This is a genomic window from Spectribacter hydrogenoxidans, from assembly GCF_031846275.1.
Lineage (GTDB): Bacteria > Pseudomonadota > Gammaproteobacteria > Nevskiales > Salinisphaeraceae > Spectribacter > Spectribacter hydrogenoxidans.
In genome coordinates, this window is sequence record NZ_JAVRIB010000002.1 from 54512 (window position 1) to 283322 (window position 228811).

Sequence of the window (228811 nt, forward strand, 5' to 3'; positions counted from 1 at the left end):
CGGTGATCATCGCCGGCTTCGGGCGCGTGGCGCAGATCGTCGCCCGACTTCTCACCGCCAAGGGTGTGGCCTTCACTGCGCTGGAAATCAATCCCGATACTGTCGATTTCGTGCGCCGGTTCGGCGACAAGATCTACTACGGCGACGCCTCCCGTATCGATCTGCTGCGCCATGCCGGGGCCGACGAGGCACGGGTGTTCGTGCTGGCGATTGGCGATCCGGAAGCCTCGGTGCGCACGGCCGAGGCGGTGCTCGAGCATTTTCCGCACCTCAAGATCATCGCGGCGGCGCGCAACCGGCAGCATGTGTTCGCGCTGAAAAAGCTCGGTGTGTCGGTGATCCTGCGGGAGAAATTCCTGTCGTCGCTGGAGATGGGCGGCGAGACCCTGCAGGCACTGGGCGCCAGCCGCAGCGAGGCGGTGCGCGCTGCCAGCCTGTTCCGGCAGTATGACGAGGAGTTGCTCGACGAGCAGGCGGCTTCGTCCGAGGACACGGCGAAACTGGTTCAGATGCGTGAGGAGGCGATGGCCGAGCTGGAGGAGCTGTTCGAGCGCGACAGCCGCGGAACCGCTGGAGATGCCGCCGACGAGGGGCGTTGATCCGGCGTCACGGAACCTTGTCGGGCCCGGGGCGCCCAACAGCGGGAGTCACAAGGAGCACGTCCGGAGTGGCGTGCGGTCTGGTCCATGTTTTCGCTTCTGCGACGGCCCGGTCTGCGGGCGGTTTTCCTGGCGCAGGTGGTACTGCCGGTACTGGGTGCCGTGGTGCTGATCTTTTCCGGGGCGATGCTCGCCGGCGAGCGGCTTATCGAACAGCGCATGAAGGAGGATGTCGGGCTGGTGGCCCGGGCCATCCGCATGCCCGTGAGTTACAGCCTGCGGGTGGACGAGCCGGTGAGCCTGATGACCGCGCTGGAGTCGGTGTTCGAGATCGGTCGCGTGTACGGCGCCCACGTCTACGACCGCGAGGGCCGGCAGGTGGCCGCCGCCGGGATGGCCGGGCTCGACGAGAGCGAGCGCATCGACATCGAAGCGGTACTGGATGAACACGCTGGTGACAATCCGCGTGCCGGCGGCGGCAGCTATGCGTGGATCGACGGGATGCGCACCTACGCCTTCTATATTCCGCTGCTGGGCCCGGATGACAGCCGGGCCGGGCTGCTGCAGGTCACCCGCCGTTTCAGCGATTTCACCAACTACATGCGTGATCTGCGTTGGCGGGCCATGGCGGCATTCACGGTGATCGTGGTGCTGATGGTCGGGCTGATTCTGGTCAGTCATCACCGTGCCATCGGTCGCCCGCTGCGCCGGCTGGTTGCCAGCATGGACCGGGTCAAGCGTGGCGAATTGGGACACCGGGCGCAGGTCAGCGGCCCCCGGGAACTGGCCACCCTGGGCACCGCCTATAACGACATGCTCGACGGCATCGAGCGGGCCCGGGTCGAGCTGGTCCGGCGCGAGCGTGCCGAACGGGCGCTGACCGAGCGTCTGCGCGAGACCGAGAAGATGGCCGCCGTGGGCCGCCTGTCCACCGGCATCGCCCACGAGCTGGGTACGCCGCTGTCGGTGGTGGATGGTCGGGCGCGGCGCATCGAGCGCGGCGCCGACGATCGCCATGCCGGCGACCTGGCTACCATCCGTGGGGAAGTCCGCCGCATGACCCGCATCGTCGGTCAGCTGCTGGACTTCGGTCGCGGTCGGCAAACGGAGCATCGGCGCGTCGATATCGATCGCATTGCCCGCAGTGCGTTCGGGGGTGTTCAGGACGTGGCCGACGAGCATGGGGTGGCGCTGGACTACGTGACCGAGGGTGATGATTTCGCCGCCGAAGGCGATCCCCTGCGGCTGGAACAGGCCATCAGCAATCTGCTGCGAAACGGCGTGCAGGCGGCCGCCAGGGGCATGGTCCGGCTGACGCTGGACGCCACACCGACGACGGTGTCGGTACGGGTGGCGGACACCGGCCCGGGCATCCCGGCGGAACAGGCGGCCCATGTCTTCGAGCCCTTCTTCACCACCAAGAAGGTGGGCGAAGGCACCGGCCTGGGATTGTCGGTGGCGCGGGGCGTGGCCGATGAGCACGGCGCCCGGATCACCGTCTCCCGCGATGCGGCGCTCGGCGGCGCCTGTTTCCTGTTGGAACTGCCCCGCGCCAGCCGGCGCCATGACACGGAGGACAACCCGTAATGCCGGATGGTGACGAACGGATTCTGGTGGTCGAGGACGACCAGGGGCTGCGCGAACTGCTGGCCGAGGAACTGGGCGAGACCGGCTACACGGTCGGCGTGGCCGACAATGCGGAGTCGGCGCTGACCCGGGTCCGCGAGGCCGGCGCGGATCTCGTGATCAGCGACCTCCGCCTGCCGGGCGGTGACGGCATGGCGCTGCTGGAGCAGATGGCTGGGCTGCACGAGCGTCCGGGTTTCGTGATGATCACCGCCTTCGGCACCATTGCCCAGGCAATGCAGGCGGTCAAGGCGGGCGCCGATGACTTCCTGACCAAGCCGCTTGACATCGACCATCTGCTGGTGGTGGTGGCGCGGGTGCTGGAGATGCGGCGCCTGCGGCGGCAGGTCGCGCGGCTGGAAAGCCTGGTCGATGACGGCGACTTTCACGGCATGCGCGGAACCAGCCGCCCCATGCGCGAGCTGTTCGATCAGATCCGTCTGGTGGCACCGGCCCAGGGGCCGGTGCTGGTGCTGGGCGAGTCCGGGACCGGCAAGGAGCAGGTGGCCCGCGCCATTCACGCGGAGAGCCCGATGGCGAAGGGGCCGTTCGCCGCGGTCAACTGTGCCGGGATTCCGCCGGACCTGTTCGAGTCCGAATTCTTCGGGCACGAGGCCGGGGCCTTTACCGGCGCCTCCCGGACGCGCAAGGGTCTGTTCGAGGAGGCGGACGGCGGCAGCCTCCTGCTCGACGAGATCGGCGAACTGCCCATGGCCATGCAGGCCAAGCTGCTGCGGGTGATGGAGAACGGTCATATCCGGCCGGTGGGCGCCAACCGTGAGCGCGCCGTGAACGTGCGGGTGATTGCCGCCACCCATCGCGATCTGGCCGCGCGCATCGCCGCCGGCGATTTCCGCGAGGACCTGTTCTACCGCCTGGAAAGCCTGACCCTGGAAGTGCCGCCCCTGCGCGAGCGGGGCGAGGACCTCGATCTGCTGGCCGCCCACTTTCTTCAGCGCTGTTGCGCCGCGCAGGACCGGCGCGTGCAGGGATTTGCCGACGCCGCGGTGCAGGTGCTGCACGACTATGACTGGCCCGGCAACGTGCGGGAGCTGTTCAACGTCGTGCAGCGGGCCGTCACCTTCTGCCGCGGCGAGGTTATCGACCGGGAGCATCTGCCCGTGCGGCTGCGCAACCATCAGCCCCGTGATCAGGACGATCCGTCAGCGCCCGCGCTGCTGGCACGGCTGGCGGACGGCCCGGTGCTGCCGACGCTGGAGGATATCCAGCGGCGTTATCTTCGCCACGTTCTGGATCAGGTCGGCGGCAACAAGCGTCGGGCGGCGGCGATGCTAGGCATCGGCCGGCGTACTTTGTACCGCTGGCTGGAACGAGAAGGTCTGGCGACGGCGAGTGAGCTCGGCCGGGACGAGCCTGCTGCCAGCAGCGCAGAACGCTGATCGCACGGCTCTGATGAATCAAAAAAACCCGCCCGGGGTTGCCGGGCGGGCGGGGGGCCGGTGCGTAGGGAGAGGACGCACCGGGGGAACGCACGCGAGGAGATCAGGCCCGCCGGCTGTGCGTTGGCCACCGGCGGGCGTCGGGAGAGCGTTACCAGCTGCCGCTTTCGCCGGCGGACTGCTGCTGCTTCTGCTGTTGCCGGCCCTCGGCTTCCTTGCCGTAGCCGGCATCGCCGCCCTGCCGGTCGGCGCCCGGTTGCGGCTGACCGCTGGTGCCCTGGCCGCCGTACTGGTCCGCGCTCTGTTCCTTCTTGGGCGCGTTGCTGCCCTGGTCCTCTTTCCAGTTCTTCTCGGCCATGGCCGGACCGGCCCCGGCCATGCCGAAGGCCACCAGGAGAGCGGGGGCGATGCTGCGGCTGGTCTTCAGGTTGCGCATTATCAAACTCCGTTCGGTTGCAAGTTTCAGGGCGGTATCACCGCACCCGATTACCCATGGGCAAACGCCATGCCAACCAGCAGGTTAATAAAAACAACAACTTATGAAGTCATAAATTGAATGTCCGTGTGTCCCGCCGGCACATGTGCCGTGCCCGGCCGGTGTCCCCGCGCGGCTTCGCGGGTGTTGCTGTCGCTTGTGCAGGCCGTTTCAGTCCCGTCGCCCTTCGGGTTTATTCGGGCTAGACTCGGGCGCGTCAATATCCAGCCGGAAATTATTCATGGAGGCGTCCGACGCGCCCCTGAACGGGGACATGAGCCGTCGCATCGTGGTGGATACGCGAGACCTGGAATGGACCGAGGCCCCCGGCGGGCAGGTCTGGCGCAAGCGACTGCACCGGGTGGGGCCGGCCGAGGCCGGCGAGGTGACCTCGCTGGTGCGCTACGCGCCGGGGGCGTCATTCCATTCCCATCCGCATCCGGACGGCGAAGAGATCTTCGTGATCGAGGGTCACTTCTGCGACCAGCGGGCGGTGTCCGGGCCGGGAAGCTATCTGCTGCACCCGGAGGGTTTCGAGCACGCGCCCTGGTCGGAGGACGGCTGCCTGCTGCTGGTTAAGCTGCGCCAGTACGGCGGCGAAGGCCGCAGCTACGTCACCCGGGATACCGAGGCCATGGGCTGGGCTGACAGCGGCACGCCCGGCGTGATGGTGAAGCCGCTGTATGCCGATGCCCGCTTTCCCGATGAAACCCGGCTGGAGCGCTGGGCCGCCGGCACCGAGCTGCCGGCGCGGGTGTTCCCGGACGGGGCGGAACTGTTCGTGCTGGAGGGCGGTTTCGGCGATGAACAGGGCAACTACGGGCTGCACACCTGGCTGCGCCTGCCGCCGGGCGGCACCCATCGGCCGGTGAGTCCGCAGGGCTGCCTGGTCTACATCAAGACCGGCGGTGTGGCCCGGTTGCAGCATGATCCGGGGCGCTGACAGCGATGATTGATCTCTACACCTGGGTTACGCCCAACGGCTACAAGGTTCATATCCTGCTGGAGGAATTGGGGCTGGATTACACGGCCCATGCGGTGAACATCCAGCAGGGTGAGCAGTTCGAACCCGACTTCCTGCGCATCTCGCCCAATAACCGCATCCCCGCGATCGTTGATCACGACGGACCGGATGGCCAGCCGCTGTCGGTATTCGAGTCGGGCGCGATCATGCTCTACCTGGCCGAAAAGACCGGCTGCTTCCTGCCAGCCGAACCGCGCGCCCGGGTGGCGATGCAGGAATGGCTGATGTTCCAGATGGGCAACGTGGGGCCGATGTTCGGCCAGGTCGGCCACTTCACCCAGTACGCGCCGCGCCGGATCGATTACGCCGTCGATCGCTATACCCGCGAGATGGGTCGGCTGCTGGGCGTGATGGACCGGCGTCTGGGCGAGACGGACTATCTGGCCGGCGACTACGGGCTGGCGGATATGGCTACTTTTCCCTGGGTGCGCTCGGCCCGCCGCTTCGGCGCCGACCTGTGCGATTATCCGAACCTGAACCGCTGGTACCAGGCTATCCGCGCGCGTCCCGCGGTGGATCGTGGCCTTGCCGTGCTGGCGGAATACAAGAATGCGACGCCGCTCAGTGATCAGGCCAAGGAGCAGCTGTTCGGCGACACGCAGTATCAGCGACGTTGATCCCGGTGGCCTGCCGCCGGCACCAGATAACGACAAGGGGGAGATGATGGATAACGAACGAGCGGCGGAACTGCCCGGCTGGCGCTGGGGGCCGTTTACCTTTCGGCTGCCCTTCTACCACACCAGGCTTTACTGGCCGGAATTCCTGCAGGGCGTGGCCCTGGCGTCGGCCACCGGGCTGGCGCTGGTGCCGATCATGACCGGGCACTTCGGCTTGAGCTTCGAGCAGGCCGTGGCGATGTCGCTGGTGCATATGTTTCTGATCGCCATCGCGCCCATCGCTTTCGGCGAACCCTACGCCCCCGGCTGGGTGACGCCGGCGTTGCCGCTGGTCCTGACCTTCGTGCTCGGGGGTTACGACACCCCGGTGGAGCGCTTCCAGGCGATGACCGCGCTCACGCTGGTGCTCACCGCCATGCTGGCCTTTCTGGGTTTTACCGGGCTGGGGAAACGCTTCATGGCCTGGCTGCCCAATCCGCTGAAAGCGGCCATTATCCTCGGTGCTGCCATTGCGGCTTTCAAACGGGTGTTCGTGGACGATGTCGACGACTACCTGCTGGCTCAGCCGATCAGCATCACCCTGGCCTGTGCGGTGTGCCTGATCTTCATGTTCTCCATCCCGTTCCGGTCGCTGAAACTGCGTTCACCGATGCTCGCGCGGCTGGCCAGTCTCGGTCTGTTGCCGGGCTTCCTGGTGGCTGCTGCGGTCGGGCCGCTGGTGGGCGAGGTCAGCTACGACATCCAGTGGGGGATTCTGCTACCGCCGGTCAACGAAGCGTTTGCCAAGGCCTCGCCGTTCGTTATCGGCTGGCCCAGCTGGGACATGTTCGTGGCTGCCGCGCCGCTGTCACTGATCACCTATATTCTGCTGTTCGGTGATCTGGTGACCGGCAACGAGATCATCCACCAGGCGGAGGACGACCGCCGCGACGACCCCATCCGCATCGACACCAGTCGTACCCATCTGTCGCTGGGCATCCGCAATGGGCTGATGGGAATTTTCGCGCCGTTCTTCCCCACCCAGGGCAGCCTCTGGACCGGTGTGCAGGTGATCATCGTCCAGCGCTGGCGCGAGGACCGGTCGGGCATGAATTCGCTGTACAGCGGCACCGCGTCGTACTACTTCATGGGCCTGCCGTTCATATTCTTCCTGCTGCCGCTGCTGACCGGTCTGCAGCCGTTGCTGGGTATCGCCCTGTGCCTGACGCTGCTGCTGACCGGGTTTGCCTGCGCCTACGTGGCCATGGCCATGTGCACGCACCCCACCGAGCGCGGGGTGGTGCTGCTCACCGCCGTGGCCATTGCCGTGTTCCCGGCCTGGGTTGCGCTGTTGCTGGGGCTGGTGGCGACGCTGGTGCTGATCGGCGGCAGTGACGCCGAGGCAATGGAGGAAAAGGTGGCGGCCGAGGAGGCCAAACTGCGCAATCAGGGCTGAGCCGGTTCGGCATCGCGCTCGCGCCGGTACTCGGCCAGCGCGATGCCGGCCACCACGCCGAAGGCGCCGATCAGCAGGCCTGCAGCGACGTCGCTGAAATAGTGCAGGCTGAGCACCATACGGCTGAAGGCGATCAGGCCGACCAGCGTTAGGCCCCAGTAGACCACCTCGAACTGTTGGCGTGGCCCGAGCAGTTGCCGGGCCACGACGAAGGTGATGAACCCGTAGACGGCCATCGAACCGGTGGCGTGGCCGCTGGGAAACGAGGGCGACAGGGCTTCGGCGAAGGTCAGCGAGGCGGGGCGCTCGCGGTCGATCACATACTTGCCGATCCACGTCACTGTCGACGAAGCGCCGGCGGCCAGGATCAGCCCGTACAGATCGGCCAGCCGGCCCTGTGCCCAGAGCAGCAGTATGGCCACGGTCAGCACGATGGCCAGGGTGTTGGTGTGACCCATGCCGCTGATCCAGTGGAACAGATGCACGAACCGATCGTCGCGCATCACCGTCAGTGCCTGATTGATGTGACTATCCAGCGCCACCAGTTCCTCGTTCTCCAGCACTGCCTCGAGCACGCCCGCGGCCAGGGAAACGAGGTACAGCGCCAGCAGCACGATCAGAGTCAGTGGCAAACCGGCGAAGCGGTTCGGGTCGACGCGGCCCGTGATCCAGGCGGTGAAGCGGGGCCAGCGGCGGCCGATACGCCAGGACAGTGTGTCCGGCAAAGGAACCTGCAAAAGCAGGTGCCAAAATTCGGGAATCCAGATCAGGACCAGTCGCCACAGGGGCCAGGCCAGCCAGCGGCCGATAGCGACTACCGCGATCAGCACCGGCAGCAGCAACCAAAGCGACAGCGGAGAGATCGAGTCGGCATCCATGCGGGAAGATTACCCGGTCACGCCAGCCACATGGCGTCGCCATAGGACAGAAACCGGTAACCGTTGTCGACCGCATGCCGGTAGGCATCGAGTACCGGTTCACGGCCGGCAAAGGCGCACACCAGCATCAGCAGCGTGGATTCCGGTTCGTGGAAATTGGTGAGCAGGGCGTCCACCACCCGGAACCGGTGCCCCGGTTTTATGAACAGCCGCGTCTCGCCGGCAAACGGGGCCAGCTCGCCCTCGGCGGCCGCGGCTTCCAGGCTGCGGACCACGGTGGTGCCCACCGCCACGACCCGGCCGCCGGCGCTTCGGGTAGCGTTGATGCGTTCGCAGAGCCCGGCACCGACCATTACCCGCTCGGCATGCAGTTGGTGCTGCGACAGGTCCTGGGTGCGTACCCGCTGGTAGGTGCCGGCGCCCACGTGCAGGGTTAGATGATCGATGGCCACGCCGCGGTCGCGTATGCGGTCGAGCAGGGCATCGTCGAAGTGCAGTCCGGCGGTGGGCGCCGCCACCGCGCCGGGCTCTCGCGCCCAGACGGTTTGATAGCGTTCACGGTCAGCGTGTTCGTCCGGCCGCCGGATGTAGGGCGGCAGCGGAATGTGGCCATGCTCGATCAGCAGCCCGTCCAGATCCCCCTCGGGTAGATGCAGCAGGAACAGTTCGCCGTCGCGGCCGCTGACCTCGATCCGGTGCCCGCCCACGATCAGCTCGGTACCCGGCCGCGGCGGTTTGCTGGCGCGAACCTTGGCGGAAAAGCGCTGACTGTCCAGCACCCGTTCCACCAGTATTTCCGCCACCCCGCCGCTGGCCTTGCGGCCGTGCAGGCGGGCGGGGATCACCCGTGTGTCGTTGAGCACCAGCAGATCGCCTGGCGCCAGCAATGCCGGCAGATCAGTGATGTGCTGGTCGGCACAGCGCCCCGTGCCTCGGTCCAGATGCAGCAGGCGGCTGTCGCCACGCCGAGCCGGGGGATGTTGGGCGATGCAGGCCTCGGGCAACTCGTAGTGGAAGTCGGAACGGCGCATGGCGGGCGCATGGTAGCGCTGATTGATCGGCTCGGGCAGGCGCGAACGGTAGAATAGTGGTCGATTCTCACGGGAGCGATTGCCGCCATGCTGAACACTTTGTCCTCCACCCTGGCCAGTACCGCCCGTGCCTGGCGGGGTTCGCTGGCATTCCGCCCGGCCGAGCGTCAGCCCGCGAAGCTGCTGGAACTCTACGAATTCGAGGGCTGCCCGTTCTGCCGGCTGGTGCGCGAGGCGATCACCGAGCTGGACCTGGATGTGTTGATCAAGCCCTGTCCCAAGGGTGGCAAGCGATTCAGACCCGAGGTGGGGCGGCTCGGCGGCAAGATGCAGTTCCCCTTTCTGGTCGACCCGAACACCGACCGCCAGCTCTATGAGTCCACCGACATCATTGACTACCTCTATGCCGAGTACGGCGGTCGGTCGGCACCCGCGCGGCCGCTGGGCGGCGCGGTGGCGTTGATGGGCTCGAACGCGGCAACCCTGCTGCGGGGGTTGCGTGGCATGCGGCGTCGTGCCGGCCGGGCACCGGATCAGCCGCTGGAACTCTACAGCTTCGAGTCCAGCCCGTTCTCGCGGCCGGTTCGGGAACTGCTCTGCGAAATGGAGATTCCCTACATCCTGCGCAGCTTTGGCAAGGCCGTGCCGCAGGAAATCGGCCCGCCCTGGGTGCGTACGCGCTTCTTTCCCGACATCCCGGTTCGCGGCCGTAATCGTCGGGCCATGCATGAGCAGACCGGGCATCTGCAGGTGCCCTATCTCGTCGACCCGAACACCGACGAAGCGCTGTATGAATCCAGCGCGATCGCTTCCTATCTGAAGACCACGTACGCCGCCTGACGAGCGCCCCGGCGCGTTGTCGGCAAAAGTCGCCATTACGTGTCATGGCGAGGCGCTGCCAGCGGCGAAGCAATCTCGCCGGATCAGCCGCTGGAGGTGGGCCCACGAGGTTGCCACGGCCCCTGTCGGGGCCTCGCAACGACGGGTTTCGAGCCCTTTGCCGCCCTCCTCATTGCGAGCGGCCGCAGGCCGCGCGGCAATCTCTTCGCTAAGATGTCATTCGCGGTTGCGCTGCCGCCTGCGACAGCTCAACGCCCGTTACGGATGAATTCAGCGGCGGCATTGAGGTCCAATCAGGAATGAGCACTCAGTTTCACGCTACGGTCCGCTTACCCGCTCTGGTTCTGGCACTTCTTGTCGTGGTCGGCTGCGCCAACCAGCGGCCGGTGATTTATCCCGAGGGTGGCCGCGGCAGCCCGGCCGGGTCGGAGCGGGCCGTCGAGCAGTGCATGGCGATGGCCGAGGCCAACGGCCTGGACTACAGCGATGGCGACGTGGCCGGGCGTACAGCCCGTGGCGGCGTCATCGGCGGGGCCGGCGGCGCGGCGGTGGGCGCAGTGTTCGGCGACGTTGGCCGGGGCGCTGGTGCCGGCGCGGCACATGGGGCTGCCACCGGGCTGTTCAGCGGCCTGTTCGCCCGCGGCACGCCCGATCCGGTTTACCGCAACTTCGTCAACCGCTGCCTGCGAGACCGCGGCTACGATCCCATCGGTTGGCGCTGATCTGATTCAGCGGCTGCTGGGGGCATCCCGGGCGGCGTGGCGGCAAGGGGCCGCTACAGAACTTTTCTTCTATATCCCCCTGTAGGTCGACTGCCCGTTCGGGCTGGATCGGTGTCCTCGTGTTTCCAGATATTGCAGCCCGCGCACATTCGTGCATAAATCGGGTAGGACTAAATTGTAGGACAGTCCTGCCGACAACAATAAATAAGCTGGGTATCGACACCCAGCCCGCCCGCTGAGGCGGCTTTAAAACCCTCATGCCGAGGGTGTGCGGAGGCCGGGTTTTCTGCGATCCGGTCTGGAGGGACGGGGAGGGTTTTGGCCGATGACGCGAATCCTGACGGCTATCGAGTCAATCATCCGCATCTGCGCGGATGGCGCCTCCCGGCGCAAGCCCCGCGCACCGTATCCCTTCACAGTCGGCGTCAGACGACGGTTTTACCCGTGACACCGGCAGCAGCAGCGTCCCTTATCAATTATCAAAAAATCGGGCATCCGTTCGCGCGGTGCCCACGACGCGATCCATGGAGGAGAGACATATGGAGACGACAACAAAGCTTCTTTTCGCGATGGGTGTCAGCTTGCCGACCGTGGTGCAGGCTGGTTGGTGGGAGGATATTGATATCAGCTTGGATGGGTTCGTGAGGCCGGAAATCGCGATACGTACGACCTCGGGTGAGAATCCCTATAACCAGCGTGGGAACATATTCAACGGGCAGCCGGTGGAGCGCACGAGCTTCACCACCACCGATACGGTGACTCGCGGTCTGCCCCAGGCGGACAACGAATTCAATCTGACGATTCTGCGCGGAAAGGCGGCACTGAACGCGCGTTTGACGGGCAATCTCCGGTTCATCGCGGAGGTGCGCGGGATTTATGATATTGACGAATATGACAACTACACGCTCGACGATGCACCCGGCACCAACCCGGCAGGTACCCTGCAACGTCGGCCTAACCTGTTCGAGTACCGCGTAAGCTCGGACGGCGGCGCCCTGCAGGCCCGCGAAGCGCCCATGGCACTGGAACTGACCGGGCGGGACTACATGGTGGATCTGCCCAAGTTCTTTCTGGACTACAACGTCGGGTCCCTCAACCTGCGCGTGGGTAATCAGCAGATCGCCTGGGGGCAGTCGTTGTTCTTCCGCGTGCTTGACGTGCCAAACGGCCTCGATCTTCGCCGCCACAGCTTGCTTGACTATGTGCCGGAGGAATTCTCGGACAAACGCGTACCTTCGCCAGCGATAAGAGCCTCATACATGCTGGGATCCTGGGAGCTGGATGGGTTCGTCCAGCATTTCCGGCCGACGATCTACAGCAATCCGAATACGCCCTACAACGCCATCGCATCGCAATTCACTGTGCACGATCTCTACGGAGAGGTGGACGACGAAGTCAACTACGGCCTGCGGGTACGTGGACCATTGGGGCCGTTCAACCTGCAGTTGATGGCCGCCCGGCGCTATGCACCGGATGGCACATTCCGCTGGACCCAGTCGGGCGTGGATCGCTCTCTTACGGGTGCGCCGGGCGATATGACCGGTCCCCTCATGGCCCAGACCGCCTTTGAACGGGATCCGACGGGGGTGGTATCGGCCCAGGAATGGTTCCACTATGCGGGTCTGTCTCGGCTTGATGCCATCGACGGACTCAATGCCTCCATCAATGAGTTCCCGGCCGCCCAGATGCTTGGCGCCGCGCCGGTGCAGGATGAGATGGGGGCCCGTCTGACCCTGGATACCTTTTTCCAGGCGTCTGGCGGGCTGCGTGGCCATATTGCTCGGGAGTATCACCGCGAGAATGTTTTCGGTGCCGGGCTAAGCTACGTGTTCCGCGGTGAAGCGGGTTCGATTTTCGATCAGCTGATTACCAACATCGAAGTCCAGTACGCGCAGGACCGGACCTTCACCAACGTGTCTCTCAGCCGCGACTACATTGTTGAAGACGAGTGGACGGCGGCCCTAGTATTCGAGAAGTACCAGAAATTCAGCTATCAGTTTCCGGCCACGTATTTCGTGCTGCAGTGGCTGCACAAGAGCGAAAGTGACCTCTTCGGCCGGAAACTGGAAGGCATGGGTGGCAGCGCCGAGCGGGCTGCCCGGGACGCCAGCGATCCCAGTAATGCCAATTATGTGGCGTTTGCCTTTCAGCAGCCGTTTCCCAACCTGATCTGGCGAGTGGATTTCGCCGCGCTTTACGATGTCGAGGGAGGGTTGCTGCTGCAGCCCGCGGTGCGGTGGACGTTGAGCCGCGAGTTCTCAATGGAACTCTTCTACAACTATCTGGAAGGCGACCTGGGTAGCAAGAATCCGAACTACAACGCGATTTCCACCGTGGATTATGCGGACGAGCTGGGTATCCGAGCGACATGACGACCGGGGACCGGATACGCTGCCAGTCCGGTGTATTCGGCCCCGGGTCTTTCGTTTACCGCGCGACCGGGCACGCCCGTGTCGCCGACGAGTGGCGCGGACAGCGTGTGCCGGGTTCAGCGTGGTTTGCTTAGATCGTCCAGCGGCTGCGGCTCATCGATGTAATCGCTGAACGACAGCGCCTGATCGTTGACGTCGTCCGGGTCCACCTGCACCAGGAAGTCTCCGAATCGCGTGCCCTGATCCTCGCGGCGACCGTCGCCGTCGAGATCGCCCACCGCGGACGCCGGATCAGCCGGGGTAATTGGCATGGTGGAAGGCGGCTCGGGGGCCAGCAGCGCGCCGACAAGCGGAATGCCGCTCAACAGATCGGCAATGCCGATGCTGTCCCCGGTGGGAGCGAGGCTTGAGCCGGGATCGGCCAGTGATGCGGTCAGCATGTCGGAGCTGATCAGCGTCTGACCGGCCAGGGCCACGCGCAGAGGTGTGTCGGCATCCGCCAGCTGAATGTCCACCAGCGGTGAATCATTCTGGGCGTTGGCCGTTCCCAGGGCCGGCAGCAGCAGGGCAGCAGTGAGTAGCGTGTGTTTGACGGACATGGTAACGGACCGGGTCGAGCGATGTCCCCACTTTACCCCCGCTGCCGAGATTGGCAAGCAACCACGCTATCGGCGCCGCCGGAACAGTCGCGCCGGCAGGCCCAGTGCCTGGCGGACCGCCCCCATCAGCCGGGCTCCGGCGTAGGGAATCAGCCGTCGGGGTGGCGGCGCTGCTCTTTCCGAGGCTCGCTGCGCGGGCGGCGCGGTGGCTGCCGGCGCACCGGTACTGGCCGACGCGGGCAGGGAGTGGCGCCAGCGCGGATGGGTAGATTCCAGTGATCGTTTCCAGATCAGCAGCGCCGTGCCGTAGATCGCGGTCAGCGCCACGCTGGCGCTGCGCTCGATCAGCGCGGCGCCGACCGGCGACCGCGCGCGGAAGCGCGATATCCACTGGATTTCGGTGCCGCCCGCCACTTCGCGCAGCCGCATCTCGCTGCCCAGGTGGTGGATGGGGAAGGGCACGCGGATCATGCGCCAGGCCAGCCGGTGTGGTGGGTCGAAGTCGGTGATGCGTTCCACCAGGGTGCCCACGGTCAGCGACAGTTCGCGCTCTGCGCCGGTGCCCTGGCGATCGGGCTCGCCTTCACGCAACAGCCGGGCCCGGCGCACCCCGGGCAGCCGGGCGTAATTGTCCAGTTCGGCAATGTGCGCGAACACCGCCGTCATGGGGGCGGCGATGCGCCGCCGGATGCGGATGACGCGAAACGGCATTCAGGATTCGGTGGGCATCAGCTCGCGCAGCGCCCGCCAGCCGCCGTCCACCGACACCACCCGGCCGTAGCCCATCGCCCGCAGGGCATCCGCCGCCAGCGCCGAGCGATAGCCGCCGCCGCAATACAGATACAACGGCTGCTGCGGGTCGGGATGCCGGGCCTCGATGTCGCGCTCGATAACGCCCTTGCCCAGGTGTTCGGCCCCGGTCACATGCCCGCCTGCGTATTCGGATTCCTCGCGCACATCGATCAGCGCGGCATCGGGTTCGCGGGCCAGAGCGTCGGCCAGGTCGGCGGCGTCGATTTCGCGGATGCGGCCGCGTGCCTGCGCGACCAGTGCCAGGAAGCCGGGTGAATGGTCACTCATCGACGGCGTCGGGAAGGGGCGTTTCCATCGCGTAAGTGTGCCTCGAAAGCCCGGACCAATACGAGCACCCCGGGCCCCGGGTTGGCTACACTCGGCCCCCCGTTCCATCGATCTGCCGCCATGAGTCATCTGATCAATCGCCGCGACCTGGATTTCCTGCTGCACGAATGGCTGGACGTGGCCACTCTGTGCGAGCGCCCGCGTTTCGCCGGCCACGATCGGGAGACCTTCGATGCCGTGGTGGAAGCCGCGCACACGCTGGCGGTGGAGCAGTTCGCCGCCCACGCGGCAAAACTGGACGCCAACGAACCCACCTTCGACGGCGAACGCGTGAACATCATTCCGGAAGTGAAGGCGGCGCTGGATGCCTATGTGGACGGCGGCTTCATGGGGGCGGCGTTCGACGAGGCCGACGGCGGCCTGCAGCTTCCCTACACCATCAGCCAGTCGGTGGCCGCACTGTTCACTGCCGCCAACATCGGCACCGCGGGCTACCCGTTCCTGACCGGGGCCGCCGCCAATCTGCTGCGGGTGGTGGGCTCGCCCGAACAGCAGACGCGGTACATGCAGCCGATGATTGCCGGGCGTTTCTTCGGCACCATGTGCCTGTCGGAGCCGCAGGCCGGATCGTCGCTGGGCGATATCCGCACCCGGGCGATTCCCAACGAGGATGGCACCTACCGCCTGCGCGGTAACAAGATGTGGATTTCCGGTGGCGAGCACGACTTGTCCGAAAACATCGTGCATCTGGTACTGGCCCGCATCGAGGGGGCACCGGCCGGCACCAAGGGCATCTCCCTGTTCATCGTGCCCAAGTACCGGGTCAACGACGACGGCAGCCTGGGTGAACGAAACGGCGTCCGGCTGGCGGGCATCAATCACAAGATGGGGTATCGGGGCACCGTCAACACGGTGCTGAATTTCGGCGATGAAGACGACTGCTTCGGCGAGATCGTCGGCGAACCCAACACCGGCCTGGCCGGGATGTTCCACATGATGAACGAGGCCCGCATCAGTGTCGGCATGGGGGCGTCGGTGCTGGGTTATTCCGGCTATCTGCACGCGCTGGACTACGCGCGCGAACGCCCGCAGGGCCGGCACCCTGGCAGCAAGCCGACCGATACGCCGGTGCCCATCATCGAACATGCCGATGTCCGCCGCATGCTGCTGGCCCAGAAGGCCTACGTCGAGGGCGGCCTTGCCCTGTGCCTGTACTGCGCGACGCTGGTGGACCAGCAGGAGACCGCCGAGGACGAAACCGAGCGCAACCGCCTGGGGTTGCTGCTCGACATTCTCACCCCCATCGCCAAGGCCTGGCCCTCGGAATACGGGCTGGAAGCCAACAAGCTCGCCATTCAGGTGCTGGGCGGCTACGGCTATACCCGCGAATACCCGGTGGAGCGGCTGTATCGCGACAACCGTCTCAACCCCATTCACGAAGGCACCAACGGCATTCAGGCGCTGGACCTGCTCGGCCGGAAGGTCACCATGCGCGACGGGGCGGCCCTCTCCCTGCTTCTGCGCGAGATCGGCGCCACCGCCGAGGACGCTGCCGAATTCGACGAACTGCACGAGTACGCCCGTTCCCTGGCCGAAGCCATCGACACCGTGGCCGATACTACCCAGGCGCTGCGCCAGCAGGCCACGGACGCCGAAAGCTATCTCGCCAACGCCAATGAATATCTCGAAATGCTGGGCCACGTGGTCATCGCCTGGACCTGGTTGCGCCAGGCCTTGGTCGCTGTCCGGGCCAAGCCGGCCGGTGATGCGGACCGCGATTTCTACTGGGGCAAGCTGCAGGCCACCCGCTACTTCTTCCGCTGGGAACTGCCCACCATCGATCACCGCGCCCACCTGCTGGCGGCGGTGGACGATACCTGTCTGGGCATGTGGCCGGACTGGTTTTGATCAAGGCCGCATGTCTGATCGGTGGCCGGGTGGTCCGATCATCCAGGTGAGACCGCCGTGTTGTGGCGATGCCTGCCTAGCACTCAGGCCCTGGCGGTATTGCGGTAGGTGAAACGATAGGCGTCGGCGTCGAACCCGGCGGTCATGCGCCAGAAGTCCACCAGCCGCCAGGGCGAAACCGCAAACACGCGGCCAGCGTCGTTGCGGTACCAGTTATCCATGCCGGGATGGGTCCAGACCATCTGTTCGTGCATGGCGTCCACCCGCCGGTTGAAGTGGTCGTGGACATCAGTTCGGACTTCCAGCGTGTCGGCGCCGCATTCCAGCATTTCGCGCAGGGCGAAGAGCACGTAGCGCACCTGGCATTCGGTCATGAAAATCTGGTTGCCGCCGTGGGCCAGGCCGGTATTGGGACCGGCCAGGATGAAGAAATTGGGAAAGCCGGGCACGGTGGTGCCGAGATAGGCGCGGGCGTCATCGGGGCCCCAGGCGTCGTGCAGGTCGATGCCGTCACGGCCGGTAATCCGCATGGGCCAGAGCATCCGGCTGGCGTGAAAGCCGGTGGCAAAGACCAGGGCGTCGGCCCGATGAAGTTCACCATCGGTGGTGCGAATGCCATCGGCTTCGATGCGGTCGATGTCACCGGTCACCAGGTCCACATTGTCCCGCGTGAGCATGCGATACCAGTGGTTGTCGATCAGGATGCGCTTGCCGTAGGGGGGGTAATCGGGGGTGACCTTGGCCAGCAGTTCCGGATCGTCACCGATTTCGCTGCGGATATAGCGTTCCATGAACCGGCGATGGCGATCGTTGACCCGATTGATCGAACGCGCCTGGTCCGGCCATTCCGGATCCACCTGCAGGGCCGGGTAGAGCCCGTCGGCGAAACCCCAGAACAGCTGGAAGCGATACCAGCGGGCATACCCGGGCAGATGGGCGAGCAGCCACTTCTTCGCATCGCTGACCTGCTCGAAGTAATTCGGGTTGGGTACCACCCAGTGCGGGCTGCGCTGGAACACGGTAAGGCGTGCGGCCTCCGGCGCGATGCGCGGCGCGACCTGCTGCCCAGAGGCGCCGGTCCCGATCATGGCGATGTGCTTGCCGCGCCAGTCGAAATCCGGGTCCCACCGTGCCGTGTGCATTGCGGGGCCGGCGAAATCCTCGCGTCCGGGTATATCCGGCAGCTTGGGCCGGTTGAGCACGCCCACCGCCGAGATCAGGGCATGCGCCTCCAACTCCATCTCCGCGCCGGTTGCATCCCGCGCGCCGACCCGCCAGCGGGCAGTGGTCTCATCGAACGCCGCGAATGCGACTTCCGTGTTGAAGCGGATATGCCTGCGCAGGCCGTAACGGTCGGCCACTTCCTCGAAATAGCCCCACAGTTCGTCGCGCTTGGCAAAGAAATGCGACCACGCATGATTGGGTTCGAAGGAATAGCTGTAGAAGTGGTTGGGCGTATCCACGCCGCAGCCGGGATAGCGGTTCTCCAGCCAGGTGCCGCCCACGGTGGCGTTCTTTTCCAGGATGGTGAAGTCGATACCCGCTTCCTGCAGACGGATGGCGGCGCACAGGCCGGACATGCCGGCGCCGATGATCAGCACATGAAAATTGTGCAGCCGCTCGACGGGTGGCGATCGGCGCCATTGCGGGCGGCGGGGATCCCTGGTGTCGGCCGTCAGTTCCTCGTGCATCAGGGCCGCGTAGTCGGCATCCACGGTTTCGCCGGCGGCGGCGGACAGCATCGCCTGCAGCCGTTCGCCGGTGGGCACCGGCGGCAACGGCCGACCCCGGCACGCGAGCTCGATCAGGGTGGCGGCGAGGGCGTCGCGGATCTCTGCCGCCAACTCGGCGGGCATGTCCACCTGATAGTTCATCGGGCCGCGGATGTGTGGACGGGCCCGTTCCAGCCACCGGTCGTCGCCGCTGAGCTGGACCAGGACCAACAGCAGGGTGGCGTCGTCGCCCGCCTCCAGCCGGCGGCGCAGGCCGTCGGGGTCGGCGGTCAGGGTGGCAAGATCAGCCTGGCGCATAATACGGCCTATATAAAACGACTGTTTTAATTTTGATGATGCCGTGGCCCGGCTGTCAAGCCGCCGGACAGATCGGTGGGCGGTTCAAACCCGCGCGGTCAGGATCGCTTCCACGGTGTCGAACAGGTGCTCGATCGTGGCCGTGCGGTTCCAGATGTTGTTGCGCGGATGCCGCGCCGTTTCGGTTTCGCGGGCGGCGAATGCGGCACGCAGATAGATATTGATGAAGATGAAGCGTTCGTTGAGCGTATCCACCGGCAGGTCGATGCGCTCGCGCAGCAGGGCCAGGCAGCGCTGGTAGCCTTGGTTCCAGCCGCGGCCGACGGTGTCGTCGAACAGCCGGCGGTTCACGGCCATGACGTGGTTGATGAAGCGGATGTGGGTGTCGGTGGCCACGCGCACGGGATTAGTGCTCAATACCGGCCAGGCCAGCACGCGGATCAGCTCGCGCACGCTCGGTTCGCCGCGCTCGGCGAGGGCATCCAGCCTTTCCTGGCGCCAGGTGTCGGATGCCCGTGCCCCGTCCAGGATCAATGCCTCGACCAGCCCCTGCTTGCCGCCGAAGTAGTAGTTCAGCGACGCCACGTTCTTGAGCCCGGCGGCCTTGACGATATCGCGCACGGTGACGGCGTCCACTCCGTGTTCGGCGAACAGGGTTTCGGCGATGTGCTTGAGCCGTTCGCGCGTGGCGTGGCCGCGGGCGCGGGTGGTCGGCGTCGTACTGCTGGTGGCCAAGGTGCTTGACTCGCTGATGGCGTGATCGCGACCCGTGTCGTTGTCGACGCCGGGTATTGTCCCCGGGCAACAGTTTATGTAAAACATTTGTTGTAGAAAAACGAGGGCCGGTCCGGCCCGTGCGAGAGTCGAGGAGGAACGCGATGTCGTCAGCGGCGTTGTTCACGCAGACGGCCACCGAGCGGGTGCACATCGGCACGGCTGCCGCCGAGGCGGTGGTCGACGAGGCACGTCGCAACGAGGCATCGCGGGTATTCCTGGTGGTCAGCGCCACCCTGGATCGCCAAACCGACGAGATTGCCCGCATCCGCGAGGCCCTGGGCGAGCGTTACGCTGGACACCACGCCGGCATCGCCCCGCACGGCCCCCGGGCGGACGTGCTGGCGGCGACCGCCGCCGCGCGCGAAGCCGATGCCGATTTGCTGGTATCCGTCGGCGGCGGCTCGGTCACTGACGCGACGAAGGTGCTCGCCCTGTGCCTGCGCCACGACATCACCAGGCACGAGGATTTCGACGCCTTCCGGATGTACGTGGACGATGCCGGCCAGGTGGTCATGCCCGAGTTCGACGGCCCCGACGTGCGCGTGGTGTGCGTGCCCACCACCCTGTCCGGTGGCGAGTTCAATCCGCTCAGCGGGGTGACCGACGAGCGTGCCCGGCTCAAGCAGGGTTACCAGCACCGGCGGATGGCGCCGGTGGCCGTAATCCTGGACCCGGCGGTCACCGTACACACGCCGGAATGGCTGTGGCTGTCCACCGGCGTGCGATCCCTGGACCATGCCATGGAGACCCTGGGTTCGTTTCACTCCAACGAATTCTGCGACGGCATCGCCGCCAATGCGCTGGCGGCGCTCGGCGAGGGCCTGCGCCGGGTTAAGGCGGACCCGGACGACCTGGGCGGCCGCCTGAAGTGCCAGGTCGGGGCCTGGGAATCGATGATCCCGGTGGTGGCCGGCGTACCCATGGGCTTGAGCCATGCCACCGGCCACGCCCTGGGTGGCACCTTCGATGTGCCGCACGGCCACACCTCCTGCGTGATGGCGCCCTACGCCCTGGCCTTCAACGCCGAAGTCAACGGCGAACGCCAGCAGCGGATCAGCGCCGCCCTGGGCGATCCCGCACGCCCGGCCAGCGAACTGGCGGACGCGTTGATCCGGGCGCTGGGCATGCCGCGCACCTTGGGCGAGGTGGGCGTGGGCGAGGCCGACCTCGAGCGCCTGGCCGAGGCCGTGCTGCACGACATCTGGGCGCGCACCAACCCGCGCCCGGTCGCGTCCGCAGAGGACGTGATCCCGTTTCTGCGGATGGCGCTCTAGCGCTGTCATGCCCAACCCTGCTGAGGCCGGCACTATGCCCGAGACCACCTTCGACCCGGACGACCCCGCTTTCCTGACCGATCCGCTGCCGGTCTACCGGCGGCTGCGCGACGAGGCGCCGGTCCATCATCTGCCGGCCAGCGGCGGTATCTGGCTGGTGACCCGCTTCGAGGACATCCGGCCCCTGGTGCGCCTGCCCGAAGGCCGCATGCAGGTGCCCGGGGTGGACGGCGGGGCGGTATTCGGCGACGGCCCGGCCGGGCGCATCTACCGCAACCTGATGGTGCTCAACGATCCGCCCAAGCACACCCGGCTGCGCATGCTCACGCAGAAGGCGCTGACGCCGAAGGCCGTCGAGGGCCTGCGTGCCCGCGTCGAGCAGGTGGTGGACGAGACCCTGGATGCGGTGATCGAACGCGGCGAGATGGACGCCGTGACCGACCTGGCATTCGTGATCCCGTACCGCGTGATCTGCGGCATGCTCGGCATTCCGGCGGACCAGCGCCAGGCACTGATGGCGGTCACGCCGGACTTCTTCCGCGTGTTCCTGCCGGCCGCCAACGACGAGGCCGGCATCCAGGCCTGTCACGAGGCCTGCGCCTTCTTCATCGATTACCTGAGCGAGAAGATCGAGGAGCGGCGGGCCGACCCCGGCGACGACATCTTCAGTGCCCTGGTGGCGGCCGAGGCCGAGGGCGACCGCCTGGACCGCGACGAGCTGGTGGCCACGGTGCTCTCGCTGCTGGCCGGCGGGTTCGACACCACCATGGGGATGATCGGTGCCGGCGTGTACAACTTCGCCCGGGAGCCGGAGCAGTTCGAACGCCTGCGCGCCGACCCGGCCGGACTGGCCCGGGCGGCCACCGACGAGATCGTGCGCTGGGAGTCGCCGGTGGGCGTGACCATCCGCCATCTGCCCGAGGATTTCACCCTGGGCGGTCAGCGCATCCCGGCCGGCGAGCCGGTTTGGCTGGCGCTGTTGTCCGGCAATCACGACGAGCGGCAATTCACCAACCCCGACCGCATCGACATCGCGCGCACCGAGGGCGAGCACGTGGCCTTCGGTGGCAGCCGGCACTTCTGCATCGGCCAACACCTGGCCAAGCTGGAAGGCGAGATCACCTTCCGCAAGCTGGCCGAACGCATCGAGGGCTTCGAACTCGCCGGCCCGACCCCGCGGCGCATGAACTTCCAGTTCCGCTCGTTCGAATCCCTGCCGGTGCGCTTCACGCCGGCGCGCGCGGCATGACTGCCGATCCACGCATCCCGCCGCGCGAGCGCTGCGTGCTGCGCTATGCGCTGGAGGATTTCGCCCGGCGTACGCCGGACAAGGCCTACTGCATGTTCGGGGACGGCAGCGCCTGGAGCTATGCGGAAACGCTTGCGAAGGTACGCGCCCGGGCCGCGGTACTGCAGCAGCTCGGCGTCGACCAGGGCGATCACCTGCTGTCCTGGCTGCCCAACGGCGCCGAGGCCCTGCTGACCTTCTTTGCCACCAATTATCTGGGCGCGGTGTTCGTGCCCATCAACACGGCCTATCGCGGGCCGCTGCTGGAGCACGTGGTGGCCAACGCCGGCGCCCGTGTCATCGTGGCCCAGGGCGAACTGGTGGAGCGCCTGCACGAGATCGACACCGCGGCACTCGAAACGGTGGTGCTGGTGGGGCCGGCCGGACAGCCCCCGGCCGAGCTTGCCGCCACCAGCATCGCGGCGGTCGACGCGCCGGCGGCACCGGCGCCGCCGGCGCGGGCGATCGAGCCCTGGGACACCCAGGCCGTGGTCTACACCTCGGGCACCACGGGCCCGTCCAAGGGCGTGCTGATGTCCTATCTGCACCTGTACTCCAACGCCGGGCCCGAGACCTGGCCGTTCGTGACCGGGGACGACCGTTTCCTGATCAACATGCCGATCTACCACATCGGCGGCCTGGGTCTGCCGTTCGTCATGCTGGTGCGCGGCGGATCGGTGGCGCTGTGGACGGATTTCCGCACCGAGGAGTTCTGGGATTTCGTGCGCCGCACCGAGTGCACCGCGGTGTTCCTGCTGGGGGTGATGGCCACCTTTCTGCTCAAGGCCCCGCCGGCCACCGACGACCGCGATCATCCGGTGCGGCTGGCCATGCTGGTGCCGCTGACCGACAGCGCCCGGGATTTCCGCGAGCGCTTCGGGGTGAACATTTTCACCATCTTCAACATGACCGAGGTGTCCTCGCCGATCGTCTCCGAGGCCAACCCGGAGAAGACCGGTACCTGCGGCCGGGTGCGGCCGGGTGTCGAGGTGCGGCTGGTGGACGAGCAGGACTGCGAGGTGGCCGTGGGCGAAGTGGGCGAGATGATCGTCCGCACCGACCGCCCCTGGGCGATGATGCACGGCTATTACAAGAACCCCGAGGCCACCGCCCGGGCCTGGCGCAACGGCTGGTTTCACACCGGCGACGCCTTCCGCTGCGATGCCGACGGCAACTACTTCTTCGTGGACCGCATCAAGGACGCCATCCGCCGGCGTGGCGAGAACATCTCGTCCTTCGAGGTGGAGGCCGCCGTGGTCGCCCATCCCGACGTGCAGGAGGCCGCCGCCATCGGCGTGCCCTGCGAACACGGCGAGGACGAGGTGATGGTGGTGATCGCTCCGGTGGCCGGCCGCCGGCCCGACCCCGTGCAACTCACTGAATTCCTGATCGAACGGCTGCCCTATTTCATGGTGCCGCGCTACATCCGCGTGGTGGACGAACTGCCCAAGACGCCGACCGCCAAGGTGCGCAAGGTGGCGCTGCGCGAGGCCGGCGTGACCGACGATGCCTGGGACCGCGAGGCCGCCGGTATCCGCCTGCGCCGCGAGCGCTTCAACGCCTGAACCAGACGCCCAGACAACCGACCGGAGGAGTCCGCCCGATGCAGCAGCTTTCCACCAATGCCTGGCAGATCGGCCGCGTGAAGATCACGCGAATCATGGAGCTGGGCGACGTGCCGTTTCCGGCCGAGGTGCTGTTCACCAACTACGACCCGGCCGACCTTGCCGCCCAGGACTGGATGCGGCCGCATTACCTGGGCGAGGACAACAATCCGATCCTGTCGGTACATACCTTCGTGGTGGAAACACCCGACCGGCTGATTCTGGTGGACACCTGCACCGGCAACGACAAACCGCGCGTCACCGAACTGTTCGACCATCTGCAGACCGGCTACCTGGATGACCTTGCCGCGGTCGGCGCGCCGCCGGAGCGAGTGGACACGGTGTTATGCACCCATCTGCACCTGGACCACGTGGGCTGGAACACCCGGTTGGAAGGCGATCGCTGGGTGCCTACGTTCCCCAATGCCGAATATCTGTTCGGCCGCGTCGAGTGGGAGCACTGGGAGGCCAACAAGGACATCGAGATCGTCGAAGGCGCCACCGGCGAGGCCAATCCCATCGTCAACGCCAGCGCGGTGATCCACGACTCCATCCTGCCCGTCGTCGACGCCGGCCTGCACCGGCTGGTGGAAACCGACCACCGGATCTGCGACGAGCTGCGCCTGGAAGCCACCCCCGGCCACACCCCCGGGCATGTCAGCGTGCACATCGAATCGGACGGCGATCACGCCATCATCTCCGGCGACATGCTGCACAGCCCCTACCAGATGGCGCGCCCCGGGGTGGGTGTGGTATTCGATTCCGACGGCGAACGGGCGGCGGCAACCCGGCGCGATTTCTTCGGTCGCTACGCCGACCGGCCCATCCTGCTGCTGGGCACCCACTTCGCCACGCCGGTGGCGGGGCATATCGTCAGCCACGGGGACAGCTGGCGGTTCGAGCCGTGGGGTAATCTGTAGGGTGGTGGACGGCCATCCTATCCCGCAGGCGGGAGAGGGGGTGTAAGAGTCAAGCCCTGGTAACAATGGTGATACCGGCCGCGACCGGTATCGCATTGCCGCGGTCTTTACCGATCAGGCAACTGCGACCTGCGCGCTCTCGCCACGTACCGCCACATCCAGTTCATCCAGCGCCTCGCCGGTGTACACCGCAATCCGCTGCATGTGCGGCAGGCTGTCGCGGCAACCGGTAAAGCCTAAGTTCACCTTATTGTCGTAGCTGACCAGGCTGATGTTCAGGGCCTGACCGTTGAACAGCAGCGACACCGGGTAAATGGCATCCAGGGTCGCCCCGTCGAGATACAGCGTCTGCTTCGGGCCCGGCACGTTCGACACCGCCAGGTTGAACATCGGCCGGGTCGCCGCGCCCAGCCCGAGCACGATGCGGATCAGGTACGGCCCCATCAGCATCGCCGTATACGGATCCATGGCCGCCTTGGGCAGGCGGTTGAGGTGGCCCTTGGCGGCGGTGGTGGAGCGGTGGATGGCCGCCAGCCGTTCGGCCGGGTCGGCGATGTCGGTACGCATCTTCGCCATGATGAAGGTGATCGCGTTGCCCACCTCGGTTTCGTCGGCCGGACGCACGGATACCGGCACGGCGGCGGTCAGGCTCTCCGCCGGCAGGGCGTTGGTTTCCTCGAGATAACGCCGGAGCGCCCCCGCGGAGATGGCCAGGAACACGTCGTTGGTGCTGCAGCCCGCGGCCGAAGCAATGGCGCGTATCCGGTCCTGGTCATACTGCTGGGTGGCGAACCGTCGCGGTGCGCCGATGCGGCCGTTCAGGCTGGTGCGTGGCGTCGCGAACGGCAGGGCATTGTCCGGTTCGTGCCGGGGCCGCAGACGCCGCCGCAGCATGGCCCCCCGCAGGCGGCCATAGGCCTTCAGCGCGGGCCATATCTTTGGTCGCTCCCTGGGGGTTCGCGGTTCGTCCGGGTTCGAACGCTTGCGTTCCATGCCGACGGCCCAGATGGGGTCCACCGGCGGCGCATCGACGGCGTCGGCCATCATCGAATTCAACATTCGTATGCCACCCACGCCGTCGACCTGCGAATGATGCACCTTGAGATAGAGGGCGAAACGGCCGTCCTCCAGCCCCTCGATCACGTGGCATTCCCAAAGCGGGCGGTTGCGGTCCAGCGGGTGCGAGTGCAGGCGTGAGATCAGTACGCCCAGCTCCCGCTCACCCCCGGGTCGCGGCAGCGCGGAATGACGGAAGTGGTAATCCAGGTCCACCTCGTCATTATTCAGCACGTCCCAGCTAGGAAACGGCCACGGCCGGTAGCGGTAGTTGAAGGGCGCCGCGAATTGCCTGCACTCACGCCATCGCCGTACCAGATTCTGCAGGTAGTCCTCGCCGGCATCGGGCGGGTAATGAAACGTCGCCATGGCCGCCACGTGCGCGGGCGCCGTGGCCTTCTCACCAATCAGAAAGCTGATGTCATTGAGCTTGAGTGCTTTGCGCATGCCCCTGCCTCCCCCGGTTCTTGTCGGTTATCGGGCCATTTGTTACCGGGCCCTTGAATATGACTCTACAACGACGGCGCTCGGGTTGTCGCGAATGGGTCGGGGGTGGGGAGGTGTCGGGCAGATAGCGAATGGCCGGGAGCCTGCGCCATCCGTTAAAGGGAGGGCCGGAGTTAACGCCCAGGCTTAGCCGCCGGTTGCCAGCGGTATTACGCGAGTTCGAGCCGACCGCCGGGTGCATGCTTGCCGCGAGCGGTTGGGTCGGTGGCCGTTTATCGGGCCTTCTGGTTCAAGTGAGGCGTTTTCGACCCGCCGGGTACCTGTCTTCTACCAAGGCAGCACCTGTCCCTCGGCATGCCAGAAGGTGCCGCTACCGGCCATACCCAGCTCATCCATCCGCTGAATCAGCAGGGCAGCGGATTCAGCCGGTTCCAGGTGGCCGCTGTATCCGGTCATCTCGGTACGCACCCAGCCAGGGTGAAGAATGGCCACCGCGATGCCGCGGTCGGCGAGGTCCACAGCCAGGGATTTGCCGGCGGCGTTAAGACCGGCCTTGCTGATGCGGTAGCCATATTTGCTGCCGGAGTCGTTGTCGGCCATGGACCCCATTCTCGATGTCATTAGGCCGACCCTGCCGCCGGACGGGATGCGGTCGAGCAGGGTCATGGTGACTCGCAGCGGGCCCAGTGTGTTGACCTCGAATTGTTCGCGGATGCGGTCGAAGTCCATGTCGTCGAGCGTTTCGCTATGCATGATGCCGGCGTTGTTGTAGAGCACGTCGATGCGGGTATCGGCCAAGGCCTCGCGAAGACGGGACATGTCGGCATCACGGCCGACGTCGATGCCGGCGATGAGGTCAACGTTCAGCGCTTGCAGGGCTTCCGACGGTTCGCGGCACACGGCGATGACGCGCTCGCCGCGGTCGGGGCCCAAATACGGGCCATCTCCAGGCCGATACCGCGGTTGGCCCCGGTGATGACGATGGTTTGCGCCATGGTTGCTTCCAGCTGATCAAGTTTTTCGGGTCCGCACGCTAAGCCCCTGACTCGTCGGTGACAACCAATTATCGCGGGTTGGGCTGAACCGGGGCAGCTAGGACTGCATCCGGGCACGGGCGCTGTTGCCGCGGGGCGGCAGCATCAGTCGCAGCTGTCTGAAGCGCTTCCGGTACCGTCCCGGTGTCAACCCGACCTTGCGGCTAAACAGGCGGTGAAAGAAGGCCGGGTCCTCGTAACCCACTTCCATTGCAATGGTATCCACCGGGTCGTCCCCGGCCTCCAGCATCTGTTTGGCCTCCTCCAGGCGCAGAGTGTGGACGTACTGCATCGGGCTCATGCCGGTGGCGGCCTTGAAGCGGCGCTTGAACGTGCGTTCGGTTAGGCCGCTTCTCTCAGCCATGGTTTTCACCGGCCGGGGCGCGTCGTAGTGCATGGCCAGCCACTTCTGACTGCCGGTGATCACGGCGTCGTTGGCCTGCCGAGCGGTCGTCAGCAGCGCGTAGGGCTGCTGCCCGGATTGGTGCACATCCACGAGGAACAGTCGTGCAATGCGGACGGCTTCCTCGATGCCAATCCACCGGCCGATGATATACAGCGCGAGATCCTGCCAACTGGTAGCGCCGCCCGCCATGATTAGGCGCTGCGCTTCGCCGGAAACCACCAGTGCGCGATTGTGGTGTACCCGGACGTCGGGATAGCGCGCGGCGAGTAGCTCGCAGAACGCCCAGTGGGTAGTGGCCTCCCAGCCGTCGAGTAGGCCCGCTTCGGCGAGCAGCAGGGAGCCTGAGCAGATCGAGGTGAGGGTGCTCCCGGCGGCATAGCAGCGCCGTAGCCAGCGACATTCCCGAGCATAGTCCGCGGTGATATTACCGTCCGGGGGGAGATAGAGCTCGGGAATGCAGACGATGTCCGGCCGCTGGCAGGCGTCGAGTCCGGCATCGGGGCGCAGCGTGACGCCATTGGCGGCACGAAAGGCACGGGTGTGTCGGCTTACTACCCGAGTATCGAAAACTCCCGGCCCGGGGGTGCCCGTTTCCAGCATCTGCCAGTCGCGGCAGGTGGAAGCGAAAAGATCCAGCATCCCGTAGAGCGTGGATGCCGTGGTGGCGGGTGTCGCCAACAGTGCGACGGTAATGCGGTCCGTGTCGCCCATGACATGAAAGACCAGTTTACGTCCCGAATGACGTTATCACTTTGTGGCAGCTGGCGTAGTTTGAGCGGGTAGCTGAACAACCCCGGGAGGAAGGCATGGCCAGTGAAATCGCACTTGATCAGGCGCCGGACGAGGCGGCAGTGGAAGCCTTCGGTAATCGCATGACTTCCGCCCTCAATGAGGCGGGCATGCTGCTGATGATATCGCTAGGCCACCGCAGCGGTTTGCTCAGCGCGTTAAACGGGGCGGGTTGGCTGACGAGCGATGCCCTGGCGACAAGCACCGGCCTGGATGAGCGCTACGTGCGCGAACTGCTACATGGCCTTACGGCCGCGCGTGTGGTGGAAACGGACGTGAGCGCCGGCACCTACCATCTGCCGGCCGCGCACGGTGCGTTACTGACCGATGGGGGCGACGCCAACATGGCGGTGTACGCCCAGTTCATTCCTCTGCTGGGCTCGGTCGAGGATGATGTGCTCGAGTGCTTTCGCCGCGGCGGCGGTGTGCCATACAAGCGCTTCGGGCGCTTCCACGAGGTGATGGCCGAAGACAGTGGCCAGACCGTGCTGCCGGCGTTGCGCGATCATATCCTGCCGCTGGTGCCGGGTTTGACGGGGCGACTGACGGCCGGCCTCGACGTGCTGGATGTCGGTTGTGGGCGTGGCAGAGCCCTGATGTTGATGGCCGAGCAGTTCCCCGACAGCCGTTTTGTGGGGTACGACCTGTCGGCCGAGGCCGTGGCTTGGGCCCGCGAACGGGCTGAAGCCAGAGGCCTGCATAACCTGCGGTTCGAGGTCCGGGATCTCAGTGACTTCGACTCCAGCGCCGAGCCCGGTGCGTTCGACCTGGTTACGACATTCGACGCCGTGCACGATCAGGCCCGCCCACTCAATGTATTGCGGGGAATTCGCAAGAGCTTGGCCGACGACGGGGTCTATCTTGCCCAGGACATCAGGGGGACCAGCCATCCGCATCTGGATGCCGATCTGCCGCTGGGGCCAGTGTTGTATGCAGTCTCGATTATGCATTGCATGACCGTTTCACTGGCCCAGGGTGGGGAAGGGCTGGGTACCATGTGGGGCCGAGAGCGGGCCCGCGAGTACATGATGCGGGCAGGCTTCCGCGATATCCGGATCCACGAGCTGGACCACGACGAGCAGAACGACTATTACGTGGTTAGGCCTTGAACTGTCCCTATTCGGACGGCACGCGGCCGGCTCTTGCCGGCCGCGTGCATCGCATCCTGCGGCGGCGACGAGAAGCGGCTAGGCCGCTTCCCAGTCCCAATCCTCGAACTGCTGACGCAGGCCCAGCTTGTTGAACTTGCCGGTGGAGGTGCGGGGCACCTCGTCGATGAAGGTCACGGCCTCGGGCAGCATCCACTTCTCCATGCGGCCGCGCAGGAAGTTCATGACTTCGTCGGCGGTCAGGTCGGCCCCGGACTTCTTCACCACGCAGGCCAGCGGGCGCTCGCCCCACTTGGGATGCGGGCGCGCGATGACGGCGGCTTCGGCCACCTTGTCGTGCGCCATGATCTCGTTTTCCAGCTGCACCGAGGAAATCCACTCGCCGCCGGACTTGATCACGTCCTTGGTGCGGTCGGTGATCCGGATGTAGCCGTGCCTGTCGATGGCGGCGATGTCGCCGGTGCGCAGCCAACCGTCGTCGGTGAACTTGTCCTCGCTCTTGTCGAGGTCGAAGTACTTGGCGGTGATCCACGGGCCGCTGCACTGGATTTCGCCGACATCCTCGCCGTTCCAGGGCAGGATGTTGCCGTCGTCGTCCTGGATGCGCACATCCACGAACGGGGCGGCGAAGCCGGCGGTGGCCCGCTGCTTGTAGCGGGCGTCCTCGTCGGCGTCGTCGAAGGCCGGCTTGAGGCGGGCCATGGAGGCCAGCGGGGAGGTCTCGGTCATGCCCCAGGCCTGGATGATCGACAGGTCGAACTTGTCGAAGCGGCGGATCATGGACTCCGGCACCGCCGAGCCGCCGACCAGCATGCGCATCTTCGGCAGCTTCCAGCGCTGGGGTTCGGCTTCCAGCGCCTCGATGATGGCCATCCAGATGGTGGGCACGCCCCCGGCCAGGTTGACCTTTTCCTCCTCGAACAGCTCCAGCAGGCTTGGCGCGTCCATGTGCGGGCCGGGGAAGACCTGCTTCAGGCCGCACAGGGTGGCCGAGTAGGGCAGGCCCCAGGCGTTGGCGTGGAACATCGGTACCACCGGCAGCACGCAGTCCCGGGCCGACAGCGCCATGCCGTCGGGCAGGGCGGAGACCAGGCTGTGCAGGCAGGTGGAGCGATGCGAGTAGAGCACGCCCTTGGGGTTGCCGGTGGTGCCCGAGGTGTAGCACATGCCGCAGCCGTCGTTTTCGTCCTTGTCCGGATAGACGAAGTCGTCCGCGGGCTCGCTGATGAAGTCCTCGTAGGACTCCATGCCTTCCGGGATCGCCTGATCGGTCAGCGACACCACGAAGATGCGCTCGAAGTTGACCTTGTCGGCGAACTTCTCGAGCAGCGGCAGCAGCACGTCGTCCACGATCAGGAAGCGGTCGGAGGCGTGGTTGGCGATCCAGGCGATGTCATCCGGCGCCAGCCGCAGGTTCAGCGTGTGCAGCACGCCGCCGGCGCCGGGAATGCCGAAGTAGGCTTCCAGATGCGCGTAGTGGTTCCACATCAGCGTGGCCACTCGTTCTTCGCGCTTCAGGCCGGCGTTCACCAGCGCCTGAGACAGCTGCCGGGCGCGCTTGTAGAAGTCCCGGTAGGTGTAGCGATGACGCGACTTGTCCGGCATGTTGGACACGATTTCGGTGTCCGGATACTGGCGCGCGGCGCGCTCCAGGATGTCGTCCAGCAACAGTGGGCGAGTCATCATGGTCGATTGCATTGTGTCTCCTCCGGAGTGTTTTCTGCGGTTATCGCCGGAAGGTTCACACGCCAACGGCCGCGGCGTCCACTACTCGGACCGGCAGGGTCTTGTGGAAACGCGCGGGGCCGCTAGTCTTCCCTTACTGCCCGCGGGCGGGAGCGAGGGTGTTCGTTATTCGGTTTGTCAGCCGGCCCGGTTTTCCTGCCGCTGATAGCACCAGATGGTGGCCGGCGGGAAGTTGCGGGCGATGAAACGTGCCACCTCGGCCTGATAGCCCCATTGCCGCAGGCGGCGCTTGGGGACGGGCGAGCCCGGCATGTAGGTGATCTGCAGGAAGCGGCCGCCCGGGCCCATGGCCGCGAACGCGCTGTCGAGAATGCGCCGCTGCAGCGCGGCCGGCATGGTCAGGATCGGCAGGGTGGAAATCACCGTGTGCACCGGCGTGGCGCCGTGGGCGGACAGGATGGCGTCCAGCGAGCCGGCGTCGCCGTTGACGGCGGTCACCTGGGGGAAGCGTTCCTGCAGCAGGCGGTGCAGCTCGGCGTTGTTCTCCACCACCAGCAGCCGCTCGGGCGGGATGCCGTGGTCGATCAGGGCCCGGGTGACCGGCCCGGTGCCGCCGCCGAGTTCCACCATCCAGCCGGGGGCCTCGGGGTCGACGGGTTCCACCATCGCGGCGCACACGTCCTGGCCGCTCGGCGCGGCGGTGGCGATTCGCAGCGGGGTTTTCAGCCAGAGTTTCACCAGCAGGCGGCTGTCGGCATTCCACATGAGGGTGTTGTTCGTGGTGGGTGTTGCGACGTTTGTATGGCCTGCGGGTGACAGAACCGTGACGCCCCAACGACCGGTATACTCGCGACCATGAGCAAGAAGTTGAACAAAACGGTTGCGAGCATGGCCCTGGCGCTACTGCTAGGGGCCTGCGTCATGGGCCCGGATTCGGAGAAGGATGAACCTCGGCAGACGCCGATCAAGCCGGTGGATGCCTTCGAGGAAGTGGATCAGCCGCTGCGCGGCGGCGACGGTTTCAGCGATCAACCGGATGCGCTGTCGCAGGATATCGAGCGGCTGCAGGATGCCAAGCGCAAGTACCGGGCGGAACGCGACTTCGAGGCCGCGGAGCGCCGCCGTCGCCAGGCCCTGTGCCGGGAAAGCGGCGAGGGCAGGGAGACGCCGATCGAGGACGGTAGCGCGGAGCCGGCCGTGTACTGTCAGCCGGATCCCGAGTCGCCCCGAGCGTCCGAATAAGGGCGTTCTCTCTCCGCCGGGGAGAGAGTCAGTGTGAGGGGACTTCGGCCGCCGGCCCTCTCCCGAGAGCGGGAGAGGGAATCATGACTACCGCTGATCGATGGGCGTGTAGCTGCGCTTGGGACTGCCGGTGTAGATCTGCCGCGGCCGGGCGATGCGCATCGCCGGGTCGTTCTGCATTTCGCACCAGTGGGCTGCCCAGCCGACCGTCCGGGCGATGGCGAACATGGACGTGAACATGTTGATGGGAATACCCAGCGCCTGGTAGATGATGCCGGAGTAGAAGTCGACGTTCGGGTAGAGCTTGCGCTCCTTGAAGTAGTCGTCTTCCAGCGCGATGCGTTCCAGTTCCATCGCCAGCTCGAACAGCGGATGGTTCTCGATGCCCAGGTGCTGCAGCACCTCGTGGCAGTAGCCGCGGATGATGGTGGCGCGGGGGTCGAAGTTCTTGTACACGCGGTGGCCGAAGCCCATCAGGCGGAACGGGTCGTCCTTGTCCTTGGCCTTCTCCAGGTATCTCGGCACCTGGGAGATGTCGCCGATCTCACCCAGCATGTTCAGCACCGCCTCGTTGGCGCCGCCGTGGGCCGGCCCCCACAGGGCCGCGATGCCGGAGGCAATGGCCGCGTAGGGATTGGTGCCGGTGGAGCCGGCCATGCGTACTGTCGAGGTGGAGGCGTTCTGCTCATGGTCGGCATGCAGGATGAACAGCACGTCCAGCGCCTTGGCCGCGATCGGGTCGACCTCGTAGGTCTCGGCCGGCACCGCGAACAGCATGTGCAGGAAGTTCGAGGTGTAGTCGAGGTCGTTGCGCGGGTACATCTTGGGCTGGCCCACGGAATGCTTGTAGGCCGCCGCGGCGATGGTCGGCATCTTGGCGATCATGCGCCGGGCGAAGATTTCCCGGTGGCCGTCATCGCGGATGTCGGTGGTGTCGTGGTAGAACGCCGACAGCGAGCCCACGATGCCGGTCATCATGGCCATCGGATGGGCGTCGTAGTGGAAGCCGTCGAAGAACTTGCTAAGCGACTCGTTGAGCATCGTGTGCTGCGTGATCGCGCCCACGAACTCGTCCAGCTGTGGTGTGGTGGGCAGTTCGCCGTAGAGCACCAGATAGGCCACCTCGAGGAAGCTCGAGTTTTCCGCCAGCTGGTCCACCGGATAGCCCCGATACAGCAGGATGCCCTCGGCGCCATCGATATAGGTGATGTCCGACTGCGTGCTGCAAGTGGCGGTGAATGCTGGATCGTAGGTGAACACGCCGTGCTCGGCGTTGATCCGGCTGACATCCACCGCAGGCGTGCCGACAGTGCCCTCCACCACGGGCAGTTCGGACGTGACGCCCGATTCCGGATTGGTCAGCGTAAAGGCCTTTTTCGACATACCTTGAAGTCTCCCGATTGAACGCTTGGCGATGGCCTAGTCCGTGCCCGGTGTTGCCACGGCGGGCTGCGGATAGTGCTTGGGATAACCGGTCCGCGCCACCCCGGTCTCCACCGCAGCGGCTGCAACGGCGGCCGGGATGAAGTCGATCAGGCGCGGATCGAACGGGCTGGGAATGATGTATTCCGGCCCGAAAGCCATCGAGGTCTGGTCATGTGCCTCCAGTACGCTGGTGGGCACTGGCTCGCGAGCCAGTGCCTGTAGCGCATTGGCGGCGGCGATGTGCATCGTGGTGTTGATGCGACGGGCACGCACGTCGAGCGCACCCCGGAAAATATACGGGAATCCGAGCACGTTGTTGATCTGGTTCGGGTAGTCGCTGCGGCCGGTGGCCATGATCAGATCATCGCGCGCGGCCATGGCCAGCTCCGGGGAAATCTCCGGATTGGGGTTGGACAGCGCGAACACCACCGGCCGCGGCGGCATCGCCCGGATCATGTCCTGGGTGACGGTGTCCGGGCCGGACAGGCCGATGAACACGTCGGCATTGCGCATCGCGTCGTCGACCGTGCGCAGATTCGTCCTGGTGGCGAATTCGGCCTTCTGAGGCGTCAAGTCGTCGCGGTCGCTGTGGATCACGCCCTTGCGATCGAGCATGAACACGTTGTCCAGCTTCGCCCCCATTTCCAGCAGCAGTTTCATCGAGGCCACGCCGGCCGCGCCCGCGCCCATGCAGACGATGACGGCGTCTTCCAGGCGCTTGCCCTGCAGGTCCAGTGCGTTCTTAAGGCCGGCCGCCACGATGATCGCGGTGCCGTGCTGGTCATCGTGGAACACCGGGATGTCCAGGCGCTCGATCAACCGGGTCTCAATCTCGAAGCAGTGGGGCGCGGCGATGTCTTCCAGGTTGATGCCGCCGAAGGTGGGTGCGATGCGCGCCACAGTATCGACGAAATCATCCGGATTGTCGGCGTCCACCTCGATGTCGAACACGTTGACGTCGGCGAACTTCTTGAACAGCACCGCCTTGCCTTCCATCACCGGCTTGCTGGCCAGGGCCCCGGTGTTGCCCAGACCCAGCACCGCGGTACCGTTGGTGATCACCGCGATCAGGTTGCCCCTGGAGGTGTAGCGGAAGGCATCCTCGGGATTGGCCGCGATCGCCTTGACCGGCTCCGCCACCCCGGGGCTGTAGGCCAGCGACAGCTCCTCGTAGGTGGTGAACGGTTTGGTGACCGAGATTGCCAGCTTCCCCGGCTGGGGGAACTCGTGGTAATCCAGCGCTTCCTGTTTGCGTGAATACTCGGCCATGAACCTGTTTGCGGTCGGAGGGACGGCGTGTCCCGAGGTGACAAACGAAAACGCGGCGCGCTGCGCCGCAACATCGAATTATAACGAGCGTGGTGGCCCGCGACCACTCACTCGGGTGGTGGGGGCAATCCGCCCGGTCAATCGTCCTCGCGCTGCACGCGCACGACGGCCGCTTCGTCCGGGTGGAACAGGGCGATGCTGACCCGCATCGGCTGGCAGCAGACCTGGCAATCCTCGATGTAACAGGCATCGCCCATCGAGGCATCCACCAGCAGAGTCTGGGCCTCGCCGCAGTAGGGGCAGTCGATGCGGGTTTCGTCGAGCATCGATACGGCGTCAGGCCGCGCTGGGCAGCAGGTCGGTCAGCAGGGTGTCGAGATGCCGGCCGCCCAGGGCGGTGCAGCGCACACCACCGGCGTGTGATTCCACCAGGCCGCGATCCATCGCCGGAGCCAGTTCGCGCAGAAGCCGGGCCCAGTCGCCACCGGTGCGGGTCTCGAAGCAGTGGCGATCGAAACCATCGGTCAGGCGCAACCCGTTCATCAGGAATTCGAACCGGGCGTCGTCCGGCGCCACCCGGTGCTCGGCCGCCGGAGTGACCGGATCGCGCCGATAGAGATTGGGCAGCGGCTGCTTGGCGCGGCGGAGAATATGCCCCTCGCGGTCGGTGAGCTTGCCGTGCGCCCCGGCGCCGATACCGAGATAGTCGCCGAACAGCCAGTAGTTGCGGTTGTGGCGACTCTCGAAGCCGGGGCGGGCCCAGGCCGAAATCTCGTAGGCGCGCAGGCCGGCCGTGGTCAGCGCCCGGGCGCCGCGGCGGTGCATGGTCCAGGCTGCTTCGCTGTCGGGCAGGGTCGGGGGGCGGGCGTGAAACGCCGTACCGGGCTCCAGCGTCAGCTGGTAGCGGGAGACATGCGGCGGGGCCGTGGACAGCAGCGCCTGCAGGTCGGCGTCGGCGTCGGTCGTCGACTGCGTCGGCAGGGCGTACATCAGGTCGAGATTGAAGTTGTCGAACCCGGCAGCGCGAGCGGATGCCACGGCGTCGCGGGCAGCGGCGGCGTCATGGATGCGGCCGAGCCGCTGCAACGCCTGGTCGTTCAGGCTCTGAACGCCGATCGACAACCGGTTCACCCCGGCCTGGCGGAAACCCGCAAAGCGCGCCTGCTCCGCCGCGCCGGGATTGGCCTCCAGCGTGATCTCGCAGTCCGTGGCCAGCGGCAGTCGGGCCCGCACCGAGTCGAGAATCCGCTGGATCGCCTCGGCGGAGAACAGGCTGGGCGTGCCGCCGCCGAAGAAGATGGAGACCAGCGGGCGTCCACCGGCCAGGGGCAGGTCGTGGTCGAGGTCCCGGATCAGGGCGTCGACGTAATCGGTTTCCGGCAGCTGCGCCGGGGCGCGGTGGGAGTTGAAGTCGCAGTAGGGGCACTTGCGTACGCACCATGGCAGGTGCACGTAAAGGGCAAGCGGGATGCGATCTCGGTCGGCGGGCATGGTGGCGGTGCCGCTCAGGCGGATCCCAGCAGTGTCAGCAGGGCGCGCATGGCCTGGCCCCGGTGGCTGACGTGATTCTTGTGCTCGGGCGCCAGTTCGGCGGCGCTGGCGCTTTCGGCGGGAACCCAGAACAGCGGGTCGTAGCCGAAGCCGCCCTCGCCTCGGGGGATGTCGAGAATGCGCCCGGCCCAGCGGCCCTGGGCGATGGCCGGGTCCGGATCCTCGGCATGCCGGACCAATACCACCGTGCAGTGGAAATGCGCCTCGCGCTGGTTCGGGTCGAGGCCGGACAGCGCCGACAGCAGCTTGGCGTTATTGGCCTCGTCGTTGCCGTGTTCGCCGGCGTAGCGGGCCGAATGCACCCCCGGGGCGCCGTCCAGCGCATCCACGCACAGCCCGGAATCGTCCGCCAGCGCCGGCAGGCCGGTGGCGCCGGCCACGTGCCGAGCCTTGATCAGGGCGTTTTCCACAAAAGTGGGGGCGGTTTCCGGGGCGTCGGGTACGTCGAAAGCCGATTGCGGCAACACCTCGATGCCCCTGCCGTCGAGCATCGCCTGCAGTTCGGCCAGCTTGCCGGCGTTGCTGGAGGCGAGGACGAGTTTTTTCGCGTCGGTCATCGCCGGACTCCGTTGCAATCGACAGCGTCAACATGAAACACGAAACCTAAAACCCGAAACAGCTAAGCGCGGTCTCGCGCGCTTAGTCCGCCAGCGCCTGCTGTTGCAGCGCCGTCAACTCCCCGATGCCCTTCTCCGCGAGCCCGAGCATCGCATCGAGTTCCTCGCGCCGGAAGGCATGGCCCTCGGCCGTACCCTGGATTTCCACGAAGGCACCGGCCTCGTTCATGATCACGTTCATGTCGGTTTCGGCCCGGGAGTCCTCGGCGTAGTCGAGGTCGAGCACCGGCTGGCCGTCGAACACCCCCACCGATACGGCGGCGATCTGCCCATGGATGGGATTGCTCTTGAGCTTGCCCTGCTTGCGTAGCCGGCTGACCGCATCCACCAGCGCCACGTAGCTGCCGGTGATCGCCGCAGTGCGGGTGCCGCCGTCGGCCTGGATGACGTCGCAGTCCAGGGTGACGGTGCGCTGGCCCAGTGCCTTCATGTCCAGCACGGCCCGCAGGCTGCGTCCGATCAGCCGCTGGATTTCCACCGTGCGGCCGCCCTGTTTGCCGCGGGCGGCCTCGCGCCCGCCGCGGGTGTTGGTGGCGCGCGGGAGCATGCCGTACTCGGCCGTCACCCAGCCCTGATCGCTGTTGCGCAGCCAGGGCGGCACGCGGTCCTCGATGCTGGCGGTGCAGATCACCCGGGTGTCGCCGAAGCTCACCAGCACCGACCCTTCGGCGTGCATGGTGAAGTGGCGCTGGAATTCGATGGCACGCAGCTCGTCGGCTGCGCGGCCGCTGGGTCGGAAGCTCACAAGCCCGTTCCGCCGTTGAATGGGCGCGGAGTATAGCAACGGGCGGGACTCGGGACTCGGGACTCGGCGTTGGGCGGCACTTTGGGCAGGCGCGATGAATCGCGTCCTACCGCCCGGTTGTAGGGCGCCATTTTATGGCGCCAGCCCGATTCAGACGCGGCAGCGCCAAGTAAGGCGTCCAGCCTGGTCCAGTATCCCGTGTGCCTGAAGCCAGGCCAGGGCATCCTCGGCATCCTGCTCGAGCCAGGCCGCGGTCGAGCCCAGCCGGAAGCTGTAGCCCCAGCGGTCCATGTCCCGGCAGAGTCTGGCGTGGCCCACGTCGGGCAGGTGATCGGCCAGCAGCAGTTGCAGGTAGCACACGCCGTTTTCCTCGTCGTAGTCGCCGCCGGCGTCGGTGTCCAGGCCGGTGCGGCGGCGGTCGTCCATGCAGACGAAATGCCCGCCTTCGTGGAGCGCGGAATGCACCGGGGTGTCGGCGCGCAGGTACAGTCGGTTAGCCACCAGGCCGGACTCCTCGTCACCCCAGAAGCTGCCGGGGATGGCCTCGGCCGGGGCAACCGTATGCACCGTCAGGCCGTAGTGGTGCCAGAGTGTGACGAGGGCGTCCTGGTCAACATCCCGCCAGCGCAGCACATCGGTTTCTGACATCATCGGGTCCGCGGCTGTCATGCGATTCTTTCATCCTCTGCGGCAAGGGTTTTTCATGTTTCAACGGTTTGTTCCGGGTGCCGTTTCGTTGTGTCTGATTGCCGGCCTCGCCGGCTGTGCCGGTTGGCCCTTTGGCGGCGGCGCGGCGGCCGATAACAGCCAGGCCGAGCGCATCATCCGGACCTACGATCTGGACGGCATGCTGGCCCAGGTGGGGCCCATTATCCGTGATTCGCTCGACTCGAATCTGCCGGCGACGGTACCCGCCGACAAGCGTCGGCAGCTGGATGCGGTCATCGACCAGATCTACGCGCCGGAGCGGCTGGCGCAGGACATGGCGCAGCGGTTGCAGCAGCGTGCGGTCGAGCGGGACCAGACCGGCAAGCTCGCAGTGGCGGCCGAGACGGTGGGTGATCCCCTGGTCGGCCGCATGGTGGCCAACGAACAGGCGGCGGAAACCGAGGCGTTCGCCACCGGGTTCCAGGCGTTTCTCCAGCAGCCCCGCGATCCGGCCGAGGAGCCGCGCCTGGCGCGCATGCGCGAGTTGATCTCGGAGATGCAGCTGGTGGACCTGCAGATCGAATTCAACGCCGGCATGCTGCGCGGGATGGTGGCGGCCCGCAACGAAGTGGTGCCGGCTGACTATGAAGTGTCGGTCGAAAACCGTGCCCGCATGCTGGATCAGACCCGGGAGTCGCTGCGCGAGCGGTTGCCGTCGCAGCTGCCGACCATGCTGCTCTATGCCCACCGGGAGGTCAGCGATGCGGACGTCTACGCCTACCTGGCGTTGCACGACCAGCCGGGCATGCGCTGGGTCAACCGGGCCCTGCCGGTAGTGCTGGCGGACACGCTGACGGCGGCGGCCGAGCGCCTTGCCGGCGCCTATCCGCCGCCGTCCGCGGACGCGCCCCGGGACTGACGGAATCGTTGCATTTGCGTGTCGCGTCGCCTAGCATTGGGTGCGAAATTATGCCCAAGCTGAATTTGTCACACCCGGCTCCATGACCGCCGCCATCCTCGCCGCCAAACAGGGCCTGCTGGATCTCCAGCAATGGGGCCGACAAGCAATTTCCTGGCGCGTTCTCGTGCCGGTGGGGCTGTTGTTGCTGAGCTGGCGGTTCCCCGAGGTGGGCACCATCATCATCGACACGATCAGCGAGGCCTACCTGCAGGTCAGCGTGTTCGTGGCCGGCACTCTCATCATCATCTACGGGCTGGAGCGGCTGTTCCGGGTGGACAGTGCCGACCTGCTGGCCCGCCATCCCCGGGCGCAGGTGCCGGTCGCCGCATTCCTGGGCGCGTTGCCCGGCTGCGGCGGGGCGATTGTCGTGGTCACCCAGTACGTCAACGGCCAGGTCGGCTTCGGGGCGCTGGTCGCCGTGCTTACCGCCACCATGGGCGACGCGGCCTTCCTGTTGCTGGCGCAGGAGCCTCTGACCGGCATGGCGGTATTCGCCCTGGGCATGGGGGTGGGCACGATCAGCGGCTACATTCTCGAGGCCATTCACGGTCGGGATTTCATGCGTCGCCGCTCGGATGAGGGCGAGGCCGAGGTTGATGCCGCCGAGCGACTGCCCGCACGGTCACGCGATGTTCGCGGGCTGCGCGCAGTCTGGATGATGCTGATGGTGCCCGGCGTGGTGATGGCGGTTCCGATTGCCATCCAGCTGGAGCCGAATACCTGGTTCGGCCCCCTGGCCGAGTTCCGGCCGGTCACCATGCTGGGCTTTGTTGGTGGCATGGCCTGTCTGCTGATGTGGTCGATGTACCTGTCGTCCGATCCCGGCCACACTTACGCGGCGGCCAATCCCAATGACCGGCGTGAAGACCGGCCGAGTCTGGTATCGCGGGTGGTCAACGACACCAACTTCGTCACCGTCTGGGTGATTGCCGCCTTCCTGATGTTCGAGCTGGGCGTGCATTTCACCGGGGCCGACCTGGGTGCGTGGTTTGCGGTGTGGGCACCGCTGACGCCACTGCTGGCGGTACTGGTGGGTTTCCTGCCCGGCTGCGGACCGCAGATCATCGTGACCACGCTCTATCTGACCGGCGCCATCCCCATGGCGGCGTTGCTGGGCAACGCCATCAGCAACGACGGCGATGCCCTGTTCCCGGCCCTGGCCCTGGCGCCGCGGGCGGCGCTGGTGGCCACGCTCTACACCGGGGTGCCGGCGTTGATTGTCGGCTACGGGGCCTACTTTCTGCTGGGTTGATGGTCTGGAAGCGTCTTCGTGTAGGGCGCCATTCATGGCACCGCTTCGATCGCCCGCGAGTGCCGGGATCAACCGATTGGATGAATCCGGTCCTACTGCTTGCCGGATCGGCAGTCGGCCGGAGGAAAACGCGGCGCAAGCCGCTCGCAGATGGCCACTGCGGAGGTTGTGCCGGATTGACCCGATAACCGGATAACTCCCTCGGCCACCCGCTGGCGTGACGGGTCCACGCTGGGCGGTTGTCCGGACGTCTGGAACCCGGGCCGGTAGCCGCCGCTGGCCGCGCCGAACTGGGGCATGACGAAGGCCGGGCGCAGGCGTGGGGCGGCGTCGGTCCTGAATCCGTTGGCACCTTGTTCCAGCGCGAGCGTGGCAGCGCGCAACTGCCACAGGTCCACGAGTCGTTCGTTGGCGGTCCAGGCATTGCCGCGAACATGGATATGCCAGCGGCCGTCGCCGAGGTCGGTGGTCCGGTAGCCCGCGTCGTCCGGCCCGGCGGCGGGCCGGTAACCGGTCGGTGCCGAGGTGCAGGCGCTGCCGAGCAGGCAGGCGCCCGCTGTGATCAGCGGCGCCAGCCGCAAGGCCGCTGCCTCAGCGCAGCTGCCGACGCAGGATCTTGCCGACCGGCGACTTGGGCACCTCGTCGATGAAGTCGACGTACTTCGGCTGCTTGTAGCCGGTGAGGTTTTCCTTGCAGAAGTCCCGCACACTCTGTTCGGTCAGGCCGGGATCCTTCTTGACGACGAACAGCTTCACCGCCTCGCCGGACTTGTCGTCGGGCACGCCGATGGCGGCACCCTCGAGCACGCCGGGATGTCCGGCCACCACGTCCTCGATCTCGTTGGGAAACACGTTGAATCCGGAGACCAGGATCATGTCCTTCTTGCGATCGACGATGTAGAAGTAGCCCTTCTCGTCCATACGGGCGATGTCGCCGGTGCGGAAGTAACCGTCGGGCGAGAACGCTTCCTCGTTGGCCTCGGGTTTGTTCCAGTAGCCCTGCATCACCTGCGGGCCCTTGATGCACAGCTCACCGGATTCGCCCATGGGTACGTCGTTGTTGTCATCGTCGCGGATAGCAACGTCGGTGCCGGGAATCGGCAGGCCGATGGCGTGGTTGAACTCTTCCAGATCCAGCCGGTTACAGGTCGCCACCGGGGAGGTTTCGGACAGCCCGTAACCCTCCACAATGGGCACGCCGGTGACCTGTTTCCAGCGTTGGGCCACCGGCTTCTGCACGGCCATGCCGCCGCCCATGGTGAACTTGAGGGTGGAGAAGTCGAGTGCTTCGAATCCGGGCGTGTTCAGCAGACCGTTGAACAGCGTGTTCACGCCGGTGATGGCGGTGAACGGGTGCTTGCCCAGCTCCTTGACGAAGCCGGGCATGTCGCGCGGATTGGTAATCAGCACGTTCTTGCCGCCCAGGGTGAAGAAGATCAGCGTGTTCACCGTCAGCGCGAACACGTGATACATCGGCAGGGCGGTGATGATGACCTCTTCGGTATCGGTGTTGACGTAGTGCTGGAACCACGCGTGGCACTGCTGCAGATTGGCCACCAGATTGCCGTGCGACAACATCGCTCCCTTGGCCGGTCCGGTGGTGCCGCCGGTGTACTGCAGGAACACCAGGTCGTCGTGGCCGAGTTCGGGCGGGTTGAAGTCCGCCCGCGCCCCGCTGGTCAGCACCTGACCGAAATCCACCGCCTCCGGCAGATCCCACTTGGGCACCAGCTTCTTGACATGCTTGACCACCAGGTTGGTCAGCAGGCGCTTGGGAAAGCCGAGCATGTCTCCCAGCTGGGTGGTGATCACGGTCTTGACCGGTACCGTGTCCTTCACCTTCTCCAGGGTCGCGGCGAAATTCTCCATCACCACGATCGCTTCGGCGCCGGAGTCGGCGAGCTGATGTTCCAACTCGCGGGCCGTATACAGCGGGTTGACGTTGACCACCACCAGACCCGCCCGGATGGCCCCGAACAGCGCCACCACGTACTGCAGGCAGTTGGGCATCATGATGGCGATACGATCGCCCTTGCCCATGCCCAGTTCGGTTTGCAGGTAAGCCGCGAAGTCGCGCGACAGTCGCTGCACGTCGCCGTAGCTGAGCGCGGTGTCCATGTTGGTGAAGGCGGTACGGTCGGCGAATCGGTCGCAGCTGTCCTCCAGCGCGGCGGCCAGGGAAGGATAGCGTTCGGTATCGACGTCGAAACCGATGCCTGCCGGATAATGGTCGAGCCAGACGCGGTTCATGCGGATTCCTCGGCTTGTTGATGAGGGGTAACGGGTGCCGGCGACGGAACGGTCTCCGCGCCGCCGGCAGCCAGTTGCCGGATGGTCATGCCGCCCAGGGCGCTGGCCCGGGCGTCCTGCAGTTGTCTCAGGGTTTCGGCCACGCGCTGTTGCACGCGGTCCTCCCGCGGCGCGACGATCAGGATTTCCTTGCTGGCGCGAACGGCGTCCAGCACCGTCTCCACGGTCAGGTTGTCGATGTCGCGGCGCGGGAGCACGCCGCCGTCGTTGGAGCCGGTCTCGGCCAGCAGACCCGCGCGGGTAAGGCGGTCGACGATGTCATAGACATGGGCGGGCACCGCGTGCAGGTAATGAGCCAGTTCGTCCTGCTGCCAGGGCGGCCGGGCGCCGATGTAGCGATGGCCGATCTGGGCCATGATCTGCAGTGCCAGCGACTCCTCCCGGGCCGCGCCCAGCCGGGGTGGGTAGTCGCCCCGATTCAGCTGTTCCGGATGCTGCAGCAGGAAGGCCACGCGGCAGCCCAGCAGCATGATCAGCCACGACACGTACAGCCAGATCAGCAGGAAGATCAGCAGTGCGAAGCTGGAATAGATAGCGTTGACGTTGCTCGCGCCGCTGGCAAAGCCGGCAAACGCCAGACTCGCGGTCTGCCACAGCACGCCGGAGAACATGCCGCCGGCAGCGGCCGGCAGCAGCCGAACCCGAGTGTTGGGCATGAACAGGAACAGGAAGGTGAAGCCCGCGCTGTACAGGAAGAACGGTAGCAGCTTGCCGATCAGCAGCAGCGTGGTGCCGAAGGGCTCGATCGCCGCGATCTGCTGGACCAGCGCGTTGCTGGTCACTGAGGCGGTCATGCTGGTGGCGCTGAGGATGACCAGCGGGCCGACGATCAGCACGCTCAGGTATTCGGAGAAACGCCGGCCCAGACTGCGGGGCTGGCGCACCTGCCAGATGTAGTTGCAGCCGCCTTCGACCTTCTGGATCAGCGAGATCACGCCGTAGAGCAGCAGGCCCAGGCCAACCACGCCCAGCACCCCTACCTTGATGTTCTCGACGAAGCCGATAATGGTCTCGGCGATCTCGGTCGCCCCATCGCCGATGGGCGCCAGAAAGCGCAACAGCACCGGTTGCAGGGCGTTGTGGATGCCAAAGGCCTTGAGCAGAGAGAAGCTCAGCGCCAGCAGCGGCACCAGCGACAGCAGGGTGGTATAGACCAGGCCCATCGCCCGCATGGTGATCTGGCCGTCGAATATGTCGCGGATCAGCACATGCACCAGGCGTGCGGCGATCACTGCCCAGCGGCGCGGGGCTGCCAGGTCTCGGGGGGGCGTGCCCCACACCCAGTTCTCGCCCTGCTGTATCAGATTGCGGATCATGCGCGTGATGGGATCGACGACGGCATCAACCCATTGTAAACACGTCAACGGCGGCTTGCCGGGGCTGCTGGTGGGGGTCTGGCTCCGGTGCTAGCCTATCGCGGCCGGGTCAGCGCGTTTCGGCTCGCGGTTTCATCGACACGGACAGGCATGGCAGCGTCAACCAGCAAGGCTTCGAACGGCACGGCATCACCCGCCGACCCCGCACGCCCGGCGGCCGAGAGCGCGCTCGGGGCCAATCCGGTGGTGGGCATTACCCGTCAGGACCTGCTCGATGCGGTGTCGCGGCTGCTGCGGCTGCTGTCGCTGAATCCGCTTACCGTCGCCCGCCACGAGTGGCGCTTCGCCCGCGAACTGATAGCGATCCTGGCCGGCCGCTCGCAGATCGCGCCGGAGGCCGGCGACCGGCGTTTCCAGCACGCCATCTGGCAGCGCAGCGGCTACTACCGCCGCCTGATGCAGACCTATCTGGCCTGGTCGCGGAGCCTGGTTGACATTCTCGACAGCATCGACGGTGACGACGAGGACATGGAGCGCGCCCGATTCGTGCTCAACCAGGTGCTGGCCGCGGCCGCGCCGGTGAACAATCCGCTGGGCAATCCCGGGTTCGTGGACAACGCCCGCCGCACCCGCGGACTGTCGGTGGTGCGCGGCCTGCGCAATCTGGCCCAAGATCTGGCCCGCAATGGCGGGATGCCCAGCCAGGTGGACCCGCGCCCGTTCCAGGTGGGCCGCAATCTGGCCAGTACACGCGGCGCGGTGGTGTTCCGCAACGCGGTGTGCGAGGTGATTCAGTACGTGCCCACCACCGCCGAGGTGGATACCACCCCGGTGGTGCTGATCCCGCCGCAGATCAACAAGTACTACATCGTGGATCTCAACGAGGACAAGAGTTTCGTGCGCTTCGCCGTGGACCACGGCCAGCCCATGTTCGTGCTGTCCTGGCGCAACCCGACTGCGGCCCAGCGCGACTGGGGGATGGACACCTACGTGTCCGCCGCCAAGGAAGCCATCGACGCGGTACTGAAAATTACCGGTGCGCCCTCGGCCAAGGTCATGGCCGCCTGCGCCGGGGGCTTTACGGCGGCAGTACTTCTGGCGCACATGGTTGCGGCCGGCGAGGGCGACAAGATCGCCTGTCTGACGCTGCTGGTCACGGTGTTGGATACTCGGGCCCGCACGCTACTGGGGCTTTTCTCCAGCGACACCGCGATCAATGCCGCGATCCTGCGCAGCCGCACCCGAGGCGTGCTGGACGGCGCCGAAATGGCCCGCGCCTTCGCCTGGCTGCGGCCGGAGGACCTGGTGTGGAATTTCGTGGCCAACAACTACGTGATGGGCAACGACCCGCCAGCGTTCGATGTCCTCTACTGGAACAACGACACCACCCGCCTGCCGGCCCAGTTCCACGCCGATCTGCTCAATCTGTTCCGCGACAATCCGCTGCTGCGGCCGGGCAGCCTCAAGCTGCTGGGCACGCCCATCGATCTGTCGCAGGTCACCTGCGATGTGTTCATCATTGCCGGGGAGACCGATCACATCACCCCTTGGCAGGCCTGCTACCGCTCGACGCAGTTGTTCGGCGGGGATGTCCGCTTCGTGCTGTCCTCGTCCGGACACATCCAGTCGATCGTCAACCCGCCCACCAACACGCGGGCCCGCTACTTCACCAACGACGACTACGATCAGGATGCCGGCGACTGGCTGACCGGCGCGCAGGCCCACAAGGGCTCCTGGTGGATTCCCTGGCTGGACTGGGTGCGCCGCCACGGCGGGCCCACGGTAGCGGCCCCGACCGCGCTGGGCAGCCGCGACTACCCGCCGACCGATCCAGCCCCGGGTCGCTACGTCTTTCAGAAATAGCCTTCGGTAACGACGGTTTCCGTTGGCTTGCCGAGCCCCCGGGGTTTGCGTAGGCTCGAATCACACGTCGGGGGAAGGCGTTTCATCATCAGCGGACCCGGATCATGATCGATCCGGTCCGCACCCGTGCAGCCAGCGCCACGCCCGCCGATACCGTCAGTACGACCTGATTTCGATCCAGGAGATTTGCGGGATGGTAGCCATGGTCAAGCCCGCCGGTGGCAGGAAGTCGGCGACCACGTCGGCCGGGGCCCTGACCCGGAACCGCGCCATGCAGGTGGAGTTCGTCGAGGTCGACGGCATTCGCCTGCGAGTGGCCACCCGCAGCGGCCGAGGGCGGCCGCTGCTGCTGTTCAACGGCATCGGCGCCAATCTCGACATCGTCCAGCCGCTGATGGATGCGCTGGATGACATGGAGCTGATCATCTTCGACATGCCGGGAACCGGTGAGTCCCCGCCCACCCGCTGGCCCAAGCGCTTTTCCGGCCTCGCCCGGATGACGGTCAAGCTGCTGGATACCCTGGGCTATCCCGGGGCGGTCAACGTGGCCGGGGTGTCCTGGGGCGGGGCCATGGCCCAGCAGTTCGCGCTGCAGTTCCCGGAACGCACCAACCGTCTGGTGCTGGCGGCCACCTCGGCCGGGATGATCGCGCTGCCGGCCCGCCCGGGCGTGCTGATGCGCATGATCACCCCCAAGCGTTACGTGTCCCGCAACTATCTGGCCGAGGTGGCGCCCGAGATCTATGGCGGGCTGATGCGACGGCGTCCGGAACTGATCGAGCGCCATGGTTCGCTCACCCGGCCGCCTTCGATGCGTGGTTACATCTATCAGTTGCTGGCTGGTGCCTACTGGACCAGTGCCCACAAACTGCACCGGCTGCGCTGCCCGACGCTGGTGATGGGCGGCGACGACGATCCGCTGATTCCGCTGGGCAATGTGCGGCTGCTGTACTGGCTGATCCCGAAGTCCTATCTGCACGTGATCCGCGGCGGCGGCCATCTGTTCCTGGTGGTACGCGCCAACGAATGCGCCGCGATCATCCGGCGTTTCGTGCAGGAGCGTCGTTACGACGGTACCGATCCGCAGGATTATTTCCTGGAGCGCGGGCTGCCCGAGGATGGAGAGGTGATGCCGGCGCTGCAGGCGGCAGGTTAGCTTTCTGCGACTGCACCCTTGTTCACGCCCTCGAAGGCGCGGACCCGGAACCGGCGGTCGGGCTGTTCCCGTTTGAGTTGTTCGGCGATGTGCCGGGCAATGTTCTCCACCGTGCTGGGGCCATCCAGCAGCACACAGCGGCGGGCGTCCAGTTCCAGCTCGAAACGGCCCTGTTCGGCGGTGTAGCCGAACCGGTAGCGGGTGACACTGGCGTCCCCGATCAGATGTTCCCGGCTGCCAAGAAACACCTGGCGCCACTGCCGTGACCAGCGTTGCGCGTGGGTCGGACTGGGCTGGCCGTCCACCTCGATCTCGAGCCGGCAGCGATGGCCGTGAGCCAGCCGCTGGCAGTTGCCGTCGTGGGCGGCAAGGCCGTGGCAGTACTGGTATTCGGCCCCGTGGATGATTTCCTCGCGCAGGGTCAGCGACAACCCGCTGACCCGGTCGGGCAGCCGTGGCCGCAGATCGGCTTCCAGCAGCGCCGCGACCACGGCGGGTTCGATGGTTTCGGTGGGCAGGACGCAGACGGCGTCGGCCGGGGCCAGATAGTCCACCCGGTAGCCGGCGTCGTCGTGGAAATGCAGGGACAGCCCCTCATCAGTGTCGGCTCGACCCAGGCCAGTGGCCTGGCCGGGTACCAGCAGGCGATGGTCCACCAGGGCATCCAGGCGCTGCTTGACCAGCGTCTTGACCGGGCCGAAGTCCACGATCATGCCGGTATGGGTGTCGATCTCGCCGGTCAGGCTCAGGTCCACGATCCAGCTCACGCCCATCAGGCCGCGCAGGCGGTCGAGAACGCCGCAGTCGATGACGGTGATTTGATCGACAAACAGTTGCATGACTGGTGCGAGCCGGGATGGCTGCGGATTCAGGGCCGGTCGGCTCTACTCGCAGGCGATGCCGCGGTCGGGCAGCATCACGGGAATCCCGTCGTCGATCCGGTAGATGGTGTGCCGGTCGTCGGTGATCAGCGCCTCGTCCAGCGCTTCATCGACCACCGTGCCGTCGACGTAGCGCGCTTCGCCGGTCCGGATGCGGGCATTGATGCGATCGCGTTCGTCGGCGTCCAGGCGCTGAACGGCCGCGCCGGTGACCGGGCAGACCAGAACATCGAGCAGGTGCCGGTCCACGGCGATCAGTGGCAGTGGTCGGGACAGTCGGCCCGCCGGCAGAGGCGGAAATTCAGGATATGGGCGGCCGCCAGCACCAGGCCCCCGACCATGGTGATCGAGCGTTCGGCGTGTTCGCCCCAGACGCTGTCCACCGCCAGCGCCGCCACGATCAGCATGGCCAGACCCAAGCCGCCCAGCGCGGCCACGCCGCGGCTGCGGTGGCGGTGACAGCCGATGCCGAAGGCGATCAGGCTGGTGGGCAGTACCACGATCAGCATCAGATCATGGAACGCGCCGTGGCTGAGCGTGGCGCCCAGCACGGGCATCATGGTCACGGCCACCGGCAGCATCAGGCAGTGCACCAGGCAGATGGCGGAAAATGCCACCGCCAGGCCGTCGAGTTTTGCTGTTCCAAGCCGCATGGTAGGCCGCTCGCGCGAGTGTTGATGCGATAGTATAACGAAATGTGACGGCACGCAGGACACGTTGAATGCCGAATTTCCACCACCGTGCTGCCCTGATCGGGCTGGGCTGCCTCGTGATCGCGGCGGCCTGCACCCGGGCGCCCGCGCCGGATTGCGGCGACCTGCGCGTAGAAGCCCCCTGGGTGAGGCTGCCACCGCCCGGCGCGCCCATGCAGGCGGCCTATTTCCAACTGCACAACCCGGGGAATCGCCGGGTGATCGTCAGCGGCGTGACCAGTTCCGATTTCAAGCGCGTGATGCTGCACGAAACGGTCGATCGCGACGGCCAGGCGAGCATGGCGCATCTCGATGAACTCTCGGTCGGTCCCGGTGAGCGGGTGACACTGCGTCCGGGGGGGGCGCATCTGATGCTGTCCGCGCCGCCCGAGGCGCCGGCCGCCGGCGACGCGGTAGTGTTCGATCTGCAATGCGGTGCGGCCGGAGAGGCCACGCGCCGCTTCGAGGCCACCTACCGCCGTGCCGCCCCGGCCGACTCATGAGCCGCGACTTCGCCAAGATGCACGGGCTGGGCAACGACTTCGTCGTGTTCGATGCCACCCGCGAACCCCTGACGATGACACCGGAACTGGCCCGGGCCGTGGCCGACCGCCGTCTGGGCGTCGGTTGCGACCAGATTCTGGTGGTCGAACCGCCGCCGGCCCCGGATGTGGATTTCGGTTACCGCATCTACAACGCCGACGGCTCCGAATCCGGCCAGTGCGGCAATGGCGCCCGCTGTTTCGCCCGCTTCGTGCGCGACCGCGGCCTGAGCCAGCGCAATCCGCTGGTGGTGGCCACCGTCGCCGGCCGCATGACGCTGGCCATTGCCGCCGACGACCAGGTCCGGGCGGACCTGGGTGTGCCGGTATTCGAACCGGCCGATATCCCGTTTGACGCCCCGCAACGTGAACCGGCGTACAAACTGGCCATGGACGGCGGCCGCGAACTGACGGTGCACGCCCTGGCCATCGGCAATCCGCATGCGGTGATGGTGGTCGATGACGTGGACAGCGCGCCGGTATCGGTGCAGGGGCCGGCGGTGGAGCGCCATCCCCGGTTTCCGGCGCGGGTCAATGTGGGTTTCATGGCGATCCACGGGCCGGGGCATGTCGCGCTGCGGGTATTCGAGCGTGGCGTGGGTGAAACCCGGGCCTGTGGCAGCGGGGCCTGTGCGGCCATGATCGCGGGTCGGCTGTTTCACGGGCTGGACGAAACGGTGCGGGTGGACTTGCCCGGCGGGCAACTCGCGGTAAGCTGGGCGGGGGAAGGCGAGCCGGTGTATCTGACCGGACCCGCCACGCATGTCTTCGACGGTCGGTGGCCGATATAGATGAAATGGCCGGCAACCATGATGGCCGTTGAATCGTAACCATTCGGGCACAAGCGCAGTCAGTTTCAAGGTGATGTCGATGAGCGAACCCAAGGCCGATCAGGATCCCGTCCCGACGCTGGACGAAGCCGAGGTGGCGGCCTATCTGCAGGCCAATCCGGATTTCCTGCAGCGCCATCCGGCGGTGCTCGAGGCGCTGGACGTGCGCCATGACACCGGCAGCGCGGTATCGCTGATCGAACGCCAAGTGGCGTCCCTGCGCCGGGACAATCACGACACTCACGCGCGGCTGCGTGAGCTCATTGATACCGCGCGCGACAACGAGACCCGCGTACAGCATCTCAATGGCCTGGCCCGGGTGCTACTGGGTGCTGACGACGCCGAACAGCTGGTGACCCGTCTGCGCGAATTCCTCAAGCGCGAGCTCAGGGTCGACGCCATGTTCATCGGGTTCACCGGCATCGATGCGGATGTTGGCGGCATCCAGGCGCTGCCGCGCGATGGCGAAGGCATGCAGGCGCTGACCAATCTGTTCCGGCGTGGCAAGCCCATCTGCGGGCCGCTGACCGAGGAGCAAGTGGAGGCACTGTTCGCCGATGCCGGGGATACCCCGCCGCAATCGGCCGCACTCATTCCGCTGGGCGAGGAGAAGGTGCAGGGCGCCCTGGTGCTGGGCAGCCGCGATTCGCGTCGCTTCGTGCCGGATATGGGCACGCTGTTCCTGGAATTGATGGGCAATCTGATCACCGCGGCCTGCCGGCGACACCTCGGGTCGGGGCGCCTCTGAGTCGGTGTCATGAGCACGGAAGACGAGAACCTCGTCGACCGGTTCTGCGCCAGCCTCACGCGCGAACGCCATGCCTCGCCCCACACAGTTGCCGCCTACCGGCGTGATCTGACCGCCGCCCGCACGGCGTTGCAGGCGCAGGGGGTTGCCGACTGGGCGCAGGTGGATCTGCACCATGTGCGCACCCTGGTCGCGGCACGTCACCGCGGCGGTGCCTCGCCGGCCAGCCTGGCGCGTTTCCTGTCCAGCCTGCGCAGTTTCTACAAGTGGCTGATCCGTGAGGGCGCGGCGGCCAGCAATCCCGCCCGGTCGGTGCGCGCGCCCAAGCGGGCCCGGCCGCTGCCGAAGACGCTGGATGTCGATCAGACCCACCAGCTGCTTGAAATCGACGCCGACGACCCGATTGCCCGGCGCGACCGGGCGATCATGGAAGTCTTCTACGCCAGCGGCCTGCGTCTGGCCGAGCTGGTGGGGTTGAACCTGCACGACGTGGATCTGGCCGGTGGCGAACTCCAGGCTCTGGGCAAGGGCCGCAAGCAGCGCCGGGTGCCGCTGGGCCGCAAGGCCGTGGCCGCGGTGCGTGCATGGCTGCCGGCACGCTCCGAATGGGCGGCGGCGGACGAAGCGGCTCTGTTCGTATCCCGTCGCGGTGGTCGGCTGGCCCGGACCAGCGTGGCCCGGCGGCTGGCAATCTGGGGGCGCCGTCAAGGGCTGGACGCCCACCTGCATCCGCACAAGCTGCGCCATTCGTTCGCCACCCATCTGCTGGAATCCAGTGGCGATCTGCGCGCGGTGCAGGAATTATTGGGTCACGCGGACATCGCCACGACCCAGATCTACACCCACCTGGACTTTCAGCGACTGGCCGCGGTATACGACGCGGCGCATCCGCGGGCCCGCCGCGGCCACGAGGAAGACTAGCCGGCATACGCTGCGGGGTGAAAGGTTCGCTCGCGTGACATTGTGCCGGTGCGTACCATCTCGCACGAAGTTTTTCGTGTTGTGATGACTGGAGGGGGTTATGTGTCGAGGCGGGATCGCGTTCAGTGTGATTTTCCTGGTGCTGGCAACGGGCGGTTGTGCAACGATATTTACCGGTACCAGCGATGACATTCATATTTCGACTGATCCGGAAGATGCGAAGATATATCGGGAGGGTCGCCTCGTAGGGGAAGGGGATGTGACGCTGACCATTCAACGCGCCGGGACGCCGCCCGAGATCCGCGTTGAAAAAACCGGGTATGAGAGTCAGAGCTTCAAACCCGAGACGACGTTCAATAACGTTGCCATGATCAATTCGACGTTCGTTCTGTCATGGGGAACGGACATTCTCTCCGGGTCGGTGGTGCGGTACGCCGAGGATTCCTACCACGTTCAGTTGATACGCGAAGGTCAGGCCGGTCTGAATCCAGCGCAGCGCATCGTGCGATTCTCGCTGTTGAATGCAGCCATGATTAAGTTTGACCTGGCCGTGGGGAAAGGCGAGTACCTGACTGAACTGGCCGGCGTCTCCGGCAGCGAAGCGGTGGAGGACGCGTTTCACGCAGAACTTCTTGCCGAGCGTTCGACCCTGCTGGAAACCGGTGATCCGAAGGCGTTTGCGATGCGCGTGGATCGCATTTTCTCGCGCGTGGCGCCGATGGAAGGTCAGTTCGAACGCAGGTTGTGAGCACGCGGCCCGACAGGGATTCTGGCACTTGTCTGGTTGATGCCTGCTTGAAGCGGGCCGGTTTGACCCCAACCGTTACGCGATGACGCGGTGGGTCTCGCCGTGCGCAAGCTTTGAAACCGGAGAATTTCTTGGAACAGTTTCGCGGAACCACCATCCTGTGCGCGCGCCGCAACGGGGTGGTGGCGGTGGCCGGCGACGGCCAGGTATCGATGGGATCGACCCTGTTCAAGGGCAATGCGCGCAAGGTACGGCGGCTCTACAAGGATCAGGTGCTGGCCGGGTTTGCTGGGGGCACTGCCGATGCCTTCACCCTGTTCGAGCGCTTCGAGTCCAAGCTGGAGCAGCACAGCGGTAATCTCACCCGCGCCGCTGTGGACATGGCCAAGGACTGGCGCACCGATCGCATGCTGCGCCGGCTGGAAGCGCTGTTGCTGGTGGCTGATGCCTCGACCACGCTGATGCTGTCCGGCACCGGCGACGTGATGGAGCCGGAACACGATGTCATGGCCATCGGCTCCGGCGGCAGCTTCGCGCAGGCCGCGGCCCGGGCGCTGATCGACAATACCGATCTGCCGGCCCCGGAAATCGCCGACAAGGCGATGCGCATCGCCGCCGACATCTGCATCTATACCAACGACCACATTACGCTCGAGGTACTCGGCGATGAATGATGCTGCCACCGATACTCTGCTGGCCCAGCGTTCGGCCGGCCAGCTGACGCCGGCCCAGATCGTGGCCGAACTGGACCGCCACATCATCGGCCAGGCCGATGCCAAGCGCGCGGTGGCGGTGGCCCTGCGCAACCGCTGGCGGCGCATGCAGTTGGGCGAGGACATCCGCGCCGAGATCACGCCCAAGAACATCCTGATGATCGGGCCGACCGGTGTGGGCAAGACAGAGATCGCCCGCCGGCTGGCCAAGCTGGCCGACGCACCGTTCATCAAGGTGGAGGCCACCAAGTTCACCGAGGTCGGCTACGTCGGCCGCGAGGTGGACTCCATCATTCGCGACCTGGCCGACGTCGCGGTGAAGCTGGCACGCGAGGCAGCCATGCACCGCGTGCGCCACGAGGCGGAGATCGCCGCCGAGGAACGCATCCTCGATGCCCTGCTGCCGCGTCCGCAGTCGGCCCAGGACAGCGAATCGGCGGCCAGCGAGTCTTCCGCCACCCGGCAGGTGTTCCGCAAGCGGCTGCGCGAGGGCAAGCTCGACGACAAGGAAATCGAGCTGGACCTCAGCCAGCAGGGCGCCAACGTCGAGATCATGGCGCCGCCCGGCATGGAGGAAATGACCAGCCAGCTGCAGAGCATGTTCAAGAACATGGGCGGCCAGAAGAGCCAGCGCAAGAAGGTGAAGATCGGCGACGCCTTCCGCCTGCTGGTCGACGAGGAAGCCGCCAAGCTGGTGGACGAGGAACGGATCAAGGCCGACGCCATCGAGGCGGTGGAGAATAACGGCATCGTGTTCGTCGACGAGATCGACAAGGTGGCCAAGCGGGCCGAGCACGCCGGCGGCGGCGACGTGTCCCGCGAGGGCGTGCAGCGGGATCTGCTGCCACTGGTCGAAGGGTCCACCGTGTCCACCAAGTACGGCATGGTGCGCACCGACCACATCCTGTTCATTGCCTCGGGCGCGTTCCACGTGGCCAAGCCTTCGGATCTGATTCCGGAGCTGCAGGGGCGGCTGCCGATCCGAGTGGAACTGCAGGCACTGGCCGCCGAGGATTTCGTACGTATTCTCACCGAACCGAACCATTCGCTGACCGAGCAGTACGCGGCGCTGATGGGCGTCGAGGATGTCTCGCTGGAATTCGCCGCGGACGGCGTCCGCCGCATCGCGGAGGTGGCATTCAAGGTCAACGAAGGCACCGAGAACATCGGCGCCCGCCGGCTGCATACGGTGATGGAGCGGCTGATGGAGGAAATCTCCTTCGATGCCGCCGAGCGGGCAGGCCAGTCGCTGACCATCGATGCGGCCTACGTCGACAGCCGACTCGCCGATCTGGCCGAGGACGAGGACCTGTCGCGCTACATCCTGTAGGACGCCTTTCAAGGCGCCTGGCGGGGTTGTCCGCCGTCCGTTTCGACTGTCCCTGGCGAAGGCTTCAGGGTACCCTTGCCGGCTGCTGGCCCCGCTTGATCGACCCATGACCGACCCCGCCGACGACACCACCGATTTTGGCTACCAGCGCGTGCCGCGCGGCGAGAAATCGCGGCGGGTCGGCGCGGTGTTCGACTCGGTGGCCGACAACTACGACCTGATGAATGACCTCATGTCGATGGGCATTCATCGTCTGTGGAAACACTTCACCCTCGAGCTGGCGGCCATTCGTCCCGGCGAGCGCATTCTCGACCTGGCCGGCGGCACCGGCGACCTGGCGGCCGGCATGGCCCGGCGCACCGGGCGGTCGGGATCGGTGGTGCTGTCCGATATCAACGGCCGGATGCTGGCCCGCGGCCGCGACCGGCTGGCCGACGCCGGCGTGGCGGGCAATCTCGAGGTGGTCCAGGCCGATGCCGAGGCTCTGCCGTTCGCCGATGCCAGCTTCGATCTGGTGACCATCGGCTTCGGGCTGCGCAACGTCACCGACAAGCCGGCGGCGCTGGCCGAGATGAAGCGGGTGCTGGCGCCCGGTGGCCGCGCGCTGGTGCTGGAGTTCTCCAAGCCGGCGGTGCCGGGCCTGGACAAGCTCTACGACCTTTATTCCTTTTCCGTGCTGCCACGCCTGGGCCGTCTGGTGGCCGATGACGAGGATTCCTACCGCTACCTGGCCGAATCCATTCGAATGCATCCCGACCAGGGCACGTTGCGATCGATGATGGAAGATGCCGGCTTCGAACGCTGCGGCTTCCACAACCTGACCGGCGGCATCGTGGCGGTGCACCGGGGTTACGCCTGATGCAGCTGCCCGGCGAGGTCACCGGGGCGCTGGAGATTGCGCTGTCGCGCTGGCTGGCCGTCGATGACGTCGCCGCTGAACGTGCCTCCCGGCTCCACGGGCGCTGCCTGGCGATCCGGCTGCGGGAACCGGATCTGGAGCTCGTGTTTCGCCCGGCCGACACCGGCATGCGCGTGGAACAGGGCCCGGTTGAGGATCCCGATGTCCGCCTGAGCGGTGGCGTGGGGGATTTCGCCCGCAATCTGTTCGGCAATGGCGAGGCCCTGGGCGGGGGCATCCGCGTGGAGGGCGACGTGGGGCTGGCCCAGTCCTTCGCGCGGCTGCTTCAGGGGGCGGACATCGATTTCGAGGACTGGCTGGCGCAGCGGCTGGGCGATGTCCCGGCGGAACTGGCCGGCCGGGCGCTGCGTGCCGGCCGCGATCTGGCCCGCCGCGCGGCCGACGTACTGCCCCGCGATCTGTCCGAATACCTGCGTGAGGAAACCGGTGATCTGGTGGGGCGCGCCGAGGTCGACGAATGGCTGGCCGAGGTCGATCGGCTGCGGGCCGACACCGACCGCCTGGCACAGCGGGTCAAGCGTCTTTCCACCGGCTGACCCATGCTCGAACGCACCCGACGTCTGTGGCAGATACGCCGCATCGCCCGCCGCTACGGTCTGGGCGAACTGGTGCCGGATCGCCGCGCCCGCTGGGTTCTCGGCAGCGGCCGCGGCCACGAGCAGCCGCTGGGCGTGCGGCTGCGGCTAGCGCTGGAGGAACTGGGCCCGATATTCGTGAAGTTCGGTCAGGCGGTGTCTACCCGGCGTGATCTGCTGCCGCCCGAGCTGGCCGAGGAACTGGTCAAGCTGCAGGACCAGGTGCCGCCGTTCGATGGCGGCGAGGCGGCCGCGATCGTGGAACGAGCCTACGGGTGCCGGCTTGGCGAGGTGTTTGCAGAGTTCGACCGCGAGCCGCTGGCGGCGGCCTCCATCGCCCAGGTTCACACCGCCCGCCTGCATCCGGCCCCCGGCGACGACGACGGCATGTCGGTAGTGGTCAAGGTCCTGCGCCCGGGCGTGAAAGCGGCGATCGATCGCGACGTGGCCCTGATGTACCTGCTGGCCGATCTGGCCATGCGGTTGCCAGAGCTGGCCCGTCTGCGCCCGCGCGAGGTAGTGGCGGAATACGACCGCATCATCCACGACGAACTGGACCTGGTGCGCGAAGGTGCCAATGCCAGCGAGCTGCGGCGCAACTGGCAGGGGTCGGATCTGATCTATCACCCGGTGGTGCTGTTCGACCACACCCGCGACAACGTGCTGGTGATGGAGCGCATCCACGGCATTCCCATTGATGATGTCGAGGCGCTCACCGCCGCCGGGGTGGATTTTCGCGTACTGGCCGAGCGCGGTGTGGAAATCTTCTTCAAGCAGGTGTTCCGCGACAATTTCTTCCACGCGGACATGCATCCCGGCAACATCTTCGTCGATGCCAGCAACCCGGATCGGCCGCGCTACATCGGGGTGGACTTCGGCATCGTGGGGTCGCTGACTCCGTCCGATCAGCGCTATCTAGCCGAGAATTTCCTGGCGTTCTTCAACCGGGACTACCGTCGCATTGCCGAACTGCACGTGGCCTCCGGCTGGATGCCGGCGGATACCCGCATCGAGGCCTTCGAGGCAGCCATCCGCACGGTGAGTGAGCCCATCTTCAACAAGCCGCTGGCAGAAATATCCTTCGGGTTGTTCCTGATTCGGCTGTTCCAGATCGCCCGGCAGTTCGATTACCGGGTACAGCCGCAGCTGGTACTGCTGCAGAAGACGGTGCTCAATGTGGAAGGGCTGGGCCGGGATCTCTATCCGCAGCTAGACCTCTGGCAGACCGCCAAGCCGGTGCTGGAGGAATGGATGCGCGAGCGCCTGGATCCGCGCCGTACCCTGGCGCGGCTGCAGAAGCAGCTGCCGCAGTTGCTGGAATCGCTGCCCGCCCTGACCGAGGCGGCGGTGGCGCGGCTGGAAGCGCCCGGGCGGGAACCCGCGGCGACGCCGGCCGATGCCGCTCCGAGCGTCGACGGGGCAATTCGCATCGGCTGCTCGGTGCTCGGTGCGGGTCTGGCAATCAGCGCGGTGCTCGCCGCGGGGCTGGCAGTCGGCCCCGCATGGACTGCCCCCGTCCTGGGTCTTCTCGCGGCGCTGGCCGCCTGGCGGGCGGTGCGCCGACCCGGCTAACGACGGCTTTGGATGTGCAGGCCCTTGAGCAGATTCAGCGCCTCGTAAAGCGCATAGTCCTCTTCGGCCAGCACGCCGCTGCTGTCTTCGTCGTCATCCGCCGCATCCGCAGCGGCTTTGTTGGCCTTCTCGGCCCCTCCGGCCGGGGCCTTGCCGTTGGCGAGGGCGCCGGCCAGATCGGCCTCGGAGAAGCGTCCCAGGTTGGACTCTGCACTGGCGCTGACCTTCACTGACTGGATTTCCACGTCCGGCACGATGCCCTCGGCCTGGATCGACCGACCGTCGGGGGTGTAGTAGCGCGCGGTGGTCAGCTTGAGGGCGGCGTCGTTCTGCAGCGGCACGATGGTCTGCACCGAGCCCTTGCCGAAGGTCCGGCGCCCCATGATGATGGCGCGACCCGAATCCTGCAGGGCGCCGGCCACGATCTCGGAGGCCGAGGCCGACCCCTGGTTCACCAGTACCACCAGCGGGCGGCCGCGCAGCTTGTCGCCGTTGCCGGCACTGAAGGACTGGTCGGCGTTCTTCACGCGGCCGTCGATGGAAACGATCTCGCCCTCGGTCAGGAAGGCGTCGGATACGTCCACTGCGGCGTTGAGCAGACCGCCGGGATTGTTGCGAAGGTCCAGCACCAGACCGCGGAGATCGCCGTCGGCCTTGTCCATCAGCTCGTCCATCGCGTCGTTGAGACTCTCGCCGGTCTGATTGGAGAACTGGCTGATGCGCACGTACCCGTAGCTCGGTGTCAGCATGCGGGAACGCACGCTCTTCACCTCGATCACGTCGCGGGTGATGGTGACCTGGAACGGCTCGGCGTTACTCTCGCGCAGGACGGTCAGCGTGATGTCGGTGCCCGGCTCGCCGCGCATCAGCTTGACCGCGTCGTTGAGCTTCATGCCCTTCACGGCCGTGTCGTCGATGCGGATGATCAGGTCGCCGGCCTCGATACCGGCCTTCTTGGCCGGGGTGTCGTCGATCGGCGAAACCACACGCACGAAACCGTTTTCCATCGTCACTTCGATGCCCAACCCGCCGAATTCGCCGGAGGTGGAGATGTTGATCTCCTTGAACTCTTCCGGTGACAGGTAGGCGGAATGCGGATCCAGCCCGTCGAGCATGCCGCGGATCGCGTTGTTGAGAAGATCCTCGTCGCTGACTTCCTCGACATAGCCCTGCTTCACGCGGTTGAGAATTTCCACGAAGCTGCGGAGGTCTTCGAGTGGCACCGCGTTGTCGGCATCGGCACTGTCGCTGGTGGCAAACACGCCCTGGCCCAGGGCGAGCAGAACGCCGACGACGACGCCGGTGGCAAGCAGGAGCAGGCTGTGGGATGTGCGGGGCATTGGGCTTGAAACTCCGGATCGGATTGGATGCGGCCCGGCGGCGCCGGCCCATCCGCGGACGCGTGACGATATCACAGGCATCCCGTATCAGCCGCTCAGCCAGCGCGCCGGATCGACCGGCGTGCGGCCGCGGCGTATCTCGAAATAGACGCCGTGGCGGTCGTGTCCGCCGCTGTTGCCGGCCGCGGCAATTGTCTGTCCGGCCCGCACCCGGTCGCCCACCTCGACCCGGGCGGATTGGTTGTGGCCGTAGACGGTGTAGTAATCGTCGCCGTGGTCCAGCACCACGATCAGCCCGTAGCGATGCATCCAGCCGACATACACCACCCGCCCGGCCGCGGCGGCACTGACCGAGGTGCCGGCGCCGGCCGCCAGCCACACCCCCTGCCATTTCAGTTTGCCGCCGGCCTTGGCGTCACCGAATCCGGCGATGATGCGCCCGCTTACCGGCGGCGCCAGCTGACCCCGGAGATTGCCGAAGGGCTCGCCGACAGGCGGCGGTGATGGCGCTTTCTCGACGCGTTCGCGGACCTCGCCGATCAGGGATTCCAGCGCCTCGGCCTCCGCCTGCAGCGAGCCGAGATCGTCGCCACGCGCGGCCAGCTGGGTCTTGATGCGCTCCAGGGTCTCGGCCCGTTCTCGTCGGGTGTCGTCCAGCGCGGCCAGGGCGTTGGCGCGCCGGGATTCGGCGGCGGCGAGAGCCTGGCGCTCGGTGGCGATCTGCCGGCGCTGTTCGGCCAGGGCCGAGAGGTCGGTGCGCAGTTCGCGGATCGCCGTGGCCTGCGCCTGGCTGTAGTACTCGTAGTAGCCCAGCAGCCGGCCGATGGCGGCCGGGTCGTCCTGGGACAGGATCAGCCGCAGACGCCCCTGTCGGCCGACCCGATAGGCGGCATCCATGCGCTGACCGAGGGTCTCCACCCGGCCGCCGAGGCTTTCGCGCAGGCCGGCAGCCTCGGCCTCGAGCCGATCGATTTCGGTTTCGTGCGCGCGGATATCCTCACGAATGCCACGCAATTCGCCGCTGGCCTCGGCAATGCGTGTTTCCACTGTGGCCAGTTCGGCGCTGAGATCGCCGCGGCGTTCACGATCCTGTTCGATGTGGTTCTTGAGAGTGGCGATCTCGCTGCGCAGGGCTTGCAGTTGCTGCTCGCGCTCGGCCAGGCCCTGGGCGGTTGCCAGGCCCGCCGGAATCAGGGTCAGGAGAAGTATCGCGAGTCCGCGTGCCATCGCCTCATTGTAATGAAAGCCCCGGCGGACCGCCGGTTCCGGCGGGTGTGGCGCTTGTGTGATAATCCGCCGCCCGCATCAGGTCCACGTCCTCACGTCATGCAGCAGTTGCTCGAATTCATTGCCAATCACCCGTTTCTCTGGTCCGCCGTGGCCGCGGTCATCGCGGCGCTGATCGCCAACGAGATATGGCGTTCGCTGCGCGGCGACCGGCCGCTTCCGCCCAGCGATGCGGTCCGGCTGATCAACAGCCGGGATGCAGTGGTTGTGGACGTGCGCTCGGCCGGCGACTTCAAGAAGGGGCACCTGCTCAACGCGATCAACATTCCGCTGGCCGGCATCACCGAACGGGCCAACGAGATTTCCAAGAACAAGGAATGCACCATACTGTGCTACTGCGCCATGGGCTCCACGTCGCAGCAGGCCTGCCAGCGGCTGCAGAAGCTCGGTTACAGCCACGTGCATTCGCTCAAGGGTGGCATCAACGGCTGGCAGGCGGCGGGGCTGCCCATCACGCGCAAGTAATCGGCACGACAAGGACGGGGCAGGTTGATGGCGGACACCGATGCGAACAGCGGCCGGCGGGTGCTGGTGCAGAAACTCTATCTCCGCGACGCGTCGGTGGAAGTGCCGGGCGGGCCGGGCATTTTCGAAGGCGAGTGGCGGCCGCAGATCGACGTGGATCTGAACTTCCGCGTGGGCGACCTGGGCGAACAGCGCCACGAGGTCAGCGTGTCGGTCACGGTGACCGCCAAGCGTGATGACAAGACCGCCTATATCGTCGAGGTGGATCAGGCCGGCGTATTTCTGGTCTCGGGCTTCGACGACACCGATGAGCACCAGCGGGTGCTCGGCGCTTATTGTCCCAGCGTGCTGTTTCCCTACGTGCGTGAAACCGTGGGGGACCTGGTGCAGCGGGCGGGTTTCCCGCATTTCCTGCTGCAGCCGATGAACTTCGACGCCCTGTTCGAACAGCATCGGCGTTCGCAGGACGCGGACGCGGCGCAGCCCGCCACCCACTAGGCGTTGCCTGTGCCCATTCAGCGTATGGCCGCGCTCGGTGCCGGTTCCTGGGGCACCGCTCTGGCGATTCAGCTTGCCCGCAACGGCGTGGAGGTGCGCCTGTGGGGGCGCGATGCCGCGGCCATCAGAGGCCTTGAGGCGGCGCGCGAGAATCAGCGCTATCTACCCGGTGCCGCCCTGCCGCCGGCCCTGATCGGCGAACCGGATCTGGCCGCTGCCGTGGCGTTTGCCGGGGACGTGCTGGTGACGGTGCCCAGCCATGCCCTGCGCGAGACGTTGGCCGGCCTGCAGCCGCATCTGCGCCCGGGTCAGCGTCTGATTCTGGCCACCAAGGGGCTGGAGCCGGAATCGGCCCGGCTGCCGTTCGAAGTAGCCGCCGAGGTGCTGGGCGATGACCGGCCGGTGGCGTTGCTGTCAGGGCCGAGCTTTGCCGGCGAGGTCGGTCGCGGGTTGCCTACCGCGGTCACCATCGCGTCGGACGAAGCCACGCTGGCGGCCGACATGGCGCGGGCGTTTCACGATGGTGTCTTCCGCGTTTATGTCGGTGCCGACATGGCGGGCGTGGCCGTGGGCGGGGCGGTCAAGAACGTGCTGGCCATCGCGGTGGGGATTTCCGACGGCCTGGGTTACGGGGCCAACGCCCGGGCGCTGTTGATCACCCGCGGGCTGTCCGAAATGGTGCGGCTGGGTGAACCCTTGGGCGGCCGCCGCGAGACTTTCATGGGCATGGCCGGTCTGGGGGATCTGCTGCTGACCTGCACCGACGACCAGTCACGCAACCGCCGCATGGGACTGGCGTTGGCGGCGGGTCGGACGGTCGCCGAGGCCGAGGCCGATATCCGACAGGTGGTCGAGGGGGTGCGGGTGGCCCGGGAGGTTCACCGCATTGCCGAGCGCGAGGGGGTCGAACTGCCAATCTGCGAACAGGTCTACTCGGTGCTGCACGAGGATGTCGCGCCGCCGGACGCCGTGCGCGTGCTCACCGAACGTCCGTTCCGCAACGAGATTGATTAGCTAGCTACCTGGAATTTCCGCATGGCCAACTGGATCACTTTCGGGCGCTGTCTGATTCTGCTGCTGCTTCTGGCGGTGGTGTACAGCGGCATGCCTGCGCTGCAGCTGGTCAATGCCCCGCTGGTGATCCTGATCATCGCCCTGGACGGGGTGGACGGCTGGGTGGCGCGTAAGCGCGGCGAGGAATCGCTGTTCGGCGCCACCTTCGATATCGCCGCCGATCGCATGGTGGAGAACGTGCTTTGGGTGGTGCTGGCCCACCTCGGCCTGATCGGCGTCTGGGTGCCGTTGCTGTTCATCGTGCGGGGCACCCTCGTCGATGCCATTCGCAGCACCGGCACGGCCTCGGGCACCGCCGCCTTCGACATGATGCAGAGCCCGGTGGGCCGGTTTCTGGTGGCCGGCCGCTTCATGCGTTTCACCTATGCCGCGGTCAAGGCGGTGACCTTTGCCTGGGTGCTGCTGTGGCAGCCGTTTCCGGACCTGTTCCCGGCATTCTGGGACACCTGGGGGCCGGGCATGGACGCGATCAGTCTGGCGCTGGTGGTGGTCTCGGCCGCCCTGTGCGTGCTGCGCGGTCTGCCGGTGGTGATCGAGTTCCTGGCCAATCGGGACTGAATTCGTGCCCCTGGTGCTTTTCGACGTGGACGGCACCCTGGTGCCGTCCCCTGGCACCGAGCCCCGTTTCGCCTGGTACCTGCTCTGCCGCGGGCGGCTGGGCTGGCGGCAGCTGCTGGCCACCGGCTGGTTCTTCCTGCGTTACTGGCCCCGGTTCGGACGCCACGTGCCGCTCAAGAACAAGGCCTGGCTGACCGGCCTGGCACGCGCTGAAGTGGCATCGCTGGCACGCGACTTCATCGCCGAGGAACTGGCAAAGGTGCTGTTCACGCCGGCGGTCGCCCGTCTGCGCGAGCACGTCGCCGCCGGGGATCATGTGGTACTGCTGACCGGCACGCCGCAGTTTCTGGCGCGGCCCCTGGCCGATCATCTGGGGGCCGCCGACGCGGTCGGTTCGCTTTGCGAGGTGGCGGCAGGCCATTTTTGCAGCGGGCCGCCCGTGCGCCATCCCTATGGCGAGACCAAGGTCGAGGCCGCCCGTACGCTGGCCGCCGAGGCCGGTATGGATCTGTCGGCGGCCGTGGCTTACGCCGACACCGCCAGCGATGCCCCGCTGATGCGGGCAGTCGGCCGGGCGGTGGCGGTGATGCCGGATCGCCGGCTGCAGGCCATGGCGCTGGATGCCGGCTGGGAAATCCTGGCGGATCAGTCGGGTTCGAGCATCCCCCGCAGCCGGTAGATCAGCGCCAGCGCCTCGCGGGGCGTGAGTTCGTCGGGGTCGAGATCGGCCAGCTGCTGGCGCAGGCGATCACCCAGGCGGTCCTCGTTGAACAGCGGTATCTGCGGAGTGGCGGCGGGTCCTGGCGCCGGTGCCGGCCCATTTTCCAGTTCGGCCAGATAGGTGCGGGCGGCGGCCAGCACCGGCTGGGGCACGCCAGCCAGTGCGGCCACCTGCAGGCCGAAACTGCGCGAGGCCGGGCCCGGCCGGGCGGTGTGCAGGAACACCAGCGATTCCCCCTGTTCGGTGGCGTATTCACTGGCGTCGAAGTGGATGTTCTCCGCGCCGGGCAGGGCCTGGGCCAGGGCCGTGAGCTCGAAATAATGCGTGGCGAACAGGGTGAACGCGCGGTTGTGGCGGGCCAGCCGCTCGGCGGTGGCCCGGGCCAGCGCCAGCCCGTCGTAGGTGCTGGTGCCGCGGCCGATCTCGTCGAGCAGGACCAGGCTGTTGGCGGTGGCGTGGTGAAGAATATGCGCCGTCTCGGCCATCTCCACCATGAAGGTGGACTGGCCGCTGGCCAGATCGTCGCCGGCGCCGATGCGGGTGAAGATGCGATCGATGGGCCCGATCTCCGCGCTGTCCGCCGGCACGAAACTGCCGATATGCGCCATCAGCACGATCAGCGCGGTCTGACGCATGAACGTGGACTTGCCGCCCATGTTGGGGCCGGTGATCAGCAGCATGCGGGTGGCGTCCGACAACGCCAGATCATTGGCCACGAAAGGCTCGGCGAGTACCTGCTCCACCACCGGGTGGCGGCCGCCGCGCAGGGTCAGGCCGGGTTCGTCCACCATCGTCGGTTCGGTCAGCCCCAGGGCCACCGAGCGCTCGGCCAGATTGGCCAGCACGTCCAGTTCGGCCAGCGCATCGGCCAGCGCCCGCAGCGGTTCCAGGTGGCCGGCCAGATCATCCAGCAGTTCCGCGTACAGAGCCTTCTCGCGGGTCAGCGCCCGCTCGCGGGCCGACAGCACCTCGTCCTCGAAGCGCTTGAGTTCGGGAGTGATGTAGCGCTCCACCGCCTTGAGCGTCTGGCGGCGGGTGTAGTCCTCGGGCACCCGCGCGGCGTGGGTCTTGCCGAGTTCGATGAAGTAGCCGTGCACCCGGTTATAGCCCACCTTGAGGGTGTCCACCCCGGTGCGCGCCCGTTCGTTGACCTCCAGTTCGCGCAGGAAGCCGTCGGCGTTGTCCGCGATGCCGCGCAGCCGGTCCAGTTCCTCGTCATATCCGGGTCGCAGCACGCCACCGTCACGGAGCCAGATCGGTGGCTCGTCCACCAGCGCACCGGCCAGGTGTGCCTGCATCGCCGGGAACGGCCCCAGCCGGCCGGCCTGCTCGGCAAGCAGGTCCGACGGCGTGTCGGCCAGCTGATTGCAGAGTCCGGGCAGCCGCGCCAGCGCGGTGCGCAGGCCATGGAGATCGCGCGGCCGGGCGCTGCGCAACGCCAGCCGGGTGAGAATGCGCTCGACGTCCGCGATGCCGGCCAGTGACTCGCGCAGGCTGCGGCTGCCGCCATCGCTGTTCAGGGCACGGATGGCCTGATAACGGCCGCGAAGAATGTCGTGATCGCGCGGGGGTCGGCCGGCCCAGCGCCGCAGGCAGCGGCTGCCCATGGCGGTGGCGCAGCGGTCGAGCACGCCGACCAGCGTGTGCTCGTCGCGCCCCGACACGCTGCGTTCGATTTCCAGATTGCGCCGGGTGGCGGCGTCCAGCAGCAGGGCGTCGTCGCGGATATCGGTGCGCAGGCCGGTGATGTGGGGAAGGGCGCTGCGCTGGGTGGCCTGCAGATACTCCAGCAGGGCGCCGGCGGCGGCCACGGCCGCCTCGGCATCGTCGCAGCCGAACCCGCGAAGGTTGGCTACCCGGAAATGGTCGAGCAGGCGCCGACGGGCGCTGACTGCGTCGAAAAGCCAGGGCGAGCGGGCGCGCGCAAGCGGATGGCGGCTGGCGGCGTTGTCGGCATCCTCGGGGACCAGCACCTCGGCAGGTTCTAGCCGGGCGAGTTCGGCCGTCAGGGCCTCGTCGTCGGCCAGCCGCATGACCGAGAAATCGCCGCGGCCCATTTCCAGCGCGGCCAGACCGAAGCCGCCGGCCCGGTCGGGGGCGACCGCGACCAGCCGGTTGGCTTCGCGGGCATCCAGCAAGGCTTCGTCGGTGACGGTCCCGGGCGTGACCACCCGCACCACCTCGCGCCGGACCGGGCCCTTGTTCTTGCCGGGGGCCTCGAGCTGCTCGCAGATGGCCACCGATTCGCCGCGCCGGATCAGCCGGGCCAGGTACTGGTCGGCGGCGTGATAGGGCACGCCGGCCATCGGGATGGCCTGGCCGCCGGATTCGCCGCGCTGCGTCAGCGTGATGTCGAGCAGTTCCGCGGCGCGCCGGGCGTCCTCGAAGAACAGCTCGTAGAAATCCCCCATGCGGTAGAACACCAGCATGTCCGGGTAATCCGCCTTGATCCCCAGATATTGGCGGATCATCGGCGTGTGGTCGCGGGACGTGGCGGCGTTATCGGCCATGATCAGTCGATGCGTTGCCGGCCGCCAGCCGGCGGATGCGGGATCGGGCCGGTGGTTCTGGGGTGGCGGGGCATGGGCAGCTCTGGCGGGCAGGTCGGGGCCGGTGTCGTGCTATTTTCGGGCCGCAACACGCAGCGCAGAATAGCATGAGCGACACGGCCTTCGAGGCCCGGGTGGCAACACTGGCGGCGCGCCTGGGGGCGGCCTGCCAGCGGCTGGCTACGGCAGAATCCTGTACCGGCGGTTGGGTGGCGAAGGCGTGCACCGACCGGGCCGGCAGTTCGGACTGGTTCGAGGCCGGCGTGGTGGCCTATTCCAATGCCGCCAAGCAGTCGCTGCTGGGCGTGCCGGGCGACCTGATCGTCGAACACGGCGCGGTGAGCCGTGCCGTGGCCGAGGCCATGGCTCGCGGGGCGCTGGCGATGTGCGGGGCCCAGTGGAGCGTGGCGCTGACCGGCATCGCCGGGCCCGGCGGCGGTACGCCGGACAAGCCGGTGGGCACGGTCTGGATTGCCTGGGGCATGCCGGATGGCAGCGTGGATGCTGCCTGCCCGGTATTCGAGGGTGATCGCGAGGCGGTGCGCGCGGCCTCGGTGGCGGCGGCGCTGGACGGCCTGCTGGCGCGGATTCCGGCGGGTGGCTGACGCGATGAGTCGTAGACGGCCCATTTCCCCGTGTAGGCTCGGCTGCAACTGTGGAATAATGCGGGCCTGTACATACTGACAGTTGGAGGCGCAAGCCATGGATGATGATCGCAAGAAAGCACTGGCCGCCGCCCTGACCCAGATCGAACGCCAGTTCGGCAAGGGCTCGGTCATGCGCATGGGCGATGCCGAGGCGGTCAAGAACGTGGCCGCGATCTCCAGCGGATCGCTGGGGCTGGATGTGGCCCTGGGGATCGGGGGCTATCCGCGCGGCCGCGTGGTGGAAATCTACGGTCCGGAATCCTCGGGCAAGACCACGCTGACCCTGCAGGCGATCGCCGAGGCGCAGAAGGCCGGCGGTACCGCCGCGTTCGTGGACGCCGAACACGCGCTGGACCCGCAGTATGCCGAGGCCCTGGGGGTGGATATCGAGAATCTGCTGATCTCGCAGCCCGACACCGGTGAACAGGCGCTGGAGATTGCCGACATGCTGGTGCGCTCCGGCGCGGTGGACATCGTAGTGATCGATTCCGTGGCGGCGCTGACGCCCAAGGCCGAGATCGAGGGCGAGATGGGCGATTCCCACGTCGGCCTGCAGGCGCGGCTGATGAGCCAGGCGCTGCGCAAGCTGACCAGCAACATCCAGCGCACCGGCACGCTGGTGATGTTCATCAACCAGATCCGCATGAAGATTGGCGTGATGTTCGGCAGCCCGGAAACCACCACCGGCGGCAACGCGCTCAAGTTCTACGCCTCGGTCCGGCTGGACATCCGCCGCATCGGCTCGATCAAGAAGGGCGACGAGGCGATCGGTAACGAAACCCGGGTCAAGGTGGTCAAGAACAAGATGGCACCGCCGTTCCGGCAGACCGAATTCGAAATCCTCTACGGTCAGGGTATCTCCCGTGAGGGCGAGCTGATCGAGCTGGGCGTGGCCAACAATCTGATCGAGAAGGCCGGCTCCTGGTATTCCTACAACGGTGAACGGGTCGGCCAGGGCAAGGACAACGTGCGCGAATTCCTGCGCAGCAATCCGGAGATCGCCAATACCATCGAGGCGGCGCTGCGCGAGCGGCTGATGCCGCCCAAGCCGACCCGGGCCGAAAAGGCGGCCGAGGCCAAGGCATCCGAGGCTGCCGAGGAAGACGCTGCGGCCCGCTGATTGCGCCGGTCTTGGCCGACGATCCTGCCGACGCCGATGTATCCACCGTGCGCGAGCACGGCATCAAGCTGCTCGCCCGGCGTGAACACGCCCCGCGCGAGCTCGAGCGCAAGCTGCGCGATCGCGGCTATGCGGCCGACACAGTGTCCGAGGCGCTGGCCGACCTGATCCGCGACGATCTGCTCAGCGAATCCCGCTACGCGGAGTCCTTCGCCCGGCAGCGCGCCGAACGCGGCCAGGGGCGGGTGCGCATCCAGGCGGAACTCACCCAGCGCGGGATCGGCGACGGCCATATCGAGCAGGCGCTGGCCGAGCTGGACGTGGACTGGGCTGCCTCCGCCCGGGCGCAGCGGAGGAAGCGTTTCGGCCCCGATCTGCCCGACACCCTGCGTGAGCGGGCGCGCCAGACCCGCTTTCTGCAGCAGCGGGGATTCGACAGCGACGACATCCGCGCCGCGCTGCGCAGCGAATAGCGGGCTCCTCTCGTTCATCATCGATTCAGCCACTCGCAGTCAGTCTGTCAGCGCGACATGAACGCGATGGAGTGGATCATGACTTATCGAAATCTGGGTCTGGCACTGGTGGCGGCGCTGGCGGTGGCCGGGTGCAGCCGTTCGTTCGTGGGTGGCGCGGCGGTGGGCGCGGGCACCGCGGGCGTGGCCTACGAGGTGTACAACAAGGAGAAGCTCGACGACATTGAGGACGACTATCGCGCCGGGCGTATCGACCGCGAGGAATACCAGCGTCGCCGCGACGAAGTGGGTGATCGTTCACTCGTTTACTAGCCTGTTTCGGTGAGGCCGCCGGCGCCCGGCAGTGGCGCGGCCGGCGCGTGCTTCGGTACCATGACGCACTATTTCGGGACCGGAGCTCAAGCAAGCCGCCATGATGGGCACGAACGCGCTGCGCGCGGCATTTCTGGATTACTTTGCGAACAAGCAGCACCAGGTGGTGCCGTCCTCCCCGCTGATCCCCGGTACCGACCCCACCCTGCTGTTCACCAACGCCGGCATGGTGCCCTTCAAGGATGTGTTCCTGGGGCGCGAGGCGCGTGACTACACCCGCGCGGCCAGCTCCCAGCGCTGCGTGCGCGCCGGTGGCAAGCACAATGATCTGGAGAATGTCGGCTATACCGCCCGGCATCACACCTTCTTCGAGATGCTGGGCAACTTCAGCTTCGGCGACTACTTCAAGCGCGAGGCCATCGGCTACGCCTGGGAGTTCCTGACCGTCGAACTCGGCCTGCCGCCGGAAAAGCTCTGGATCACGGTGTACGAAGAGGACGAGGACGCCGCGGCCATCTGGCTCGACGAAATCGGCGTCAGCCCGGATCGCTTTTCGCGCATCGGCGCCGCCGACAATTTCTGGTCCATGGGCGACACCGGCCCCTGCGGCCCCTGTTCCGAAATCTTCTACGACCACGGGGCGCACATTCCCGGCGGCCCGCCCGGCACGCCGGAAGAAGATGGCGACCGCTACGTGGAAATCTGGAACCTGGTTTTCATGCAGTACAACCGCCAGGCCGACGGCAGCATGGAAGATCTGCCCAAGCCCTCGGTGGATACCGGTATGGGCCTGGAACGGATTGCCGCGGTTCTGCAGGGCACCCACGATAACTACGGCATCGACCTGTTCCGCACGCTGATGGCCGCCACCGCCGAGGCGGTGGGCTGCGATCTGGACGATCCGGAGCGCCAGGCCTCGCTCAAGGTGGTGGCCGATCACATCCGGGCCACCGCATTCCTGATTGCCGACGGCGTGTTGCCCGCCAACGAGGGCCGCGGCTACGTGCTGCGCCGGATCATGCGGCGGGCCATCCGGCACGGCCACAAGCTGGGGGCCACCGAGGCCTTCTTCCACAAGCTGGTGGCGCCGTTGACCGACGAGATGGGCGAGGCCTTCCCGGAACTGGCTGCGGCCAGGGCCCATGTCGAGAAGGTGGTGGCACAGGAGGAAAGCCGCTTCGCCGAGACCCTGGCCCAGGGCATGACCATTCTGGATAACGCCATCGCCGATCTGTCCGGCAAGACGCTGGACGGCGAGACGGTGTTCAAGCTGTACGACACCTACGGCTTCCCGGTCGATCTGACCGCCGACGTGGCCCGCGAACGGGGCCTGCGCGTCGATCAGGAAGGCTTCGATCGCGAAATGGCCGCGCAGCGGGAACGCGCGCGGGCAGCCAGCCGTTTCAGCGTGGACTACACCCAGGCCGTGGACGTGGCCGGCACCACCCGGTTCACCGGCTACGGCGCGGTGGAGGACGCCGGTCAGGTGATCGGCCTGCTGCGCGACGGCCAGCCGGTGGATCGCCTGGCCGAGGGCGAGGAAGGCGTGGTGATTCTCGACGTCACCCCGTTCTACGGCGAATCCGGCGGCCAGATCGGCGACGCCGGCCTGCTGGAATCGGCCGGGGCGCTGTTCGAGGTGGTCGACACCCAGAAGGCCGACGGCAAACACCTGCATGTCGGCCGGGTGAGCGGCGGGGAACTGGCCATGGGCGAGACCGTGCACGCACGTGTCGACGCCGAGCGCCGCGCCGCCATCGAGCTCAATCACACCAGCACCCACCTGGTGCACGCGGCCCTGCGCGAGATTCTGGGGACCCACGTCCGGCAGAAGGGGTCGCTGGTGGCGCCCGACCGTCTGCGTTTCGATTTCGCCCACTACGAGCCGGTCACACCCGACCTGCTGGCGGATATCGAATCCCGCGTGAATCAGCAGATACGCGCCGACATCGAGGGCGAGTTCTTCGAGACCACCTACGACGACGCCATCGCCCGCGGGGCGCTGGCCTTCTTCGGCGAGAAGTACGGCGACCGCGTGCGGGTGGTGCGCTTCAGCGACGACTCCATGGAGCTGTGCGGCGGCACCCACGTCAACCGCAGCGGCGAGATCGGCCTGTTCCGCTTCAGCGAGGAACGCGGCGTGGCCGCCGGGGTCCGCCGCATCGAAGCCCAGACCGGTGGCAGCGCGATACAGCGTATCCGCGAGCAGGAGTCACGCCTGGAGCGCATCGCCGCGGCCCTCAAGACCCAGCCCGCCGAGGTCGAGGACCGCCTGGACAAGACGCTGGACCGACTGGCGAAGCTGGAAAAACAGGTCGAACAGCTTGGAGCGCAGATGGCGTCCGCCAAGGGCGGTGATCTGGCCGGCAAGGCGGTGGATATCGACGGCGTACAGGTGCTGGCCGAGCGGCTGGACGGCGCCGATCGCAAGACCCTGCGCGACACCCTGGATGCCCTCAAGAACAAGCTGGGCAGTGCGCTGATCGTGCTGGCGGCGGTCGAGGACGGCAAGGTCGCGCTGATTGCGGGCGCAAGCAAGGACCTGGCTGACCGGCTGCCGGCCGGCGAGCTGGTCAATTTCGTGGCCGAACAGGTCGGCGGCAAGGGCGGCGGTCGTGCCGACATGGCCCAGGCCGGCGGCAGCCAGCCCGACAATCTGGATGCGGCCCTGGCCAGCGTGGCGCCACACGCGCGCGAACGCCTGGCCGCCTCCACCGCGCCGGCGGACTGACCCGCCGCCACCATCCAACCACGGGGAACCCATGGCCCTCATCGTTCAGAAGTACGGCGGCAGTTCCGTCGGCACCACGGAAAAGATTCGCGCCATCGCCAACAAGATCAAGGGCTATCGCGATCGCGGCGATGACGTTGTGGTGGTGGTGTCCGCCATGGGCGGTGAAACCGACCGGCTGCAGGGCCTGGCCGACGAGATCGGCTCGCCCCTGCCGCGGGAAATGGACATGCTGCTGTCTACCGGCGAGCAGGTGACGATCGCGCTGCTGACCATGGGCCTGTCCGCGGCCGGTGTCGATGCCTGTTCGTTCACCGGCTGGCAGGTGCCCATCCGCACCGACGACGCCCATGGCAAGGCCCGCATCGATTCCATCGACGCCGAGCATCTGAAGACCGAACTCGGCCGCGGCCGGGTGGTGGTGGTGGCCGGCTTCCAGGGCGTCAACGAGGCCAACGACATCACCACGCTGGGCCGCGGTGGCTCCGACACCACGGCCGTGGCCCTGGCGGCATCGCTCAAGGCCGATGAATGCCAGATTTTCACCGACGTGGACGGTGTCTACACCACCGATCCCCGCGTCGTGCCGGGTGCCCGCCGGTTGGAAAAGATAACCTTCGAGGAAATGCTGGAAATGGCCAGCCTGGGTTCGAAGGTCCTGCAGATCCGCGCGGTGGAATTCGCGGGCAAGTACGGCGTGCCGCTGCGCGTGCTGTCCACCTTCGATGACGGCCCCGGCACCCTGATCAGCTTGGAGGAAGACGTGGAAGAACCCATTATTTCCGGCATCGCCTTTACCAAGGACGAAGCCCAGCTCACCGTGCTCGGCGTGCCCGATCGCCCCGGCATTGCCTATTCGCTGCTGGGCCCGATCGGCGAGGCGAATATTGAGGTGGACATGATCCTGCAGAACGTGTCGGGAGACCCGTCCAGCGATTATTCCGCCACCGATTTCACCTTCACCGTGCACCGGCGTGACTTCGACCGGGCCAAGGGGCTGCTGGAGCAGGCTGCCAGCGAACTCGGTGCCCGCGAGGTGGCCGGCAACACCAGCATCGCCAAGGTGTCGCTGGTGGGCGTGGGCATGCGTTCGCACGCCAACGTGGCGGCGCGCATGTTCAAGACGCTGTCCGAGGAAAACATCAACATCCGCATGATCTCGACCACCGAGATCAAGATTTCCATCGTGATCGAGGCCAAGTACCTCGAACTGGCGGTACGCGCGCTGCACGAGACCTTCGATCTGGACGCCGAACCTGAAAAAGTGGACAGTGAGCTCACCCCGCTCAGCGAACAGGACTGATCGGGCGACAACGACAAAAGACCTGGCGGCAAGCCGGGCAGGCCGTGCGACATTCAAGCGGGGGAGGACCCGGACATGCTGATCCTGACACGCCGAGTGGGGGAGGCCGTGGTTATCGGCGACGACATCTCAGTCACCATCCTGGGCGTGAAGGGCAACCAGGTTCGGCTGGGCGTGGAGGCACCCAAGGATGTTTCGGTGCACCGCGAGGAAGTGCGCCAGCGACTGGGCAAGCAGGCGGCAGACGAGGATGCGTCAGCCGAAGGCAGCGACTGACCACAGCCTTTACCTGACTGGCCAGCATCGCTATCCTACGCGGCCTTTCGGGCAGGGCCCGAGGGATCGGCTCTTTACAAGCCGAGCAAGGCGCTCCGGCTGGCAGTGATACGCTGGCAGGCGCTGGATAGAATTAGGAGAGGTGGCCGAGTGGCTGATCGATTTGCCCGGAGCAAATCGAGACCGCCGCAGGCGGGCCCCGAAGGGGCGAGGCTCAGGACGAGCCGAGCAAGGCGCTCCGGCTGGCAGCGATACGCCGGCAGGCGCTGGATAGAATTAGGAGAGGTGGCCGAGTGGCTGAAGGCGCTCCCCTGCTAAGGGAGTAAGGGGTTTATAGCCTCTTCGAGGGTTCGAATCCCTCCCTCTCCGCCATTACATTGCAGTACAATACGGAATCACGCGCCCGTAGCTCAGTTGGATAGAGCGTGCGGCTACGAACCGCAAGGTCGGGAGTTCGAATCTTCCCGGGCGCGCCATATTTTGAACGAAGGCTCACCACACGGTGGGCCTTTTTTCGTTGGCGACGACACATTCGAACTCCCGACCCAATAAGCAATCCGGGAGTTTGATCAATCCGGCCAGGGACGGCCGGATTAACCGCACGCCGAGAGGCGTGCGGGCCCGAAGGGCAAGGGGCAGGACGCCCCGAGTAATCTTCCCGGGCGCGTCATAGTCGGAACGAAGGCTCACACGCCGGTGGGCCTTCTTCGCGCGAATCGGCGAAGTCCGGTTCCGAATGGCCGTATCCGGTCTACGCCGGCTCCTGCATCGGCCGATACTGATCGGGATACGCCCATGAGGTTGCCGTGCCCCATAACAATGCATTTTCCGTGCTCGAGTCCGCCGCGCGCGTGGGGACCTGGGCATTGGCGTATGAATCGAGGACGCTGACCTGGTCGCCCGGAATCTTCCGAATCCTCGGGCTCGATCCGAACAGCCCGGTGCCGGACCTGGGTACCGCGATCGGCTTTTTCAGCGCCGATTCCCGGGGATTGCTGCGGCAGACACTCGCCAAGTGCGAGGCCGATGGCAGCGGCTTCAATCTGGAACTGGAACTCGTGCATCGAGATGGCTCCTTGCGCCACGTCCAGAGTGTTGCCGAGCCGTCCCGCCGCCGGGGCCGGGTTGTCGGGCTGGTCGGCGCATTCATCGATGTCGAGGACCAGTACCAGGCGCGTCGTGAGCAGGCGTTACTGAACCAGGCCATCGTCGACACCGAGGCGCGCTGGCAGTTCGCCATCGACGGCTCGGGGCTCGGCCTCTGGGACTGGGATGCGACCCGGGATCGGGTCTATTTCTCGGATCAGTGGAAGGCGATGCTGGGCTTCGCGCCGGATGAGGTCGGCGACAGCCTCGATGAGTGGTCGAGTCGGGTCCACCCCGAGGACCTGCCTGCTTGTCTGGCAGACCTGGAAGCGCACTTTGCCGGGCGGTCTCCGACGTACGACAACCAGCATCGTATGCGTTGCAAGGATGGTGGCTACAAGTGGATACACGATCGCGGTCGCGTCGTCGCCTGGCGCGAGCAGGGCAAGCCGGCGCGAGTAATCGGCACCCATGCCGATATCGATGCCCGAATGCAGGCGGAGGCCCGGTTGGCCGAGAGTGAGCACCGCTTCCGCGGCCTGTTCGAGAATCTCTACCAGTTCACCGGATTGCTGGCACCCGATGGCACGCTCCTGGAGGCCAATACCCGCGCGCTGGATTTTGCCGGGATCGGGCGCGGGGCGGTGATTGGTCAGAAACTCTGGGATTGTCCCTGGTTCGCCCACAGCGACACCGTGCGCCAGGCCATGCAGGACGCCGTGGCAAGGGGCGCGCAGGGTGAGTTCGTGCGCTTCAATGTCGAGATCAGTGGTGCTGAAGGACGGACCACCATCGACTTTTCGCTCACGCCCTATCGGAATGCCCGTGGCGAGATCGAGCTCCTGGTACCCGAGGGCCGCGACATAAGCGAGATGCTGAATGCGCAGTCCGCGCTACAGGAAAGCGAACGGCGTTTTCATCAGTCGTTCGACTATGCGCCGATCGGCAAGGCGCTAGTGTCGCCGGACGGTCGTTTCCTGGCGGTCAACACCAGCATTTGCCGAATGCTCGGGTATCGTCGGGAGGAATTGCTGCGCAGCGACTTCCAGGCGCTGACGCACCCCGATGACCTGGACAAGGATCTGGCGCAGGTCCAGGCGCTGCTGGACGGTACCAAGAACGCCTACCGCATTGAAAAGCGATATCGCCACAAGGATGGCCATGTGGTGTATGCGCAACTGGATGTGTCGCTGTTGCGCGATGATCGGGGCGAGCCGATCCATTTCATCTCGCAGATTCAGGACATCACGCAGCGAAAGCATGACGAGGATGCGCTTTTCGAAGCCAACGAACTTGCGGAGGTCACCCTGGCCGCCATCGGTGAAGGCATGCTCCGCTGTAATGCGGATGCGGTGATCACCTTCTGCAATCCGGCTGCTGCCGCGCTCCTGGGGGTTGAACCCAGGGCGGTCGAGGGAAAGGCCTTTGGCGACGTTGTGCAACTGTTTCATCCCAGCGAGGCTCGTCGGGTCGAGGATCCGATTGCCCGGGTGCTTGCCGATGGCCGTCCCATGCGGGTGCCGGTATTCACGCGGCTGCGGCGGTCGGACGGCCGGATGATTCCGGTCGCGGATTCGGTATCGCCCATGCGCGATCGCGCGGGTCGGGTGATCGGGGCTGTTTTCGTGTTCCAGGACATGAGCGAAACCCAGCGGATCACTGCCCAGTTGACGCATCAGGTGGATCACGACGCGTTGACCGGGCTACCCAACCGACGGCGTTTCGGCAGCCTGATGGGTGATGCCTGGCGACGAGCCCGGCGGGGGCGATGGGCCGGTTTCGTGATGTATCTGGACCTGGATCACTTCAAGGCAGTCAACGATACCGGCGGCCATGCCGTCGGCGATCGTGTCCTGCGCGAAATCGCCGAGGTCATGGCGGGTTCGCTGCGCGGCGACGACATACTGGCGCGATTGGGCGGAGACGAGTTCGCGGCCATCGTCGAATCGGCAACGCCGGAAGAAGCCGAGGTGCTTGCGGATCGCATGATCAAGGCAGTCGAGAGTTATGGACTCGTCGCCGACGGCAGGCGGTTTACCGTCGGCTTGAGCATCGGGCTTGCCTCGATCGATATCACTGTGGGCGATCCTGCCGAAATCCTTGCCCGGGCGGATCAGGCGCTCTACGTGGCCAAGGAAGCCGGGCGGCATCGCTGGCACCGCTTTGCGCCCGGTGACGCCGACATCGGGCGCAATACGTCGACGCTGGACATGGCCCAGCGCCTCCGGCGGGTACTGGACAGTGGAAATCTTGCACTGCACTTGCAGGCCATCGTCAATGGTGAAGGCGAGGTTGCCGGGTATGAGGCACTGGTGCGGCTGCGCGATGAACAGGGACGGCTGCATGCACCGGCCACCTTTCTTCCGGCCGCGAAACGACTTGGCCTGCTCGCACGGGTCGATGAATCCGTTGCCGCCGGCGCCGTCAGGCTGATCCGCGAGGGCGTTGAATCCGGCACCTGGATTGCCGGGCGCTATATCTCGGTGAATGTGAGCGCGACAAGCCTTGGCGATCCGGGGTTTGCGAAACGGCTCGGCCGGATGCTGGCCGATGCCCGTCTGCCGGTTGGCTCCCTGCGCTTCGAGGTTACCGAGATCGATCGGATCGACGGCGATGCGGCACTTGATCTGATTCGGACGTTGCGTCGCTCCGGGCACGAAGTCTGGCTTGACGATTTCGGCACCGGATACAACTCGTTCGACCTGCTCAAGTCCCTGCGCGTCGACGGGGTCAAGATCGACCGCGATTTTTCCTGTGATATCGACAACGATCCCGTCGGACATAGCCTGATCCGTGCCGTCATGGAGGTCGCCGGGGCAATGAAGCTCGGGGTGGTGGCCGAGGGTGTGGAGGACGAAGGCGCCCTGGATCGCCTGCGGGACCTGGGGGTCGAGTATTTCCAGGGCCATCACTTCCAGCAGGCTGGTGATGCATCGACGGTCCTGGCTCGTAGCGCCGGCCCTTCCGCCCCGCCCTGAGGACGTCGCAGCCGTGGTGTGACGCGGTTACACCGCACGACGCGGCGCCGCTCCCGGCTCAGGCTTTCCGGTAGCTCGCTCGCCGCCGGCGTTGCTGGCAAACTGTTTGCAAGGCCAGTCGCCGACGTCCCGAGAACTGCCGGAGCCACCCGTGAAGCATGGCGTGTTCGAATCCTGGTCGTGCAGGATCATCCTGATGTCGTTGTTGCCGGCTATGCCGCCGGCACGGCCCTGGCAGCGCCCAAGCCCCCGGTCTCCTGGGAAAAGGGCTGGTGGGGGCGCATCGACCTCGACACGGTCTGCACCAACTACCAGCGTGGCACGGATATTTATCGTGCTTGTCGCGAGCACGCGGTGGAGGTGTTCAGGGATCGCTGCGAGCATTACACCGAGAAGGTGGATACGGGCGCGGTGGGTGGCTCGCAGTACAACGAGAATCGGCGGTCGCTTTACTGCCGCGCGATGCGCGACTACGAGCCGTTCCCGGACGAATAGCCGGCCGCTGCGGTTAGGCGTTGTCCGGCCAGCGCACGACGGTTGCCCCCCAGGACAGGCCGACCCCGAATCCCACCAGCAGCAGCCGGGCGCCGGGACGGAGCTTGCCGTCCTCGTGGGCGCGGGCCAGCGCAATCGGGATGCTGCAGGAGACGGTGTTGCCGATCTCCTGCATGTAGACCAGAAAACGGTCCTCGGTCAGCCCGATCTTGCGTCGCAGCCCTTCCAGCACCTTGGCGCTGGCCTGGTGCGGCACCACGGCGTCGAACTCATCCAGTGACAGACCGCTGCGTTCGCAGATGGCGCGCACCGCGCCGGGTACTTCGCGCAGGGTGAAATCGACCACGCCCTTGCCGTTCATGTGGATGTGCTGGGCGCTGCGCACATTGCCGAAGCGGTCGGGCACGTCCGGGGGTGGGGCGTTGCCGAAGCGCTGACGCATGCCGCTCATGGGCACGATCAGGTCTTCCGCTCCGGACCCGTCGGTGCCGTAGACGAAAGGGCCGATCGCCGGGCCGTCGTCGGTGGCGACGACCGACGTAACCGCCGCGGCGTCGCCGAACAGGGCGCGCACGCTCTTGTCCCGCGGATGCACGAACTTGCTGTAGGTGTCCGCGGTGACCAGCAGCACGCGCCGGGCCTGGCCGGTTTCGATCAGGCCCTTGGCCATGCCCAGGCCGTAGATGTAGCCGGAACAGCCAAGATTCATGTCCATGGCGCCCACCGAGGTGGGCATGCCCAGCCGTTCCTGCAGCAGGCAGGCGGTGGTGGGCACCAGGTAGTCGGGCGTCTGGGTGCAGAACAGCACGAAGTCGAAGTCGCCGGGTTCGAAGTTGTGGTCGGCGAACAGGCGCCGGGCGGCGTCCACGGCCAGGTCCGAGGCGCATTCGTCGTCGCCGGCCACATGGCGGATGCGTACGCCGGTGCGCTCCACCAGTTTTTCCAGCGGCCAGTCCGGATGGGCGCGGGCGAGCCCCTCGCTGGTCTCGGTGCGGGCGGGAAGAATATAGGCGATGGCTTCTATCGCGGCGTGCATTATCGGTCGCGTTGCTTGCGGTCGGGGTCAACCTGTAAATCTGATACCTTCGACCGGCTATGGCAAGCACGATTTCCCTGTTGGTGATGATCTGGGTGTTGCTTGGCTGGGCGGTGCAGGCCTACCTGGCCCGGCGTCAGGCGCGATTCCTGGCCACGGCCCGGGTGCCGGCGATGTTCGCTGACTCGGTGGCGCCGGACAAGCATGCCCGTGCCTGCGCCTACGGCCGCGCCCGGTTGCTGACGCGTCTGGCGGATTCCGGCTGGACCGTGCTGCTGGCGGTTGTCTGGACGCTGGGCGGCGGGCTGGCCGCGCTGGCTGCCCTGATGCCGGCCGGCTGGGTGGGTCAGGTGCTGCTGCTGGCGGCCTTCGCCGGCATCCATGAATGTCTGCGGGTGCCGCCGCGGCTGATCCAGGTTTTCGTGGTGGACACCCGCTTCGGCTTCAACCGGATGACCCCGCTGCTGTTCGCCCGGGATGCCCTGATCAAGGCGGCGCTGGCGGCTGCGCTGCTCGCTGGGGGCGGCCTGGCGCTGCTGCTGCCGGTGATGCTCATGGGCCCGCCGGGCTGGGGGCTCAGTGCGCTGGCGGCGGTGCTGGCGGGCGGATTCCTGTTATGGGCGCAACCGCGGCTCATCGCGCCGCTGTTCAACCGTTTCGAGGCGCTGGAACAGGGGCCGCTGCGCGAGCGCCTGGAAGCCATGATCGAGCGCTGTGGTGCCCGCGCCGAGAGCATGTTCGTGATGGACGGGTCGCGGCGCTCGGCGCTGGCCAATGCCTATTTCGCCGGCTTCGGCCGGGCCAAGCGGGTGGTGCTGTTCGACACCCTCATCCGCGAACTCGATGATGACGAGATCGAGGCGGTGCTGGCACACGAACTCGGGCACGATCGCGAAGGGCATATCCGTCGTCACTATGCCCGCCTCGGGGGGCTGCTGATGGTCGGGATCGTTGGTCTCGGCGCTGCCGGTGAATGGGGCTGGCTGGGCGCGCTGGGCGTACCGGCAATGGCGGGCGCATGGCTGGCGGCCGGGTATCTGTTACTGCCGCTGATGGCCTGGCCGCTGCAGCCCTGGCTGGCCGCCTGTCTGCGGCGCTACGAGTTCGAGGCCGATGCCTTCGCCGTGCGTCATGCCGATGCCGGCGCCCTGGTATCGGCGTTGCACAAGCTGCTGACCCGGAACGCGGCCGCCCTGGCCGCCGATCCGCTCTATGCGGCGTTCCATGCGTCGCATCCGCCGCCCGACCAGCGTCTTGCGGCGTTGCAGCAAGGGTCGAGCTAATCCCGGCCCCGTTTGTGCCGTTACAGTCTGTAATGGCTGCGGGACAGTCCGGCCGCCTGTTGTGCACCGTGTCGCCCGGACGGCATCTCATGATCAGTCTCCGCCGTAGTGATAAGCTCCAGTCCCGCTTCCAAGCCGGCGACGATCGGCCCGCAAGCAAGGTGATGGCGCCGTCTGGCGATGCCCTGACAGAAATGGCATCGGACTTGCCTGATGGCACCGGGAGACTGCCGTTGGCACGCGGCAGTGGAGACGCAACACGACAAGTCAAGAGCGACTGACGAGGAGATTGAATCAATGAGTTCTGCAACCAAGAATTGGCTGCGCGGAAGCCTGCTGACGGTGGGGGCCACGGCACTGGCCGTTTCCACCGCAGCATCCGCGGGCGTGAGCTGGGACGAGATCAACAACGACCAGCAGTCCACCGGTGACGTCCTGCACAACGGCATGGGCACTCAGACCCAGCGCTACAGCCCGCTGGACAAGATCAACGCCGACAACGTCGAGCACCTGTATCCGGCGTGGTCGTTTTCCTTCGGCGGCGAAAAGCAGCGCGGCCAGGAATCCCAGCCGCTGGTCAAGGACGGCGTGATGTACGTCACCGGCTCCTATTCGCGGGCCTGGGCGATCGACAGCGAGACGGGTGAGGAGATCTGGCAGTACGAGCATCGTCTGCCGGAAGGCATTCTGCCCTGCTGTGACGTGGTCAACCGTGGCGGCGCGCTGCATGGCGACCTGTTCATCTTCGGCACCCTGGACGCGAAGCTGGTGGCCCTGGACCAGGAATCCGGCGATGTCGTGTGGCAGGAAACCATCGACAATTTCAAGGACGGCTATTCCTACACCGCCGCCCCGCTGGTGGTCGGTGACATGATTCTGACCGGGGTGTCCGGGGGCGAGTTCGGCGTCATCGGTCGGGTGGAAGCCCGTGATGCCCAGTCGGGCAAGATGCAGTGGGTGCGCCCGGTGGTCGAAGGCCACATGGGCAAGATCCGCAAGGGCGACAAGATGGTCGACAACGGCATCACCGGTGAGCGCGGCAAGAGCTGGCCGGGCGACATGTGGAAGCATGGCGGCGCCGCGACCTGGCTCGGTGGCACGTACGACCCGGAAACCGGCATGGCCTACTTTGGTACCGGCAACCCGGCGCCGTGGAATTCGCATCTGCGTCCGGGCGACAACCTCTACTCGACCTCGATCGTCGCGCTCAACCCCGAGAACGGCAAGATCGAGTGGGCCTTCCAGAAGACCCCGAACGATGCCTGGGACTATGACGGCGTGAACATGTGCGTGCCGTTCAACATGGACAGCGGCAAGTACTGCGCTTCGGCCGACCGCAACGGCTTCTTCTACGTGCTCGATCGCACCAATGGCGAGATGCGCAGCGCCTCGCCGTTCGTGTCCAAGATCACCTGGGCTGAAAAGATCGATCAGAAGACCGGCCGTCCGGTGGAAACCGGCAACCGTCCGGGTGACCCCTCGAAGACCGAAGGCAAGAAGGGCGAGTCGGTGTTCGTGGCGCCGTCCTTCCTCGGGGCCAAGAACTGGATGCCGATGTCCTACAACCCGGGTACCGGCCTGTTCTACGTGCCGAGCAACGAATGGGGTATGGATATCTGGAACGAGCCGATCACCTACAAGGCCGGTGCAGCCTTCCTGGGTGCGGGCTTCAATATCCAGCCGCTGTATGAGGATTACATCGGTTCCGTGCGCGCGATCGACCCCAAGACCGGCGAGATCAAGTGGCAGGTCAAGAACAACGCGCCGCTTTGGAGCGGCACCATGACCACCGCGGGCAACCTCGTGTTCTTCGGTACGCCGGAAGGCTATCTGAAGGCGGTGGACGCTCGTAACGGCGAGGAACTCTGGAAGTTCCAGACCGGCTCGGGCGTGGTCGGCCAGCCCATTACCTGGGAAGAGGGCGGCGACCAGTACGTGGCCGTGACTTCCGGTTGGGGTGGCGCGGTCCCGCTGTGGGGCGGCGAAGTTGCCAAGCGGGTTAAATTCCTGAACCAGGGTGGCAGTGTCTGGGTGTTCAAGATCCCGGACGAACTGCAGTAAACCAGGTCCCGTGCGAACAGGGGGCTGTGCGGCCATGTGCCGCCAGCCCCCGCCTTGCGGGACGAATGACGAACATTTCTCGAGAACGGAAAGCGCAGATGATCAACAGCAAGATTCGATTCGTTACCGCACTGGCACTGGTGGCTTCGGCCTCCGCGATCTATGCCCACGGTGACGTGGCGCCGCAGGCGGTGGACACCGAGGGTCTCAAGGACCTGCCGGACGGCAAGTGGCTATCCGAAAATCCCTACCGCGGGAACAAGGAAGCGATCAAGATCGGCGCATCGGCGTACAACCAGAATTGTGCCCGTTGCCATGGCCTGCAAGCACAATCCGGCGGCATTGCCCCGGACCTGCGCGAGCTGGGCCTGCACTACGATGAGTACTTCATCAACAAGGTTCGGAGCGGCGTACAGCGTAACGGCGTCACCTACATGCCGGCCTTCGAGGACGTTTTCGATCAGGAGGCGATGTGGGCCATCCTGTCGTACATTGACAAGCGGCATTACGAATACAAGGACAAGGATCTCGCCGAACTTTACGAAAAGGCGAAATAGAACCGCCTGCCGACGCCGGTGTCAGACCGGCGTCCTTCATTCAACAAGTTGAGGCATGTCATGGCTGTGAAAACAGCATTGCTGGCGCTTGCCCTGGCTGTCGTTACCGGCAGCGCGAGCGCTCAGGACGATCGGGCCGACAAGCTCGACGAAATCAAGGAACGTGGCCGCGTCGAGATCGCGGTCTACGACAGTTTCCCGCCCTGGTCCTACAAGGCCGAAAGCGGCGGTTACGCCGGCATTGACGTGGAAATCGCGAAGGCACTGGGCGACAAGCTCGGCGTGTCCACCACCATCAATGCGTTTCCCGCCGACGAGTCCATGGGCGACGACATTCGCAACATGGTCTGGAAGGGGCACTACATCGGGCGCAAGCCGGCCGATGCCATGCTGCATGTGGGCATGGCCCCGTCATTCCAGGCGGAAAACGATCAGGCCACCTTCCTCGGCGCCTACTACAACGAGACCATGGGTTTCGTGTACGACGCCGAGCGTTTCGGGGCCGACGTGGATAGCCCGCTGGCGCTGGCCGGCAACAAGATCGGTGTGCAACTGGACACGCTCGGCGACTTCTACCTGACCTCGGCCTTTCAGGGCCAGCTGCGGGATGACGTCGAGCACTTCAAGAGCGTTCCCGAGGCCATGCGCGCGTTCAACAAGGGCGAACTCGCCGGGGTGATGGCACCCCTGGGTGAACTGCGTGGCGCCGTGAACATGCTCGAGAGCGAGAATATCGATATCCGTCAGGTACAGCTCACCGGGCTGTACCAGAACGACTGGGATGTGGGCCTGGCGATCAAGGCCGGCAATCCGGCGCTGGCGCGGGCGCTGGGTGAAGCCATGACCGAGCTGCGCAATTCGGGGCGGCTGGAGGAAATCTTCACCGATTACGGCGTGCCCTACCGGGCCCCGGCGGACGCGGCTGACTCGGATAGTACAGCCGGCCGCTGATTCGGCGTGCCACGGGCGACGTGCGTCGGTGGACTGACCGGCGACGTATTCTCCCTGCGCCGTTCGCGATGCCGGCCATGAAGTCTTTGCGTACCGAACGCCGCGCGGCCGCAGGAGATTGACCATGCGATACCTCACCCGGATGACCGCCGCGAGCCTCTGGCTGGTCTGTGCCGTCGGCATGGCTGCCATTCCCGACGACCCGCTGGAGTCCCCGCAATGGGACAGCATGGTTGCCAAGCACCTGGGCGAGGACGCGGAAATCGTGTTCGACGACCGGGTACGGGTGCTGTCGGCCGGGTATGCCGAGGATGCGATGGAAACCCCGGTAATGGTCGAGGCCCCGGATTTGCCGGATGTGGAATCGGTGGTGGTGTTCGCCGATCTCAATCCGATCACCAAGATTCTGGAGTACTACCCCGAGCGGGCGGCGCCGACCCTGTCCTTCCGGTTCAAGATTCAGCAGGCCACGCCGGTACGCGCGGCCATGCGCACGGCCGATGGCGTCTGGCATGTCGGCGGCATGTGGATTGAGGCTGCCGGCGGCGGCTGCACGGCCCCCAGCGTGGCGGCGGGATCCCCGATCTGGGAATCGCGACTGGGCGAGATTTCCGGCAAGGCCTGGGCGCGAGGCCCGGAACGCGAGCGGCTGCGTTTCCGGGTGGTGCATCCCATGGATACCGGTTTGGCCGCCGGTATCCCGGTATTCCACATCACCGACGTTACGTTGGCCACGCCGGCGGGCGAGACCCTGGCGCGTCTCAAGCCCTTCGAGCCGGTGTCCGAGAATCCGGTGATCAGCGTCAACCTGCGTTACCGCGGGCCGGTGGCCCTGTCCGGTCGCGATAACAACGGCAACCGCTTCGCTGCCACCCTGCCGGCCCCGGCTGCGCCATGACGCGCTGGTTGTGGCTGATAGCGGCGCTGACGTCGCCGCTGGCGGCAGCCGCCAATCCCTACGACCTGACCCCGCAGCGGGTGGCCGAGAATACTTATGTGTTCGTGGGGGCGCTGGAACATTTCAGCTACGACAACCTCGGCAATATCGTGAACACCGGGTTCATCGTCACCGACGAGGGCGTGGTGGTGATCGACACCGGCCCGTCGCGCCTCTACGGCGAAGCCATGCGCGTGGCAATTGCCGGGGTCACCGATCAGCCGGTGGTGCAGGTGTATATCACCCATCACCATCCCGACCACTACCTGGGCAATCAGGCATTCGCCGACGTCGACGTCGGCGCGCTGGCCGGGACCATCAAGCAGATTCGCGATATCGGCGGCGATCTGACCACCAACATGTACAACCTGGTGGGCGGGGCCATGCGTGGCACCGAATCCCTGCCGCCCACGCAGGAAGTGACCGGCGGCAGCCGGGTCACCTTTGGTAGGCATGAGCTGGAACTGATCGGCATGCAGGGGCATACCGGGGCCGACCTGGCGATCCTGGACCATCGGACCGGCGTACTGTTCGCCGGCGATCTGGCCTTTCTTAATCGCACGCCGACCACCCCGAACGCGGATGTAGCTACCTGGGTGGAAGGGCTTCACACGCTGGGCCAGCGCGAGTTCGAAACGCTGGTGCCGGGCCACGGGCCGGTGCGTGATGACGCCGAGGCCATCGCCCAGACCCAGGCCTATCTGAGTTGGCTGTGGCGCAATCTCAATGCCGCGGCGCGCCATGGTCTCGACATGCCGGAAATCATGATGCAGGAACTGCCCTACCGGTGGCGCGGCCTGGCCGTGATCACGCCGGAGTTCCGCCGCTCGGTATCGCATCTGTATCCGGACATCGAGGCCGGTGTCCTGGAGCCGGTGGAGAGTCCCTGACCGATCGCATCAGTCGTCGAACCGGATCAACTCCATTTGCAGGTCGCCGCCGATGATGGCCGCCTGGTCGGAATCCAGCTCCTCGTGTCGGGTCAGCTTGACCAGCCCGGTGTCCGGACAGTACCACTCGCTCTGGGTAATCGGGACCGGGGCCGGACCATAGCGGGGGTCCGACGACACCTGGATCTCGGCTTCGGCATCCACCCGCAGGCAGTTGTCGAATCTCCCGGCCGGCACGGTGACCGATACGCCGGTGGCCGCCACCCGGAACTCCAGCTTGATCGACGCCCGGTGGCGGTAGTGGCGTTCGAACGGGAAGATTCGTTTGAGCAGGTAGGTGACCGTGGGGGCGCGCCATTCGGTGATCCGCTCCGGCGGGTCGGGCAGGATCAGCCGCGGCGGCCGATCCATCTGCGGGTGGAAATCGCCGATGTTCTGTGATGCCAGCCGGTAGAGGCCGTCCTCGCGTGCCTCGATGAAGTAGTGCGTACCATGGCTGTTTCGGCGCTCGAATACCGTCGTGCCCTGCAGCGTGGTGCGACCGAGATTGGTCTGCGAAAAGGATTCCACCTCGCGCTGTCCCCGGGCGTCGGTGCGGGTGACGCGATACTCCCAGTGCAGCCCGTCGGCCAGCGGGAACCAAGTGTGCTCGATATCCTGGCCGCAGCCGCCCAGCAACCATGCGGCGGGTGCCAGGCACAGTGCCAGAAGCCGTCCGCGGGCCCTCATTTCTCGGGCAGCGCCGGGTCGGGCATCTTCTCGAAGCTGACGTCCTGCTCGCGACGGGAGAAACGGGTGGTGTCGGTGGCGTCTTCCTGCTCACCGGTGCTGGGTTCGGCCTTGCCGATCTGCATTACCCCGTTTCGCATCTCCTTCTTGGCCTCTTCAAGGCGGGAATGCAGCGTGTCGTCGTAGGGCAGTTCGAAGGCGCGGGGCTGATCCATGGGCCGGTCGTCCGCCCCCACCGGCGTCACCCACAGATGCACTCGGCCGGGCTCGCCGGTGGACTTGTTGGGTTCGTGGATCGAGGTGGACAGCAGGATGAAGCGGTCGGGCAGGTCAACCCGGGCCGGCCAGCCCAGCACTCCCTGCAGCGAGTGCCAGGTGACGAAATAGAAACCGGTCACCGCAGCGATGGTGCCGAGCTTCACCCACAGCGGCCAGCGGCTGTAGACGTTGAGACCCAGAATCACCACGCCCAGGGCCGCATAGGCCAGGGCCAGGTAAAGTACCGCTTCGGTCATCCGTTGTCCTCCTGTCGGCCGATCGCGTTCGCGCCGGGTCCGTTTGTCGTTTTGTGGGCTGCATCAGCCCGGCCATCGGTCAGCGGTCCACGCTGACCAGAGACGCAGGCAGGGTGTTCACGTCGGTCACGCTACCGTCCCGCGCGACGGTGAACCGGGCGGCGGTCTTCTCCTGGCCCAGGCGTTCCAGCCGCACCGTTCCGTGGTAGACCACCTCCAGCCGCGGATTGACCTTGACGATCTCCACCTCGGCGTCCAGCGGGCGCTTGGTCTGGGTATTGTAGTAGTGCAGGTTGACGATGTACTCACCCGGCGCCTGCCCGCGGATGGTGACCACTTCCTGATTCAGGGGATTCTTCACCGCCTGCCCGTCCACGACCAGCTGATCGTTCACCGTGCCGCGGTCATCCCGGTCCAGGTGCATCAGGTCGGCTTCCTGATTGCGGAACCACACCACCTCGTTGCCGGGACCCTGAACCCATAGATCCAGATCATCCGGGCGGCCTTCCTCCCAGGTGGCGGTGATGATGTATTCCGCCTTGGGATCGACGATGCCGGTCTTGGTGGGCGGATTCAGGAACATGATCGCCACCAGGAACATGAAGGTGAAACCCAGCAGCGCGTTGAACAGCAGGTCGGTGAACGGGTCCTGGTCGAAGTCCCGGTGCTTGCGGCGGAACGCCATGATGCGGTGCGTGCAGGCCGGGTTAGACCGCCAGCCGGCGTTCGGCGAAATGCACCACGCGGGCCAGCAGGCTGTCCGCAGCGCGGTCGAGCATCAGGTACTGCAGGCCCAGCACCATGCTGGCGCTAAGGCCCGTCAGGGTGGTGTAGAGGGCCACGCTCATGCCTTCGCTCATGCTGCCCAGCAGTTGCTGGACCGCGGCCACGTCGAAGGAGCCGGCACTGTCCACCGCCCCCAGCATGATGATGAAACCGATGACCGTGCCCAGCAGGCCGAGCTTGATCAGCAGGCCGGTCACGAACCAGCCGAACTCGTGGGTACCGCGGATGCGTTCGTTGAGCACGTCAGTTAGCTGGCTGTACTCGGGCGAGGACAGGCCGTTGCGCTGCCGGCGCGCCAGTAGCCCCGCCAGATAGTCGCCGCAAAGCGAGTCCGGCAGCCGCCGGTTGCCGCTGGCAAGCTCGCCGTCGTGGTCGAGCTGCAGCCCCGGGCCCTCGAACTGCGCGCCTTCGATCTCGTCGAAACGCCGGATCTCGCGCGACAGCCACAGGCTTCGGGCGCCGCAGTGCAGGCTGGCCCCGACGAACGCCAGCATGATCAGCAGGCACAGCCGGGTGGCGTCCTGGCTGAGCAACTCGTCGATGATGCCGAAGTCGCGGGCGAGGTAGGCGGTGAAGCCGACCACGCCGACCAGAATCAGCCAGGCCTGCAGCAATCCGTAGGCCGGAGGTGAGGCAAGGGTGCGGTTGATGGCTGGGGGCGGGTTCATGATTGTCCGCAACATTACAGCAATGTCTATGCCGTCGGATAAGACGCGGTTACGCCGACCCGGCACGGGCCGGACGCCCCGGGATCGGGACGCAGGGTGACGCTGCGCGCCGCAATCGCGACAGCCCGCGTCATCACCCGATGTTGGTCGGATCGCCGAAGGTATCGCGCACGATGTTGCGGTACCAGCTACGGGCATACCCCGCCACCCGGGCCCGGTCGTCCACCGAGGCCGCTAGTGGCGAGGTGCCGCCAGCATCCTCTATGGCCGCGAAATGCCGTCCGTTGAGGTCGTAGACCTGGGACACACTGATGCCGTGATCGGGCGTGACCAGGCTGTAGCAGGCGTTGATCAGCCGGGTGCCCGCAAAGGTGTCACCAGCCAGGCTGGCGGCGATGGCGTGCGCGCAGATCTTGCCCTGCACGTTGGCGGCGTAGCCGGATTTCGGCATCGGCCCGCCCTGGCAGGCATCGCCGAGCACGTGCACGCGGCGATGGCGGGTGGATTCGAAGCTGCGGTGGTCTACCGGCGCCCAGTCGCTGATGTCGGTCAGGTCCACGTCCCGGGCCAGGGCCCCGGCAATCTGCGGCGGAATCACGTTGATCACGTCGGCGCGGACGCGCTCGCCACCAGCGGTAACCAGCGTCCGGTTGCCGGCGTCCACCGCGACTACCGCGCCGCCCTGCGGCCGCCCGATCCATTCGATGCGCTCGCCGTAGTGCTCCGCCCAGCCGGCCCGGAACAGCGCCTCCTTGGAAAAATGGTCCTTGGCGTCCAGCAAAAGGAGCTTGGCCCGCGGCTTGTGCTGCTCGAGAAAGTGGCCGATCAGGCTGGCCCGCTCATAGGGGCCGGGCGGACAGCGATAGGGGTTCGGCGGAATGGCGATGGCCACCACCCCGTCCTCCGGCATCGCCCGGAGCTGGTTGCGCAGGTTGACGATCTGGTCGCGATCCGCGGTCCAGGCATGGGGCAGGGCGTCGGTGACCTTGGGGCCGTAGCCCTCGATCGGGAACCAGTCGAAATCGATGCCCGGGGCGACCACCAGATGATCCGCGGCCAGCGTGTCGCCATCGGGCAGGCGCACGCGCCGGGCCACCGGATCAAGATCGCGGACGTCGGCCTGCACGACGTTCACCCCGGCCGCAGCCAGGGCGCGGTGATCAACCGTGATTGCCTCGATCGGGTTGAGCCCGGCGACTACCGTGTTGCAGAACGGCCCGGTGGCCAACCGGGTCCGGCGTTCGATCAGCGTGACCGACACGGCCGGCGCGATCGCCCGCAGGTAGCGGGCGCAGGTGGCGCCGCCAAAGCCGCCGCCGACAATCACCACCCGGCCCTCGGCCGGGGTCGCCGAGAATCCCGCCCCGAACATGCCGAGACCGGCGATGCCGGCAGCGCCCCGCAGTAGCTCGCGCCGGGACAGGCCCATCAGGGGGTCGACTCCAGCTCGGCGAAGTAGTCGGCCAGACGGGCCAGTTCCTGCGGGCCGTAGGCCGGCGCGACACGATTCATTACGTCGCCGCCCCCGGCCGCGAATTCGGCCATGCGGGCGAGAAACCGCTCGCGTGGCATGCCGGCCAGGTCCGGAATGTCGCCCTCCGAACGGCCGGCCGGGCCGTGGCAGCCGAGGCAGGCCAGGGCCAGCGGCGGCGCCGGCGGTGGCGCCGGATCGTCGCTGCAGCCGGTGACCGCGGCCGCCATCAGCAGGATGATTCGCAGGATGTGGGTCGACGTGTGCATGGTCTGTTGCGAGTCCGCAGAATGGCGACAGGGTCGCCGGCATCGATTGGTTCCCGAGTTGTTCGCCGCTGCGACCAAAGTCTTATGTTGCAGCGCGCGAACGGTCGTGAGCCCCGCGTGACACTGTGTCACACTCGAAGGGGTTTGACAGTTGCCGCGTGCAGGCGTGTTCACGGCACTGGGCGGATCATGGCACGCAACGTGCTAAAGGGTACGTCAGCCGGCGGTTTTGCGCTTGCAACCGCCCGAGTTACATAACAGTCAGCGAGATTCAAACGGAATCGGAGGCGAAAGACAGACATGTCGAGCAACCAGATCGAATCGGTCCTCAAGGAAAACCGCACCTTTGCGCCGCCGCAGAAGTTCATCGACAACAGCGTGCTAAGCCAGGCGGATTTCGACGCGCTGAATGCCCGGGCGGAGGAAGATCACGCCGGCTTCTGGGGCGATCTTGCCCGCGCGGAAATCGACTGGCAGCAGGACTTCGAGCAGGCACTGGACGACAGTAATGCGCCATTCTTCAAGTGGTTCGTGGGCGGCAAGCTCAACGTATCGCACAATTGCATCGACCGGCATCTGGCCGACAAGGCCGACAAGCTCGCCTTCATCTGGGAGAACGATGCCGGCGACGAGGTCCGCCGCATCACCTTCCAGGAATTCCACGACGAAGTCTGCCGCTTCGCCAACGGGCTGAAGGCCCTGGGCGTGGGCAAGGGCGACCGCGTGGTGATCTACATGCCGATGGTGCCGGAGGCAGTGTACGCGATGCAGGCCTGCGCTCGGATCGGTGCCATCCATTCGGTGGTGTTCGGCGGGTTTTCTTCCGAGGCCCTGCGCGATCGCATCAACGATGCCGAGGCCAAGCTCCTGATCACCGCGGACGGGAACCTGCGCGGCGGCAAGGAAGTGCCGCTCAAATCCATGACCGACAAGGCCCTGGACGCTGGCTGCCCGTCGATCGAGAAGTCCGTGGTGCTGCTGCACGGCGGGCTCGACGTCAGCATGAACCCGGATCGCGACATCAGCTGGGCCGACGTGGTGGCCGGTCAGGCCACGGAGTGCGAACCCGAATGGGTGGATCCCGAGCATCCACTGTTCATTCTCTACACCTCGGGGTCCACCGGCAAGCCCAAGGGTGTCCAGCATTCCTCCGGCGGCTATCTGCTGGGCGCGATCATGACCAACAAGTGGGTGTTCGACCTGCATGCCGATGACGTCTACTGGTGCACCGCCGACGTCGGCTGGATCACCGGCCACACCTATATCTGCTATGGCCCCACCGCGGTGGGTGTCACGCAGATCATGTTCGAGGGCGTGCCCACCTATCCGGATGCCGGGCGCTTCTGGCGCATGGTGCAGGATCACAACGTCACGATCTTCTACACCGCGCCCACCGCCATCCGCGCGCTGATGAAGGCCGGCGACGACATTCCGAAGGATTACGACCTGTCCTCGCTGCGCCTGCTGGGCACGGTGGGCGAGCCGATCAACCCGGAAGCCTGGATGTGGTATCGCGAGACCATCGGCAAGAACAACTGCCCGATCGTGGACACCTGGTGGCAGACCGAAACCGGCAGCATCATGATCTCGCCGCTGCCCGGCCAGACCACGCTCAAGCCCGGTTCCTGCACCCGACCGCTGCCGGGCATCGCCGCCACCATCTACGACGAGGAGGGCAACGAGGTTACCCAGCCCAACGTCGGCGGTTATCTGGTGGTCACCAAGCCCTGGCCGTCGATGCTGCGCACCGTCTGGGGCGATGATCAGCGGTTCAGGGACACCTATTTCTTCAAGTTCGGAGACCGGGTCTACATCGCCGGTGATTCCGCCCAGCGCGATGATGACCACTACTTCTGGATTCTGGGCCGCATCGACGACGTGGTGAACGTGTCCGGCCATCGCCTGGGCACGATGGAGGTCGAATCCGCCCTGGTAGCCCACAAGGCGGTGGCGGAGGCCGCGGTGGTGGGTTTCCCGCACGAGGTCAAGGGCGAGGCGATCATGGCCTTCGTGGTGCTGAAGACTGGCTACGCCGACGAGGAAGGCCTGGATCAGGAACTGCGCAAGCATGTCACCGAGCAGCTGGGTGCGCTGGCCCGGCCGGAGGAGGTGCGCATCGCCGAAGGTTTGCCCAAGACCCGTTCGGGCAAGATCATGCGGCGGCTGCTGAAGTCCATCGCCAAAGGCGAGGACATCACCCAGGACACCTCCACGCTCGAGAACCCCGCCATCCTGGACCAGCTGCGGGGGTAGATCATGATCGGCACGACGCGGTTGACGCCGCAGGCACTGGAACAGCGGCTGGCCGATGGCGGCCGGCCGTTGCTGGTCACCTTCATCAAGCCGGATTGTCCCTGGTGTGAACGCCAGATACCGCAGCTGGAGGAACTGGCGGCGCAGTGGGGCGATCGCGTGGACATCGCGCTGGTGGATCTGGCGGACGACCCCTCGCTGGTGCAGACCCATGAGCTGCGTGGCGCGCCGACACTGATGCTGTTTCAGGACGGCCAGCGTCTCGGCGTCAAGAACGGGTTCCAGCGCCGCCAGCAACTTGATGCCTTTCTGCAACATCACGCGGGAGATGCCGCATGAGCGATCCCCTCACGGCCGCGGCGATGGTCGAGGCTGCCGAGCGCGATATTCGAACCCTGAGCGTGGATGAAGCCGGTCAATGGCTCGGTCGCGAGGGCGTGCTGTTCGTGGACGTGCGCGATATCCGCGAACTGGATCGCGATGGCCGGATTCCCGGTGCCTATCACTGCCCGCGCGGCATGCTCGAGTTCTGGCTGGATCCGGCCTCGCCTTACCACAAGCCGGAACTGGCGGCCGCGCCGCAGTTGCTGTTCTTCTGTCGCAGTGGCTGGCGCTCGGCCCTTGCCGCACACACGGCATACCGCATGGGCCGGGCCGATGCCGCGCATATCGCCGGCGGCTTCGAGGCCTGGCGGGATGCCGGTCATGAGTCTTCATGACTTCTGCGTCGCAAAAAAATTATGAACCGAGGGTTGAAATAGCTTCCAAAAATAACTATAAATGGCGTTACGGAGTTTTTGCATCGCAAAAATCCGGATGCATTTCAACCATAGGGTGACCTCATGATCAACGGATTCGATGACGTGATGAATGCCGGCAAGCAACTGTTCGAGCCTGCTGCCCGGGCCGCCGATATCGGTGTCGATGCCATGGGCACGCTGGTGGAAGCCCAACTGCGCCTGGCGGATGCCTGGGTCAGCGCCGGCGCCGCGCAGTGCAAGGCGGTGGCGGATGGCGATTGGCAGGACAGCAGCGCCATGAGCGCGCTGCAGGATGCCGGGAACGGTTACGCCGAAACCCTGCGCGCCACCGCCACTGAAACCGGCACCGCGCTACAGGCGCTGGGCCGGGAAACGGTGCAGGGCTGGACGCAGCAGTTCGACGACCTCAAGGCGGGCGCACAAGCAAGTGTCTGACCTGCTGAACAGCCTCGGAGGCCGGCGGTCGACGCCGCCGGCCTTCGCGGCCATCGGTCCCGCAGAGGACCGGTCGGCGTGGGTTCACGCCGGTGACAACCAATAGAGGCAGACCGCCATCAGGCGGCAAACGACCAGGGTGCGAGGATGACGAACCAACCTGCCGACATGGCAACGGCCGGGGCGATGACGGACTTGGTCAGCAGCCGCTGGCTAAGCGATCGCATTGCCGAACGCATCGACCGCGCGGCCGGCGTGGCGGTGGCGCGGGCCAGTTCGGGGTTGCCGCTGCCGCGAATCCTGCTGGCCTATGCCGACTGGGCCATGCATCTGGGCCTGTCCCCCGGCAAGGCCGGGCAGCTGGTCGAGGCCTGGGCGCGCCAGTACCGGCGCATGGGCCGTTTCACCCTCAACACGATGATCCAGGGCGCGGCCGCCCCGCGCGAGGTGGAGCCCGAGGCCGGCGACCGCCGCTTTGTCGACGAGGGCTGGCGCAATCCGCCGTTCTCGCTGCTGGAACAGGCGTTTTTGCTGCGCCGGGAATGGTGGCGCGAGGCCGCCACCGGCGTGCGCGGCGTCTCCGATGAGGATGCGGCGCTGGTGCGATTCTTCAACGACCGGCTGCTGGACAGCATCGCCCCCGGCAACTTCCCGCTGACCAACCCGCAGGTGTTGCGTACCACCTGGCAGGAGAAGGGTGCCAACCTGCTGCGCGGCGCGCGCAATCTGGTGCGCGACGTCTACCGCGACAAGACCGGTCAGCCCCCGGCCGCGCTGGCGGATTTCAAGGTGGGCGAGAATCTGGCGACCACGCCGGGCCGGGTGGTGTACCGCAACCGGTTGATCGAACTGATCCAGTATGAGCCCACCACCAGGCGGGTGCACCCGGAACCGGTGCTGATCGTGCCGGCCTGGATCATGAAGTTCTACATCCTGGACCTGGCCGAGGGCCAGTCGATGGTCCGCTATCTGCTCGATCAGGGCCACACGGTGTTCATCGTGTCCTGGAAGAATCCGGATGCCGGTGACCGGGACCTGGGCATGGACGACTACCGCACCCTCGGTCCAATGGCGGCGCTGGACGCCATCGGCGAGCTGTTGCCCGAGCGGCCGGTGCACGCCATGGGCTACTGCGTGGGCGGCACCCTGATGTCGATCACCGCCGCCACCATGGCCCGCGACGGGGACGACCGGCTGGCCTCGCTCACCCTTCTGGCGGCACAGAGCGATTTCACCCTGGCGGGTGAGCTCAAGCTGTTTATCAACGAGGCCCAGCTCACCTGGCTGGACCACATGATGAATCGCAAGGGGGTGCTGGAGGCCGACCAGATGGCCGGGGCCTTCAAGCTGCTGCGGGCCAGCGACATGGTCTGGCAACCGTTGGTGGACAACTATCTGCTCGGTGTCGATGGCCGCGGCATCGCCCTCATGGCCTGGAATGCCGACGCCACCCGCATGCCCTACCGCATGCACACCGAGTACCTGCGCCGGCTGTATCTACACAACGAGCTGGCCCAGGGCCAGTATCTTGTTGATAGTCGCCCGATCGCGATCAAGGATATCCGGGTGCCGATCTTCGCCGTGGGCACCGAAACCGACCACATCGCTCCCTGGCACTCGGCCTACAAGATCTGTCTGCTGTCTCAGAGCGACGATCTCACCTTCCTGCTGACCAGCGGTGGCCACAACGCCGGCATCATCACTCCACCGGGCCATCCGCGCCGGCGTTATCGCCAGTACCGCTGGGGCCCGGACGACCGCTATCTGTCCCCCGACGAATTCTTCGAGCGGGCCGAACCCGAGCAGGGCTCCTGGTGGCCGGCCTGGCAGGCCTGGCTGGCGGGGCATTCCGGCAACAAGGTGGCGCCGCCGGCCATGGGCGATTCCCTGGCGGACGCCCCCGGCACCTACGTTCACCAGCGCTAACCGCTAACCGATTTGCAAGGAGAGTGAAACCATGACCCAACAGGCAGTCATCGTGGCCGCGAAGCGCACCGCCATCGGCAGCTTCGGCGGCACCCTGGCCGGAATCCCCGCGACCGAGCTGGGCAGCCATGTCATTCGCGGCCTGCTCGCCGACACCGGCGTGGAAGGCAAGCAGGTGGACGAGGTGGTGCTCGGCCAGGTACTCACCGCCGGCGTCGGCCAGAATCCGGCCCGCCAGGCCTCGATCAACGCCGGCCTGCCCGACAGCGTGCCGGCCATGACCATCAACAAGGTCTGCGGCAGCGGTCTGCGTACGGTGATGCTGGCGGCCCAGTCGATCGCCCTGGGCGACGCCGACATCGTGATCGCCGGCGGGCAGGAAAACATGAGCGCAGCCCCGCATGTGCTGCCCGGCTCGCGCAACGGCACCAAGATGGGCGACGCCAAGCTGGTGGATTCGATGATCTCGGATGGCCTCTGGGACGCCTTCAACAGCTTCCACATGGGCGTGACTGCCGAAAACCTCGCGAAGAAATACAACATTTCCCGCGAGGAACAGGATGCCTTCGCCGCCACCTCGCAGCAGCGGGCCGAGGAAGCGCTCAAGCACGGTCGGTTCGAGGACGAGGTGACTCCAGTGGAGGTGCCCCAGCGCAAGGGGGATCCGGTACCGTTCGACCGCGACGAGTTCCCCCGCGCGGGCGTCACTGCCGAGGGTCTGGCCGGGATGAAGCCGGCGTTCCAGAAGGAGGGCACGGTCACCGCGGCCAACGCCTCGGGCCTGAATGACGGTGCCGCGGTGGTGATGGTGATGAGCGAGACTCGCGCCAATGCGCTGGGTCTGACCCCGCTGGCGCGTATCGCCGCCTACGGCAACGCCGGGGTCGACCCGGCGATCATGGGGATCGGGCCGGTTCCGGCCACCAAACGCTGTCTGTCACGGGCCGGCTGGCAGGTCGGGGACCTGGAGCTGATCGAGGCCAACGAGGCCTTCGCCGCCCAGGCCCTGGCCGTAACCCGCGAACTCGAGTGGGACCTCGACCTGGTCAACGTCAACGGCGGGGCCATTGCCCTTGGGCACCCGATCGGCGCCTCGGGCTGCCGCATTCTGGTGACGCTGATCCACGAGATGATCAAGCGCGACGTGCACAAGGGTCTGGCCACGCTGTGCATCGGTGGCGGACAGGGCGTGGCCGTGGCGCTGGAACGCTAGCAACCGAAACCATCAGGAAAGGAGTAGAGGGGCGACACATGAAGATCAATCTCAAGGACAGGGTGGCGCTGGTCACCGGCGCCAATGGCGCGATCGGCCGCATGATCTGCCACTACCTGGGCAACGCCGGGTGCAAGCTGCTGGCCGGCCACGCCGGCTTCCACAAGGAAGTGGCCGAACAGCTGGTGGCCGACGAGAAGAAGGAGGGCTGCCGGATCAAGCTGCTGGAGTTCGACGTGTCGGACTTCGAGGCCACCAGGGCGGCCATTGCCGAAGGCGAGGCCGAGTTCGGCCCGGTGGACATCCTGGTCAACGTGGCCGGCATCACCAAGGACAAGCCGCTCAAGAAGATGGACCCCGAGACCTGGCAGAAGGTCATCGACATCAATCTGGGCGGCATCTACAACTGCACCCGCAATGTCATCGAAGGCATGAGCGACCGCGGCTGGGGCCGGGTGATCAACATCAGTTCCATCAACGGCCAGAAGGGGCAGTTCGGTCAGGCCAACTACTCGGCGGCCAAGGCCGGCGTGCACGGTTTCACCATGGCCGTGGCCCGGGAAGTGGCACGCAAGGGCGTGACCGTGAACACCATCTCCCCCGGTTACATCGACAGCCCCATGATCCGGGCGGTGCCGGAAGACATCCGCGCCGGCATCGAGGCCGAGATCCCCATTGGCCGGTTCGGCCAGCCCGAGGATATAGCCAGCATGGTGACGTTCGCGGCCTCGGAGCAGGCGGGCTGGATCACCGGGGCCGACTTCACGGTCAACGGCGGTCACTTCATCCACTGACCACTTTGAATCCGGCGGCCGGACGGGCTTTGCACCCCCGTCCGGCGGGGCGGATAATCCGGTCATGCGCGTGATCCGGAAATACCCCAACCGCCGTCTCTACGATACCGAAACGGGCAGGTTCCTCAACCTCGGCCAGTTGCGCGAGATGGTGGAGCAGGGGGTGGCGCTGGAGGTCCGCGACAAGGCTACCGGCGACGACATCACCCGGGCACTGATGCTGCAGATCATCGTCGACGCCGAGGATCAGGGGCGCCCCATTCTCAGCCAGGCGCTGCTGCAGAACCTGATCCGCTTTCGCGGTCACGCACTGCAGGATTACATGACCACCTATCTGGAAGAGAGCGTGGCGCTATTCATCGATCAGGTGGATGACGTGCATACGCGCGTGGGCGACATGGTCGAGCGCGGGCCCTGGGAGGCGCTGGCCGAACTCGGCCGGCGGAATATGGCATGGTGGTCGCCGTGGCAGGACGAGCCGCGACGCCGGTCGCGTGACGAGGATTCCGACTAGCGCCCGCGTCATCTGTCGCGGGTCTGCATCAATGCGTTGCCGGCCTGTCATGGCTGCGACGCAGGGCACCCGCATGCAGCGTTCATTTTCTGTCGTTATCGAGGCATTTCCGGTTTGGCAAGGAGTTTGCTCAACCCCCGGTGGAGTGGGTATCGGGCCGTCGGTCGCGGGTTGATCGGCGCCTCCGTGCACTTCACTCCTCTCCCGCCAAATCGCGGCGTTCCGGCCGGCCCGACGATTGAGTACCCCCGTCGGCCGGCCGGTCTCTTGGCCGCGCTCGGACAACGACTGCGCCGGGCCCGGTGGTTTGCCACCTGCTGCCTGCTGCCGCTGCTGGCTGCCTGCAGTGATGAGTCCTCCATTCAGACCCTGCGCGTGGGTGTGCTCGAATACGGCACGGTCAACTGGGAGCTCACGGTCATCCGGGAGCGGGGGCTGGCCCGCGAGCGCGGCATCCGCCTGGAACTGCTGCCGATGGCCTCCGAGTCCGCCATGACCGAGGCGCTCGCCGAGGGTCGGGTTGAGCTGATCGTGTCCGACTGGCTGTGGGCCGCGCGCCAGCGGGCCGGCGGCCAGCGCTACCAGTTCGCCCCCTACTCGCTGGCAGTGGGGGCAGTCATGGTCAATCCGGGCGCAGACATCGACGAGCTGGCGGATCTGACCGGCCGCGACATCGGCATCGCCGGTGGCCGCCTGGACAAGACCTGGCTGCTGCTGCGCGCCTACGCCGACCAGCGGGCGTCAATGGACCTGGAATCGCTGGTACAGCCACGCTTCGCCGGGCCGCCAGCGGTCAATCAGATGATGCTGGACGGCGAACTCCCGGCGGCGATCAACTACTGGCACTACAATGCCCGGCTCCAGGCCCTGGGGATGGTGCCGCTGATCACCCTGGGCGAGATATTCGACGAACTGGGCGTGGCCACGTCGCCGCCGGTGCTCGGCTGGGTGTTCGAGCAGGACTGGGCGGATGCCAACGGCGCGCTGTTGCGCGACTTCCTGGCGGCCAGTTTCGAGGCCAAGTCGATCCTGGCAGCCTCCGATGCCCCCTGGGAGAGCGTGCGCCATCTCGTGAAACCCGAAACCAGCGCAGTATTTGCCGCCATCCGCAGCGGTTACCGCGACGGGATTCCGCGCGAATACGGTCCGCCCCAGATCGAGGCGGCCGAGCAGGTCTTCGACATTCTTGCCGAGGAGGCAGGGGACGAACTGGCCGGAGATCTCGAAACCCTGCCCGACGACCTGTTCTGGGCGGGGTTCCGGTTACCCTGAAGCGGCTGCCCCCGGATTACATCCGTTCGAGTGCCACCGCCGTGGCCTCGCCGCCACCGATGCACAGGGATGCCATGCCCCGGTCGACGCCCCGGGCCGCCATTGCGGCCAGCAGGGTTACCACGATGCGCGTGCCCGACGCCCCGATGGGATGCCCCAGGGCGCAGGCGCCGCCATTGACGTTCACCCGGTCGGCGGGCAGATCGAATTCCTGCATGGCGGCCATGGTGACCACGGCGAAGGCCTCGTTGATCTCGTAGAGCCCCACGTCGTCCGCGGACCAGCCGGTGGCGTCGAACAGCTTGCGCATGGCGCCTACCGGCGCGGTGGTGAACCAGCCCGGCTCCTGCGCATGGCTGGCGTGCCCGACCACCCGGGCCAGCGGGGTCAGGCCCAGCGCGCGGGCCCGGCTTTCCCGAACCAGCACCACCGCGGCGGCGCCATCGGAAATGGAGCTGGCATTGGCCGCAGTGATGGTGCCGTCCGGCTTGAAGGCGGGCTTGAGGCCGGGGATCTTGTCGGTGTTGGTGGCGAAGGGCTGCTCGTCACGGTCGATGGTGTCGCTGCCCTTGCGGGTGGTGATTTCCACCGGTGCCAGTTCGGCGTCGAAGTCACCGCTTTCGCTGGCGCGGCGGGCCCGCTCCAGTGACGACACCGCGAAGGCATCCTGTGCCTCGCGGGAGAACGCGTACTTGTCGGCGCAGTTTTCAGCGAAGCTGCCCATCAGGCGGCCCCGGTCGTAGGCGTCCTCCAGCCCGTCGAGGAACATGTGATCCTTGATCTCGCCATGACCCAGCCGGAAGCCGCCGCGGGCCTTCGCCAGCAGATAGGGCGCGTTGGACATGCTTTCCATGCCGCCGGCCACCATCACGTCAGCGCTGCCGGCCAGCAGCAGATCGTGGGCCAGCATCATCGCCTTCATGCCCGAGCCGCACATCTTGTTGACCGTGGTGCAGCCCGCACCCTGTGGCAGCCCGGCGCCCAGGCTGGCCTGGCGGGCCGGCGCCTGGCCCTGTCCGGCGGACAGGACGTTGCCCATGATCACTTCCTGTACCTGCGCGGCGTCCAGGCCCGCGCGCTCGACTGCGGCGCGGATCGCAACGGCGCCGAGTTCGCCGGCGGACAAGGTGCTCAGGCTGCCCATCAGCCCCCCCATGGGGGTGCGGGCCATGCCGGCAATGACGACGGGGTCGGTGGATGCGGTGTCGGTCATGATCGTCCTGTCAGGTTGGATGAGAAGGCGCGGCGCCGATGCGTAAGCCTACTTGGGCTGCATCCGGATGGCCCCATCCAGACGGATGGTGGTGCCGTTGAGAACCGGGTTCTCGATGATGTCGCGGGCCATCCGGGCGTACTCGGCGGGCAGGCCCAGGCGCGGCGGGAACGGTACCTGCTTGCCCAGGGAGTCACGCACGTCCTCGGGCAGGCCGGCCATCATGGGCGTGTCGAACAGACCGGGGGCGATGGTCATCACGCGGATACCGTCGCGTGCCAGTTCCCGGGCGATGGGCAGAGTCATGCCGACTACCCCGCCCTTGGAGGCGGAATAGGAAGCCTGGCCGATCTGGCCCTCGAACGCCGCAACCGACGCGGTGTTGATGATCACGCCCTTTTCACCGCCGGCATCCGGCTCGCCCCTGGCCATGGCTTCCGCGGCCAGCCGGATCATGTTGAAGCTGCCGATCAGGTTGATCTCGATCACCTTGGAGAACTTCTTGAGATCCATCGGGCCGTCCTTGCCCAGCACCTTGGCCGGGATGCCGATGCCGGCGCAGTTGACCAGGCCGTGCAGACCGCCGAATTCGCTGACGGCCAGCTCGACCGCCGCGCGACCGTCATCCCCCTGCGTGACATCGCAGCGCGAGAACCGAACGGCATCGCCCAGGGCGTCGGCCAGGGCCTGGCCGGCCTTGGCGTTCACGTCCGCAATCACGGCCCGGCCGCCCTGGTCGACGATGGCGCGTACCGTGGCCTCGCCGAGGCCGGAGCCGCCCCCGGTGACGATGAAACAGCGGTCGGCGATCTGCATGATGTGCTCTCCTGAATTGGGCGTAATGACGGCGGCGTTTTACCGCAGTTGGATGGCGTTGACCACCCGCCGGGGTTGACTTCGGGGCCGGATTCGCCTGCTATGCGTGCTTTCGCACGACTTTTGTCTGGGGGGAAGACGTTGTCCGCCGCCGAGTTATCCACCGACCGGGATAGCCAGCGTCTGCAGTTGCAGCGCATGGAACGAGCCCTGGTCCGGGCCCGCCTGGCACAGCCGCAGGATCTGTCGGAAACCGATTACCAGTGTCTGCGCTATGCCATGGGCCTGGCGCGCATTCACCGTTTCGTGCCACGGGGCAGCAAGCGCGACGTGCGCATCAACCTCGGCGCCAACGCCACCCTGGCCGACTGGCTGCTGGCCCATCTCTACACGCCCTTGCGCAGTGCCGGCAGTGATAGCGAACGACTGGCCACCTGCGTTCAGGCCATGCCCCGCGTGCGGGAACTCACTGCTCAGGCCCGCGAGGCATTGCTTGCCAGCCACCCGGATGATTTCGACGCCGCGGCGCTCGACCGGGAAGCCGGCCATCGAGCGTTCGTCAGCGTGGCCGGGGGCGGTGGCGGTGCCGGATACGTCTATCTGGGCGCTTATGCCCGATTGATGGCGGCGGACCTCACTCCGGATTACCTGGTGGGCAACTCCATCGGCGCGGTAATGGGGCTGTTCCGCGCCGCCAGGCGTCGCATCGAGGTGGATGAATACCTTGCCTTTGCCAAATCGTTGAGCCGCGCCGATGTGTTTACCGCCGGCCGGCGCCGGGCGGACCTGTGTCTGCCGGGCCTGCTGCAGCTGCATCTGAAGGTGCTGCATTCCCGCTTCGTCACCGGCGATCATCGCCGTCCCCTGCGGCTGGACGAAATGGAGATTCCGCTCGACCTGATCGTGGCCGGGGTGCGGCGGCGCTCGCTCGAGCGCATGCCCGATGACGTGCGCGAGCCGGAGTCCGGGGCCTCGCGGCTGCTGCCGTTCTCCGTGAAACTTGCGTCAAGGCTGTGGCGACTCGCCAGCTTTTTCAGCCCGGCGCTGGTCAAGCCACTGGTGTTCGGCCGTGACCAGGATACCCGCTCGCTGCATGCGGTGGACGTGGTGGGGTTCTCGGCCGCGGTACCCACTATCCTGCAGTACGAGTTGCGGGGTCGGGCCGGTACCAGCCGCGAGATCTTTGCCGAACTGATGAATCGGCATGATCTGAGTGCGCTGGTGGACGGTGGCGTGGCCGACAACGTCCCGGCCCGGGCGGCCTGGGAAGGCGTCGAATCCGGCCGCATCGGCACCCGCAATGCCTACTATCTGGCATTCGACTGCTTCCAGCCCAAATGGGAACCCAAGCACCTGTGGCTCTGGCCGATTTCCCAGGCCGTGCAGATGCAGATGCGGTCCAATCGGGTTTACGCTGACTCCATGGTGCGTTTTTCTCCTACCCTGTCGCCGATCAATCTGGTGCCGGCGGCTGCCTCGCTCGACCAGGCCTTCCAGTGGGGGTGGAATCAGATGGACGCCCGGTTGCCCGAGGTGACCGCCATGCTTCAGCCCGCCACGTGGGAAGCCGCCGGCCGGCCGGCCCTGGTGGCCACGGAGACCTCATGAGTGCGCCGCCGGTGATTCGGTCAGGCGGACGCGGCACCCTGGCCTGGGCTGGTCTGGTCTGGGACCTCACCGTCCTCGCCCTGGTGGCGCTCAATCTCGGTCTGATCATCTTCGACAGCCTGTTCGTGATCGAATCCTTTGCCGCTGGCGTCGCCTGGCTGTCACCGGGGGGGCATGACTGGTATGCAGTCAACGTGCACGAGCATTTCCCCACTATCGATCTCTACTTCGTGGCGATCTTCATCGCCGACGTGTTGGTCGGCTGGGGCGTGGCCATCTGGTACCAGCGCTATCACCGCTGGTTCTTCTATCCCTTTGTGCACTGGTACGACGTGCTTGGCTGTATTCCGCTCGCCGGGTTCCGTTGGCTGCGGGTGCTGCGCGTGCTGGCGCTGGGCATCCGCCTGCAGCGGCTGGGCCTAATTGATGTCCGGCAGTGGCGGGCCTACGCGTTTGCCAAGAAGTACTACGACATCCTGGTGGAGGAAGTCTCCGACCGGGTCGTGGTCAATGTGCTCGATGGCATTCAGGAGGAAGTCCGCAGCGGCGGCAAGGACCTGACCACACGGGTTCTCACCGAAGTGGTCCAGCCCCGCCGGGAGCGCCTGGTCAACGTGATCAGTCAGCGGATCGAGGCCGCCGTGAGCAAGGCCTACGGCGACAACCGCGACGAAATCCAGGCCTACGTTGGAAAGCTGGTCAACCGGGCGGTGTCGGACAATGCGGCCATCGCCGGCGTTGAACGCGTGCCGATGCTGGGCGCGGCGGTGACACGCAGTCTCGAATGGGCCATCCGTGATGCCGTCAACAGCGTGCTCGACGAGGCTGTCACCGGACTGGAATCGGATGAGTTCGACGACATGGTCCAGCACATCGCCGACAGCGTGCTGGCCCAGTTGCTGGAAACCCAGGCGAGCGTGAATCCCGACATCAACGAGGCGATTGTCGAGGTGGTGGAACTGCTCAAGGAGCAGGTTCGAGTACAGCGGTGGAAGGAGACCTACGCCTGAACCCCGTGGCGAGACTCGCGCTGGCGGGCTTCACCGCGCTGACCGTCGCCGGTTGTCTGCAGCGTGGGCCGACCTATGACGAACCGATTGTCGGGCCGCAGGCAACGCTGACCTATACCAGCAACCGATTGGGCGAGGGCTTCATGGGGCGGGCCGTGGGCGTGAGCGGGTTGTACCTGTTCGCCAAACCGAGTTTTTGCAGTCAGCAGCGTCGACCGCTCGGCGATATCCGGCAGGTTGATTACGAGCAGCCGGAGAGCAGGGTAACGCTGCCGGCCAACCAGCCGCTTGCCGTGGAGCTGTTCTGGCAAGGGGCCGAAGACCGCAAGTGCCTGATCGACGATCTGGCATTCCTGGCGGATCCGGGGGCCGAGTACCGCTTGATCAACGATGTGGACCTGGAAGCCGGGCGCTGCCGGATCACGGTCGAGAAGCGGCAGGAAGATGGCAGTTTCCGGCGACTCGGGCGGCCGCCGTCTCTTGAGGAGGCTTGTCGGGCCGAGCGGGGGCGTGGCAACTAATGCCGGCCATTATGGCGGTGATCGCCCGGTCTGAATGCTTGCCCGAAAACATAAGAATTTCGCCCTGAAGGGCGAGTCTCTTTTCTTTGCGTCGCTAAAGAAAAGAGACGAAAAGAAAGGCGACCCGGACCGCTTGCCCCTCGTTCAGCGAAGGCTGATCGAGGGGTTCCCGCCCGGCCGCCGGGCCATGGCCGGGTCGCGCCGACGGCACCTCCGTGTGCCGGCGGCGCTAAGCCGGACGTCCTGTCCGGCTTACCCTATGGCCCACCGGCCGGTCGGCAAGCGCTAACGGGAGGGAAGAAGCGACCACACCCGGATGTGGCACCTCTTGATTCCCGTCGGGACGAGCCGAGCACTGCAGGGCGGCGAGGTTCCCGGCCCGAAGGGGCGCGCCCAGGACGGGCGCGCGGTTTTCGCCGGGTCATGGATGACCCGTCGAAACACCCCCTCGCCGACCGAAGCGCACAGGGCATCCTGCCTCGAACCCCGTTCGAGGCAGGACTCGCCCGCCGGAAGCGTTTCTTTGGTGACTTTCTTGTCGCACAAGAAAGACACCCGGCCCGCTTCAGCGGGGCGGAATCTTCTTTCGTCTACGACAATTCGGGATTTCTGAATCGCCGAAAAGTTTCCGCTTATTCCGGTCTGCGGGGCAGTCTGAGTTTTAGTCAGAGCAACAACAACGTCCCCATCCCCAGAAACAACCCGAAACCCACAATATCGGTAATCGTGGTCAACACCACGGTTCCGGCCAGGGCCGGATCGATGCCCATCTTGCGCATCAGTAGCGGCAGGCCCACGCCGGCCACCGCCGCGCCGATCTGGTTGAATACCAGGGCGGTTCCGATCACGACGCCCAGAGTGATATTGCCGAACCAGATATAGGCCACCAATCCCACGACCAATCCCCAAATGACGCCGTTGATCATCGCCACCGCCAGTTCCTTGAAGAACAGCGTTCGGGCATTGGAGAACGCGATCTGGCCCATGGCCAAGCCGCGGATCATGATGGTCAGGGTCTGGCTGCCGCCGATGCCGCCCATGGAGGCGACGATGGGCATCAGCACGGCCAGCGCCACCACTTCCGACAGGGTTGCCTCGAACAGGCCCACCACCTGGGCGGCGAGGGAGGCAGTGAACAGGTTGATGCCCAGCCATACCGCGCGCCGCCGGGCGCTGCGGGCAATGGGGGCGAATACGTCCTCCTCCTCGTCGAGGCCGGCCATGCTCATGATGCTGTGTTCGGCTTCGTCGCGGATCACGTCGACCACGTCGTCGATAGTGATTCGGCCGACCAGCCGTTCGTTTTCGTCGACCACCGGGGCGGAGATCAGGTCCAGGTCCTGGAAGCGCTTGGCCACCTGGCTGGCCGGCATGTCGACGAGCAGGCCTTCCACCGAGGTATCCATGACTTCGGAGACATCGCGTTCCGGATCAAGCGTGACCAGGCGGGCCAGCGACAGCATGCCGAGATACCGACCGTAGCGGCTGACCACGAACAGAGTGTCGGTCTGGTCGGGTAGCTGGGCCCGCTGGTGCAGGTAACGCGTCACGACATCCAGCGACACGTCCGGGCGCACTGTCACCGTGTCGGTGTTCATCAGGCCACCGGCGGAGTCGGCCGGATAGGACAGCACCGATTCCAGGCGCTCTCGGTTCTGCTGGTCCATGGACCGCAGAACCTGCTGGGTGACCGTCTCCGGCAGGTCCTCGAGCAGGTCCGCCAGGTCGTCCATTTCCAGGCCGTCGGCGGCAGCCAGCAGGACGTCGTCGTCCAGACCCTCGATCAGCTGGCTGCGGACCTCGTCGTTGACGTGCAGCAGCACCTCGCCATGATCGTCGTCGGGCACCAGGCCCCACACCAGCATGCGCTTGGTGCGCGGCACGCCTTCCAGCAGCAGCGCGGTTTCGGCTGGATGCAGGGAGTGCAGCAACGGCTTGAGCCGGCGCATGCGGCCGGATTCCAGCACCTCATGCAGATATTGCAGGCGGGCCTCGGAGGCCGTGGACTCGTCGAGTTGCGCGGCTTCGGTCATGCCTGTCGGGCTCGGTCGCGGGACGCGTGGGGACTGCGTGAAGGTACCGGTAATGACGGCAGGCGTCTATTGCCGCCTGCCGTCAGTTTCGGGTTTCGGGTTTCAAGTTTCGAGAAGAAGAAATGGCGACGGTGTCCAGCCGCAGCCAACGGAAACATAGAGCACGAAACGCGCCTGCGGTCAGGCGGGCGCCGGTTCGTCGAGCGCGTCGAGGTGTTCGCGGAACTCGTCGGCATCCCCGCAGGCGAGCATGGCGTCGACCTGCTCGCGCAGGGCGGCGACGTTCGACTGCATGATCAGTTGCTTGACCTCCAGGATACTGGCCGGATGCATGGAAAACTCGGTCAGCCCGAGGCCGAGCAGCAGGCGCGTGTAGCGCCGGTCGGAGGCCATCTCGCCGCACATGGAAACCGGAATCGGTGCCTGCTCCCCGGCTTCGATGGTCAGCTTGATCAGACGCAGGACGGCTGGATGCAGCGGGTCGTAAAGGTAGTTGATCTCGTCGTCCACCCGGTCCATGGCCAGGGTGTACTGGATCAGATCGTTGGTGCCCAGGGAGAAGAAATCGGCATGCCGGGCCAGCAGGGGGGCGGACAGGGCGGCGGCGGGGACCTCGATCATCGCCCCCACCGGCAGGGCGCTGTTGAAGGCGTGACCCTCCGCGCGCAACTGGTTCATGGTCTCGCCGATCAGATGGCGGGTCTGCTTGAGTTCCTGGGTGTTGGAAATCATCGGCAGCATCACCCGTACGTCGCCTTCGGCGGAGGCGCGCAGGAGGGCTCGCAGCTGTACCCGGAACATGTCGGTTTCCTTCAGGCACAGCCGGATCGCGCGCAAGCCGAGGGCCGGGTTGGTGGACTGGGCCGGGTCCCGCCCCTGGCCGAGGGTCTTGTCGGCGCCAAGGTCCAGCGTGCGGATGGTCACCGGCCCGTCCACCGATCGCAGCACCCGTCGGTAGGCGGCCAGTTGCTCCTCCTCGGAAGGCATGTCCTCGCGGTTCATGTACAGGAATTCGGTGCGGTACAGCCCGATGCCGTCAGCCCCCACCTCGGCGGCGTCGGCGCTGTCGTCGGGCAGCTCCACGTTGGCCAGCAGGCGGATGGGTACGCCGTCCGCGGTAATCGCCGGCTCGCCCTTGAGCTTGCCGAGCATGCGCCGGTAGCGCTGATCCCGCTTCTGGCGGTGGCGGTAGAACTCGATGGCCTCGGCATCCGGCGCGGCCAGGACGTGACCGGCCTCGCCGTCCACCACCACGGTCTCGTCGTCCAGCAACAGACGCCGCGCGGCGTGCATGCCCACGATGGCGGGAATACGCAGGCTGCGGGCGAGAATCGCGCTGTGCGACAGCGGGCCGCCGTGCTCGGAGATGAATGCGCCGACGCCCTGCTGATGCAGGATGATGATATCGGCGGGCGTCAGATCGTCGGCCACGATCACTGGCGGTTCGCGATTGGCCTCGCGCCGCGCCTCGATGTGGCGCTCCTCCTTGAGCAGCACCCGCTGCAGCCGGGCAGTGACGTGCACCACGTCGTCGCGACGGGTTCGCAGATAGGCGTCGTCCATCTGGTCGAACACGGCCACCAGATGATCCTGCTGCAGTTTCAGGGCCCATTCCGCGTTGCAGTGGTGTTCGCGGATGAGCTTGGCCACGGTGTCGGACAGCGCGCTGTCCTCGAGCATCAGCAGATGGGTTTCGATGAATGCCGCGATTTCCGGTGGCGCGTTGGCGGGGATCTGGTCGCGGATGGTCTCGAGTTGTTCCCGGGTCCGGGTCAGGCCCTCCTCGAAACGCTGGACTTCGGCGTCGAGCGCGTCCGCGGCGATCTCGTACTCGGGAATGTCCAGATCCGTGGCATGGATGCGGTGCACGCGCCCGATGGCGATGCCGCGCGAAACGCCGATGCCGGATAGCCACAGACTCATGGTGTGGCCTGTTCGCCCGGGAAATCCAAGAGGAATTGCGCCGCCATCATGCCTATTCGCCCTCGCCGAAGCGGTCGCGGACCAGTTCTTCCAGGGCCTCCACGGCCGCTTCGGCATCGGGGCCGTCGGCCCGCACCAGGATGCGGCTGCCGCGGGCGGCGGCCAGCATCATGATGCCCATGATCGACTTGCCCGAGACCTCCCGGCCGTCCTTGCTGACCTTGAGGTCGGCGTCGAAGCCGGCCGCGGTCTGCACGAACTTGGAAGCGGCTCGGGCGTGCAGGCCCAGACGATTGACGATGGATAGCTCGCGTTCAACCACGGACGTTGTCTCCGCTTGTTTCGCCGCAGGGCATGATGCCGTTGCGCCCGGCTTCCACCGCGCTGTCGACCATCCGCCCCAGATCGAGATCGGGATAGTTGTAGATGCGCACTAGCATCGGCAGATTGACGCCAGCCACCACGCGTCGGCCCGGTCCGGCCAAACGGTTGGCGATATTGCTCGGAGTGGAGCCGAAGGCGTCGGTCAGCAGCAGCAGTTCGCTGCAGTCGCCCAGCCGGGCCATCGCCGCTGCGGCCTGTTCGGCCCTTTCGTCCGGGTCGTCATGGCGGTGCACGGCCACCACTTCGGTGGCCAGACTCAGCCCGCCCAGCATGCCGGTCACCGTATCCACCAGTTGCTGGCCCAGTTGACCGTGCGTGATGAGCACGACGCCGATCATGAGGGGTTGTCCCGCGCAGGGATGCCGGCAGGCGTCATGGCAACTCCGTGTGTTTGACCTGGGTGCGCGGGTAGCGTTCGCGCAACCGTTCGTGAATCCGTTCCACCAGGTAGACCGAGCGGTGCCGGCCGCCGGTGCAGCCGATGGCAATCGTGATATAGGCGCGGTTCTCACGTTCGAACGCGGGCAGCCAGGCTTCAATGAAACCGGCAATATCGTTGCGCATCCTGACCGTTTCCTGCGATTTTTCCAGGAACTCGGCCACCGTTGGATCACGCCCGGTGGCCTCGCGCAGGTCGGTCTCCCAGTGAGGATTGGGCAGGCAGCGTACGTCGAACACGAAGTCCACCGCATCCGGCACCCCGTACTTGAAGCCGAACGACTGCAGCAGGATCGACAGCCTACCGTCGCTGGCCGCTTCCACGCGGGTACGGATGAGCTCGCGCAGCTGATGGATGTTGGTACGGCTGGTGTCGATGGTCAGATCGGCCTGATCGGCGATCGGGCGCATCAAGTCGCGGTCGGCGCGTACCGCCTCCACCAGCGGCGTGCCGGCGTCGGTGAGCGGGTGCTTGCGGCGGGTTTCTCCGTAGCGACGCAGGATTACCTCGTCGTCGGCTTCCAGGTACAGCACCTGCACGTCGAGTCCGCCGGCCCGCAGAGCGGTCACCCCCTCGGGGAATGCGGCAATCTGGCGTGACCGGGCCCGGGCATCCACCCCGACCGCCAGTCGTTCGATGTCGAGTTCCTCGCGCCGCAGGCTGTCGGCGGTGACGTCGCGCAGCAGCGTGATCGGCAGGTTGTCGATGCAGTAGTAGCCCAGGTCCTCGAGCATGCCCAGTGCCACCGACTTGCCCGAACCGGCCAGCCCGCTGACGATGATCAGACGCATCAGGCTGCCCCGTCCTGCATGTGCGCGGCCTGCCGGGCGGCGAAGATCTCGTCGCTGCGATGGCCCTGCTGGCGCAGCAGATGATCCCGGCAGGCGGCCTCCACCAGTACTGCCAGATTGTGGCCGGGGGCCACCGGCAGGGTGATCTCGGGGATTCCAACTTCCAGGATATCGCGTTCCCGGCGGCTGCCCGAGAGCCGGTCGGTGACCGGCAGGTCGGGATCGTCCGGACGCAACAGATTGATGATCAGCCCCAGTTGCTTGCGGCGCTTGATCGCGGCTTCCCCGAACATGGCCCGGATGTTTAGCACGCCCAGGCCGCGCACCTCGAGAAAATCCTGCAGCACCGGCGGGCAACCGCCGTTGAGATCGTCCGGGCCCAGCAGCGCGAATTCGGGCGCATCGTCGGCTACCAGTCGATGGCCGCGGGTGATCAGTTCCAGAGCGAGTTCGCTCTTGCCCACGGCCGGACGCCCGGTGAGCAGCAGGCCGATGCTGAGAATCTCCAGGAACACACCGTGGACGGTAATGCGCCGGGCCAGCGCCTGGCTCAGGTAGTGGCGCATCCGGTAGCTGACCTTGTGCGCCGGGATATCCGTGGCCAGCAGCGCAATGCCGGCGCTCTGCAGCGCCAGCGCATGCGGTTCTTCCAGGCCCATGCCATCGGCGATCACGATCATGGCGGTATCGCCGGTGCGCACGCGGTCGATGATGTGGTCGCGCAGTGCCGGCGAGGCTTGGCGCAGATAGTCCGCTTCCGCAGCGCCGATAATCTGCACCCGCGGTGGATGAATGAAGTTCAGGTAACCGACCTTGGGTACGGTCTCGCCCCCGGCAGGTTGATCCAGGCGGTTGTCGCCGCCGGTCGGCGTCCCGTGCCAGCGCAGTGCCAGGGCGGGGGCCAGTGCATCGACCACGGTCCGGACGGTGACGGCGTGGCTGTCCATCACCGGTGGCGTCAGCCGGCCTGGGCCATCGGGTCGCGTTCGATCAGGATTTCGTGCAGCACCTTGTCGTTATCGGCGGCGCGCATGGCGCGCAGGGTGTCTTCCTCGGTGAACAGTTCCGCGAGCCCGCGCAGAATATTGAGGTGGACATCGGTGGAATCCTGCGGGACCAGCAGCCCGAACAGGATGTCCACCGGCTTGCCGTCGGGGGCCTCGAAGTCCACCCCCTCGGGCAGGCGGATCATGGCGCCGACGCATTCGTCCAGGCCCTTGAGACGGCCGTGGGGAATGGCCACGCCGTCGCCCAGCGCGGTGCTGCCGAGCTTTTCGCGGGCCACCAGGGCAGTGAATATCTCGGTCGCCGAAAGATAGGGCGTGCCCTCCGCCAGAATCTCGGAAAGACGCTCCAGCGAACGTTTTTTGCTCTGCGCATCGTCGATGACGCGGATTCGTTCGGCGGCAATGATGTCGGCTAGGTTCATGTCGCAACCCGTGGTGGCAAATGGAAAGCCCGCGACGCGCCGTTGCCGGCATCGCCGCGGGCCGGGGTCATGTCAAACCGCGCCAGCCTGCAGGCGCTGGGCTTCGCGGTTGTGATGGTCGGTGATCTTTTCCTTGAACTTGCGGGTCTGGCGGTCGAGCTTGTCGGCCATCAGATCGATCGCCGCATACATGTCGTTCTCGGTGGCTTCGGCGTGCAGCGTCGTGCCGGACAGCTTCAGGGTGGCCTCGGCCTTGTGGCGCTCCTTTTCCACTTCCAGAACGACTTCCGCCTCGATCACATGATCGAAGTGTCGCTCCACGCGCGCCAGCTTGGCGTTCACATAATCGCGCAGCGCGTCGGTCAGGTCCATGTGATGCCCAGAGATATTCAAGTTCATGGTGCACTCCTTGGTGACTTGCGGCTTGCGAGGCCGCGGAAAACCGTTCCCGGTCGCCGCTCCGTGGCTGTTATCAACCGGGATACGCAGGCAGACGGTATTCGGCCGGCCGGTGCCGGCGTGGATCGGCGTGGCGCGTGCCTCAGGCATGCTGGCGCCGACGCTGATGGGAAGGCGGAATGGACATTGCCTCACGGTACTTGGCCACGGTCCGCCGGGCCACCTGGATGCCCTCGTCGAGCAGCAGATCGGCCAGCCGGCTGTCGGACAGTGGCTTTCCGGGCGTTTCCCCGGCCACCAGGCGGCGGATCATGGCCTGGATGGCGGTGGCCGAACAGGTGCCGCCGTCGGTGGTGGCGACGTGGCTGGAGAAGAAATACTTCAGCTCGAATAGTCCGCGCGGTGTCTGCATGTACTTGTGCGCCGTGGCACGGGAAACCGTGGATTCGTGGATGTCCAGCGCGTCAGCGACGTCGCGCAGTACCAGCGGCTTCATCGCTTCCTCTCCATATTCCAGAAAAGCGCGCTGGGCTTCAACTATGCATTGGGCCACCCGCAGCAGGGTTTCGTTGCGGCTGCGCAGGCTGTTGAGAAAGAAGCGGGCTTCCTGCAGGTGCTCCTTCAGCGTGGTCTGATCGGCGCTCTTGTCAGCGCGCTTGACCATGGCCATGTACTGCGGATTGATGCGCAGGCGGGGCGCGATGTCGGGGTTGAGCTGGACCTGCCAGCGCCCTTCGCGCCGCACCACGAACACTTCCGGCACGATGTACTGCGCTTCCTGACCGCCGTAGGCCTCGCCCGGATGCGGCTGCAGGGTCTGGATCAGCGCCATGCCGGTGGCCAACTCGTCGGCATCGTCGATGCCGCTGAGCCGCGCCAGCGCGGTATGATCGCGGGCACCCAGGGCTTCCAGGCCGTCGCGTTCGACAATCGCCCGCGCCGCGGCCAGCCCGGGGGCATCTGTCTCCACCTGGTCGAGCTGGATCAACAGGCATTCCTGCAGCGACCGTGCGGCCACGCCGGGCGGATCGAAGGCCTGGATGGTGGTCAGCACCGCGGTCAGCTGCGCCTCGTCGGCTCCGATATCCACGGTCAGGCGTTCGGCCAGTTCCGGCCAGCCCTGCAGATAGCCGTGATTATCCACCGCGTCGATGAGGTAGGCCGCCACCAGGGCCTGGGTGTCGCCGAAGCCCGCCAGTTCGGCTTGCCACGTTAGGTGTTCGTGCAGGTCCGGCGGGGTGTGGAGGTTGGCCTGGCGATATTCCCACAGGGCTTCATCTTCGGCGCTGGCCTGGCGGGCGGGGGCGGACTGGTAGATATCGTCCCAGTCGGCGTCCACCGGCAGGTTTTCCGGGATGTCCTCGCCGGCGGGTCGGGTCTCCTCGGCCTGATTGGCGGCATCGTCGGGGCCCTGCTCCTCCGGTTCCTCGGTTTCCAGCATGACGTTGGAGTCCAGCGCCTGCTGGATTTCCATGCTTAGATCGAGGGTGGACAGTTGCAGCATGCGGATGGCCTGCTGCAGCGCGGGCGTCATGGTCAGCGATTGCCCGAGCTTGAGTGAAACCGACTGCTTGAGGCTCATAACCGGAATTCGTCTCCCAGATACACACGCCGCACCTGCTCGTTGGCCAGTACCGTGTTGGCGTCGCCGGCGGCGATGACTTCGCCGTCGCTCATGATGTAGGCGCGGTCGCAGATGCCCAGTGTTTCGCGCACGTTGTGATCGGTGATAAGGATACCGATTCCCCGCGCCTGCAGGTGGCGCACGATCGCCCGGATGTCGCCGATGGAAATCGGATCGATGCCGGCAAACGGCTCGTCCAGCAGCATGAACGCGGGTTCGGCGGCCAGCGCCCGGGCAATCTCCACCCGGCGGCGTTCGCCCCCGGACAGGGACAGGCCGATGGCGTCGCGGATGTGGCCGATGCTGAGTTCCTCCAGCAGGTTGTCCAGCCGCGCCCGGCGGCCGGTCCGGCCCAGATCCCGGCGGGTCTCCAGGATGGCCATGATGTTATCGGCCACCGACAGCTTGCGGAATATGGAGGCCTCCTGGGGCAGGTAGCCGACCCCGGCACGTGCGCGGATATGCATCGGCGCCCGGGTGAGGTCCTCGTCGCCCAGCCGGATGCGCCCGGTATCGGCGTTGATCAGGCCCACGATCATGTAGAACGAGGTGGTCTTGCCGGCGCCATTGGGGCCGAGCAGCCCCACGACCTCGCCGCTGGCGACCTGCAGCGACACGTCCCGCACCACCGGCCGGCCGCGGAAGCGCTTGCTCAGCCGCTCGGCTTCGAGCCGGCGGGCCTCAGCCACCATCGGGGGTGTCAGTGCCGTCGGCGTCGTCGGCGGGTGGCTCGCTCGTGTCTTCGCCTTCGACGCCGGCGCCGGCGGCCGTTTCCGGCTGGATGGTGATGCGTACGCGTTCGTCGTCGCCGCGCATGGCCTCGGTGCGGCCGCCGTCCAGGAAGTGGCGGATGCGGTCACCGCGTACCGCGTCACCATCGCGGTTGAGCACCGCGCTGCCGTTGAGTTCGAGCACCGCATCGGCGGCGCGATAGGTCAGGCGGTTGGCGCGGCCGGTGATGGCGGCGCCGTCCTCGTCATCGTCGGGGTCGCGCCGGATCTGCACCGGCTCGCCCTCGAGTTCCGCCCGGATTTCGCCGTCGTCGCTGCGGCTGACGGTCAGACGACTGCCGGACAGGCGCAGCGGACCACGGGTGAGCACTACGTTGCCGGTATAGGTGCTCACGCCGGTCTTCTGCGATACCTCGGCGCGATCGGCCTCGATATCGATCGGAAACCCCTGGGCGCACACGGTCGGGCTCACCAGCGCCAGTAGCAGGGGCGCCAGCCAGCGGGTCGCGCGCCGGAGTTCAGGGTTGATAACGAACTTCCACATCGTTTCGCAATGTCAGACTTTCCTCGCCGAAGCGCAAGCGCATGCCTCGCGCACTGACCCGCTGGCCGGGCGCGTTACCCACGATGGCGGCATCCGTTTCGGCCTGTTCCTGCTCGGCGCGAATCCACAGCCACGGCGTGGTGATGGTCCAGTCGCGGCGGCCCGCGCCGTTGTAATCCGCGGTGACGTCGCCGCTCAGGCGCACGTCGCGGCTGCCCGCCGGAATGCGGCCCTCATCGGCGGCCAGGGTCCAGGCGCGGTCGACGTCGCGGGGATAATCGACCCGGATGTCGGTGAGCCGGGCGGATTCGTCCGGGAAATGCAGCGACGAGGCCGCCCGGATTCGGTAGGCTGGCTCGCCGGCGGCGTTGAACTGCCGGACCTGGGCGTCGAGCAGGTAGTAGTTGCTGCCCTCGGGGGTGGTGGCCACCGGTGTATCATCGGGGGCCTGCGAACCACCGCGGGTCAGCAGTAGGATCACCACCGCGGCGGCCAGCGCCGCCATCAGCACCAGCGGTCGCACCGATTAGCCCTCGCGGGCCGCGACCAGCAGGTCGCAGGCTTCGCGGACGGCCCCGTGGCCGCCGGCCGCGCAGCTGATCCAGTCGGCGCCAGCGCGCACCTCGGGCACCGCGTCGGCCACCGCCAGCGCCACGCCGGCTCGTTCCATCAGCGGCAGATCGGGCAGGTCGTCGCCCATGACCGCGGCCCGGGCGGCGTCGATGCCCCGTTCTTCGAGCAGGTCTTCGAACGCGGCCAGCTTGTCGTCGCAATCGAGGGTGATGTACTGCAGGCCCAGTTCCAGCAGCCGGTCCTCCACGGCTCGCGAGGGCCGGCCGCTGATCACCGCGGGGGTGATACCGGCCGCCTGCAGACGTTTCAGGCCCAGCCCGTCGCGAACGTGCATGGTCTTCAACTCCATGCCGTCGGGACCCAGCCATAGCCGGCCGTCGGTGAGTACGCCGTCCACGTCGAATACGGCCAGTTCCACCGCGGCCGCCCGGGTCTGCCAATCGCTCATAACACCCTCGCCAGCAGCAGATCGCGCATGTTCAGCGCCCCGATCGGGCGCTGCTCGTCATCCACGACCAGCAGGCCGTTGATTTGTTCGATTTCCATCATCCGCAGGGCCTCGGCGGCCAGCATCTCGGCCGGAGCGGTGCGCGGGTCCGGCGTCATCACCGCGTGGATTGGCGTGGTGCGTACGTCGACATCGGCATCCAGCGCCCGGCGCAGATCGCCGTCGGTGAACAGGCCGGTCAGGCGGCCCTCGGCATCGGTCACCGCGGTCATCCCCAGGCGCTTGCGGGTCATCTCCAGCAGGGCCTCGCGCAACGTCGTGGTATCGGTTACCGCCGGCACGTCGTCTCCCTGGTGCATGACATCCGCGAGCCGCACCAGCAGCCGCTTGCCCAGTGAGCCGCCGGGATGCGAGCGGGCAAAGTCCTCCGCAGTGAATTCGCGCGCCTCGAGCAGAGCGATTGCCAGTGCATCACCCATGGTCAGGGCCGCGGTGGTGGACGAAGTCGGCGCCAGATCCAGCGGGCAGGCCTCCAGCGCCACGGCCACGTCGATATGCACGTCCGCCCGCACGGCCAGCGTGGAACCGGGCTTGCCGGTCATCGCCACCAGCGGCACGCCCAGGCGCTTGATCAGCGGCAGGATGGTAAGAATCTCGGCGGTTTCCCCGGAATTTGACAGGGCCAGCACCACATCGGTGCCGGTGACCATGCCCAGGTCGCCGTGGCTGGCCTCGCCGGGATGCACGAAGAAGGCGGGCGTGCCGGTGGAGGCCAGGGTGGCGGCGATCTTGCCGCCGACGTGGCCGGACTTGCCCATGCCGGTAACGATCACGCGGCCGCGGCAGTCGTAGAACAGCCGGCAGGCGGCGGCGAAGCGTTCGTCGATGCGTTCGCGCAGTGCGGTGACGGCATCGGCTTCGATGTCGATCACCCGCCGCCCCATGGCTATGAGCTGGTCGCTGTCCATCATGGGCGCATTATCCAGCGGCGCCGCCTTCATGGGAAACGCTGCATGAAAAGCAGTGTGCCGTAGCCGATGAAACCGGACAGCAACAGCAGCCCGCCGCCGCGGCCGATGCGGTGGGCGCCGAAGCGGGATAGCAGGTACACCGCCAGGATGGCGGCCAGCATGGCCGGCATGTCCCGCACCAGCGCGCCGGCCGGAATGAATCCGGGCGCCAGCAGCGCGGGGAAGGGCAGGACCGCGAGAATGTTGAACAGGTTGGAGCCCAGCACGTTGCCGATCACCAGGTCGGGCTGTTTCTGCCGCACGGCCGAAATAGCGGTAGCCAGTTCCGGCAGTGACGTGCCCACGGCCACGACGGTCAGTCCGATCACCAACTCGCTCACCCCGATGGCGGCGGCGATGTTGCCCGCGCCCCACACCAGCGCCTGGGAGCTGGCCGGCAACAGTGCCAGCCCCAGCAGCAGCCACAACACGGCACTGCGCGGGGACATGCGCTCCACCGGGTCGGTTTCCAGGTCCGGGGCGAGGGGGTCCGATTCGCCGCGCCGGCCCAGCATCACCAGAAAGCCGAGAAAGCCCGCCAGCCCGATCAGCAGGATGATGCCGTCGAAGACCGATAGCTGGTTGTCCAGCGCCAGCCCCACCGTGAGCACGCTGATGCCGATCACCAGCGGCATTTCGCGCCGCACCAGGATCGGCTGTACCACCAGCGGCGTGATCACCGCGGCGCTGCCCAGGACCAGTGTCATGTTGGCCACGTTGGAGCCGATCACGTTGCCGATGGCGATACCTTCGCGCCCCTGGAGCGAGGCAATCACCGACACCACCATCTCCGGTGCCGAGGTGCCGAAACCGACCACCGTCAGGCCGACCAGAAGCGGGGGAACGCCCAGCAGCCGCGCGGTGGTCGCGGCCGCATTGATGAAGCGATCGGCGGACAGGGCGAGAACGGCCAGGCCGCCGGCAACGGCCAGGAAATCGGCCAGCATCATTCGGGAAGGTTCCTTAGCGCTCGGCGCGAAAACGCGCATGATAACGCAGGGTTGCCGGCACTCAGTCCGGCTGCGGCCGCTTGACCCCGGGGCGTATACTGTCGCGCCCGCCCGAACACCGCGAACCGCATGACCCAACCGGCCGTTTCCATTCGTGACATCCACAAGCGATTCGGCGATTTCGAGGCCCTCAAGGGCGTGTCGTTCGATATCCAGCGCGGTGAATTCTTCGGCCTGCTGGGGCCGAACGGCGCTGGCAAGTCCACCCTGATCAGCATCATTGCCGGGCTCTGCCGGGCCACCAGCGGCAACATCGCGGTACTCGGCCATGATGTGGTCACCGATTACCGTGCGGCGCGCCGCAGCCTCGGTGTAGTACCCCAGGAACTGGTCTACGATCCGTTCTTCCCGGTGGAGGATTTGTTGCGTCTTCAGGCTGGCTACTACGGCTGCGGGCGGGACTACTGGCCGTGGATCGACGAACTGCTCGAGGCGCTGGAGCTGGACGACAAGCGCGATGCCAGCATGCGCCAGCTGTCCGGCGGCATGAAGCGCCGGGTGCTGATCGCCCAGGCGCTGGTGCACAAGCCCGACGTGGTGATCCTCGACGAACCCACCGCCGGGGTGGACGTGGAGCTGCGGCGCACCCTGTGGCGGTTCACCCGCCGGCTTTACGAGGAGGGTCATACCATTGTGCTGACCACGCACTACCTCGAGGAAGCCGAGGAACTGTGCGACCGCATTGCCATCCTGAATCACGGTGAATTGCGGGTGCTAGAGGAAAAGCGGGCGCTGCTGGACCGGCATCCGTTCCGCTTTCTCAAGCTGCGCCTGGAAGGCCGCGGCCGGCTACCCGATGACGTCCGGGCCCTGGCCGAGAACATCAACGGCAAGGAGATCGAGCTGCGGCTGGAGCAGGGGCGCCACAATATCTCCGACGTGATCGAATCGATCCGTGCCGCCGGCTTCCGGGTGCAGGACGTGCGCACCCGGGAGCCCTCGCTGGAGGACATCTTCGTCGAGCTTACGGCCGACGAGGAGGCTCCGGCATGAACTGGTACGGCTGCTACACCCTCTTCAAGAAGGAGATCCGCCGCTTCCAGAGCGTGATCGGGCAGACCGTGGCGGCGCCCGTGATCACCGCGATGCTCTATCTGCTGGTGTTCCGTCAGGTGCTCGAGGATCGGGTGCAGGTCTATGACGGCGTGGCCTACACCGCGTTCCTGATTCCCGGCCTGATCATGATGAGCATCATCCAGAATGCTTTTGCCAATACCTCTTCGTCGATCACCCAGTCCAAGGTGATGGGCAATCTGGTGTTCGTGCTGATGACACCGCTGTCGGCATTCGAGCTTTACGTGGCCTATATCGGCGCCGCGCTGGTGCGGGCGGCGCTGGTGGCGGGCGGGCTATTCCTGATGGCCCAGTTCTTCGTGCGTACGCCCCTGACCCATCCTCTGATGGTGCTGGCGATGCTGTTCCTGGCCGGTGGCACGCTGGCGGTGCTGGGTTTGATCGCCGGCATTCTGGCCGACAAGTTCGAGCATTTGGCGGCGTTCCAGAATTTCTTCATCATGCCGCTGTCGTTCCTGTCCGGCGTGTTCTACTCGATTCACTCGCTGCCGGATTTCTGGCGGGCGGCCTCCCACTACAATCCGTTCTTCTACATGATCGACGGCTTCCGCTACGGTTTCTTCGGCGTCGGCGACGTGGGCCCCTGGCAGACGCTGGCGGTGGTGTCGGTGTTCTTCGTGGCGGTATCGGCACTGGCCATCACGATGCTCGCCCGCGGGACCCGTATCCGCAGCTGACTTGGGACACAGACGCAGGCCGCGGGGAATGGGTCAGAGAGTCCCTTGGCGGGCGTGATAAACTCCGCGGCCCGCAAACGTCGACGGTACAGCCCCGGAATCAGGCCTTTCGCGCATGGTGACACCCGAGCAAATCAAGTCGCTGATCGAAGCCGGTCTACCCGACGCTACGGTGGAGGTGGTCGGCGACGACGGCACCCACTTCGCTGCCCGGGTGGTATCCCCGAGCTTTGCCGGTCAGGGCAAGCTGGCGCAGCACCGGATGGTCTATGCCACCCTCGGCGAGCGCATGGGCGACGAGATTCATGCCCTGTCGCTGCGTACGCTCACCCCGGACCAGGCCGGCGGCCAGTGACTGTCGTTCCGCGTGCCGCGGGGAATGAGTCAGAGGGCTTTTAGCTGATGGATCTGCTGCGCATAGCGGGCGGGCGGCCGCTCGAGGGCGAGGTTCGCGCCTCCGGGGCCAAGAACGCCACGCTGCCCATCATGTCGGCGGCACTGCTGATCGACGAGCCGCTGATCGTGGAAAACGTCCCGCATCTGGAGGATGTGACCACCACCAACATGCTGCTGGCGCAGATGGGCGTGAGCGTGACCATCGGCGATCACATGGTAGTGGAGGCCGATGCGTCCACCATTACTTCGAAGGTGGCGCCCTACGAACTGGTCAAGACCATGCGCGCCTCGATCCTGGTGCTCGGTCCGCTGCTGGCCCGCCACGGCGAAGCGGAAGTGTCCCTGCCGGGTGGCTGCGCAATTGGCGCACGACCCGTGGACATCCACCTGCGCGGGCTTACCGCGATGGGGGCGGAAATCACCGTGGAAGCTGGGTATATCCGCGCCCGGGCCGGCCGGCTCAGGGGTGCCCGCATCGCCATGGACACGGTGACCGTGACCGGCACCGAGAATCTGATGATGGCGGCCACGCTCGCCGAGGGCACCACCGTGCTGGAAAACGCTGCCCGCGAGCCGGAGGTGGTGGATCTGGCCGACTGCCTCAACGCCATGGGCGCGCGCGTGTCCGGGGCCGGCTCGTCGGTGATCACCATCGAGGGGGTGCGCGCGCTGCACGGCGCCCGCTACCGGGTACTGCCGGACCGCATCGAGACCGGCACCTTCCTGGTGGCCGGCGCTGCCACCCGCGGCCGGGTGCGGGTCAACAACACCGATCCGGCCCTGGTCGAGGCAGTCACCCTCAAACTGGAAGAGGCCGGCGGCCGTATTACTACGGGGCCTGACTGGGTGGCGGTGGACATGGAAGGCCGGCGCCCCCGGTCGGTGAACCTGCGGACATCGCCGTATCCGGGCTTCCCGACCGATATGCAGGCCCAGTTCTGCACCCTCAATGCGGTGGCCGAGGGCGTGGGCACGATTACCGAAACCGTGTTCGAGAACCGTTTCATGCACGTGTCGGAACTCCAGCGCATGGGCGCGGACATCCGCCAGGAAGGCAACACCGTGATCGTGCGCGGCCAGGCGGAGCTGACCGGCGCCCCGGTGATGGCCACCGACCTGCGGGCTTCGGCCTCGCTGGTGCTGGCCGGACTGGTGGCGGATGGGGCCACCGAGGTCCGGCGCATCTACCACATCGACCGCGGTTACGAATGCATCGAGGAGAAGCTGGCCCAGCTGGGCGCTCGCATTCAGCGGCTGCCGGACCGTGCGCCGATGGAGGCGGTCTCGTGAGTGGCCTGACCCTGGCGCTGTCCAAGGGGCGCATTCTCGAGGACACGCTGCCGATGCTTTCGGCTGCCGGCTTGACGCCCGAAGAGGATCCGCTGTCCAGCCGCAAGCTGGTGTTTGCCACCAACGATCCCGGGCTGCGGCTGCTGGTGATCCGGGCCTCGGACGTGCCCACCTTCGTCGCCTACGGCGCCGCGGACGTGGGCGTGGCCGGCAAGGATGTGCTGGTGGAGCACGGCGGCCGTGACCTCTACGAGCCTCTTGATCTGGGCATCGCCCGCTGCCGGATGATGGTGGCCGGTCTGCCCGGGGCGCTGGACGGGCCGGCCTCGCGCCCGCTACGGGTGGCGACCAAGTACGTGGAGACCGCCCGGGCGCACTTCGCGCGGGTGGGGCGACAGGTGGAGATCATCAAGCTTTACGGCTCGATGGAGTTGGCGCCGATCGTGGGCCTGGCCGATGTCATCGTGGACCTGGTCGATACCGGCAATACCCTGCGCGCCAACGGGCTCGAGGCCTTCACCGAGATCGACACCATCAGTTCCCGGCTGGTAGTGAACAAGGCATCCATGAAGATGAAGCATGCGGCGATCCGGCGCCTTCTGGACACGTTCGCGACAGCCACCGGAGGTGGTCATGCGGCGACTGGCTAGTTCGCAGCCCGGTTTTGACGCCGACTTCGCCGCGTTCATCCGGCGCGAGGACGAACGCGAGACCAAGGTCGCCGAGCGGGTGAGCGAGATCATCCAGGCGGTGCGCACCCGGGGCGATGCCGCGCTGCTGGCCTACAGCCGCGAGCTCGATGGCGTGCAGGCCGAGTCGGTGGCGGGGCTGGAAATCGGCCGCGAGCAACTGGCGCAGGCCCTACTGGACATCCCCGGGCGGGAGCGCGACGCCCTGCGCCACGCCGCCGATCGCCTGCGCGACTACGCCGAGTGCCAGCGCATTGATGCCTGGCAGTTCGAGGACGACGACGGCAATACCCTGGGCCAGCTGGTGCGGCCGCTGGAACGGGTGGGCGTCTACGCCCCCGGCGGCAAGGCGGCCTATCCCTCGACCGTACTGATGAACGCGATTCCGGCCCAGGTGGCGGGGGTGGACGAGATCATTCTGGTGTCGCCCCAGCGGGCGGGTGAGACTAATCCGCTGGTGCTGGCCGCGGCGGCGCTGGCCGGGGTGGATCGCATGTTCACCATCGGTGGTGCCCAGGCGGTGGCGGCGCTGGCCTACGGTACCGAGACGGTGCCGGCGGTGGACAAGATAGTCGGCCCCGGCAATGCCTATGTGGCCGCAGCCAAGCGGGAAGTGTTCGGGCAGGTGGGCATCGACATGATTGCCGGCCCCTCGGAGGTGCTGATTCTCGCCGATGGCAGCGGCAATCCCGAATGGGCGGCGCTGGATCTATTCGCCCAGGCCGAGCATGACGAGGAGGCCCGGGCGATCGTGATCAGCCCGGATGCCGATTACCTGGATGCGGTGGCCGCCGCGGTGGGGCGGCGGCTGGACGACCAGCCGCGGGCGGCGATCATCCGCGCGGCGCTGGCGGCGCATGGCGCGCTGATCCACACCCGCAACCTCGACGAGGCCGTCGACCTGAGCAATCGCATCGCGCCCGAGCATCTGGAACTGGCGCTGGATCGTCCGGACGTGATCATCGACGATATCCGCCATGCTGGTGCGGTGTTCATGGGTCACCACTCGCCGGAAGCATTCGGCGACTACTGCGCTGGGCCCAACCATGTGCTGCCCACGGGTCGTACGGCCCGATTCTCCTCGCCACTGGGGGTTTACGACTTCCAGAAGCGGCTGTCCGTGATCCAGGCTTCGCCGGCCGGCGCGGCACGGCTGGCCCCGGTGGCTGCTATCCTGGCGCGCGGCGAGGGGCTGGAGGCCCACGCCCAGTCGGCCGAGGCGCGAGGCAGAACCGGTGATGCCTGAGGCCCGCGTACTCAACGCCGGCTGCCTGCCGGTCGCGCGTTACCGATCACCCGTTAGCGACTCGCAATGAGCCGCCCCGAGGACTGGTTGCGCCCGGAGCTGCACGGGCTGCAGGCCTATCAGATTGCCGAGGCGGACGGGCTGATCAAGCTCGACGCCATGGAGAACCCCTTCGGCCTGCCGGCCGAGCTGACGGACCGTTGGGGCGAGACGCTCGGCGGCCTGCCGGTCAACCGCTATCCGGATGCCTCGGCGCGCGAGGTCAAGCAGGCGCTGCGGCGGGCCATGGGTATTCCGGCTTCGGCGTCGCTGATGCTGGGCAACGGCTCGGACGAAATCCTGCAGATACTGATGCTGGCGGTGGCGTCGCCCGGGGCCTGTCTGGTAACGCCGGCGCCCGGTTTCGCGATGTTCGGTCTGATCGCTCGCACCGTGGGGCTGCGCTGCGTGCCGGTGCCGCTGACGGATGGTTTCGAGCTCGATGCCGATGCCATGGTCGCGGCGATCGAGCGGGAGCAGCCGGCACTGGTGATCGTGGCCCAGCCCAACAACCCCACCGGCAACGCCTTCGATGCCGTGGCCCTGCGGCGGGTGGTGGCGGCCGCGCCCGGCGCGATGGTGATCGACGAGGCCTATTTCCCGTTCGCCGACGACCATTGTCTGGACTGGCTGGACGACTACCCGCAGCTGCTGATCATGCGCACGGTGTCCAAGCTCGGGCTGGCCGGGCTGCGGCTGGGGCTGCTGGCCGGTGCCCCGGCCTGGGTCGAGGCGCTGGAACCCCTGCGTCTGCCCTACAACGTGAACACCCTGAGCCAGGCCGCCGCCGCCCTGGCGCTGGCGCACTATCCCGCTTTCCAGGCGCAGGCCGAGGCAATCCGCTCGGAGCGGCCGCGTCTGGCGTCGGCGCTGGCGGTGGTGCCGGGCGTCGAGGTATTTCCCAGTCAGGCCAACTTTCTGCTGATGCGGGTGCCGCCGGGGCGGGCGCCGGCCTGGCACGCGGCGCTGCGCGAGCAGGGCGTGCTGATCAAGAATCTTCACGGCAGCCATCCGCAGGTGGCCGATTGTCTGCGGGCAACGGTGGGGAAGCCGGCCGAAAACGACGCCCTGATCCGGGCGCTGGAAGTGGTCGCTGCCACCGATCGCGGCTGACCGCTGTGCTATACTGAGCCACCGCAGCAGTGGGCGATCCCGACCGTTTCGTGCCGTCATCGGCGCGCGGTATTCCGCCTAGCAGCCGCATCCCTTGAGCGTATCGTCAGAGGACAGGTCTCATGAGTAACGAGGGGGTCGATGTCGGCAAGCGCCGATTCTTGACCACTGCCACCTCGGCCGTTGGTGGTGTGGGCGCGGCATTCGTGGCCGTTCCGTTTATCAGTTCCTGGCAGCCCAGTGCGAGAGCACGGGCGGCGGGAGCGCCGGTGGAAGTCAACGTCGGCGAGCTCGAACCGGGTGCGCGGCTGACCGTGGTGTGGCGCGGCAAGCCGGTCTGGATCGTCAGGCGCACCGACGAGATGCTGGCATCGCTGGAGCCGGTGTCGGGCGAACTGCGCGACCCCGACAGCGAAAAGCCCCAGCAGCCTTCCTATTGCCAGAACGCCGAGCGCTCGATTAAGCCGGAGTATCTGGTGATGGTCGGGCTTTGCACGCATCTGGGCTGTCTGCCGGACTACCGGCCGGATAACGCCCAGGGTCAGCTCGACTATCCGGGTTTCTTTTGCGCTTGCCACGGCTCGGCCTACGACATCGCCGGGCGCGTGTATAAAGGCGTGCCGGCACCGCTGAACATGACGGTGCCGCCGCATCGCTACGCCGACGACAACGTCATCGTGGTTGGTGAAGACCCGGAAAGCGACACGGAGGCGGCCTGATGAGTCTGATGACCTGGATTGACGAGCGCTTCCCGGCGTCGCAGCTCTGGCGCGAACACATCTCCGAGTACTACGCGCCCAAGAACTTCAACTTCTGGTACTACTTCGGCTCGCTGGCGATGCTGGTACTGGTCAATCAGTTGCTCACCGGCATCTGGCTGACGATGTTCTATACCCCGTCGGCGGCGGAAGCCTTCGCGTCGGTGGAGTACATCATGCGCGACGTCGAGTGGGGCTGGCTGATCCGCTACATGCACTCCACCGGCGCCTCGTTCTTCTTCATCGTGGTGTACCTGCACATGATGCGGGCGCTGCTGTACGGGTCTTACCAGAAGCCGCGCGAACTGATCTGGATCTTCGGCTGCCTGATCTTCCTGGTGCTGATGGCCGAAGCCTTCATGGGCTACGTGCTGCCCTGGGGCAACATGTCCTACTGGGGCGCGCAGGTGATCATCTCCCTGTTCGGGGCGATTCCGGTGATCGGCGATACGCTGGTTACCTGGGTCAAGGGCGACTTCGTGCTGGGGGATGCCACCCTCAACCGCTTCTTCGCCCTGCATGTGGTGGCGTTGCCGATCGTGCTGCTGGGCCTCGTCGTGGCGCACATCATGGCGCTGCACCACGTGGGTTCGAACAATCCCGATGGCGTGGATATCAAGAAGAACAAGGATGCCAACGGCATTCCGAAGGACGGCATCCCCTTCCATCCGTACTACACGGTCAAGGATCTGTTCGGGGTCGGGGTGTTCCTGATCCTGTTCGCGGGTGTGATTTTCTTTGTTCCCACGTTCGGCGGCCTGTTCCTTGAACCGCCCAACTTCACGCCAGCGGATCCGCTGGCCACGCCGGATCATATTGCCCCGGTGTGGTACTTCACGCCGTTCTACTCGATCCTGCGGGCGATCACCTTCGACATGCTCTGGGTGCCCGCCAAGCTGTGGGGCGTGATCCTGATGTTCGGCGCAGTGGGCATCCTGTTCTTCCTGCCCTGGCTGGATCGCAGCCCGGTGCGGTCGATTCGCTACAAGGGCTGGCTGTACAAGGCCATCCTCGCGGTGTTCGTGGCGTCGTTCCTGCTGCTCGGTTACTTGGGCACCCAGCCGCCGGGCGACTGGCGTGGGCCGGCGGCGCTGATCGGCACCATCATCTATTTCGCATTCTTCCTGCTGATGCCGATCTACAGCAGGTTCGACAAGACCAAGCCGGTTCCGGAAAGGGTGACCAAATGATGCGGCGGGCGGTACTCATATTGTCAGCAGCGCTGGTGGCGCCGGGCGTGTGGGCGGCCGGGGGCTATGCGGTTCCCTACGATTTCAGCCCGGATCTGGGCAACGAGGCCTCGCTGCAGCGTGGGGCCAGCCTGTTCATGAACTATTGTTCGGGCTGTCACTCGCTGCAGTACCTGCGCTATCAGCGGATGACCGATGACCTCGGAATCCCGGAGGAGATGGTGCAGGAAAACCTGATCTTTTCGAACGTGCCCAACCACGAACGCATTCATACGGGACTGCCCGACGAATCGTCCAAGTGGTTCGGCAAGGCCCCGCCGGATCTGACCCTGGTGGCACGGTCCCGTGGCGCGGACTGGTTGTACAGCTTCCTGCGCACTTACTACCTCGATGACAGCCGGCCGACCGGCGTCAACAACGTGGTGTTCTCCAACACGGCAATGCCGCACGTGCTGGCCCCCCTGCAGGGCTATCAGGCCGAGTCGGCACATGACGATGGGGACGGTGGTCACGGCGGCGCCCCGGAGTTCGAACTGGTTCAGGCTGGCAGCATGAGCGAGGACCAGTACGAGCAGGCGGTTGCCGACATCACCAATTTCCTGGTGTATGCCGGCGAGCCGGCCAAGATGGTGCGCTATGGCATGGGCGTGAAGGTCATCCTGTTTCTGGCGGTTTTTACGCTTCTGGCATGGTTGCTCAAGCGTGAATTCTGGCGTGACGTGCATTGATCCAGCGACGCCAGGCATGGTCAATGCAAATTGAGGCGGTCGCCTCATGGTGAGCGCGGCCAGCCGTCGATCGCTGATGACGCTGTTTGCGGGCACTGATTGTCCGCACAGTCATCGCATCCGCATGGTGATCGCGGAGAAGGGCATCGACAGTCTCGACACGGTCGAGATCCGGCCGGGCGAGACCAGCGAGGACCTGATCGATCTGAATCCCTACAACACCGTGCCCACCCTGGTGGACCGGGATCTGGTGATGTACGACCCGCGCATCATCATGGAATACCTCGACGAGCGCTTTCCCCATCCCCCGCTGATGCCGGTGGATCCGGTGATGCGTGCCCGCTATCGTCTGGCCATGTTTCGCATGGAGCAGGATATTTACGGCCTGATCGACGACCTGCATGGGACCCCGGCGCAGGTCCGCAAGGCCCGTACCCGACTGCGCGAGATTCTCACCACCCTGGCGGCCGATTTCTCAGCCCGTCCCTTCATGGGCGAGGAATTCTCGCTGGTGGACTGCACCTTCGCGCCGATTCTCTGGCGGCTGGACCATTACGGTGTGGAACTGCCGCCCAAGCAGGGCAAGCGGCTCGGCGACTACGCCCGCCGCCTGTTCGGACGGGCCGCCTTCCGGGCCAGCCTGACCGAGCAGGAAGCCGCCATGCGGTCGGGATGACGGCCGTCCGCCGACACGCGTTACGATGGCAGATGTGACCTCCCGCCGTCCGTATCTGATCCGGGCTATCTACGACTGGGTGCTGGACAACGGCCTGACCCCGCACCTGCTGGTGGCGGCCGACGCCCCGGGGGTCGAGGTGCCGGGCGAGTTCGTCACCGAGGACAGCCGGATCACCATCAATGTCAGCCCCACCGCGGTGCGTAACCTCGAGGTGGGCAACGACTGGATTCACTTTTCAGCCCGCTTTTCCGGCCGGCCATTCCAGGTGAATGTGCCGCCCGGGGCAGTACTCGCGCTCTATGCCCGCGAGAACGGGGAGGGCATGCTATTCGGCGAGGCTGAGGATCCGCCCGAACCGCCGCCACCCGAGAATGGCGGTGACGATGATGGTGACACTGGCGGGAAACCTCGCGGCAGTCATCTCAAGGTGGTCAAGTAGCCGCAGGGCTCAGGACGTTCCGAATAGCGCCTCGTCGATGGCGTCGCACAGGCAGTGGATGAACAGCAGGTGCACTTCCTGGATGCGGGCGGTTACGTCGGACACAGCGCGCAGTTCCATGTCCTGGTCCCCCAGGCGGGCCGCCATCGCGCCGCCGTCCCGTCCGGTCAGGGCGAGAACCCGCATCGACTGCGCATGGGCGCTGTCGATGGCGGCCACGACGTTGGGGGAATTGCCGCTGGTGCTGATGGCCAGCAGCACGTCTCCGGGCTGGCCCAGAGCCTCGACCTGCCGGGAGAATACCCGCTCGTAGCTGTAATCGTTGGCAATTGCGGTCAGCGTCGAGCTTTCCGTGGTCAGCGCCACCGCTGGCAGGGCCCGCCGTTCCCGCTCGAAGCGGTTGATCAGTTCGGAGGAGAAATGCTGGGCGTCGCCCGACGACCCGCCGTTACCGCATGACAGGATTTTGTGCCCGGCGGCCAGCTGATGAGCCAACATGGTGCCGGCGGCGCTGATCTGCGGCAGGGTCCGCGCCAGCGTATCGCGCTTGGCGGCGATGCTGTCCTCGAAGAATCGGGTGATCCGGTCGTTCGTGCTCATGATCGTCAATCCAGTTGCGCTCGTCAGTTCAGTTGAAAGGCGTCCTCGATCCACTCGAGGCTGCCGTCGGGGCCCACGCCCACCACGTCGAAGCGCAGCGGCCGATCCGCCAGCGCTGGGCGAGCCTGCAGCAGGCAGCGGGCCGCATGGACGATACGCTGCTGCTTGCGGGCGGTGACTGTTTCCACCGCCCGCCCGTAATCCGACCGGCTGCGCTGGCGTACTTCCACCACGATCACGGTTTCGCCGTCGTCCAGCACGAGGTCGAGTTCCCCACCGGGGCGACGGAAGTTGCGGGTCAGACAGCGCAAGCCCCGCCGCCGGGCGCGGTCCAGCACCGCCGACTCAGCGGCCGCGCCGCGGGCTTGCCGGGTGGTCGCCGGCATCGCCGGATCAGGTGCCGTTCTGCCCGGCGTTCACCGGGATGAAACCGTCGTTCGGCCGTGCGGGTTCGATCGGCTTGGGTTTGCCACGACTGAATTTGCCCCAGTCTAGGCGGCGGCGAATCTGCCCGTCGGGTTCCAGATACAGCTCGCCGGTTGCCCCCTCGAACAGATCGCCCGCGCGCATCTCGCCGGCCCGGATACGGGCCGCCAGGCGCCAGGCGTCCAGCCCCATGGCGAACAGCCGCGGATAGCGGTCGGCATCGTCCGGCCAGCGTTCGGCGATCTGCGCCAACCGAGGCACATCCCTGCGCGACAGCACCCAGGGCATGTCGGCGAACATCAGGCCGTTCAGATCGATGTCACGGTCTGGATCGACCTGACCGGTAAAGGCGTGCGACGTGGCCAGCACGGGTAGTCGCGAGGCGCGATAAAAGCGCAACTGGGTGCGGATCAGCCGGGCATGGCTGGGCTGGGCGGCCAGGAACACGAAGTCCACGTCCTGGCGCCGGCCCCGTTCAATCGGCTCACCGTCGGGGCCGGTGGCCACTTCACGGGCCTGGCCTTCGCGCACGCCGGTGTATTTGAGTACCCGTTTGATCGGCTCGGCGTGGTCGTTCTGCGAGGTGTCATAGGTGGCGTAATCGACCAGATTCCCGCCAGCGTAATAGAGTGCCTCCTCGAATGCGCCCAGCACCCGCTGGCCCCAGTCGCCGTCCGGCACCAGCGCGATGGCGCGGCGCCAACCCTCGGCCGCGGCGCGATCAGCGACTGCCCGGGCTTCATCCTCGGGCGCGAGGCCAAACTGATAGAAGCCGGGGAACTGATCGGCGCCATCCCGGTAATTCAGTGCCAGCACCGGCATGGGCAGGCGGGGCATCTCGGCCAGGTCGGTTACCTGTTCCTTGCCCAGTGGGCCGACCAGAATCCCCACGCCGTCCGAGCGGGCCTGATCGATCACCGCGGCCATGTCGCGCTGCCGGTTAGTGTCGTAGACACGTACGTCCGCCCGCGGGGTGGATTCCTCGTAGTAACCCGCGAGAAAGCCGTCCCGGACCGCGCCCGCAGCGCCCTCGAACTGGCCGGACAGCGGCAGTGCCAGGCCCACCACCCGTGCGCCGCGGCCGCCGTCGCCGGGCATGTCCGGCGACATCGGCTGGTAGCCCAGGCGCTCGGGCAGGATGTGGCGGGTGGCCGGATGCCCGGGATGACGCTGCTCCCAGGCCTGCAGGTCGCGGGTCAGGGCCTCCCGGTCGGGCGTGACCTGACCGGCGATGCCGGCTAGTTCCACCCAGCCGCGAGTGATGGCGTCGGCCCCGGCCAGGGCGGAACGATCCTGTTCCGGCGATTGCGCTGCCCGCAGTCGATCCCAGATGCGCTCGTCGTTGTTGCGAACGGCACGTGGTTCCAGCAGCCAGACGCTGCGCTGAACCAGGGCATGGACGCCGTCGACGATTCGTCCCGCTTCGAACAGCAGCTCGGCCCGCAGCGACCAGGTGCGCGCGGCCACCAGCGGCGACGCCCCGGCGGAGGGTGGGGTGATGTGTTCCAGCGCCTGTGCCGGGGGCAGACCGGCCACCTCGGCGCGCAGCTCTGCCGTTACCAGGCGGGCTTCGTCCTCCGCGCCGAGGCTGTTGGCGTCAACCTGATCCAGCAACTGCTGCGCCCGTTCGCCGTCACCTGCCGCCACGGCCGCTTCGGCCGCCCGCAGGTAAAGCGGGCTCCGCCGTGGCTCGCTAGATGCCTGTGCAGCCTGCTCGTAAAGCACCGAGGCCTGCGACGGCTCGCCCCGGGAAGCGGCTGCGGCGGCGCGATCCACCGGGCCGCCGCGATCACCACCAGTCGGCAGGGCGGCGCAGCCGGCCAGGATGAATGCAGCCGTTACCAGCGGCAGCCAGCGCGTGAGGGGAGTCGGGATTGCAATCATCTGGGGCCTGTTCCTGCGATGGCGGCGGGTCACATCGATGCCAGGGCAGCCCGCAATCGGGCAGTGGTCGATGCCGGGCGCTACCATAGTAGCGTTTTCCGCAAGAATCCATGCCACCGGCTGCCCGCCCCGTGACCCAGACCGCCTGTCTCTACATCGTCGCCACCCCCATCGGTAACCTCGGGGACCTGTCGACGCGGGCCGCCGACGTGCTGCGCACCGCGGACCTGGTGGCGGCGGAGGATACCCGTCACAGCCGCCGCCTGCTGGATTCGATCTCGGCCGACGTTCGCATGCTCTCCCTGCACGAGCACAACGAGTCACAACGGGTGGCGCAGATATTGGAGCGCCTGGATGCGGGAGCGCGTATCGCCCTGATCTGCGATGCGGGCACGCCGCTGATCAGCGATCCCGGCTTCGTGCTGGTGCGGGCGGTGCGCGATGCCGGCCACCGGGTGGAAACCCTGCCGGGGCCCTGCGCGGCCATCGCTGCGCTTTCGGTCAGTGGCCTGCCCACCGACCGCTTCGTGTTCGAGGGCTTTCTGCCGTCCCGGGCCACCGCCCGGCGCCGCCGGCTCCGAGAACTGGCTGGCGAGCCGCGCACGCTGGTCTGCTACGAATCCAGTCATCGGGTGGCCGCCACGGTGGCCGATATCGTCACCGAACTGGGTGCCGAGAGGCCGGTAACGCTCGCCCGGGAACTGACCAAGCTGCATGAGCAGACCGTGACCCTGCCGGCGGGTGAACTGGTGGACTGGCTGCAGGCAGACGATCAGCGCCGGCGCGGCGAGTTCGTGCTGGTGATCGGCGGGTCCGAGGCACCGCCGCCGAATGAGACCGCGGGGCTGACACCGGAACGCATCCTGCGCGAACTGCTGCGGTCGATGCCGGTGGCCCGGGCGGCCCGCAGCACGGCCCGTCTGACCGGGATGCCGCGCAATCAACTCTACGAACTCGCGCTGACGCTGCGTGATGCCACCGACTGACGGCAGGATCGGCTACCATAGTGGCGGAGTCGGCCGGACAGTCGCGGCCGCCAGCAATGGCGGCGGAGGAAAGTCCGGGCTCCGCAGGGCAGGGTGCCAGGTAACGCCTGGGGGGCGCGAGCCTACGGAAAGTGCCACAGAAAATACACCGCCGATGGCCCGCGCAAGCGGGATCAGGCAAGGGTGAAAAGGTGCGGTAAGAGCGCACCGCGCGGCCGGCAACGGTTCGTGGCAGGGTAAACCCCACCCGGAGCAAGACCGAATAGGGGAGCATCGTGCGGCCCGTACGGCTCCCGGGTAGGTCGCTAGAGGCGGATGGCGACATCCGTCCCAGACGAATGACTGTCCCAGACAGAACCCGGCTTACAGGCCGACTCCCATGACGAATCGCGGCGCCGCGCAAGCGGCGCCGCACCCCGTCCTTTCTCCCGCCCCGGGAGGAAGCCGAAGGAGGGTCGCCGGAAGTGACCGGTCCTTCCGACCCTGGAAATTATTCCGCGTCAAACCGCGTTCGTGCCTGCCGTGAGCGGATTGCGCCGCGGGTGCGCGAATCTGCCGCCCGGGTCTCCCGAAGAACCGCTGGCAAAAGCCTGTTGCCACCGGACCATGCCGGCACCTGCCATCGGTGGCGATTGATGTCGTCAGTCATTAATCGGCCTTAAGCGGCTGTCCATGTGACGGTTTTTCGCACCACATCACCCCGCTCCGAAGCTTGCTTGCTAAGCGCCTGTTTCATCGATGTTTTTACCCTGGGGCGAGTGTCACTTTTTCTTGACATGAGAATTCGGAGGTGCCTATAGTGGCGTTTAAGGGCAAAAAGTGGTTTGAAGTGGAACGCCGCTTCAGGGAGCCAGCACCGTGTTCAGGGGTTCCAGTCCAGTCACCGTCGACGCGAAGGGACGCTTCGCCATTCCATCGGCTTACCGTCAGCCGATTCGGGATGCTTGCGGTGGTCGGATTGTGGTTACCCAGCACTGGGACCGCTGTCTCCTGATCTATCCGCAGCCGCAGTTCCAAGCCTTCGAAAGCGAGCTGCTCAGCCGCGGTGGACTCAATCCCAAGGTGCGCGACATCCAGCGGTTCCTGCTGGGCAATGCGCGCGACCTGGAAATGGACAAGCAGGGACGACTGCTGCTGCCGAGCCCGCTGCGCGGGTTTGCCGGTATCGACTCCCGCGCCGTTCTGATGGGCGTGGGCAACCTTTTCGAACTCTGGGCAGAAGACGATTGGCAGGCGCGAAACGACGCCAGTTGCGACGAACTGGCCGCGCAGGCGGCGGCGGGCGCGCTGCCCGATGCGCTACAGGATCTACCGCTTTGACCGGGTACGGCCACGATGCCGTCGGGAACAGGGAGATGGCGCGAGCATGGGCGATGAATGACCGGCCTCATGCCTCGGTGTTACTGGACGCTGCGGTCGACGCGTTGTCCGTGCGGCCGGGCGGCGTCTATGTGGATGCCACCTACGGGCGCGGTGGCCATACCGGCGCCATTCTCGAGCGTCTGGGTGGTCAGGGCCATTTGCTGGCGGTGGATCGCGACCCGGATGCTGCGGCCCATGCGGAACGCAGTTGGGGGCGCGAGCCCCTTTTTCAGTTCCGGCGCACGGGCTTCGATCGCCTCGCCGAGGTGGTCGACGAAGCCGGCCTGCGCGGCCGCGTCGACGGCATCCTGTTCGATCTCGGGCTGTCCTCGCCGCAGGTGGACGATGCCAGCCGCGGGTTTTCCTTCCGCCATGGCGGCCCGCTGGACATGCGTATGGATCCCGATACGGGGGAAAGCGCGGCGGCCTGGCTGGCGCGGGCGGAAATGGGTGAGATCGCCGGTGTCCTGCGCCGCTACGGCGAGGAGAAGCTGGCCGGCCGAATCGCCCGGGCCATCGTGACCGCCCGCGAGCAGGCACCCATCGACACCACCGACCGGCTGGCCGCGATCGTGGCCGACGCCACCCCGGCCCGGATCGCCGCCGGCAGCCGGATTCATCCCGCCACGCGCACGTTCCAGGCGCTGCGCATCCTGGTCAACGATGAGCTGGTTGCCCTGCAGACGGCCCTGGCGGCCTGCCCCGGGGCGCTTGCCGACGGCGGCCGGTTGGCGGTGATCAGTTTTCATTCGCTCGAGGACCGCATCGTCAAGCGGTTCATGCGGGCCGAAGCGCATCCGCCGCCGCCACCGGTGCCCATGGCGGCCGAGCCACAACCCGGCTTCGTTCTGGTGGGTAAGCCCCAGCGGCCGGACGCAGCCGAGGTAGCAGCCAATCCCCGGGCGCGCAGCGCCGTGCTGCGGGTAGCCGAACGGCGGCGCGCATGACCGGGCGGCGTGCCGTGATGCTGACGGTCCTGAGTGGCGTCGCGCTAGTCAGCGCGGTGGCCGTGATCGAGGCCAAGCACCAGTCGCGGGTGCTGCAGTCGGAGTTGCAGGTTCTGCGGGTCGAACGTGATCGACTGCGCACCGAATGGTCGCAGCTGCAACTCGAGGAAAGCGCCTGGGCCAATCCGGACCGGGTTGCCCGCATGGCGCGGGAACAGCTGAATATGCAGGTACCGCGTCACTTCGAATTGCTCGAGGGGCAACCGTGAGTCGGTCGCGGCGCCGCAATCTCAAGCTGGAGCCGCCGCCGGCCTGGCGCGCCCGCGCCATGCTCGGGCTGTTCGGCGTGTTTGCCGTGATGCTCGGCGCCCGGGCGTTCGAACTTCAGGTGCTGGATCAGGAATTCCTCAACGAGGAGGGTGCCAAGCGGCATCTGCGCACGATGGAGGTGCCCGCGGTTCGCGGTGCGATCCGCGACCGCCGTGGTGCGCCGCTGGCGCTGTCGGCGCCGACCGAGTCGGTCTGGGCGGTGCCGGCGGCGCTGCTGGATGACCCCGGGCGTCTGTCCGCTCTGGCCGCCGAACTGGACTACAGCACGGCGGAACTGCGTGACCGTCTGGAAAACTATCGCGAACGTCAGTTCCTGTATCTGCAGCGCCAGCTCAGTCCGGCCCATGCCCAGCGCGTGATGGCAGTGGGTGCTCCGGGGGTATTCCTGCAGCGTGAATACCGGCGGTACTACCCGGGTGGCGAAACCACCGCCCAGCTGGTGGGCCTGACCGATATCGACGGCCGCGGTCAGGAGGGCATCGAATTGTCCTTGAACGACCAACTCGATGGCGAGCCCGGTAGTCGTCGGGTGATCAAGGACCGCGTCGGCCGGGTGGTCGAGGATCTGGCCGAGTTCACCCCGCCGGATCCCGGCGGCGACGTACGCCTGACCGTGGACCTGCGGCTGCAGGCGCTGGCCTATCGCGAACTCAAGGCGGCGGTATTGGAACACCAGGCCAGCGCTGGCGTGGCGGTGATGGCCGACCCGGAAACCGGCGAAATCCTGGCCATGGTGTCCTTTCCCAGTTTCAATCCAAACAGTCGGGAGTCCATTCCGACCGGGACGTTGCGCCATCGCGCCGTCACCGACACGTTCGAGCCCGGTTCCACCTTCAAGCCGCTGATGGTGTCGCGGGCGCTGGATGCCGGCGCGTTTACCCGAGACAGCGTGATCGACACCGAGGGTGGGCGCTTTCGCGTGGGTCGCCTGACGGTTCGCGATTTTCGCGATTACGGCGATGTCGACCTGCGTCGGCTGCTAACCAAGTCAAGCAACGTTGGCGCCGCCAAGGTGGGGCTGAAGCTGGGCCCGGAGCGGCTCTGGCAGGTTTACAACGACTACGGTTTCGGCAGCATCAGCGGCATTCGCTTCCCGGGCGAGCGTTACGGCGTGCTTCGCAATTTCGCGCGCTGGGATGATGTCACCACCGCCACCGCGGCCTATGGCTACGGGGTTTCGGTGACGGCGCTGCAGCTTATCCGCGCCTATTCGGCGCTGGCAGATGACGGCCGGCTTCGGGATCTGCGGCTGACTCTGGCCGACAAGGACGACTGGCAGGCCGAGCCCAGGCAGGTGATTTCGGCCGATGCCGCCGCCAAGGTACGTGACCTGCTCGGCGAAGTCGTGTCCGCGGAAGGCACGGCCGGGCGGGCCGCGGTGCCTGGTTACCGGGTGGTTGGCAAGACCGGCACGGTGCGCAAGGTCGAGGGTGCGGGCTATGATGCGGCCAGCCATCAGTCCCTGTTCGTGGGCATGGCGCCGGCCGATGACCCGGCGCTGGTCACGCTGGTGATGGTCGATGAGCCTGGTGGTGGCGACTACTATGGCGGCCTGGTGGCCGCTCCCGCCTTTTCCAACATCATGCGTGAGGCGCTGCGCATTCTGCGCGTGCCGCCGGATAACCCCGCGACCCTGACCGCGGACGCCGTGGCAAAACCGGAGTCCAAGTCGTGAGCCTGGCTGCGGTGCAACCGGCGCCGATGCGGCTGGAACAGCTCCTGGCGGGGGTGGGTGAGACTCCGGCCGGCGCTCTTGAAGTGACCGGTCTGGCCACGGACAGCCGGCAGGTGGCCCCGGGTGACCTGTTTCTGGCCTGTGCCGGGGGCGCCCGGCATGGGGTGGAGTACATTGATGATGCGGTGGCCCGCGGCGCGGTCGCGGTGCTCTGGGAAGGCGAGCAGCCCCCGGCCGCGACGGTGCCGTCTATCCGGGTTACCGATCTGCACCGGCGCGTGGGCGAAATCGCGTCTCGTTTTCATGGCAATCCGTCCGCCAACATGCTGGTAGTGGGCGTAACCGGCACCGACGGCAAGACCTCGGGCACCCACCTGCTCACCCAGGCGCTGATGCATCTGGGCCGCACCAGTGGCTATCTGGGCACGCTCGGTTACGGCTGGCTGGATGCGCTGGCCGTGCCCACCCACACCACGCCGGACGCGGTATCGCTGCAGGGCTGGCTGGCCCGGTTGGCGGCCGCCGGCACCGAGGCCGTGGCCCTGGAGGTGTCGTCGCACGCGCTGGATCAATACCGGGTCAACGGGACCGACATCGATATCGCCGTGCTCACCAACATCGGCCGCGATCATCTCGACTACCACGGCAGCATGGAAGCCTACGCGTTGGCCAAGCGCAGGCTGTTCGAGTTCGCCGGGCTCGATCACGTCATCCTGAATGTGGACGACCCCACCGGCGCTGCCTGGTTTGCCGATATGGCCGAACGCAGCACCTCGGTGGCCTACGGCCTGATGCCGCATACCCCGCCGCTCGCCGGACTGCATGTCTTCGCCACCGACCTGCTGACCCGGCCGGGTGGCCTGGTGATCGAGGTGGACAGCAGCTGGGGCCGTATGCGGGTGGAAAGCGGGCTGCTCGGCCGTTTCAATGCCTACAATCTGCTGGCGGTGCTGGCCGTGCTGCTGGTCGACGGCGTTGCCCCGGACCGCGCGGTGGCCGCACTGGCGGCGCTGCAGACCGTGCCCGGCCGCATGGAAGTGGTCGACGCTCAAGGCCGGGGACCGCTGGTGGTAGTCGACTACGCTCACACCGCGGGGGCGCTGGAGCACGCGCTGCGGGCCCTGGGTGAGCACGTCGACGGCCGGCTGCACTGCGTGTTCGGTTGCGGGGGCGATCGCGATGCGGGCAAGCGTCCGCTGATGGGTGCTGTCGCCGCCCGGCTGGCGGACTGGGTCTGGGTGACCGATGACAATCCCCGCCACGAGGATGGCGACGCCATCGTGCGTGCCATCGTGTCGGGCATGCCCGGCGGCGCGGCAGTCACGGTGCAGCGCGACCGCGCGGCCGCCATCGCGGAAGCGATTGCCGCGGCCGGCGCGAATGATGCCGTGTTGATCGCCGGCAAGGGCCACGAAACCGATCAGCAGATCGGTGACGAACGGCGTCCCTTCGATGATCGGCTGGCGGCCCGTCGCGTGCTGGAGGCGGCATGAAGCTCCGGCTCAGCGAAGTGGCCGCCCTGGTCAACGGCCGGCTGGTAGGCGAGGACGCCTGGGTAGAGGGTGTTTCCTCCGATACCCGGGGGTTGTCGCCCGGGTGTCTGTTCGTCGCCCTGCGCGGGGAACGCTACGACGGCCACGAGTTCGTGCGCCGCGCCGCTACCCTTGCGGCCGGTGCGGCGCTGGTCGCCCGCGAGGTCGACGGTGGCCCGGCCCAGATCGTGGTCGGGGACACGCTGGCGGCGCTGCAGCGCCTGGCGGCGGCCTGGCGGCTGCGCAGCAACGCGCCGGTACTGGCCGTCACCGGCAGCAACGGCAAGACCACCACCAAGACAATGCTGGCGGCCATCCTGGGTCAGGCCGGTCGGGTGCTGGCTACCCGGGGCAATCTGAATAATCACATCGGCGTGCCGCTGACTCTGCTCGAGCTGAACGCTGAGCACGAGTTCGCGGTGGTCGAGATGGGGGCCAATCATCCTGGCGAGATCGCGTTGCTGACCCGTCTGGCCCGTCCGAATGTAGGACTGATTACTAACGCCGGGGATGCCCATCTGGAGGGCTTCGGTTCCCGCGAGGGAGTAGCGCGCGCCAAGGGTGAACTGTTTGCCGACCTGGCGGCGGACGGCATCGCGGTGATCAACGCCGACGATGCCTACGCCGACTTGTGGGGGGAGCTTGCCGGCGATCGTCGGCAGTTGCGCTTCGGTCTTCGGGGGAAGACCGAGGTGAGCGCGCATGACGTGGCCACCGAGGCCAACGGCATGCGCTTCGTGCTGACCGCGCCCGATGGGGAGGCGGCGGTGACACTGCCGCTGGCCGGCCGGCACAACGTTGCCAATGCGCTGGCGGCCGCCGCGGCCGCCGCCGCAGTGGGTACGCCCGTGGCAGCGATTGCGGCCGGTCTGGCCGCGGTGCCGCCGGTGGCGGGACGACTCCGTGCTCGTTCCGCCGTCGGCGGCGCCACCCTGATTGACGACAGCTACAACGCCAACCCGGATTCACTGGCCGCTGCCATCGAGGTGCTGACCGCGGGCGCCGGGGAGGCCTGGCTGGTGCTCGGCGACATGGCCGAACTGGGCGATGCCACGGAAGAGCGCCACACCGAAGCCGGACGGCTGGCCCGTAAGGCGGGGGTGCGGCGTCTGTTCACTATCGGTCGCCACAGCGCCCTGGCGGCGGCGGCATTCGGCGGCGACGCCCGGCATTACGACGACCGCGGGGCGCTGGTCCGCGAGCTCGCCGATGGCCTGTCATCCGAGGTGACCGTGCTGGTGAAGGGGTCGCGCTCGGCGGGCATGGAACAGGTGGTCGAGGCACTCACCTGCAACGACGAGGCCGAGCCGGCCGGGGCAGGTGTCGGATGCTGATGCACCTTGCCGAATTCCTGGAGCAGTACTACAGCGGTTTTCGCGTGTTCCAGTTCCTGACCTTCCGCGGCATTCTCGGCGTGTTGACGGCCATGGTGTTCAGCTTTATCGCCGGGCCGTGGATGATCCGCCACCTGACCGTGCGCCAGATCGGTCAGCAGATTCGTGAGGACGGGCCCGAGTCGCATCTGATCAAGGCCGGCACCCCCACCATGGGAGGCACGCTGATCCTGTGTGCGGTGCTGGTCGCCACCCTGCTGTGGGCCGATTTGTCCAATCAGTGGGTGTGGGTGGCGGTGTTCGTGACCGCCGCGTTCGGGGCGGTCGGTTTCGTCGACGACTACCTCAAGCTCAAGGTGGGCAATAGCCGCGGGCTGTCGGCGGTGGCCAAGTATGGCTGGCAGAGCGTGATCGGCCTGGCGGCGGCCCTGTGGGTGTATGCCGGGGCCGAAACCGCCGCGGAAACCAGCGTGCTGATTCCCATGCTCAAGGATGTGGCGGTGCCACTGGGGGCCGGCTATATCCTGTGGACCTATCTGGTGGTGGTCGGCTCGAGCAACGCGGTGAATCTCACCGACGGGCTCGACGGCCTGGCGATCATGCCCTGCGTGATGGTGGCCTCGGCGCTGGGCGTCTTCGCCTACGTCACCGGTCATACCGAGTTTTCGGACTACCTGGGCTTCCACTACATCGAGGGGGTCGGGGAACTGGCCATCTTCTGCACGGCCATTGGCGGTGCCGGGCTAGGTTTCCTGTGGTTCAACACCTATCCGGCGCAGGTGTTCATGGGCGACGTTGGCGCGCTGGCCCTGGGGGCTGCGTTGGGCATGGTAGCCGTGATCGTGCGTCAGGAGATCGTGCTGCTGGTGATGGGTGGCATCTTCGTCGCCGAAACCGTCTCGGTGATACTGCAGGTGGCCAGCTTCAAGCTGACCGGCCGGCGCATGTTCCGCATGGCCCCGTTGCACCACCACTTCGAACTCAAGGGCTGGGCCGAGCCCAAGATAATCGTGCGCTTCTGGATCATCACCCTGGTGCTGGTCCTGATCGGTTTGTCCACGTTGAAGATCCGATGAGTAGCGGCACTCGGGACTCGGGACTCGGGACTCGGAAGGGGTCGAGTCTGATCGTGGGCATGGGGGCCACCGGGCTGTCCGTGGCCCGCCATTTCCTGCGCGAGGGTGTGCCGTTTGCGGTGACTGACAGCCGGGCGCGGCCGCCCAGAGCACAGGATCTGGAGAGCCTCGCTGACGTTCCGTGCAGCTTCGGCGCCTTTTCTTCGCCACTGCCCCTGGGTCAGCTTGCCGAAGCCGTGGTCAGCCCTGGTGTGTCGCTTGACGAGCCTTTCCTGCGCGAAGTCCGCGCCGCCGGTATTCCCATCGTCGGCGACATTGAACTATTCGCCCGGGTCCTTCAGGCGGCGAGTCCTGAGTCCCGAGTCCCGTCACTGGTCGCCGTCACCGGCTCCAACGGCAAGTCGACGGTCACCGCGCTGGTCGCGGAGATGGCCGCAGCGGCCGGCCGGCGCGCGGCCGCCGGCGGCAATTTCGGCCGACCCGCCCTGGACCTGCTCGACGAAGGCGCTGATTTGTTCGTGCTCGAGCTGTCGAGCTTCCAGCTGGCGCTGGTTGAAAGCCTGGCGCCCACCGCGGCGACGGTGCTCAACGTCAGCGCCGATCACATGGATCGCCATGCCGACATCGATGACTACGCCGCGATCAAGGCCCGCATCTTCCGGCGGGCGGTGGTGTCGGTGGTCAACGGGGACGACAGCCGGGTTGCCGCCATGGTTACCTCGGGTCGACGCGTGGTGATCGGCGACCGGACCGGCGACTGGCATCTGGACGGGCCGGTCGAGGCGCCGGTTGTCTGCCGCGGCGATCAGCCGTTCCTGGCCGCGGCGGACCTGCCGCTGCGTGGCCGCCACAATCTGTGCAACGCCCTGGCGGCCCTGGCGCTGGGCGAGGCCGTCGGATTGCCCGACGTCGCCATGCGCGAAGCGTTGCGCCGTTTCCCGGGTCTGCCGCACCGCTGCCAGTTCGTGGCCTCGGTCAACGGGGTGGACTGGGTCAACGACTCCAAGGGCACCAACGTGGGCGCCATGCTGGCCTCGCTGGACGGCCTGCCGGGCCCGATTCTGCTGCTGGCGGGCGGCCAGGCCAAGGGGGGGGATTTCACCCCGGTCGGGCCGGTGATGTCGCGCAAGGGTCGGCTGGCAATCCTGTTCGGCACGGATGCGGCACGTATTGCCGAAGCGTTGCGCGACCACGTGACGGTCGAGCAGGTGCCGGGTCTGGAGGAGGCGATCGATCGCGCTGCCGGCGTGGCCGAACCCGGGGACACGGTCCTGCTGTCGCCCGGTTGCGCGAGCTTCGATCAGTTCCGGGGCTACGAGGACCGTGGCGAGCGGTTCATGGCCGGTGTGCGGAGGCTGGCGGCATGAATCTGCGCCTGAACCCTGCATGGCGACTGCCGCCCGGCCCGGTGGATGCCTGGTTCGCCACCACGGTCGCGCTGCTGCTGGGTCTGGGACTGGTGATGGTGGGCTCGGCTTCGGTGGCGGTGGCCGACCGGCTGGCTGACGAGCCACTGCATTTCTTCTACCGGCAGGCGGTGTACGCGTTGATCGGCTTGGGTCTGGGCTTCGTGGTCCTGCACGTGCCGCTGCGCCTCTGGCAGGCCAACAGTTTCAACCTGCTGGCCGTGTCGCTGGTGATGCTGCTGCTGGTGCTGATTCCGGGCATTGGCCACGAGGTCAACGGGGCCCGACGCTGGGTCGACCTCGGCGTGGTGTCGGTACAGGTTTCCGAGCCGGCCCGGCTGGGACTGCTGCTGTATCTGGCCGGTTACGCGGTGCGTCAGCAGGTGGAGCTGCGCACCAGTTTCGCCGGGCTGCTGCGGCCGGTGCTGCCCATCGGGCTGGCCTGCCTGCTGCTACTGATCGAACCTGATTACGGCGCCTGCGCGGTCCTGTTCGCGGTAACCGGCATTCTGATGTTCCTGGCCGGTGCCCGGCTGTCGCATCTGCTGGTGCTGGCCGGGACTGCCGGGGGGCTGCTGGTGATGGCGGCGCTGTCGTCGCCCTACCGGGTGGCGCGGTTGATCAGCTTTACCGATCCCTGGGCGCACCCCTATGCCAGCGGCTTTCAGCTGACCCAGTCGCTGATCGCCATCGGACGGGGTGAGGTGGCCGGTGTGGGACTGGGCAATAGCGTCCAGAAACTGCTTTATCTGCCTGAAACCCATACCGACTTCCTGTTCGCCATCCTGGCCGAGGAACTCGGGTTGATCGGGTCGCTGGCCGTGATCGCCCTGTTCACCCTGTTCGTGTGGCGGGCATTCGTGATCGGCCGGCGGGCAATGGACGCGGGCATGCTTTTCGGCGCCTTCCTGGCCTTCGCGCTGTCCAGCTGGATGGTGTTGCAGGCGTTCATCAATATCGCCGTGAACATGGGCATGCTGCCCACCAAGGGGCTAACCCTGCCGTTGATGAGCTATGGCGGTTCCAGCCTCGTCGTGATGTGTGTGCTGGTGGCCCTTCTGCTGCGGGTGGACCTGGAGACCGGCGCCGCCGGCCGGGCGGCGGCACGATGAGCGGCCCGCGGGTTCTGATGATGGCGGGTGGCACCGGCGGGCACGTCTTCCCCGCGCTGGCGGTGGCCGATGCGCTGCGCGAGCGCGGTGCCGAGGTGGTGTGGATGGGCACCAAGGCCGGGCTGGAGTCGCGGGTGGTGCCGGCGGCCGGTTACCGGATGGAATGGGTCGGTGTATCGGGATTGCGCGGCAAGGGCTGGCGCACTTGGCTGGGTGCGCCGTGGCGCTTGATGCAGGCGGTCTGGCAGGCCCTGCAGGCAGTGCGCCGGGTGGCGCCGCAGCTGGTCGTCGGGATGGGCGGTTTCGTGTCCGGTCCCGGCGGCCTGGCGGCCTGGTTGCTGCGCCGGCCGCTATTGGTACACGAGCAGAATGCCGCCGCCGGATTGACCAATCGCGTGCTTGCCCGCCTGGCTCGGACCCGTCTACAGGCTTTCCCCGGCGCGTTGCCCGGTGCCCGCGTCGTGGGTAATCCGGTGCGCGGGGACATCCTGGCCCTGCCGGTCCCGGCGCAGCGCTTCGGTGAGCGCAGTGGCCCGGTCCGCCTGCTGGCCTTGGGTGGCAGCGGCGGGGCCCTGGCAATCAACGAAATGCTGCCGGCGGCGCTGGCCCGTTTGCCGGCGGCCCAGCGGCCGGTCGTGCGGCATCAGGCTGGTCGCACCATCGATCGGGCGCAGGCGGCCTACGCCGAACACGCGGTGGCGGCGGAGGTCAGTGCTTTCATCGAGGACATGGCCGAGGCCTATGCCTGGGCGGATCTGGTGATCTGCCGGTCCGGCGCGCTCACGGTAGCCGAGTTGGCGGCGGCCGGTCTGGGCGCCATTCTGATTCCCTATCCCCACGCGGTCGACGACCACCAGACCGTGAACGGGCGCTATCTGACGCAGCGCGATGCCGCGGTGCTGGTGCAGCAGCGGGACCTCGACCCCGCCCGGCTGGCCCGCCTGCTGGGCGAGCTGATCGGCGACCGACCGCGTCTGCTGGCGATGGCCGAAGCGGCGCGTGCCGCGGCCTGGCCGGATGCCACCCGCGACATCGCGTCCGCCTGCCTGTCCCTGGCGGAGGTGCGGCGATGAACGCAACCCCCACCACTTTCCAGCCGCTGAGCCAACGGCCCATGCGCCGGGTGCAGACGGTGCATTTCGTCGGCATCGGCGGTGTGGGCATGGCCGGCATCGCCGAAGTGCTGCTCAATCTCGGTTATACGGTGTCGGGCAGTGATATTCGGGAAGGCGCCGCCACCCGGCGACTGACCGAGCTCGGAGCGGCGATCCGCATTGGCCATGATGCCGCCAACGCCACCGGTGCCGATGTGGTGGTGACATCGTCGGCGGTGTCGGCCGACAACCCGGAGGTTCTGGCGGCTCGCGAGCGGCTGGTACCGGTCGTGCCGCGGGCCGAAATGCTGGCCGAGCTGATGCGTTTCCGGTACGGGATCGCGGTAGCCGGCACCCACGGCAAGACCACCACCACCAGCCTGGTGGCGTCGGTACTGGCCGAAGGCGGGCTCGACCCGACCTTCATCGTGGGCGGCAAGGTGCTGGGTGCCGGTACCAATGCCCGACTCGGGGAAAGCCCCTACATCGTGGCCGAGGCGGACGAATCGGATGCCTCGTTCCTGTTCCTGACCCCGATGCTGGCGGTAGTGACCAATATCGACGCCGACCATCTGGAAGCCTACGAAGGGGACTTCGCCAAGCTGATCGATACCTTCGTCGAGTTTATCCACCATCTGCCGTTCTACGGCCTGGCGGTGGTCTGCGTCGACGACCCGGTGGTGCGCCAGATGTTGCCGCGGGTGGGTCGGCCGGTGCTGACCTATGGCATTGATCACGACGCCGACCTGCGGGCCGAGAATCTGATTACCGAGGGTCCGGGCACCCGGTTCGAGCTTCGCATCCGCGATCACGACCAGGTCTGGCCGGTGCATCTGAACCTGCCCGGCCGGCACAACGTGCTCAACGCACTGGCTGCGGCCGCGGTGGCCCGCGAACTGGGCGTTGCCATGGACGCCATCCAACGGGCGTTGTCGGGGTTCGCCGGTATCGGCCGTCGTTGCGAGGTGCTGGGCGAGATTGCCCTGGCCGGCCATCACTGCCTGCTGGTGGACGACTACGGCCATCATCCCCGCGAGCTGAGCAGTATTCTGCAGGCGGTGCACGCGGCGTGGCCGGAGCGCCGGCTGGTGGTCGTGTTCCAGCCGCATCGCTTCACCCGAACGCGGGACCTGTTCGAGGATTTCTGTGAAGTGCTGGCGGGTCTGGACGTGCTGGTGCTGTGCGATATCTATCCCGCCGGCGAGGCGCGGATTGCCGATGCCGACGGTCGGGCGCTGGCCCGTGGCGTGCGCGCCCGGGGGCGCGTCAATCCGGTGTTCGTGGGCGACGTGCACGACCTGCCCGACGTGCTGGCCGGCGTGGTCGCGGATAACGATGTGATTCTGACGCTGGGGGCCGGCGACATCGGCGCCGTGGCCGCCGGGATGGCCGTCAGCCATCGTATCGGAGACGCGCCATGAGCGGCCGGTTCGGCAAGGTGGCGGTGCTGATGGGTGGCTGGTCCGCCGAACGGGAGATTTCCCTGCAGTCCGGCCGCGCGGTGCTGGCCGCACTGCAGGCGCGGGGCGTCGACGCGCACGGGGTGGATGTGGACCGGGCCCGCCTGCTGCACCTCGCCGAGGAAGGTTTCGACTGCGCCTGGATTGCCCTGCACGGCACCGGCGGGGAAGACGGCATCGCCCAGGCGGTGCTCGAGGTCCAGGGGCTGCCTTACACCGGCAGCGGTGTGCTCGCTTCGGCGCTGGCCATGGACAAGGCCCGTTGCAAGGCCCTGTGGGCCGCGAGCGGCATCCCGACGCCGGCGCATCGCCTGCTGCGTGCCGATACCGACGCCGACACGCTGGTTGCCGATATCGGCCTGCCCATCTTCGTCAAGCCGGCCACCGAGGGATCGAGCATCGGCATGTCCCGGGTGGACGCGCCGGACCAGCTGCATGCCGCCTGGCAGGCGGCGTCCCGCTATGGGGAATCGGTGCTGGCGGAGCGCTTCGTGGCGGGCGGCGAATACACCGCGGCAGTGCTCGGCGACCGGGTGCTGCCGATGCTGCGCATCGAATCGGCGGGCCCGTTTTACGACTTTCACGCCAAGTACGAGGCTGATACCACCCGTTACCACTGCCCCTGCGGCCTGGCACCGGACGAGGAGCAGCGCCTGGCCGCCCTGTGCCTGGACGCGTTCCGCGCCACCGGCGCCCGCGGCTGGGGACGCGTCGATTTCATGCTGGATGACGACGGCCAGCCCTGGTTTCTGGAGATCAACACCGTGCCGGGCATGACCTCGCACAGCCTGGTGCCGATGAGTGCGGCGGCGGCCGGCATCGACTTCGAGAATCTGGTTGAACGCATTCTGGCCTTGAGCCTGGAGGAGCATGACGATGCGAACTGAACGCAAACGCCTGCTCACACCCCTGTCGATTCTGGCGATGAGTGCGGCAATCGCGGCCTGCACCTGGCAGGGGCTGACGCCCGATCAGCGCCAGGCGCACCGCATGATCGTGGTGGGTGATCTGGCGCGAACCACGGATGCGGCGCTGGTAGATGCCGCGGCGCCATACATGACCCGAGGTTTCTACGAGCTGGACGCGGCAGAGCTGGCCGGTGCCATCCGCGCTTTGCCCTGGATCGCCGAAGCCACGGTGCATCGGCGCTGGCCGGACAGCGTGGTGGTCCGGGTGGCCGAATACCGGCCCGCCGCCCGCTGGGGTGAGGATCAGCTGGTCGACGCCGAGGGGCAGCGGTTCGAGTTGCCGGCGGATCAGGTGCCTGCGGACCTGCCGATCGTGCACGGGCCGGACGGCAGCGCCCGCGAACTGCTGGCCGAACTACCCGCCCTGCAGGCGATTCTGGCCGGCACGGATATGCGCATCGGTCGGCTGGAGCTGGATCGCCGTGGTGGCTGGACGGCGTGGCTTGCCAATGGTCTGGAACTGCGCCTGGGCCGGGACTCGGTCCGGGACCGTCTGACCCGTTTTGCCCGGCATGCACCGAGCGCCCTGGGCGCCGCGCTGGAAACGGCCGGTTATGTGGATCTGCGTTACGCGGATGGTTTCGCCGTGGGTGGCAATCGCGCCGCCCCGGCCAATGACAGCGAGACAGATAATGAGCAAGCGGCCTGAGAAGAATCTCGTCGTCGGGCTGGACATCGGTACCTCGAAGGTTGCCTGCATCGTCGCCGAGTACGACGAGGACGGGCAGCTCGAATTGATCGGCATGGGCAGCCAGCCCTCCAAGGGGATGAAGAAGGGCATGGTGGTCAACATCGAGGCCACCACCCAGTCGATCCGCCGCGCGGTGGAAGAGGCCGAGCTGATGGCCGGTTGCCGGATCCAGTCGGTGCACTGCGGCATTTCCGGGGCGCACGTCAGGTCGATCAATTCGCACGGGATCGTGGCGGTGCGCAGCAAGGAGGTCACCGAGGCCGACATCGAGCGGGTCATCGACGCCGCCTGCGCGGTGGCTATTCCGGCCGATCAGAAGATCCTGCATGTGCTGCCGCAGGAATTCGCGGTGGACGATAACGAGGGTATCCAGGAGCCGGTGGGCATGTCTGGCGTTCGGCTGGAGGCCAAGGTCCACATGGTCACCGGAGCGGTGACGTCGGCCCAGAACATCCAGAAATGCGTGGCCCGCTGCGGGCTGGAGGTTTCCAAGCTGTCGCTGGAGCAGCTGGCCTCGGCCGAGGCGGTGCTCAATGACGATGAGAAGGATCTGGGTGTGTGCCTGGTCGACATCGGCGGTGGCACCTCGGACATCGCGGTGTTCGTCAACGGCGCGATCCGTCACACGGCGGTGATTCCGATCGCCGGCGATCAGGTCACCAACGACATCGCGGTGGCATTGCGCACCCCGACCCAGCACGCCGAGGGGATCAAGATCCGCTACGGCTGTGCGCTACCCGAGCTGATCGAGGAAGACGACGCCATCGAGGTGCCCAGCGTGGGCGAACGCCCGCCGCGGCGGCTGTCGCGCTACACGCTGGCCGAGGTGATCAAGCCTCGCTACGAAGAGCTTTTCATGCTCATTCACAAGGAACTCACCCGCAGTGGTTACGACGACGTGATCGCCGGCGGGGTGGTGATAACCGGCGGCTCCGCAAAGATGGAGGGGCTGGTGGACCTGGCCGAGGAGGTCTTCCACATGCCGGTTCGATTGGGGGTGCCGCAGCGGGTCAAGGGGCTGACCGACGTGGTCAGGAACCCCATCCACGCCACCGGCGTGGGGCTGCTGCAGTTCGGTACGAAGCCCGTCACGGGGTATCAGCCCCTGAGTGGCGGTCATTTCGGCAATCAGGGCTTTCAACAGGCCTGGTCACGCATGAAGGCGTGGTTCCAGGGGAATTTTTAGGCAACGCAACGGTTTGAGTCCGGGCAACCGGATCAAGCGTCCCGGCGACGGGACGGCACGGCAACTGGAGGATGGATCATGAGTGAAGTGTTCGAATTCGCTGACGAAAGGACCGACAAGGCCATCATCAAGGTGATCGGCGTCGGAGGCGGCGGTTCCAATACCGTCAATCAGATGGTTAACGGTGGCATCGAGGGCGTGGATTTCATCTGCGCCAACACCGATGCCCAGCATCTGGAGTCCTGTAACGCAGACACCCTGGTGCAGCTGGGGGTCAACGTCACCCGCGGCCTGGGTGCCGGGGCGGATCCGGTGATCGGTCGGCAGGCGGCCGAGGAGGATCGTGACCGTATCCGTGAGGCGATCGAGGGTGCCGACATGCTGTTCATTACCTGCGGCATGGGCGGTGGCACCGGGACTGGCGCGGCCCCGGTGGTGGCCGAAATCGCCCGTGAGCTGGACATCCTCACCCTGGCGGTGGTGACCAAGCCGTTTCCCTTCGAGCGGGGCAAGCGCATGGAAATCGCCCGGCATGGCATTGAGCAGCTGCAGGAGTACGTCGACTCGCTGATCGTCATTCCCAACGAGAAGTTGCTGACCGTACTGGGCAAGGGCACCACGCTGAAGGCCGCGTTCAAGGCCGCCAACGACGTACTGCACAACGCGGTTCAGGGCATTTCCGATCTGATCACCCGTCCGGGTCTGATCAACGTCGACTTTGCCGACGTGCGCAAGGTGATGTCGGTGCAGGGCATGGCGATGATGGGCCGTGCCACCGCTGTGGGCGACGATCGTGCCCGTCAGGCCGCGGAAGAGGCACTGGCCTCGCCGCTGCTGGATGATCTCAACCTGCATGGCGCGGAAGGGTTGCTGGTCAACGTCACCGGCGACGAGAACCTCAGCATCAACGAGTTCCAACTGGTCAACGAAGTGGTCATGGAGATGACCTCGGAAAATGCGGAAGTGATCGTGGGCACCGCGGTCGATGCCAGCATGGGCGACGAACTGTGCGTAACGGTGGTGGCTACCGGCCTTGGCAAGCAGGCGCAGCTGACAGGCCGCGATTCCATTCGGACACTCAAGCGTGACACTGGTGGTCAGGTCCGTTATGAAGAGCTGGATACCCCGACGGTCATCCGTCAGGCCCCGCGTCAGCGCCACGACCAGAACGCGGCCGTGGACATGGACTACCTGGATGTGCCGGCTTTCCTGCGCAACCAGGCAGACTGATACTGCCAGCGGGCGGGTGCGGGCGGCCGTGCCCCGTACCCGCCCGCATTTGGGTGACTATGATATCCTGTTGGGCGCCGCGTATTGTTCACTGCAGCATTTTTCAGCGTGGCGCCGGCGTTCAGCAAGCGTTCATTCTGCAGCGTTCATTATCGGCGCTGTATATGACAAGCGGTTGACAGCCTGAATGCCGCAAGGAAAAGAGGAACAGCGTCGATGCTGAGACAACGGACACTCAAGAACCCGATCCGCGCCACCGGCGTGGGGCTTCATACCGGTCACAAGGTGTACATGACGCTGCGTCCGGCACCTGCCGATCATGGCATCGTGTTTCGCCGTACCGATCTGACGCCGGTCCGCGAACTGCGGGCTGATGCTCTGAAGGTCGGAGAGACAACGCTGGCCACGACGTTGACCGATAATGGCATGCGCGTATCGACCGTGGAGCATCTGCTGTCGGCGATGGCAGGGCTCGGCATCGACAATGCGGTGGTCGAACTGTCCGCCGACGAAGTGCCGATCATGGACGGCAGTGCGGGACCCTTCGTGTTCCTGATCCAGTCCGCCGGCATCCAGGAGCTGGATGCCGCCAAGCGCTTCATCCGCATCAAACGGCCTGTACAGGTCACCGAAGACGACAAGTGGGCCCGCTTCGATCCGTTCGAGGGGTTCAAGGTCAGCTTCGGCATCGAATTCGACCATCCGGCATTCGATGCGGATACGCAGTCGGCCAGCGTGGACTTCTCCACCACCTCGTTTGTAAAAGAGGTGTCGCGCGCCCGGACCTTCGGCTTCATGCGCGATATCGAGTTCCTGCGGGCCAATAACCTGGCGCGCGGCGGCAGCATGGACAACGCCGTGGTGCTGGACGACTACCGGGTGCTCAACGCCGATGGCCTGCGCTACGACAACGAATTCGTGCGCCACAAGATTCTGGACGCCATTGGCGACCTCTACCTGCTGGGCTGCGGCCTGATCGGCAGTTTCACCGGCTTCAAGTCGGGCCACGGGCTGAACAACAAGCTCCTGCGGGCGCTGATGGCGGATCGCGGTGCCTGGGAGGAAGTGACCTTCCCCGACATGGAGGAGGCACCAATCTCCTATGTCAACGCCCGTCCGGTGGCGGCGGCCTGAACCATCATGATTTGTCGCGCCCGGCGGCAGCCAGTCGCCGCAGGGCCCGGGTCAGCGCCGGATTGTCGACGTAGGTCGCGCAGGCGGTGACCAGCTGCCGCGCCGCATCGCTCATGTGTCGCGGCCGCCGGTTGCCTGATATCGCTTCGACGGTCGACGGCCGAATCCGGATCTCCAGATCGGGGATGCCGCGCTTGAGCCGGGCGGCCACCGATCGCCGAATCGCATCCTGCTCGAAGCGCAGTCGGGTTGCCCAGGAGCCACTGTCGACCAGCAGCAGCAGGCGCTGGTCGTTGCAGTCCGCCACCCGGACATGGCCCCGCGCGGCCGCCGGCAGGCCGGCGTCAACCGCGGCCTGGGTTTGTTGCAGGAATGATGCGTGCCTGCGTAAACTCCTGAGTTTGTTCTGATCCGATCTCAGAACATCAACGAGGGGACGAGGCGCTTTGCGCACGGTGAGTATTTGCTCCTAGCGTCTCAGGTGAAAGCTAATCTATGGATATCATACTGATAAGCCACTCCCGTGGCCGCACTTGGCGACTGCGATGTCAGCCGCGTTCACCTTGGTTCTGGGCGCCGCTGGTGTCGTTGCCGGTGATCGCAATCTGCGCGGCAATGGTAATGGGTTACCGGATGGCCCCCGATGCCAATGGCGTGACCCGGGTGGCCAGCGCCACCGCCGTCTGGGATGAACAGGTTGCAGTTCAGCGTCAGGAAGTGCAGTCGCTGCGCCAGCGCATGGATGACAACATTCATGCTCTTGCCCAGCGGCTGGGCCGCCTGCAGGCCCACGTCACCCGACTGAACGCGGCCGGCTCACGCATGACCAAGCTGGCCAATATCGACACCAAGGAATTCGACTTCTCCAGCCCCCCGCCGCTGGGTGGTCCGATCGCGGAGACGGATGAACAGGCGCCGACCGCAGACCAGTTCGAGGCGGCACTGGACCGCTTCGAGCAGGATCTCGACTCCCGAGAGCGTCAGATGCGCGTACTGCGTGATCTGATGCTGGCCAGCGAGCTGCGTGAGGAAATGACGCCCGCAGGCCGGCCTGTCAACGAGGGCTGGATATCCTCCGCGTTCGGCTGGCGCACGGATCCCTTCTCCGGCCGACGATCGATGCACGAGGGAATCGATTTTGCCGCCGGTGTCGGTACCGACGTGGTATCGGTGGCGCCGGGCGTGATTTCCCACGCCGGTCGCAAGGCGGGTTACGGCAAGCTGGTCGAGGTCAACCACGGCAACGGTTATGTCACCCGCTACGGCCACAACAGCAAGGTCACCGTGAAAGTGGGCGAGCGTGTGGAGCGCGGTAAGGTGATTGCCAAGCTGGGTTCGTCCGGTCGCTCGACCGGGCCGCACCTGCATTTCGAGGTGCTGCGCAACGGGAAGGTGGTGGATCCGTCCGCTTACATGGAAGCGGCCCGATAGCGCGATTGGCGGGAGGCCCCACGTCAATCGGTTAAGCCTGACCCGGCCTTGCGTTATCATCGCGGGCCCGCGGCGTTGAAAGAGGTCATCGGTGGCCTCAAGTACTACCCTTCCTGACGGGCAACCCGGCCGCGACGCGTGGTATCGGGCGTTGGCCCGGCCCGCGAACAGGCATGTGCCGGCAAACGCGCGGCTTCACCACCATCGACGGTTTGAGCGTCCATGAGCAAGTTCTTGTCCAAGGTCTTCGGCAGCCGCAATCAGCGTGTCGTCAAGCGGTTGCACCGGCAGATCAGTCAGGTCAACCCGCTGGAGGAATCGATCAGCGCGCTGTCCGACGAGGCGCTGGCCGCCAAGACCGCCGAATTCCGCCAGCGTCTGGAGGCCGGTGCCAAGCTGGATGATCTGCTGCCGGAAGCCTTCGCGGTGGTACGCGAGGCCGGCAGGCGGATACTGGGGCTGCGCCATTTCGACGTGCAGCTGGTGGGCGGCATGGTGTTGCACCAGGGCAAGATCGCCGAGATGAAGACGGGCGAGGGCAAGACGCTGGTTGCCACCCTGGCCACCTATCTCAACGCGCTGCCCGGCGAGGGTGTGCATATCATCACCGTCAACGATTATCTTGCACGCCGTGATGCCGACTGGATGGGCCGCATCTACCGCTTTCTCGGCCTGACCGTGGGAGTTATCTACAGCGGTCAGTCCAACGAGGAGAAGCGCGAGGCCTACGCCGCCGACATCACCTACGGCACCAACAACGAATTCGGCTTCGACTATCTGCGCGACAACATGGCGTTCGCTGCGGCTGACCGGGTTCAGCGGCCGCTGAACTTCGCCATCATCGACGAAGTCGACTCTATTCTGATCGACGAGGCCCGCACGCCGCTGATCATCTCGGGGCCCACCGATGACGACCCCGAGTTGTATCGGCGCATCAACAAGCTGATTCCGGCGCTGACCCGCCAGACCGCCAGTGACGAGGAGATCAAGGCCGCGCAGGAAGGTGGTGAGGATCCCCCCGGCGACTATCGCACCGACGAGAAGGCCAAGCAGATCCAGCTTACCGAGGCCGGCCATGAGCGGGTCGAGGAGATGATGCGTGCGGAGGGACTACTCCCCGAGGGGGAAAGCCTCTACGACGCCAACAACGTCATCCTGATGCACCACCTCAACGCCGCGTTGCGTGCGCACAGCCTCTATCAGAAGGATGTTGAATACATTCTTGCCAACGGGCAGGTGGTGATCGTCGACGAATTCACCGGGCGCACGATGCCGGGCCGGCGCTGGTCCGACGGCCTGCACCAGGCGATCGAGGCCAAGGAAGGGGTCAAGATACAGCGGGAAAACCAGACCCTGGCCTCGATCACCTTTCAGAACTTCTTCCGGTTGTACGACAAGCTGGCCGGCATGACCGGCACCGCCGATACCGAGGCCTACGAGTTCCAGTCCATCTACGGGCTGGAAGTCGTGGTCATCCCCACGAACAAACCGATGGTCCGCGATGATCGGGCCGATCAGGTCTTCATGACCGTGGCGGAAAAATTCGAAGCGATCGCGGACGAGACCAACGAAGCCCGCGAGCGCGGCCAGCCGGTATTGATTGGTACCGCCTCGATCGAATCGTCCGAATACCTGTCCCGGCTGCTGCACGAGCGAAAGGTGCCTCACGAAGTGCTCAACGCGAAGCAGCACGAGCGGGAAGCCGACATCATCGCCCAGGCCGGCCGACCGGGCGCGGCGACCATCGCGACCAACATGGCCGGGCGTGGTACCGACATCGTACTGGGCGGCAATCCGGAAACCGAGATCGCCGAAATCGACGAGGACGACCTGGCGGGCCGCGAACGCATCATGGCCGACTGGCGGCAGCGCCACGAACAGGTCAAGGAGGCCGGTGGCCTGTACGTGATCGGCTCGGAACGGCACGAGTCCCGCCGTGTGGACAACCAGCTGCGTGGGCGCTCCGGCCGTCAGGGTGATCCCGGGGCCAGCCGTTTCTATCTGTCGCTGGAAGACAGCCTGATGCGCATCTTCACCCCGCCTCGGCTGCGCTCGATGCTGCAGGGCCTTGGCCTGGAGAAAGGAGAGGCGATCGAGCACCGGTGGGTGACGCGGGCGATCGAGAACGCCCAGCGCAAGGTGGAATCGCATCACTTCGACATCCGCAAGCAGCTGCTCGAGTACGACAACGTCGCCAACGACCAGCGCCAGGTGGTCTACGAGCAGCGCAACGAGCTGATGGAAGCCGACGACGTCTCCGACGTGGTCGAAAACATCTGGAATGACGTGGTCGATGACGTGGTCAGTCAGCATGTCCCGCCGCAGAGTCTCGAGGAACAGTGGGATGTGCCCGGGCTGACCGAAGCGCTGCAGCGTGAATTTGGCCAGGAGTTGCCGGTGCAGCAGTGGCTGGACGAGGACACGAGCCTTGACGAGGAGGGTTTGCGCGATCGCATTCGTGCCCAGCTCTGGGAGGTCTATCAGCAGAAGCGGACCGAAGCCGGCGAATCGGTGATGACCCAGATCGAGAAGGCGGTGATGCTGCAGGTACTGGATTCGCTCTGGCGCGAACACCTCGCAGCCATGGACTATCTGCGCAAGGGCATCCACCTGCGGGGTTACGCGCAGAAGGATCCGAAGAACGAATACAAGCGTGAAGCCTTCACCATGTTCAACGACATGCTGAACCGGCTGAAGCATGAGGTGGTGTCGGTGCTGGCCCGTGGCCAGGTCCGTGCCGATATCGGTGACGAGGCGCGTGCTGCCAGCCAGGAACGCGATCGGCAGCTTAGCCTTCAGCACGAGGAAGCTGCCAGTGCCGCCGACCAGGCTTCTGCCCAGGCTGCTGCCGCGGCGGCGGAAACCCCCGGTGCGGTACGGGGCGCGCCCGGCCCTGCTCGTGCCCCCGGTGGGGCTGGTGGGCTGCCCGGTCTGCCGCAGAATCCGCAGCGGCGCCAACAGGCGCCGTCGCCGGAACCCGAGCCGGCACCACGCGCCGAGACCTTTGTCCGCGATGACCGCAAGGTCGGCCGCAACGAACCCTGTCCCTGCGGCTCTGGCAAGAAATACAAGCATTGCTGTGGCCGCACCTGAGCCGGACTCGCTGAACACGTCATGGCGGTGAATCTGGTTGCCCCCGAGGCGCTGACGGCAATCCCCGGCGTCCGGCTGGGCACGGCCGAGGCTGCGGTCAAGAAACCCGGTCGGCCGGATGTGGCGCTGTTCGCGTTTGACGAGGGCACCACACTGGCCGCCGTCTACACTCGCAATGCCTTCGCCGCCGCCCCGGTACAACTGGCCCGGATCCGAAGCGCGGCAGGCGCGGCCCGGGCGCTGCTGATCAACAGCGGCAATGCCAATGCGGGTACCGGGGCGGCTGGCCTGGCCGACGCCACCACGTTGTGCCGGCATACTGCGGACGCTCTCGACGTTGAAGAAGACGCCGTGCTGCCATTCTCTACCGGGGTGATCGGTGAGCGGCTTCCAGTCGACCGGTTAAAAGCCGCCATCCCCGCAGCCGTTGATGCGCTGCGGGAGGACGGCTGGCTGGCTGCAGCGCGAGCGATCATGACCACGGACACGCTGCCCAAGGGGGCCAGCCGCCAGGTCCGGCTGGCCAGCGGTGCCACCGTCAGTATCACCGGAATTGCCAAGGGCTCCGGCATGATCCGGCCGGACATGGCTACCATGCTGGCGTTCGTGGGAACCGATGCGGCGGTGCGGCCGGACGCGCTCCGCGTGCTGCTGGAAGAAGCCGCGGGGGCTTCGTTCAACCGCATCAGCGTGGACGGGGATACGTCCACCAACGACGCCTGTGTGCTGTTCGCTACGGGCCGCGGCGAGTCGCTGGCCCCCGGCGATGCGGACTGGCCGGCGTTTGCCGCAGCGGTGACCGCTGTGTGCCGGACGCTTGCCCAGGCGATCGTGCGCGACGGCGAAGGCGCGACCAAGTTCGTCACGGTGGACGTGAGCGGCGCCCGCGATGCCGACGAAGCCCGCCGCGCCGCTTTCACCGTGGCCGAATCGCCGCTGGTCAAGACAGCCTGCTTTGCCGGCGACCCCAACTGGGGACGCATCCTCGCGGCGGTCGGCCGCGCCGGTCTGACCGATTTCGACATCGATCGCGTGTCGATCCGACTCGATGATGTGGTGATCGTGCGTGACGGTCAGCCGGCCGACGATTACCGTGAGGCCGATGCCGATGCGGTCATGGCGGCGCCGGAATTCGTGATCGGTATCGAACTGGGCCGCGGCGATGCCGGCACGGAAGTCTGGACCTGCGATCTCAGCTACGACTACGTTCGCATCAACGCCGAATATCGCAGTTGAGCGGCCGCCGATGAACGCGGACGTTCTGCACATCGCCGTTGGCTGTCTGATTGACGGCTACGGTCGCGTGTTGATCGCCCGCCGCCCGGCCAACAAGCCCGGGGGCGGCAAGTGGGAGTTTCCAGGGGGCAAGCGTGAGCGCGGTGAAAGCATCGAACAGACGCTGGCGCGCGAACTCGACGAGGAGTTGGGTGTGTCCCTGCGGGCTACTCGCCCGCTGCTGCGTTTCCACCACGCCTACCGCGACCGGACCGTTCTGCTCGATATCCACTGCGTGACTGCCTGGACGGGAGAGCCGCACGGCCGTGAAGGCCAGCCGGTGGTCTGGTGCGAACCGGACCGTCTCACGGACTATGATCTGCTGTCGGCGAACAAGCCGATCGTGGATGCCCTGCGCCTGCCCGATGCATACGCCATCACGCCCGAGCCCGGACCGGACCGTGCCGCTTTCCTGGCCCGGTTGCCGGCATTGATTGAGCGAGGGGTGCGCCTGCTGCGCCTGCGGGCGCCCGGACTTGCGGACCCGGTTTACGAGGCGCTGGCCCGGGAGGTTGCCGCGATCACCGGCCCGGCGGGCGTCGACCTGATCGTGGACCGAGAAGCGGCGCTATGCCGTCGAGTCGGGGCGGCCGGGCTTCACTGGCCGGCCGGCCGGCTGGCCGCCGTCGCCAGCCGGCCGGTGCCGCCGGATCAATGGCTGATCGTCTCCTGCCATGATCGGGCTGAACTGCGGCAGGCCCAGCGGTGCGGGGCCGATGCCGCCGTGCTGTCGCCCGTCCGTGCCACCCCCAGCCATCCTGATGCCGGTCCGCTGGGCTGGCCGGGGTTTGCCCAGGCGCGCGAGGACGTGGCGTTGCCGGTCTATGCGCTGGGTGGCGTCGGGCCGGGCGACCTGGAAAACGCGTGGCGCCACGGGGCCCAGGGCGTGGCCGGGATCCGGGCGTTCTGGCCGGCACCAGTCTGAACGATCGACGTGCCGGTCAGTGCGGCGGCGTGTGGTCGTCCGCCATCGGTGGCTCGGACGGGTCGTCGTCGCTGTCATCCGCCGGGATGCGATGCTCCTCGGCGAACCATTCCCCCAGGTCGATGAGCTTGCAGCGCTGACAGCAGAACGGCCGCCAGCGGTTGTCCGGCGAAAGATCGGTCGGCTGACCGCAGTTGGGGCAGGGCAGCTCCGTCGCCATCGGTGCTATAAGCGGCAGCAGGCCATTTCGAAGGCGATGTCCCGCCCGGTCTGGCTCACCCGCAGATCACCGCCCGTCTGCTCCATGAAGCGGATGGTGGAGCGGTGACGGCCGGCACTGATTTCCGGGTAGACCTGTTCGCGCCGGGGCACCAGCACCCGCAACAGCTGGGTACCGCCCTCGGTGTTGTGGACTAGCACGCCTCCAGCCGCGGTCAGGGGCTGGGGATCGGCGCTATCGCGGATCAGACGCAGGATCAGTTCGATGGCGGTGCAGAAGGGTTCCAGCGGGCGCCACCACTGGCGCAGATTCTCTTCCTGGGCGTCGGCGTCACGGCTGAGCCAGTGCTGGAAGCCGGGCAGGTCGAAGCCGCAAGTTCCGCCCGGGATGGCACTGCGATTGTTGATGCTGTTGAGCATTTCGTTGTCGCGGATCAGATAGGCCGCGAACTGCGGCGGAATGCGCTGCATCTCGCGGCCGAGGCTGTCGATGTCGCGCAGGATATCGTCCAGACGCGCGTGGTCGATCCCGGAATGATTACGCAGCCGGTTCAGCTTGGTGTACTGGTCCGCCAGTTCTTTGCCCACTTCCGTGCGCAGATCGTGCCGGGACAGGATTGCCAGGATGTCCAGCAACGTGGACAGGGTGGCGCGGCGGCCCCAGGGGCAGGGATCCTGCCAGTAGTGGCGGGTCTGCTCGAACAGGTGTTCCAGCCGCAGGAAGGTGCGCACACGTTCATTCAGCGGCTGCTCGAAGCAGGTAAGCCCGTTATCGGTCAAGGAGTCCTTCCGCGGCAAGTCCAGAACCCCGATTGTACAACCGCCTCGCCGCAGTGCGGCAAACGGGCGGGAGCTGCGTGGTTCAACCAGGCAGGTGCATCGGCGGCAGATTGTCGATATCGCCCCGGGCGAGCCGCGAATAGCCGGCGTGCAGGGCGGCGGCGAGGTCGGCAATGTCCTTGCGCGGACCGGTGTTGACCAGCACGTCGTCGGCCGCGGCCAGTCGCAGTGTCCGGGTGTCCTGCGCCGCGATCATCTTGCGCGCCAGCTCCTCGTCGATGCCGTCGCGGTCGATTAGGCGCGCCATCTGCACGGATTCGGGGGCGTCGACCACCAGAATCCGGTCGACCAGATCGCTCATGCCGCTTTTGACCAGCAGCGGCACCGCGAGCAGGCTGTACTCGCTTCGGACGGCATCGCGGCGCGCGGCCAGGGCCTCGCGGATGCGCGGGTGGGTGATCTTTTCCAGCGCCACGCGAGCGTCCGGATCATCGAACACGATACCCCGCATCTGGCGCCGGTCCAGCCGGCCGTTGCCGTCGATGATGGCGTCGCCGAACCGTTCGCGAATCTCCTCGAGCGCCGGCTGACCGGGCTCGACGATGTCCCGGGCCACCTGGTCCGCATCGACCACCTCGATACCGAGCCGCTCGAACGCGCTGGAAACCACGGACTTGCCGCTGGCGATGCCGCCGGTCAATCCTACTGCCAATTGCCGTGTCATCAGCGGCCCGCCTCGTTGCCGTGCTTCATCCGGTTATCCCCCGATAGTCGGTTGCTGTGCGTCCGTGCGAGCCACGAACGGCGTCGGCGCCCCCGAGGGTCGAAGCCCTCACGATCAGCCCAGCCCCGCCAGCTGGAAGTAAGCGCGGGTGATTGTATCGCCTGCCACCAAGGCCAACCACCCGGCGATCGCCAGAAATGGTCCGAAGGGCATGGGGTTGCCCCGCTGCAGACGGCCGCTGGCCATCATCGCCAGCCCGGCCACCGCGCCCGCCACCGAGGCAAGGATGACCACCAGCGGCAGCGCCTGCCAGCCCAGCCACGCGCCGATGGCCGCCAGCAGCTTGAAGTCGCCGTAGCCCATGCCTTCCTTGCCGGTGGTCAGACGGAAGGCCTGGAAAACCAGCCACAGGGCGCCGTATCCGGCTGCTGCACCCACGATTGCGTCGGCGGGATGCGCGAATGCGCCCCCGAGGCTGGCCAGCAGGCCGAGCCACAGCAGCGGCAGGGTCAGCAGATCGGGCAGGAACTGGGTGCGCCAGTCGATGCCGGTCAGCGCCAACAGCATCCAGGTGTAGATCAGCGCCAGCAGTGCCGGGAACGTCACGCCGAACTGCCAGGCCACGGTGGCCGCCAGCAGTCCGGAGGCCAGTTCGACCAGCGGGTATTGCAGGGAGATGGGCGCCCGGCAGTTGGCGCAGCGGCCCCGCAGCAGCAAGTAGCTGAGCACCGGCACGTTCTGCCAGGCTCGAATTCGCTGGCCGCAGGTCGGGCAGGCCGATGCCGGACCGGCGATGCCCGGTGGCTGATCGGCCGGAGCCGGTTGCTCGAGAATCATCGCCGCGTCGGTGCGCCAGGCGTGGTCGAGCATCACCGGCAGACGCAGGATCACCACGTTCAGGAAGCTGCCCACCAGCAGGCCCAGGATGAACACCACGGCGATGTGCAACCCGGGCTGGGCCGCTAGCAGGTCGAGCATGTCGGCATCCTGTTGAAAGGCATGAAAACGGGTCGGGGTGGCACGGCCGGGCGCGCCTGGCCGGTGATCAGATCACCGAACCCAGCTTGAAGATGGGCAGATACATGGCAACCACCAGCCCGCCTACCAGCACGCCGATCACCGCCATGATCAGCGGTTCCAGCAGGCTGGACAGCGAATCCACCTGGTTATCGACCTCGGCTTCGTAGAAGTCGGCCACCTTGGCGCACATGGCGTCGAGCGAACCGGATTCCTCGCCGATGGCCACCATCTGGATCGCCATGCTCGGGAACAGCCCCGTGTTGGACATCGCCAGCTGCAGTTGCTGACCGGCGGACACCTGTTCGCGCATCTGGAATATTGCCTCCTCGAACACGATGTTGCCGGACGCCTTGGCTACCGATTCCATCGCCTCCACCAGCGGCACGCCGGCGGCGAACATGGTCGACAGCGTGCGAGCGAAGCGCGCCACGGCCGCCTTGTAGAGGATGTCGCCCACCACCGGCACGCGCAGGATCAGCCGATCCAGCAGGCGGCGGAAGCGGCGTGATCGCTTGCGGGCGCGCACGAAGACGAACGCTGCCGCCCCGATGGCGCCGAGAATGGCCCACCACCAGGCCTGCACGAACTTGGACAGGGCGATCACCAGCAGGGTGAAGGCCGGCAGGTCGGCCCCGAAGCCCTGGAACAGCGACTGGAACTGCGGCACCACGAAGTACAGCAGGATGCCCATGACGATGATTGCCACCGCGATCACCGCGGAGGGATAGAACATCGCCTTGCGGACCTTGGCCTTGATCGCCTCGGTCTTTTCCTTGTAGGTGGCGATCTTGTCGAGCAGGGTTTCCAGCGCGCCGGATTTTTCCCCCGCCTCGACCAGATTCACGAACAGGTCGTCGAAGTGATCCGGATGCTTGCTGATGGCTTCGGCCAGCGTAGAGCCGCCCTCGATCTCGTTGCGGATGGTGGCTACCAGCTCCGCCAGCGAGGGGTTGTCGGCGCCTTTGGCAATGATGTCCAGCGCCTGCACCAGCGGCACCCCGGCACTCATCATGGTGGCCAGCTGGCGCGAGAAGATGGCGATGTCGGCCGCCTTGATCTTCTTCTTGCGCCTGGTGTTCAGTCCGAACAGATTGGACTGCTTGCGGATGCGCACCGGGTTGATGCCCTGCTTGCGCAGCATGGCGCGCATGAGCGCCTCGCTGGGGGCCTCGGTCTTGCCCTTGATGCGGGTGCCCTTCGCATCCGTGCCTTCCCACAGGAAGGTGTGTTTTTCGCTGAGTGTCTGCGCCATGTCGGTCGCGCTCGGTCCCCGCTCAAGCTGTCTGGCCAATACCCAGGCGTTATCGGCCGGTTGGTGCCGCGTTGTAACTCCCCGACGCGGTTATGCTGATACTAACCCAGCCGGCATCCGGGCATTTGTGGCTATTCCACCGTTACCCGGTTGACCTCGGCCAGACTGAGAATACCTGCACGGACCTTGTTCAGGCCCGATTGGCGCAGGTTGAGCACACCCTCGGCCGCCGCCTGGCGCTCAATGTCAGTGGAGTTGCCCCCCTCCATGATGATCTGACCGATGGCGTCGGTCACCGGCATCACCTGGTAGATCCCGACCCGCCCCTTGAAGCCGGCAGTGCAGCTGTCACAACCCTCGGGGTTGGCCTCGAACACCTTGAGCTGCTTGAGTTCCTCCTCGACGAACCCTTCCTTGAGCAGTTCCTCGACGGGAATCTCGACCCGCCGCTTGCAGTGCACGCAAAGCCGCCGCGCCAGGCGCTGGGCGATGATCAGGCTGACCGACGCGGCGATGTTGTAGGCCGGTACGCCCATATTCAGCAGGCGGGTAAGGGTCTGCGGTGCGTCGTTGGTATGCAGCGTGGACAGCACCATGTGGCCGGTCTGTGCGGCCTTGATCGCGATCTCGGCGGTTTCCAGGTCGCGGATCTCACCCACCATGATCACGTCCGGGTCCTGGCGCAGGAAGGCACGCAGGGCCGAGGCAAAGGTCAGCCCCACCCGGGGATGGACGTTCACCTGATTGATGCCGGGTAGATTGATTTCCGCCGGATCCTCCGCGGTGGAGATGTTGCGATCCTCGGTGTTGAGAATGTTGAGCGCGGTGTACAGCGACACCGTCTTGCCGCTGCCGGTGGGGCCGGTGACCAGCACCATGCCGTAGGGCCGGTGAATGGTGTCCAGGTAGATCTGCTTCTGATCCGGCTCGTAGCCGAGCGCCTCGATGCCCATCTGCGCGCTGGTGGGATCCAGGATGCGCAGCACGATCTTCTCGCCGTGCAGGGTGGGGCAGGTGGATACGCGGAAGTCGATCGACCGGCTCTTCGACAGGTTCAGTTTGATGCGCCCGTCCTGGGGAATCCGGCGCTCAGCCAAATCCAGCCGTGCCAGCACCTTGAGGCGGGCGGACAGCCGCATGCCCAGCCCCGCGGGCGGTGAGACCAGTTCGCGCAGGATGCCGTCCTGGCGCAGGCGCACGCGGTATTTCTTCTCGTAAGGCTCGAAGTGGATGTCCGAGGCGCCGCGATGGATGGCGTCGAGCATCACCTTGTTGATGAAACGCACCACGGGCGCCTCGTCGGCGTCCATCTGGGTGACGTCGACATCGCTGTCGTCCTCGCCGCCGGTGATTTCCAGACCATCAAGGTCGGCGTCGTCCAGGCCGGACATGCTCGCGCTGTCCACCGCCGACAGGGCATCGTCGATGCTCTTGGCCAGACGGTCCTCTTCCACCAGGATGCATTCCACCGCCATGCCGGTGTTGAACTTGATTTCGTCCAGCGCCTGCAGGTTGGTGGGGTCGGAAAGTGCCAGATACAGCCGATTGCCGCGCTTGTAGAGCGGCAGAGCCCGGTGCTTGCGGATCAGCTTTTCCGCGACATCCGAGATCGGGGCCAGCGACAGGTTCATCGCCCGCAGATCGACCCAGGGCACGCCGAACTCGCGCGAGGCGGCCTCCGCGACCGCTCGCGCCGATATCAGCTTCTGAGCCACCACGTGGGCCACGAAGGGTTCGCGCTGGCGCTGGGCTGCGTCCTGCGCCTCCAGCGCCCTGGCTTCCGTGAGCAGCTCGTCCGCGACCAGCCGCCGGGCAAGGCCGGTCAGCGGACCGAGACGCGTGTTCGAACTGTGGGTCTGTGCCATGAACCAGGCCGATACCGTTGTGGTGCCGATGCTATCTGGAATCCATGGGCGCGCAAAGTGAGGATGCCGGCGTGGGCGGCCGGCTGGCCGATTGTCAGCCGGCCATGGCGTCGGTGTGATCGGCCGCCGGCAGCCCGAGGTTCTGCCAGATGGTGCGGGTCGGTTCGCTGCGGTTGAGCGCATAGAAGTGGATGCCCGGGGCGCCGCCCTCGATCAGCCGCTCGCAAAGCCGGGTAACCGCGTCGGTGGCGAATGCCTGCACCGAGGCCTCGTCACCAGCTTGCTCGTAGGTCTCAAGCCGGCGCTCCATCCAGCGCGGGATGTCGGCACCACACATGGCCGAGAAGCGCTTGATCTGCGACCAGTTGGGAATCGGCATCACGCCGGGCACGATCGGAATGTCCACGCCTTTCGCCTCGGCGCGCTCGACGAAGTCGAAGTAGGCATCGGCGTTGTAGAAGTACTGGGTCATGGCGGAGTCGGCGCCGGCCTCGACCTTGCGCACGAAGTTGTCCAGGTCGGCCGCGGGGTCGGGCGTTTCCGGGTGCACTTCGGGATAGGCGCCAACCTCCAGGTGGAAGCGGTCGCCGAATTCCTCCCGGATGAAGCCGACCAGCTCGTTGGCATAGGAGAACTCGCCCGGGGAATCCATGCCCTCGGGGATATCGCCGCGCAGGGCCACGATACGATCCACGCCGTTGTCGGCGTAGGTCTGCAGCAGCTCGCGGATGGATTCCCGGGTGCCCTCGATGCAGGACAGGTGCGGCGCGGCCGAGATGCCGGTGGCGTCCATGGTCGCCTTGACCGTCTTCAGGGTGCCGGAGCGGGTGGTGCCGCCGGCGCCGAAAGTCACCGAAAAGAAGGCTGGGCCAAGTGCCGCGAGTTCGGCACGCGCCGCGTCCAGGCGCTGCTCACCCTTGGGGCCCTTCGGGGGAAAGAATTCGAAGCTGTAATGCCTGGGCAGGTCCTGTTGCTTTCGCATAAATCCGATATTGACCGCGTGAAACCTGAAAACGAGTAACGCCAAAGCGCAGCAGCGCTGTCGCTGCGCTTTGGCGTTGCCCGCGGCCCGGCCCTTGCCGGGGGCGAACAACGTCGGCCGGGTGAGCGGGCACCGTTACCGGCCCCGCCCCTCGGCCTGCACCGCTTAGTAGCGGTAGTGATCCGGCTTGTACGGACCGTCCTGGGGCACGCCGATGTACTCGGCCTGCTCCGGGGTCAGCTCCGTGAGCCGGGCGCCGATGCGCTCCAGATGGAGGCGGGCGACCTTCTCGTCGAGGTGCTTGGGCAGGACGTACACCTTGTTCTCGTACTTGTCCCGGTTCTTCCAGAGCTCGATCTGGGCCAGCACCTGATTGGTGAAGGAACTGGACATCACGAAACTCGGGTGGCCGGTGGCGCAGCCCAGGTTCACCAGGCGGCCTTCGGCGAGCAGGATGATCTTCTTGCCGTCGGGGAAGGTGATATGGTCCACCTGCGGCTTGATTTCGTCCCACTCGTAGTCACGCAGGCCGGCCACGTCGATCTCGTTGTCGAAGTGGCCGATGTTGCAGACGATCGCCTGGTTGCGCATCCGCTTCATGTGGTCGTGCGTGATCACTTGGTAGTTGCCGGTGGCGGTAACGAAGATGTCTGCCGCCTCGACCACGCCCGGATCGTTGAGGTTGACCACGCGATAGCCTTCCATCGCCGCCTGCAGGGCGTTGATCGGGTCGATCTCGCTGACCCAGATGGTGGCGCCCAGGCCCTTGAGGGACTGCACGCTGCCCTTGCCGACGTCGCCGTAGCCGGCCACGATCGCGACCTTGCCGGCAATCATCACGTCGGTGGCGCGCTTGATGCCGTCCACCAGGGATTCACGGCAGCCGTAGAGGTTGTCGAACTTGGACTTGGTGACCGAGTCGTTGACGTTGATGGCGGGGAAGGTCAGCTGACCCTGCTTTTCCATCTGGTACAGACGCAGTACGCCCGTGGTGGTTTCCTCGGACACGCCGCCCAGGGCTTCCGAGCGCTTCTTGTAGTAGCCCGGTTCGGTTTCCAGCCGCTTGCGGATGGAGGCGAACAGCGCCTTTTCCTCGCCGGAGGTGGGGTTGTCCAGCACCGAGGGGTCATCCTCAGCGGCCGCGCCCAGGGTCACCAGCGTGGTGGCGTCGCCGCCGTCGTCCAGGATGCGGTTGGGCACGCCGCCGTCGGACCATTCCATGATCTTGTGGCAGTACTCCCAGTACTCGTCCTGGGTCTCACCCTTGTAGGCGAAGATCGGCACGCCCCGATCGACCATGGCGGCCGCGGCGTGATCCTGGGTGGAGAAGACGTTGCAGGATGCCCAGCGGATCTCGGCGCCCAGTTCCACCAGCGTTTCGATCAGCACGGCGGTCTGGATGGTCATGTGCAGCGAGCCGGCGATCTTGGCGCCTTGCAGCGGCTTGGCGGTGCCGAATTCCTCGCGCAGGGCCATCAGGCCCGGCATTTCGGTTTCGGCGATGTCGATTTCCTTGCGGCCCCAGGCGGCAAGGTTGATGTCAGCAATCGCGTAATCCTGTGCCATCTGTTCGGCAGGTGCGCTCATGTATGACTCCATGTTTGGTTGAAGGGAGAGATAAGGGAAGCGCGCGGGCCACGGCACGGCCCGCGCGTCGAGGCTGCTAGGCGGCCTGCAGGCCGGCGTCGTCGGCCAGGGCCTGCGCCTTGTCGGTGCGCTCCCACGGCAGGTCCAGATCCTCGCGACCGAAGTGGCCGTAGGCGGCGGTGGGCTGATACATCGGCTGGCGCAGGTCGAGCATGGTCAGAATGCCGTAGGGCCGCAGATCGAAGTGCTGACGGATGAGCTTGGTCATCTTCTCGTCGTCGATCTTGCCGGTGCCGAAGGTCTCGACCCAGATCGAGGTGGGCTCGGCCACGCCGATGGCGTAGGACAGGGCCACCTCGCACTTGGTTGCCAGACCCGCGGCAACCACGTTCTTGGCCACGTAGCGCGCGGCGTAGGCGGCCGAGCGATCGACCTTGGACGGATCCTTGCCCGAGAAGGCGCCGCCGCCGTGGCGGGCCATGCCGCCGTAGGTGTCGACAATGATCTTGCGTCCGGTCAGACCGGCGTCGCCCAGCGGGCCGCCGACCTCGAACAGCCCGGTCGGGTTGATGTGCACGGTCGGATTGTCGGTCAGCATGCTGCCGATCACCGGCTTGATGATCTCCTCGTGCACGGCCTCCTTGAGGTCAGCCTGGGAAATCGCCGGATCGTGCTGGGTGGACAGCACCACCGCGTTGATGTGCTTGGGCTTGCCGTCCTCGTACTCGAAGGTGACCTGGGACTTGGCGTCCGGCCGCAACCAGTCGAGCTTGCCGCTCTTCATCAACTCCGCCTGCTTGCGCACAAGGCGATGGGCGTAGGTGATCGGGGCCGGCATCAGTACGTCGGTTTCGTCACAGGCGTAACCGAACATCAGGCCCTGGTCGCCGGCGCCCTGTTCTTCCGGGGCCTGGCGCTCAACGCCCTGATTGATGTTGGAAGACTGCTGGCCGAGCATGTCCACCACCGCGCAGGTGTCGGCGTCGAAGCCCATGTCGGAGCTGGTGTAGCCGATTTCGCGCACGGTGTCGCGAACGATCTTCTCGACCGGGACGTGCACGCCCTCGGCCGCCTTGATTTCGCCGAAAACCATGACCATGCCGGTCTTGGTGGCGGTTTCGCAGGCGACCTTGGCGTTCGGGTCCTGCGCGAGATAGGCGTCAAGCATCGCGTCGGACACCTGATCGCAGAGTTTGTCAGGGTGGCCGGCAGACACCGACTCCGAGGTAAATAGTGTGCTTCGGCTCATAGCTTAAATGATCCTCCCATCCGGATAAGCGGATGAGTATAACGAATCCAGTAAGTCGCTGCAGTGACAGCGCCACGCAGCGCGTGCATCATCCGGGCACCCGTTTGCGTGTTCCAACCAGAGGAGAGCCGACATGGCGCGTACCGATTCCATGATGATGCCGCTGGGCACCCCGGCACCCGATTTCACCCTGCCGGACACCGTATCCGGGCGCTCCCTGAGCCTGGCGGACGTGGCGGGCGAGAAGGCCACGCTGGTCATGTTCATCTGCAACCACTGCCCCTACGTCATCCACGTCAACGACGAGCTGATACGCCTGGCGCACGATTATCAGCCTCAGGGAGTGGGATTCGTCGCCATTTCATCCAACGATGTCGACAATTATCCGGACGACGCGCCGGACAAGATGACCGAGGTGGCCCGGAGGCTGGGCTATCCGTTTCCCTATCTCTATGACGAGACCCAGGAAGTGGCCGGGGCCTACGATGCGGTCTGCACGCCGGATTTCTTCGCCTTCGACGCGGATCTGAAATGCGCCTACCGCGGCCAGCTGGACGGCTCGCGGCCGAAGAACGGCGAACCGGTCACCGGCGCCGACATGCGGGCTGCGCTGGACGCCATCATCGCCGGTGAAATCATTCCGGACGACGTCCAGGTCCCCAGTCAGGGCTGTAACATCAAGTGGAAGGCGGCCTGACCATCGGTTAGTCCCGCTGCGGCCGGGCGATTGCCCGCCACAGCATCTCGAACAGGGTGTTGGCCTGGTCGGTGAGGGACTCCGGCCGCCCCCGGGCCAGGTTCATCGGGATCAGCCGGAACAGCACGCCGTAGAAGTAGTCGAGCAGGAGCGCCTCGCTGACCTCGTCGGTCAGCAGCCCCTGCCGGCGGCCGTCCGCGAGCACTTCCATGAGCTGGCGCGTCAGCACCCGCTGACGAAAGGTGGCGTCGTTGCGCCAGCTTGCCGGGGTGATCGAGTTGGCCATCATCGCCACCACCGCCGGATGGTGCTCGAAGAAATCCAGTACCACCCAGAACACCTTCCGCAGGCGGTCCTTGTAGGTTTCGATGCCCTGCAGGTGATCGAGCATACGCCGCGCCAACTGGCCTAGCCAGTCATCCAGGCAGGAGTCGAGCAACCCCTGCTTGTTGCCGTAATAGCGGTAGATCGTCTGCAGCGAACAGCGGGCTTCGGCCGCCACGGCGTCCAGCCGTACCTGGTGAAACTCCCGCGAGGCAAACACCCGCAGCGCAGCGGCCTCGATACGGTCGCGTGTGGCCGCATCGAGGCTGTGCCGGTCGCGGATCAGCGCGGTGGGGGATCGCGCGGTACGAGTAGGGGGTGATGTCATGTGTAAACAAGTTTACGGAATTTTTCCCGTGCCGGACAGGTGGAAAAGTTGCTTCAGGCGTGTTGCATTGCACATCGAGTCCTAGTAAGGTCAGAAAAGACATCGTTCCCGATTTTTATTTCGTAAATTCCATTACACCTTCGTCGTTGGGCAGTCCGACGGACGAAGGAGGCCTCACCGTCCCGGAGCGTCATTCCATGGCTCAATCCAAGTCTTCCGCCACCTCGACCCTGACCGGCGTCGGCGGCCGCGTGGCCATTGTCGATGCCCTGCGCACGCCGTTCGCCCGCATCGCCACCCATTTCCGCGACCACAACGTGGTCGACTTGGGCGCGATGGCGGTTGCCGAACTCGCCGCGCGCAATAACCTGGACGCCGACGATATCGATCAGATCGTCTTCGGTCAGACGATTATGGCTGCCGGCACCCAGTTCATCGGACGCGAGGTGGCGCTGGCCTGCGGCATGCCCGATGTCGATGCCTATTCGGTGACACGGGCCTGTGCCACCAGCTTCCAGACCACGGCCAATGCGGCCGAGTCAATCCTGCTGGGCCGGGCCGACGTCGTCGTGGCCGGCGGCGCCGATTCCACGTCGGACGCGCCGATTCCGGTCTCCAAGAAACTGGCCGCGGCACTCCGGGACGCCAATTTCGCGAAGACCATGAGCCAGCGCGTGAAGATTCTGTCCCGCCTGCGTCCGAAGGATCTGCTGCCCACCGCTCCCGCAATTACCGAGTACTCCACCGGTCTGCTCATGGGCGAGTCCGCTGAGCAGATGGCCAAGTCCTGGGGCGTGACCCGGGCCGAGCAGGACGACATCGCCCACGCCTCGCACAGCAATGCGGCCAGGGCCTGGGCGGAAGGGCGCATGGATGATTTCGTGATCAGCGCATTTCTCGATGACGGCAAGGGCGGCGCGACGCCGCTGCGCGAAGACAATCTGGTGCGCACGAATTCGAAGCGCGAGGGCTACGACAAGTTGAAGCCCGTGTTCGACCGGAAGCTGGGCACGGTGACGGCGGCCAATTCCAGTCCGCTGACCGATGGTGGTGCTGCGATGGTGCTGATGAGCGAGAAACGGGCGAAGGCGCTCGGCTATGAGCCGCTGGCCTATATCCGCGGCTACGCCTTCGCCGCCAAGACGCCGGAGTCCGATCTGCTGATGGGGCCGGTCCTGGCGACGCCGTCCGCGCTGGAGCAGGCCGGCGTAGCGCTCAAGGACCTGGACCTGATCGACATGCACGAGGCCTTCGCCGCCCAGATCGCCTGCAACCTGCGCGGGCTGGCTTCGAAGGACTACATCCGCAAATGGACCGGCCGCGACCAGGCGGTGGGCGAGGTGGACACCACCAAACTCAATGTCAACGGGGGCTCCATCGCCTACGGCCATCCGTTCGGCGCGACTGGCGCCCGGGTGATCGGGCAGACCGCCCACGAACTCAAGCGCCGTGGTGGCGGCCTGGCCCTGACCACCGCCTGTGCAGCCGGCGGTATCGGGGCGGCGATGGTGATCGAGTCGGCTTGAAAAGATCTATCCGCAGATTGCGCAGATTTCACAGATTTAAAGCCAAGAAAGTCACGAGGATTTCTTTTTCTTCGAATCTGCGTCATCTGCGAAATCTGCGGATAAAACTCTTCCAAAGGTTCTGGACATGGCAAGCAAGCAATCGACCTTCGACATCGAGCAGCGCGACGACGGCGTGGCCGTGGTGCGCATGGACGTGCCCGGCGAGGCGCATAACGTGCTCAAGGCCGAGTTCGCCGGCGAGTTCGAGGCGCTGTTTGAGCGACTGCGTACCGACACTGCGATCAAGGCCGTGGTGTTCGCCTCCGGCAAGCCCGGTTCGTTCCTGGCCGGGGCGGACATCAAGCTGTTCGACAACGTGGCCACGTCCGAGGAGGTGGTGGCGCTGGCCGAGCAGTGCCAGGGCGCTTTCCACCAGATTGCCGATCTGAAGGTTCCGGTGGTGGCCGCGATCGACGGCGCCTGTCTCGGCGGTGGCCTGGAACTGGCCCTGGCCTGTGATGCCCGCATCGCCGCGGATACCCCCAAAACCCTGCTGGGCCTGCCGGAGGTGATGCTCGGGCTGCTGCCCGCCGGTGGTGGCACCCAGCGCCTGCCGGCCCTTATCGGCATCGCGGCGGCCCTGGATCTGATGCTCACCGGCAGGCAACTGCGCGCCAGCCGGGCGAAGAAGGCCGGGATTCTGGACAAGGTGGTGGCGCCGGAAGCGCTGATCGATGCCGCCGTGGCCCATGCGCTGGAACTTGCCGCGGGCAAACGCGCGAAGGCCGGCCTGTGGGCTGGTGGCGTGGCTGGGCTGCAGGCCCGCGTCACCGGACTGGCGCTGGAGGACAACCCGCTGGGGCGGCGGGTGCTGTTCTCCCAGGCTCGCAAGAAGCTGCGGGCCCAGACCAAGGGCAACTATCCGGCGCCGGAGCGCATCGTGGATGCGATTGAAACCGGTGCGGATCGGGGTTTCGAAGCCGGGTATGCCGCCGAAGCGCGCTTCTTCGGCGAGCTTGTTTTCACCAGCGAATCCCGCGCCCTGCGCCATGTCTACCGCGCCACCGAGGACCTCAAGAAGGCGACCTTCGCGCCGGCGGGCACCGAACCGCGTTGCGTCAACAAGGTGGGTGTACTCGGTGCCGGCCTGATGGGGGCGGGCATTGCCACGGTCACGATTGACAAGGCCGGCCTGCCGGTCCGGCTCAAGGACAAGGACGACGACGGTCTCGCCGCCGGCATCGGTCATCTGCGGGCCCACTACGCCAGGCGGGTCAAGCGCAGGGCGATGTCGCGGTTCGACGCCGATATCGCGCTCAACCGCGTGACCGGCACCACCAGTTATCGCGGTTTCGAAGATTGCGATCTGGTGGTCGAGGCGGTGTTCGAGGACCTGGATCTCAAGCACCGGATGCTGGCGGATGTAGAGGCACACGGCCGCAAGGACACGATTTTCGCCTCCAATACGTCGTCGATTCCCATCACCGATATTGCCGCCGGCGCCAAGCGGCCCGAGAACGTGATCGGCCTGCATTACTTTTCCCCGGTGGAGAAGATGCCGCTGCTGGAGATCATCGCCACCGATCAGACTGCGCCCGAGGTGATTGCCGCCAGCGCGGCCTTCGGCAAGGCCCAGGGCAAGACCGTGATCGTGGTCAACGATGGTCCCGGGTTCTACACCACTCGCATTCTGGCGCCGTTCCTCAACGAGGCCACCCGCATCCTGGCCGAGGGCGTGGGCGTGCAGGCCATCGACAAGGCGCTCACCCGCTACGGTTTTCCGGTTGGCCCGATGACCCTGCTGGACGAGGTGGGCATCGATATCGGCACCAAGGTCGGTCCGATCCTGGAGAAGGCCTTCGGTGAGCGCATGGCGGTACCGGCCGAATCGGCAAGAATGATCGAGGCCGGCTGGCTGGGTCGCAAGGCCGGCAAGGGTTTCTACGACTACGAAGGCAGGAAGAAGGGCGGCAAGCGACCGGTCAACACCGACCTCTACGGGCTGATGGGCGTGTCCGGCGACGCGACGATGGATGCCACCGAGATCGCCGAGCGCTGCACTTTCCTGTTCCTCAATGAGGCTGCCCATTGTCTGGGTGACGGCATTCTGTCCGAGCCCATGCACGGCGACATCGGCGCCATCTTCGGTCTGGGCTTTCCACCATTCACCGGCGGGCCGTCCCGGTTTGCCGACAGGTTGGGTGTGAAGGAGGTCGTCGCCAGGCTGGATGCCTTTGCCGAGCAGCACGGCGCGCGCTTCGAACCCGCGCCGATCCTGCGCGACATGGCCAGGGCCCGGGCCAGGCGCAAGCAGCGTTTTTATCCCTGAAATTACCAACCGCAAAGGACGCAAAAGACGCAAAGGGGCATTCGTTTCAGTCAAGAATCCTTTGCGCACTTCGCGGCCTTTGCGGTTAAACGATAACGACTCATAAGAGAGGTACGCCATGTTCGCCAGACTCATGCACTGGATGCAGGCCAACCAGGTTCTGCCGGCCATTTCCGACACCGAACGCCAGGCCCTGGAGGCCGGCGACGTGTGGATCGACGGCGAATTCTTCGGCGGCAAGCCGGATTTCGACCGCATGCTGGCCGCCAGTTACCACCGCCTGTCCGACGAGGAGCAAGCATTCATGGACGGCCCCGTGGAAGAGCTGCTCAACCGCGCGGATACCTACGCCATCGCTCAGACCCGCGAACTGCCCAAGCCGATCATGGACTTCATGGCGGAAAGCGGCTTCTTCAGCCTGCTGATCCCGAAGGAATTCGGCGGCAAGGGCTTTTCGACGCTCGCGCGTTCGGCGGTGATGGCCAAGGTCACGCCGGTGTCCGGCATCCTGTCGGCCTACGTGGTCATTCCCAACACCTTGGGCGCGGCCGAGCTGCTGATCGACTATGGCACCGATGAACAGAAAGCCCATTACCTGCCGCGACTGGCGAAGGGCGAGTATCTGCCGTGCTTCGGCCTGACCGAGCCCACCGCCGGCTCCGACGCGGCCTCGATCAAGGCGGAAGCCGTGGCCTTCAAGGGTGACGACGGTGGGGTGAAGCTGCGCCTGAACTTCCGCAAGCGCTATATCACGCTGGGCCCGGTGGCCAATCTGATCTCGCTGGCCTGCCGCATCCACGATCCCGACAACCTGCTGGGCAAGGGCGAGGACGCCGGCATCAGCGTGGTGCTGTTGCACACGGGTATGCCCGGTCTGAAAACCGGCGATCGCCACGAGCCCATTGGCGAAGCCTTCCCCAACGGCCCGCTCGAGGGCACGGATGTGGAGGTGCCGGCCGACCAGATCATCGGCGGCGTGGCACGCGCCGGCGACGGCTGGCGCATGCTCATGGAACAGCTCGCCGGCGGGCGCATGGTGTCGCTGCCGGCCACCGCCGTGGGCGGTATTCGCGGCGCCGCGGCCGCGGCCGGCGCCTATTCCATGGTGCGCCAGCAGTTCGGCCTGCAGATCGGCCGCATGGAGGGCGTTGCCGCCCCGATCGGCAAGCTCACCTCGCTGGCCTACATGACCGAGGGCGCTCGGGTGTTCGGCTGCTCGGCCATCGACGACGGCATCCATCCGCCGGTGGTTTCCGGCGTGATGAAGGCCTATACCACGGAACTGGCCCGGGAGGCCGCCACCGACGCCATGGACGTGCTTTCCGGCGCCGGCGTCATGCAGGGGCCGAACAACGTCATCGGTCGCGGCTACTGCTCCACCCCGGTGGCGATCACGGTGGAAGGTGCCAATATCATGACCCGCACCCTGATGGTGTTCGGGCAGGGCGCCACCCGCTGTCATCCGCATGCCCTGAACGTGGTTCAGGCGGTGGAGACCAGCGATGCGAGCGCCTTCCGCCGAAGCCTGATCGGCTGGATGGGGCACTTCCTGAAAGGCGTGGGGCGCACTTGGTGGCGGGGCCTGACCCGCGGCGCCACCGTACGCGTCAAGGGCGCGGCCGGGCCCACCCGCCGCTACTACCGGAAACTCGGCTGGGCGGCGGCCCGCTTCGGCCTGTTCACGGATCTGGCCATGTTCTTCGTCGGCGGCAAACTCAAGGTGAAGGGCAATCTCACCGGCCGTTATGCCGACGTCCTGGCCTGGATGCTGTTGGGCTTCTCGGCGCTGCGCCGGTTTGAAGCCGAGGGTCGCCGTGCCGAGGACCTGCCGCTGGTGCACTACTCCCTGCAACTGGCGCTGGCCCGGATCCAGGCCGGCTTCGAGGGCATCTACGCCAACTTCCCGGGCCCGCTGGGCTCGCTGCTGCGGGTGATCGGCCTTCCGCTTTTGCGCCTGAACAGCCTGGGGCGTCTGCCATCGGATGATCTCGGCAACCAGGCAGCGGTTATCGCCCAGAAATGGGACGCACAGACCGAGCGCCTGCTCGCCGACATCCATCAGCCGGGTTCGGAGAGCCCGGGCCAGGGTCGTCTCATGCATGCGTTCCGGCTGGTCTGTGACGTCGAGCCACTGATCGGCAAGCTCAAGGCAGCCCAGAAGGCCGGCAGCATTCCGGCCGGCGAGCCGGATTCGCTGGTGGCCGAGGCCCGCGCCGCCGGCGTGCTGACCGAGGGCGAAGCTGCCCGCGTCACCGCCGCCCGTGAGGCGCGCCTGGCCGCCATCGAGGTGGACGTGTTCTCACCGGAGGAATTCTTCGCCAACGCGGCGAGCGCGCCTGATCGGGCTCAGCAGGCCGCTGCTTAGAACGAAGAATCTATCCGCAGATTGCGCAGATTACGCAGATAAGGAAAGAGAGAAGGGTTCTTGCTGATCGGAGTCAGTTGGCTTTCCCGGCGCGAGTGTGAAGTGCCCGCACCTCATGCTTTTGACCATTCAATCTGTGAAATCTGCGTAATCTGCGGATAAAGCTCTTAACCGAATGACCGCCAAAGCTGTCCTATGTCCAATCCATTGCTAGAAGGCGTCCGCATACTCGATCTGACCCGGCTGCTGCCGGGTCCGTTCTGTACGCAGTACCTGGCCCAACTCGGGGCCGAGGTGATCAAGATCGAGGATCCGGCCGGCGGCGACTACGCCCGCGAACTGATGCCCGAGTTGTTCGCGGTGGTCAACCGCGGCAAGCACTCGGTGACGCTGGACCTGCGCGAGGCCGACGATGTCGCCGCCTTCAAACAGCTGGTGGCAGGCGCCGACGTGGTGGTGGAGTCGTTCCGGCCTGGCGTCATGGAGCGCCTGGGCTGTGGTTATGAAACGCTCAAGGCGATCAACCCGACGCTGGTATACGCGGCATTGACCGGCTATGGCCAGAATGGGCCCTACCGTGATGCCGCCGGGCATGATCTGAATTATCTGGCCTACGCCGGGGCGCTTGACCAGATCGGTTCGGCCGGTGGCGCGCCGGCCATGGCCAATGTGCAGATCGCCGATCTGGCCGGCGGCGCGTTGACCGCTGCCACCGGCATTCTGGCCGCGCTGCTCGGCGCGAAGGTCAGCGGCGAGGGTACGTTCGTGGACTCGAGCATGCTGGATGGCTCGCTGGCCCTGCAGCCGATCGCCCTGGCCGGTTTGCGTGCGCATGGGCATACCCAGCCCCGCGGTGCCGACATGCTTACGGGGGCATTGCCCAATTACCAGGTCTACAAGTGCCGCGATGGCCGCTATCTGGCGGTGGGGGCGCTGGAACCCAAGTTCTTCGCCCGTCTGCTGGCCGCGCTGGGTGAGCAGGTGCCGCTGCCGAAAACGCTCAAGGCGCTGGCCGGTGGCAAGGCATCAACCGGTCAGCGGTCTCGCAAGCCGCCGACTGCCGATTCCGGGGACCAGAGCAGATCGGGCAGGCCCGGCCTGCGCGACCGGTTCAACGAGGTCCTGGAGGATCCGGCCCGTGCCCGGCGCTGGCTAGCACCGGTGCGCTGGAGCCTCGCCGGGGTATTCCGGTTGCGGCCGCGCGACGCGTGGATTCGGGCCTTGTCGCAGGCAGACGCCTGCGTTGCCCCGGTGCTTACCCTCGAGGAGGCGCTGGCCGACCCGCAGGTGCTGGCCCGGGGCATGGCGGAGCAGGTCGACGGCGGGCCGGGCATTGGTTGCCCGCTGCATTTCGAAGGCAGGCGCCGCGACCCGCTGGCTCCGGCGCCAGGGCTTGGTGACGACAATGACTGGTTGCTGGAGCGCTGATTCCCCGGTCGTGGCCGAGTATCAGCGCATCGCCCACTTCGTGCCCTGGCCGACCAGCCACTGATACTGGCTGGGTAGCAGCCGGGCCATCGCATCGATGGCATGGGCGTCCGGGCCGATCAGCACGCGCCGGGCATCACGCCGTACGCCTTTGAGGATGGTGCGGGCGGCCGACCCCGGCGTGGTAATGAAAAGCTTCTCGAACGCGGCCTTGCCGGCCGCCTCGCTCTTGCCACCGAGCACGCCGTCCATGTTGTCGGCAAAGCGTGCGGCCTGGGCGATGTTGGTCTTGATGCCACCGGGATGCACGCTGGTGGCCGAGATGTTGCCACCGTCCATGTCCAGCTCCTGGCGCAGGGCCTCGGTGAAGCCTCTGACCGCGAACTTGGTGGCGTTGTACGCGCCCTGGCTGGGCACGCCGATGATGCCGAACACGCTGGAAACGTTGACGATGTGGCCTTCCCCGGCCGCCCGCAGATGGGGCAGGAAGGCCTTGGTGCCGTGGACCACGCCCCAGAAGTTGATGTTCATGATCCATTCCAGATCGTCGTAATCGGCACCCTCGATGGTGCTGCCCAGCGCCACCCCGGCGTTGTTGAACACCAGATGCACGGCGCCATGCTCGGCCGCCACCTTGCCGGCCCAGGTGTGCACGGCCTGGCGTTTCGCAACATCAACGACCTGGGTAGTCACTTTGACGGAACTGCTTTCGCTCACCAGTTGCGCGGTCTCGGTCAGGCCCGCCCGGTTCACGTCCGACAGCGCCAGGTGGCAGCCGCGGGCGCTCAGTTCCAGCGCCAGTGCGCGGCCGATGCCCGAGCCCGCACCGGTAATGGCGGCAACCTTGTTCTTGAAGTCCTTCATGTCTTTCTCGTTTTGATGAGGTGCTGGTGGTGTTGGTTTAAGAGGGTTATCCGCAGATTTCGCCGATTAGAAGATTAAGTGAATCCATGTTTCTTGTGCGATGTGCGGCTTCGTCAGGAGCATGGCGCCACAACGACGCGTGACACGGGACCCCGCCAGCCAATCTGCGCCATCTGCGTAATCTGCGGATGGATGATTCTTTCATCACGCCGCGTCCGCGGATTGCGTTTCGACGACCGCAGGCGCCAGATCCTCGGCTCGTAGCAACTCGAAATGCCGGGCCGGAAAGCGCCGCGTGCGCCGCCGGAAGTCCCAGGTGAAACCGGGCCAGAGGGTGACGTTCTTGCCGCTCGCGTCCAGGTACCAGCTCTTGCAGCCGCCGGTGTTCCAGACCGCGTCCTTGGTGTGATCGTGTACCCAGCGATTATAGGCGTCCTGTGACGCGCGCTTGACGTCGACCGCGGCCAGGCCTTCGTAGTCGATGGCCTTGAGCGTGTCCATGACCAGCGCGATCTGGGATTCGATCATGAAAACCATCGAATTGTGGCCCAGCCCGGTGTTCGGTCCCATCAGCAGGAACAGGTTGGGAAAACCCGATACCGTGGTTCCCAGGAATGCCTCGGTGCCGGTCTCGGCGAAGGTTTCGCGCAGGTCGGCACCAGCCCGGCCGGTGATCTTCAGCGGGCCGATCGGATCGGTGGCCGCGAAGCCGGTGCCGTAGATGATGACGTCCACCTCGCGTTCGACGCCGTCGGTGGTCACGATGCTGTGCTCGCGCACCTCGCGGATGCCGTTGGTGACCAGTTCCACGTTGTCGCGGGTCAGCGCCGGGTAGTAGTCGTCGGAGATCAGCACGCGTTTGCAGCCCAGCGTGTAGTCGGGCGTCAGGCGTCGGCGCAGTTCGCGGTCTGGCACCTGCCTGCGCAGATGACTTCGGGCCTGGCGCTCCATCAGCTTCATCAGCCGGGGCTGGACCACGAATGCCAGGGCCCGGGATTCCAGCTGCCAGTAGAGCGCGTTACGCACTGCCAGCTGTGCCGACGGCAGACGCTTGAACAGGGCCTGTTCAAGACGGGTCACCGCCCGGTCGGGTTTGGGGACCACCCAGGGCGGGGTGCGCTGGAACAGGTGCAGTTCCCCGACCTCGGGCGCGATCTGCGGCACGAACTGGATGGCGCTGGCGCCGGTGCCGATCACCGCCACCCGCTTGCCGGTGAGATCGTAATCGTGATCCCACTGCTGGGAATGGAAGCTCACACCCTGGAAGTTCTCGATACCCGGAATCGTCGGATAGCTCGGCCGGGACAGGCCGCCGATGCCGGACACCAGCGATTTCGCCCGCCAGTAGCCGCGGCTGGTACGCACGTGCCAGAAACCGCCGGCCTCGTCCCACTCGGCCGACTCCACCCGGTTGTTGTAGCGGATGTGACCGGTGACCTCGTACTTCTCGGCGCAATGACGCAGATAGGCCCAGATTTCGGCCTGGGGTGCGAACATGCGCGACCAGTTCGGGTTGGGCTCGAACGAGAACGAGTACAGATGCGACTGCACGTCGCAGCCGCAGCCGGGGTAGTGGTTGTCGCGCCAGGTGCCGCCGAGGTCCTCGGCGGCTTCCAGCACCACGAAATCATCGCGCCCCGACTGCTTCAGATTGATGGCCATGCCCAGCCCGGAGAATCCGGTGCCGATCACGGCCACCTCGACGTCGGTGGCGTGGGTGGTCAGGGGAGTCGAGGCCATGGAAATGGTCTCCTGTCTGGTCCGGGCAGGCCCGGAGCCGGCGGCCCGGCGTTTGCCGGGCCGCCGTCGGGGGGAGCCTAGTGGTGGGTGGCCGCGGCGTAGGCGGCGTCGGCTTCCTCGGTCAGCTGGTCGATGCGGGCCAGATGATGGCTGTTGTTCTGCTGCCAGGGGTGGAAGCTGTACTTGAAGTAGGCCAGCCATTCCGGCACCTGGCGGCGCAGCACGCCGGGCTTGCCGAACAGGGTGTTGAGCACCGTGAGATGCCCGCGCCAGCCCTCCTTTTTGCAGGCCGGGCTGGCCTGGGTCATCTGCCAGTAGAAGGTGGCCACCAGCGGCCAGAAGATGGCCGTGGCCAGGACCATGCCGCCGGCGCGGTTAAGGTAGGCGCCGGGGCCCCGGCCGATGGTCTTTTCGTAGACGTCGTAGGCCACGGCCTTGTGCTCGACTTCTTCCAGGGCGTGCCACAGCCACATGCGCTTGTAGTCGTCCTGGGAGCCGTCCATCACCGATTCGTCATCGAGGATGGCGCTGCCCATCAGGGCGGTGAAGTGCTCCAGCGCCACGGTAGCAGTCAGCGGCACGGACTTCGGCGCGTTGTCCTTGATCCAGTCCAGCAGTGACCAGACGAAGGCGTCCAGCTTCTCGGCCGGCAGGCCGGCATCGTCCATCAGCTTGTTGTATTCGATGTGTTCGCGCGAGTGCATGGCCTCCTGGCCGATGAACGCGGTGGCCGCTTTCTTGAGGTCCGGGTCCGGAATCTGATCGCGATAGTCGCGTACCGCGTCGATGAACATGCGCTCGCCGGCCGGGAAGAACAGCGACAGCGTGTTCATGAACTGGGTCAGATGCGCGCCGCGTCCATGCCAGTTATCGATGTGCTCGGCGGGCGGCAGGAAATGCAGGTCACGCCGTTCCGGCATCACGCTGGTGCCGTCCTCGGGGCGGCCGGAATCGCTTACCGTCGGAGCGGCCTTGGTCTGGCCGTTGGTGGACTTGCGGGTTGCTTCACTCATGGTCTTTCTCCTGAGTTGTCAGCCGGTTGAGGCTTACGCCGCGCTGCGGCAGTGGTCGATCCGCGCCGCGCGGGCAGGCACACCACCTGCCTCGCACTGCGCCGAGAATTCGTGAATCTGTCGGGCCAGCCACATGGGCTGCGACAGGGGAAGCCAGTGGCCGGCGTTGATCTCCACCCGCCGCAGGCGTTCGCACCAGGGGGTCGCGCTGGCGGCCATGGCCGGGCTGACGAACGGGTCTGTGGTGGGGATGATCAGCTGCACCGGCACCTGCGCCAATCGCTGCCGCGGGTGTCGCAACCGCGGTAGCACGTTGGCCCGGTACAGGGCCGTGCCATGCACGCCGTTGGCGGTCTGGTTCGGGTCGCTGTCGGGCCGGATGCCCTCCGACCGCGCCAGCAGATGCGGCCAGACGCGGCCCATGCCGGCTCGCCAGGCCAGGCCGGGCAGCAGCGGCAGATGGAAAGCACCCACGTACCAGGACTTGAGCAGTTGCCCGATGGCGCGTGGCTGCAGGCCCTGCCGGCGCAGCCAGTCGCCGATATGGTCGAGGCAGGGGCCGGAAACGCTGGTGAACGAGCTCAGCCGATCGGCCATGGCCGGGTCGGTGGCGACCTCCCAGGCCTGGATGGCGCCCCAATCGTGGCCCACCAGATGCACCGGCCGGCCCGGGGACACGTGATCGATGACATCGACCAGGTCGGCCGCCAGGCGGTCGAGGCGATAGTCGCTGTCCCGCGTCGGGCGGAACGAGTCACCAGCCCCGCGCACATCGAAGGTCACCACCCGCATGCGCGGCATCAGGTTGGCCGCGATGTGCCGCCATACCCGACGGCTGTCGGGATAGCCATGCACCAGAACCACGGTGGCGGCCGTCTCGGGGCCGCGCACATCCACAGCCAGCCAACCCCCATCGCGGGTGGGCACGCGCTGCGTTTTGCCGTTGCCTGTCGTGTTGCTGCCAGTTGCCATGTCTGTGACACCATTAAACGTACCATTGGACGATGTCACATAAATATTCTACATGTCAACTTTCCTGATAAATCATTGTTTGTGAAAGTAATGTAAATGGTGCATCGCCGCATTTTAAAGGCAAAAAATCCCTCATTGATGGTAAGCGCGGCATGGCAGGAAATAGGCGAAAGCGGCGCACTGAAGTCCGCCTTACAAAGCGGCGCACTGGCGAGGGCCGGCTTTAGCGGGGCTATCGATAACGCCGAATTGCGCTACCGAGCGGTGTCGATTTCCTGCAGATGGTCCAGCACTTGGGCCAGGCGGTCGCCCAGGAAGCGGTCTGCCGCCTTCTCCATCGCCCGGGCAACTTCCGGCAGGACTGCCATTTCCACCAGCGGACGCAGGCGCCAGATCATGTCGGAGAGTTCCGGCAGATCCTTGGTGGGGGGCAGGTCCTCGCCGTACCGGTCGAATACGTGATGGGCGATCAACTTGACCATCTCCTCGGCAGCTTCCTCGACATTGCGGCGCAGGTACGCCACCACGTCCAGCATATCCGTCAGTGGGATGCCGATATCCACCAGCTCCTTGCCGGCGTGAAGCATGCGCGGGCTGGGCACGCGGTAATACATGCCCTCGGGCTGCAGGATGCCCAGTTCCACCGCTTTCTTGAGGCCGCGGCCGGAAAACGCCTTGCCGAAACGCTGCACCAGCTGGGGCATCGTCAGGTAGTCCGGCACCTCGTCGGACCAGGGACTGGCCACGGCGGTTTCCAGCCCCAGGATTTCCGCGATATCACGGCCCTGTTCCCAGCTGGCAATCAGCTCGTCGATGTTGGACAGGGTGTAACCGCGCTCCAGCAGCCGGGCAATAATGCGCAGCCGTGACAGATGATCATCGTTGTACACCCCCCGCCGGCCGCGGCGCATGGGTGGCGGCAGCAGCCCACGATCCTGATAGGCGCGGATGTTGCGCACGGTCATGCCGGATGTGCGGGCGAGCTCGTCGATGCTGAATTCGCCGGGTTTCTTGCTGGAGCCGCGTTTCTGCGCCATGGCGTCTCGGTGTGGAACGGGACGGAATTCTCCGGAGGATTATACGCATCGCCAACAAAAAGGCCCCGCGCCTGGCGGGGCCCTTGGGAGTCTCTCCTTGGAGATGCTTCAGGTCATGGCGGAACCCGACGAGTCGGCACTGGTGGCGATGTCGCCATTGATGCCGTCGGGGAAGAACCCGCCAGAGGAAACAGGTTCGGGGTTGAGGTACACGATGTTGAGCACCTGACCCGGGCTGCGGCTGAAGGCCAGGCCGTTGGCGTCTAGCGGCACGATGTTGGATGCGGAGACGGTCTGTCCGTTGAGGGTGACGTCCATCGGTGAGATGCCCTGATCGAGATCGGTGTCGCCGTCCAGGCTGTCACGGGCGTTGGAGATTGCATCCGCGCCGTCGAAAGCGCCCCGCGAGAACAGCACACCCCGCACCAGGCCAGCATGGTAGGCCTCGGCGGCGAGCAGGCCGGCGGCAGCCTCGATGATATCGGTGCTGGCAAATGGCGAAGCGCCCTTGTACGCGCTTACACCGACATCCTCGAAGATATAGGCGGCGAGCAGGAAGTTGTCCTCACTGGCGTACGGGTCGAATATCTCGCCTTCATTAATCAGCCCGGCGGCCTGGGCGGCAACGGTGAAGGCATCCTGGATGTTGATCCGTGGCCGGGGAACGGCAGCATCGCCCAGGGCCGTACGCAGGAAGCGGACATGGTCGCGCTCGTCGGCGGCGATTTCGTTGGCGTAGCGCTGGATGATGCCGGTGCCACCATTGGTGAAGGTGTCCACGCGGCGTCCGCCCTGGACCATGCCGGGGTTGTCGCCGACCAGGTTGGCGGGCAGATTCTCGCCAATGGCAGCCTGCAGGTAGAACTCGGCTTCCAGGTACTCCAGATTCAGCGCGAAGTTGAGAATCTGCAGATCGTTCGGCCCCTCATCCTGCTGCGCCACGGCACCGTTGGAGTTGCCGCCGCAGGCGCCAAGCATGAAGCTGCCGAAGAAGCCCATGCCCAGTCCGGCGCTGTTCTGCAAGAAACGTCGACGGTTGGCGGTGTACTTCGTCACCATCTCGTTGAGTTTTTCGTCTCTGTCCACTTCTCGGGTCATCCGTCTTCTCCTGAGCCTGAAATGACGGCGTTGTGCCGCCATGAATGGAAAACGCCCGGTGCGGGGCACCGGGCGCAGTGAAACTCTTCGGCGGGAGATGGCAGATATCGGCAAGCGCCGCCGGCGGGCCGCGACGGCGCGCGCTGGCGGATGGCGTTGCGATGGGTGGCTGGTCCTGCCTCATGTCTCCCCCCTTTGGAACGGTCTATGTTTGACCTCCAATTGTTGGTACGTGGGCAGGTGAGTAACCGGATGCAGCGAGAGTTGCCTGGCGACAGTCCGGGTAATACATAAGCCAAAAAAATGCCCGGCCGCAGGGGCCGGGCAAACGAGTTTCGCGAGATGGTCGCGAGGGGGTCGGTCAGAGCGCGATCTCGCCGTCGTCTTCACGCGAGATCACGACCGTGGCGGACCGCGGGCGGGCACTGCCGCCGTCCGGCCAGTTGCCGCCCGGATGCTGGATGTTGACGAACATCGTGCGGTAGTCGGGGGTCATTTCCACCCCCGTCACCTCGCAACCTACCGGGCCGACGAAGAAGCGCTTGAGGCTTGCCTGGGTGTCCGGGTTAACGGTGCGGTCACCCGCGAGCTGTGCCGGAACCACGGCCAGCATCTGATCGTTGGTATCCGAGTCCAGCGGTGCACCGTTGTCGGTCTGCACCCACAGCACGCCGCGCCGGTCGAACCACAGGCCGTCCGGGCCGCCGAATTCGTTATCCAGCGTCAGACCGGAGATGTTGAAGCTAGGATCGGCGTTGGCGTTGGAACCGAACACGAAGATGTCCCAGACGAAACCGGTGGCGGCCGGGTTGTCGTCGTTCTCGGCAAGCCGGATGACATGGCCGTGGGTGTTGGGGCCGCGCGGGTTGGCGGCATCGGTATCGTCGGGGCCGCGGTTGGTGTTGTTGGTCAGCGTGAAGTAGATCTCGCCGGTGTTGGGGTCGGTGGTGGACCACTCCGGCCGGTCCATCGGCGTGGCGCCAAGCACATCGGCCGCCGTACGGGTGTTGACCAGCACATCCGCCTGGCTGGTGAAATCATTGGCCAGGGCCGGGTTGTTGTCGTAGTCCAGCGTCAGCCACTCGCCGCTGCCGTCGGCACTCAGGCGGGCCACGTAGAGCGTGCCGTTGTCCAGCATGTTGGGGTTCGGCTGGGTGGGATCCCAGGCTTCGGCGGTGACGAACTTGTATATGTATTCGCCGCGGGCATCGTCACCCATGTAGAAAGCGATGGGGCGGCCATCAACGATGCGGCCCGGCTCGGCGCCTTCATGGCGAAAGCGTCCCATGGCGGTACGCTTGACCGGTGCGGCCGCCGGATTGAACGGGTCGATTTCCACCAGCCAACCGAAGGTGTTGGCCTCGTTGCGATAATCGCTGGCGGCCTCCGGGCCGCTGGGTGTGGTGTCGAAGCGGGCGAATTCGCCATTCACTTCCGTCGGGTCGCCCGCCACATTGCTCCAGAGGTAACCGAATCCCGTATCGGTCAAACCGTACCGAGCCTTCTCGCGCGGCGGATTCGCTTCAGTGGTGATGAAGTAGCCCTGAATGTTCTCTTCGCAGGTGAGGTAGGTGCCCCAGGGGGTGAAGCCGCGGCCGCAGTTGTTGACCGTGCCGCGGGTGGTCATGCCCGAATTGTCGTAGGCGGTGACCATGAACTCGCTGCCGGCCGCCGGGCCGGATAGCATCATCGGCGTGGCGGCGGTAATGCGGCGATTGAAACCGCCCTGGATCACGCCCCAGTTGCGGTCGGTGCCCTGGGCGATTTCCACTACGCTTACACCGTGCGCGTTGATGTCCTTGCGGACCTCGTCGGCGTCGGTGGGCGCGCCGTTCATGTCCGTCGCACGGCCGTCGCCGGCAAATAGCGTGGGATTGGTGTATTCGTGGTTGATGACCAGCAGGCCGCGGGTGGAACTGCCCGAGCCTTCCGGCAGCGGGAAGAAGGTCATGCCGTCATGGTTCGCGCCGATCTGCTGCGCCTGTTCGGCGGCTGTATTGGTGCCGTCGCCGGCATAGGCCGGGAAGCTGCCGGTGATCGGCGTTCCCCAGGGAATGAGTGCCTGCATCCGGTAGCCGTCCGGAATCGACACCGCGTCGGCGCTGGAGCCGGCGATCGAGTTGAAGGACAGGCCCGGCGTTGCGGTGTTGCCACCGCCGTTCGAGTCGCCACCACAGGCGGACAGGCCCGCACCGGCGAAGATGGTGGTGGCCGCCAGGCCGAGACCGCCGCGCAGCGTATCGCGGCGTGACACACGGGCTTCCAGGATCTGGCTGAAGTGCTCGCTGCGGCTGTTGGACAGCGAGCCCTCCATTTCCTTGATGGTGTCCGGGTCGAGAATGGGCGGGCGGTTGCGGGTCATGGTTGGCACCTCTTGCTTGCATTGGCTGGCTTGAGTTGCCATCCAAGCTAGTCAATCAACATGACTGCAACGTTGAGGTTTGCTGACATCCGCGTGACAGATGCGTCCGCCGCGGCATTCGCAATGCGCTACCGCCGGGGTTAGGCGCCGCTATTAAATAAAAGAAAACTTATTAAGAAGATATCAAGTATTAATAGAGCTAATGTTGCCGGGGGGTGAGGATTCGTAGAAAATGGCCGGCCTTTACGCCAGCGGGCACAGGGTAACCATGACCAAACGACGAGAACTCGCGGACGCCATCCGGATTCTGGCGATGGACGCGGTCCAGGCCGCCAACTCCGGTCATCCCGGCATGCCGATGGGTATGGCCGATATCGCCGAAGTTCTCTGGAACGATTTCATGCGGTTCAACCCGGCCAATCCGGACTGGCCCGACCGGGACCGCTTCGTGGTGTCCAATGGCCACGGCTGCATGTTGCAGTATGCGCTGCTGCATCTGAGTGGTTACGACCTGCCGCTGGAGGAGATCAAGAACTTCCGTCAACTGCACTCGAAGACCCCGGGGCATCCCGAATACGGCATTACCCCCGGGGTGGAAACCACCACCGGCCCGTTGGGGCAGGGCCTGGCCGCAGCCGTGGGCATGGCGCTGGCCGAAGCGCGCCTGGCTGCGGAGTTCAACCGCGACGGACTTGATCTGGTCAATCACTGGACCTACTGCTTCGCCGGCGACGGCTGCCTGATGGAAGGTATCTCGCATGAGGTCTGTTCGCTTGCCGGGCACCTTGGCCTGGGCAAGCTGGTGGTGTTCTACGATGACAATGGCATCTCGATCGACGGCGAAACCGCGGGCTGGTTCACCGACGACACGCCCAAGCGGTTCGAATCCTACGGCTGGCAGGTGGTTCGCAATGTCGACGGCCACGACGCCGAGGAAGTCAAGACCGCGATCGAAACTGCCCGCAAGAACACCGATCAGCCCACGCTGATCTGCTGCAAGACCGTGATCGGCTGGGGGTCGCCCAACATGCAGGGCACCGCCGGCGTGCACGGCGCGGCGCTGGGTGACGAGGAAGTGGCCCGGGTGCGTGAGAAGCTGGGTTGGCCCGACGAAACCCGGTTCGCCATTCCCGATGCGATCTACCAGGCCTGGGACAAGCGCGCCAGGGGGGCGGAGCTGGAACAGGCCTGGCGCGCGCTGCACGAACAGTACAAGGCCGCCAACCTGCAGGCCGCCACCGATTTCGATCGCCGGATGGCCGGCGAACTGCCGGCCGACTGGGCAAGTGTGGCCGACGAGTTTATCGCCGCGACCCAGGCCGGCGGCAAGGACGACGCCACCCGCAAGGCCTCCAAGGCGACCATCGGTGCATTTGCGGCCCACCTGCCGGAACTGCTGGGCGGCTCGGCCGACCTGTCCGGCTCGAACGGCACCGACTGGAGCGGCCACCAGCCGATCAAGGTCGGCGACTTCAGCGGCAATTACCTCTACTACGGCGTGCGCGAATTCGGCATGACCGCCATGGCCAACGGCCTGTCGCTGCACGGCGGCATCATTCCCTTCTGCGCCACGTTCCTGACCTTTTCCGATTACGCCCGCAATGCCGTTCGCCTGGCCGCGTTGATGGGCATCCGCAACGTGCTGGTCTACACCCACGACTCCATCGGCCTGGGCGAGGACGGGCCAACGCATCAGTCGGTGGAGCACGTGGCCAGCCTGCGGCTAATTCCGAATCTGGAGGTGTGGCGGCCCTGCGACGACGTCGAAACCGCGGTGGCCTGGCGGCGCGGCCTGGAGCGCCGCGACGGCCCGGTGGCGCTGGCGCTGACCCGGCAGGGCGTCCCCCATGAGACCCGCAGCGATGCGCAGGTGGCGGCGATTGCCCGCGGCGGCTATGTGCTGCTCGAGCCGGACAGCGACCCGGAAGCCATCGTGATTGCCACCGGCTCGGAAGTGGGCCTGGCGATGGCGGGCGCCCGGGTCCTGGCCGAGGAAGGCCACGCCGTGCGTGTGGTATCCATGCCCTGCGTGGAACGCTTCGACGCCCAGGATCAGGCCTATCGCGAGTCGGTGCTGCCGCCGGGCGTGACCCGTCGATTAGCGGTCGAGGCCGGGGTGACCGATAACTGGCACCGCTTCGTGGGCAACGCCGGCCGGGTCATGGGGGTGGATACCTATGGCGAATCCGCACCCGGCCCCGTGGTTTACGAGCATTTCGGCCTGACCGAGGCCGGCGTGGCGAGCACGTTGCGCGAACTTTTCTAAAACAACAGGCGCGGGTGGTCCCGCGCCGGTACAGGACTCAAGGAGAGACAACGGCATGGCAGTGAAAGTTGGTATCAACGGCTACGGACGAATCGGCCGCAACGTGTTGCGCGCGCTCTATGAAGCGGGCCGCACCGACGAAATCGAGATCGTGGCGATCAACGATCTGGGCGACGCGGAAACCAATGCCCATTTAACCAAGTACGACACTGCCCACGGCCCGTTCCCGGGCACCGTATCGGTGGAAGGTGACAACCTCGTGGTCAACGGCGACCGTATCAAGGTGCTGGCCGAACGCGATCCGTCCAAGCTGCCCTGGGGGGAACTCGGCGTGGATGTGGTTCTGGAATGCACCGGCCTGTTCGCTAATCGCGCCAAGTGTCAGCCGCATCTCGCGGCCGGCGCCAAGAAGGTCGTGATTTCGGCGCCCGCCGGCAATGATCTGCCCACGATCGTCTACGGGGTGAATCACGACAGCCTCACCGCCGATGACGACATCATTTCCAATGCCTCCTGCACCACCAACTGCCTGGCTCCGCTGGTCAAGCCGCTGCAGGACAGCATCGGCATCGTGCACGGGCTGATGAACACCATTCACTCGTACACCAATGACCAGGTGCTTACCGACGTGTATCACTCGGACCTGCGCCGGGCCCGCTCGGCCACCCAGAGCATGATTCCGACCAAGACCGGTGCGGCCGCCGCGGTGGGCCTGGTGATGCCGGAACTCAACGGCAAGCTGGACGGTTTCGCCGTGCGGGTGCCAACCATCAACGTGTCGATGGTGGACCTGACCTTCACCGCCGCCCGCGACACCAGCGTCGACGAGGTGAATCAGGTACTCAAGTCGGCCTCGGAAGGCGCGCTCAAGGGCATCCTGAATTACAGCGAGGCGCCGCTGGTGTCCCAGGATTTCAACCATGATCCGGCCTCGTCCACGGTCGACGCACCGCTGACCAAGGTGATCGACGGCCGTCTGGTCAAGGTGCTGGCCTGGTACGACAACGAGTGGGGTTTCTCCAACCGCATGCTGGACACCACGCTGGCGCTGATGCGCGCCTGAACGCACGCGGGGGATAGGCCATGCTGCGGATGAGCGACATCGATCTGGCCGGCAAGCGGGTCCTGATCCGCCAGGATCTCAACGTGCCGGTGGACGAGCAGGGCCGGATTACCTCCGAGGCCCGTCTGCGAGCTTCGCTGCCGACCCTGCGCGGTGCGCTCGATGCCGGCGCCAGCGTGCTGGTGATGTCGCATCTGGGGCGGCCGAAAGAGGGCAAGCCGGACGCCGCCAACAGCCTGGCCCCCGTGGCGGCATGGCTGTCGCAGGCGCTCGGTGTCGATGTCCCGCTGGTCACCGACTGGCTCGACGGCGTCGACCTGCCGGCCGGCGCCATTGCCCTGTGCGAGAACGTGCGGTTCAACACGGGCGAGAAGGCCAACGATGAAGGGCTGTCGCGGCGCATGGCCGCCCTGTGCGATGTCTACGTGATGGACGCCTTCGGCACTGCCCATCGTGCCCAGGCCTCCACCGAGGGCGTGGCCCGGTTTGCGCCGACCGCCTGTGCCGGGCCGTTGCTGGCCCGGGAGATCGATGCTCTTTCCGCCGCGCTGGAAAATCCCAGGCGGCCGCTGGTGGCGATCATTGGCGGGTCCAAGGTCTCCACCAAGCTGGAGCTGCTGGAGAACCTGTCCGATGTGGCTGATCAGCTGATTCTCGGTGGCGGCATCGCCAATACCTTTCTGGCCGCGGCCGGTTTCGACGTGGGTGCGTCGCTGCACGAAGCTGATCTGGTGGATACCGCCCGCCGCATTCAGCAGAAAGTGGAAGCCGGCGGCGGCAACATTCCGCTGCCCACGGACGTCGTGTGCGCAACCGAGTTTTCGGTCGAGGCCCACGCCCAGGCGCGGCAGGCCAGTGAAGTGGAAAGCGACGAGATGATTCTCGACGTGGGGCAGCAGACCCGGTCCCGCTTCGCGGCGATTCTGGAAAGCGCCGGCACCATCGTCTGGAACGGCCCGGTGGGTGTGTTCGAGTTCGACCAGTTCGGCGGCGGCACCCGCTCGCTGGCCGAAGCCGTGGCCAGCAGTCCGGCCTTTTCGATTGCCGGCGGCGGCGACACCCTGGCCGCGATCGAGAAGTACGATATCGAGGCCGACATCTCCTATATCTCCACCGGTGGCGGGGCATTCCTCGAGTTTCTCGAGGGCAAGACCCTGCCCGCGATCGCCGCCCTGGAAGCGCGCAGCGGCGGCTAGCGGCGGTGACCCCGGCGACCCGGCCGGGTTGCCGAACGGCAGCGGGGTTGCTGTATCCTTGCCGGCTTCACGCGAGATAGCCCCTGGTTTGCAACCGAGTATCCCCTGACATGACCACCCGATTTGACGGCTCCGACGCCTACGTCGCCACTGATGATCTGAAGATGGCGGTGAATGCCGCCGCTACCCTCCAGCGGCCCCTGCTGGTCAAGGGCGAGCCCGGCACCGGCAAGACCATGCTGGCGCAGGAGGTGGCCGCGTCGCTGGGCAAGCCGCTGTTCGAATGGCACATCAAGTCGACTACCAAAGCACAGCAGGGCCTGTACGAATATGACGCCGTGTCCCGGCTGCGCGATTCGCAGCTCGGCGACGACAAGGTGCACGATATTTCCAACTACATTCTCCAGGGGCCGCTGTGGGAATGTTTTGAATGTGATGAGCAGCCGGTGCTGCTGATTGACGAGATCGACAAGGCGGATATCGAGTTCCCCAACGATCTGCTGCGCGAGATCGACCGGATGGAGTTCTACGTGTACGAGACACGCAAGACCATCAAGGCCAGGCAGCGCCCGATCATCGTGATCACCTCGAACAACGAAAAGGAGCTGCCGGATGCGTTTCTGCGCCGCTGCTTCTTCCACTACATCACCTTCCCGGACAAGGAAACGATGCAGGCCATCGTCGACGTGCATTTCCCGGGCATCAAGAAGAAGCTGCTGGCCGAGGCGATGGATCTTTTCTTCGACCTGCGCGAGATTCCGGGCCTGAAGAAGAAGCCTTCGACCTCGGAGCTGCTCGACTGGCTGAAACTGCTGCTGGCGGAGGACATCCCCGCCGAGACCCTGCGGGCCGCGGACGTCAAGCAATCCCTGCCGCCGCTTTACGGGGCGCTGCTCAAGAACGAGCAGGACGTGCACATGTTCGAGCGCCTCGCATTCATGTCGCGACGGCAGTAGCGGGACACATTTAACGGCAAGGGCCGCAGAACACGCGAAGCGTGACAGCACTTGTATCATCGACTTTGCGGCCTTTGCGTATTTTGCGGTTAGCGTTTCTATGCTGACGGAATTCTTCTACGAACTGCGGCGCGGCGGACTCAAGTGCTCGGTCACCGAGTATCTGACCCTGCTGGAAGCGCTGGACGCCCGCGTGGCCTATGGCAGCCTGGATCAGTTCTACTATCTGTCGCGCGCCACGCTGGTCAAGGACGAAACCCAGTTCGATCGCTTCGACCGGATCTTCGGCGAATATTTCAAGGGCATCGAGAACGCCGCCGGCGAGCTGTTCGAGGACATCCCGGAAGACTGGCTCAAGCGCATGGCCGAGCTTGAGCTCAGCGAGGAGCAGAAGGCGCAGGTCGAGGCGATGGGTGGCTGGGAAGCCCTGATGGAAGCACTCAAGAAGCGTCTGGAAGAACAGACCGAGCGCCACGAGGGTGGCAGCAAGTGGATCGGTACCGCCGGTACCTCCCCGTTCGGCGCCTATGGCTACAACCCCGAGGGCATCCGCATCGGGCAGGACGGCTCGCGCAACCGTAGCGCGGTCAAGGTCTGGGACAAGCGCGAGTTCGCGAACCTGGATGACTCACGCGAGATTGGTACCCGCAACATCAAGATGGCGCTGCGCCGGTTACGCCGGTTTGCCCGCGAAGGGGCCGCCGACGAGCTGGACCTGGATCACACCATTGATTCGACCGCCCGCAATGCCGGACTGCTGGACATCCAGTGGCGGCCGGAGCGGCACAACGCGGTCAAGATCCTGCTGTTCTTCGATGTGGGCGGGTCAATGGATCCGCACGTGCGGGTGTGCGAGGAACTGTTCTCCGCCGCGCGCATGGAGTTCAAGCATCTCGAGTACTTCTACTTTCACAACTTTCTCTACGAAGGCGTGTGGAAGGACAACCGGCGCCGTCGCACGGAGAAGATTTCCACCTTCGATGTGTTGCACAAGTATCCGTCGGACTACAAGGTGATTCTGGTCGGCGACGCCACCATGAGTCCCTACGAGATTGCCTATCCCGGCGGCAGCGTCGAGCACTGGAACGAGGAGGCCGGGGCGGTATGGCTGCAGCGGCTGCTCGAGGTTTACCCGAAGACGATCTGGCTCAATCCGGAACCGGAGAAGCACTGGTCGTATACCCCGTCAATCCAGATGACGCGGGAGCTGATGGGGGACCATATGTTTCCCATGACCCTGGAAGGCCTGGATCGCGCCACCTCCTACCTGACCCGGTAGCGTCGAACGCTCGCGGAGGCTGGTAAGCTCTTTTGGCCGCCTGCGGTATCGGGCGTGTCATCAATAACAAGGAGGGGGTCATGAGCATATCCATGATGGCGCTGGCAGGGTTTGCTGCCTGGACGCTTGCATTCATCATCGTCACCATCGGCTATCGGGGCGCCCGCGTTCTCACGGGCCAGTTGAAGGCGGATGCGTGGACGCGCGGTCGGGCGATCGAGGATCCGCCTGTCGTCAAGCGCCTCAACGACGCGTTCGCCAATTGCCTGGAGATGCTGCCGATCTTCGCAGCAGTCATCCTGGCGGCCGCGGTTGCGGGGCAATCCGCGATCACCGACGGGCTGGCCATGATCTTCCTGGCAGCGCGCATCGGTCAGTCGGTGTCGCATATCGTCTCGGTGCATCACCTGATGATCTTCTTCGTGCGTTTCCCACTGTTCCTGGTGCAGGTGGGCATTCTCGTGATCTGGCTGCACGGACTGCTGCTGGGCTAGCGGTGTCGTGCTCCAAGCCGCAAGCGGGGCGGCGCCGTAAGCCGTGATGCCGCGCCCGCGCCGGGCCGGCGTGCTGGGCGCCGTACCCACCATCGTGGGCCTGGTGGCAGTCGTCCTGTTGGCCGGCAACGCCTGGATGGTGACGGCGGCGAGACCGCACGTGTATGCCGACGCCGGCACCATCCCGGCCAATCAGGTCGGGCTGGTGCTGGGAACCAGCCCATATACCCGTTCCGGGGAACGCAACCAGTTGTTCCGACACCGGATCGAGGCGGCGTCAGCATTGTTCCATGGAGGCAAGGTTGAACATCTGTTGCTGTCCGGCGCCAATCCCGACGACACCTACAACGAACCGCGCAAGATGTATCAGGCGCTCATCGAGGCGGGGGTGCCGGGGGATGCGATGACGTTCGACTTTGCCGGCTTCCGGACACTGGATTCCATGATCCGGGCACGGGAGGTTTTCGGTCTGGATAACGTCACCGTGATCTCCCAGCGCTACCACTGCTACCGGGCGGTTTTCCTCGGCCGCCAGCGGGGACTCTCGACCATCGCCTATGCGCATCCGCAACAGGATGAACGGCAATCCCTGCGGGTCGAGGCGCGCGAGTATCTCGCGCGCATGGCCGCGCTGCTGGATCTGTTCGTGCTGGATACCGGGCCGAGGTTCCTCGGCGAACTCCGCCAGCTGCCGCCGGATACCGGTCTGGCCGCAGACAAAAAAAAGGCGCCGACCCTGGAGTCGGCGCCCGAGTGAGCACGATTGGCTTACGCGGTCAGAACGTGTAACGCATAAAGACGTTCACGAAATCGCGATCCTCGAACAGGTTGTTGGTGTAACCGCCGCCGCGCACGCCGTTAGGCACGTTCGGACCCGCATTGGTATCCAGGCCGCCCCAGAACGCAGTGTAAGACAAGCCCGCTTCCCAGGCGTCCAGATATTCTGCGGTCAGCCCCAGCGAGGCCTGCTTGGTACCTTCCATATGATTGCGGACCGGCGTCGGGCTGTTGCCATCCACATCATGGAAAAAGCGCAGGCTCGGGGTGAGATTAAAGCGGTTCAGCACGTTCTGGTAGCGCAGTGCTAGTGCCAGGCGATAACCCCACGAGTCGGCGTCGGCATAACCCGCCGGATCCTGGGCGGGTGTGCTGGTGACAAGCGCAGCGGCCGTGGTCTGGTTGGGCACGTAGGTGGCCGGGGCGTCCAGTGGCAGCTCGCTGGTGTCGGGCATGCCGGAGACATGCATGCCCGCGAACTCGGCGAGCATGATGGTCTGGTTGGCGCCGGTCCAGTTGGGCCCGAGAATCTTGGTAAACGAGATGTCCCACTGATACACGTCACGGCGTATATAGCCGTCGAATCGTTTGCCGGGGGCAAACGGGGTATTGGTGAACTCGCTGTAGGTGGTGAACTGCACGGCCGGCGAAGGTTCGGAGTTATCGGCGCCCAGCGCGAACAGCAGGATATCGACGTCATCCACCTGCAGCGGCTGATCCTGTTTGACGCTGATCTCGCCCTGCACGGCGACATTCGCGAAGGCCAGATAGCTGTTGAAGCTAAGGCCGTATAGCTTGATGTCCTCCGGGTAATCGAGGAGATAGCGGCCGCTGCCGGTAATCGGCAGGTTGGTGTCAATGGTGCCGTCGCCATTGGTGTCGAGCGGTACGAATGTGTCGACGGTACGCCCGCTGATCAGCGGCAAGCGGCTGTGATAGTTCATCGCATAAAGCGACAGGTCGGTGCTGTTGAGCCATTCCAGGTAGAAGTTCAGCCGGCCGCCGTACTGGCCGCTGTCCGACGGCTCGTTGTTGGCGCCCCGCGGAATATTGGTGCCGCCCGGTGCGTCGCCCATGCCGGGCGGGCAGGCCCCGCCGGCGGTGATCGACGGCGTGTTCTCATTACAGCGCCCGAAGCCGATCATGGCGTCGGTGCCCCCTGCGCCCACGAAATCGGTGGTGGAGAAGAAGGTGCCGGCCGGATCGGGAATGGTTTCCTCCCATTCCAGCTGGTAGAAGCCCTCGAGAGAGATTGTGTCGGTCAGTGCGGTCGAGAGGTAGACGGCATTGAAGGGCCGGAAGACTTCCTTCACTTCCGCCCCGGGCCCACGCGCCTGGCGGGCGTCAATCGGCACGATGCTGTTGATCCCGTTCTGGATGAAGGTGGACTCACCCCAGTTGATCACCTGCCGACCGAGACGGACCGATACGTTTCGATCGGCGACGTTGAAGTTGCCGAACAGGTAGAGGTCGAACAACTCGGCGTCGTTGGCAATCGCATCCTGAACATTGCTGTTCTTGTTGGCCAGGAACGCATTCGAGCGGCTGCGCCCGGGACCGAAATCCTCGGCCGGGAAGAAATCGTCATCCTCCAGTCGCGGGTCGTAGCGGTAGTTGCCGCGGGCGAAGACACCCCAGTCGCCCCGCTGGATCTTGAGTTCGCTCGAAAGCTTGATCTGGGAAAAGAATACGTCGCCCGCTTCGCTAAAGCTCTGATTACCGTCATCACTGTTGACGGAGTAGGAGCCCAGCGCACTGTTGGGGGCGCTGTTCCCCGGCACGTTATTGGCCTTGCCGATCAGCTCACGGTTCGCATCCTGCGTACGCATGGCCAGGCCGGCCGTGACAGAACTGATCAACTCGATATCGAAATCATTGATTTGGTAGTCCAGCGCGTGGCCTGCGCCGGACGCGGCCAGCAACAAACTGCCCGCCAGCGTGGTAAATATTTGATGGCGACTCATGAGCAATCCCCTCCCGGTGCTTGTCGTTGTCATTTATCCGATTCGGCTATCGGGTCGCGCGGCGCTGGATGTTGCGCGGGTTGAAGTAGTTCTTGTCGTACTCGACGGTGGAATCCCAGAACGCCTCTTCCTCGTTGTTCAGGCCCAGCAGCAGGTAGCGGCCGGAATCCAGGTCATAGGATGAGAGCATGACCGGGGCCATGAAGGGACGGTCGTAAAGCTGCACGGTGTGGCCTTCCATGACCCGCCAGAGTTCGCCACGCTGATCCCACTGGTCGGCGGCAACAATATTCCAGCTGTCCTCGTCGATATAGAACCGGCGCTTGGCGTAGATGTGGGAGGTACCGTCCTTGACCGTTGCCTCGACCACCCAGACCCGGTGCAATTCGTAGCGCATCAGGTCCTGGTTGGTGTGGTCCGCGTTGAACACACTCTCGTAGGTCGGCGCCAGCTGGAGGTCGTAGCTGTTATAGGGGACGTAGATTTCCTTCTTGCCGACCAGTTCCCAGTTGTAGCGATCGGTGGCGCCGTTGAACATGTCGAACTGATCGTTCGTCCGCATGCCATCAGAGTCGGTACCCGGGTTGTCGTAGGCCACGTTCGGGGCGCGACGAATACGGCGCTGCCCCGGGTTGTACAGCCACGCGCGGCGCGGTTCTTCCACCTGGTTGATGGTCTCGTGCACCAGCAGGATCTGCCCGGCACTGCGTGGCGGCTCCAGCACCGTCTGCAGGAAATAGATCGAGATGTTCTCCAGATCGCTGGGCTCGATACCCTGCCGGTTGTAGGGGAACTTGGTCTCGATCAGCAGCTTGCTCAGGCGATAGTCGTCGCCCGGCTGGGTGACAATCTGCGCACTGGTGTACTTGACGTCTCCGCCCCGGTAGCGAAGCTTGTGATTCCAGACGGCGGCCTTGCCCGGGTTGCTGGTCTCCTTGATGAAGGGAAACGGAATGCCCCCGGTGGCGCCAGCAATGCCTTCGCCGTCCTCGATCAACTCGCTGTTTGCGGCGTTATCGGCCACCGCCTTGTACACCCAGTCCGGATCCGCGTAACTGCGCCGTGTTTCGTAGACCGGCATCTTGTAGGTATCCGGCCAGCGCTGGAGCAGGGCGATCTGGCCGTCGGTGAGATGATCCCGATGCTCGTCCAGATTGTCGGCGGTGATCACGAATTTTGGTTCGTCGTTCGGATAGGGGTTGGCATAACGACCTTCTGCTCCGCCGAAGTCGGTCGGTGCGGTCGTCAGCCCGCCATCCCAGGCGGGGATCGTGCCGGCCTCGTTACCGGCGCGCTCCGCCCCCGTCGGGGTGATCTCATCGCCGCCGAGCCGGGCGGCCTGCTCTGGTGACACGCCAGCCAGCGCAGTAGTGCTGGCCACGGCAAGGTAGAAGCCGGCGGCGCCGACTCGGCAGATATGTTTCATCTCCATCCTCCAGTTCGCGGTCCTGGCATTGGCGTTCGGTGCCTCGTTACGGGCCCTGGTTGACGCCTCTGCATAAAGCTTCTCGGGTATCGGCTGTCGGGCGGTGTTCCGAACCCCGGATTGGGCACCCCGTCCGGCCGGTATCAGTCACTGTCACTCACCGTGATCGTGGTCAGCGTTGGGTCGTTGCCGATCTGCGCCTCGGTAAACCGGATCGGGCGGTAGTCGCCCGCCGAGAATCGCGCCTGTTGATCGGCGAAGAACGGCGACGTCGAATCGCTGGACTGCGAGTAGCTCAACAGCCCCACGGCCTCCGGGCCGCTGTCACCGAACGACAGTCCGAAATGCCAGCTGGTGCCGTTGTTGCGCAGCCAGCCATCGATGCCGGCCGTGGCTGACAAACCGCCGGTGTTGGCCACGGTTTCCTGGGGCGCGATGACCGGATACAGCGTGTCCTGGGCCAGTGGAGATGCACTCAACGAATTGTCGTTGAATACGCCGCTTACCTCGCCGTCACCACCGGGCCATGGAATCGGCGCTCGCGTGGGCGAAAGGCTGGCGAAATCCAGGGGTGCGGCGTTGTTCGAGGGCAGCACGAACTGCACCTGGCCCAGCGGTGCGGCATAGGGGATGCCTGCGTTATCCAGTGCATCAAGCCCGGCCGCGAGTGCGCCAAGCATGGGGTCTTCAGCCAGGTCGGTGGGTGGGTCGGCCGGAGTCCGCGGGGTGTTGACCGGGTCAGCCGGGTCGAATGGCACGGTCAGGTCGCCAGGCAGCTGGTCGTCGTAATTGGCGATGAATACCCGGAAGACGTGGGCGCCCACGCTGTCCAGATTGAACAGGCCGTCCCAGTTCGCCAGCACCGCGCAACCCTGATCGACCGATCGGCTGCCGCCGGCCGTAGTCACCGGGTCGGCGCCAACCGCCGCACATCGGGTTCGCAGGGCATCAAGCACGCCAGTGACGCCGGGTTCGCTGTACAGGGCCCGGTTGGAATACAGCATGTCCATCAGCTCGGTGCCGTTGAACAGACCATCGTTACCGGCCGGGGCTACCGAACTGGGCCCGCTTTCGGTTGGATTTTGCAGCATGTGCAGGCCCAGTCGAGTTCGCGGTCCCTGTTGTGTTTCCACCGGACCATACAGTGGCGAGAAGCCCGTTAGAAACTCGTCCGGGTTGGTGGCCCAGTAGCTGTCATTGGAGTTCTGGACGAAGTCGCTGCGGGTCAGTTTGGGCATGGCTTCGAACGGGGCGAGGAAATCCCGGCTGCCGGGCTGCCAGTCGAACAGCGAGGTGGTTCCGGGAAGCACGGCAAAACCCTGGCTGAATGCCGCTGCAATGACCGGATCGTTGGCAAGGTCGTTGCGGAATGCGGCAATCGCCTGCGGTGAGAGGTTAGGCACGGAGCTGCCGTCGATGTAGAAGGCGTTGCCCTGGTCGTCCGCGTACATGGTGTTCACCCACAGCGTGCCGCGGTTGTTCGCGAATACGGACTGGAACTCCTCCAGATTGCTGGCTCGACCCATGCCCAGCCACTGGTCAATGATGTCGTCGGCACGGGCATTGGCGTCGCGGTAGGTAATGGCGGCCTGTACGCCGTTAAGTACGTCGCCCCAGGCCGGGAACGCGGGATTGATGAGATTGGCCGCGATCATGGGACCGTATTCCGAATAGTAGAAGTCCTTCTCCAGCGTCATGGTCTGCGGGCCGCCGGTCGCCACCTCGATGGTGAATGTGCGCTTGTTGATGGGCCGGGCCTGGTCATCCTTGATGTACGTCGTGCCGTCGCCGGCGGTCAGTGCCAGGACATAGGCAGTGAAGCGATTGGAGGTCGTGACCGTGTGGGTCCAGCCCAGATTCTCGTTGAAACCGATCTGCGGCAGCGGGTAGCCGATCAGGCCCGCGCCGACCACATCGATGACGTCCGGCACGGTCATATGGCTCTGCCAGAAACGGCGTGGTCCGTTGTAGGGGAAATGAGGATTGGCAAGCAGCGCACCGCCGCTGGTTTCGGACAACTCGCTGCCGATGCCCCAGCCATTGCTGCCCATGGCCAGTGGCAGCTCGTCGAGCTGCTTCTGCAGGTCGATGTCCGGCAGGTTGTCCACGGACATGTCCGCGACCAGGTCGCGGGCGGCTTCGATCTGTTGATCGCTCATGCCCGAGGTCATCACCGGGCGTGGTGACGGGTCGACGTTCGGGGGTGCTGCTGCGAACAGTACGCCGGTAGTGAACAGATCGCCGCTGGCGAACAGAGCGATGATGCGGTAGTAGGCGAATAGATCGACTGGCGTGATCGGGCGCACCCACGGCTGATTGGCGCAACGTGGGTTGGTGATCCCGGCGGCACCGCCCTGGGTGGCCAGATAGTCGTTATACCCGGCGGCAAAACCCTGGATGATGGCGCGGCTCTCGTCGGAGAGCTGGTCGAATTCGGCCTCGGCCTTGTCATAGACTTCCAGCGCCTTGTAGCTGAAATCCTTGATGATGTTGATGTTCTGCGGGCCGGGTCCGAAGAAGCGCGCCCGCTGGCTATTGGCTTTGACCACCTGCTCGGCAATCAGGCAGATATTGTCCTGCGCCTGCGCATAGCCCTGGCCGAAGCCCGCGGACTCGAGGTTGTCGGCACGGATGTGTGCGGCGCCATTCGTGGTGCGCCGAATTTCCGCCTGCAGGTTATCGTCGCCATCGAAGATGCGATCGGCCGGGACCGGCGCGGGACCACCGGGGTCACCAGCGTTGGGCGGCGCGCCGTTGTTGTCACCGCCGCAACCCGCAACCATCGTCATGCTGAAGACCAGGGCCAACCCGGTCGTGCGCATCCCGCGCACTGAATCGTTCATCATCATGTCCAGTCTCCTCTCCATCGCACCGGCTTTCGTTATGTTGTCGGCTGCATCGCCGTCTGCTTCAGTAGTAAGCACGCCGTGCAGCAAAAAGGCAATCGGCAATCATTCTTACGCATGACGACCGTACCTGGTGGCACCGGACTGCAATAAACAGGTGTGTTGCGCCGCGTTATTGCGGTATTTCCGGGCGCGTGGGAATTCGGTCAGATGCCGAGGAATTGCACGATGCGCGCAGCCACTTCTGCCGGCTGTTCAAGGTGCAGCATGTGGCCGCAGTCGGGTAGCAGGTCGTGCGTGACGTCCTGGAAGCAGTCTCGGCGCCGCTGCATTTCGGCGGCGTCGATCCACCGGCTTGCCGGTGATCGACCTCCGTCCAGGCAGAGGACCGGCGCGGTCACCTGCCGCCAGACCGCCATGTAATCCTCGGGATGGAACGCCACCGGGAACGGCACGCGATGCAGGGGATCACTGGCCAGCCGGATGCCGCCGTCGTCGTCGGGACGCGACCAGTCCCGGGCAAGCTGGCGGACCTGTGCCTCGTTAAGCTCCGGATACCGGGCGTGGATTCGGCCGGCCAGAGCATCGAGGTCCGGATAGCGGCGCGGGGCCGGCGGCCGGGATTGTGCTGCCAGCCAGTCGCGGTAGCGGCGGGGCATGGTTTCGGATGCCGTGGCCGGCACGTTGAGGCTGTCCAGACAGATCAGATGGGTGACGCGCTCCGGCCGCACGCCCGCGTACAGGCTGGCGATCTGCCCGCCCATGCTGTGACCGACCAACGCGATAGGTTCGCTGCCGGCCAGCGAGTCGATCAAGGCATTGAGGTCGGCCACGTAATCGGGAAACCAGTAACCGTTCGGGGCCCGATCACTGTCCCCGTGGCCGCGCCAGTCCGGTGCCAGCAGGCGGGCGTTCGGCGAAAGATGCTCGGCCACGGGGGCGAAGCTGGCGCCGGTATCCAGCAACCCGTGCAGCAGGAAGACGAGCGGCCCGTCCTCCCGCGGCCAGTGGCGCACGCAGTGGCTGAGACCGCGCACCGACGTGAACGACCGTTGGCAGCCGCCGGTTGTCATGCTGATCCGAAGATAGGCGGCCGGGCGCCTTCGCGAGTGGCGGTGGCCGCGCGGATGACGTCGTGTATGAAGGCAAGCTTGTCGCGGGCCGGCCCTTCCTGCAATACGAAGGGATAGGCGTCGGACAGTCCCATGCTGCGGTTGATCGCGTTCATGCCGGTCGCCAGGCGGGTCCAGGCGTGCATCATGGTGTCGAATTCCTCCAGTCGCTCGCGCCAGGGCCGGGGCGGCACGAACTGGAACTGCAACGCCGTGTCCAGCGTGTCGGTCATGTGCATGTAGTGGGCCCAGGACTCGGCCCAGTCCTCCCAGGGATGGGCGGTGGCGTAGGCGGTGATGGCGTAGCGGGACCAGTCCGCCGGTGGTCCTTCCTGGTAATGCCGCTGCAGGGACTGGGCATAGTCGGCGCGCTCGTCGCCGAACAGGTCGCGGAATTCGGCGACCCGGCCGCCGCGCTCGATCAGCAGGCTCCAGTAATAGTGACCGATCTCGTGCCGGAAATGGCCCAGCAGGGTGCGATAGTTCTCGCCCATCTGTGCCTGCATGCGGGCGCGGGCCACTTCGTCGGCCTCGGCCAGGTTGATGGTGATGATGCCGTTGAGATGGCCGGTGGAGACCGGGTCGGCGCCGATCAGCGGTTCGGTGAATTCGGAATCGGTATCGCGATCGGACAGGAAATCGAACGCCAGGCCCTGTTGCGGATCCCGATCGCGGCCGACCACGGGCAGGCCGAGATCAAGGAGGGTATAGAGCATGTGCCGCTTGGCGGTTTCCAGTCGGTACCACAATGCCGGGTGGCGTGGATGCGACAGGTTGGGCGTGACGCGATTCAGCCGGCAGGCGAAACAGAATGCGTCGGGTTGATCGACGGGAATCAGCCAGTTGCAGACGTCGTGATCGGCGTAGTTGCGGCAAAGTCGGAAAGTGGCGCCGCGCACCCGGCCGGCGTTGGGCACCTGCCAGCAGCCGTCGGTGCCGGGTTCCAGCGCGGTCATGGTGTTTATGCCCGGCGCATAGCCGAGCAGCCGATCACAGGAGGCGCAGCGGCTGTTGCGAAAGAAGATGCTGTTGCCGCACTGGCACTGGAAGGTCTTCAAGCCTCCGCCTCCACACGCATGCCGAAGTAGGTGGCATCGATGCAGGCATGCAGGCCGATGAGTTGACGCTGGACGTGATCGAGAAAATCGCTGAGCCCGTGCTCGACCAGACTGGCCATACTGGCTTCGCCCAGTATTGCTTCGGTGCGCCGGCAGAGCTCGATGCCGGCGGCGCCATCCGGCAGCCGTGCCAGTCGTTTTTCAGCGGCTTCCACGCAGAAGCGCACCGACCGCGGGAAGGCCTGGTTCTGCAGCAGAAAACCCAGAACCCGCGGGCCGGATACCCGGCTGCGGACATGTCGGCGATACATCTGGTAACCCGACAGCGACCGCAGCATGCTTAACCACTGCAGGCTCTGGAACGGCGGTAATCCGTCACGCGCCTGCTCCAGCAGGTCCTCGGTGCGCACATCCACGATCCGGGTGGTCATGTCGGCCCGCTCGATGTTCACCCCGAGTTGCAGGAACTCGTAGGCGGCATCGCGGCTCATGCCGCTGTCGAGCAGTCCCGCCACCATGCGGCCGCAGCGCAGGACCCGATCCAGCAGCCCCTGGCGCCGGCGTCGTGGCAGGGTCTCGTTACCGTGGCCGGAGAGAAAGTTGTAGAGCTCGTTGATCTCTTCCCAGGCTTCGCGCGGCACGATGTCGCGGGTGGTGCGCAGGTTGTCGCGGGCCGAGGCCAGCGACTGCCGAATGGACGTCGGGTTGAGCGGGTCCAGAATCAGAAAGCGCATCACGTCGAGTTCGCCGCCCTCGGGATAACGCTCGTCGAAGAATGCTTCGGCCCCGTTGATTTCCACCAGGGGACGCCAGTCGAAATCGGTCTGACGCGGCAGGTCGAGCAGCAGATAGGTGGTGACGTTGATCAGGCGGGCGGTGTTCTCCGCGCGCTCGATGTAACGACCGGCCCAGTACAGGTTGTTGGCAACGCGGGACAGCATTACTCGACCACCCAGGTGTCCTTGCTGCCACCACCCTGAGAGCTGTTGACCACCAGTGACCCCTCGCGCAGCGCGACCCGGGTCAGGCCGCCCATGGTCACGTAAGGGTCCTCGCGGGCGAGGATGAACGGTCGCAGGTCCACGTGGCGGGGCGCCAGTTCGCCGTCCACCAGGGTCGGTGTCGTGGACAGCGCCAGCGTGGGCTGGGCGATGTAGTTACCGGGCCGCGCCCGGATCAGATCAGCGAACACCGCCCGCTCTTCGGCGCTGGACCTCGGCCCTACCAGCATGCCGTAGCCGCCGGATTCGTTGGCCGGCTTGACCACCAGCTGATCGAGGTTGGCCAGGACGTGATCTCGCTGTTTCGGGTCCATGCACAGGTAGGTCGGCACATTCGGCAGTATGGGCTCTTCGCCGAGGTAATAGCGGATCAGCTGCGGCACAAAGGCATACACCACCTTGTCGTCCGCCACCCCGGCTCCCGGCGCATTGGCCAGCGCCACATTACCCTTGAGCCAGGCGCGCATCAGTCCCGGAGTGCCGAGCATGGAATCGCGGTTGAATGTCTCCGGATCGAGAAACAGGTCATCCACCCGCCGGTAGATCACGTCGACCCGCTGCAGTCCGAACACTGTCCGGGTGTAGACGCAGTCGTCGTCGGTCACCACCAGATCACTTCCCTGGACCAACTCCGCGCCCATCTGCCCGGCCAGCCAGGCGTGTTCGAAGTAGGCCGAGTTGTAGATGCCGGGCGTCAGCAGCGCCACGTTGGGCGTCTCGCCCGGGCGGGGTGACAACTGGGCCAGCGTGTCCAGCAGTTCGCTGGGGTATTCATCCACCGGCAGGATCGACATGCGTTCGAAGATTTCCGGAAACACCCGCTTGCAGATCAGGCGATTCTCCACCATGTAGGCTACCCCGGAGGGGACACGCAGGTTGTCCTCCAGCACGAACAGACTGCCGTCGGCGTCACGCACCAGATCCGAGCCACAGATATGCGCCCAGATATCGCCCGGTGGCCGCATGCCGACGCACTGGGGCCGGAAATTCATCGACTGGGCCAGCACGTCTCTCGGCAGAACGCCGTCACGAACAACCAGCTGCCGGTCGTAGATATCCGCGATGAAGGCATTGAGCGCGGTCAGTCGTTGCACCAGGCCGGTGCGGGCACGCTGCCATTCGCGAGCATCAATGACCCGCGGCACGATGTCGAACGGCCAGGCGCGGTCGATCGCCGAACCTTCCGAGTACACCGTGAAGGTGATGCCCATGGCCTGAATCGCGAGGTCGGCCGCCAGGCGCCGGGCCTCCCGCTCCTCGGCCGGCCAGCCCTGCAGGTATCCCAGCAACTCGGCTGCGGCCGGCCTCGCAACCCCTTGACTGTCGAACAGTTCGTCGTAGCAGCCCGGGCTTTGATAGGGCTTGGCTCTGGTGGGCGGTGACAGGTCGACCATGGGCATCGGTTGCGGGGCGCGGTGATGGTTCAAACTAGCAAGAAACCGGCCATGGCGAGTCGATAACGAGTGTTAGAGTTCGCTCATGGTTCCGATGGAAATCCTGCCCATGTCATTCCGCCACCTTGTGCTTGTCGTCGTCATCGCGATGGGCGCCATGCCGGCGGTCGCGGCGGACATCAATGCCCGACGCCTGATTACCGATGACTGCACCGGCTGCCACGGCAACGAGGTATTCAGCCGCCAGGACCGCACGGTGAGTTCGATGCCGGGGCTCAAGGCGCGGGTGCGCAACTGCACCGCGGTCGCCGGCGTGGACTGGAGTACCGACGAAGTTCGGGCCGTGATCGAGTACCTGAACGAGCGCTACTACGATTTCTGAGGCATGAATGAGTCAGCGTGCCCCTGACTACGACTCCTGCAGATAGGCTTTCAGCAGCGGCAGGCGGTCATTGCCCCAGAACATGGCGTCGCCCACGAAGAACGTCGGGGCACCGAAAGCCCCGCGGGCAACCGCCTCATCGGTGTTGGCGCGTAGCTGGTCCTTGATCTCCTGCGCCTGCATCCGCTGGGCCACGGTGTCGGCTTCCAGTCCCACGCTTTCGGCGGTCTCGGCCAGCACCGCGGCGTCGTTGATGTCCCGTCCCTCACCCCAGTGTGCCGCCATGATCGCCCTGGCGAATGCCGGCCCCTGGTCGCTTTCCTCGGCCACCAGGGCAGCGCGTAGAGACTGGATGCTGTTGGCGGGAAAGCTGTCGGGAAACCGCAGGGGAACGCTGTAGAGGCTGGCCCAGCGTTGTAGATCCTCGAACAGATAACGGCCCTTGGCCGCCACTTCCGCCGGCGCTCGGTTGCCGGTCGCCTTGAACACGCCTCCCAGCAGGAAGGGGCGCCAGCGGAGTGATATACCGGATTCCTCGGCGAGCTTCTCGATGCGCGTGGCAGCCAGGTAGGTATAGGGGCTGGCCGGATCCCAGAAGAATTCCAGACTCGAGGGTTGGGGCACGCCGATCTCCGCAATGGTGAGGTGCCGGATTCTGGCACCGGGGCGCGGCGGCCACAACCAATCCGGAAAGGTCACATGTTAAACTCCGCCCCCATGCAGCACCCCGCTTCAACCCCATGGCGATAACCGCCCGCGCCGGCGCCGCCATTGCGTTCAAGGGGCGCATGATGGCCCTGACGGTGGTGGAAATTCGCGACCCGGATCCGGAACGGCTGGCGCAGGATGCCCGGGCGCATATGGACAAGGCGGGCGACTTCTTTCGCGGCATGCCGGTGGTGATTTCACTGGGGGACACATCGGCCGATCTGTCGGCGCTGGCCGACTTGTTGCGCGGTCACGGCATGGTGCCTGTGGCGCTGCTGGACGGCGATCCCGATCAGGCAGCGGCCGCCGGGCTGGGCGTGATTGGCGCCGGCCGGGTGCCCGCAGAACCAAAGGCCGAACCCCGGCCCGCCCCGGCCCGCGCGGCACGGACCATCACCCGGCCGGTTCGTTCGGGGCAGCAGATCTACGCCCGCGATACCGATCTGGTGGTGATGGCGGCGGTTGGTGAAGGCGCGGAAGTAATTGCCGACGGCCACATTCACATCTACGGCACGCTGCGCGGCCGGGCGCTGGCCGGCGCTCAGGGTGACACCTCGGCCCGCATTTTCTGCCGGCGTTTCGAGCCGGAGTTGGTGGCCGTGGCGGGCAACTACAAGGTAGCGGATGATATGCCGGACAGCTGGCGGGGGCAGGCCGTGCAGGTACGGCTGGACGGCGAAAGCCTGATCATCGAACAACAGGAGTAGGGCGTGGCGCGAATAATAGTAGTGACCTCCGGCAAGGGCGGCGTGGGCAAGACCACCACCGCAGCCTCCTTTGCCGCCGGCCTGGCGAAGGCCGGGCACAAGACGGTGGTAATCGATTTCGACGTGGGGCTTCGCAATCTCGACCTGATCATGGGTTGCGAACGACGCGTGGTCTACGATTTCGTCAACGTGATTAGCAAGGAAGCCAACCTCAAGCAGGCGCTGATCCGGGACAAGCGGGTGGAGAACCTCTACATCCTTGCCGCCTCGCAGACCCGCGACAAGGACGCCCTGACCGATGACGGCGTGGCCCGCGTGCTCGAGGATCTGAGCGCCGACTTCGACTACATCGTGTGCGACTCGCCGGCCGGCATCGAGCGCGGTGCAATGATGGCGATGCACTTCGCCGACGAGGCGTTGATCGTGACCAATCCGGAAGTCTCGTCGGTACGGGATTCCGACCGCGTGCTGGGCATGCTGGAGGCCCGCACCAAGCGCGCCGCCAACGGCGAAGACCCGGTCAAGCAGCATCTGGTACTCACCCGCTACGCGTCATCGCGCGTGGGCAAGGGCGAAATGCTGTCGGTGGAAGACGTCACCGACATCCTCGCCATCCCGCTGCTCGGGGTGATTCCCGAATCCGAAGCGGTACTCAACGCGTCTAACGCCGGCAGTCCGGTTATCCTGGAGCAGGACAGCAGTGCTGGCCTGGCTTACGACGACATGGTGGCGCGGTTTCTGGGCGAGGATCGTCCGATGCGATTCCTCGAAGACAAGAAGGGGCTGTTCGGACGGATGTTCGGGAGGCGGGCATGAGCTGGCTGAACCTTTTCAAGGCCGACCGCAAGGGCTCGGCATCGCTGGCCAAGGAGCGCCTGCAGGTGGTGGTGGCCCACCGCCGGTCCAACCGCGGCGATCACCCGGCGTATTTCCCCAAGCTGCAGAAGGATCTGCTGCGGGTGCTGCGCAAGTACGTGGAGGTCAGCGACGACGCCGTGCAGATGGACATCGAGCGCGACGGGGACCTTGAAGTGCTTGAGCTGAACATCACGCTGCCCGAGCAGCAGGCGCGGAACTGACGCCGCCAGGCTTTCGTTCCCGGGTATTGCCGCCGTGAGCCATCAACAGCATTTCGATTACGTCATTGTCGGCGGCGGCTCGGCCGGTTGCGTGCTGGCCAACCGGCTATCGGCCGACCCCGACGTGTCCGTCTGCCTGCTCGAGGCCGGGCCTTCCGACCGCTGGAATCCGTTCATCCGCATCCCGGTCGGGGTGATCGCGATGATGTGGGGGCGCACCTACAACTGGGCCTTCCGCACCGAGTCACAGAAGAACCTGAACGATCGCGAACTGTTCTGGCCGCGGGGCAAGACGCTGGGCGGCTCCAGCGCCGTCAATGCCATGTGCTACACCCGCGGCGATCCCAGCGACTACGATCGCTGGGCCGAGCTGGGAAACCGTGGCTGGGGCTACCGTGATCTGTTGCCGTACTTCCGCATGTCGGAGAATTTCGAGGCCGGGGAAAACGAATATCACGGCGAAGGCGGCGGCTATAACGTCGCGCAACTGCGCGAGACCAATCCCCTCAGCGATGTGTTCCTCAAAGCCGCCGAGGAATGCGGCTTCCCCGCCAACAACGATTTTTCCGGCGCCACGGACGAGGGCTTCGGCTATTACCATGTGGCCCAGAAGGACGGGCGACGCTGCTCGAATGCCCACGCCTTCCTGCATCCGGTGGCCCGCCGGCCCAATCTGACCATCCTGACCCGCGCCCGGGGGCTGAAGGTGCTGGTCGAAGGCAAGCGGGCGGTCGGGGTGACGGTCAAGCGCAAGGGCCGCCTCCGGCCGAACGACATACGCGCCGACCGGGAAGTCATTCTCGCCGGCGGGGCGATCAACTCGCCGCAGCTGTTGCTGCTGTCCGGCATCGGGCCACGCGAGGAAATCGAGCCCCACGGCATCGAGCCGGTCCACGAGCTGCCGGGCGTCGGCCGCAACCTGCAGGATCATCTCGACATCACGCTGATCCACCGCGAACGAACGCGTCTGGGCATCAGCCTGCACCCGCGCTGGCTGCTTACCCGTGGCCTACCGGCGCTGATCCGCTATTTCCTGGGCGGGCGGCGAGGCGCGCTGACCAGCAATGTGGCCGAAGCCGGCGGATTCGTGAAGCTGCGCGCCGAGGATCCCGTCTGCAGTCTGCAATGCCATTTCCTGCCGGCCATCGAGCAGGATCATGGCCACAATCTCTGGAACACCTTCCGCTATTACGGCTATTCGCTTCGCATCTGCGATCTGCGGCCGCGCTCGCGCGGCCACATCGGGCTGCGCAGCGCCGCGCCCTCGGACGATCCCCTGATCCAGCCCAATTATCTTGATCAGAAGCCGGACCTGGATCACCTGGTGGCCGCGGTCAAGCTCGGCCGTCGCCTGCTCGACAGCGACGCCTTCGCGCCCCACCGGCGCGACGAGTTCAAGCCCGGTGCGGCGGTGCAGTCGGATAACGACATCCGCGAGTTCATCCGGGCCGAGGCCGAAACCATCTACCATCCGGTCGGCACCTGCCGTATGGGGCCGGATCCGGCCGAGGCCGTGGTCGACGACCGCCTGCGGGTCCACGGCATGCGCGGCCTGCGCGTGGTGGATGCCTCGATCATGCCAACGCTGGTTGGCAGCAATACCAATGCCCCGACAACTGCCATCGCCGAAAAGGCGGCCGTGATGATCCTGGAAGACCAGGGGAGCGATTCCGGCCACCTCAGGGCCGCCTGACACGGCGCTTGCCGGGGCCGGATGGCCGTTGTCGAAAATTGAGCATCGGATGATCCTTACAAAATGCATGTCGAGTGCTATATTCGGGATATCCGACATCATCCGGCGAAGTTGCCGGACCAGGGGGAAGCCATGAAAGCATTGATTCTGTCGCTGGCGCTTGCTGCGGGCGCCGTTACCCAGGCACATGCCCAGACGCTACCTGACCTCGGAGGCCTGCCAGGTGGCGGTTCGGCCCCGGATGCCGGGCTGCTTCTGGATCTCCTTAACGGCGGATTCGATCAGTTCGCCGGCGAAGATGGCATGTTGCCGGCCGGTGAGGGGGTGGCACAGCTCACGGGGCTGGGCGATCAGCTGCGCATGCTTGTGATAAATCCGTTGAACGACGCATTGCCCGAACCGCTTCTGCTACCGCTGCTGAGCGACCTCTCGATCGTCCTGTCAGACCTGAACAACGGCGGCACACCGTCGCTACCGGGGTTGCCGGACGGTGGGGATGTCGGTGAACTGCCGGAGTTGCCGGGCGCGGGTGATCTTCCTGACGCACTCGGGGACCTTCTCGGCCAGGCGGGTGGCGCCGAACAACTGCTGATGCTGCTTGAGTCGCTTTCCGGCGGTGGCCTGGATGACCCGGCCGCCATTGCCGACCTGCTGGACCCGGCTGCATTACAGAGCATGCTCGAAGAGTTGATCGGACAGTCAGGCGGGCTCGCGCCGCCGGCGGAATTGACGGACCTGCTCGACGCGATGGCACTGCAATCTGCCCTCGAAGATCTCATTGGCCAGGCAGGTGGCGCCGAGCAACTACAGGGTCTGCTTGAAGGCCTGCCAGGCGGTGTACTGCCCGAGGCCTGATTGTGCGAGGCCGGTGTTGGCCTTGGCCGCCTGCGTAACCCAGTCCACTGCGACTCTAGAGATATCGGGGATATAGATCATGATTCGACGCACGATTCTCGTGGCAATTCTGGGTAGCGGCCTTGTCGCGTCCAGCGCATTCGCCCAGTCCGAACCCGAGCGCCAGGTTGCGGCCGATGTGCCGACAACGGACCGATCGGGTCCCTATCTCAATGTACTTCCGTTTGCATTCTTTCCCGATGACAACCGCCAGACTGATGGCACGGCCAGCGACGGCGTCGCGCTGGGATTTGGCTGGCATCTGCGCGATCAGTTCGATGTCGAGGTGCAGGCCTTCCGGACCGTCATCGAGACCAAGGATCTCAACATCCCCGGCTTCACCGATTTCTATCAGTACGGCATTGGTGTGGACCTGAGATACCGCCTGCTGCGCGGACAGGGGTGGACGCCTTACGGCTTGATCGGTGTCGGTGCGGTGCACAACGATGTCGTGCCTGATTCGGCGGACGACACGGGTGCATTCGGCAACGTCGGTCTCGGGTTCGTGACGGCGGAGCTGGGGGGCTACGCCCTGCGCATTCGTGGCGAGGGCCGCTATATCCATGACGACTACGAATTCGGTTCGGAAAGTGGCATGGATGACTGGCGGCTGAGCCTGGGCGTGGAGATACCGCTCGGTTCCCGTGTGGTGGAAAAAGAAGTGGTGCGCGAAGTTGTCCGCGAGAAGCAGGTCATCAAGGAAGTACCGGCCAAGATCACCGACACCGACGGTGACGGCGTACCCGATCAGAATGATCGATGCCCCGATACGCTCCGGGGTTTGCGTGTGGACAGCCGCGGGTGCGCCGAGCAGAACCAGACATTGCGACTGGACGGCGTGACGTTCGCGCTCAACTCCGCCCGGCTGACGCCGGAGGCACAGGGCACCCTGGATCGCGTCGTTCGGGCACTGCGCGGGCAGCCGACGTTACGCGTGGAAATCGCCGGCCACACCGACAGCACCGGCAGCGCGAGCTACAACCAGAACCTGTCGCAGGAGCGGGCGGCATCGGTTCGGAGTTACCTCGTCAGTGCCGGCATTGATGCTTTCCGCCTGGTCGCTCGGGGCTATGGTGAGACCCAGCCCGTTGCCAGTAACGAAACCGAATACGGCCGTGCGCGCAACCGGCGGGTCGAATTCCGCGTGTTGCAGTGAACGGTGATCAGTCCGAAACCGAGCAGGAATTCCGGAGATCTATCATGAGCTTGAATATTTTCCGCCTGATCATAATGAGCGCCGCGCTTGCCGCAGGCGCTAGCCTGATCGGTTGCGGCGGCGCCGATGGCGACGGTAGTCCCCCTACCACGCCGGTCGACAATGACGCCGACCAGGACGGCGTGAACGACGATGTCGACAACTGCCCGTCCACCCCGAATCCGGCGCAGACCGACTCGGATGGGGATGGTATCGGTGACGCCTGCGACAACGATCGCGACGGTGACGGCATTGCCAACGTGACCGACAACTGCCCGGACACGCCGAATCCGGATCAGATCGACCTGGACGGCGATGGGGTCGGCGACGTCTGCGACGACGTGGTTGACCGGGACGACGACGGCGTTGTGGATGCGGACGATAATTGCCCGGCCATCCCGAATCCGAATCAGCTGGACGCCGATGGCGACGGCATCGGCGATGTCTGTGATGACGATCGCGATGGCGACGGTGTCGACAACGGGCCGGATAATTGCCCGGATACGTCGAATCCGGACCAGACCGATACCAATGGGGACGGCGTGGGCGACGCCTGCACGGATGATGTGGACGGCGACGGCATTCCGGATGTCGCGGATAACTGCCCGACCACCCCCAACGCGAATCAGGCGGATAACGACGACGACGGCATCGGCGATGTCTGTGACCCCGATGATGACAATGACGGGATCCTGGACGATGGCGATGATTCCGGCGCCGTGGACGACAATGTCTGCATGGACGGTGAGACGACCAATTGCGACGACAACTGTCAGTTCACCGCGAATGCCATGCAGGATGATCTGGATGGCGATGGCGCTGGTGATGTCTGTGACCCGGACACCGACGGCGACGGGATCCTGGATGACGGTGACGGCTCCGGCGAGGCGGGGGACAACACCTGCGAGGCCGGGATGGTCACTGATTGCGACGACAATTGTCCGGTTACGCCCAACCCCGATCAGCTCGATGATGATGGCGACGGGGTAGGCGACGCCTGTGACGTGAGTGACCCGGTTGATACCGATGGCGATGGCATCAACGATCCGGATGACAATTGTCCGATGGTGGCCAATCCCGGACAGGCGGACCTGGACGGCGATGGCGTCGGCGATGTCTGCGATCCGGACACTGACGGCGACGGCATCCTGGATGACGGCGACGACTCGGGTGACCCGAATGACAACCCCTGCACGGGCGGGGACGTTGCGAATTGCGACGACAATTGCACGCGCACGCCGAATGCCGATCAGGCTGATTCGGACATGGACGGGATTGGAAACGTCTGTGAGCTTGACGAGGTTGCCTGTGGTACTGGGCCGGAGGCCGAATTCCAGGCCTTGTTGCAGCCCGCCACGGTAGCCTCGGGCACCAATGGCCTGTGCCTGCTCTGTTCGGTACAGAACCCCGAGAATGTCGTTGACGCGGATCTGGCCAACGCGGCGCGCCTCAATGCAGCCGTCGACCTCCTCGGCAGCGTTTTCGTCAGCGTGACCAACGAGAACGGTGACCCAATCACCGCACCGGCCACGGTTGGCTTTGCGGTCAGCAGCCCGGATGCGCTGCTCAGCGTGGATCTGCTGAGCGGACTGGAGATCCAACTGCTTTCCGATGGTGCGGTGGTGCAAAGCGAACCGGCCACACAACTGCTGGATCTCGATCTGCTGGGCATCGTGAACGATGACGAAGTTCGTCTTGCCACCATTGCAGCCAACCAGGCGTTCGATGAAGTTCGCCTGACCTTCGGCGGTGTGGCGGATGTACTCTCAAGCCTGGACGCTTTCGCGGCTTGCGTAAGGGATGATGCACCGGCGCCGTAGGGTTCTGCCGTGAGGCCATGACCGGGATCGGGGCCTGCCGCTTTCCCGGGAACGGTCGGCTTCACAGGTCCGGCATCGCCACTGACGCGATGCCGGACCTTTTTGTTGGCCCCGGCAACTGCTGAGTACGATTCGTCATGGATGCCCTGATGACCCAGCTCACGATCTCGCCGCTTGTCATCGCGGCCATGGTGTTTGGTGGGCTCGTCTTCGGTTTCGTGGCTGCCTGGGCAATCGTACGCCTGCGCGAAGGGCGGCTGCTGGAACGCTTCGAGCACGCGCGCTCCCGGCTCGACGCAACCGAAACCCAGCTCGAGGAAACGCGCCGCCAGTTGTCGTCTCTGCAAAGCGAGAACGCCCGGCTGGAAACCCGGCTGGACAGTGAACGCCGCCAGGCCGAGGAAAAGCTCCAGCTTCTGACCGAGGCCCGGGACAGCTTGACCCACCAGTTCAAGACGCTGTCGCAGGAAATCCTCGAAGAGAAATCCAGGCGCTTCACCGAGCAGAACCGGGCAGGGCTGGAATCCCTTCTCAAGCCATTGAGCGAGCGGATCGCCGGCTTCGAAAAGCAGGTGCGCGAGACCTACAATGAGGAGAACCGCCAGCGTGGGCAGCTCACCGAGCAGCTCCGTCAGCTGCGGGAACTCAATCAGCAGATCGCCGAGGACGCGGTCAATCTGACCAATGCGCTGAAGGGCGAATCCAAGACCCAGGGCAACTGGGGAGAGATGATCCTGGAAACGGTGCTGGAGCGCTCCGGCCTGCTGCCGGGCCAGCATTACGAGACCCAGTTCTCGCAGACCCGCGCCGAGGGCGGGCGCCGGATTCCGGATGCGGTGATCCACCTGCCGGGGGAGCGGGCGATCGTGGTGGATTCCAAGGTGTCGCTGACGGCCTATCTGCGCCTGCACGAGGCCGAGGACGAAAGCGGCCGGGCGGTTGCCCTGCGCGAGCACCTCGAGTCCGTCCGCCGCCACCTGCGCCAGCTTTCGGACAAGGATTACCACGAGGTGCCCAACCAGGCGACGCTGGACTACGTGTTCATGTTCATTCCCTCGGAGGCGGCTTACGTGGAGGCGTTACGCGGCGATTTTTCCCTGCAGCGGCAGGCGCTGGAAGCCAATATCGCCATCGTTTCCCCGACGACGCTCATGCCCATGCTGCGGGCGGTCGCCAACCTCTGGCGATTGCAGAGCCAGGAGGAGAATGCCGCGGAAATTGCCCGCCGTGCCGGCGCCCTCTACGACAAGTTCAAGGGCTTCATCGATGACATGGACAAGCTCGACCGCGGTCTGAAAAGCGCGGTCAGTGCCTATGAGGACGCGCGCGGCAAGCTGGTGGATGGTCGCGGCAATCTGGTCACCCGGGCGGAGAAGCTCAAGAGCCTGGGGGCATCGGCCAGCAAGCGGCTGCCCGCCGAGTGGCGTCGGGCCGGGGCCATCGGCGCCGGTGAAGATGATGATGAAGCCGAGGATCTGGACGAGTCGTCATGACTGCCGGCGTTCAATCCTTCGATATCCACGCCAACGGGCTGCGATTCGCCGTCCGTGCCGCGGGCGAGGGCCCGCTGGTGCTTTGTCTGCACGGCTTTCCCGATTCGGCCCACACGTTCGACGACCTGCTGCCGCGTCTGGCAGCCGAAGGCTATCGGGCCGTGGCGCCGTTCCTGCGTGGCTATGCCCCCACGGCGGCACCGCGGGATGGCGATTGCCGCGTGCCCACACTCGCGCGGGACGTGCTGGGTCTGGCCGATGCCCTGGGCGCGCGGCGCTTCTCGCTGGTCGGGCACGACTGGGGTTCGGTGGTTGCGCTGACCACGGCGGCGATGGCGCCAAGCCGGGTCGACCGGGTGGTAGCAGCCGCGGTACCACCGCTGCGCTGGTTTCTGGCGAACATGCGCCCGGCGCAGATCCTGCGCTCCTGGTACATCGGCTACTTCCAGCTGCCGGGCTGGCCGGAAACCCATCTCGGGCTCTCGGACGGTCGCTTCATTGAATGGATATGGCGGCGCTGGGCGCCGGACTGGGATTTCACCGAGGCCGATATCGCGCCCGTGCGGGCGGCGCTGGCAACGCGGGCCGCGCGCCGGGCCGTCCTCGGGTATTACCGTGGTCTGCCGGGCGCGTTGTTGAGTCTGCGCCGTGCCAGCCGGCGAGGCTGGCTGATTGCGCCGCCCCGGCAGTCAACCCTTTGCATCTATGGCGAACACGATGGGTGCATCGGGCCGGAAATGTGGCGGGGCGTGACCGGTGCCGATTGTCGCGTTGCCGGCCTGGACGCCGGTCATTTCATGCACCGCAAACAGCCGGAAGCATTCGCCGGGATGGTGACGGATTTTCTCTCCGAAGGCGGCATGAATGCCGCCCTACGGTCCGGTCGGCAGGCCGACGCCCGGCAGCTCGCGTAGGGCCGGATTCATCCGGCCGCCCCGATTCGCCGCGGTAACCCGGTTCCGGGTATCAGGTGCGCTGCGGCGCCAGATGTGAAAACGCCCGGAACCGCACCAGCAACAGCGGCAGCAGGGTCAGGTTGGCAATCAGGGCCAGCACCATGGCGGCGCCAGTGAGCAGGCCGAAGTAGATCGTCGGCACGAAGTTCGACAGCACCAGAATCGAGAATCCCAGCGTGACGGTCACGGTGGTGTAGTACACCGCCCGGCCGACGGTGGCGTGTGACCGCTGCACTGCGGCGGCATAGTCACCATCCTGCTGGATTTCGTCACGAAAGCGATGCGCGTAGTGAATGGTGTCGTGCACGCCAATGCCCACGGTGATCGCCGCGATGGTGATGGTCATGATGTCCAGCGGAATCCCGATCCATCCCATCAGGCCCAGCACGGCGCTGGCGGCAACCATGGTCGGCGCCACCCCGATCAGCGCGACCTTGAATGATCGGAACAGCAGCAACAGCATCAGGGCGATGGCGGCAAACACCACGCCGAGGGTGAGAATCTGTGACCGGAACAGGCTCTGCAGCACGTTGTTGTAGAGCACCAGCGGACCGGTCAGGTGAATCTGCTCGGCGGCCAGGCCGAACTTGTCCTGCAGATCGGTGCGGATCTTCTTCAACAAGGCGGAACGGTTCAGGTTCTCGTCGGAGTCGATCACTCGAACGCTCAGCCGGACCTGATTGCCGTTCGGCCCCAGATAGGGGTCGAACAGCGTTTCCTTGATCTCGGTGGGCAACCGGTCGTAGATCAGCGCCAGCGCGAAGTTGTCCAGCGGGCCGCCGTTGATCTGGGTGAGCATATCCATGGTGGTGTCCAGCGACAGCACCTTGCCGGTTTCCGGCAGCTCGTCCAGATAATTGTGGATGGGGTCGAGTTCCTCCAGCGTGAAGCTGTTGAACCAGTAGCTGTTGGCGCTCATGCCGCCGTCGCCGCTTTCCTGTGCAGCCTCCTCGCCGATCGGGAAGCCCTCCGGCGCGTCGATGATGATGTCCAGCGGGGTGGTGCCGCCCAGCTTCTTGTCGATCAGCACCATGCCCTGGTAGATCTCGGTGGATTCCTTGAAGTAGTCGATGAAGCGGTTCTCCACCCCCAGCCGGCTGATGCCTGTCGCGGCGATCACGACAATCAGGGCATAGGCCAACCACGTCAGCCCGGGGAAACGCGCCACCGTCCGCGCGAAGCCGCCGGTGATGCCGGCGGTGATGTCGCGGTCGCCGAACACCGGCGTGCCGGCGCTCAGCCTCGCCAGGGCCGCCGGGTACAGGGCAAACACCACCACGAACGCGATGGCCATGCCGCAGACCATCATGTAGCCGAAGTCGATCACCGGGCGAATCCCGCTGACGATCAGCGAGGCGAACGACACCATCGTCGTCAGCACCGTGAATACGGACGGTGAAAACTTGCTGCGCAGGGTCTCGCTGATCAACGCCCCGTGCCGGGCATCCGGGTTCTCTGCGTGCAGTTCGAGCTGACGCACGACCAGATGCACGATCAGGGACAGGGTGAGGATCAGCACCAGCGAGATGAAGTTGGACGACACCACGGTCACGTGCCAGCCCATCGCGCCGAGAAAACCGAACACGCTCAGAGCCACCGTGGCGCAGATCGCCGCCGGCACCAGCACCCAGCGCACACGGCGGAAGATCACCGCCAGCAGCAGGATCAGCAGCACACCGACGCCGGCACCGAACACCTGAATGTCGCTGCGCACGAACTCGATCATGTCCACCGCAATCATCGGCAGACCGCCCATGTGGATGGTGGCGCCGTCGCGGTACGGGTTCAGAATCTCGCGCACCTCGGCGATCATTGCCGCCTGTTCGCTCTGCTGTTGCCCGCTTACGGTGTCGAATTCGGCTTCCAGTTCCGTCAGCCGGTTTGCCTCGGCCTCGCTCAGCCCTTCGGCTTCCCGCTTGCGGCGCAGCTCGTTCCGGCTGTCGCGCAGTTCGTGATACTGCTCGTCCCGTTTCAGGGTGAGCAGCATGGCCGTGGTCTGCGCGTCGTCGCTGAGCAGCAGATCCTCGTACAGCGGGCTGGTCAGGAACTCCTCCCGTGCCAGTTCCGGGTCGGTATCCTCGTCGAACAGGGTGCGGATGCCCTTCTGGATTTCCGAAAACGACACCGGCGGGCTGTCGATCAGCGGCACGTTCAGGATGCTGGTGACCTCCGCGATCATCCCGACGTCGGCCAGTTCCTCCTGCAGCGCTTCCAGCCGGTCAAGCGCCGGCCGGTTGAACAACCCGTCGGCCGGGTTGTAGGTGACGATCAGGAAATCCTGCGAGCCGTAGCGTTCCGTCATCTTCTGGTAGAACGCCAGGTCCTCGTCGTTCTCCAGCACCAGCGAATCCGCCGAGGCATCCAGCCGGAAATCCTGAGCAAAGAATGCCGCTGCGGCGGCGACTACGGCGGCAAGCAGCCACATCACCCACGGTTGCTCGAGACCAAAGCGTTCGTAGAGCGCGAAGAGAGAGTTTTTCATCGATCATCCGCTGGTAATGGAGGCGTGCCGGCGAATTGGCCGCCGTTGCACCGGACCCGGAGCACTGGTGGATGACGGGCCGGCCCGCTGGCCGAGATGTTACGCGAAATCCCGGTCGGAAAACGTGGCCAGAACCTCGATTGCGGCCATGAGGTTGTGCTGCACATTATCGCAGCGGATTTCGTTGTGATACACCGTCGTGCGCAGGCCGCCATGCACGCGGTCGCGGAGGTCCTCGGGCACGTAGAACATGTCGACCTCATCCTTGAACTGCAGCTGCATGGCGCTGCGCAGGCCCAGCCTGATGGCCGCTCGATAGCGGCGAGCCCGTTTTCGTTGTTTGCATGCCACCGCCAGACGGTAGGCTTCAATCAGCCCCTCAAGATAAACGCCGGTAGACGATGCGTGAGGCGGCCCCCATGGCTGATCCGGATTATAGAACCGGCCGATGGTATCTGCGGTGGGTGCCGTGCGTTCTGTTTGCTGGGCGTGTTCCACCAGCCAGTCGTTCATTTCGAACACGAAATCGGCCAGCTCGTCATCACGGGTCAACTGCCACATGCGGCAGTACGCCATCGTATGCCACGGTACAAACGCGGGGTTTCGGCGCCGGCGATGCCACTTCCGATAGAAGTGGAACGACGTCATGAAACGGACGTGCAGACCGGTATCCCTTGATTCCTCGAACAGCCGAACCCAGTAAACCAGCGCCTCGCCGGGATAGAAGTTCTGGCAATCGTTGCGGTCGGGCGGTTTGACGAATGTTCGAAACGAGCCGTTCGGTTGCCATAGCTCGGCGACCGACCGCTGCAGCGCCTGACGTTGCCGTTGCCACGTTTCCCGGGACGGGTGAGTCTCCAGCGCCAGCGCGGCAAGCGCCAGCCCACCGAGCTTGATCTTCCGATTCCATTCAATCAGCCCGTAGCCGTTTCTTTCCTGGTAGTACGCTTTCAGGTTGTAACGGATATTGTGCTCGGCGCGTTCCATCAACGCCTCGTCCTGCCAATGCCGCGCAGCGCGGATAAGCGCCAGCGTGGCCATCCACTGGCGAATCATGTTGTTGGCCTTGGATTCCTTGCGAATGCTTGGCCAGTACTTGTAGGTCATCCGGCCATTGGCTCGCAGATTCGCTGTCATCCAGTCAGTGGCACGCCTTGCAAACGCCTCCACGCCGGCGCGCGTGACGGCCGCCATGGGCACGGTGCGGCTGCCGCGCTGCATGGCGAGCGCGGCTGCTGGCTCCGGGTTTTCTGTCTTGACCATGACAAGCCATTGGCTGGCATCGAACGTCCGGACCTCGGCTTGCGTCATATCTTTCTCGGACAGCTTGAACTCACGCCGAAACACGCCCTCAGTTGCCTCTTTCGACCGATTGGTGGCGAGCATGTAAGTGGGCGCATATCGGGCCAAGTGATCGCCCTGCCGGATAGCCAGCCCGCGGATGCCGCGCTGGACATTGGGCAGTAATGGTTCCCCGTCCGGCGGGTGCGATCGAGGTTGATGCGTCAGGACTAATTCCAGGGTGTCGATTCCCGCTTTCGTTGTCTGGCCGGAGACCTGTCGAACCGCGTTCGTGATCGCTGAATGCGTCGACTCACCCGCCCCCCACGCATCGGCCAGGCGCCGCCCCGCGCGCCGGGCGGCGACATATACCGGCCCATCGAGGTGCGCGAGCCGAGTCAGAGGGGGGAGATCATGGGTCGGGTTTCCCGACCAGGCGGCCAGCACGATATCTGCCAGCGCAGCGTCGTCAGCGCTATCGATGGATACCCTGCTTGTCGGTAGTTTGCGCCGCCGCCAGAGCCGCATGGGACCTCGCTCGTCTAGCTGGAGCCTGCATTGTAGCCGGGGTTCTCCGCGCCCGGCCTTGCTATGATTTACATTTGTATCGAGTGCTTGAGGCTGATCTTGATTAAACGTGTATCCACGGTATGTACCGGCAATATCTGCCGAAGCCCCCTCGCCGAAGCGATACTGCGCAAGGCGCTACCGGAATGCGAGGTAACCTCGGCGGGCGTAGGAGCCCTGGTCGGCTACCCGGCGGAAGATCACGCGCAGGCCATTGCCAGTGAAAACGGGCTGGATATTATGACCCACCGCGCCCGGCAGGTGACCGCGGCATGGGCCGCGGAACAGGATCTCATCCTGACCATGGATGCCGGGCACAACGAGTGGTTCTTCCGGCACGCGCCCCAGATTCGCGGGCGGATTTTCCTTCTGGGGCATTGGCAAAACACGACGGAAGTGCCAGACCCCTACGGTCATGATCGGGCGGCTTTCGAGAAAGCCTTTGCGCAAATCAGCGCGTTCTCGGCAGACTGGATTTCCCGTATTCGGGTAATGAACGGCTGATTATCGCGCGCTTGTTCGTGGATACACGCCAAACTGCAAGCAACCGAACTCCGCGACCGAGCATTTCCGCAGGCCCCGCCGTTGTACCGATCATGAACTCGCCTTAACAATTTCTTAACCAACGGATTGCGATAATCACGGATACCCTTGGCGACGTTGGGCGTGGTGATCAGGTCGAGATGGCAGGAAAAGTTAATGCATCCGCGGTTTGATCCCCCGCGCGCGAAAGTGGTAGTTTGCCTGCAAGCACTCTCGCTATTCTGGAGAGACCAATGAAAACATGGCTGTTCGCGGCATTGCTCCTGGCCGGGCAACTGATCCCTTCGACCGCGTCTTTCGCCGCGAATGGCGACGATGATGATGACGGCGCCGGTGAATTGGATAGCGGCGGGCCCACCGATCAGGCGCCTGGACTGACCGATACCTACGTCGATGAAATTGCCGGCACGGGGCTCTTGTTGGGGCTCTATCTGGCTGCCAGCGATGGTGGCGGCGTTGGCTTCGACGGCGGTACCGGAGACGGCGACGGTGATGGAGACGGCGACGGCGACGGCGACGGTGATGGAGACGGCGACGGTGATGGAGACGGTGACGGCGACGGCGACGGCGACGGTGATGGAGACGGCGACGGCGACGGTGATGGAGACGGCGACGGCGACGGTGATGGAGACGGCGACGGCGACGGCGACGGTGATGGAGACGGCGACGGCGACGGTGATGGAGACGGCGACGGCGACGGCGACGGTGATGGAGACGGCGATGACGACGACGACACTGACACCGATACCGACACGGACACGGATACTGACACCGACACGGGAACGGATACCGGCACCGACACCGGGACAGCAACGGCTACCGCCACTGCGACTGGTACGGGCACCGGCACCGGGACGGCGACTGGCTCTAATTAATTGACCAGGCTGAGCTTGCTGGTATGCGGTGACCAATAATGAAAAAGGATGAGTTGGCCGCCTTCGGGCGGCCAATTTTTTTGGTCATTTTCTTTGGGCTTGCAAGCAATCTGGTGGCGTGCAGCGCCGGGCTGGATGACGTCCTTGGCGCGCTAGTGGGCAGCCTGGTCGCTGAAACGGCGCCTGACGTGGCGGCACGCGCGGAAGCGATTTCGTACGCCAGCATCAAGCTCACCGTGGATGGCCGTGGTGGTTTGATGGTGATGTCTCGTGCCAGCGATAGCCTTACTTACTGGCAAACCGCGAAGCGGCAGACATTCGTGTTGAACAACGGGAATCTGAGCCACACCGCCGGCCTGTCCACGGATGTCCTGAGCACCCGCTTTATCCTGGGCCGTCTGGACACCTTGCCGTGGCGCGTAGCTGATGAACGGCCGGTGAGCTACGAGCTTGTGCGTACCTGGCAGACCCGGGCGGGAGAGGTCGTGCAAGCCCGCGGGCGTGCGGAGCTGGTGTGCCAATCGGATCTCGAGTCGGTGGAGCTCCCACTCATCACGCTGGATCTTCGGCGATGCGAGGAGTCCGTGACATGGCCGGCAGGCACTACCACGGACTCCACGCTGTGGTTGGGCAAGAATTCCGGCCGCATATGGGCCGCCCGGGTGCAGCCGGTACCGGATGGCGACGTGTACGAATGGCAGGTTGCCCGCCCATGGTGGTAGGCGGGTAGGGCGAATGCGAACGACCGCGACACCGCTGCTCGGGCGTTTGCTTTGCCGCGGACGCCGCACCGAACAGCATCACGGCCTTCTGAGGCAATCCCCGGCGATTCTGCTGTCGGCGCTGATGTGTCTCGGCGTGAGCTCGGTGGCGATTGCTGGCAACGGGCAAGCGGCCACAGACGGGCAGCGCTCCCGCGCGACATCGCTACTGGATGCCTGGTTGGGCATGCCTGATCTCGGTCGGGTGGATTGGAACTTTTCCTTTATCCGGACCCCGCGAACCGAGCATGAGCGCCGTCACCAGCGGAAAGCCATTTTGCAGGAGCTGCAGCGCCTGGCCAATCTGGACCATCTTCCGGCCCCACGCAAAGCCCAGTTCCTGGCATGGCGGCAGGCGGTTGAATCACTTCGCGGATTTCGGGTTCCGGGTCGCTGGGGGCCGGCCGACCTGCTGGCGCACCCCGAGCAAGCGCCGCCCCTATCCGCCTTGTCGAGCTTCGGCTATTGCGAGCCGGCCAGAACAGTCGAGGTCTGGGACGAGAATGGCGTTCATCGCCTGCCCTGGGAGCAAGCCGCAAGTGTGGCCGCACTCATTGATCGCGGCGCATTGGTGCTTTCCAGCGACGCGGAATGGATAACGGTCATCCAGCCATGGGGTAAGCGCAAGCGGGTCGGCGTGGCCGCCTGGAACGCCGGCAGATCAAGGTTGGTGGCGGGTGCCCGGGTGGTGGCGCCCACTCACCTTCAAGGCACCACGCCCACGTGGCTTAACAGGGCCCTGCCGGATTTTCTGGCGCACGTGGTCGCCGGGCGCGAATGTCGCACTTTCACGCCGCCTGGCGCCTGAGACGCTGATAACGCCATGGCGGTGATTAGGCAACAGCGTGTGCTCGTGGGGAGCCTTGTGTTGATAAGCGCCTCGTTCTGCGCATGCGCCGGCAAGGCAGCGCTGGCCGAAGACGCGGATGTCGACACCGGCGAACACGCCGTATTTCAGACCGACTTCGGCGGCGTTGGCCTGCTGCAAAAGCCCACAGCCCGCATGGCGCCGCTGGCCCGTTTTTCCGGCCAGTATTTGCGCGTTGATCCGTACGAAAACTACACCCTCAGCTTTCAACCATTCGAGTGGGCCGAGGTGGGTCTCCGGTATACCGAAATTCGCAACCGAAGGTATCGGGCCAGCGACGATCCTGATCGGAACCTGCTGGATAAGGGGTTTGACGCGAAGTTTCGGCTACTCGAAGAAAGCCGCTTTCGTCCAAGCGTCGCTTTGGGATTCCGGGATGTCGGCGGTACGGGTTTGTTTAGCGGCGAATACCTGGTCGCCAGCAAGCGGTTCCACGATTTCGATTTCAGCCTGGGCGTGGGTTGGGGCTATTTTTCGCTGGGCTCCGATATTACGAACCCCCTGGGCACGGTGATGGACCGCTTCGATAGCCGGGCCAACCGTGGCCGATCGGATGGCGGGCTGGGCGGCGAGTTCAACTTCGGCAGCCTGTTCGTCGGGCCGATCGGCCTATTCGGCGGCGTGCAGTACCGGACACCCATCGACGGCTTGTATGCGCAACTCGAATACGATGGTAATGATTACCAGAACGAGCCGCAAAATAATGCGTTCGAACGAGATTCCCCCTTCAACGTCGGCCTGCGTTACCGGCTGACGGACTGGATTTCCCTGACGGCGGCCTGGGAACGGGGCAATCAGGCCCGTCTGGGCGCCACCATTACCGTGAATCTCGCGGAGATCGGCCAGCCAAAGGCAGACCCGCCCGAACCGCGGGTCAATCCCGCGCCAGAGCGGACCACCAGGGAGTGGAGCAAGGTCAGCCGAGCGTTGGCTGCCAATGCGGGCGTGCGCGTTTCGCGCATTCTCAGGGAGGTGGATACGCTCACCGTCGAAGGCGAACCGATCAAGTACCGCGCCCTGGCGGAATCCGAACTGCGCGCCAGCCGGATTCTGCACAATGTCACCGCGGACGAATTTTCCGAATTTCGTTTCCGCTGGAAATCGGTCGGCCTGCAACTGCGGGAAGATGTATTGCCGAGAGAGCCGTTGCCAAAGCTCCCGTTCCTGGGCGCAACCACCGATACCAACGAGTTTCATGACCAGGATTTCCGCCAGCAGGTCTATGCGCAGGATGTCCCACGGTCCGAGGAGCAGCGCCCCACGGCGGAAACGCTTTACGAGCAGGACCCGCAATCATTCTATTACGCCGTAACCCCGGGCTATAAGCAGCTTTTCGGCGGGCCCGACGGTTATCTGCAGCAATTGATCGGTCGTCTTACGCTGGATTACCGCACCGACGAGAACGGATGGTTGTCCGCAGTGATCGCGGCTAACCTCTGGAGTACGTTCGAGGGTGCCGACTTCCTGGGCCCATCGCAGCTCCCGCGAGCTCGCACGTTCATCAAGAGGTACTACCAGGATGTCGACGTTGGTCTGTACAACCTGCAGTACTCCCGTACCAGGCGCCTTGCCGATGACTGGTATGCGCTGGCCTATGCCGGCATTCTGGAGTTGATGTATACCGGCGTGGGCGGCGAATTGATGTACCGTCCGTTCGATAGTTGGTTCGCCCTTGGTTTTGATGCAAACTACGTGCGCCAAAGGGAGTTCGACCAGCGTTTCGGTCTGCGCGATTACGCTACCGTTACGGGCCATGCGACGGCCTACATGGAAACCGGCATCAAGGACGTCCTGGCAAAAGTCAGCGTTGGCAGGTATCTTGCCCGCGACGTGGGGGTAACATTCGATTTCTCCCGGCGCTTTGATTCCGGGATTCGATTCGGCGCATTCGCAACATTCACCAGCGCGGGCGATAAATTCGGCGAGGGTAGCTTCGACAAGGGGCTGTACCTGAACATCCCGATGGACTTCTTCTACAACACGTCGAGCCGCGAAAAGGTATCGCTGTTGTACCGCCCCCTGACCCGGGATGGCGGCGCCAAACTCAACCGCCGCTACCAGCTATACGATTTGACGTCGGACCGAGATACAGACGGATACTGGCGCGGTTTTGAGCGGAGCGCCGATGAATAGTCGCGTTGAAGTACGGTTGCCACTCCGGATAAGGCACGAACAATGGTGAACTCGATTCGAAGCAGCGTGGCCTGGTTGGCGCTGGTCGCCGCATTGACGGGATGCGCACTGCCGGGACTCAATCCGAGCGTGGACGGGGCGGAATCCGCGGCAACCTACCAACCGCCCGACCGCGAAGGCGGTACCGTGCTGAACTTCTCGCCGGTCATCGAGCGCATCACCCCGGAACTGATCCTGGAGCAGCGTCGCAACCAGTCGGAGCGGTTCGAGCAGGTCAGACAGCAGCTGACCGGAGATAAGTCGCCCATGGCCGCCAACCCGTACCGTATTGGCGTTGGCGACGTACTGGCGATCATCGTATTCGGCCACCCGGATATCACCAACCCGGCAGGCACCACCCAGAACTTCGAGTCCTCGGGCCGCCTGGTGGATGCCGATGGCCAGATCTACGTCCCGTTCGTGGGCGAGATCACGGTGGAAGACAACACCATCGATCAGGTCCGCGAGGAGATTACCGCCGGACTCAGTGACGTGATCCGCGACCCGCAGGTTGACGTCAAGGTACTGAACTACCGCAGCAAGAAGGTCTACATCACCGGCGATATCAGCAAACCCTGCGTGATACCGATCCAGGATGTCCCGCTGACGGTAGTGGACGCGCTGGATGCCTGCCAGTCCCTGGTATCCGAGCGTGATCCGCTGGTTGCCGGCGTGAACGCCATCGAATTGATTCGGGGCGATCAGCGGGAGCAACTGAACCTGTCGCAGCGCTATCGGCGCGGCGGTGAACCGATTCTGCTGCAGGCCGGTGACCAACTCATCGTGAATGACAGCTTCAACCGCGTGTTTCTCGTCGGTGAGTTTTCCCAGCAGACGGCTGCGCCTTTCTCCGCCGGCGGCATGAGCCTGTCAGACGCAATGCTGGCCGCGGGCGGGCTGAATCTGGGCACGGCTGACGCCGGCAGCGTTTACGTGATCCGCGGCTTTGTCGAACCCGACGTGGACGCCGAATCCGGCGTGCAGATCAACAAGCGGCCGCGTGTTTATCACCTCAACTCCGATTCCATGCAGGCATTCCTCCTGGCGGATCAGTTCCAGTTGCGCCCGAGGGATGTTGTTTTCGCAGCCCCGGCGAGCCTGGTGAATTTCAACCGCGCGCTGGCGCAGATCACCCCGTCGCTTAACGTCCTGTTCCAGAGTGCCCTGATCTACGACAGGGCACGCGACCGCAATTAACCGAGCCGAATAGCATGAACCAGGGGCAACAGCTGCCGCCTGCGCCCGCGTCCGGGTCAGGCCGTATGGACCGAGATGACTGGAGTGACGAGATCGATCTGGCCCGGCTCTGGGCAGTGATCCGTGGCGGCAGATGGAAGATTGCCGCCTGTATCGCGCTGGCGATACTCGGCGCAATCTTCTATCTGTTCGTGGCACAGCCTCAGTATCGGGCGGATGCACTGCTCCAGATTGAAACCGAGGGTTCGTCACCGCTTAGCGGTCTGTCATCGGAACTGGGACAGCTGACCGGCAAGAACACCAGCCCCGCGCAATCCGAGATTTCAATCATCAAATCCCGGTCCGTCCTGGGCGCGACCGTTGATGCCCTGCATCTACAGACGCACGCGGCGCCGAAATACTTTCCCGTTATCGGTGAGTCCATTGCCGCCCGCCGCGACGCACCGCGGCAGGCATCGACAGAGGATCAGCTGGCCGCACCGGAAGAACTGGGCTGGTTTCCGCAGTTCGTGTGGCAGCCAGCCGAGATCAGCGTCACCAGGATGGAGGTGCCCCAGGACCTGATGGGCACGCCGTTCACCCTCCGGGCAATCGGCGGTGATGGCTACCGGCTGTACGGACCGGATGGCGAAGCCGTGTTGACCGGCGAAGTCGGTCAACCGGCCGAGGGCAAAACCCGCACCGGCCACTCAGTCCGGATCTTTGTTCGGGCCTTGCAAGCCGGTGGACTGCCGGTGGATTTTTCGGTGGTGCCGCGGGCCTGGCTTAGTGTTGTGGAAGATCTGCAGCGGAGTCTGTCCGTATCGGAAAGAGGTGACGACACTGGGGTGGTGAGCATCAGCCTCGAGGGAACCGAGCGTGACAGGATCACCACGATCGTCAACGAGATCGCCGAAACCTATCTGCGGCAGAACGTGGAGGCAAAGTCCAAGGAGGCGGAGAAAAGTCTCGAATTTCTGGATGAGCAGCTTCCCGAGCTCAGGTCGGAAGTCCGCGCTGCAGAAACGAAACTGGCCGAGTATCGCGAGGAGAAAAAGGCAATTGACCTGACGGCGGAAGCCCAGGCGCTGTTGGATCAGGTGGTATCGCTGGAGGACAAGCGTTCGCAGTTGCAGATGAAGTTCGCCGAACTGCGGCAGAGATACACGGGGGATCATCCGGCCCTGACGGCCGCCCGGGAACAAATGGAGCGGCTGCAGCAGGAGCGTGAGCAGATCGAGAGCCAGGTGGGCCGGCTACCGGATGCCCAGAAGGAGATACTGCGGCTTCAGCGGGACCTCGAAGTCAATACACAACTTTATACCGAGCTGATCAAGCGCGCCCAGGAACTGCGCGTGGTCAAGGCCGGCACTATCGGCAACGTGCGCATCATCGATAGTGCGGTGCGGCCGGTGAAGGCAGTCAGCCCCAGAAGCGCATTGGTGTTCATGCTGTCGCTCCTTCTCGGGGGTATGTTCGGGCTCGGGCTGATATTCGTGCAAATGGCATTGCGCCGCGGCGTCAATGACCCTGGGGAAATCGAGAAACAACTGGGGTTGTCGGTTTACGCGGTGGTCCCCTTCAGCCCCTGGCTGCATCGCCAAACACAACGGGCCCGTCGCCGGCGGGAAGCAATGCCGCTACTGGCGCGTGACCGCGGCGATGAGGTGGGTGTGGAGGCACTGCGCAGCTTCCGCACCAGTCTGTACTTCGCGCAAATGGATGCGGAAAGCAACATCATCCTGTTCACCGGGCCGGCCCCTGGTGTGGGCAAGTCGTTCATCAGCATGAATCTGGCTTACCTGCTGTCGGACATAGGCCAGAAAGTCGTCGTGGTCGACGGGGATTTGCGCAAGGGGCGCCTGCACGAGTTCACGACAAGTCGCAGCCGCGAGCCCGGGTTGTCGCAAGTGATATCGGGCCAGGCCACCCTGGATGAGGCCCTGCATACGATCGAGGGATCCCGGATAAACCTCATCACCACCGGTCAGTTGCCGCCGAATCCGTCCGAGCTGCTCATGCGCAAGGAATTTCGCACCGTGATGGAAGACCTGAAGCAGCGCTTCGATCTCGTGCTGATCGACGTACCGCCGATTCTCGCGGTGACGGATGCAGCCATTATCGCAGGCTCCATGCCGGGCATCGTGCCATTCATGGTGGCTCGTGCCGGGGTGCATCCGATGGCGGAAATTGAGGAAAGCGTAAAGCGCATGGCCCAGACGGGCGCGCCGGTTGCCGGCGTCATATTTAACGGGTTAACCAAATCACATGCGGATAACGCCGGCGCCTACCAGTATTACCAGTACGAATACAAGGCCCGCGGTTAGCCGCGGCACGCAACCAGGGCATTCCCGAAATGGCTGAACAGTTTGCGCGCCTGCGCGAAAAATTTGAGGGTAATCGGGCAAGGATTGCCGTCATCGGGCTTGGCTATGTAGGTCTGCCGTTGGCAATCCGGTTCACCGAAGAACGTTTCCCGGTGATGGGGCTGGATGTCGACGAAGACAAGGTCTCCACGCTCAAAGGCGGGAAGAGCTACATAGCCCATATTTCCAGCGTCAAGATCGGCGAAGCGCTGGCCGCTGGCTTTGAAGTCACTGCGGACATGGCGGCGGTGGCGACCGCGGATGTAATCATCCTGTGTCTGCCCACACCGCTGGGGCAGCATCGGGAGCCGGATCTGAGTTTTGTGCTGCGGACCCTGGATACAATTATCCCGCATCTGAGGCCCGGACAGCTCATCAGTCTGGAAAGCACGACATATCCGGGCACGACGGACGAGAAACTCAAGCCCAGAATCGAGAACAGGGGGTTCGTAGTTGGCGAGGACATATTCCTCGTCTATTCCCCCGAACGAGAAGACCCGGCGAATCCGGATTTCAGCACCCGCACCATCCCGAAGATCTGCGGCGGCATTACGCCGCATTGCGCCGAGCTCGGACGCTTGTTGTACGAAAGCATTGTTGACCAGGTCGTCCCGGTCAGCTCCACCCGGGCCGGCGAGATGACCAAGCTGTTGGAAAACATTCACCGTGCCGTGAATATTGGCTTGGTCAACGAGATGAAAATCATCGCGGACCGCATGGGGATCGATCTTTTCGAGGTAATCGAGGCTGCCGCCACAAAACCTTTCGGCTTCGTGCCTTACTACCCGGGCCCGGGCCTCGGCGGACACTGTATACCGATCGACCCGTTCTACCTCACATGGAAAGCTCGCGAATTCGGCCTGCATACCCGCTTTATCGAACTCGCCGGCGAGATCAACTCCAGCATGCCGGAGTACGTACTCAGCAAGATCGCGGATGGGCTGAACGAGCAGGGCAAACCGATCCGAGGGAGTCGGATACTGGTACTGGGCATCGCCTACAAGAAGAACGTTGACGACATGAGGGAATCCCCGAGCGTTGCCATCATGGAGCTGCTGCGCGACAAGGGGGGCGAAGTCGCCTATTCCGATCCCCATGTGCCTCGCTTCCCGAAATTGCGCGCGCATCAATTCGAGCTATCCAGCGTGCCC

The 228811-nt window shown here is 65.8% G+C and carries 209 protein-coding genes, 2 tRNA genes and 1 other RNA gene (2 of these 212 cut by a window edge); 128 read left to right on the forward strand and 84 right to left on the reverse strand.

Features of this window, described 5'->3' with window-relative positions:
• The 3 genes from RM532_RS02050 to RM532_RS02060 form a co-directional block, all read left to right on the forward strand.
• A protein-coding gene (locus RM532_RS02050; RefSeq protein WP_311651455.1) for a monovalent cation:proton antiporter-2 (CPA2) family protein crosses the window boundary here: on the forward strand, positions 1-599 show its 3' end. The gene continues 1207 nt to the left of window position 1, outside the view; the window shows 599 of its 1806 coding nt (coding positions 1208-1806); the start codon falls outside the window, past its left edge; the stop codon is at positions 597-599.
• Between the two features lie 87 nt (positions 600-686).
• Complete coding sequence (locus tag RM532_RS02055; RefSeq protein WP_311651456.1) at positions 687-2186, forward strand: sensor histidine kinase; 1500 nt, start codon at positions 687-689, stop codon at positions 2184-2186.
• Positions 2186-3625: a sigma-54-dependent transcriptional regulator gene (locus tag RM532_RS02060; RefSeq protein WP_311651457.1), complete on the forward strand. Its 1440-nt coding sequence runs from the start codon at positions 2186-2188 to the stop codon at positions 3623-3625. Before RM532_RS02055 ends, RM532_RS02060 begins: the two co-directional genes overlap by 1 nt.
• A gap of 151 nt (positions 3626-3776) precedes the next feature.
• On the opposite strand, the gene RM532_RS02065 is transcribed toward RM532_RS02060, so the two are convergent.
• Positions 3777-4061: a hypothetical protein gene (locus RM532_RS02065; RefSeq protein WP_311651458.1), complete on the reverse strand. Its 285-nt coding sequence runs from the start codon at positions 4059-4061 to the stop codon at positions 3777-3779.
• 280 nt (positions 4062-4341) lie between these two features.
• On the opposite strand from RM532_RS02065, the gene RM532_RS02070 reads away from it, so the two are divergent.
• Genes RM532_RS02070 through RM532_RS02080 form a run of 3 tightly spaced genes read left to right on the forward strand, consistent with a single transcriptional unit; the run spans position 4342 to position 7176 of the window.
• On the forward strand, positions 4342-5043 hold the full coding sequence (locus RM532_RS02070; protein ID WP_311651459.1) for a cupin domain-containing protein: 702 nt from the start codon (positions 4342-4344) through the stop codon (positions 5041-5043).
• 5 nt (positions 5044-5048) lie between these two features.
• Positions 5049-5741 carry a glutathione S-transferase N-terminal domain-containing protein gene (locus RM532_RS02075; RefSeq protein WP_311651460.1) on the forward strand — a complete coding sequence of 231 codons (693 nt, stop codon included), beginning with the start codon at positions 5049-5051 and terminating at the stop codon, positions 5739-5741.
• A 46-nt stretch (positions 5742-5787) separates the two neighbouring features.
• The gene (locus tag RM532_RS02080) at positions 5788-7176 is read left to right on the forward strand and encodes a hypothetical protein (protein ID WP_311651461.1); all 1389 of its coding nucleotides are present in this window, start codon (positions 5788-5790) and stop codon (positions 7174-7176) included.
• Here the strand turns inward: RM532_RS02080 and RM532_RS02085 are convergent.
• Positions 7167-8054 (reverse strand): phosphatase PAP2 family protein, encoded by an 888-nt coding sequence (locus RM532_RS02085; RefSeq protein ID WP_311651462.1) that lies wholly within the window; start codon positions 8052-8054, stop codon positions 7167-7169. The two genes, RM532_RS02080 and RM532_RS02085, sit on opposite strands and share 10 nt — an antisense overlap.
• A 17-nt stretch (positions 8055-8071) precedes the next feature.
• On the reverse strand, positions 8072-9085 hold the full coding sequence (gene queA / locus RM532_RS02090; protein WP_311651463.1) for a tRNA preQ1(34) S-adenosylmethionine ribosyltransferase-isomerase QueA: 1014 nt from the start codon (positions 9083-9085) through the stop codon (positions 8072-8074).
• Between the two features lie 87 nt (positions 9086-9172).
• Between queA and RM532_RS02095 the strand changes: the two genes are divergently transcribed.
• From RM532_RS02095 to RM532_RS02105, 3 genes are all read left to right on the forward strand, one after another.
• Entirely contained in the window at positions 9173-9925 is a 753-nt protein-coding gene (locus RM532_RS02095) for a glutathione S-transferase N-terminal domain-containing protein (protein ID WP_311651464.1), read from the forward strand.
• Between the two features lie 299 nt (positions 9926-10224).
• Positions 10225-10647, forward strand: a complete 423-nt coding sequence (locus RM532_RS02100) for a glycine zipper family protein (protein WP_311651465.1) — start codon at positions 10225-10227, stop codon at positions 10645-10647.
• A gap of 539 nt (positions 10648-11186) precedes the next feature.
• A complete protein-coding gene (locus RM532_RS02105) occupies positions 11187-13019 on the forward strand; it encodes a DUF1302 family protein (RefSeq protein WP_311651466.1) in 1833 nt (610 codons plus the stop codon).
• Between the two features lie 116 nt (positions 13020-13135).
• Here RM532_RS02105 and RM532_RS02110 read toward each other — a convergent pair whose 3' ends face one another.
• The 3 genes from RM532_RS02110 to RM532_RS02120 form a co-directional block, all read right to left on the reverse strand.
• On the reverse strand, positions 13136-13618 hold the full coding sequence (locus RM532_RS02110) for a hypothetical protein (RefSeq protein WP_311651467.1): 483 nt from the start codon (positions 13616-13618) through the stop codon (positions 13136-13138).
• A gap of 66 nt (positions 13619-13684) precedes the next feature.
• Complete coding sequence (locus RM532_RS02115) at positions 13685-14329, reverse strand: SRPBCC family protein (RefSeq protein ID WP_311651468.1); 645 nt, start codon at positions 14327-14329, stop codon at positions 13685-13687.
• The gene (locus RM532_RS02120; RefSeq protein ID WP_311651469.1) at positions 14330-14698 is read right to left on the reverse strand and encodes a rhodanese-like domain-containing protein; all 369 of its coding nucleotides are present in this window, start codon (positions 14696-14698) and stop codon (positions 14330-14332) included.
• Between the two features lie 120 nt (positions 14699-14818).
• Between RM532_RS02120 and RM532_RS02125 the strand changes: the two genes are divergently transcribed.
• Positions 14819-16606 carry an acyl-CoA dehydrogenase gene (locus RM532_RS02125; protein ID WP_311651470.1) on the forward strand — a complete coding sequence of 596 codons (1788 nt, stop codon included), beginning with the start codon at positions 14819-14821 and terminating at the stop codon, positions 16604-16606.
• Between the two features lie 83 nt (positions 16607-16689).
• Here the strand turns inward: RM532_RS02125 and RM532_RS02130 are convergent, their stop codons facing one another.
• Entirely contained in the window at positions 16690-18636 is a 1947-nt protein-coding gene (locus tag RM532_RS02130; protein WP_311651471.1) for a flavin-containing monooxygenase, read from the reverse strand.
• An 84-nt stretch (positions 18637-18720) separates the two neighbouring features.
• Entirely contained in the window at positions 18721-19371 is a 651-nt protein-coding gene (locus RM532_RS02135) for a TetR family transcriptional regulator (RefSeq protein ID WP_311651472.1), read from the reverse strand.
• Positions 19372-19514: 143 nt separating this feature from the next.
• Here RM532_RS02135 and RM532_RS02140 point away from each other — a divergent pair, with 143 nt between their 5' ends.
• The 4 genes from RM532_RS02140 to RM532_RS02155 are packed head-to-tail and all read left to right on the forward strand — an operon-like array spanning position 19515 to position 24499.
• Entirely contained in the window at positions 19515-20687 is a 1173-nt protein-coding gene (locus tag RM532_RS02140; RefSeq protein ID WP_311651473.1) for an iron-containing alcohol dehydrogenase, read from the forward strand.
• A 34-nt stretch (positions 20688-20721) separates the two neighbouring features.
• Complete coding sequence (locus tag RM532_RS02145; RefSeq protein ID WP_311651474.1) at positions 20722-21936, forward strand: cytochrome P450; 1215 nt, start codon at positions 20722-20724, stop codon at positions 21934-21936.
• Positions 21933-23540 carry an AMP-binding protein gene (locus RM532_RS02150; protein WP_311651476.1) on the forward strand — a complete coding sequence of 536 codons (1608 nt, stop codon included), beginning with the start codon at positions 21933-21935 and terminating at the stop codon, positions 23538-23540. Before RM532_RS02145 ends, RM532_RS02150 begins: the two co-directional genes overlap by 4 nt.
• A 38-nt stretch (positions 23541-23578) precedes the next feature.
• Positions 23579-24499 (forward strand): MBL fold metallo-hydrolase, encoded by a 921-nt coding sequence (locus tag RM532_RS02155; RefSeq protein ID WP_311651477.1) that lies wholly within the window; start codon positions 23579-23581, stop codon positions 24497-24499.
• Positions 24500-24613: 114 nt separating this feature from the next.
• On the opposite strand, the gene RM532_RS02160 is transcribed toward RM532_RS02155, so the two are convergent.
• From RM532_RS02160 to RM532_RS02170, 3 genes are all read right to left on the reverse strand, one after another.
• Positions 24614-26002, reverse strand: coding sequence for a WS/DGAT/MGAT family O-acyltransferase (locus RM532_RS02160; protein ID WP_311651478.1), 1389 nt, complete (start codon positions 26000-26002; stop codon positions 24614-24616).
• Between the two features lie 327 nt (positions 26003-26329).
• Complete coding sequence (locus RM532_RS02165) at positions 26330-26935, reverse strand: SDR family oxidoreductase (RefSeq protein WP_311651479.1); 606 nt, start codon at positions 26933-26935, stop codon at positions 26330-26332.
• Positions 26936-27094: 159 nt separating this feature from the next.
• Positions 27095-28153 carry a GlxA family transcriptional regulator gene (locus tag RM532_RS02170; RefSeq protein WP_311651480.1) on the reverse strand — a complete coding sequence of 353 codons (1059 nt, stop codon included), beginning with the start codon at positions 28151-28153 and terminating at the stop codon, positions 27095-27097.
• Positions 28154-28248: 95 nt separating this feature from the next.
• Here RM532_RS02170 and RM532_RS02175 point away from each other — a divergent pair, with 95 nt between their 5' ends.
• Complete coding sequence (locus RM532_RS02175) at positions 28249-29340, forward strand: class I SAM-dependent methyltransferase (RefSeq protein ID WP_311651481.1); 1092 nt, start codon at positions 28249-28251, stop codon at positions 29338-29340.
• A 78-nt stretch (positions 29341-29418) separates the two neighbouring features.
• Here the strand turns inward: RM532_RS02175 and RM532_RS02180 are convergent, their stop codons facing one another.
• Complete coding sequence (locus RM532_RS02180; protein WP_311651482.1) at positions 29419-31038, reverse strand: long-chain fatty acid--CoA ligase; 1620 nt, start codon at positions 31036-31038, stop codon at positions 29419-29421.
• A 165-nt stretch (positions 31039-31203) separates the two neighbouring features.
• Positions 31204-31791, reverse strand: a complete 588-nt coding sequence (locus RM532_RS02185) for a class I SAM-dependent methyltransferase (RefSeq protein WP_311651483.1) — start codon at positions 31789-31791, stop codon at positions 31204-31206.
• A 90-nt stretch (positions 31792-31881) separates the two neighbouring features.
• Here RM532_RS02185 and RM532_RS02190 point away from each other — a divergent pair, with 90 nt between their 5' ends.
• Positions 31882-32268, forward strand: a complete 387-nt coding sequence (locus RM532_RS02190; protein WP_311651485.1) for a hypothetical protein — start codon at positions 31882-31884, stop codon at positions 32266-32268.
• 87 nt (positions 32269-32355) lie between these two features.
• Here the strand turns inward: RM532_RS02190 and RM532_RS02195 are convergent, their stop codons facing one another.
• The 7 genes from RM532_RS02195 to RM532_RS02225 all read right to left on the reverse strand — a co-directional run bounded on the left by RM532_RS02195 (position 32356) and on the right by RM532_RS02225 (position 38544).
• On the reverse strand, positions 32356-33651 hold the full coding sequence (locus RM532_RS02195) for a citrate synthase (protein ID WP_311651487.1): 1296 nt from the start codon (positions 33649-33651) through the stop codon (positions 32356-32358).
• 36 nt (positions 33652-33687) lie between these two features.
• Entirely contained in the window at positions 33688-34962 is a 1275-nt protein-coding gene (locus RM532_RS02200; RefSeq protein ID WP_311651489.1) for a malic enzyme-like NAD(P)-binding protein, read from the reverse strand.
• Between the two features lie 137 nt (positions 34963-35099).
• Positions 35100-35288 (reverse strand): CPXCG motif-containing cysteine-rich protein, encoded by a 189-nt coding sequence (locus RM532_RS02205; RefSeq protein ID WP_311651490.1) that lies wholly within the window; start codon positions 35286-35288, stop codon positions 35100-35102.
• 10 nt (positions 35289-35298) lie between these two features.
• The gene (gene hemW, locus RM532_RS02210) at positions 35299-36453 is read right to left on the reverse strand and encodes a radical SAM family heme chaperone HemW (RefSeq protein ID WP_311651491.1); all 1155 of its coding nucleotides are present in this window, start codon (positions 36451-36453) and stop codon (positions 35299-35301) included.
• 14 nt (positions 36454-36467) lie between these two features.
• Entirely contained in the window at positions 36468-37070 is a 603-nt protein-coding gene (gene rdgB, locus RM532_RS02215; protein ID WP_311651493.1) for an RdgB/HAM1 family non-canonical purine NTP pyrophosphatase, read from the reverse strand.
• A gap of 82 nt (positions 37071-37152) precedes the next feature.
• Positions 37153-37875, reverse strand: a complete 723-nt coding sequence (rph, locus tag RM532_RS02220) for a ribonuclease PH (RefSeq protein WP_311651494.1) — start codon at positions 37873-37875, stop codon at positions 37153-37155.
• A 150-nt stretch (positions 37876-38025) separates the two neighbouring features.
• Positions 38026-38544 carry a hypothetical protein gene (locus tag RM532_RS02225; RefSeq protein ID WP_311651495.1) on the reverse strand — a complete coding sequence of 173 codons (519 nt, stop codon included), beginning with the start codon at positions 38542-38544 and terminating at the stop codon, positions 38026-38028.
• A gap of 34 nt (positions 38545-38578) precedes the next feature.
• Between RM532_RS02225 and RM532_RS02230 the strand changes: the two genes are divergently transcribed.
• Together RM532_RS02230 and RM532_RS02235 are read left to right on the forward strand one after the other, a co-directional pair.
• Positions 38579-39442, forward strand: coding sequence for a hypothetical protein (locus RM532_RS02230; protein WP_311651496.1), 864 nt, complete (start codon positions 38579-38581; stop codon positions 39440-39442).
• A gap of 82 nt (positions 39443-39524) precedes the next feature.
• Positions 39525-40736: a putative manganese transporter gene (locus RM532_RS02235; RefSeq protein WP_311651497.1), complete on the forward strand. Its 1212-nt coding sequence runs from the start codon at positions 39525-39527 to the stop codon at positions 40734-40736.
• A gap of 92 nt (positions 40737-40828) precedes the next feature.
• On the opposite strand, the gene RM532_RS02240 is transcribed toward RM532_RS02235, so the two are convergent.
• From RM532_RS02240 to RM532_RS02250, 3 genes are read right to left on the reverse strand one after another with little or no spacing between them, the layout of a single operon-like run.
• A complete protein-coding gene (locus RM532_RS02240) occupies positions 40829-41317 on the reverse strand; it encodes a CC0125/CC1285 family lipoprotein (protein WP_311651498.1) in 489 nt (162 codons plus the stop codon).
• A gap of 10 nt (positions 41318-41327) precedes the next feature.
• On the reverse strand, positions 41328-42986 hold the full coding sequence (locus tag RM532_RS02245; RefSeq protein ID WP_311651499.1) for an AMP-binding protein: 1659 nt from the start codon (positions 42984-42986) through the stop codon (positions 41328-41330).
• A complete protein-coding gene (locus RM532_RS02250; protein WP_311651500.1) occupies positions 42983-44362 on the reverse strand; it encodes a YihY/virulence factor BrkB family protein in 1380 nt (459 codons plus the stop codon). The genes RM532_RS02245 and RM532_RS02250 overlap by 4 nt, the downstream gene beginning before the upstream one ends.
• Before the next feature lie 150 nt (positions 44363-44512).
• Here RM532_RS02250 and RM532_RS02255 point away from each other — a divergent pair, with 150 nt between their 5' ends.
• Both RM532_RS02255 and phaZ read left to right on the forward strand, forming a co-directional pair.
• Complete coding sequence (locus RM532_RS02255) at positions 44513-46225, forward strand: PHA/PHB synthase family protein (RefSeq protein ID WP_311651501.1); 1713 nt, start codon at positions 44513-44515, stop codon at positions 46223-46225.
• 271 nt (positions 46226-46496) lie between these two features.
• Positions 46497-47381, forward strand: a complete 885-nt coding sequence (gene phaZ, locus RM532_RS02260) for a poly(3-hydroxyalkanoate) depolymerase (protein ID WP_349255252.1) — start codon at positions 46497-46499, stop codon at positions 47379-47381.
• Here phaZ and RM532_RS02265 read toward each other — a convergent pair.
• From RM532_RS02265 to RM532_RS02275, 3 genes are read right to left on the reverse strand one after another with little or no spacing between them, the layout of a single operon-like run.
• On the reverse strand, positions 47378-48220 hold the full coding sequence (locus RM532_RS02265; RefSeq protein ID WP_311651503.1) for a 6-carboxytetrahydropterin synthase: 843 nt from the start codon (positions 48218-48220) through the stop codon (positions 47378-47380). The genes phaZ and RM532_RS02265 overlap by 4 nt on opposite strands.
• Positions 48221-48265: 45 nt before the next feature.
• Positions 48266-48511: a Trm112 family protein gene (locus RM532_RS02270; RefSeq protein WP_311651504.1), complete on the reverse strand. Its 246-nt coding sequence runs from the start codon at positions 48509-48511 to the stop codon at positions 48266-48268.
• A 5-nt stretch (positions 48512-48516) separates the two neighbouring features.
• Positions 48517-48915, reverse strand: coding sequence for a MerC domain-containing protein (locus RM532_RS02275; protein WP_311651505.1), 399 nt, complete (start codon positions 48913-48915; stop codon positions 48517-48519).
• 68 nt (positions 48916-48983) lie between these two features.
• Here RM532_RS02275 and RM532_RS02280 point away from each other — a divergent pair, with 68 nt between their 5' ends.
• From RM532_RS02280 to ubiB, 10 genes are all read left to right on the forward strand, one after another.
• Positions 48984-49457 carry a copper chaperone PCu(A)C gene (locus RM532_RS02280; RefSeq protein ID WP_311651506.1) on the forward strand — a complete coding sequence of 158 codons (474 nt, stop codon included), beginning with the start codon at positions 48984-48986 and terminating at the stop codon, positions 49455-49457.
• Complete coding sequence (dapF, locus tag RM532_RS02285; protein WP_311651507.1) at positions 49454-50287, forward strand: diaminopimelate epimerase; 834 nt, start codon at positions 49454-49456, stop codon at positions 50285-50287. The genes RM532_RS02280 and dapF overlap by 4 nt, the downstream gene beginning before the upstream one ends.
• A 79-nt stretch (positions 50288-50366) precedes the next feature.
• Positions 50367-51074 (forward strand): DUF484 family protein, encoded by a 708-nt coding sequence (locus RM532_RS02290; protein ID WP_311651508.1) that lies wholly within the window; start codon positions 50367-50369, stop codon positions 51072-51074.
• 9 nt (positions 51075-51083) lie between these two features.
• Complete coding sequence (gene xerC, locus RM532_RS02295) at positions 51084-51995, forward strand: tyrosine recombinase XerC (protein WP_311651509.1); 912 nt, start codon at positions 51084-51086, stop codon at positions 51993-51995.
• A 127-nt stretch (positions 51996-52122) separates the two neighbouring features.
• On the forward strand, positions 52123-52743 hold the full coding sequence (locus RM532_RS02300; protein ID WP_311651510.1) for a PEGA domain-containing protein: 621 nt from the start codon (positions 52123-52125) through the stop codon (positions 52741-52743).
• A 131-nt stretch (positions 52744-52874) separates the two neighbouring features.
• A complete protein-coding gene (gene hslV / locus RM532_RS02305; RefSeq protein WP_311651511.1) occupies positions 52875-53417 on the forward strand; it encodes an ATP-dependent protease subunit HslV in 543 nt (180 codons plus the stop codon).
• Positions 53410-54786, forward strand: coding sequence for an ATP-dependent protease ATPase subunit HslU (gene hslU, locus RM532_RS02310; RefSeq protein ID WP_311651512.1), 1377 nt, complete (start codon positions 53410-53412; stop codon positions 54784-54786). Before hslV ends, hslU begins: the two co-directional genes overlap by 8 nt.
• A 106-nt stretch (positions 54787-54892) precedes the next feature.
• Positions 54893-55645, forward strand: coding sequence for a bifunctional demethylmenaquinone methyltransferase/2-methoxy-6-polyprenyl-1,4-benzoquinol methylase UbiE (gene ubiE / locus RM532_RS02315; RefSeq protein WP_311651513.1), 753 nt, complete (start codon positions 54893-54895; stop codon positions 55643-55645).
• Positions 55645-56241, forward strand: coding sequence for a ubiquinone biosynthesis accessory factor UbiJ (locus tag RM532_RS02320; protein WP_311651514.1), 597 nt, complete (start codon positions 55645-55647; stop codon positions 56239-56241). Before ubiE ends, RM532_RS02320 begins: the two co-directional genes overlap by 1 nt.
• 3 nt (positions 56242-56244) lie before the next feature.
• The gene (gene ubiB, locus RM532_RS02325) at positions 56245-57852 is read left to right on the forward strand and encodes a ubiquinone biosynthesis regulatory protein kinase UbiB (RefSeq protein ID WP_311651515.1); all 1608 of its coding nucleotides are present in this window, start codon (positions 56245-56247) and stop codon (positions 57850-57852) included.
• On the opposite strand, the gene RM532_RS02330 is transcribed toward ubiB, so the two are convergent.
• A complete protein-coding gene (locus tag RM532_RS02330; protein WP_311651516.1) occupies positions 57849-59192 on the reverse strand; it encodes a S41 family peptidase in 1344 nt (447 codons plus the stop codon). The genes ubiB and RM532_RS02330 overlap by 4 nt on opposite strands.
• 87 nt (positions 59193-59279) lie before the next feature.
• On the reverse strand, positions 59280-60419 hold the full coding sequence (locus RM532_RS02335) for a murein hydrolase activator EnvC family protein (protein ID WP_311651517.1): 1140 nt from the start codon (positions 60417-60419) through the stop codon (positions 59280-59282).
• Between the two features lie 99 nt (positions 60420-60518).
• Between RM532_RS02335 and RM532_RS02340 the strand changes: the two genes are divergently transcribed.
• The 5 genes from RM532_RS02340 to RM532_RS02360 are packed head-to-tail and all read left to right on the forward strand — an operon-like array spanning position 60519 to position 63753.
• Positions 60519-60944, forward strand: a complete 426-nt coding sequence (locus RM532_RS02340) for a rhodanese-like domain-containing protein (RefSeq protein ID WP_311651518.1) — start codon at positions 60519-60521, stop codon at positions 60942-60944.
• A 27-nt stretch (positions 60945-60971) separates the two neighbouring features.
• On the forward strand, positions 60972-61442 hold the full coding sequence (gene secB / locus RM532_RS02345) for a protein-export chaperone SecB (protein ID WP_311651519.1): 471 nt from the start codon (positions 60972-60974) through the stop codon (positions 61440-61442).
• Positions 61443-61466: 24 nt separating this feature from the next.
• On the forward strand, positions 61467-62456 hold the full coding sequence (locus RM532_RS02350) for an NAD(P)H-dependent glycerol-3-phosphate dehydrogenase (protein ID WP_349255253.1): 990 nt from the start codon (positions 61467-61469) through the stop codon (positions 62454-62456).
• Between the two features lie 21 nt (positions 62457-62477).
• Positions 62478-63074, forward strand: coding sequence for a CDP-alcohol phosphatidyltransferase family protein (locus RM532_RS02355; RefSeq protein ID WP_311651521.1), 597 nt, complete (start codon positions 62478-62480; stop codon positions 63072-63074).
• Positions 63075-63078: 4 nt separating this feature from the next.
• Complete coding sequence (locus RM532_RS02360; RefSeq protein WP_311651522.1) at positions 63079-63753, forward strand: HAD family hydrolase; 675 nt, start codon at positions 63079-63081, stop codon at positions 63751-63753.
• On the opposite strand, the gene mutS is transcribed toward RM532_RS02360, so the two are convergent.
• Positions 63720-66305, reverse strand: a complete 2586-nt coding sequence (mutS, locus tag RM532_RS02365) for a DNA mismatch repair protein MutS (RefSeq protein ID WP_311651523.1) — start codon at positions 66303-66305, stop codon at positions 63720-63722. The two genes, RM532_RS02360 and mutS, sit on opposite strands and share 34 nt — an antisense overlap.
• Before the next feature lie 146 nt (positions 66306-66451).
• On the opposite strand from mutS, the gene RM532_RS02370 reads away from it, so the two are divergent.
• The 11 genes from RM532_RS02370 to RM532_RS02420 all read left to right on the forward strand — a co-directional run bounded on the left by RM532_RS02370 (position 66452) and on the right by RM532_RS02420 (position 77765).
• Complete coding sequence (locus RM532_RS02370; protein WP_311651524.1) at positions 66452-66949, forward strand: CinA family protein; 498 nt, start codon at positions 66452-66454, stop codon at positions 66947-66949.
• A gap of 97 nt (positions 66950-67046) precedes the next feature.
• A complete protein-coding gene (gene recA, locus RM532_RS02375) occupies positions 67047-68111 on the forward strand; it encodes a recombinase RecA (RefSeq protein WP_311651525.1) in 1065 nt (354 codons plus the stop codon).
• An 11-nt stretch (positions 68112-68122) separates the two neighbouring features.
• On the forward strand, positions 68123-68584 hold the full coding sequence (locus tag RM532_RS02380) for a regulatory protein RecX (protein WP_311651526.1): 462 nt from the start codon (positions 68123-68125) through the stop codon (positions 68582-68584).
• 78 nt (positions 68585-68662) lie between these two features.
• Entirely contained in the window at positions 68663-68896 is a 234-nt protein-coding gene (locus tag RM532_RS02385) for a hypothetical protein (protein ID WP_311651527.1), read from the forward strand.
• 100 nt (positions 68897-68996) lie between these two features.
• Positions 68997-71627 (forward strand): alanine--tRNA ligase, encoded by a 2631-nt coding sequence (gene alaS / locus RM532_RS02390; protein WP_311651528.1) that lies wholly within the window; start codon positions 68997-68999, stop codon positions 71625-71627.
• 31 nt (positions 71628-71658) lie between these two features.
• Positions 71659-72930, forward strand: a complete 1272-nt coding sequence (locus RM532_RS02395) for an aspartate kinase (RefSeq protein WP_311651529.1) — start codon at positions 71659-71661, stop codon at positions 72928-72930.
• A gap of 75 nt (positions 72931-73005) precedes the next feature.
• Positions 73006-73206, forward strand: coding sequence for a carbon storage regulator CsrA (csrA, locus tag RM532_RS02400; RefSeq protein ID WP_311651530.1), 201 nt, complete (start codon positions 73006-73008; stop codon positions 73204-73206).
• A gap of 279 nt (positions 73207-73485) precedes the next feature.
• A tRNA-Ser gene (locus RM532_RS02405) sits at positions 73486-73578 on the forward strand.
• A gap of 27 nt (positions 73579-73605) precedes the next feature.
• Positions 73606-73682, forward strand: a tRNA-Arg gene (locus tag RM532_RS02410).
• Between the two features lie 330 nt (positions 73683-74012).
• Positions 74013-77270 (forward strand): PAS domain S-box protein, encoded by a 3258-nt coding sequence (locus RM532_RS02415; protein ID WP_311651531.1) that lies wholly within the window; start codon positions 74013-74015, stop codon positions 77268-77270.
• Between the two features lie 180 nt (positions 77271-77450).
• Positions 77451-77765, forward strand: coding sequence for a hypothetical protein (locus RM532_RS02420; RefSeq protein ID WP_311651532.1), 315 nt, complete (start codon positions 77451-77453; stop codon positions 77763-77765).
• A gap of 13 nt (positions 77766-77778) precedes the next feature.
• Here RM532_RS02420 and RM532_RS02425 read toward each other — a convergent pair whose 3' ends face one another.
• Positions 77779-78801, reverse strand: a complete 1023-nt coding sequence (locus tag RM532_RS02425; RefSeq protein WP_311651533.1) for a 3-oxoacyl-ACP synthase III family protein — start codon at positions 78799-78801, stop codon at positions 77779-77781.
• A 59-nt stretch (positions 78802-78860) separates the two neighbouring features.
• Here RM532_RS02425 and RM532_RS02430 point away from each other — a divergent pair, with 59 nt between their 5' ends.
• The 6 genes from RM532_RS02430 (at position 78861) to RM532_RS02455 (ending at position 85480) form a co-directional block, all read left to right on the forward strand.
• Complete coding sequence (locus RM532_RS02430; RefSeq protein ID WP_311651534.1) at positions 78861-80084, forward strand: M48 family metallopeptidase; 1224 nt, start codon at positions 78861-78863, stop codon at positions 80082-80084.
• A 297-nt stretch (positions 80085-80381) separates the two neighbouring features.
• Positions 80382-82145, forward strand: coding sequence for a PQQ-dependent methanol/ethanol family dehydrogenase (locus RM532_RS02435; protein ID WP_311651535.1), 1764 nt, complete (start codon positions 80382-80384; stop codon positions 82143-82145).
• 98 nt (positions 82146-82243) lie between these two features.
• Positions 82244-82702: a cytochrome c-550 PedF gene (gene pedF, locus RM532_RS02440; RefSeq protein WP_311651536.1), complete on the forward strand. Its 459-nt coding sequence runs from the start codon at positions 82244-82246 to the stop codon at positions 82700-82702.
• A 60-nt stretch (positions 82703-82762) separates the two neighbouring features.
• The gene (locus RM532_RS02445) at positions 82763-83653 is read left to right on the forward strand and encodes a substrate-binding periplasmic protein (RefSeq protein ID WP_311651538.1); all 891 of its coding nucleotides are present in this window, start codon (positions 82763-82765) and stop codon (positions 83651-83653) included.
• A gap of 124 nt (positions 83654-83777) precedes the next feature.
• Complete coding sequence (locus RM532_RS02450) at positions 83778-84551, forward strand: quinoprotein dehydrogenase-associated SoxYZ-like carrier (RefSeq protein ID WP_311651539.1); 774 nt, start codon at positions 83778-83780, stop codon at positions 84549-84551.
• The gene (locus RM532_RS02455; protein WP_311651540.1) at positions 84548-85480 is read left to right on the forward strand and encodes a quinoprotein relay system zinc metallohydrolase 1; all 933 of its coding nucleotides are present in this window, start codon (positions 84548-84550) and stop codon (positions 85478-85480) included. The genes RM532_RS02450 and RM532_RS02455 overlap by 4 nt, the downstream gene beginning before the upstream one ends.
• Before the next feature lie 9 nt (positions 85481-85489).
• Here RM532_RS02455 and RM532_RS02460 read toward each other — a convergent pair whose 3' ends face one another.
• The 6 genes from RM532_RS02460 to RM532_RS02485 form a co-directional block, all read right to left on the reverse strand.
• Positions 85490-86209 (reverse strand): hypothetical protein, encoded by a 720-nt coding sequence (locus RM532_RS02460; protein ID WP_311651541.1) that lies wholly within the window; start codon positions 86207-86209, stop codon positions 85490-85492.
• The gene (locus RM532_RS02465) at positions 86206-86724 is read right to left on the reverse strand and encodes a hypothetical protein (RefSeq protein ID WP_311651542.1); all 519 of its coding nucleotides are present in this window, start codon (positions 86722-86724) and stop codon (positions 86206-86208) included. Before RM532_RS02465 ends, RM532_RS02460 begins: the two co-directional genes overlap by 4 nt.
• 79 nt (positions 86725-86803) lie before the next feature.
• Entirely contained in the window at positions 86804-87409 is a 606-nt protein-coding gene (locus RM532_RS02470; protein WP_311651543.1) for a hypothetical protein, read from the reverse strand.
• Positions 87410-87431: 22 nt separating this feature from the next.
• Positions 87432-88178: a MotA/TolQ/ExbB proton channel family protein gene (locus tag RM532_RS02475; RefSeq protein ID WP_311651544.1), complete on the reverse strand. Its 747-nt coding sequence runs from the start codon at positions 88176-88178 to the stop codon at positions 87432-87434.
• Positions 88179-88311: 133 nt separating this feature from the next.
• Positions 88312-89607, reverse strand: coding sequence for an FCSD flavin-binding domain-containing protein (locus RM532_RS02480; protein ID WP_311651545.1), 1296 nt, complete (start codon positions 89605-89607; stop codon positions 88312-88314).
• Positions 89607-89918: a c-type cytochrome gene (locus RM532_RS02485; protein WP_311651546.1), complete on the reverse strand. Its 312-nt coding sequence runs from the start codon at positions 89916-89918 to the stop codon at positions 89607-89609. The genes RM532_RS02480 and RM532_RS02485 overlap by 1 nt, the downstream gene beginning before the upstream one ends.
• 300 nt (positions 89919-90218) lie before the next feature.
• On the opposite strand from RM532_RS02485, the gene acs reads away from it, so the two are divergent.
• The 9 genes from acs (at position 90219) to RM532_RS02530 (ending at position 99086) form a co-directional block, all read left to right on the forward strand.
• On the forward strand, positions 90219-92171 hold the full coding sequence (acs, locus tag RM532_RS02490) for an acetate--CoA ligase (protein WP_311651547.1): 1953 nt from the start codon (positions 90219-90221) through the stop codon (positions 92169-92171).
• 3 nt (positions 92172-92174) lie between these two features.
• Positions 92175-92510, forward strand: coding sequence for a thioredoxin family protein (locus RM532_RS02495; RefSeq protein WP_311651548.1), 336 nt, complete (start codon positions 92175-92177; stop codon positions 92508-92510).
• The gene (locus RM532_RS02500; protein WP_311651550.1) at positions 92507-92890 is read left to right on the forward strand and encodes a rhodanese-like domain-containing protein; all 384 of its coding nucleotides are present in this window, start codon (positions 92507-92509) and stop codon (positions 92888-92890) included. The genes RM532_RS02495 and RM532_RS02500 overlap by 4 nt, the downstream gene beginning before the upstream one ends.
• A 123-nt stretch (positions 92891-93013) precedes the next feature.
• Positions 93014-93367: a hypothetical protein gene (locus RM532_RS02505; RefSeq protein ID WP_311651551.1), complete on the forward strand. Its 354-nt coding sequence runs from the start codon at positions 93014-93016 to the stop codon at positions 93365-93367.
• 147 nt (positions 93368-93514) lie between these two features.
• The gene (locus tag RM532_RS02510) at positions 93515-95293 is read left to right on the forward strand and encodes a PHA/PHB synthase family protein (protein WP_311651552.1); all 1779 of its coding nucleotides are present in this window, start codon (positions 93515-93517) and stop codon (positions 95291-95293) included.
• Between the two features lie 31 nt (positions 95294-95324).
• Positions 95325-96506, forward strand: a complete 1182-nt coding sequence (locus RM532_RS02515) for an acetyl-CoA C-acetyltransferase (RefSeq protein WP_311651553.1) — start codon at positions 95325-95327, stop codon at positions 96504-96506.
• Between the two features lie 38 nt (positions 96507-96544).
• Positions 96545-97300 (forward strand): acetoacetyl-CoA reductase, encoded by a 756-nt coding sequence (phbB, locus tag RM532_RS02520; protein WP_311651554.1) that lies wholly within the window; start codon positions 96545-96547, stop codon positions 97298-97300.
• A gap of 64 nt (positions 97301-97364) precedes the next feature.
• Complete coding sequence (gene phaR / locus RM532_RS02525) at positions 97365-97814, forward strand: polyhydroxyalkanoate synthesis repressor PhaR (RefSeq protein WP_311651555.1); 450 nt, start codon at positions 97365-97367, stop codon at positions 97812-97814.
• A 267-nt stretch (positions 97815-98081) separates the two neighbouring features.
• Entirely contained in the window at positions 98082-99086 is a 1005-nt protein-coding gene (locus RM532_RS02530) for an ABC transporter substrate-binding protein (RefSeq protein ID WP_311651556.1), read from the forward strand.
• A 16-nt stretch (positions 99087-99102) separates the two neighbouring features.
• Here the strand turns inward: RM532_RS02530 and RM532_RS02535 are convergent, their stop codons facing one another.
• Positions 99103-100299, reverse strand: a complete 1197-nt coding sequence (locus tag RM532_RS02535) for an acetyl-CoA C-acyltransferase (RefSeq protein WP_311651557.1) — start codon at positions 100297-100299, stop codon at positions 99103-99105.
• A gap of 48 nt (positions 100300-100347) precedes the next feature.
• Positions 100348-101115 carry a 3-hydroxyacyl-CoA dehydrogenase gene (locus RM532_RS02540; protein ID WP_311651558.1) on the reverse strand — a complete coding sequence of 256 codons (768 nt, stop codon included), beginning with the start codon at positions 101113-101115 and terminating at the stop codon, positions 100348-100350.
• Between the two features lie 141 nt (positions 101116-101256).
• On the opposite strand from RM532_RS02540, the gene RM532_RS02545 reads away from it, so the two are divergent.
• From RM532_RS02545 to RM532_RS02555, 3 genes are read left to right on the forward strand one after another with little or no spacing between them, the layout of a single operon-like run.
• Positions 101257-102723, forward strand: a complete 1467-nt coding sequence (locus tag RM532_RS02545) for a patatin-like phospholipase family protein (protein WP_311651559.1) — start codon at positions 101257-101259, stop codon at positions 102721-102723.
• Positions 102720-103733: an ion transporter gene (locus tag RM532_RS02550; protein ID WP_311651560.1), complete on the forward strand. Its 1014-nt coding sequence runs from the start codon at positions 102720-102722 to the stop codon at positions 103731-103733. The genes RM532_RS02545 and RM532_RS02550 overlap by 4 nt, the downstream gene beginning before the upstream one ends.
• A 5-nt stretch (positions 103734-103738) precedes the next feature.
• On the forward strand, positions 103739-104254 hold the full coding sequence (locus tag RM532_RS02555; RefSeq protein ID WP_311651561.1) for a hypothetical protein: 516 nt from the start codon (positions 103739-103741) through the stop codon (positions 104252-104254).
• A 665-nt stretch (positions 104255-104919) separates the two neighbouring features.
• On the opposite strand, the gene mgtE is transcribed toward RM532_RS02555, so the two are convergent.
• From mgtE to RM532_RS02630, 15 genes are all read right to left on the reverse strand, one after another.
• On the reverse strand, positions 104920-106287 hold the full coding sequence (gene mgtE / locus RM532_RS02560) for a magnesium transporter (protein WP_311651562.1): 1368 nt from the start codon (positions 106285-106287) through the stop codon (positions 104920-104922).
• Positions 106288-106467: 180 nt separating this feature from the next.
• Positions 106468-108210, reverse strand: a complete 1743-nt coding sequence (gene ptsP, locus RM532_RS02565) for a phosphoenolpyruvate--protein phosphotransferase (RefSeq protein WP_311651563.1) — start codon at positions 108208-108210, stop codon at positions 106468-106470.
• 52 nt (positions 108211-108262) lie between these two features.
• Entirely contained in the window at positions 108263-108532 is a 270-nt protein-coding gene (locus RM532_RS02570) for an HPr family phosphocarrier protein (protein ID WP_311651564.1), read from the reverse strand.
• A complete protein-coding gene (locus RM532_RS02575; protein ID WP_311651565.1) occupies positions 108525-108932 on the reverse strand; it encodes a PTS sugar transporter subunit IIA in 408 nt (135 codons plus the stop codon). The genes RM532_RS02570 and RM532_RS02575 overlap by 8 nt, the downstream gene beginning before the upstream one ends.
• 34 nt (positions 108933-108966) lie before the next feature.
• Positions 108967-109824 (reverse strand): RNase adapter RapZ, encoded by an 858-nt coding sequence (gene rapZ, locus RM532_RS02580; protein ID WP_311651566.1) that lies wholly within the window; start codon positions 109822-109824, stop codon positions 108967-108969.
• Entirely contained in the window at positions 109824-110771 is a 948-nt protein-coding gene (gene hprK, locus RM532_RS02585) for an HPr(Ser) kinase/phosphatase (RefSeq protein WP_311651567.1), read from the reverse strand. Before hprK ends, rapZ begins: the two co-directional genes overlap by 1 nt.
• A gap of 11 nt (positions 110772-110782) precedes the next feature.
• Positions 110783-111253, reverse strand: a complete 471-nt coding sequence (locus RM532_RS02590) for a PTS sugar transporter subunit IIA (RefSeq protein WP_311651568.1) — start codon at positions 111251-111253, stop codon at positions 110783-110785.
• Positions 111254-111325: 72 nt separating this feature from the next.
• Positions 111326-111652: a ribosome hibernation-promoting factor, HPF/YfiA family gene (hpf, locus tag RM532_RS02595; protein ID WP_311651569.1), complete on the reverse strand. Its 327-nt coding sequence runs from the start codon at positions 111650-111652 to the stop codon at positions 111326-111328.
• Positions 111653-111794: 142 nt separating this feature from the next.
• Complete coding sequence (locus tag RM532_RS02600; RefSeq protein WP_311651570.1) at positions 111795-113234, reverse strand: RNA polymerase factor sigma-54; 1440 nt, start codon at positions 113232-113234, stop codon at positions 111795-111797.
• The gene (gene lptB, locus RM532_RS02605; RefSeq protein WP_311651571.1) at positions 113231-113968 is read right to left on the reverse strand and encodes an LPS export ABC transporter ATP-binding protein; all 738 of its coding nucleotides are present in this window, start codon (positions 113966-113968) and stop codon (positions 113231-113233) included. The genes RM532_RS02600 and lptB overlap by 4 nt, the downstream gene beginning before the upstream one ends.
• A complete protein-coding gene (gene lptA / locus RM532_RS02610) occupies positions 113958-114551 on the reverse strand; it encodes a lipopolysaccharide transport periplasmic protein LptA (protein WP_311651572.1) in 594 nt (197 codons plus the stop codon). The genes lptB and lptA overlap by 11 nt, the downstream gene beginning before the upstream one ends.
• Positions 114526-115074: an LPS export ABC transporter periplasmic protein LptC gene (gene lptC, locus RM532_RS02615; RefSeq protein ID WP_311651573.1), complete on the reverse strand. Its 549-nt coding sequence runs from the start codon at positions 115072-115074 to the stop codon at positions 114526-114528. The genes lptA and lptC overlap by 26 nt, the downstream gene beginning before the upstream one ends.
• 3 nt (positions 115075-115077) lie before the next feature.
• On the reverse strand, positions 115078-115572 hold the full coding sequence (locus RM532_RS02620) for a KdsC family phosphatase (protein WP_311651574.1): 495 nt from the start codon (positions 115570-115572) through the stop codon (positions 115078-115080).
• Positions 115569-116543: a KpsF/GutQ family sugar-phosphate isomerase gene (locus tag RM532_RS02625; RefSeq protein WP_311651575.1), complete on the reverse strand. Its 975-nt coding sequence runs from the start codon at positions 116541-116543 to the stop codon at positions 115569-115571. Before RM532_RS02625 ends, RM532_RS02620 begins: the two co-directional genes overlap by 4 nt.
• Positions 116544-116569: 26 nt before the next feature.
• Positions 116570-117532 (reverse strand): calcium/sodium antiporter, encoded by a 963-nt coding sequence (locus RM532_RS02630; protein WP_311651576.1) that lies wholly within the window; start codon positions 117530-117532, stop codon positions 116570-116572.
• 129 nt (positions 117533-117661) lie between these two features.
• Here RM532_RS02630 and RM532_RS02635 point away from each other — a divergent pair, with 129 nt between their 5' ends.
• The 12 genes from RM532_RS02635 to RM532_RS02690 all read left to right on the forward strand — a co-directional run bounded on the left by RM532_RS02635 (position 117662) and on the right by RM532_RS02690 (position 127910).
• Entirely contained in the window at positions 117662-118585 is a 924-nt protein-coding gene (locus RM532_RS02635; RefSeq protein ID WP_311651577.1) for an ABC transporter ATP-binding protein, read from the forward strand.
• Positions 118582-119343, forward strand: a complete 762-nt coding sequence (locus RM532_RS02640; protein ID WP_311651578.1) for an ABC transporter permease — start codon at positions 118582-118584, stop codon at positions 119341-119343. The genes RM532_RS02635 and RM532_RS02640 overlap by 4 nt, the downstream gene beginning before the upstream one ends.
• A 115-nt stretch (positions 119344-119458) precedes the next feature.
• Entirely contained in the window at positions 119459-119698 is a 240-nt protein-coding gene (locus RM532_RS02645) for a BolA family protein (RefSeq protein ID WP_311651579.1), read from the forward strand.
• Between the two features lie 47 nt (positions 119699-119745).
• Positions 119746-121029, forward strand: coding sequence for a UDP-N-acetylglucosamine 1-carboxyvinyltransferase (gene murA, locus RM532_RS02650; protein ID WP_311651580.1), 1284 nt, complete (start codon positions 119746-119748; stop codon positions 121027-121029).
• Positions 121026-121679, forward strand: coding sequence for an ATP phosphoribosyltransferase (hisG, locus tag RM532_RS02655; protein ID WP_349255244.1), 654 nt, complete (start codon positions 121026-121028; stop codon positions 121677-121679). The genes murA and hisG overlap by 4 nt, the downstream gene beginning before the upstream one ends.
• On the forward strand, positions 121663-122964 hold the full coding sequence (gene hisD / locus RM532_RS02660; protein ID WP_311651581.1) for a histidinol dehydrogenase: 1302 nt from the start codon (positions 121663-121665) through the stop codon (positions 122962-122964). The genes hisG and hisD overlap by 17 nt, the downstream gene beginning before the upstream one ends.
• Positions 122965-123030: 66 nt before the next feature.
• The gene (hisC, locus tag RM532_RS02665; protein ID WP_311651582.1) at positions 123031-124116 is read left to right on the forward strand and encodes a histidinol-phosphate transaminase; all 1086 of its coding nucleotides are present in this window, start codon (positions 123031-123033) and stop codon (positions 124114-124116) included.
• A gap of 122 nt (positions 124117-124238) precedes the next feature.
• Positions 124239-124835, forward strand: a complete 597-nt coding sequence (gene petA, locus RM532_RS02670; protein ID WP_311651583.1) for a ubiquinol-cytochrome c reductase iron-sulfur subunit — start codon at positions 124239-124241, stop codon at positions 124833-124835.
• On the forward strand, positions 124832-126064 hold the full coding sequence (locus RM532_RS02675) for a cytochrome b (protein WP_311651677.1): 1233 nt from the start codon (positions 124832-124834) through the stop codon (positions 126062-126064). Before petA ends, RM532_RS02675 begins: the two co-directional genes overlap by 4 nt.
• The gene (locus RM532_RS02680) at positions 126061-126792 is read left to right on the forward strand and encodes a cytochrome c1 (protein WP_311651584.1); all 732 of its coding nucleotides are present in this window, start codon (positions 126061-126063) and stop codon (positions 126790-126792) included. The genes RM532_RS02675 and RM532_RS02680 overlap by 4 nt, the downstream gene beginning before the upstream one ends.
• A 46-nt stretch (positions 126793-126838) precedes the next feature.
• Positions 126839-127468, forward strand: coding sequence for a glutathione S-transferase N-terminal domain-containing protein (locus RM532_RS02685; protein ID WP_311651585.1), 630 nt, complete (start codon positions 126839-126841; stop codon positions 127466-127468).
• 25 nt (positions 127469-127493) lie between these two features.
• Positions 127494-127910, forward strand: coding sequence for a ClpXP protease specificity-enhancing factor (locus RM532_RS02690; RefSeq protein WP_311651586.1), 417 nt, complete (start codon positions 127494-127496; stop codon positions 127908-127910).
• A gap of 9 nt (positions 127911-127919) precedes the next feature.
• Here the strand turns inward: RM532_RS02690 and RM532_RS02695 are convergent, their stop codons facing one another.
• From RM532_RS02695 to RM532_RS02705, 3 genes are read right to left on the reverse strand one after another with little or no spacing between them, the layout of a single operon-like run.
• Positions 127920-128510, reverse strand: coding sequence for a phosphoheptose isomerase (locus tag RM532_RS02695; RefSeq protein WP_311651587.1), 591 nt, complete (start codon positions 128508-128510; stop codon positions 127920-127922).
• A 23-nt stretch (positions 128511-128533) separates the two neighbouring features.
• Entirely contained in the window at positions 128534-128896 is a 363-nt protein-coding gene (locus tag RM532_RS02700) for a YraN family protein (RefSeq protein WP_311651588.1), read from the reverse strand.
• A gap of 7 nt (positions 128897-128903) precedes the next feature.
• Positions 128904-130820, reverse strand: coding sequence for a penicillin-binding protein activator (locus RM532_RS02705; RefSeq protein WP_311651589.1), 1917 nt, complete (start codon positions 130818-130820; stop codon positions 128904-128906).
• Positions 130821-130951: 131 nt separating this feature from the next.
• Between RM532_RS02705 and rsmI the strand changes: the two genes are divergently transcribed.
• The 18 genes from rsmI (at position 130952) to lpxC (ending at position 150343) form a co-directional block, all read left to right on the forward strand.
• Complete coding sequence (rsmI, locus tag RM532_RS02710) at positions 130952-131806, forward strand: 16S rRNA (cytidine(1402)-2'-O)-methyltransferase (protein WP_311651590.1); 855 nt, start codon at positions 130952-130954, stop codon at positions 131804-131806.
• 25 nt (positions 131807-131831) lie between these two features.
• Positions 131832-132188: RNase P RNA component class A (gene rnpB / locus RM532_RS02715), an RNA gene on the forward strand.
• A 476-nt stretch (positions 132189-132664) separates the two neighbouring features.
• On the forward strand, positions 132665-133126 hold the full coding sequence (gene mraZ / locus RM532_RS02720) for a division/cell wall cluster transcriptional repressor MraZ (RefSeq protein ID WP_311651591.1): 462 nt from the start codon (positions 132665-132667) through the stop codon (positions 133124-133126).
• A 53-nt stretch (positions 133127-133179) separates the two neighbouring features.
• Entirely contained in the window at positions 133180-134115 is a 936-nt protein-coding gene (gene rsmH / locus RM532_RS02725; protein WP_311651593.1) for a 16S rRNA (cytosine(1402)-N(4))-methyltransferase RsmH, read from the forward strand.
• Positions 134112-134384 carry a cell division protein FtsL gene (gene ftsL / locus RM532_RS02730; protein WP_311651594.1) on the forward strand — a complete coding sequence of 91 codons (273 nt, stop codon included), beginning with the start codon at positions 134112-134114 and terminating at the stop codon, positions 134382-134384. The genes rsmH and ftsL overlap by 4 nt, the downstream gene beginning before the upstream one ends.
• Positions 134381-136120, forward strand: coding sequence for a peptidoglycan D,D-transpeptidase FtsI family protein (locus tag RM532_RS02735; protein WP_311651595.1), 1740 nt, complete (start codon positions 134381-134383; stop codon positions 136118-136120). The genes ftsL and RM532_RS02735 overlap by 4 nt, the downstream gene beginning before the upstream one ends.
• A complete protein-coding gene (locus RM532_RS02740) occupies positions 136117-137613 on the forward strand; it encodes a UDP-N-acetylmuramoyl-L-alanyl-D-glutamate--2,6-diaminopimelate ligase (protein WP_311651596.1) in 1497 nt (498 codons plus the stop codon). Before RM532_RS02735 ends, RM532_RS02740 begins: the two co-directional genes overlap by 4 nt.
• Entirely contained in the window at positions 137610-138986 is a 1377-nt protein-coding gene (locus tag RM532_RS02745) for a UDP-N-acetylmuramoyl-tripeptide--D-alanyl-D-alanine ligase (protein WP_311651597.1), read from the forward strand. Before RM532_RS02740 ends, RM532_RS02745 begins: the two co-directional genes overlap by 4 nt.
• Positions 138980-140062, forward strand: a complete 1083-nt coding sequence (mraY, locus tag RM532_RS02750) for a phospho-N-acetylmuramoyl-pentapeptide-transferase (protein ID WP_311651598.1) — start codon at positions 138980-138982, stop codon at positions 140060-140062. The genes RM532_RS02745 and mraY overlap by 7 nt, the downstream gene beginning before the upstream one ends.
• Positions 140059-141429 carry a UDP-N-acetylmuramoyl-L-alanine--D-glutamate ligase gene (gene murD, locus RM532_RS02755; protein ID WP_311651599.1) on the forward strand — a complete coding sequence of 457 codons (1371 nt, stop codon included), beginning with the start codon at positions 140059-140061 and terminating at the stop codon, positions 141427-141429. Before mraY ends, murD begins: the two co-directional genes overlap by 4 nt.
• Positions 141426-142580, forward strand: coding sequence for a putative lipid II flippase FtsW (gene ftsW, locus RM532_RS02760; protein WP_311651600.1), 1155 nt, complete (start codon positions 141426-141428; stop codon positions 142578-142580). The genes murD and ftsW overlap by 4 nt, the downstream gene beginning before the upstream one ends.
• Complete coding sequence (gene murG, locus RM532_RS02765; protein WP_311651601.1) at positions 142577-143653, forward strand: undecaprenyldiphospho-muramoylpentapeptide beta-N-acetylglucosaminyltransferase; 1077 nt, start codon at positions 142577-142579, stop codon at positions 143651-143653. The genes ftsW and murG overlap by 4 nt, the downstream gene beginning before the upstream one ends.
• Positions 143650-145095 (forward strand): UDP-N-acetylmuramate--L-alanine ligase, encoded by a 1446-nt coding sequence (gene murC, locus RM532_RS02770; RefSeq protein WP_311651602.1) that lies wholly within the window; start codon positions 143650-143652, stop codon positions 145093-145095. The genes murG and murC overlap by 4 nt, the downstream gene beginning before the upstream one ends.
• Positions 145092-146021 (forward strand): D-alanine--D-alanine ligase, encoded by a 930-nt coding sequence (locus RM532_RS02775; RefSeq protein WP_311651603.1) that lies wholly within the window; start codon positions 145092-145094, stop codon positions 146019-146021. Before murC ends, RM532_RS02775 begins: the two co-directional genes overlap by 4 nt.
• Positions 146011-146751 carry a cell division protein FtsQ/DivIB gene (locus RM532_RS02780; RefSeq protein ID WP_311651604.1) on the forward strand — a complete coding sequence of 247 codons (741 nt, stop codon included), beginning with the start codon at positions 146011-146013 and terminating at the stop codon, positions 146749-146751. The genes RM532_RS02775 and RM532_RS02780 overlap by 11 nt, the downstream gene beginning before the upstream one ends.
• Positions 146735-147979: a cell division protein FtsA gene (gene ftsA / locus RM532_RS02785; protein WP_311651605.1), complete on the forward strand. Its 1245-nt coding sequence runs from the start codon at positions 146735-146737 to the stop codon at positions 147977-147979. The genes RM532_RS02780 and ftsA overlap by 17 nt, the downstream gene beginning before the upstream one ends.
• A gap of 78 nt (positions 147980-148057) precedes the next feature.
• Positions 148058-149209, forward strand: a complete 1152-nt coding sequence (ftsZ, locus tag RM532_RS02790; protein ID WP_349255246.1) for a cell division protein FtsZ — start codon at positions 148058-148060, stop codon at positions 149207-149209.
• Positions 149210-149425: 216 nt separating this feature from the next.
• Positions 149426-150343, forward strand: coding sequence for a UDP-3-O-acyl-N-acetylglucosamine deacetylase (lpxC, locus tag RM532_RS02795; protein WP_311651606.1), 918 nt, complete (start codon positions 149426-149428; stop codon positions 150341-150343).
• Positions 150344-150347: 4 nt separating this feature from the next.
• Here lpxC and RM532_RS02800 read toward each other — a convergent pair whose 3' ends face one another.
• Positions 150348-150797 carry a DciA family protein gene (locus RM532_RS02800; RefSeq protein ID WP_311651607.1) on the reverse strand — a complete coding sequence of 150 codons (450 nt, stop codon included), beginning with the start codon at positions 150795-150797 and terminating at the stop codon, positions 150348-150350.
• Positions 150798-150964: 167 nt separating this feature from the next.
• Between RM532_RS02800 and RM532_RS02805 the strand changes: the two genes are divergently transcribed.
• The 4 genes from RM532_RS02805 (at position 150965) to RM532_RS02820 (ending at position 157067) form a co-directional block, all read left to right on the forward strand.
• A complete protein-coding gene (locus tag RM532_RS02805; RefSeq protein ID WP_311651608.1) occupies positions 150965-151774 on the forward strand; it encodes a M23 family metallopeptidase in 810 nt (269 codons plus the stop codon).
• Between the two features lie 222 nt (positions 151775-151996).
• Complete coding sequence (gene secA / locus RM532_RS02810; protein WP_311651609.1) at positions 151997-154867, forward strand: preprotein translocase subunit SecA; 2871 nt, start codon at positions 151997-151999, stop codon at positions 154865-154867.
• Positions 154868-154888: 21 nt separating this feature from the next.
• The gene (argJ, locus tag RM532_RS02815) at positions 154889-156103 is read left to right on the forward strand and encodes a bifunctional glutamate N-acetyltransferase/amino-acid acetyltransferase ArgJ (protein WP_311651610.1); all 1215 of its coding nucleotides are present in this window, start codon (positions 154889-154891) and stop codon (positions 156101-156103) included.
• A 10-nt stretch (positions 156104-156113) separates the two neighbouring features.
• Positions 156114-157067 (forward strand): Nudix family hydrolase, encoded by a 954-nt coding sequence (locus tag RM532_RS02820; RefSeq protein WP_311651611.1) that lies wholly within the window; start codon positions 156114-156116, stop codon positions 157065-157067.
• A 16-nt stretch (positions 157068-157083) separates the two neighbouring features.
• Here the strand turns inward: RM532_RS02820 and RM532_RS02825 are convergent, their stop codons facing one another.
• The 9 genes from RM532_RS02825 to metK form a co-directional block, all read right to left on the reverse strand.
• Entirely contained in the window at positions 157084-157287 is a 204-nt protein-coding gene (locus RM532_RS02825) for a DNA gyrase inhibitor YacG (protein WP_311651613.1), read from the reverse strand.
• A gap of 5 nt (positions 157288-157292) precedes the next feature.
• Entirely contained in the window at positions 157293-158066 is a 774-nt protein-coding gene (gene zapD, locus RM532_RS02830; protein ID WP_311651614.1) for a cell division protein ZapD, read from the reverse strand.
• 82 nt (positions 158067-158148) lie between these two features.
• Complete coding sequence (gene coaE, locus RM532_RS02835) at positions 158149-158790, reverse strand: dephospho-CoA kinase (RefSeq protein ID WP_311651615.1); 642 nt, start codon at positions 158788-158790, stop codon at positions 158149-158151.
• 114 nt (positions 158791-158904) lie between these two features.
• Positions 158905-159768 carry a prepilin peptidase gene (locus RM532_RS02840; RefSeq protein WP_311651616.1) on the reverse strand — a complete coding sequence of 288 codons (864 nt, stop codon included), beginning with the start codon at positions 159766-159768 and terminating at the stop codon, positions 158905-158907.
• 67 nt (positions 159769-159835) lie between these two features.
• The gene (locus RM532_RS02845) at positions 159836-161062 is read right to left on the reverse strand and encodes a type II secretion system F family protein (protein ID WP_311651617.1); all 1227 of its coding nucleotides are present in this window, start codon (positions 161060-161062) and stop codon (positions 159836-159838) included.
• A 131-nt stretch (positions 161063-161193) separates the two neighbouring features.
• Positions 161194-162927 (reverse strand): type IV-A pilus assembly ATPase PilB, encoded by a 1734-nt coding sequence (gene pilB, locus RM532_RS02850; protein ID WP_311651618.1) that lies wholly within the window; start codon positions 162925-162927, stop codon positions 161194-161196.
• A gap of 94 nt (positions 162928-163021) precedes the next feature.
• The gene (gene metF / locus RM532_RS02855; protein ID WP_311651619.1) at positions 163022-163909 is read right to left on the reverse strand and encodes a methylenetetrahydrofolate reductase [NAD(P)H]; all 888 of its coding nucleotides are present in this window, start codon (positions 163907-163909) and stop codon (positions 163022-163024) included.
• Between the two features lie 165 nt (positions 163910-164074).
• Positions 164075-165496 carry an adenosylhomocysteinase gene (gene ahcY, locus RM532_RS02860; RefSeq protein ID WP_311651621.1) on the reverse strand — a complete coding sequence of 474 codons (1422 nt, stop codon included), beginning with the start codon at positions 165494-165496 and terminating at the stop codon, positions 164075-164077.
• Positions 165497-165572: 76 nt separating this feature from the next.
• Positions 165573-166745 (reverse strand): methionine adenosyltransferase, encoded by a 1173-nt coding sequence (gene metK, locus RM532_RS02865; RefSeq protein ID WP_311651622.1) that lies wholly within the window; start codon positions 166743-166745, stop codon positions 165573-165575.
• Between the two features lie 133 nt (positions 166746-166878).
• On the opposite strand from metK, the gene RM532_RS02870 reads away from it, so the two are divergent.
• Positions 166879-167442, forward strand: a complete 564-nt coding sequence (locus RM532_RS02870; RefSeq protein WP_311651623.1) for a thioredoxin family protein — start codon at positions 166879-166881, stop codon at positions 167440-167442.
• Between the two features lie 7 nt (positions 167443-167449).
• On the opposite strand, the gene RM532_RS02875 is transcribed toward RM532_RS02870, so the two are convergent.
• The gene (locus RM532_RS02875; protein WP_311651624.1) at positions 167450-168094 is read right to left on the reverse strand and encodes a TetR/AcrR family transcriptional regulator; all 645 of its coding nucleotides are present in this window, start codon (positions 168092-168094) and stop codon (positions 167450-167452) included.
• Between the two features lie 197 nt (positions 168095-168291).
• On the opposite strand from RM532_RS02875, the gene fadI reads away from it, so the two are divergent.
• The 4 genes from fadI (at position 168292) to RM532_RS02895 (ending at position 175724) form a co-directional block, all read left to right on the forward strand.
• Positions 168292-169620: an acetyl-CoA C-acyltransferase FadI gene (fadI, locus tag RM532_RS02880; RefSeq protein ID WP_311651625.1), complete on the forward strand. Its 1329-nt coding sequence runs from the start codon at positions 168292-168294 to the stop codon at positions 169618-169620.
• Positions 169621-169747: 127 nt separating this feature from the next.
• Positions 169748-171931 carry a fatty acid oxidation complex subunit alpha FadJ gene (gene fadJ, locus RM532_RS02885; protein WP_311651626.1) on the forward strand — a complete coding sequence of 728 codons (2184 nt, stop codon included), beginning with the start codon at positions 169748-169750 and terminating at the stop codon, positions 171929-171931.
• 118 nt (positions 171932-172049) lie between these two features.
• Complete coding sequence (locus RM532_RS02890; protein ID WP_311651627.1) at positions 172050-174296, forward strand: acyl-CoA dehydrogenase; 2247 nt, start codon at positions 172050-172052, stop codon at positions 174294-174296.
• 195 nt (positions 174297-174491) lie between these two features.
• The gene (locus tag RM532_RS02895; protein WP_311651628.1) at positions 174492-175724 is read left to right on the forward strand and encodes a CaiB/BaiF CoA transferase family protein; all 1233 of its coding nucleotides are present in this window, start codon (positions 174492-174494) and stop codon (positions 175722-175724) included.
• Between the two features lie 21 nt (positions 175725-175745).
• On the opposite strand, the gene RM532_RS02900 is transcribed toward RM532_RS02895, so the two are convergent.
• From RM532_RS02900 to RM532_RS02930, 7 genes are all read right to left on the reverse strand, one after another.
• Entirely contained in the window at positions 175746-176588 is an 843-nt protein-coding gene (locus RM532_RS02900) for an SDR family NAD(P)-dependent oxidoreductase (protein ID WP_311651629.1), read from the reverse strand.
• A gap of 204 nt (positions 176589-176792) precedes the next feature.
• Positions 176793-178328 carry a flavin-containing monooxygenase gene (locus RM532_RS02905; protein ID WP_311651630.1) on the reverse strand — a complete coding sequence of 512 codons (1536 nt, stop codon included), beginning with the start codon at positions 178326-178328 and terminating at the stop codon, positions 176793-176795.
• A gap of 77 nt (positions 178329-178405) precedes the next feature.
• Positions 178406-179341, reverse strand: a complete 936-nt coding sequence (locus RM532_RS02910; protein ID WP_311651631.1) for a metal-dependent hydrolase — start codon at positions 179339-179341, stop codon at positions 178406-178408.
• A gap of 33 nt (positions 179342-179374) precedes the next feature.
• A complete protein-coding gene (locus RM532_RS02915) occupies positions 179375-180313 on the reverse strand; it encodes an alpha/beta fold hydrolase (RefSeq protein WP_311651632.1) in 939 nt (312 codons plus the stop codon).
• A gap of 254 nt (positions 180314-180567) precedes the next feature.
• The gene (locus RM532_RS02920) at positions 180568-181350 is read right to left on the reverse strand and encodes a MerR family transcriptional regulator (RefSeq protein ID WP_311651633.1); all 783 of its coding nucleotides are present in this window, start codon (positions 181348-181350) and stop codon (positions 180568-180570) included.
• Positions 181351-181458: 108 nt separating this feature from the next.
• On the reverse strand, positions 181459-182448 hold the full coding sequence (locus tag RM532_RS02925) for a ferritin-like domain-containing protein (protein WP_311651634.1): 990 nt from the start codon (positions 182446-182448) through the stop codon (positions 181459-181461).
• Between the two features lie 361 nt (positions 182449-182809).
• The gene (locus RM532_RS02930) at positions 182810-184762 is read right to left on the reverse strand and encodes a PhoX family protein (protein ID WP_349255255.1); all 1953 of its coding nucleotides are present in this window, start codon (positions 184760-184762) and stop codon (positions 182810-182812) included.
• A 316-nt stretch (positions 184763-185078) separates the two neighbouring features.
• Between RM532_RS02930 and tkt the strand changes: the two genes are divergently transcribed.
• From tkt to RM532_RS02965, 7 genes are all read left to right on the forward strand, one after another.
• Positions 185079-187076, forward strand: coding sequence for a transketolase (tkt, locus tag RM532_RS02935; RefSeq protein ID WP_311651636.1), 1998 nt, complete (start codon positions 185079-185081; stop codon positions 187074-187076).
• Between the two features lie 55 nt (positions 187077-187131).
• Positions 187132-188139: a type I glyceraldehyde-3-phosphate dehydrogenase gene (gap, locus tag RM532_RS02940; protein WP_311651637.1), complete on the forward strand. Its 1008-nt coding sequence runs from the start codon at positions 187132-187134 to the stop codon at positions 188137-188139.
• Between the two features lie 29 nt (positions 188140-188168).
• Positions 188169-189335, forward strand: coding sequence for a phosphoglycerate kinase (locus RM532_RS02945; RefSeq protein WP_349255247.1), 1167 nt, complete (start codon positions 188169-188171; stop codon positions 189333-189335).
• A gap of 110 nt (positions 189336-189445) precedes the next feature.
• A complete protein-coding gene (locus RM532_RS02950; protein WP_311651639.1) occupies positions 189446-190291 on the forward strand; it encodes an AAA family ATPase in 846 nt (281 codons plus the stop codon).
• A gap of 100 nt (positions 190292-190391) precedes the next feature.
• Positions 190392-191570, forward strand: a complete 1179-nt coding sequence (locus RM532_RS02955) for a vWA domain-containing protein (RefSeq protein ID WP_311651640.1) — start codon at positions 190392-190394, stop codon at positions 191568-191570.
• Between the two features lie 80 nt (positions 191571-191650).
• Positions 191651-192064: an MAPEG family protein gene (locus RM532_RS02960; RefSeq protein WP_311651641.1), complete on the forward strand. Its 414-nt coding sequence runs from the start codon at positions 191651-191653 to the stop codon at positions 192062-192064.
• A gap of 46 nt (positions 192065-192110) precedes the next feature.
• Complete coding sequence (locus tag RM532_RS02965) at positions 192111-192821, forward strand: SanA/YdcF family protein (RefSeq protein WP_311651642.1); 711 nt, start codon at positions 192111-192113, stop codon at positions 192819-192821.
• A gap of 19 nt (positions 192822-192840) precedes the next feature.
• Here the strand turns inward: RM532_RS02965 and RM532_RS02970 are convergent, their stop codons facing one another.
• The 7 genes from RM532_RS02970 to RM532_RS03000 form a co-directional block, all read right to left on the reverse strand.
• Positions 192841-194805: a DUF1302 domain-containing protein gene (locus tag RM532_RS02970; protein ID WP_311651643.1), complete on the reverse strand. Its 1965-nt coding sequence runs from the start codon at positions 194803-194805 to the stop codon at positions 192841-192843.
• Positions 194806-194851: 46 nt separating this feature from the next.
• Complete coding sequence (locus RM532_RS02975; protein WP_311651644.1) at positions 194852-196231, reverse strand: DUF1329 domain-containing protein; 1380 nt, start codon at positions 196229-196231, stop codon at positions 194852-194854.
• Positions 196232-196374: 143 nt separating this feature from the next.
• A complete protein-coding gene (locus tag RM532_RS02980) occupies positions 196375-199080 on the reverse strand; it encodes a penicillin acylase family protein (RefSeq protein WP_311651645.1) in 2706 nt (901 codons plus the stop codon).
• Between the two features lie 203 nt (positions 199081-199283).
• Complete coding sequence (locus tag RM532_RS02985) at positions 199284-200150, reverse strand: alpha/beta fold hydrolase (RefSeq protein WP_311651646.1); 867 nt, start codon at positions 200148-200150, stop codon at positions 199284-199286.
• Complete coding sequence (locus tag RM532_RS02990; protein WP_311651648.1) at positions 200147-201247, reverse strand: zinc-binding metallopeptidase family protein; 1101 nt, start codon at positions 201245-201247, stop codon at positions 200147-200149. Before RM532_RS02990 ends, RM532_RS02985 begins: the two co-directional genes overlap by 4 nt.
• Entirely contained in the window at positions 201244-202188 is a 945-nt protein-coding gene (locus RM532_RS02995; RefSeq protein WP_311651649.1) for an alpha-E domain-containing protein, read from the reverse strand. The genes RM532_RS02990 and RM532_RS02995 overlap by 4 nt, the downstream gene beginning before the upstream one ends.
• Entirely contained in the window at positions 202188-203642 is a 1455-nt protein-coding gene (locus RM532_RS03000; protein ID WP_311651650.1) for a circularly permuted type 2 ATP-grasp protein, read from the reverse strand. Before RM532_RS03000 ends, RM532_RS02995 begins: the two co-directional genes overlap by 1 nt.
• A gap of 109 nt (positions 203643-203751) precedes the next feature.
• On the opposite strand from RM532_RS03000, the gene RM532_RS03005 reads away from it, so the two are divergent.
• Positions 203752-204024, forward strand: a complete 273-nt coding sequence (locus RM532_RS03005) for a hypothetical protein (protein ID WP_311651651.1) — start codon at positions 203752-203754, stop codon at positions 204022-204024.
• 27 nt (positions 204025-204051) lie between these two features.
• Here RM532_RS03005 and RM532_RS03010 read toward each other — a convergent pair whose 3' ends face one another.
• Positions 204052-204648, reverse strand: coding sequence for a 2-hydroxychromene-2-carboxylate isomerase (locus tag RM532_RS03010; RefSeq protein WP_311651652.1), 597 nt, complete (start codon positions 204646-204648; stop codon positions 204052-204054).
• Between the two features lie 116 nt (positions 204649-204764).
• Between RM532_RS03010 and minC the strand changes: the two genes are divergently transcribed.
• The 9 genes from minC to RM532_RS03065 all read left to right on the forward strand — a co-directional run bounded on the left by minC (position 204765) and on the right by RM532_RS03065 (position 214527).
• Positions 204765-205439 (forward strand): septum site-determining protein MinC, encoded by a 675-nt coding sequence (gene minC, locus RM532_RS03015; protein WP_311651653.1) that lies wholly within the window; start codon positions 204765-204767, stop codon positions 205437-205439.
• Positions 205440-205442: 3 nt separating this feature from the next.
• Positions 205443-206255, forward strand: a complete 813-nt coding sequence (gene minD, locus RM532_RS03020; RefSeq protein WP_311651654.1) for a septum site-determining protein MinD — start codon at positions 205443-205445, stop codon at positions 206253-206255.
• Positions 206252-206518 carry a cell division topological specificity factor MinE gene (minE, locus tag RM532_RS03025; RefSeq protein WP_311651655.1) on the forward strand — a complete coding sequence of 89 codons (267 nt, stop codon included), beginning with the start codon at positions 206252-206254 and terminating at the stop codon, positions 206516-206518. The genes minD and minE overlap by 4 nt, the downstream gene beginning before the upstream one ends.
• A 34-nt stretch (positions 206519-206552) precedes the next feature.
• Complete coding sequence (locus tag RM532_RS03030; protein WP_311651656.1) at positions 206553-208211, forward strand: GMC family oxidoreductase; 1659 nt, start codon at positions 206553-206555, stop codon at positions 208209-208211.
• Positions 208212-208274: 63 nt separating this feature from the next.
• Positions 208275-209066, forward strand: a complete 792-nt coding sequence (locus RM532_RS03035; protein WP_311651657.1) for a hypothetical protein — start codon at positions 208275-208277, stop codon at positions 209064-209066.
• Between the two features lie 79 nt (positions 209067-209145).
• A complete protein-coding gene (locus tag RM532_RS03040) occupies positions 209146-210261 on the forward strand; it encodes an OmpA family protein (protein ID WP_311651658.1) in 1116 nt (371 codons plus the stop codon).
• 44 nt (positions 210262-210305) lie between these two features.
• Positions 210306-212120 (forward strand): thrombospondin type 3 repeat-containing protein, encoded by a 1815-nt coding sequence (locus RM532_RS15900; protein WP_349255248.1) that lies wholly within the window; start codon positions 210306-210308, stop codon positions 212118-212120.
• Between the two features lie 149 nt (positions 212121-212269).
• Complete coding sequence (locus RM532_RS03060) at positions 212270-213613, forward strand: DNA recombination protein RmuC (protein WP_311651659.1); 1344 nt, start codon at positions 212270-212272, stop codon at positions 213611-213613.
• The gene (locus tag RM532_RS03065) at positions 213610-214527 is read left to right on the forward strand and encodes an alpha/beta fold hydrolase (RefSeq protein WP_311651660.1); all 918 of its coding nucleotides are present in this window, start codon (positions 213610-213612) and stop codon (positions 214525-214527) included. Before RM532_RS03060 ends, RM532_RS03065 begins: the two co-directional genes overlap by 4 nt.
• A gap of 52 nt (positions 214528-214579) precedes the next feature.
• Here RM532_RS03065 and RM532_RS03070 read toward each other — a convergent pair whose 3' ends face one another.
• Positions 214580-217051, reverse strand: a complete 2472-nt coding sequence (locus RM532_RS03070; RefSeq protein ID WP_311651661.1) for an efflux RND transporter permease subunit — start codon at positions 217049-217051, stop codon at positions 214580-214582.
• Positions 217052-217150: 99 nt separating this feature from the next.
• On the reverse strand, positions 217151-218860 hold the full coding sequence (locus RM532_RS03075; RefSeq protein WP_311651662.1) for a hypothetical protein: 1710 nt from the start codon (positions 218858-218860) through the stop codon (positions 217151-217153).
• A gap of 87 nt (positions 218861-218947) precedes the next feature.
• On the opposite strand from RM532_RS03075, the gene RM532_RS03080 reads away from it, so the two are divergent.
• The 8 genes from RM532_RS03080 to RM532_RS03115 form a co-directional block, all read left to right on the forward strand.
• Complete coding sequence (locus RM532_RS03080) at positions 218948-219403, forward strand: low molecular weight protein-tyrosine-phosphatase (protein ID WP_311651663.1); 456 nt, start codon at positions 218948-218950, stop codon at positions 219401-219403.
• A gap of 272 nt (positions 219404-219675) precedes the next feature.
• Positions 219676-220317, forward strand: a complete 642-nt coding sequence (locus RM532_RS03085) for a hypothetical protein (protein WP_311651664.1) — start codon at positions 219676-219678, stop codon at positions 220315-220317.
• 38 nt (positions 220318-220355) lie between these two features.
• A complete protein-coding gene (locus tag RM532_RS03090) occupies positions 220356-221039 on the forward strand; it encodes a YjbF family lipoprotein (protein WP_311651665.1) in 684 nt (227 codons plus the stop codon).
• A gap of 13 nt (positions 221040-221052) precedes the next feature.
• Positions 221053-221886, forward strand: a complete 834-nt coding sequence (locus tag RM532_RS03095; RefSeq protein WP_311651666.1) for a capsule biosynthesis GfcC family protein — start codon at positions 221053-221055, stop codon at positions 221884-221886.
• A 15-nt stretch (positions 221887-221901) separates the two neighbouring features.
• The gene (locus RM532_RS03100; protein WP_311651667.1) at positions 221902-224079 is read left to right on the forward strand and encodes a YjbH domain-containing protein; all 2178 of its coding nucleotides are present in this window, start codon (positions 221902-221904) and stop codon (positions 224077-224079) included.
• 42 nt (positions 224080-224121) lie between these two features.
• Positions 224122-225315, forward strand: a complete 1194-nt coding sequence (locus tag RM532_RS03105; protein WP_311651668.1) for a polysaccharide biosynthesis/export family protein — start codon at positions 224122-224124, stop codon at positions 225313-225315.
• A gap of 14 nt (positions 225316-225329) precedes the next feature.
• Positions 225330-227621 (forward strand): polysaccharide biosynthesis tyrosine autokinase, encoded by a 2292-nt coding sequence (locus RM532_RS03110; RefSeq protein ID WP_311651669.1) that lies wholly within the window; start codon positions 225330-225332, stop codon positions 227619-227621.
• Positions 227622-227650: 29 nt separating this feature from the next.
• Positions 227651-228811 carry the 5' portion of a nucleotide sugar dehydrogenase gene (locus tag RM532_RS03115; RefSeq protein WP_311651670.1) on the forward strand. Its footprint extends 153 nt past the window's final position, so only the first 1161 of its 1314 coding nucleotides appear in the window; the start codon lies at positions 227651-227653; the stop codon falls past the right edge of the window.

What these genes read in the sequence shown, in the direction of transcription:
- RM532_RS03110 (WP_311651669.1), top strand. Translation starts at nt 225,330, where the DNA reads ATGAACCAGGGGCAACAGCTGCCGCCTGCGCCCGCGTCCGGGTCAGGC.
- RM532_RS02055 (WP_311651456.1), top strand. Translation starts at nt 687, where the DNA reads ATGTTTTCGCTTCTGCGACGGCCCGGTCTGCGGGCGGTTTTCCTGGCG.
- ahcY (WP_311651621.1), bottom strand. Translation starts at nt 165,496, where the DNA reads ATGAGCGCACCTGCCGAACAGATGGCACAGGATTACGCGATTGCTGAC.
- RM532_RS02110 (WP_311651467.1), bottom strand. Translation starts at nt 13,618, where the DNA reads ATGTCCGTCAAACACACGCTACTCACTGCTGCCCTGCTGCTGCCGGCC.
- ftsW (WP_311651600.1), top strand. Translation starts at nt 141,426, where the DNA reads ATGAATCTGCGCCTGAACCCTGCATGGCGACTGCCGCCCGGCCCGGTG.
- RM532_RS02950 (WP_311651639.1), top strand. Translation starts at nt 189,446, where the DNA reads ATGACCACCCGATTTGACGGCTCCGACGCCTACGTCGCCACTGATGAT.
- alaS (WP_311651528.1), top strand. Translation starts at nt 68,997, where the DNA reads ATGATGGGCACGAACGCGCTGCGCGCGGCATTTCTGGATTACTTTGCG.
- RM532_RS02805 (WP_311651608.1), top strand. Translation starts at nt 150,965, where the DNA reads ATGGGTTACCGGATGGCCCCCGATGCCAATGGCGTGACCCGGGTGGCC.
- RM532_RS02330 (WP_311651516.1), bottom strand. Translation starts at nt 59,192, where the DNA reads ATGCCCCGCACATCCCACAGCCTGCTCCTGCTTGCCACCGGCGTCGTC.
- RM532_RS02335 (WP_311651517.1), bottom strand. Translation starts at nt 60,419, where the DNA reads ATGGCACGCGGACTCGCGATACTTCTCCTGACCCTGATTCCGGCGGGC.
- secB (WP_311651519.1), top strand. Translation starts at nt 60,972, where the DNA reads ATGGCGGACACCGATGCGAACAGCGGCCGGCGGGTGCTGGTGCAGAAA.
- RM532_RS02115 (WP_311651468.1), bottom strand. Translation starts at nt 14,329, where the DNA reads ATGCCGTTTCGCGTCATCCGCATCCGGCGGCGCATCGCCGCCCCCATG.
- pedF (WP_311651536.1), top strand. Translation starts at nt 82,244, where the DNA reads ATGATCAACAGCAAGATTCGATTCGTTACCGCACTGGCACTGGTGGCT.
- RM532_RS02495 (WP_311651548.1), top strand. Translation starts at nt 92,175, where the DNA reads ATGATCGGCACGACGCGGTTGACGCCGCAGGCACTGGAACAGCGGCTG.
- RM532_RS02225 (WP_311651495.1), bottom strand. Translation starts at nt 38,544, where the DNA reads ATGACAGCCGCGGACCCGATGATGTCAGAAACCGATGTGCTGCGCTGG.
- phbB (WP_311651554.1), top strand. Translation starts at nt 96,545, where the DNA reads ATGAAGATCAATCTCAAGGACAGGGTGGCGCTGGTCACCGGCGCCAAT.
- RM532_RS03065 (WP_311651660.1), top strand. Translation starts at nt 213,610, where the DNA reads ATGACTGCCGGCGTTCAATCCTTCGATATCCACGCCAACGGGCTGCGA.
- phaZ (WP_349255252.1), top strand. Translation starts at nt 46,497, where the DNA reads ATGCAGGTGGAGTTCGTCGAGGTCGACGGCATTCGCCTGCGAGTGGCC.
- RM532_RS02185 (WP_311651483.1), bottom strand. Translation starts at nt 31,791, where the DNA reads ATGTGGAATGCCGACAGCCGCCTGCTGGTGAAACTCTGGCTGAAAACC.
- RM532_RS03035 (WP_311651657.1), top strand. Translation starts at nt 208,275, where the DNA reads ATGCATGTCGAGTGCTATATTCGGGATATCCGACATCATCCGGCGAAG.
- RM532_RS03085 (WP_311651664.1), top strand. Translation starts at nt 219,676, where the DNA reads ATGAAAACATGGCTGTTCGCGGCATTGCTCCTGGCCGGGCAACTGATC.
- RM532_RS02105 (WP_311651466.1), top strand. Translation starts at nt 11,187, where the DNA reads ATGGAGACGACAACAAAGCTTCTTTTCGCGATGGGTGTCAGCTTGCCG.
- RM532_RS02455 (WP_311651540.1), top strand. Translation starts at nt 84,548, where the DNA reads ATGACGCGCTGGTTGTGGCTGATAGCGGCGCTGACGTCGCCGCTGGCG.
- RM532_RS02085 (WP_311651462.1), bottom strand. Translation starts at nt 8,054, where the DNA reads ATGGATGCCGACTCGATCTCTCCGCTGTCGCTTTGGTTGCTGCTGCCG.
- RM532_RS02900 (WP_311651629.1), bottom strand. Translation starts at nt 176,588, where the DNA reads ATGAAGGACTTCAAGAACAAGGTTGCCGCCATTACCGGTGCGGGCTCG.
- RM532_RS02635 (WP_311651577.1), top strand. Translation starts at nt 117,662, where the DNA reads ATGACCCAACCGGCCGTTTCCATTCGTGACATCCACAAGCGATTCGGC.
- RM532_RS02920 (WP_311651633.1), bottom strand. Translation starts at nt 181,350, where the DNA reads ATGGCGCAGAAACGCGGCTCCAGCAAGAAACCCGGCGAATTCAGCATC.
- RM532_RS02465 (WP_311651542.1), bottom strand. Translation starts at nt 86,724, where the DNA reads ATGACCGAAGCGGTACTTTACCTGGCCCTGGCCTATGCGGCCCTGGGC.
- rdgB (WP_311651493.1), bottom strand. Translation starts at nt 37,070, where the DNA reads ATGACCGACGCGAAAAAACTCGTCCTCGCCTCCAGCAACGCCGGCAAG.
- RM532_RS02745 (WP_311651597.1), top strand. Translation starts at nt 137,610, where the DNA reads ATGAAGCTCCGGCTCAGCGAAGTGGCCGCCCTGGTCAACGGCCGGCTG.
- RM532_RS02280 (WP_311651506.1), top strand. Translation starts at nt 48,984, where the DNA reads ATGCCGAATTTCCACCACCGTGCTGCCCTGATCGGGCTGGGCTGCCTC.
- RM532_RS03005 (WP_311651651.1), top strand. Translation starts at nt 203,752, where the DNA reads ATGTCATTCCGCCACCTTGTGCTTGTCGTCGTCATCGCGATGGGCGCC.
- RM532_RS02775 (WP_311651603.1), top strand. Translation starts at nt 145,092, where the DNA reads ATGAGCGGCCGGTTCGGCAAGGTGGCGGTGCTGATGGGTGGCTGGTCC.
- RM532_RS02150 (WP_311651476.1), top strand. Translation starts at nt 21,933, where the DNA reads ATGACTGCCGATCCACGCATCCCGCCGCGCGAGCGCTGCGTGCTGCGC.
- RM532_RS02985 (WP_311651646.1), bottom strand. Translation starts at nt 200,150, where the DNA reads ATGACAACCGGCGGCTGCCAACGGTCGTTCACGTCGGTGCGCGGTCTC.
- RM532_RS02820 (WP_311651611.1), top strand. Translation starts at nt 156,114, where the DNA reads ATGAACGCGGACGTTCTGCACATCGCCGTTGGCTGTCTGATTGACGGC.
- minC (WP_311651653.1), top strand. Translation starts at nt 204,765, where the DNA reads ATGGCGATAACCGCCCGCGCCGGCGCCGCCATTGCGTTCAAGGGGCGC.
- fadJ (WP_311651626.1), top strand. Translation starts at nt 169,748, where the DNA reads ATGGCAAGCAAGCAATCGACCTTCGACATCGAGCAGCGCGACGACGGC.
- RM532_RS02700 (WP_311651588.1), bottom strand. Translation starts at nt 128,896, where the DNA reads ATGCCGGCGACCACCCGGCAAGCCCGCGGCGCGGCCGCTGAGTCGGCG.
- RM532_RS02475 (WP_311651544.1), bottom strand. Translation starts at nt 88,178, where the DNA reads ATGAACCCGCCCCCAGCCATCAACCGCACCCTTGCCTCACCTCCGGCC.
- RM532_RS02370 (WP_311651524.1), top strand. Translation starts at nt 66,452, where the DNA reads ATGAGCGACACGGCCTTCGAGGCCCGGGTGGCAACACTGGCGGCGCGC.
- csrA (WP_311651530.1), top strand. Translation starts at nt 73,006, where the DNA reads ATGCTGATCCTGACACGCCGAGTGGGGGAGGCCGTGGTTATCGGCGAC.
- RM532_RS02350 (WP_349255253.1), top strand. Translation starts at nt 61,467, where the DNA reads ATGGCCGCGCTCGGTGCCGGTTCCTGGGGCACCGCTCTGGCGATTCAG.
- RM532_RS02230 (WP_311651496.1), top strand. Translation starts at nt 38,579, where the DNA reads ATGTTTCAACGGTTTGTTCCGGGTGCCGTTTCGTTGTGTCTGATTGCC.
- hprK (WP_311651567.1), bottom strand. Translation starts at nt 110,771, where the DNA reads ATGGACAGCCACGCCGTCACCGTCCGGACCGTGGTCGATGCACTGGCC.
- RM532_RS02205 (WP_311651490.1), bottom strand. Translation starts at nt 35,288, where the DNA reads ATGCTCGACGAAACCCGCATCGACTGCCCCTACTGCGGCGAGGCCCAG.
- hslU (WP_311651512.1), top strand. Translation starts at nt 53,410, where the DNA reads ATGAATGATGCTGCCACCGATACTCTGCTGGCCCAGCGTTCGGCCGGC.
- murA (WP_311651580.1), top strand. Translation starts at nt 119,746, where the DNA reads ATGGATCTGCTGCGCATAGCGGGCGGGCGGCCGCTCGAGGGCGAGGTT.
- RM532_RS02290 (WP_311651508.1), top strand. Translation starts at nt 50,367, where the DNA reads ATGAGCGAACCCAAGGCCGATCAGGATCCCGTCCCGACGCTGGACGAA.
- dapF (WP_311651507.1), top strand. Translation starts at nt 49,454, where the DNA reads ATGAGCCGCGACTTCGCCAAGATGCACGGGCTGGGCAACGACTTCGTC.
- RM532_RS02640 (WP_311651578.1), top strand. Translation starts at nt 118,582, where the DNA reads ATGAACTGGTACGGCTGCTACACCCTCTTCAAGAAGGAGATCCGCCGC.
- RM532_RS02895 (WP_311651628.1), top strand. Translation starts at nt 174,492, where the DNA reads ATGTCCAATCCATTGCTAGAAGGCGTCCGCATACTCGATCTGACCCGG.
- RM532_RS02980 (WP_311651645.1), bottom strand. Translation starts at nt 199,080, where the DNA reads ATGATGATGAACGATTCAGTGCGCGGGATGCGCACGACCGGGTTGGCC.
- RM532_RS02075 (WP_311651460.1), top strand. Translation starts at nt 5,049, where the DNA reads ATGATTGATCTCTACACCTGGGTTACGCCCAACGGCTACAAGGTTCAT.
- RM532_RS02845 (WP_311651617.1), bottom strand. Translation starts at nt 161,062, where the DNA reads ATGGCGCAGACACTCAGCGAAAAACACACCTTCCTGTGGGAAGGCACG.
- RM532_RS02995 (WP_311651649.1), bottom strand. Translation starts at nt 202,188, where the DNA reads ATGCTGTCCCGCGTTGCCAACAACCTGTACTGGGCCGGTCGTTACATC.
- RM532_RS03060 (WP_311651659.1), top strand. Translation starts at nt 212,270, where the DNA reads ATGACCCAGCTCACGATCTCGCCGCTTGTCATCGCGGCCATGGTGTTT.
- RM532_RS02695 (WP_311651587.1), bottom strand. Translation starts at nt 128,510, where the DNA reads ATGAGCACGAACGACCGGATCACCCGATTCTTCGAGGACAGCATCGCC.
- RM532_RS02970 (WP_311651643.1), bottom strand. Translation starts at nt 194,805, where the DNA reads ATGAGTCGCCATCAAATATTTACCACGCTGGCGGGCAGTTTGTTGCTG.
- RM532_RS02175 (WP_311651481.1), top strand. Translation starts at nt 28,249, where the DNA reads ATGGCCAGTGAAATCGCACTTGATCAGGCGCCGGACGAGGCGGCAGTG.
- RM532_RS03090 (WP_311651665.1), top strand. Translation starts at nt 220,356, where the DNA reads ATGAAAAAGGATGAGTTGGCCGCCTTCGGGCGGCCAATTTTTTTGGTC.
- RM532_RS02275 (WP_311651505.1), bottom strand. Translation starts at nt 48,915, where the DNA reads ATGCGGCTTGGAACAGCAAAACTCGACGGCCTGGCGGTGGCATTTTCC.
- ftsL (WP_311651594.1), top strand. Translation starts at nt 134,112, where the DNA reads ATGACCGGGCGGCGTGCCGTGATGCTGACGGTCCTGAGTGGCGTCGCG.
- RM532_RS02450 (WP_311651539.1), top strand. Translation starts at nt 83,778, where the DNA reads ATGCGATACCTCACCCGGATGACCGCCGCGAGCCTCTGGCTGGTCTGT.
- RM532_RS03070 (WP_311651661.1), bottom strand. Translation starts at nt 217,051, where the DNA reads ATGAAAAACTCTCTCTTCGCGCTCTACGAACGCTTTGGTCTCGAGCAA.
- RM532_RS02575 (WP_311651565.1), bottom strand. Translation starts at nt 108,932, where the DNA reads ATGATCGGCGTCGTGCTCATCACGCACGGTCAACTGGGCCAGCAACTG.
- RM532_RS03075 (WP_311651662.1), bottom strand. Translation starts at nt 218,860, where the DNA reads ATGCGGCTCTGGCGGCGGCGCAAACTACCGACAAGCAGGGTATCCATC.
- RM532_RS02540 (WP_311651558.1), bottom strand. Translation starts at nt 101,115, where the DNA reads ATGCAGATCGCCGACCGCTGTTTCATCGTCACCGGGGGCGGCTCCGGC.
- RM532_RS02620 (WP_311651574.1), bottom strand. Translation starts at nt 115,572, where the DNA reads ATGAGCGATTGGCAGACCCGGGCGGCCGCGGTGGAACTGGCCGTATTC.
- RM532_RS02100 (WP_311651465.1), top strand. Translation starts at nt 10,225, where the DNA reads ATGAGCACTCAGTTTCACGCTACGGTCCGCTTACCCGCTCTGGTTCTG.
- RM532_RS02870 (WP_311651623.1), top strand. Translation starts at nt 166,879, where the DNA reads ATGGCGCGTACCGATTCCATGATGATGCCGCTGGGCACCCCGGCACCC.
- hpf (WP_311651569.1), bottom strand. Translation starts at nt 111,652, where the DNA reads ATGAACTTGAATATCTCTGGGCATCACATGGACCTGACCGACGCGCTG.
- fadI (WP_311651625.1), top strand. Translation starts at nt 168,292, where the DNA reads ATGGCTCAATCCAAGTCTTCCGCCACCTCGACCCTGACCGGCGTCGGC.
- RM532_RS03105 (WP_311651668.1), top strand. Translation starts at nt 224,122, where the DNA reads ATGGTGAACTCGATTCGAAGCAGCGTGGCCTGGTTGGCGCTGGTCGCC.
- mraY (WP_311651598.1), top strand. Translation starts at nt 138,980, where the DNA reads ATGCTGATGCACCTTGCCGAATTCCTGGAGCAGTACTACAGCGGTTTT.
- RM532_RS02190 (WP_311651485.1), top strand. Translation starts at nt 31,882, where the DNA reads ATGAGCAAGAAGTTGAACAAAACGGTTGCGAGCATGGCCCTGGCGCTA.
- lptA (WP_311651572.1), bottom strand. Translation starts at nt 114,551, where the DNA reads ATGTGGAAGTTCGTTATCAACCCTGAACTCCGGCGCGCGACCCGCTGG.
- ubiE (WP_311651513.1), top strand. Translation starts at nt 54,893, where the DNA reads ATGACCGACCCCGCCGACGACACCACCGATTTTGGCTACCAGCGCGTG.
- ftsA (WP_311651605.1), top strand. Translation starts at nt 146,735, where the DNA reads ATGAGCAAGCGGCCTGAGAAGAATCTCGTCGTCGGGCTGGACATCGGT.
- gap (WP_311651637.1), top strand. Translation starts at nt 187,132, where the DNA reads ATGGCAGTGAAAGTTGGTATCAACGGCTACGGACGAATCGGCCGCAAC.
- ubiB (WP_311651515.1), top strand. Translation starts at nt 56,245, where the DNA reads ATGCTCGAACGCACCCGACGTCTGTGGCAGATACGCCGCATCGCCCGC.
- RM532_RS02155 (WP_311651477.1), top strand. Translation starts at nt 23,579, where the DNA reads ATGCAGCAGCTTTCCACCAATGCCTGGCAGATCGGCCGCGTGAAGATC.
- queA (WP_311651463.1), bottom strand. Translation starts at nt 9,085, where the DNA reads ATGCGCCGTTCCGACTTCCACTACGAGTTGCCCGAGGCCTGCATCGCC.
- RM532_RS02510 (WP_311651552.1), top strand. Translation starts at nt 93,515, where the DNA reads ATGACGAACCAACCTGCCGACATGGCAACGGCCGGGGCGATGACGGAC.
- RM532_RS02425 (WP_311651533.1), bottom strand. Translation starts at nt 78,801, where the DNA reads ATGCACGCCGCGATAGAAGCCATCGCCTATATTCTTCCCGCCCGCACC.
- RM532_RS02975 (WP_311651644.1), bottom strand. Translation starts at nt 196,231, where the DNA reads ATGAAACATATCTGCCGAGTCGGCGCCGCCGGCTTCTACCTTGCCGTG.
- murD (WP_311651599.1), top strand. Translation starts at nt 140,059, where the DNA reads ATGAGTAGCGGCACTCGGGACTCGGGACTCGGGACTCGGAAGGGGTCG.
- RM532_RS02125 (WP_311651470.1), top strand. Translation starts at nt 14,819, where the DNA reads ATGAGTCATCTGATCAATCGCCGCGACCTGGATTTCCTGCTGCACGAA.
- RM532_RS02645 (WP_311651579.1), top strand. Translation starts at nt 119,459, where the DNA reads ATGGTGACACCCGAGCAAATCAAGTCGCTGATCGAAGCCGGTCTACCC.
- RM532_RS03095 (WP_311651666.1), top strand. Translation starts at nt 221,053, where the DNA reads ATGCGAACGACCGCGACACCGCTGCTCGGGCGTTTGCTTTGCCGCGGA.
- RM532_RS02320 (WP_311651514.1), top strand. Translation starts at nt 55,645, where the DNA reads ATGCAGCTGCCCGGCGAGGTCACCGGGGCGCTGGAGATTGCGCTGTCG.
- rsmH (WP_311651593.1), top strand. Translation starts at nt 133,180, where the DNA reads ATGAATGACCGGCCTCATGCCTCGGTGTTACTGGACGCTGCGGTCGAC.
- RM532_RS02470 (WP_311651543.1), bottom strand. Translation starts at nt 87,409, where the DNA reads ATGGCGTTCCGCCGCAAGCACCGGGACTTCGACCAGGACCCGTTCACC.
- RM532_RS02550 (WP_311651560.1), top strand. Translation starts at nt 102,720, where the DNA reads ATGAGTGCGCCGCCGGTGATTCGGTCAGGCGGACGCGGCACCCTGGCC.
- RM532_RS02515 (WP_311651553.1), top strand. Translation starts at nt 95,325, where the DNA reads ATGACCCAACAGGCAGTCATCGTGGCCGCGAAGCGCACCGCCATCGGC.
- RM532_RS02625 (WP_311651575.1), bottom strand. Translation starts at nt 116,543, where the DNA reads ATGATGGACAGCGACCAGCTCATAGCCATGGGGCGGCGGGTGATCGAC.
- RM532_RS03000 (WP_311651650.1), bottom strand. Translation starts at nt 203,642, where the DNA reads ATGGTCGACCTGTCACCGCCCACCAGAGCCAAGCCCTATCAAAGCCCG.
- RM532_RS02250 (WP_311651500.1), bottom strand. Translation starts at nt 44,362, where the DNA reads ATGATCCGCAATCTGATACAGCAGGGCGAGAACTGGGTGTGGGGCACG.
- RM532_RS02195 (WP_311651487.1), bottom strand. Translation starts at nt 33,651, where the DNA reads ATGTCGAAAAAGGCCTTTACGCTGACCAATCCGGAATCGGGCGTCACG.
- recA (WP_311651525.1), top strand. Translation starts at nt 67,047, where the DNA reads ATGGATGATGATCGCAAGAAAGCACTGGCCGCCGCCCTGACCCAGATC.
- RM532_RS02180 (WP_311651482.1), bottom strand. Translation starts at nt 31,038, where the DNA reads ATGCAATCGACCATGATGACTCGCCCACTGTTGCTGGACGACATCCTG.
- RM532_RS02245 (WP_311651499.1), bottom strand. Translation starts at nt 42,986, where the DNA reads ATGAACCGCGTCTGGCTCGACCATTATCCGGCAGGCATCGGTTTCGAC.
- RM532_RS02080 (WP_311651461.1), top strand. Translation starts at nt 5,788, where the DNA reads ATGGATAACGAACGAGCGGCGGAACTGCCCGGCTGGCGCTGGGGGCCG.
- RM532_RS02690 (WP_311651586.1), top strand. Translation starts at nt 127,494, where the DNA reads ATGGCAGATGTGACCTCCCGCCGTCCGTATCTGATCCGGGCTATCTAC.
- lpxC (WP_311651606.1), top strand. Translation starts at nt 149,426, where the DNA reads ATGCTGAGACAACGGACACTCAAGAACCCGATCCGCGCCACCGGCGTG.
- RM532_RS15900 (WP_349255248.1), top strand. Translation starts at nt 210,306, where the DNA reads ATGAGCTTGAATATTTTCCGCCTGATCATAATGAGCGCCGCGCTTGCC.
- RM532_RS02200 (WP_311651489.1), bottom strand. Translation starts at nt 34,962, where the DNA reads ATGGCCGAGTATTCACGCAAACAGGAAGCGCTGGATTACCACGAGTTC.
- acs (WP_311651547.1), top strand. Translation starts at nt 90,219, where the DNA reads ATGTCGAGCAACCAGATCGAATCGGTCCTCAAGGAAAACCGCACCTTT.
- RM532_RS02355 (WP_311651521.1), top strand. Translation starts at nt 62,478, where the DNA reads ATGGCCAACTGGATCACTTTCGGGCGCTGTCTGATTCTGCTGCTGCTT.
- hisC (WP_311651582.1), top strand. Translation starts at nt 123,031, where the DNA reads ATGAGCCGCCCCGAGGACTGGTTGCGCCCGGAGCTGCACGGGCTGCAG.
- RM532_RS02890 (WP_311651627.1), top strand. Translation starts at nt 172,050, where the DNA reads ATGTTCGCCAGACTCATGCACTGGATGCAGGCCAACCAGGTTCTGCCG.
- RM532_RS02255 (WP_311651501.1), top strand. Translation starts at nt 44,513, where the DNA reads ATGGCAGCGTCAACCAGCAAGGCTTCGAACGGCACGGCATCACCCGCC.
- murC (WP_311651602.1), top strand. Translation starts at nt 143,650, where the DNA reads ATGAACGCAACCCCCACCACTTTCCAGCCGCTGAGCCAACGGCCCATG.
- phaR (WP_311651555.1), top strand. Translation starts at nt 97,365, where the DNA reads ATGCGCGTGATCCGGAAATACCCCAACCGCCGTCTCTACGATACCGAA.
- ptsP (WP_311651563.1), bottom strand. Translation starts at nt 108,210, where the DNA reads ATGAGTCTGTGGCTATCCGGCATCGGCGTTTCGCGCGGCATCGCCATC.
- coaE (WP_311651615.1), bottom strand. Translation starts at nt 158,790, where the DNA reads ATGACACGGCAATTGGCAGTAGGATTGACCGGCGGCATCGCCAGCGGC.
- RM532_RS02385 (WP_311651527.1), top strand. Translation starts at nt 68,663, where the DNA reads ATGACTTATCGAAATCTGGGTCTGGCACTGGTGGCGGCGCTGGCGGTG.
- RM532_RS02500 (WP_311651550.1), top strand. Translation starts at nt 92,507, where the DNA reads ATGAGCGATCCCCTCACGGCCGCGGCGATGGTCGAGGCTGCCGAGCGC.
- RM532_RS02265 (WP_311651503.1), bottom strand. Translation starts at nt 48,220, where the DNA reads ATGCAACTGTTTGTCGATCAAATCACCGTCATCGACTGCGGCGTTCTC.
- RM532_RS02945 (WP_349255247.1), top strand. Translation starts at nt 188,169, where the DNA reads ATGAGCGACATCGATCTGGCCGGCAAGCGGGTCCTGATCCGCCAGGAT.
- RM532_RS02395 (WP_311651529.1), top strand. Translation starts at nt 71,659, where the DNA reads ATGGCCCTCATCGTTCAGAAGTACGGCGGCAGTTCCGTCGGCACCACG.
- RM532_RS02160 (WP_311651478.1), bottom strand. Translation starts at nt 26,002, where the DNA reads ATGCGCAAAGCACTCAAGCTCAATGACATCAGCTTTCTGATTGGTGAG.
- RM532_RS03040 (WP_311651658.1), top strand. Translation starts at nt 209,146, where the DNA reads ATGATTCGACGCACGATTCTCGTGGCAATTCTGGGTAGCGGCCTTGTC.
- RM532_RS02925 (WP_311651634.1), bottom strand. Translation starts at nt 182,448, where the DNA reads ATGACCCGAGAAGTGGACAGAGACGAAAAACTCAACGAGATGGTGACG.
- xerC (WP_311651509.1), top strand. Translation starts at nt 51,084, where the DNA reads ATGAGCACGGAAGACGAGAACCTCGTCGACCGGTTCTGCGCCAGCCTC.
- RM532_RS02170 (WP_311651480.1), bottom strand. Translation starts at nt 28,153, where the DNA reads ATGGGCGACACGGACCGCATTACCGTCGCACTGTTGGCGACACCCGCC.
- RM532_RS02915 (WP_311651632.1), bottom strand. Translation starts at nt 180,313, where the DNA reads ATGGCAACTGGCAGCAACACGACAGGCAACGGCAAAACGCAGCGCGTG.
- RM532_RS02340 (WP_311651518.1), top strand. Translation starts at nt 60,519, where the DNA reads ATGCAGCAGTTGCTCGAATTCATTGCCAATCACCCGTTTCTCTGGTCC.
- RM532_RS02065 (WP_311651458.1), bottom strand. Translation starts at nt 4,061, where the DNA reads ATGCGCAACCTGAAGACCAGCCGCAGCATCGCCCCCGCTCTCCTGGTG.
- RM532_RS02680 (WP_311651584.1), top strand. Translation starts at nt 126,061, where the DNA reads ATGATGCGGCGGGCGGTACTCATATTGTCAGCAGCGCTGGTGGCGCCG.
- RM532_RS02840 (WP_311651616.1), bottom strand. Translation starts at nt 159,768, where the DNA reads ATGCTCGACCTGCTAGCGGCCCAGCCCGGGTTGCACATCGCCGTGGTG.
- pilB (WP_311651618.1), bottom strand. Translation starts at nt 162,927, where the DNA reads ATGGCACAGACCCACAGTTCGAACACGCGTCTCGGTCCGCTGACCGGC.
- tkt (WP_311651636.1), top strand. Translation starts at nt 185,079, where the DNA reads ATGACCAAACGACGAGAACTCGCGGACGCCATCCGGATTCTGGCGATG.
- RM532_RS02480 (WP_311651545.1), bottom strand. Translation starts at nt 89,607, where the DNA reads ATGGGCCTGTCCCGGCGCGAGCTACTGCGGGGCGCTGCCGGCATCGCC.
- RM532_RS02060 (WP_311651457.1), top strand. Translation starts at nt 2,186, where the DNA reads ATGCCGGATGGTGACGAACGGATTCTGGTGGTCGAGGACGACCAGGGG.
- RM532_RS02120 (WP_311651469.1), bottom strand. Translation starts at nt 14,698, where the DNA reads ATGAGTGACCATTCACCCGGCTTCCTGGCACTGGTCGCGCAGGCACGC.
- RM532_RS02705 (WP_311651589.1), bottom strand. Translation starts at nt 130,820, where the DNA reads ATGATTGCAATCCCGACTCCCCTCACGCGCTGGCTGCCGCTGGTAACG.
- RM532_RS02070 (WP_311651459.1), top strand. Translation starts at nt 4,342, where the DNA reads ATGGAGGCGTCCGACGCGCCCCTGAACGGGGACATGAGCCGTCGCATC.
- RM532_RS02955 (WP_311651640.1), top strand. Translation starts at nt 190,392, where the DNA reads ATGCTGACGGAATTCTTCTACGAACTGCGGCGCGGCGGACTCAAGTGC.
- hisD (WP_311651581.1), top strand. Translation starts at nt 121,663, where the DNA reads ATGCGGCGACTGGCTAGTTCGCAGCCCGGTTTTGACGCCGACTTCGCC.
- RM532_RS02590 (WP_311651568.1), bottom strand. Translation starts at nt 111,253, where the DNA reads ATGAACCTAGCCGACATCATTGCCGCCGAACGAATCCGCGTCATCGAC.
- RM532_RS02130 (WP_311651471.1), bottom strand. Translation starts at nt 18,636, where the DNA reads ATGCGCCAGGCTGATCTTGCCACCCTGACCGCCGACCCCGACGGCCTG.
- RM532_RS02630 (WP_311651576.1), bottom strand. Translation starts at nt 117,532, where the DNA reads ATGATGCTGGCCGATTTCCTGGCCGTTGCCGGCGGCCTGGCCGTTCTC.
- RM532_RS02600 (WP_311651570.1), bottom strand. Translation starts at nt 113,234, where the DNA reads ATGAGCCTCAAGCAGTCGGTTTCACTCAAGCTCGGGCAATCGCTGACC.
- RM532_RS02825 (WP_311651613.1), bottom strand. Translation starts at nt 157,287, where the DNA reads ATGGCGACGGAGCTGCCCTGCCCCAACTGCGGTCAGCCGACCGATCTT.
- RM532_RS02930 (WP_349255255.1), bottom strand. Translation starts at nt 184,762, where the DNA reads ATGGAGGGCTCGCTGTCCAACAGCCGCAGCGAGCACTTCAGCCAGATC.
- RM532_RS02685 (WP_311651585.1), top strand. Translation starts at nt 126,839, where the DNA reads ATGGTGAGCGCGGCCAGCCGTCGATCGCTGATGACGCTGTTTGCGGGC.
- mgtE (WP_311651562.1), bottom strand. Translation starts at nt 106,287, where the DNA reads ATGACCGAAGCCGCGCAACTCGACGAGTCCACGGCCTCCGAGGCCCGC.
- RM532_RS02905 (WP_311651630.1), bottom strand. Translation starts at nt 178,328, where the DNA reads ATGGCCTCGACTCCCCTGACCACCCACGCCACCGACGTCGAGGTGGCC.
- RM532_RS02875 (WP_311651624.1), bottom strand. Translation starts at nt 168,094, where the DNA reads ATGACATCACCCCCTACTCGTACCGCGCGATCCCCCACCGCGCTGATC.
- RM532_RS02780 (WP_311651604.1), top strand. Translation starts at nt 146,011, where the DNA reads ATGCGAACTGAACGCAAACGCCTGCTCACACCCCTGTCGATTCTGGCG.
- rapZ (WP_311651566.1), bottom strand. Translation starts at nt 109,824, where the DNA reads ATGCGTCTGATCATCGTCAGCGGGCTGGCCGGTTCGGGCAAGTCGGTG.
- secA (WP_311651609.1), top strand. Translation starts at nt 151,997, where the DNA reads ATGAGCAAGTTCTTGTCCAAGGTCTTCGGCAGCCGCAATCAGCGTGTC.
- RM532_RS02445 (WP_311651538.1), top strand. Translation starts at nt 82,763, where the DNA reads ATGGCTGTGAAAACAGCATTGCTGGCGCTTGCCCTGGCTGTCGTTACC.
- RM532_RS02965 (WP_311651642.1), top strand. Translation starts at nt 192,111, where the DNA reads ATGCCGCGCCCGCGCCGGGCCGGCGTGCTGGGCGCCGTACCCACCATC.
- RM532_RS02960 (WP_311651641.1), top strand. Translation starts at nt 191,651, where the DNA reads ATGAGCATATCCATGATGGCGCTGGCAGGGTTTGCTGCCTGGACGCTT.
- petA (WP_311651583.1), top strand. Translation starts at nt 124,239, where the DNA reads ATGAGTAACGAGGGGGTCGATGTCGGCAAGCGCCGATTCTTGACCACT.
- RM532_RS02535 (WP_311651557.1), bottom strand. Translation starts at nt 100,299, where the DNA reads ATGACCGACACCGCATCCACCGACCCCGTCGTCATTGCCGGCATGGCC.
- RM532_RS02235 (WP_311651497.1), top strand. Translation starts at nt 39,525, where the DNA reads ATGACCGCCGCCATCCTCGCCGCCAAACAGGGCCTGCTGGATCTCCAG.
- RM532_RS02505 (WP_311651551.1), top strand. Translation starts at nt 93,014, where the DNA reads ATGATCAACGGATTCGATGACGTGATGAATGCCGGCAAGCAACTGTTC.
- hemW (WP_311651491.1), bottom strand. Translation starts at nt 36,453, where the DNA reads ATGCCCGCCGACCGAGATCGCATCCCGCTTGCCCTTTACGTGCACCTG.
- ftsZ (WP_349255246.1), top strand. Translation starts at nt 148,058, where the DNA reads ATGAGTGAAGTGTTCGAATTCGCTGACGAAAGGACCGACAAGGCCATC.
- RM532_RS02145 (WP_311651474.1), top strand. Translation starts at nt 20,722, where the DNA reads ATGCCCGAGACCACCTTCGACCCGGACGACCCCGCTTTCCTGACCGAT.
- minE (WP_311651655.1), top strand. Translation starts at nt 206,252, where the DNA reads ATGAGCTGGCTGAACCTTTTCAAGGCCGACCGCAAGGGCTCGGCATCG.
- RM532_RS03100 (WP_311651667.1), top strand. Translation starts at nt 221,902, where the DNA reads ATGGCGGTGATTAGGCAACAGCGTGTGCTCGTGGGGAGCCTTGTGTTG.
- RM532_RS02140 (WP_311651473.1), top strand. Translation starts at nt 19,515, where the DNA reads ATGTCGTCAGCGGCGTTGTTCACGCAGACGGCCACCGAGCGGGTGCAC.
- murG (WP_311651601.1), top strand. Translation starts at nt 142,577, where the DNA reads ATGAGCGGCCCGCGGGTTCTGATGATGGCGGGTGGCACCGGCGGGCAC.
- RM532_RS02095 (WP_311651464.1), top strand. Translation starts at nt 9,173, where the DNA reads ATGCTGAACACTTTGTCCTCCACCCTGGCCAGTACCGCCCGTGCCTGG.
- RM532_RS02435 (WP_311651535.1), top strand. Translation starts at nt 80,382, where the DNA reads ATGAGTTCTGCAACCAAGAATTGGCTGCGCGGAAGCCTGCTGACGGTG.
- mutS (WP_311651523.1), bottom strand. Translation starts at nt 66,305, where the DNA reads ATGGCCGATAACGCCGCCACGTCCCGCGACCACACGCCGATGATCCGC.
- metF (WP_311651619.1), bottom strand. Translation starts at nt 163,909, where the DNA reads ATGCGAAAGCAACAGGACCTGCCCAGGCATTACAGCTTCGAATTCTTT.
- RM532_RS02485 (WP_311651546.1), bottom strand. Translation starts at nt 89,918, where the DNA reads ATGCACACGTCGACCCACATCCTGCGAATCATCCTGCTGATGGCGGCC.
- RM532_RS02460 (WP_311651541.1), bottom strand. Translation starts at nt 86,209, where the DNA reads ATGAGGGCCCGCGGACGGCTTCTGGCACTGTGCCTGGCACCCGCCGCA.
- lptB (WP_311651571.1), bottom strand. Translation starts at nt 113,968, where the DNA reads ATGGTGGCTGAGGCCCGCCGGCTCGAAGCCGAGCGGCTGAGCAAGCGC.
- RM532_RS02910 (WP_311651631.1), bottom strand. Translation starts at nt 179,341, where the DNA reads ATGAGTGAAGCAACCCGCAAGTCCACCAACGGCCAGACCAAGGCCGCT.
- RM532_RS02430 (WP_311651534.1), top strand. Translation starts at nt 78,861, where the DNA reads ATGGCAAGCACGATTTCCCTGTTGGTGATGATCTGGGTGTTGCTTGGC.
- metK (WP_311651622.1), bottom strand. Translation starts at nt 166,745, where the DNA reads ATGAGCCGAAGCACACTATTTACCTCGGAGTCGGTGTCTGCCGGCCAC.
- argJ (WP_311651610.1), top strand. Translation starts at nt 154,889, where the DNA reads ATGGCGGTGAATCTGGTTGCCCCCGAGGCGCTGACGGCAATCCCCGGC.